The sequence below is a fragment of the Pseudomonas sp. SCA2728.1_7 genome (assembly GCF_018138145.1).
Lineage (GTDB): Bacteria > Pseudomonadota > Gammaproteobacteria > Pseudomonadales > Pseudomonadaceae > Aquipseudomonas > Aquipseudomonas koreensis_A.
In genome coordinates this window covers 1,083,978-1,314,663 of record NZ_CP073104.1, presented here as the reverse complement: position 1 = coordinate 1,314,663, position 230,686 = coordinate 1,083,978, and the positions used below count along the sequence as shown (strand labels likewise).

196 protein-coding genes, 2 pseudogenes and 3 riboswitches (2 of these 201 only partly in view) are annotated in these 230,686 nt (G+C 60.0%); of the genes and pseudogenes, 104 read left to right on the top strand and 94 right to left on the bottom strand.

The window, feature by feature from the left end; translation table 11 throughout:
- Together KBP52_RS05745 and KBP52_RS05740 are read right to left on the bottom strand one after the other, a co-directional pair.
- A protein-coding gene (locus KBP52_RS05745) for a cystathionine gamma-synthase (protein WP_137218167.1) crosses the window boundary here: on the bottom strand, positions 1 to 43 show its start. Its footprint begins 1,130 nt before the window's first position; only the first 43 of its 1,173 coding nucleotides appear in the window; its start codon is at positions 41 to 43; its stop codon lies beyond the left edge, outside the window.
- Entirely contained in the window at positions 40 to 1,416 is a 1,377-nt protein-coding gene (locus KBP52_RS05740) for a pyridoxal-phosphate dependent enzyme (RefSeq protein ID WP_077573278.1), read from the bottom strand. Before KBP52_RS05740 ends, KBP52_RS05745 begins: the two co-directional genes overlap by 4 nt.
- 423 nt (positions 1,417 to 1,839) lie before the next feature.
- Between KBP52_RS05740 and metE the strand changes: the two genes are divergently transcribed.
- Positions 1,840 to 4,128, top strand: coding sequence for a 5-methyltetrahydropteroyltriglutamate--homocysteine S-methyltransferase (gene metE, locus KBP52_RS05735; RefSeq protein ID WP_212622317.1), 2,289 nt, complete (start codon positions 1,840 to 1,842; stop codon positions 4,126 to 4,128).
- A gap of 214 nt (positions 4,129 to 4,342) precedes the next feature.
- Positions 4,343 to 4,849 (top strand): GNAT family N-acetyltransferase, encoded by a 507-nt coding sequence (locus KBP52_RS05730; RefSeq protein WP_212622316.1) that lies wholly within the window; start codon positions 4,343 to 4,345, stop codon positions 4,847 to 4,849.
- Here KBP52_RS05730 and KBP52_RS05725 read toward each other — a convergent pair.
- The 4 genes from KBP52_RS05725 to KBP52_RS05710 all read right to left on the bottom strand — a co-directional run bounded on the left by KBP52_RS05725 (position 4,833) and on the right by KBP52_RS05710 (position 8,936).
- The gene (locus tag KBP52_RS05725) at positions 4,833 to 5,597 is read right to left on the bottom strand and encodes an ABC transporter ATP-binding protein (protein ID WP_212622315.1); all 765 of its coding nucleotides are present in this window, start codon (positions 5,595 to 5,597) and stop codon (positions 4,833 to 4,835) included. The two genes, KBP52_RS05730 and KBP52_RS05725, sit on opposite strands and share 17 nt — an antisense overlap.
- Positions 5,594 to 6,598 carry an iron ABC transporter permease gene (locus KBP52_RS05720; RefSeq protein WP_177412547.1) on the bottom strand — a complete coding sequence of 335 codons (1,005 nt, stop codon included), beginning with the start codon at positions 6,596 to 6,598 and terminating at the stop codon, positions 5,594 to 5,596. The genes KBP52_RS05725 and KBP52_RS05720 overlap by 4 nt, the downstream gene beginning before the upstream one ends.
- A gap of 8 nt (positions 6,599 to 6,606) precedes the next feature.
- On the bottom strand, positions 6,607 to 7,620 hold the full coding sequence (locus tag KBP52_RS05715) for an ABC transporter substrate-binding protein (RefSeq protein WP_212622314.1): 1,014 nt from the start codon (positions 7,618 to 7,620) through the stop codon (positions 6,607 to 6,609).
- A gap of 143 nt (positions 7,621 to 7,763) precedes the next feature.
- Positions 7,764 to 7,958, bottom strand: a riboswitch (cobalamin riboswitch).
- A gap of 42 nt (positions 7,959 to 8,000) precedes the next feature.
- Positions 8,001 to 8,936, bottom strand: a complete 936-nt coding sequence (locus tag KBP52_RS05710) for a Ppx/GppA family phosphatase (protein WP_212622313.1) — start codon at positions 8,934 to 8,936, stop codon at positions 8,001 to 8,003.
- Between the two features lie 8 nt (positions 8,937 to 8,944).
- Here KBP52_RS05710 and KBP52_RS05705 point away from each other — a divergent pair, with 8 nt between their 5' ends.
- A complete protein-coding gene (locus KBP52_RS05705; RefSeq protein WP_212622312.1) occupies positions 8,945 to 9,223 on the top strand; it encodes a hypothetical protein in 279 nt (92 codons plus the stop codon).
- A 62-nt stretch (positions 9,224 to 9,285) separates the two neighbouring features.
- Here KBP52_RS05705 and phnX read toward each other — a convergent pair whose 3' ends face one another.
- The 7 genes from phnX to phnD form a co-directional block, all read right to left on the bottom strand.
- On the bottom strand, positions 9,286 to 10,113 hold the full coding sequence (phnX, locus tag KBP52_RS05700) for a phosphonoacetaldehyde hydrolase (protein WP_212622311.1): 828 nt from the start codon (positions 10,111 to 10,113) through the stop codon (positions 9,286 to 9,288).
- Positions 10,114 to 10,186: 73 nt separating this feature from the next.
- A complete protein-coding gene (locus KBP52_RS05695) occupies positions 10,187 to 11,056 on the bottom strand; it encodes a LysR substrate-binding domain-containing protein (protein WP_212622310.1) in 870 nt (289 codons plus the stop codon).
- 10 nt (positions 11,057 to 11,066) lie between these two features.
- Complete coding sequence (locus KBP52_RS05690; protein ID WP_212622309.1) at positions 11,067 to 12,362, bottom strand: MFS transporter; 1,296 nt, start codon at positions 12,360 to 12,362, stop codon at positions 11,067 to 11,069.
- Between the two features lie 129 nt (positions 12,363 to 12,491).
- Positions 12,492 to 13,583: an iron-containing alcohol dehydrogenase PsrA gene (psrA, locus tag KBP52_RS05685; RefSeq protein ID WP_212622308.1), complete on the bottom strand. Its 1,092-nt coding sequence runs from the start codon at positions 13,581 to 13,583 to the stop codon at positions 12,492 to 12,494.
- A 110-nt stretch (positions 13,584 to 13,693) separates the two neighbouring features.
- On the bottom strand, positions 13,694 to 14,512 hold the full coding sequence (phnE, locus tag KBP52_RS05680) for a phosphonate ABC transporter, permease protein PhnE (RefSeq protein ID WP_116256665.1): 819 nt from the start codon (positions 14,510 to 14,512) through the stop codon (positions 13,694 to 13,696).
- A 2-nt stretch (positions 14,513 to 14,514) separates the two neighbouring features.
- Positions 14,515 to 15,306: a phosphonate ABC transporter ATP-binding protein gene (phnC, locus tag KBP52_RS05675; RefSeq protein ID WP_212622307.1), complete on the bottom strand. Its 792-nt coding sequence runs from the start codon at positions 15,304 to 15,306 to the stop codon at positions 14,515 to 14,517.
- Positions 15,303 to 16,169: a phosphonate ABC transporter substrate-binding protein gene (gene phnD, locus KBP52_RS05670; RefSeq protein ID WP_116029119.1), complete on the bottom strand. Its 867-nt coding sequence runs from the start codon at positions 16,167 to 16,169 to the stop codon at positions 15,303 to 15,305. The genes phnC and phnD overlap by 4 nt, the downstream gene beginning before the upstream one ends.
- 109 nt (positions 16,170 to 16,278) lie before the next feature.
- On the opposite strand from phnD, the gene KBP52_RS05665 reads away from it, so the two are divergent.
- The 3 genes from KBP52_RS05665 (at position 16,279) to map (ending at position 18,216) form a co-directional block, all read left to right on the top strand.
- A complete protein-coding gene (locus KBP52_RS05665) occupies positions 16,279 to 17,136 on the top strand; it encodes a LysR substrate-binding domain-containing protein (protein WP_212622306.1) in 858 nt (285 codons plus the stop codon).
- Between the two features lie 64 nt (positions 17,137 to 17,200).
- Positions 17,201 to 17,428: a ParD-like family protein gene (locus tag KBP52_RS05660; RefSeq protein WP_007918027.1), complete on the top strand. Its 228-nt coding sequence runs from the start codon at positions 17,201 to 17,203 to the stop codon at positions 17,426 to 17,428.
- Positions 17,425 to 18,216 (top strand): type I methionyl aminopeptidase, encoded by a 792-nt coding sequence (map, locus tag KBP52_RS05655; RefSeq protein WP_077573263.1) that lies wholly within the window; start codon positions 17,425 to 17,427, stop codon positions 18,214 to 18,216. The genes KBP52_RS05660 and map overlap by 4 nt, the downstream gene beginning before the upstream one ends.
- A 446-nt stretch (positions 18,217 to 18,662) precedes the next feature.
- On the opposite strand, the gene KBP52_RS05650 is transcribed toward map, so the two are convergent.
- From KBP52_RS05650 to ribBA, 5 genes are all read right to left on the bottom strand, one after another.
- The gene (locus KBP52_RS05650; protein ID WP_134173701.1) at positions 18,663 to 19,817 is read right to left on the bottom strand and encodes an ABC transporter ATP-binding protein; all 1,155 of its coding nucleotides are present in this window, start codon (positions 19,815 to 19,817) and stop codon (positions 18,663 to 18,665) included.
- Between the two features lie 16 nt (positions 19,818 to 19,833).
- Positions 19,834 to 20,643 carry an ABC transporter permease gene (locus KBP52_RS05645; RefSeq protein WP_007918021.1) on the bottom strand — a complete coding sequence of 270 codons (810 nt, stop codon included), beginning with the start codon at positions 20,641 to 20,643 and terminating at the stop codon, positions 19,834 to 19,836.
- A gap of 6 nt (positions 20,644 to 20,649) precedes the next feature.
- Positions 20,650 to 21,597 carry an ABC transporter permease gene (locus KBP52_RS05640; RefSeq protein ID WP_161986573.1) on the bottom strand — a complete coding sequence of 316 codons (948 nt, stop codon included), beginning with the start codon at positions 21,595 to 21,597 and terminating at the stop codon, positions 20,650 to 20,652.
- Complete coding sequence (locus tag KBP52_RS05635; RefSeq protein WP_008088087.1) at positions 21,594 to 22,619, bottom strand: ABC transporter substrate-binding protein; 1,026 nt, start codon at positions 22,617 to 22,619, stop codon at positions 21,594 to 21,596. Before KBP52_RS05635 ends, KBP52_RS05640 begins: the two co-directional genes overlap by 4 nt.
- Before the next feature lie 417 nt (positions 22,620 to 23,036).
- Positions 23,037 to 24,146: a bifunctional 3,4-dihydroxy-2-butanone-4-phosphate synthase/GTP cyclohydrolase II gene (gene ribBA / locus KBP52_RS05630; RefSeq protein WP_212622305.1), complete on the bottom strand. Its 1,110-nt coding sequence runs from the start codon at positions 24,144 to 24,146 to the stop codon at positions 23,037 to 23,039.
- A gap of 68 nt (positions 24,147 to 24,214) precedes the next feature.
- Between ribBA and KBP52_RS05625 the strand changes: the two genes are divergently transcribed.
- Positions 24,215 to 24,511, top strand: a complete 297-nt coding sequence (locus KBP52_RS05625) for a DUF1330 domain-containing protein (protein WP_077573259.1) — start codon at positions 24,215 to 24,217, stop codon at positions 24,509 to 24,511.
- A gap of 125 nt (positions 24,512 to 24,636) precedes the next feature.
- Here the strand turns inward: KBP52_RS05625 and KBP52_RS05620 are convergent, their stop codons facing one another.
- From KBP52_RS05620 to KBP52_RS05590, 7 genes are all read right to left on the bottom strand, one after another.
- On the bottom strand, positions 24,637 to 25,200 hold the full coding sequence (locus KBP52_RS05620; RefSeq protein ID WP_212622304.1) for an NUDIX hydrolase: 564 nt from the start codon (positions 25,198 to 25,200) through the stop codon (positions 24,637 to 24,639).
- A gap of 1 nt (position 25,201) precedes the next feature.
- Positions 25,202 to 25,954, bottom strand: a complete 753-nt coding sequence (locus KBP52_RS05615) for a GntR family transcriptional regulator (RefSeq protein ID WP_077573257.1) — start codon at positions 25,952 to 25,954, stop codon at positions 25,202 to 25,204.
- A 42-nt stretch (positions 25,955 to 25,996) separates the two neighbouring features.
- Positions 25,997 to 26,401, bottom strand: coding sequence for a carboxymuconolactone decarboxylase family protein (locus KBP52_RS05610; protein ID WP_016984498.1), 405 nt, complete (start codon positions 26,399 to 26,401; stop codon positions 25,997 to 25,999).
- Between the two features lie 134 nt (positions 26,402 to 26,535).
- Positions 26,536 to 27,021 (bottom strand): flavin reductase family protein, encoded by a 486-nt coding sequence (locus tag KBP52_RS05605; protein ID WP_077573256.1) that lies wholly within the window; start codon positions 27,019 to 27,021, stop codon positions 26,536 to 26,538.
- 12 nt (positions 27,022 to 27,033) lie between these two features.
- Positions 27,034 to 28,515, bottom strand: coding sequence for an aldehyde dehydrogenase (locus KBP52_RS05600; protein ID WP_212622303.1), 1,482 nt, complete (start codon positions 28,513 to 28,515; stop codon positions 27,034 to 27,036).
- Positions 28,512 to 29,345: an alpha/beta fold hydrolase gene (locus KBP52_RS05595; protein ID WP_212622302.1), complete on the bottom strand. Its 834-nt coding sequence runs from the start codon at positions 29,343 to 29,345 to the stop codon at positions 28,512 to 28,514. The genes KBP52_RS05600 and KBP52_RS05595 overlap by 4 nt, the downstream gene beginning before the upstream one ends.
- Positions 29,346 to 29,376: 31 nt before the next feature.
- Positions 29,377 to 29,967 carry an amino acid synthesis family protein gene (locus KBP52_RS05590; RefSeq protein ID WP_007917992.1) on the bottom strand — a complete coding sequence of 197 codons (591 nt, stop codon included), beginning with the start codon at positions 29,965 to 29,967 and terminating at the stop codon, positions 29,377 to 29,379.
- A gap of 439 nt (positions 29,968 to 30,406) precedes the next feature.
- On the opposite strand from KBP52_RS05590, the gene KBP52_RS05585 reads away from it, so the two are divergent.
- The gene (locus KBP52_RS05585) at positions 30,407 to 31,450 is read left to right on the top strand and encodes a YCF48-related protein (protein WP_212622301.1); all 1,044 of its coding nucleotides are present in this window, start codon (positions 30,407 to 30,409) and stop codon (positions 31,448 to 31,450) included.
- On the top strand, positions 31,447 to 33,831 hold the full coding sequence (locus tag KBP52_RS05580; protein ID WP_150751944.1) for an RND family transporter: 2,385 nt from the start codon (positions 31,447 to 31,449) through the stop codon (positions 33,829 to 33,831). Before KBP52_RS05585 ends, KBP52_RS05580 begins: the two co-directional genes overlap by 4 nt.
- Positions 33,832 to 34,228: 397 nt before the next feature.
- Here KBP52_RS05580 and KBP52_RS05575 read toward each other — a convergent pair whose 3' ends face one another.
- Together KBP52_RS05575 and KBP52_RS05570 are read right to left on the bottom strand one after the other, a co-directional pair.
- Positions 34,229 to 34,948, bottom strand: a complete 720-nt coding sequence (locus KBP52_RS05575) for a FadR/GntR family transcriptional regulator (RefSeq protein ID WP_095122912.1) — start codon at positions 34,946 to 34,948, stop codon at positions 34,229 to 34,231.
- Positions 34,949 to 35,135: 187 nt separating this feature from the next.
- Positions 35,136 to 36,872: an IlvD/Edd family dehydratase gene (locus KBP52_RS05570; protein ID WP_077573250.1), complete on the bottom strand. Its 1,737-nt coding sequence runs from the start codon at positions 36,870 to 36,872 to the stop codon at positions 35,136 to 35,138.
- Between the two features lie 193 nt (positions 36,873 to 37,065).
- Here KBP52_RS05570 and KBP52_RS05565 point away from each other — a divergent pair, with 193 nt between their 5' ends.
- The 8 genes from KBP52_RS05565 (at position 37,066) to KBP52_RS05530 (ending at position 43,825) form a co-directional block, all read left to right on the top strand.
- The gene (locus tag KBP52_RS05565; RefSeq protein WP_077573249.1) at positions 37,066 to 38,388 is read left to right on the top strand and encodes an MFS transporter; all 1,323 of its coding nucleotides are present in this window, start codon (positions 37,066 to 37,068) and stop codon (positions 38,386 to 38,388) included.
- A 145-nt stretch (positions 38,389 to 38,533) separates the two neighbouring features.
- Positions 38,534 to 39,526 (top strand): AraD1 family protein, encoded by a 993-nt coding sequence (araD1, locus tag KBP52_RS05560; RefSeq protein ID WP_212622300.1) that lies wholly within the window; start codon positions 38,534 to 38,536, stop codon positions 39,524 to 39,526.
- Positions 39,527 to 39,535: 9 nt separating this feature from the next.
- Positions 39,536 to 41,116 carry an aldehyde dehydrogenase (NADP(+)) gene (locus KBP52_RS05555; protein WP_212622299.1) on the top strand — a complete coding sequence of 527 codons (1,581 nt, stop codon included), beginning with the start codon at positions 39,536 to 39,538 and terminating at the stop codon, positions 41,114 to 41,116.
- A 166-nt stretch (positions 41,117 to 41,282) separates the two neighbouring features.
- Complete coding sequence (locus KBP52_RS05550; protein ID WP_212622298.1) at positions 41,283 to 41,585, top strand: DUF5629 family protein; 303 nt, start codon at positions 41,283 to 41,285, stop codon at positions 41,583 to 41,585.
- The gene (locus tag KBP52_RS05545) at positions 41,582 to 42,757 is read left to right on the top strand and encodes a lactonase family protein (protein WP_077573245.1); all 1,176 of its coding nucleotides are present in this window, start codon (positions 41,582 to 41,584) and stop codon (positions 42,755 to 42,757) included. Before KBP52_RS05550 ends, KBP52_RS05545 begins: the two co-directional genes overlap by 4 nt.
- 156 nt (positions 42,758 to 42,913) lie before the next feature.
- Positions 42,914 to 43,093 (top strand): hypothetical protein, encoded by a 180-nt coding sequence (locus KBP52_RS05540; protein WP_007917967.1) that lies wholly within the window; start codon positions 42,914 to 42,916, stop codon positions 43,091 to 43,093.
- Between the two features lie 265 nt (positions 43,094 to 43,358).
- Complete coding sequence (locus tag KBP52_RS05535; protein WP_212622297.1) at positions 43,359 to 43,571, top strand: hypothetical protein; 213 nt, start codon at positions 43,359 to 43,361, stop codon at positions 43,569 to 43,571.
- Positions 43,568 to 43,825, top strand: coding sequence for a hypothetical protein (locus KBP52_RS05530; protein ID WP_123593797.1), 258 nt, complete (start codon positions 43,568 to 43,570; stop codon positions 43,823 to 43,825). Before KBP52_RS05535 ends, KBP52_RS05530 begins: the two co-directional genes overlap by 4 nt.
- 79 nt (positions 43,826 to 43,904) lie before the next feature.
- Here KBP52_RS05530 and KBP52_RS05525 read toward each other — a convergent pair whose 3' ends face one another.
- The 3 genes from KBP52_RS05525 to KBP52_RS05515 are packed head-to-tail and all read right to left on the bottom strand — an operon-like array spanning position 43,905 to position 49,368.
- A complete protein-coding gene (locus KBP52_RS05525) occupies positions 43,905 to 44,489 on the bottom strand; it encodes a glutathione S-transferase (RefSeq protein ID WP_212622296.1) in 585 nt (194 codons plus the stop codon).
- Positions 44,486 to 48,127 (bottom strand): AAA family ATPase, encoded by a 3,642-nt coding sequence (locus KBP52_RS05520; RefSeq protein ID WP_212622295.1) that lies wholly within the window; start codon positions 48,125 to 48,127, stop codon positions 44,486 to 44,488. The genes KBP52_RS05525 and KBP52_RS05520 overlap by 4 nt, the downstream gene beginning before the upstream one ends.
- A complete protein-coding gene (locus tag KBP52_RS05515) occupies positions 48,124 to 49,368 on the bottom strand; it encodes an exonuclease SbcCD subunit D C-terminal domain-containing protein (RefSeq protein WP_212622294.1) in 1,245 nt (414 codons plus the stop codon). Before KBP52_RS05515 ends, KBP52_RS05520 begins: the two co-directional genes overlap by 4 nt.
- A 212-nt stretch (positions 49,369 to 49,580) precedes the next feature.
- Between KBP52_RS05515 and KBP52_RS05510 the strand changes: the two genes are divergently transcribed.
- From KBP52_RS05510 to KBP52_RS05500, 3 genes are all read left to right on the top strand, one after another.
- Positions 49,581 to 50,072: a hypothetical protein gene (locus KBP52_RS05510; RefSeq protein ID WP_077573239.1), complete on the top strand. Its 492-nt coding sequence runs from the start codon at positions 49,581 to 49,583 to the stop codon at positions 50,070 to 50,072.
- Position 50,073: 1 nt separating this feature from the next.
- Positions 50,074 to 50,415 (top strand): hypothetical protein, encoded by a 342-nt coding sequence (locus tag KBP52_RS05505; RefSeq protein WP_116029099.1) that lies wholly within the window; start codon positions 50,074 to 50,076, stop codon positions 50,413 to 50,415.
- A gap of 73 nt (positions 50,416 to 50,488) precedes the next feature.
- A complete protein-coding gene (locus KBP52_RS05500; protein ID WP_077573237.1) occupies positions 50,489 to 50,791 on the top strand; it encodes a hypothetical protein in 303 nt (100 codons plus the stop codon).
- Positions 50,792 to 51,007: 216 nt separating this feature from the next.
- On the opposite strand, the gene KBP52_RS05495 is transcribed toward KBP52_RS05500, so the two are convergent.
- The 7 genes from KBP52_RS05495 to KBP52_RS05465 form a co-directional block, all read right to left on the bottom strand.
- Positions 51,008 to 52,645 (bottom strand): BatD family protein, encoded by a 1,638-nt coding sequence (locus KBP52_RS05495; RefSeq protein WP_212622293.1) that lies wholly within the window; start codon positions 52,643 to 52,645, stop codon positions 51,008 to 51,010.
- Positions 52,642 to 54,381: a tetratricopeptide repeat protein gene (locus KBP52_RS05490; protein ID WP_212622292.1), complete on the bottom strand. Its 1,740-nt coding sequence runs from the start codon at positions 54,379 to 54,381 to the stop codon at positions 52,642 to 52,644. The genes KBP52_RS05495 and KBP52_RS05490 overlap by 4 nt, the downstream gene beginning before the upstream one ends.
- Positions 54,378 to 55,457, bottom strand: coding sequence for a VWA domain-containing protein (locus KBP52_RS05485; RefSeq protein ID WP_007950106.1), 1,080 nt, complete (start codon positions 55,455 to 55,457; stop codon positions 54,378 to 54,380). The genes KBP52_RS05490 and KBP52_RS05485 overlap by 4 nt, the downstream gene beginning before the upstream one ends.
- Entirely contained in the window at positions 55,450 to 55,947 is a 498-nt protein-coding gene (locus KBP52_RS05480) for a DUF4381 domain-containing protein (protein ID WP_077573233.1), read from the bottom strand. Before KBP52_RS05480 ends, KBP52_RS05485 begins: the two co-directional genes overlap by 8 nt.
- Complete coding sequence (locus tag KBP52_RS05475) at positions 55,944 to 56,888, bottom strand: DUF58 domain-containing protein (protein ID WP_116029096.1); 945 nt, start codon at positions 56,886 to 56,888, stop codon at positions 55,944 to 55,946. The genes KBP52_RS05480 and KBP52_RS05475 overlap by 4 nt, the downstream gene beginning before the upstream one ends.
- Positions 56,889 to 56,893: 5 nt before the next feature.
- A complete protein-coding gene (locus tag KBP52_RS05470) occupies positions 56,894 to 57,853 on the bottom strand; it encodes a MoxR family ATPase (protein ID WP_007913915.1) in 960 nt (319 codons plus the stop codon).
- A 269-nt stretch (positions 57,854 to 58,122) separates the two neighbouring features.
- A complete protein-coding gene (locus tag KBP52_RS05465) occupies positions 58,123 to 58,476 on the bottom strand; it encodes a hypothetical protein (RefSeq protein WP_007913918.1) in 354 nt (117 codons plus the stop codon).
- 284 nt (positions 58,477 to 58,760) lie between these two features.
- Here KBP52_RS05465 and KBP52_RS05460 point away from each other — a divergent pair, with 284 nt between their 5' ends.
- Together KBP52_RS05460 and KBP52_RS05455 are read left to right on the top strand one after the other, a co-directional pair.
- Positions 58,761 to 60,155 (top strand): hypothetical protein, encoded by a 1,395-nt coding sequence (locus tag KBP52_RS05460; RefSeq protein WP_212622291.1) that lies wholly within the window; start codon positions 58,761 to 58,763, stop codon positions 60,153 to 60,155.
- 480 nt (positions 60,156 to 60,635) lie between these two features.
- Positions 60,636 to 65,531: an NAD-glutamate dehydrogenase gene (locus KBP52_RS05455; RefSeq protein ID WP_212622290.1), complete on the top strand. Its 4,896-nt coding sequence runs from the start codon at positions 60,636 to 60,638 to the stop codon at positions 65,529 to 65,531.
- A gap of 165 nt (positions 65,532 to 65,696) precedes the next feature.
- On the opposite strand, the gene KBP52_RS05450 is transcribed toward KBP52_RS05455, so the two are convergent.
- From KBP52_RS05450 to KBP52_RS05435, 4 genes are all read right to left on the bottom strand, one after another.
- Entirely contained in the window at positions 65,697 to 66,410 is a 714-nt protein-coding gene (locus tag KBP52_RS05450) for an ATPase (RefSeq protein ID WP_212622289.1), read from the bottom strand.
- 217 nt (positions 66,411 to 66,627) lie between these two features.
- Positions 66,628 to 67,032, bottom strand: a complete 405-nt coding sequence (locus KBP52_RS05445) for a cupin domain-containing protein (protein WP_077573228.1) — start codon at positions 67,030 to 67,032, stop codon at positions 66,628 to 66,630.
- Positions 67,033 to 67,268: 236 nt separating this feature from the next.
- Complete coding sequence (locus tag KBP52_RS05440) at positions 67,269 to 67,562, bottom strand: putative quinol monooxygenase (protein ID WP_212622288.1); 294 nt, start codon at positions 67,560 to 67,562, stop codon at positions 67,269 to 67,271.
- 123 nt (positions 67,563 to 67,685) lie between these two features.
- Entirely contained in the window at positions 67,686 to 69,119 is a 1,434-nt protein-coding gene (locus KBP52_RS05435; protein WP_212622287.1) for a PLP-dependent aminotransferase family protein, read from the bottom strand.
- Positions 69,120 to 69,428: 309 nt separating this feature from the next.
- Between KBP52_RS05435 and KBP52_RS05430 the strand changes: the two genes are divergently transcribed.
- Complete coding sequence (locus KBP52_RS05430; RefSeq protein ID WP_016984408.1) at positions 69,429 to 69,869, top strand: carboxymuconolactone decarboxylase family protein; 441 nt, start codon at positions 69,429 to 69,431, stop codon at positions 69,867 to 69,869.
- A 137-nt stretch (positions 69,870 to 70,006) separates the two neighbouring features.
- Here KBP52_RS05430 and KBP52_RS05425 read toward each other — a convergent pair whose 3' ends face one another.
- On the bottom strand, positions 70,007 to 70,321 hold the full coding sequence (locus KBP52_RS05425) for a hypothetical protein (protein WP_077573225.1): 315 nt from the start codon (positions 70,319 to 70,321) through the stop codon (positions 70,007 to 70,009).
- A 207-nt stretch (positions 70,322 to 70,528) separates the two neighbouring features.
- Here KBP52_RS05425 and KBP52_RS05420 point away from each other — a divergent pair, with 207 nt between their 5' ends.
- From KBP52_RS05420 to KBP52_RS05410, 3 genes are read left to right on the top strand one after another with little or no spacing between them, the layout of a single operon-like run.
- The gene (locus tag KBP52_RS05420; RefSeq protein ID WP_212623108.1) at positions 70,529 to 71,194 is read left to right on the top strand and encodes a secretin and TonB N-terminal domain-containing protein; all 666 of its coding nucleotides are present in this window, start codon (positions 70,529 to 70,531) and stop codon (positions 71,192 to 71,194) included.
- On the top strand, positions 71,191 to 71,742 hold the full coding sequence (locus KBP52_RS05415) for an RNA polymerase sigma factor (RefSeq protein WP_134173619.1): 552 nt from the start codon (positions 71,191 to 71,193) through the stop codon (positions 71,740 to 71,742). The genes KBP52_RS05420 and KBP52_RS05415 overlap by 4 nt, the downstream gene beginning before the upstream one ends.
- Before the next feature lie 31 nt (positions 71,743 to 71,773).
- Entirely contained in the window at positions 71,774 to 72,712 is a 939-nt protein-coding gene (locus KBP52_RS05410; RefSeq protein ID WP_212622286.1) for a DUF4880 domain-containing protein, read from the top strand.
- Between the two features lie 843 nt (positions 72,713 to 73,555).
- On the opposite strand, the gene KBP52_RS05405 is transcribed toward KBP52_RS05410, so the two are convergent.
- Both KBP52_RS05405 and gspH read right to left on the bottom strand, forming a co-directional pair.
- Entirely contained in the window at positions 73,556 to 74,164 is a 609-nt protein-coding gene (locus tag KBP52_RS05405) for a prepilin-type N-terminal cleavage/methylation domain-containing protein (protein ID WP_212622285.1), read from the bottom strand.
- Positions 74,161 to 74,607 carry a type II secretion system minor pseudopilin GspH gene (gene gspH / locus KBP52_RS05400; protein ID WP_008087980.1) on the bottom strand — a complete coding sequence of 149 codons (447 nt, stop codon included), beginning with the start codon at positions 74,605 to 74,607 and terminating at the stop codon, positions 74,161 to 74,163. Before gspH ends, KBP52_RS05405 begins: the two co-directional genes overlap by 4 nt.
- Positions 74,608 to 74,727: 120 nt before the next feature.
- On the opposite strand from gspH, the gene KBP52_RS05395 reads away from it, so the two are divergent.
- Positions 74,728 to 75,159 (top strand): type II secretion system protein N, encoded by a 432-nt coding sequence (locus tag KBP52_RS05395; protein WP_212622284.1) that lies wholly within the window; start codon positions 74,728 to 74,730, stop codon positions 75,157 to 75,159.
- Positions 75,160 to 75,363: 204 nt separating this feature from the next.
- Here the strand turns inward: KBP52_RS05395 and KBP52_RS05390 are convergent, their stop codons facing one another.
- Positions 75,364 to 75,642, bottom strand: coding sequence for a hypothetical protein (locus tag KBP52_RS05390; RefSeq protein WP_212622283.1), 279 nt, complete (start codon positions 75,640 to 75,642; stop codon positions 75,364 to 75,366).
- A 2-nt stretch (positions 75,643 to 75,644) separates the two neighbouring features.
- Between KBP52_RS05390 and KBP52_RS05385 the strand changes: the two genes are divergently transcribed.
- The 5 genes from KBP52_RS05385 (at position 75,645) to KBP52_RS05365 (ending at position 78,850) form a co-directional block, all read left to right on the top strand.
- The gene (locus KBP52_RS05385) at positions 75,645 to 76,262 is read left to right on the top strand and encodes a hypothetical protein (RefSeq protein ID WP_212623181.1); all 618 of its coding nucleotides are present in this window, start codon (positions 75,645 to 75,647) and stop codon (positions 76,260 to 76,262) included.
- A 10-nt stretch (positions 76,263 to 76,272) separates the two neighbouring features.
- Positions 76,273 to 76,773, top strand: a complete 501-nt coding sequence (locus KBP52_RS05380; RefSeq protein WP_249122262.1) for a PAAR domain-containing protein — start codon at positions 76,273 to 76,275, stop codon at positions 76,771 to 76,773.
- A gap of 28 nt (positions 76,774 to 76,801) precedes the next feature.
- Entirely contained in the window at positions 76,802 to 77,554 is a 753-nt protein-coding gene (locus KBP52_RS05375; protein WP_212622281.1) for a hypothetical protein, read from the top strand.
- Positions 77,555 to 77,977 carry a DUF4952 domain-containing protein gene (locus KBP52_RS05370; protein WP_160039611.1) on the top strand — a complete coding sequence of 141 codons (423 nt, stop codon included), beginning with the start codon at positions 77,555 to 77,557 and terminating at the stop codon, positions 77,975 to 77,977. It begins immediately after the preceding gene.
- 513 nt (positions 77,978 to 78,490) lie between these two features.
- A complete protein-coding gene (locus KBP52_RS05365; protein ID WP_212622280.1) occupies positions 78,491 to 78,850 on the top strand; it encodes a hypothetical protein in 360 nt (119 codons plus the stop codon).
- A 157-nt stretch (positions 78,851 to 79,007) separates the two neighbouring features.
- Here the strand turns inward: KBP52_RS05365 and KBP52_RS05360 are convergent, their stop codons facing one another.
- Together KBP52_RS05360 and KBP52_RS05355 are read right to left on the bottom strand one after the other, a co-directional pair.
- Complete coding sequence (locus KBP52_RS05360) at positions 79,008 to 79,397, bottom strand: hypothetical protein (RefSeq protein ID WP_212622279.1); 390 nt, start codon at positions 79,395 to 79,397, stop codon at positions 79,008 to 79,010.
- 130 nt (positions 79,398 to 79,527) lie between these two features.
- On the bottom strand, positions 79,528 to 79,869 hold the full coding sequence (locus tag KBP52_RS05355; protein ID WP_249122261.1) for a hypothetical protein: 342 nt from the start codon (positions 79,867 to 79,869) through the stop codon (positions 79,528 to 79,530).
- Between the two features lie 592 nt (positions 79,870 to 80,461).
- On the opposite strand from KBP52_RS05355, the gene KBP52_RS05350 reads away from it, so the two are divergent.
- On the top strand, positions 80,462 to 80,821 hold the full coding sequence (locus tag KBP52_RS05350) for a hypothetical protein (RefSeq protein ID WP_212622278.1): 360 nt from the start codon (positions 80,462 to 80,464) through the stop codon (positions 80,819 to 80,821).
- A 239-nt stretch (positions 80,822 to 81,060) separates the two neighbouring features.
- Entirely contained in the window at positions 81,061 to 81,564 is a 504-nt protein-coding gene (locus KBP52_RS05345) for a hypothetical protein (protein WP_212622277.1), read from the top strand.
- Between the two features lie 201 nt (positions 81,565 to 81,765).
- Here KBP52_RS05345 and KBP52_RS05340 read toward each other — a convergent pair whose 3' ends face one another.
- Positions 81,766 to 82,248 carry a GNAT family N-acetyltransferase gene (locus KBP52_RS05340; RefSeq protein WP_212622276.1) on the bottom strand — a complete coding sequence of 161 codons (483 nt, stop codon included), beginning with the start codon at positions 82,246 to 82,248 and terminating at the stop codon, positions 81,766 to 81,768.
- A gap of 540 nt (positions 82,249 to 82,788) precedes the next feature.
- Between KBP52_RS05340 and KBP52_RS05335 the strand changes: the two genes are divergently transcribed.
- Positions 82,789 to 83,148, top strand: coding sequence for a hypothetical protein (locus KBP52_RS05335; RefSeq protein ID WP_034155636.1), 360 nt, complete (start codon positions 82,789 to 82,791; stop codon positions 83,146 to 83,148).
- 175 nt (positions 83,149 to 83,323) lie between these two features.
- On the opposite strand, the gene KBP52_RS05330 is transcribed toward KBP52_RS05335, so the two are convergent.
- On the bottom strand, positions 83,324 to 84,265 hold the full coding sequence (locus tag KBP52_RS05330) for an aromatic alcohol reductase (RefSeq protein ID WP_212622275.1): 942 nt from the start codon (positions 84,263 to 84,265) through the stop codon (positions 83,324 to 83,326).
- 96 nt (positions 84,266 to 84,361) lie between these two features.
- Between KBP52_RS05330 and KBP52_RS05325 the strand changes: the two genes are divergently transcribed.
- On the top strand, positions 84,362 to 84,820 hold the full coding sequence (locus KBP52_RS05325; RefSeq protein ID WP_077573217.1) for a helix-turn-helix domain-containing protein: 459 nt from the start codon (positions 84,362 to 84,364) through the stop codon (positions 84,818 to 84,820).
- 111 nt (positions 84,821 to 84,931) lie between these two features.
- Here the strand turns inward: KBP52_RS05325 and KBP52_RS05320 are convergent, their stop codons facing one another.
- From KBP52_RS05320 to gspI, 3 genes are all read right to left on the bottom strand, one after another.
- The gene (locus KBP52_RS05320; RefSeq protein ID WP_212622274.1) at positions 84,932 to 85,501 is read right to left on the bottom strand and encodes a LemA family protein; all 570 of its coding nucleotides are present in this window, start codon (positions 85,499 to 85,501) and stop codon (positions 84,932 to 84,934) included.
- 3 nt (positions 85,502 to 85,504) lie between these two features.
- Positions 85,505 to 86,569 (bottom strand): hypothetical protein, encoded by a 1,065-nt coding sequence (locus KBP52_RS05315; protein WP_249122260.1) that lies wholly within the window; start codon positions 86,567 to 86,569, stop codon positions 85,505 to 85,507.
- A gap of 654 nt (positions 86,570 to 87,223) precedes the next feature.
- Positions 87,224 to 87,610 carry a type II secretion system minor pseudopilin GspI gene (gene gspI, locus KBP52_RS05310; protein ID WP_123593771.1) on the bottom strand — a complete coding sequence of 129 codons (387 nt, stop codon included), beginning with the start codon at positions 87,608 to 87,610 and terminating at the stop codon, positions 87,224 to 87,226.
- Positions 87,611 to 87,793: 183 nt separating this feature from the next.
- On the opposite strand from gspI, the gene gspG reads away from it, so the two are divergent.
- The 9 genes from gspG (at position 87,794) to KBP52_RS05265 (ending at position 110,452) form a co-directional block, all read left to right on the top strand.
- On the top strand, positions 87,794 to 88,216 hold the full coding sequence (gene gspG, locus KBP52_RS05305; RefSeq protein WP_185057849.1) for a type II secretion system major pseudopilin GspG: 423 nt from the start codon (positions 87,794 to 87,796) through the stop codon (positions 88,214 to 88,216).
- Positions 88,217 to 88,224: 8 nt separating this feature from the next.
- The gene (gene gspK, locus KBP52_RS05300) at positions 88,225 to 89,184 is read left to right on the top strand and encodes a type II secretion system minor pseudopilin GspK (RefSeq protein WP_212622273.1); all 960 of its coding nucleotides are present in this window, start codon (positions 88,225 to 88,227) and stop codon (positions 89,182 to 89,184) included.
- A complete protein-coding gene (gene gspL / locus KBP52_RS05295) occupies positions 89,181 to 90,359 on the top strand; it encodes a type II secretion system protein GspL (RefSeq protein WP_212622272.1) in 1,179 nt (392 codons plus the stop codon). Before gspK ends, gspL begins: the two co-directional genes overlap by 4 nt.
- On the top strand, positions 90,352 to 90,897 hold the full coding sequence (gspM, locus tag KBP52_RS05290; protein ID WP_212622271.1) for a type II secretion system protein GspM: 546 nt from the start codon (positions 90,352 to 90,354) through the stop codon (positions 90,895 to 90,897). The genes gspL and gspM overlap by 8 nt, the downstream gene beginning before the upstream one ends.
- A complete protein-coding gene (gene gspD, locus KBP52_RS05285; RefSeq protein ID WP_212622270.1) occupies positions 90,894 to 93,260 on the top strand; it encodes a type II secretion system secretin GspD in 2,367 nt (788 codons plus the stop codon). The genes gspM and gspD overlap by 4 nt, the downstream gene beginning before the upstream one ends.
- 151 nt (positions 93,261 to 93,411) lie before the next feature.
- Positions 93,412 to 94,818, top strand: a complete 1,407-nt coding sequence (gene gspE, locus KBP52_RS05280) for a type II secretion system ATPase GspE (RefSeq protein ID WP_212622269.1) — start codon at positions 93,412 to 93,414, stop codon at positions 94,816 to 94,818.
- Positions 94,818 to 96,029: a type II secretion system inner membrane protein GspF gene (gspF, locus tag KBP52_RS05275; protein WP_212622268.1), complete on the top strand. Its 1,212-nt coding sequence runs from the start codon at positions 94,818 to 94,820 to the stop codon at positions 96,027 to 96,029. The genes gspE and gspF overlap by 1 nt, the downstream gene beginning before the upstream one ends.
- Before the next feature lie 611 nt (positions 96,030 to 96,640).
- Positions 96,641 to 97,750 carry a substrate-binding domain-containing protein gene (locus KBP52_RS05270; protein ID WP_077573207.1) on the top strand — a complete coding sequence of 370 codons (1,110 nt, stop codon included), beginning with the start codon at positions 96,641 to 96,643 and terminating at the stop codon, positions 97,748 to 97,750.
- A gap of 189 nt (positions 97,751 to 97,939) precedes the next feature.
- Positions 97,940 to 110,452 (top strand): filamentous haemagglutinin family protein, encoded by a 12,513-nt coding sequence (locus tag KBP52_RS05265; protein ID WP_212622267.1) that lies wholly within the window; start codon positions 97,940 to 97,942, stop codon positions 110,450 to 110,452.
- A gap of 52 nt (positions 110,453 to 110,504) precedes the next feature.
- Here the strand turns inward: KBP52_RS05265 and KBP52_RS05260 are convergent, their stop codons facing one another.
- From KBP52_RS05260 to KBP52_RS05250, 3 genes are all read right to left on the bottom strand, one after another.
- Entirely contained in the window at positions 110,505 to 110,726 is a 222-nt protein-coding gene (locus KBP52_RS05260; protein WP_249122280.1) for a type II toxin-antitoxin system RelE/ParE family toxin, read from the bottom strand.
- A 46-nt stretch (positions 110,727 to 110,772) separates the two neighbouring features.
- Positions 110,773 to 110,967, bottom strand: coding sequence for a stability determinant (locus tag KBP52_RS05255; RefSeq protein WP_077573204.1), 195 nt, complete (start codon positions 110,965 to 110,967; stop codon positions 110,773 to 110,775).
- Between the two features lie 255 nt (positions 110,968 to 111,222).
- Positions 111,223 to 112,170 carry a transporter gene (locus KBP52_RS05250; RefSeq protein WP_212622266.1) on the bottom strand — a complete coding sequence of 316 codons (948 nt, stop codon included), beginning with the start codon at positions 112,168 to 112,170 and terminating at the stop codon, positions 111,223 to 111,225.
- A gap of 211 nt (positions 112,171 to 112,381) precedes the next feature.
- Here KBP52_RS05250 and KBP52_RS05245 point away from each other — a divergent pair, with 211 nt between their 5' ends.
- The 7 genes and pseudogenes from KBP52_RS05245 to KBP52_RS05215 all read left to right on the top strand — a co-directional run bounded on the left by KBP52_RS05245 (position 112,382) and on the right by KBP52_RS05215 (position 120,464).
- On the top strand, positions 112,382 to 113,479 hold the full coding sequence (locus tag KBP52_RS05245; protein ID WP_212622265.1) for an AraC family transcriptional regulator: 1,098 nt from the start codon (positions 112,382 to 112,384) through the stop codon (positions 113,477 to 113,479).
- A 518-nt stretch (positions 113,480 to 113,997) separates the two neighbouring features.
- Positions 113,998 to 114,885 carry a Dyp-type peroxidase gene (locus KBP52_RS05240; protein ID WP_212622264.1) on the top strand — a complete coding sequence of 296 codons (888 nt, stop codon included), beginning with the start codon at positions 113,998 to 114,000 and terminating at the stop codon, positions 114,883 to 114,885.
- A gap of 10 nt (positions 114,886 to 114,895) precedes the next feature.
- Positions 114,896 to 115,865: pseudogene (locus tag KBP52_RS05235) on the top strand (Gfo/Idh/MocA family oxidoreductase).
- A gap of 210 nt (positions 115,866 to 116,075) precedes the next feature.
- Complete coding sequence (locus KBP52_RS05230; RefSeq protein WP_134173557.1) at positions 116,076 to 116,828, top strand: GntR family transcriptional regulator; 753 nt, start codon at positions 116,076 to 116,078, stop codon at positions 116,826 to 116,828.
- The gene (locus tag KBP52_RS05225) at positions 116,825 to 118,555 is read left to right on the top strand and encodes a fumarate reductase/succinate dehydrogenase flavoprotein subunit (RefSeq protein WP_123595398.1); all 1,731 of its coding nucleotides are present in this window, start codon (positions 116,825 to 116,827) and stop codon (positions 118,553 to 118,555) included. The genes KBP52_RS05230 and KBP52_RS05225 overlap by 4 nt, the downstream gene beginning before the upstream one ends.
- Before the next feature lie 28 nt (positions 118,556 to 118,583).
- Positions 118,584 to 118,829: a ferredoxin family protein gene (locus KBP52_RS05220; RefSeq protein WP_003225615.1), complete on the top strand. Its 246-nt coding sequence runs from the start codon at positions 118,584 to 118,586 to the stop codon at positions 118,827 to 118,829.
- Positions 118,830 to 119,057: 228 nt separating this feature from the next.
- On the top strand, positions 119,058 to 120,464 hold the full coding sequence (locus KBP52_RS05215; RefSeq protein WP_212623105.1) for an ABC transporter substrate-binding protein: 1,407 nt from the start codon (positions 119,058 to 119,060) through the stop codon (positions 120,462 to 120,464).
- Between the two features lie 144 nt (positions 120,465 to 120,608).
- Here KBP52_RS05215 and KBP52_RS05210 read toward each other — a convergent pair whose 3' ends face one another.
- A complete protein-coding gene (locus tag KBP52_RS05210; protein ID WP_212622263.1) occupies positions 120,609 to 120,956 on the bottom strand; it encodes a hypothetical protein in 348 nt (115 codons plus the stop codon).
- On the opposite strand from KBP52_RS05210, the gene KBP52_RS05205 reads away from it, so the two are divergent.
- Genes KBP52_RS05205 through KBP52_RS05190 form a run of 4 tightly spaced genes read left to right on the top strand, consistent with a single transcriptional unit; the run spans position 120,955 to position 123,816 of the window.
- A complete protein-coding gene (locus KBP52_RS05205; RefSeq protein ID WP_137219539.1) occupies positions 120,955 to 121,734 on the top strand; it encodes an ABC transporter permease in 780 nt (259 codons plus the stop codon). The genes KBP52_RS05210 and KBP52_RS05205 overlap by 2 nt on opposite strands.
- Positions 121,734 to 122,582: an ABC transporter ATP-binding protein gene (locus KBP52_RS05200; protein ID WP_212622262.1), complete on the top strand. Its 849-nt coding sequence runs from the start codon at positions 121,734 to 121,736 to the stop codon at positions 122,580 to 122,582. The genes KBP52_RS05205 and KBP52_RS05200 overlap by 1 nt, the downstream gene beginning before the upstream one ends.
- Positions 122,579 to 123,541: a HEAT repeat domain-containing protein gene (locus tag KBP52_RS05195; RefSeq protein ID WP_212622261.1), complete on the top strand. Its 963-nt coding sequence runs from the start codon at positions 122,579 to 122,581 to the stop codon at positions 123,539 to 123,541. Before KBP52_RS05200 ends, KBP52_RS05195 begins: the two co-directional genes overlap by 4 nt.
- A complete protein-coding gene (locus KBP52_RS05190) occupies positions 123,538 to 123,816 on the top strand; it encodes a DUF971 domain-containing protein (RefSeq protein WP_212622260.1) in 279 nt (92 codons plus the stop codon). Before KBP52_RS05195 ends, KBP52_RS05190 begins: the two co-directional genes overlap by 4 nt.
- A 127-nt stretch (positions 123,817 to 123,943) precedes the next feature.
- Here the strand turns inward: KBP52_RS05190 and KBP52_RS05185 are convergent, their stop codons facing one another.
- From KBP52_RS05185 to KBP52_RS05175, 3 genes are all read right to left on the bottom strand, one after another.
- Complete coding sequence (locus KBP52_RS05185) at positions 123,944 to 125,602, bottom strand: phosphoethanolamine--lipid A transferase (RefSeq protein WP_212622259.1); 1,659 nt, start codon at positions 125,600 to 125,602, stop codon at positions 123,944 to 123,946.
- Positions 125,603 to 125,824: 222 nt separating this feature from the next.
- Positions 125,825 to 126,562 (bottom strand): TorF family putative porin, encoded by a 738-nt coding sequence (locus KBP52_RS05180; RefSeq protein WP_212622258.1) that lies wholly within the window; start codon positions 126,560 to 126,562, stop codon positions 125,825 to 125,827.
- Between the two features lie 152 nt (positions 126,563 to 126,714).
- The gene (locus KBP52_RS05175; protein ID WP_212622257.1) at positions 126,715 to 128,457 is read right to left on the bottom strand and encodes an amidohydrolase; all 1,743 of its coding nucleotides are present in this window, start codon (positions 128,455 to 128,457) and stop codon (positions 126,715 to 126,717) included.
- A 103-nt stretch (positions 128,458 to 128,560) separates the two neighbouring features.
- Here KBP52_RS05175 and KBP52_RS05170 point away from each other — a divergent pair, with 103 nt between their 5' ends.
- The 8 genes from KBP52_RS05170 (at position 128,561) to KBP52_RS05135 (ending at position 137,257) form a co-directional block, all read left to right on the top strand.
- The gene (locus tag KBP52_RS05170; RefSeq protein ID WP_212622256.1) at positions 128,561 to 129,478 is read left to right on the top strand and encodes a LysR family transcriptional regulator; all 918 of its coding nucleotides are present in this window, start codon (positions 128,561 to 128,563) and stop codon (positions 129,476 to 129,478) included.
- A gap of 38 nt (positions 129,479 to 129,516) precedes the next feature.
- Entirely contained in the window at positions 129,517 to 130,134 is a 618-nt protein-coding gene (gene lexA / locus KBP52_RS05165; protein ID WP_116029050.1) for a transcriptional repressor LexA, read from the top strand.
- Positions 130,134 to 130,751, top strand: coding sequence for a translesion DNA synthesis-associated protein ImuA (gene imuA / locus KBP52_RS05160; RefSeq protein WP_016986862.1), 618 nt, complete (start codon positions 130,134 to 130,136; stop codon positions 130,749 to 130,751). Before lexA ends, imuA begins: the two co-directional genes overlap by 1 nt.
- A 7-nt stretch (positions 130,752 to 130,758) precedes the next feature.
- Positions 130,759 to 132,174, top strand: a complete 1,416-nt coding sequence (locus KBP52_RS05155; RefSeq protein ID WP_212622255.1) for a DNA polymerase Y family protein — start codon at positions 130,759 to 130,761, stop codon at positions 132,172 to 132,174.
- Positions 132,150 to 135,248, top strand: a complete 3,099-nt coding sequence (locus KBP52_RS05150; RefSeq protein ID WP_212622254.1) for an error-prone DNA polymerase — start codon at positions 132,150 to 132,152, stop codon at positions 135,246 to 135,248. The genes KBP52_RS05155 and KBP52_RS05150 overlap by 25 nt, the downstream gene beginning before the upstream one ends.
- A 266-nt stretch (positions 135,249 to 135,514) precedes the next feature.
- The gene (locus KBP52_RS05145) at positions 135,515 to 136,201 is read left to right on the top strand and encodes a CsgG/HfaB family protein (protein WP_161986630.1); all 687 of its coding nucleotides are present in this window, start codon (positions 135,515 to 135,517) and stop codon (positions 136,199 to 136,201) included.
- A 28-nt stretch (positions 136,202 to 136,229) separates the two neighbouring features.
- Positions 136,230 to 136,601: a DUF4810 domain-containing protein gene (locus KBP52_RS05140; RefSeq protein WP_077573180.1), complete on the top strand. Its 372-nt coding sequence runs from the start codon at positions 136,230 to 136,232 to the stop codon at positions 136,599 to 136,601.
- Entirely contained in the window at positions 136,598 to 137,257 is a 660-nt protein-coding gene (locus KBP52_RS05135) for a DUF799 domain-containing protein (protein WP_123595425.1), read from the top strand. Before KBP52_RS05140 ends, KBP52_RS05135 begins: the two co-directional genes overlap by 4 nt.
- Before the next feature lie 137 nt (positions 137,258 to 137,394).
- Here KBP52_RS05135 and KBP52_RS05130 read toward each other — a convergent pair.
- A pseudogene (locus KBP52_RS05130) lies at positions 137,395 to 137,538 on the bottom strand (flavin reductase family protein); the annotation flags it as partial.
- 141 nt (positions 137,539 to 137,679) lie between these two features.
- On the opposite strand from KBP52_RS05130, the gene KBP52_RS05125 reads away from it, so the two are divergent.
- The 3 genes from KBP52_RS05125 (at position 137,680) to KBP52_RS05115 (ending at position 143,280) form a co-directional block, all read left to right on the top strand.
- Entirely contained in the window at positions 137,680 to 138,369 is a 690-nt protein-coding gene (locus tag KBP52_RS05125) for a GntR family transcriptional regulator (protein WP_212622253.1), read from the top strand.
- Between the two features lie 134 nt (positions 138,370 to 138,503).
- Positions 138,504 to 140,615, top strand: a complete 2,112-nt coding sequence (locus tag KBP52_RS05120) for a PAS domain-containing hybrid sensor histidine kinase/response regulator (RefSeq protein ID WP_212622252.1) — start codon at positions 138,504 to 138,506, stop codon at positions 140,613 to 140,615.
- A gap of 31 nt (positions 140,616 to 140,646) precedes the next feature.
- Positions 140,647 to 143,280 (top strand): excinuclease ABC subunit UvrA, encoded by a 2,634-nt coding sequence (locus tag KBP52_RS05115; RefSeq protein WP_212622251.1) that lies wholly within the window; start codon positions 140,647 to 140,649, stop codon positions 143,278 to 143,280.
- Between the two features lie 231 nt (positions 143,281 to 143,511).
- On the opposite strand, the gene KBP52_RS05110 is transcribed toward KBP52_RS05115, so the two are convergent.
- The 6 genes from KBP52_RS05110 to KBP52_RS05085 are packed head-to-tail and all read right to left on the bottom strand — an operon-like array spanning position 143,512 to position 148,937.
- Positions 143,512 to 145,455 (bottom strand): response regulator, encoded by a 1,944-nt coding sequence (locus KBP52_RS05110; RefSeq protein ID WP_212622250.1) that lies wholly within the window; start codon positions 145,453 to 145,455, stop codon positions 143,512 to 143,514.
- Positions 145,445 to 146,320: an ATP-binding protein gene (locus tag KBP52_RS05105; RefSeq protein WP_077573176.1), complete on the bottom strand. Its 876-nt coding sequence runs from the start codon at positions 146,318 to 146,320 to the stop codon at positions 145,445 to 145,447. Before KBP52_RS05105 ends, KBP52_RS05110 begins: the two co-directional genes overlap by 11 nt.
- Entirely contained in the window at positions 146,313 to 147,323 is a 1,011-nt protein-coding gene (locus KBP52_RS05100) for an ATP-binding protein (protein WP_212623104.1), read from the bottom strand. The genes KBP52_RS05105 and KBP52_RS05100 overlap by 8 nt, the downstream gene beginning before the upstream one ends.
- A complete protein-coding gene (locus KBP52_RS05095; RefSeq protein ID WP_008084828.1) occupies positions 147,320 to 147,724 on the bottom strand; it encodes an anti-sigma regulatory factor in 405 nt (134 codons plus the stop codon). The genes KBP52_RS05100 and KBP52_RS05095 overlap by 4 nt, the downstream gene beginning before the upstream one ends.
- Complete coding sequence (locus KBP52_RS05090) at positions 147,721 to 148,083, bottom strand: STAS domain-containing protein (RefSeq protein ID WP_007912539.1); 363 nt, start codon at positions 148,081 to 148,083, stop codon at positions 147,721 to 147,723. Before KBP52_RS05090 ends, KBP52_RS05095 begins: the two co-directional genes overlap by 4 nt.
- Positions 148,084 to 148,085: 2 nt before the next feature.
- Positions 148,086 to 148,937, bottom strand: a complete 852-nt coding sequence (locus KBP52_RS05085; protein ID WP_116029042.1) for an STAS domain-containing protein — start codon at positions 148,935 to 148,937, stop codon at positions 148,086 to 148,088.
- 249 nt (positions 148,938 to 149,186) lie between these two features.
- Between KBP52_RS05085 and KBP52_RS05080 the strand changes: the two genes are divergently transcribed.
- Positions 149,187 to 149,450, top strand: a complete 264-nt coding sequence (locus KBP52_RS05080; protein WP_212622249.1) for a hypothetical protein — start codon at positions 149,187 to 149,189, stop codon at positions 149,448 to 149,450.
- A 403-nt stretch (positions 149,451 to 149,853) separates the two neighbouring features.
- Here the strand turns inward: KBP52_RS05080 and KBP52_RS05075 are convergent, their stop codons facing one another.
- Positions 149,854 to 150,375 carry a DUF4142 domain-containing protein gene (locus tag KBP52_RS05075; protein WP_016983387.1) on the bottom strand — a complete coding sequence of 174 codons (522 nt, stop codon included), beginning with the start codon at positions 150,373 to 150,375 and terminating at the stop codon, positions 149,854 to 149,856.
- 205 nt (positions 150,376 to 150,580) lie between these two features.
- Between KBP52_RS05075 and KBP52_RS05070 the strand changes: the two genes are divergently transcribed.
- The gene (locus KBP52_RS05070; RefSeq protein WP_064387680.1) at positions 150,581 to 150,823 is read left to right on the top strand and encodes a DUF465 domain-containing protein; all 243 of its coding nucleotides are present in this window, start codon (positions 150,581 to 150,583) and stop codon (positions 150,821 to 150,823) included.
- Positions 150,824 to 150,919: 96 nt separating this feature from the next.
- On the top strand, positions 150,920 to 151,084 hold the full coding sequence (locus tag KBP52_RS05065) for a hypothetical protein (protein WP_176091738.1): 165 nt from the start codon (positions 150,920 to 150,922) through the stop codon (positions 151,082 to 151,084).
- Positions 151,085 to 151,218: 134 nt separating this feature from the next.
- On the opposite strand, the gene KBP52_RS05060 is transcribed toward KBP52_RS05065, so the two are convergent.
- The 4 genes from KBP52_RS05060 to KBP52_RS05045 form a co-directional block, all read right to left on the bottom strand.
- Positions 151,219 to 152,295: an SMP-30/gluconolactonase/LRE family protein gene (locus KBP52_RS05060; RefSeq protein ID WP_212622248.1), complete on the bottom strand. Its 1,077-nt coding sequence runs from the start codon at positions 152,293 to 152,295 to the stop codon at positions 151,219 to 151,221.
- Positions 152,292 to 153,437: an SRPBCC family protein gene (locus KBP52_RS05055; RefSeq protein WP_212622247.1), complete on the bottom strand. Its 1,146-nt coding sequence runs from the start codon at positions 153,435 to 153,437 to the stop codon at positions 152,292 to 152,294. The genes KBP52_RS05060 and KBP52_RS05055 overlap by 4 nt, the downstream gene beginning before the upstream one ends.
- A 110-nt stretch (positions 153,438 to 153,547) precedes the next feature.
- A complete protein-coding gene (locus KBP52_RS05050; RefSeq protein WP_077573167.1) occupies positions 153,548 to 154,411 on the bottom strand; it encodes a LysR family transcriptional regulator in 864 nt (287 codons plus the stop codon).
- An 893-nt stretch (positions 154,412 to 155,304) separates the two neighbouring features.
- Positions 155,305 to 157,023, bottom strand: coding sequence for a hydrogenase maturation protein (locus KBP52_RS05045; protein WP_212622246.1), 1,719 nt, complete (start codon positions 157,021 to 157,023; stop codon positions 155,305 to 155,307).
- A gap of 297 nt (positions 157,024 to 157,320) precedes the next feature.
- Here KBP52_RS05045 and KBP52_RS05040 point away from each other — a divergent pair, with 297 nt between their 5' ends.
- The 10 genes from KBP52_RS05040 (at position 157,321) to KBP52_RS04995 (ending at position 171,554) form a co-directional block, all read left to right on the top strand.
- Entirely contained in the window at positions 157,321 to 157,827 is a 507-nt protein-coding gene (locus KBP52_RS05040; protein ID WP_034152323.1) for a sigma-70 family RNA polymerase sigma factor, read from the top strand.
- Positions 157,824 to 158,771, top strand: a complete 948-nt coding sequence (locus tag KBP52_RS05035) for a FecR family protein (RefSeq protein WP_212622245.1) — start codon at positions 157,824 to 157,826, stop codon at positions 158,769 to 158,771. Before KBP52_RS05040 ends, KBP52_RS05035 begins: the two co-directional genes overlap by 4 nt.
- A gap of 91 nt (positions 158,772 to 158,862) precedes the next feature.
- Positions 158,863 to 161,772 carry a TonB-dependent receptor gene (locus KBP52_RS05030; protein WP_212622244.1) on the top strand — a complete coding sequence of 970 codons (2,910 nt, stop codon included), beginning with the start codon at positions 158,863 to 158,865 and terminating at the stop codon, positions 161,770 to 161,772.
- Positions 161,773 to 162,042: 270 nt separating this feature from the next.
- Positions 162,043 to 162,519, top strand: a complete 477-nt coding sequence (locus tag KBP52_RS05025; protein ID WP_185057892.1) for an antitoxin Xre/MbcA/ParS toxin-binding domain-containing protein — start codon at positions 162,043 to 162,045, stop codon at positions 162,517 to 162,519.
- Entirely contained in the window at positions 162,516 to 163,019 is a 504-nt protein-coding gene (locus KBP52_RS05020) for an RES family NAD+ phosphorylase (RefSeq protein WP_212622243.1), read from the top strand. Before KBP52_RS05025 ends, KBP52_RS05020 begins: the two co-directional genes overlap by 4 nt.
- A gap of 118 nt (positions 163,020 to 163,137) precedes the next feature.
- On the top strand, positions 163,138 to 165,792 hold the full coding sequence (locus KBP52_RS05015; protein WP_212622242.1) for a TonB-dependent receptor: 2,655 nt from the start codon (positions 163,138 to 163,140) through the stop codon (positions 165,790 to 165,792).
- Between the two features lie 226 nt (positions 165,793 to 166,018).
- Positions 166,019 to 167,860, top strand: coding sequence for an extracellular solute-binding protein (locus KBP52_RS05010; protein WP_212622241.1), 1,842 nt, complete (start codon positions 166,019 to 166,021; stop codon positions 167,858 to 167,860).
- Complete coding sequence (locus KBP52_RS05005; protein ID WP_150651230.1) at positions 167,847 to 168,911, top strand: microcin C ABC transporter permease YejB; 1,065 nt, start codon at positions 167,847 to 167,849, stop codon at positions 168,909 to 168,911. Before KBP52_RS05010 ends, KBP52_RS05005 begins: the two co-directional genes overlap by 14 nt.
- The gene (locus tag KBP52_RS05000; protein ID WP_212622240.1) at positions 168,911 to 169,933 is read left to right on the top strand and encodes an ABC transporter permease; all 1,023 of its coding nucleotides are present in this window, start codon (positions 168,911 to 168,913) and stop codon (positions 169,931 to 169,933) included. Before KBP52_RS05005 ends, KBP52_RS05000 begins: the two co-directional genes overlap by 1 nt.
- 1 nt (position 169,934) lies before the next feature.
- Positions 169,935 to 171,554: an ABC transporter ATP-binding protein gene (locus KBP52_RS04995; protein WP_212622239.1), complete on the top strand. Its 1,620-nt coding sequence runs from the start codon at positions 169,935 to 169,937 to the stop codon at positions 171,552 to 171,554.
- Between the two features lie 143 nt (positions 171,555 to 171,697).
- On the opposite strand, the gene KBP52_RS04990 is transcribed toward KBP52_RS04995, so the two are convergent.
- Positions 171,698 to 172,015 carry an SCP2 sterol-binding domain-containing protein gene (locus tag KBP52_RS04990; protein WP_007912567.1) on the bottom strand — a complete coding sequence of 106 codons (318 nt, stop codon included), beginning with the start codon at positions 172,013 to 172,015 and terminating at the stop codon, positions 171,698 to 171,700.
- Positions 172,016 to 172,078: 63 nt separating this feature from the next.
- On the bottom strand, positions 172,079 to 172,789 hold the full coding sequence (locus KBP52_RS04985) for a histidine phosphatase family protein (RefSeq protein WP_212622238.1): 711 nt from the start codon (positions 172,787 to 172,789) through the stop codon (positions 172,079 to 172,081).
- A gap of 204 nt (positions 172,790 to 172,993) precedes the next feature.
- Between KBP52_RS04985 and sohB the strand changes: the two genes are divergently transcribed.
- Positions 172,994 to 174,025 (top strand): protease SohB, encoded by a 1,032-nt coding sequence (gene sohB, locus KBP52_RS04980; protein WP_212622237.1) that lies wholly within the window; start codon positions 172,994 to 172,996, stop codon positions 174,023 to 174,025.
- Positions 174,026 to 174,093: 68 nt separating this feature from the next.
- Here sohB and KBP52_RS04975 read toward each other — a convergent pair whose 3' ends face one another.
- Both KBP52_RS04975 and KBP52_RS04970 read right to left on the bottom strand, forming a co-directional pair.
- Positions 174,094 to 174,588 (bottom strand): DUF934 domain-containing protein, encoded by a 495-nt coding sequence (locus tag KBP52_RS04975; protein ID WP_038368934.1) that lies wholly within the window; start codon positions 174,586 to 174,588, stop codon positions 174,094 to 174,096.
- Positions 174,572 to 176,230: a nitrite/sulfite reductase gene (locus KBP52_RS04970; protein ID WP_034152311.1), complete on the bottom strand. Its 1,659-nt coding sequence runs from the start codon at positions 176,228 to 176,230 to the stop codon at positions 174,572 to 174,574. Before KBP52_RS04970 ends, KBP52_RS04975 begins: the two co-directional genes overlap by 17 nt.
- A gap of 524 nt (positions 176,231 to 176,754) precedes the next feature.
- Here KBP52_RS04970 and KBP52_RS04965 point away from each other — a divergent pair.
- Entirely contained in the window at positions 176,755 to 177,828 is a 1,074-nt protein-coding gene (locus KBP52_RS04965; RefSeq protein WP_212622236.1) for an ABC transporter substrate-binding protein, read from the top strand.
- 4 nt (positions 177,829 to 177,832) lie between these two features.
- Here KBP52_RS04965 and KBP52_RS04960 read toward each other — a convergent pair whose 3' ends face one another.
- The gene (locus tag KBP52_RS04960) at positions 177,833 to 178,051 is read right to left on the bottom strand and encodes a DUF2970 domain-containing protein (protein WP_008080467.1); all 219 of its coding nucleotides are present in this window, start codon (positions 178,049 to 178,051) and stop codon (positions 177,833 to 177,835) included.
- Between the two features lie 179 nt (positions 178,052 to 178,230).
- Positions 178,231 to 181,941: a methionine synthase gene (gene metH / locus KBP52_RS04955; RefSeq protein WP_212622235.1), complete on the bottom strand. Its 3,711-nt coding sequence runs from the start codon at positions 181,939 to 181,941 to the stop codon at positions 178,231 to 178,233.
- Between the two features lie 153 nt (positions 181,942 to 182,094).
- Here metH and KBP52_RS04950 point away from each other — a divergent pair, with 153 nt between their 5' ends.
- The 3 genes from KBP52_RS04950 (at position 182,095) to nfuA (ending at position 186,250) form a co-directional block, all read left to right on the top strand.
- Positions 182,095 to 184,401: a fatty acid cis/trans isomerase gene (locus KBP52_RS04950; RefSeq protein ID WP_212622234.1), complete on the top strand. Its 2,307-nt coding sequence runs from the start codon at positions 182,095 to 182,097 to the stop codon at positions 184,399 to 184,401.
- 184 nt (positions 184,402 to 184,585) lie between these two features.
- Complete coding sequence (locus KBP52_RS04945; RefSeq protein ID WP_212622233.1) at positions 184,586 to 185,608, top strand: acyltransferase; 1,023 nt, start codon at positions 184,586 to 184,588, stop codon at positions 185,606 to 185,608.
- Between the two features lie 57 nt (positions 185,609 to 185,665).
- A complete protein-coding gene (gene nfuA, locus KBP52_RS04940; RefSeq protein WP_007912592.1) occupies positions 185,666 to 186,250 on the top strand; it encodes a Fe-S biogenesis protein NfuA in 585 nt (194 codons plus the stop codon).
- 159 nt (positions 186,251 to 186,409) lie between these two features.
- Here the strand turns inward: nfuA and cobM are convergent, their stop codons facing one another.
- The 5 genes from cobM to KBP52_RS04915 all read right to left on the bottom strand — a co-directional run bounded on the left by cobM (position 186,410) and on the right by KBP52_RS04915 (position 190,298).
- Positions 186,410 to 187,156, bottom strand: a complete 747-nt coding sequence (gene cobM, locus KBP52_RS04935) for a precorrin-4 C(11)-methyltransferase (RefSeq protein WP_212622232.1) — start codon at positions 187,154 to 187,156, stop codon at positions 186,410 to 186,412.
- 81 nt (positions 187,157 to 187,237) lie between these two features.
- Positions 187,238 to 187,651 (bottom strand): cobalamin biosynthesis protein, encoded by a 414-nt coding sequence (locus tag KBP52_RS04930; RefSeq protein WP_141129629.1) that lies wholly within the window; start codon positions 187,649 to 187,651, stop codon positions 187,238 to 187,240.
- The gene (locus KBP52_RS04925; RefSeq protein WP_212622231.1) at positions 187,648 to 188,346 is read right to left on the bottom strand and encodes a CbtA family protein; all 699 of its coding nucleotides are present in this window, start codon (positions 188,344 to 188,346) and stop codon (positions 187,648 to 187,650) included. The genes KBP52_RS04930 and KBP52_RS04925 overlap by 4 nt, the downstream gene beginning before the upstream one ends.
- An 11-nt stretch (positions 188,347 to 188,357) precedes the next feature.
- Positions 188,358 to 188,555: a CbtB domain-containing protein gene (locus KBP52_RS04920; protein ID WP_003225486.1), complete on the bottom strand. Its 198-nt coding sequence runs from the start codon at positions 188,553 to 188,555 to the stop codon at positions 188,358 to 188,360.
- 123 nt (positions 188,556 to 188,678) lie between these two features.
- Positions 188,679 to 188,901: riboswitch (cobalamin riboswitch) on the bottom strand.
- A 95-nt stretch (positions 188,902 to 188,996) separates the two neighbouring features.
- Positions 188,997 to 190,298: an IS4 family transposase gene (locus KBP52_RS04915; protein ID WP_077571455.1), complete on the bottom strand. Its 1,302-nt coding sequence runs from the start codon at positions 190,296 to 190,298 to the stop codon at positions 188,997 to 188,999.
- A gap of 1,250 nt (positions 190,299 to 191,548) precedes the next feature.
- Positions 191,549 to 191,760: riboswitch (cobalamin riboswitch) on the top strand.
- 98 nt (positions 191,761 to 191,858) lie between these two features.
- Between KBP52_RS04915 and cobW the strand changes: the two genes are divergently transcribed.
- The 8 genes from cobW (at position 191,859) to KBP52_RS04875 (ending at position 203,247) form a co-directional block, all read left to right on the top strand.
- The gene (cobW, locus tag KBP52_RS04910; RefSeq protein WP_249122259.1) at positions 191,859 to 192,932 is read left to right on the top strand and encodes a cobalamin biosynthesis protein CobW; all 1,074 of its coding nucleotides are present in this window, start codon (positions 191,859 to 191,861) and stop codon (positions 192,930 to 192,932) included.
- A 3-nt stretch (positions 192,933 to 192,935) separates the two neighbouring features.
- The gene (gene cobN, locus KBP52_RS04905; RefSeq protein ID WP_212622229.1) at positions 192,936 to 196,784 is read left to right on the top strand and encodes a cobaltochelatase subunit CobN; all 3,849 of its coding nucleotides are present in this window, start codon (positions 192,936 to 192,938) and stop codon (positions 196,782 to 196,784) included.
- Positions 196,785 to 197,007: 223 nt separating this feature from the next.
- On the top strand, positions 197,008 to 198,009 hold the full coding sequence (locus KBP52_RS04900) for an AAA family ATPase (RefSeq protein WP_212622228.1): 1,002 nt from the start codon (positions 197,008 to 197,010) through the stop codon (positions 198,007 to 198,009).
- A 2-nt stretch (positions 198,010 to 198,011) separates the two neighbouring features.
- A complete protein-coding gene (locus KBP52_RS04895) occupies positions 198,012 to 198,674 on the top strand; it encodes a VWA domain-containing protein (RefSeq protein ID WP_249122279.1) in 663 nt (220 codons plus the stop codon).
- Between the two features lie 175 nt (positions 198,675 to 198,849).
- Complete coding sequence (locus tag KBP52_RS04890) at positions 198,850 to 200,496, top strand: phospholipase D-like domain-containing protein (RefSeq protein WP_212622227.1); 1,647 nt, start codon at positions 198,850 to 198,852, stop codon at positions 200,494 to 200,496.
- A gap of 377 nt (positions 200,497 to 200,873) precedes the next feature.
- Positions 200,874 to 202,433 carry a TerC family protein gene (locus KBP52_RS04885; RefSeq protein ID WP_212622226.1) on the top strand — a complete coding sequence of 520 codons (1,560 nt, stop codon included), beginning with the start codon at positions 200,874 to 200,876 and terminating at the stop codon, positions 202,431 to 202,433.
- 294 nt (positions 202,434 to 202,727) lie between these two features.
- Positions 202,728 to 202,976 (top strand): type II toxin-antitoxin system Phd/YefM family antitoxin, encoded by a 249-nt coding sequence (locus KBP52_RS04880; RefSeq protein ID WP_038368375.1) that lies wholly within the window; start codon positions 202,728 to 202,730, stop codon positions 202,974 to 202,976.
- Positions 202,966 to 203,247: a type II toxin-antitoxin system RelE/ParE family toxin gene (locus tag KBP52_RS04875; protein ID WP_212622225.1), complete on the top strand. Its 282-nt coding sequence runs from the start codon at positions 202,966 to 202,968 to the stop codon at positions 203,245 to 203,247. The genes KBP52_RS04880 and KBP52_RS04875 overlap by 11 nt, the downstream gene beginning before the upstream one ends.
- 28 nt (positions 203,248 to 203,275) lie before the next feature.
- Here the strand turns inward: KBP52_RS04875 and KBP52_RS04870 are convergent, their stop codons facing one another.
- Together KBP52_RS04870 and KBP52_RS04865 are read right to left on the bottom strand one after the other, a co-directional pair.
- Entirely contained in the window at positions 203,276 to 203,707 is a 432-nt protein-coding gene (locus KBP52_RS04870; RefSeq protein ID WP_212622224.1) for a thioredoxin family protein, read from the bottom strand.
- Positions 203,708 to 203,790: 83 nt separating this feature from the next.
- Positions 203,791 to 204,192 (bottom strand): hypothetical protein, encoded by a 402-nt coding sequence (locus tag KBP52_RS04865; RefSeq protein ID WP_212622223.1) that lies wholly within the window; start codon positions 204,190 to 204,192, stop codon positions 203,791 to 203,793.
- Between the two features lie 394 nt (positions 204,193 to 204,586).
- Here KBP52_RS04865 and KBP52_RS04860 point away from each other — a divergent pair, with 394 nt between their 5' ends.
- From KBP52_RS04860 to KBP52_RS04825, 8 genes are all read left to right on the top strand, one after another.
- Entirely contained in the window at positions 204,587 to 205,435 is an 849-nt protein-coding gene (locus tag KBP52_RS04860) for a transporter substrate-binding domain-containing protein (protein ID WP_007912334.1), read from the top strand.
- 51 nt (positions 205,436 to 205,486) lie between these two features.
- Entirely contained in the window at positions 205,487 to 206,149 is a 663-nt protein-coding gene (locus KBP52_RS04855; protein WP_212622222.1) for an amino acid ABC transporter permease, read from the top strand.
- Positions 206,150 to 206,158: 9 nt separating this feature from the next.
- Positions 206,159 to 206,821: an amino acid ABC transporter permease gene (locus KBP52_RS04850; RefSeq protein ID WP_122590829.1), complete on the top strand. Its 663-nt coding sequence runs from the start codon at positions 206,159 to 206,161 to the stop codon at positions 206,819 to 206,821.
- Positions 206,818 to 207,609, top strand: a complete 792-nt coding sequence (locus tag KBP52_RS04845) for an amino acid ABC transporter ATP-binding protein (protein ID WP_212622221.1) — start codon at positions 206,818 to 206,820, stop codon at positions 207,607 to 207,609. Before KBP52_RS04850 ends, KBP52_RS04845 begins: the two co-directional genes overlap by 4 nt.
- A gap of 30 nt (positions 207,610 to 207,639) precedes the next feature.
- Positions 207,640 to 208,029 (top strand): RidA family protein, encoded by a 390-nt coding sequence (locus tag KBP52_RS04840; RefSeq protein ID WP_007912330.1) that lies wholly within the window; start codon positions 207,640 to 207,642, stop codon positions 208,027 to 208,029.
- A 378-nt stretch (positions 208,030 to 208,407) separates the two neighbouring features.
- Positions 208,408 to 209,172 carry an IclR family transcriptional regulator gene (locus KBP52_RS04835; RefSeq protein ID WP_016984339.1) on the top strand — a complete coding sequence of 255 codons (765 nt, stop codon included), beginning with the start codon at positions 208,408 to 208,410 and terminating at the stop codon, positions 209,170 to 209,172.
- A 42-nt stretch (positions 209,173 to 209,214) separates the two neighbouring features.
- On the top strand, positions 209,215 to 210,429 hold the full coding sequence (locus KBP52_RS04830) for an amino acid deaminase (protein ID WP_212622220.1): 1,215 nt from the start codon (positions 209,215 to 209,217) through the stop codon (positions 210,427 to 210,429).
- A 131-nt stretch (positions 210,430 to 210,560) separates the two neighbouring features.
- Positions 210,561 to 211,499 (top strand): sugar kinase, encoded by a 939-nt coding sequence (locus KBP52_RS04825; RefSeq protein WP_212622219.1) that lies wholly within the window; start codon positions 210,561 to 210,563, stop codon positions 211,497 to 211,499.
- A 108-nt stretch (positions 211,500 to 211,607) separates the two neighbouring features.
- Here the strand turns inward: KBP52_RS04825 and KBP52_RS04820 are convergent, their stop codons facing one another.
- Positions 211,608 to 211,883: a peptidylprolyl isomerase gene (locus tag KBP52_RS04820; protein ID WP_007912322.1), complete on the bottom strand. Its 276-nt coding sequence runs from the start codon at positions 211,881 to 211,883 to the stop codon at positions 211,608 to 211,610.
- Positions 211,884 to 211,934: 51 nt separating this feature from the next.
- Complete coding sequence (locus tag KBP52_RS04815) at positions 211,935 to 214,472, bottom strand: PAS domain S-box protein (RefSeq protein ID WP_212622218.1); 2,538 nt, start codon at positions 214,470 to 214,472, stop codon at positions 211,935 to 211,937.
- Between the two features lie 113 nt (positions 214,473 to 214,585).
- Here KBP52_RS04815 and KBP52_RS04810 point away from each other — a divergent pair, with 113 nt between their 5' ends.
- The 3 genes from KBP52_RS04810 (at position 214,586) to KBP52_RS30445 (ending at position 219,667) form a co-directional block, all read left to right on the top strand.
- On the top strand, positions 214,586 to 215,692 hold the full coding sequence (locus KBP52_RS04810; protein WP_212622217.1) for a PilT/PilU family type 4a pilus ATPase: 1,107 nt from the start codon (positions 214,586 to 214,588) through the stop codon (positions 215,690 to 215,692).
- 126 nt (positions 215,693 to 215,818) lie between these two features.
- Positions 215,819 to 217,534, top strand: coding sequence for a hypothetical protein (locus tag KBP52_RS30450; protein WP_249122258.1), 1,716 nt, complete (start codon positions 215,819 to 215,821; stop codon positions 217,532 to 217,534).
- A gap of 99 nt (positions 217,535 to 217,633) precedes the next feature.
- On the top strand, positions 217,634 to 219,667 hold the full coding sequence (locus tag KBP52_RS30445) for a hypothetical protein (RefSeq protein WP_249122257.1): 2,034 nt from the start codon (positions 217,634 to 217,636) through the stop codon (positions 219,665 to 219,667).
- A 23-nt stretch (positions 219,668 to 219,690) separates the two neighbouring features.
- Here KBP52_RS30445 and KBP52_RS04800 read toward each other — a convergent pair whose 3' ends face one another.
- From KBP52_RS04800 to KBP52_RS04765, 8 genes are all read right to left on the bottom strand, one after another.
- On the bottom strand, positions 219,691 to 221,646 hold the full coding sequence (locus tag KBP52_RS04800) for an acetoacetate--CoA ligase (RefSeq protein ID WP_212622216.1): 1,956 nt from the start codon (positions 221,644 to 221,646) through the stop codon (positions 219,691 to 219,693).
- Between the two features lie 158 nt (positions 221,647 to 221,804).
- The gene (gene hbdH, locus KBP52_RS04795) at positions 221,805 to 222,578 is read right to left on the bottom strand and encodes a 3-hydroxybutyrate dehydrogenase (RefSeq protein ID WP_123595517.1); all 774 of its coding nucleotides are present in this window, start codon (positions 222,576 to 222,578) and stop codon (positions 221,805 to 221,807) included.
- A gap of 7 nt (positions 222,579 to 222,585) precedes the next feature.
- Positions 222,586 to 223,977, bottom strand: a complete 1,392-nt coding sequence (locus KBP52_RS04790) for a GntP family permease (RefSeq protein WP_064390255.1) — start codon at positions 223,975 to 223,977, stop codon at positions 222,586 to 222,588.
- A gap of 307 nt (positions 223,978 to 224,284) precedes the next feature.
- On the bottom strand, positions 224,285 to 225,691 hold the full coding sequence (locus tag KBP52_RS04785; protein ID WP_212622215.1) for a sigma 54-interacting transcriptional regulator: 1,407 nt from the start codon (positions 225,689 to 225,691) through the stop codon (positions 224,285 to 224,287).
- Positions 225,692 to 225,858: 167 nt separating this feature from the next.
- A complete protein-coding gene (locus KBP52_RS04780) occupies positions 225,859 to 227,433 on the bottom strand; it encodes an ABC transporter ATP-binding protein (RefSeq protein WP_212622214.1) in 1,575 nt (524 codons plus the stop codon).
- A gap of 9 nt (positions 227,434 to 227,442) precedes the next feature.
- Positions 227,443 to 228,465 (bottom strand): ABC transporter permease, encoded by a 1,023-nt coding sequence (locus tag KBP52_RS04775; protein WP_212622213.1) that lies wholly within the window; start codon positions 228,463 to 228,465, stop codon positions 227,443 to 227,445.
- Positions 228,465 to 229,526, bottom strand: a complete 1,062-nt coding sequence (locus tag KBP52_RS04770; RefSeq protein ID WP_034154280.1) for a microcin C ABC transporter permease YejB — start codon at positions 229,524 to 229,526, stop codon at positions 228,465 to 228,467. Before KBP52_RS04770 ends, KBP52_RS04775 begins: the two co-directional genes overlap by 1 nt.
- Positions 229,526 to 230,686, bottom strand: partial view of an extracellular solute-binding protein gene (locus KBP52_RS04765; RefSeq protein ID WP_212622212.1) — the 3' portion only. The gene runs 708 nt beyond the window's last position; 1,161 of the gene's 1,869 nt are visible here — the last part of the coding sequence; its start codon lies beyond the right edge, outside the window — the gene reads right to left on this strand; the stop codon is at positions 229,526 to 229,528. The genes KBP52_RS04770 and KBP52_RS04765 overlap by 1 nt, the downstream gene beginning before the upstream one ends.

The window sequence follows — 230,686 nt, the reverse complement described above, 5'->3', positions numbered from 1 at the left end:
CCCGGGTCGCGAAGCCTTGGGATTTATCGTCGTGCTGACTCATGCGAGGGATCTCCGTAATTGGTTGAGCATGTCGGTGCGGGTGATCAGGCCATGGAAGCCCGATGCATCGGCGATGATGGCGACGAGGCCACGGCTGAGCACCGCTTCCAGCTCAGCAAGGCTGGCGCCGGGTGCAAGCGTTTGCAGCTTGTCGGTCATCACGCTGGACACCGATTGGCTGAAGCGCGCGGCGTCTTCGTGCACCGGCAGGAGGATGTCGGATTCGTCGATCACGCCGACCAGTTGCTTGCCTTCCACCAGCACCGGCAATTGCGAAACATCCGCAAGGCGCATGCGCTGGAACGCGGTCAGCAGGGTGTCGTCAGGGCCGACGCTGATCACGCGGCCGTCCTCGAAGCGCCGGGCGATCAGGTCGCGCAGGTCACCGTAACCCTTGCGCTGCAACAGGCCTTGATCGGTCATCCATTGGTCGTTGTAAACCTTCGACAAGTAGCGCGTGCCGGTGTCGCAAACGAAGCTGACCACGCGTTTCGGTTCGGTCTGTTCACGGCAATAGCGCAACGCGGCAGCGAGCAGGGTGCCGGTCGATGAGCCGCCGAGAATGCCTTCGGCCTTGAGCAACTGACGCGCGTGATCGAAGCTTTCTTCGTCACTGATCGAGTAGGCGTGGCGCACGCTGGAGAGGTCGGTAATCGATGGAATAAAGTCTTCACCAATGCCTTCCACCGCCCATGAACCGGGCGTCGGCATCGTGCCGTCACGGCTGTATTGCGCCATCACCGAACCGATCGGATCGGCGAGGACCATTTCCAGATCCGGTTGTACACGCTTGAAGAAGCGACTCAGGCCGGTCAGCGTACCGGCCGAACCGACACCGACGACGATGGCATCCAGATCATGTTCGGTCTGCGCCCAGATTTCCGGCGCGGTGCTGCATTCGTGGGCCAGTGGGTTGGCCGGGTTGTTGAACTGGTCGGCGAAAAATGCGCCGGGAATGTCTTTCGCCAAACGGGCGGCGACGTCCTGGTAATACTCGGGATGGCCCTTGCCGACGTCGGAGCGGGTGATGTGCACCTCGGCGCCCATGGCCTTCAAGTGCAGGACTTTCTCGGTGGACATTTTGTCCGGTACCACCAGCACCACGCGATAACCTTTGGCGCGGCCAACCAGTGCCAGGCCCAGGCCGGTGTTGCCGGCGGTGGCCTCAACGATGGTGCCACCGGGTTGCAGACGACCATCACGCTCGGCGGCGTCGATCATCGCCAGACCGATGCGGTCCTTGATCGAACCACCGGGGTTCTGCGATTCAAGTTTGAGAAACAGCGTGCAAGGCCCAGTGTCGAAGCGGGTGACTTGCACCAGTGGAGTATTGCCGATCAGCCCAAGTACGGCAGGGCGTGATTCCTTTGACATTTCTTCACCTCTTAGTGGTGTTGATCGCGTTCCAATCGCGGGGAAAAGACTCGCGTGCAACATAGGCTCAGACATCAGCTGTCGCAACCTTTAGTCGGTCGCAAATACAGCCATTTCGATCTAACGATAGATCGAAATCAAAGACCTGCCGGGGTGCTTTCGGGGGCGTTTATACGGAGGCGTCATCGAGTTTTCAAAGGGCGTCTTCATGGCGACGAACAGCTTGAATTACCAAGAAATTTACTGCCGCAAAAACCGCTCAGCTGTCGCCCGCGCTCTCAACTCTGCAATATCTTCAGGTGACAGGCTGCGATGATTCGATCATGAGGGAAACTCGTGTTGATCAAGATTAAATTGAGTTTGTCTCACTAGCGACCGATGCCGACAATGGCCGCCATCAACAGAACATTGGAGTTGTTTGTTATGGCACTGGCCCATTCCCTTGGATTTCCGCGCATCGGTCGCGACCGCGAACTGAAGAAAGCGCAAGAGGCGTTCTGGAAAGGAGAACTGAACGAGGCCGGCCTGCGTGATGTTGGCCGTGAGCTGCGCAAGGCCCACTGGGACCTGCAGAAAAACGCCGGCATCGAATTGCTCCCGGTCGGCGATTTCGCCTGGTATGACCAGGTGCTGACGCACTCGCTGATGTTCGGCGTTATCCCCGAGCGCTTCCGCCCGCATGACGGCAAAGCCAATCTGCAGACCCTGTTCGGCATGGCTCGTGGCGTCAGCGACAGTTGCTGCGGCGGTGCGCACGCCCAGGAAATGACCAAGTGGTTCGACACCAACTATCACTACCTGGTCCCTGAATTCAGTGCTGATCAGCAGTTCCAGTTGGGCTGGGATCAACTCTTCGAAGAAGTCGAAGAAGCCCGTGCGCTGGGCCACAACGTCAAACCGGTGATCATCGGTCCGCTGACGTATCTGTGGCTGGGCAAGGCCAAAGGTGCCGAATTCGACAAGCTGGAATTGCTTGATCGTTTGCTGCCGCTGTACGGGCAGATCTTCGCGCGTCTCGCCGCCCAAGGCGTCGAGTGGGTGCAGATCGACGAGCCGATTCTGGTGCTCGACCTGCCGCAGGAGTGGAAGAACGCTTTCGAGCGTGCCTACAACCAGATCCAGCGCGATCCGCTGAAAAAACTGCTCGCTACTTACTTTGGTGGTCTGGAAGAAAATCTTGGTCTGGCGGCGAACCTGCCGGTCGACGGTTTGCACATTGATCTGGTGCGCGCGCCGGAGCAGTACCCGACCATTCTTGATCGTCTGCCGGCCTATAAAGTGTTGTCCTTGGGCGTGGTCAATGGCCGTAACGTCTGGCGCTGCGATCTGGAAAATGCCTTGGCGACGTTGCAGCATGCCCATGAGCGTCTGGGTGATCGCTTGTGGGTGGCGCCGTCCTGTTCGCTGCTGCACAGCCCGGTGGATCTGGGTCGTGAAGACAAGCTCGATGCCGAGTTGAAAAGCTGGTTGGCCTTCGCTGTGCAAAAGTGCGAAGAAGTCGCGGTTCTGGCGCATGCCGTCAATGAGCCTGAGGCGCCGAAAGTGCTACGTGCATTGACTGAAAGTCGCTCGGTGCAGGCTGCACGTGCCGCTTCCCCGCGTATTCACAAACCGGCCGTTCAGGCCCGTGTCGCCGCGGTTACGGCCAAGGACAGCCAGCGTCAATCGCTGTTCGCCCAGCGTATTGCCAAGCAACGCGCCGGACTCGATCTGCCGTTGTTCCCGACCACGACGATCGGCTCGTTTCCGCAAACCGCGTCGATCCGTCTCGCTCGGCAGTCGTTCAAACAAGGCAAGTTGAGCGAAGCCGAATACACCGAGGCCATGCACAGCGAGATCCGCCACGCCGTGGAAATCCAGGAGCGTCTGGGCCTCGATGTGCTGGTGCACGGTGAAGCCGAGCGCAACGACATGGTCGAATATTTCGCCGAACAACTGGACGGCTATGTGTTCAGCCGTTTCGGCTGGGTACAAAGTTACGGTTCGCGTTGCGTGAAACCGGCAGTGATCTTCGGCGACCTCAGCCGCCCGAAAGCCATGACTGTCGAGTGGATCCGCTACGCCCAGGGCCTCACCGACAAGGTCATGAAAGGCATGCTGACCGGCCCGGTGACCATGCTGATGTGGTCGTTCCCCCGTGAGGACGTCAGCCGTGAAGTGCAGGCGCGGCAACTGGCGCTGGCGATTCGCGACGAAGTGGTGGATCTGGAAGCCGCCGGCATCAAGATCGTGCAGATCGACGAAGCGGCGTTCCGTGAAGGTCTGCCGTTGCGTCAGGCGCAGTGGCAGCATTATCTGGACTGGGCGACGGAAGTGTTCCGTCTGTGCGCCTCGGGCGTGCGCGACGAAACGCAGATCCACACGCACATGTGCTACAGCGAATTCAACGATGTGATCGAGTCGATTGCGGCGATGGATGCCGATGTGATCACCATCGAAACCTCGCGTTCGGACATGGAATTGCTGGATGCCTTCGAAGCCTTCGCTTACCCGAACGACATCGGCCCGGGCGTCTACGATATCCACTCGCCACGCATCCCGGATGCTTCGGAAATGGCTAATCTGCTGCGCAAGGCTGCCAAGCGGATTCCGGCAGAACGGCTGTGGGTCAACCCGGATTGCGGTTTGAAAACCCGTGGCTGGCCGGAGACGGAAGCGGCACTGGTGCACATGGTCACCGCCGCCCGCCAACTGCGCAAAGAGCTGGCCTGACACCTACAGCTGGAATACACACAATCCCCTGTAGGAGTGAGCCTGCTCGCGATGGCGTCGCATCAGTCACTAATGAGTTGACTGACACACCGCTATCGCGAGCAGGCTCACTCCTACAAGGGTTGTGTATGAAGTTCAGAGTCGGGGATTTCCTTGGCATCGCCGGGAGGCTGTTGCTACTGTAGTCAGCCGCAGTTCAGGTGTTTGCCGCTACATGAGTGATCAACCCGTTATCCAGACCGTGTCCGACGCCGACATTCCTGAAGTTCTGAATTTTGTCTTAAAGGCCCGCGCCGAGCTTTTCCCCAAGCTCAGCGCGACCGGCATGCCCGACGATCTGGCGCGTTTTGCCGAGGTTTATCTGCGTGGGGCAGGGCGCTTTCTGATTGCTCGCCATGAAGGACAAATCGTCGCGTCCATCGGCTATCTCCCTTACGATCGGCGCTTCCCGCACTTGCCCTATCCGGACCTTGAAGTAGTGGAAATCGTCCGTCTGTTTGTCCTGCCATCGCAGCGCCGCTCAGGGTTGGCCGCGGCGATATATCGATCACTCAAAGACTTGGCACTCGCCGACGGAGTCGAGGTGATCTACCTGCACACCCATCCGTTTCTGCCGGGGGCCATCGCGTTCTGGCAACGCCAAGGCTTCGACATTATCGATGTCGACGCTGACCCGGTCTGGCAGACCACTCACATGCACAACGTCATGAGTGGAATCTGAGAATCTGCGCCCCATCGAACGGGTCCGTCAGATAGTGCGCCCTGACCCCGAACGTCTCCTGTAAGCGCTGCGGTGTCAGCACCGCCAGCGGTTCGCCCAACGCCACCAGCCGCCCGCGCTCCAGCACCGCCAGACGATCGCATTTCAACGCCTGATTAAGATCATGCAGCGCAATCAACGTGGTCACCGGCAACGCCTGCACCACGTTGAGGATGGTCAGTTGATGCTGAATGTCGAGGTGGTTGGCCGGTTCGTCCAGCAACAGGATTTGCGGTCGCTGCGCCAGGGCCCGAGCAATGTGTACCCGTTGTCGCTCACCACCGGACAGGCTGCGCCACAGGCGTGTGCGCAGGTGCATCGCGTCAACGTCAGTCAACGCCTGCTCGACGATGGCGTCGTCCACCTGCGACCACGGCTGCAGCGCCGACAGCCAAGGCGTGCGCCCCAACGCCACCGCATCGAACACGCGAATGCCGTCGTCGGTGTCGGCCTGTTGTTCGACCACCGCCAGCTTTTGCGCAATGCTGCGCCGGGCCATTTTGCCCAGGCGCTGACCTTCGAGCAGGACCTCGCCAGCGCTCGGTTCACGTAGCCCGGCCAGCAACTTCAACAGGGTGGATTTTCCCGATCCATTCGGTCCGACGATGCCCAGCGTCTCGCCGCGCTGCACCTCAAGGCTGACACCATTGAGCAACTCGGCGCCGCGCACCTTGAAGGTCAACCCGGAGCAACTCAGAACACTGCTCATCGCGCCGATCTCCGACCCACCAGAATCAGGGCAAACACCGGTGCACCGACCAATGCTGTAATCACCCCGACGGGAATCACCTGGCCCTTGATCAAGGTGCGCGACAACACATCGGCAGCAATCAGAAACACCGCGCCGCCCAACGCACTGGCCGGCAGCAGGCGTGCATGACCGGTGCCGAGCAACAGCCGCGCGGCGTGGGGAATCACCAGCCCGACAAAACCGATCGAACCGACAATAGACACCATCACCGCCGTCACCAGCGCCGCGCAGCCAATCAATAGAATCTGCACACGTCGCACCGGAATACCGAGAGACGCCGCCGAGTCCGCACCAAAGGTGAACGCATCCAGCGCGCGCCGATGCCACAGACATACAACCAACCCCAACACGGCCACCGGCACCGCCAGCCACACCGACGGCCAACGCACACCACCCAGATTGCCCAGCAGCCAGAACATGATCCCGCGTGCCTGCTCGGAGCTGGCCGAGCGGGTGATCAAAAAAGCCGTCAGCGCATTGAACAGCTGCGAGCCGGCGATCCCGGCAAGAATGATTTGCCCGGTGCCGCTGGCCGAACCGCTGACCCGCGCCAGCAGAATCACCAGCACGAACGCCGTGACCGCGCCGGCGAAGGCACCGACTGACAGCGAGATCATCCCGGCGCCAACACCGAGCAGCGCCACCATCACCGCTCCGGTCGAGGCGCCGGCAGAAATCCCCAGCAGATACGGATCGGCCAACGGGTTGCGCAACAGCGACTGCAAAATCACCCCGCACGTCGCCAACCCGGCACCGCACGCCGCCGCGACCAGTGCGCGGGTCAGGCGGTAGTTCCAGACGATGCCTTCATCGATAGGGTCGAGCGCGTACCCGGCGGCCCACAATTTGTTCGCCAGCACTTGCATCACCACGCTCGGTTCAATCGAGGTCTCACCAATGGCCACGCCAGCAACCACTGCAATCAACAGCGTCGCCAGGGCCAGCAACGTACGGATCAGGCTGGCACTCATTGCGACAGGTCATAGCCGTTGATGGCCGTGGCCAGTTGCTCGATGCCGTCGAACATGCGCAGGCTCGCCTGCATGGCCATGGCGTCGAGAATGATGATGCGGTTGTGTTTCACCGCGTCCATGTTGCGCGTCACCGGGTCGCTGCGCAGAAAGGCGAGTTTCTTTTCATAGTCGTCAGCGGGGAAGCGGCGACGGTCCATGCGCGCGATGACGAGGAAGGTCGGATTGGCTTTGGCGATGGTTTCCCAGCCGACCGTTGGCCACTCTTCATCGGACTCCACCACGTTGCGCACGCCGAGGGTGTCGAGCATGAAATCGGGAATGCCTTTATGTCCGGCCACGAACGGCTCGATGTCCATTTCGGCGCTGGAAAACCAGACCAGCGCGCTGGCATCCTTCAGCCGTTTGCCCTGGGCGGTGGCAATCGATTTGGCGAGGCTGGCCTTGAGTTCGTCGTTGAGCTGCTGGCCACGCTCCTGCACATCGAAGATTTGCGCCAGTTGGCTCACGCTTTTGTAAATCGTCTCGATGCGAAACGGCGCCAGTCGCGTGCCGTCGGCGCCGACGAGGTTGTCCTTGGCTTCGCAATCGGAAGGCAGCAGGTAGGTCGGAATCTTCAGTTCATGAAACTGCTCGCGGGTGCCGACCGCGCCTTGCGGGCCGACCATCCATTCCAGCTCCACGGCGACCAGTTCCGGGCGCTTGCCGATCACCGATTCGAAACTCGGTTCGTTGTCAGCCAGACGCTCGATCTTGTCGTTCTGCGCCTTGTACTTGTCCAGCACGTTGTTGAACCACAGCGACGTGCCGACGACTTTGTCGCCCAGGCCCATGGCGTAGAGCATTTCCGTGCCGGCCTGGCCGATGGTCACGGTGCGCGTCGGGGCGTGCTGGAAGCTCAGGCTGCTGCCGCAGTTTTCGACGGTCAGTGGATAGACAGTCGAGGCCGCCTGCGCCATGGCGCCAAGGGTCAGGCCGGTGATGAGGGTGGCGATGCGGGGCAGCAGCATGGGGCAGTCTCCGAGGGAACCGTACGGGGAGCGGGAGAGTACGGTCTGGAAACACACCATCGAACGCGGTCAGGAAAACAGCGCAAGGCCGGGCAGCCAACGAAGACGCGCACGGCACGATGTCCTTCCCGGACACCCCGCCGGTTAGTAATCACTGTGCCGGCAGGTCTCCTGACTGATGCGTCATCGCCTGGCTCCGGCCTTCCCGGGATTCACCCAGTGGCAGTCGTGGAGCAGGCTCGGCACCTACAGTTGCGGGGGCAGTTCCGGTCAGTGCTGAGCAAGCACCTCGGATTCCCTGTTAGTCCCGTTCGGGAACCGACGGCGGCATGGTAGTCGATCGAGCCGCTGAAGGGGAGACGAATCTGTCGTGGTGAGGATTAGTGTTGGCTCATCAAACCGTGCAACACGCCCAGACGCAGGCCCGGTTCGGAGGGCAGCATTTGTGCAATGCCGAACACTTTGAATGCCGCCAGCATCAATACCAAACCGCCGGGCAGAATACTCTGGCGGTGTGGTTGCAGACCGGCCAGCTTGAGCTGTTGCACGTTGTTCACTTTCAGCAAAAGCAGCGACAGGCGCAGCAGCCCGCCATAGGTGATGCCGTCCTGACCGAAGTCGTTGAGGCGATTGGCCTTGAGCACTTTGGCGAGCATGCGCGCAGTGCCGGAAGAGCCGATGGTCTGCTGCCAGCCCTGAGCACGGTAGCGCCGGGCAACCTTTTCAAACTGCAGGATGGCGAAGCGTTCGGCCTCCTGTAGCGCGCCGGCAGACACGTCACCGCCACGAAAGAAGCGCGTGCTCAAGGTGCCACTGCCGATGGCGATGCTTTCGGTTAACAAGGGTTGTGAGCCCTGGCCGAGGATCAGCTCGGTGGAGCCGCCGCCGATGTCGACCACCAGACGCATGTCTGCGGCGCTCGGCAAGGCGTGGGTCACGCCGGCGTAGACCAGCCGCGCCTCTTCATGGCCGCAAATGACGTCGATGGGAAAGCCCAGATGCCGCTCGGCGCTGGCGAGAAACAGTTGCGCATTGTCAGCCTCGCGCACCGCGCTGGTTGCCACCGCACGAACCCGGCCGGCTTCGAAACCGCGCAGTTTCTTGCCGAACCGCGCCAATGCCTGCCAGCCGCGATCCAGTGCCAACGCATCCAGCGCGCCACCGTCAAAACCTTCAGCGAGGCGCACCGGCTCACGCAGGGTTTTCACTTCCTGAATCTGCAAGCCTTTGCGGCTGCGCACCGACTGGCCGATCATCAGGCGAAAGGCATTCGAACCCAGGTCGATGGCGGCAAACAGCGAGGCGTCGTCTTTCATGGGAATCCTTGCAGAGCGTCCGTCGCGAGGCTCAAGACGGTTTGCGAGGATTCTGCCGTAATCTTGATGACATCCTGATGACGGGGCAGGGGCGGTTCAATGAATTTGCGGCTGTCATGACACTGTCATTATCCGGCGTCTATGCTGAGGCCAATACATCGCGTGTTCTTAAAGTTTTTGCTGCCGGTTTTGGCAGCTTTTTTTTGCCCGCGATTTGGCAATGCCGCGAACTGATCGTTCCCACGCTCCGCGTGGTAATGCCTCTAGGGACGCTCCGCGTCCAGTGACGCGGAGCGTCACGGGCTGCATTCCCACGCAGAGCGTGGGAACGATCAGGGGTAGGGGCTACTCAGCAGGCTTGTGGGGTTTCGCCCCGGGCCAGACGCGCATTGATGTCTTCGATCACTTCAGGCAAATCGGCAATGGTGTCGATCAGATAATGCGGGCGCGAAGGCGCGAACATCTTGCCAATTCGCTCACGTTCCTCTGCCAGACGATCCGATGGCAGCGCTTTGAACTGCTCATAGGTCAGCCCCAACGCATTCCCCGAGCAGGTCAACGCCACCGTCCACATCCCCGCGCTACGCCCTTCAAGAATTCCGGGCCAGGTGTCATCGACCTTGACGCACGCCGCCACGTCACTGATGCCCAAGGCAATCACGTTGGCCAACGCCTGCGCCGGATAGGGCCGGCCATTCGGCACCTCATCGGTGGCGACGACATGGTCAGCGACGTAGCCATTTTCCCGCGCCAGTTCGACAACCTTGGCCATCACCACCGCTGGATAACCCGAGCACGAACCGATTTTCAACCCCTTGTCGCGCAACGCCGCAATCGCATCGAGCGCACCCGGGATCAACGCCGAATGCAGGGCGATTTTCTCGATCTGCAGCGGCATGAAACGTTCGTAGATCGCCGTTACATCGTCATCGCTCGGCACGCGGTCGAACGCCGCACGATAACGCTCGGCAATCTGCGGCAGGTTGCACAGCGTGCGAATGTGATCCCACTTGCCCATGCCCATCGGACCGCGCGCTTCTTCCAGCGACACCGCGACGCCAAACTCGGCAAAGGCCTCGACGAAAATCTGCGTCGGCGCAAACGAGCCGAAATCGACAACGGTGCCGGCCCAGTCAAGGATCGCGGCTTGCAGGTGAGTCGGTTGTTGGTACTGCATGGTCAATCTCCGTTTTCAGGTAAGCGTGGGCCGTCCCTCGGCAATGAGGTAGGCGGTCAAGGGTCAGTGCTGATCAGGTCAGCGGTGGGTTCGCATCAAACAGTTCGGCAATTACTGGCCGGTTCCTGCGGATGCCGAGGCAGCACAGGTGGTATTCGATAAAGAACGGGTGATCGACAAAGGTGATCGGCGTGGTGCCGGGTGTTTCGGCGTACTCGACGGCCGAGACAAAACCGATGCCGATGCCTTTGACGATCGCGTGGACGATGGCTTCGCGGCTGTTGAGTTGCATGACGCAATCGAGCTCGATATCGAGACGCTTGCAGCTTTCTTCCACCAGTTGCCGGGTGCGCGCGCTGGATTCGCGCATCACCCATTTTTCGCCGCTGATTTCACCGATGTGAACCTGCGCCTGGCGGGCCCAAGGATGGTCATCGCGGACCACGGCGATGATCGGATAACGGTGATACAGCCGCGTGTGGAAGCGCTCATCGAATTCCGACAAGGCCAGGATCGCCACATCGATATCGAAGTTGAACAACCGCGCCAGGGTGTCCTTTTCCGAGGAAAACGAAGTTTCCAGTTCGATATCCGGGTGGCGCTGCATCAGCTCATAGGTCAGGTTCATGGCAATCGGCGGTGACACCGCGCCGAGGCGCAACATGCCGGTCTTGCGCTGCTTGAAGCTCTGCAACAGTTGCACGGCTTCATCCTCCTGACCGAACAGGCCCTGAGTGATCGCATAGAGCTTGTGCCCGGCGGCGCTCATTTCGATGTAGCGGCCGCGCCGGTGGAACAGCTCCACCGAGAAGGTGTTTTCCAGCGCGTTGACCTGCTCGCTGACGGTCGGCTGGCCGACGCTGAGGTACTCCGCAGCGAGGGTAAAGCTGCCGGTTTTGGCCACCGCATGAAACGAACGCAACCACTTGTGATACTGGTACATGCAAGCCCCGTCAGCGTCGAATGAACAATGCCACTGCCGCACTGCACAGGCAGGCGCTGGTGACCACTATGAAGATCAGAGACGTATTTGCCGTGGTGTCAAGCAGACGCCCGATCAGTGGCTCGGCCAATCCGGCGAACAGGTACGAGGAAAAGTTCATGATCCCGGTCGCCGTACCGGCGCGTTTGGCCCCCACCAGATCCGGGCACAGCGCCCAGAAACTCGAGGCCGGGCCGTAGACGAAGAAGCCGCAAAGGAACAGGGCGATCAGGCCTATGACGCTGTGCGGCGGCAGGCTCCACATCCACAGGCTGGTGGCGGCGCCGAGGAACATATAGAGCATGATCGCCAGATACCGCTTGGAGCCGAACAGTTTGTCCGACACCCAGCCGTTGCTCAGTGCACCGACCGCCATGCCGACGGGGAGGGCGACAGTGATCCATTTCGGATCGATCATGCCGTCACCGCTTTTCCAGTCAGCGCCGAGAAAGTGCACCGGCACCCAGACGATCAAGCCGTAGCGTGCAGCGTTCTGAAAGCCCAGTGACAGCGCGGCGATCAGCAGGCGAGGGTTCTTCAACACGGCTTTGTAGCGTTGGGCCGAGGACTCGACTTCGCCCTGTGCGGCTTCCTGATGCTTGTCGTCAGCGTTGGCCACACCGGTATCGCCCACCGGCTCGAAGCCCAGATCCTGCGGGCGTTCGCGGGCAACCAGATAGAAAATGATCCCGCCGGCGAGCATCAGCAGCACCGGCAAACGGAAGATCCAGCGCCATTCCAGTTGCAGCACTTCGAGCACGACGATAGAGGTGACGTACGACAGAATCGACGCGCAACCGGCGGCGAAGGTGTAGAAGCCATAGACCTTGCCGCGTTCACCCGCCGCCCACCAATTGGCAATCAACCGACCGCCCGGCGCCCAGCCCAAGGCCTGAAAGTAGCCGTTGACGCCCCACGGCAGAATCAGGCTGGTGAAACCGCTGGCAAAACTGGTCACCCAGTTGGCACCGCAGGACAACACCGCACCCAGTGTCATGATCCGCCGACCACCGAATTTATCGGCGAGGTTGCCGTTGATGGCTTGGCCAATGGCGTAGGCCCAGAGCATCGCCGCAGAAGCCCAGCCGAGGGTTTCCTTGCTCAGGCCGAACTCGGCCTGAATCCCCGGGATGGCAAAACCGAAGGTCTGCCGCCCGGTGTAGAAAAACAGGTAACAGAACATCGCCGCCAGCAGCATGCGCCACTGGGCGACCCGGAACGAGGCAGAACGTACGGCGAGACCAGGCATGGTTTGGGCACGATTCATGATCTTTTCCTTATTGTTGTCGGTTCCCGTCGGTTGTCGTCGGCGGGTGCACTCTTTTTCGGTGCGGCAGGAAATCACCGCGGCTGTATGCCGCTGGCGGTGCTTGGGTTACTCGGGTGTTATCAGGCGTCAGGCGGCTTGCGAACCGATGAAGTTCTTGCCGCGCGCGCCCTGCATCGCGAGCTGGATGATGGCTTCGGCGTCCTTGGCCGAGACGCCGTAATCGGCAAACTCGGTCTTCACCCCGAGGCTGTGCAGGAACTCGCGCAGTTGCTGTTGGGCTTTGCCCAGGTCCGTGCCGAACACCCGTTGCAAGGTACGGTCGCGAGTGGCGTCATGACCCCAGGCCAAACCCAATACCAACGGCAAGGTGAAGGAGCAGGCGATGCCGTGGGGCAAGCCGTGACGCAAGGTCATCTCATAGGAGATCGAATGCGCCAGCGCGGTTTTGGTGTTGGAAAACGCTAGCCCGGCCTTGAGCGCAGCGAGTGCCATGCGGCTGCGCAAGTCGTGACTGGAGAGGTCTTTGTGCAGGCGCGGCAGGCATTCGAGAATGTCTTCAATCGCGGAAATCGCGAAGGTGTCGGATACCGGGTTGGCGTTGACATTCCAGATCGCTTCCAGCGCATGCGACAGCGCATCGAGACCGGTGGAAACGGTGACACTGGCCGGTACGGTGAGCATCAGTTGCGGGTCGATGATCGCCACGCGAGGCCAGGTGCAATCCAGATGCAGCGAATATTTTTTCTGGCTGGCGCTGTCCCAGATCGTCGCCCACGGCGTGACTTCGCTGCCGGTGCCGGCGGTGGTTGGCGCGGCGATCAGTTGTTTGCAACGGGCCGGGGTGAACGGTTTGCCGCTGGACAGCAGGCTCAGCAGTTCATCGAACCGGCCGGATTCGGTGCCGACGATCAACGCTTTGGCGGTGTCGATGGCGCTGCCGCCGCCCACGGCGAGGACCACGTCACAGTCGCCGGCGTGCTGCCAGAAGTGCTCGTACGTGCTGCGCAGATGGGCGACGTCGGGGTTGGGCTGGACGTCTTCGACAATGTAGATCAAACGCTCGCCGAGCAAGGCTTGCAGGCGATCGACCAGCCCCAGCCCACGCGCTTCGGGAAAGGTAACGAGGGCGACGCGCTGCTGCTCGGTGATGGCGGCAAGGTCTTGCAGGCTGCCCCAGCCGAAGCGGGTATCGACGGGGTTCTGAAAACGGGCAGTCATGGTGGATCCTTATTGTTGTTGTCGTGTGGCCACATACTCGATGGCGGCCGACAACGGTACAAATCGATAATTCGCAGGTTTGAATCGGTTCAGCCGATAGCAGCTTTACGCTAGTGCGCCGAACCGCTCTGGATCGCCGCGCGCAGGCGGCTGGAGATGGCGTCGGCGACAATCACCATGAAGGTGATGACGATGATGCAGGTCGCGGTTTCCTGGTATTTGAACAACTTCAGGCTGCTCACCAGTTCGAATCCCAGGCCGCCGGCGCCGACCATGCCAAGCACGGTGGCCGAGCGCAGGTTGACTTCGAAGCGGTACAGAATCACAGCGATCCATGCGGTGATGACCTGCGGCAGCACGCCAAACACGATCACTTGTAGCGGCCGCGCACCGGTCGCTTGTAGCGCTTCAATCGGGCCCTGGTCGATCTCTTCGATGCTCTCGGCGAAGAACTTGCCGAGCATGCCCAGGCCATGCAGCGCCAGCGCCAATACACCGGGGAACGGCCCGAGCCCGACCGCCGAGACAAAGATCAGCGCGAGGATCAGTTCGTTGATGCTGCGGGTGAAATTCAATGCCTGACGAGTGGCGTGAAACAGCCAGCGGTTGCGGCTCAGATTGCGTGCCGCGAGAAACGACAGCGGAATCGCCAACAACACGCCAAGCAAGGTGCCCCAAATGGCGATCTGCAAGGTTTCCACCGCTGGCGCGAGCAGACGCGGAAGAATGCTCAGATCCGGTGGGAAGGTGCGCGAAAGGAAATCACCGATCTGCGGCAATCCCGCTGCCAGTTCACCAAGGCTGAGCTGCGCACCTTGCGCGCTCCAGTTCAGCGTCCACAGCACAATCAGGACGACGGCGCCGGTGGTCAGCCAACTGCGCGGGCCACGCGGACGATCGCCGACCCACTGGTAGTTTTGCGATTGCATGTTCAGGCCCTCGAGGCAGCGCGGTAGGACAGGGTGGGCGTCGGGATGTCAGCGGAGAATTCTGTGGATTGCCCCGGGTAGATTCGCGCCAGATCGGCGTCGGTCATGCTCGACGCTTGGCCATCGAACACCAGGTTGCCGTGCGCGAGGCCAACCACGCGGTCGCCAAACTCGCGGGCGTATTCGACCTGATGCAAGTTGCACAGCACGGTGATGCCCAGCTCGCGGGTGGCATCGCGCAGATACTGCAACACCAGGCGCGCGGTCTTCGGGTCGAGGCTGGCGATCGGTTCATCGGCCAGAATTACCTGCGGTCGTTGTGCCAATGCGCGGGCGATGCCGACGCGCTGCTTCTGCCCGCCGGACAATGAGTCGGTGCGCTCGCCGGCCTTGTGCGCCAGCTCGACGCGCTCCAGGCATTGCATCGCCAGTGCCACATCGTCACGGCGGAACAGCTGCAGAATCGAGGCGAGGGTGCCGACGGAGCCGAGGCGACCGGTCAGTACATTCTTCAACACACTCAGGCGTGGGACGACGTTGTGGTGCTGAAAAATCATCGCGACTTCACGGCGCAGAACGCTGGTGTCAGGGCAGGTGAGGGCATCGATACCGGCGACATTCAGCGTGCCGCTGTCGGCCTGCGCCAAACGATTAATACAGCGCAGCAAGGTCGATTTGCCAGCGCCGGACTGACCGAGCACCACGACGAACTCGCCGGCCGCGACCTCCAGGTCGATGCCGCGCAACACCGGGTTGCTGCCGTAGTGTTTGGTCAGTTGGCGGATGCTGATCATTTCATGCTCCGCAAATCGAGATCGAGCACCTTGGCGGTGTCGCGCACCACGTCATACGACGCGTCGGTGGTGGGCTGGAAGCCATTGAGCACGCCCTGATCACCCCACGGCACATCCTTGATCGAGGCCAGCGCGTCGGCGACTTTCTTCTTCAGTTCCGGATCGAGCGCCTTGCGCCAGACCATTGGCGACTCGGGGATCGGCTTGGAACTCCAGACGATTTCGAAGTCATCCTGCTTCACCACACCTTTGGCCACGGCACTGGCGAAGATGCGGTCAGCCACGGCTGCCGCGTCGACTTTCTTGTTCTCGACTGCAAGGATGCTGGCGTCGTGGGAGCCCGAAAAGATCACTCGTTTGAACAATGTATCCGGCGCAAATCCTGCCTGCTCCAGCCCTGCTTTCGGGAACAGATGGCCGGACGCCGAACTCGGGTCAACGAACGCGAATGTATGACCCTTGAGGTCGGCCAGCGAGTGAATGCCGCTGTCCTTGCGCGCCAGAATCACGCTTTTGTAAGCGCTCTGGCCGGTCTTCTTGGTCACCGCCACCGAGAACGCCTCGACGTCGGCCACCGAGGTCGCCAGCACGTAAGAGAACGGCCCGAGGTAGGCGACGTCGAGCTTGCCCGAGCGCAGCGCTTCGATGATGCCGTTGTAATCGGTAGCCACGAACGGCACCACCGGCATGCCGATTTTGGCTTGCAGATCGTCGAGCACTTGTTTGCTCGATTCGATCATCGCTTGGGAGTCTTCCGAAGGGATCAGGCCAATGGTCAGTTTGTCCTTGGCCCAGACTTGGCTGGCGCCGAAGGCAAGTGCGGTGAAGCTGACGACACGCAGAAACTGTTTGATTGTTTTCATGGCATTCCACGGTGTGGTTGGGAGTTGCCACAGGCTAGGTCTGTCACGTGACAGTCATTCAATCAATTCAATATGCGAAACCGCAGCTAACTATTGATGGAGTCTATGGATGTCGAGCGCCAAACTTCGGGCCTTTCTCGCCGTTGCCCGTCACGGCAGTTTCAGTGCCGGGGCGCGGGCGTCAGGCTTGAGCCAGCCGACGCTGACCACGCAAGTGCAGGCTCTGGAACGTCAGCACAATGTTGAGCTGTTCCATCGGCGTGGGCGGCGCATCGAGTTGTCGGATGTGGGTCGGCAACTGCTGCCTATCGCTCAGCGCATCGCCCTGCTGGAACTGGAAGCGCATAACCTGATGCGTGATTCCGGGCGCCTCGACAGCGGCCAGCTCAAGGTCGGTGCGGTGGGGCCGTTTCATGTGATCGAAATGGTCGACAGCTACTTGCAACAACATCCGAATATCGATGTGTCGATTCGCGTCGGCAACTCGGCGCAAGTGCTGTCGGATCTGGAAAATTACGTCACCGACATCGCCGTGCTGGCCGGGCGTCAGGATGATCCGGCGTTGTGTTCGGTGCGTTATGCGCGGCACGCGATCATCTTGTTTGCGCACCATGAGCATCCGCTGGCCAATCGCGGCAGCGTGCGCTTGGAAGAGCTACAAGGGCAGCGGCTGTTGCAACGTGAGCCCGGTTCGACCACGCGGCTGGTGCTGGAACAGGCGCTGAATGCGGCGCAGGTCAAACCGCGTATCGCCATGGAAATCGGCAGTCGCGAGGCGTTGCGGGAAGCGGTGGTGCGTGGGCTGGGTTTGGGCGTGGTGTCGGAAGCGGAGTTCATTGCCGATCCAAAAATCCGCACGATCAGAATCGATGGCGAAGAACTCTTTACCGAGACTTATCTGTACTGCCTGGCCGAACGGCGTTCCAGTCGGCTTATCTCATCGTTTTTCGATGCGGCGCTAAGTTGATTTGCAATTTCGCTTAAGGCTTGGCTAATATACGATCCATATACACATCGTATCGGATTCATATATGGGCATCGTAAAGATTTCAGAGGACATGCACGAGAACCTGCGGATCTCCAGCAACGCCCTCAGCCGCTCGATCAACGCGCAGGCCGAGCACTGGATGCGCATCGGCATGCTCGCCGAACTGCACCCCAACCTCGACCACAGCGCCATTTGCCGCTTGCTGATCCGCGCCGAACAGAACGGCGGGCTGGATCTGCAACAACTGACTCAGGAAGCCGTCAGCGCATGAGAAACCAGATCAAGATCAACACCCCGGCCGACATCGCGCAATCTCGCGCTGCCGGCAAACTCGCCGCTGAAGTGCTGGCGATGCTAGTGCCACACGTCAAGGCCGGCGTTACCACTGATCAGCTCGATCAACTGTGCAACGACTACATCGTCAATGTGCAAAAAGCAGTGCCGGCCAACGTCGGTTATCACGGCTTTCCGAAAACCGTCTGCGCCTCGGTCAATGATGTGGTCTGTCACGGCATTCCGTCGGGCACGCCGTTGAAGGATGGCGACATCGTCAACCTCGACATCGCGGTGATCAAGGACGGTTGGTTCGGCGACACCAGCCGCATGTACGTGGTCGGTGAGGCGACGCCTGAAGCGCAGCATCTGATCAAGACCACCTATGACGCCATGTGCGCGGGGATTCGCGTGGTGAAACCGGGCGCGACGCTGGGCGACATCGGCCACGCGATCCAGACGTTGGCGGAGAAGGAAGGCTTCAGCGTCGTGCGCGAGTATTGCGGGCACGGGATCGGCAAGGTCTATCACGATGAGCCGCAGATTCTGCATTACGGCTTTCCCAATCAAGGCATGAAGCTCAAGGCCGGGATGATTTTTACCGTTGAACCGATGCTCAATGCCGGCAAGCGTCATGTGAAAAACATGCCGGATGGCTGGACCGTGCTGACCAAGGACGGCTCGTTGTCGGCGCAGTGGGAGCATATGGTTGCGGTGACGGAAACCGGATTTGAAATCCTCACCGCGTGGCCGGATGAGATAGAAGGCTACCGCGCCATCGTCTGATACCGCGTCGACTGTTTCCCTCACCCTAGCCCTCTCCCGGAGGGAGAGGGGACTGACCGAGGTGTTTGGACAAGTTACACCGACCTGAAAATGCAGCGTCGAACTCAGGTTTTGTACAACAGGGAGATCGCCTCCCTCACCCTAGCCCTCTCCCGGAGGGAGAGGGGACTGACCGGGTTGTTTGGACAAGTTACATCGACCTGAAAATGCAGCGTCGAACTCAGGTTTTGAACAACATGGAGATTGGCTCCCACCCAAGCCCTCCCGAAACGTCGGACCGCCCAGAGGGAGAGGGGACTGATTGAGGTGTTCTTTCGAGGTACGCCGACTTGGGATACCGAGTCGAACTCAAGTTTTGAACAACATGAAGATCGGCTCCCTTTCCCCCTCGCCCCCCTGGGGGAGAGGGCTGGGGTGAGGGGGTAAATCTCACAGGCAACACGATTTCAGTGGGAACCGGCAGCCTTGTTCAGGTCGCTTTCGGTCCATTCGGTGTAGACGCAGGCATCAGCGGTGGCCCAGCGCACTTGCACCGGGTCGCCAGCCTTCAGCGGCATGCCAGCAGCCGACAACGCTTTCACCGTCATCGAAGTCCCGCCCGAGGTGACCACGCTGCACGTCTGGCTCTCACCGAGAAACAGCACTTCCACAACCTTCGCTGAAACCTCATTCCAACCCGACGGCAACGGTTCGCTGATCGCCTGTGCCACGCTCAACGCAAGTGCCTTTTCCGGCCGCACCATCAGCAACACATCCTGATCGGTGTGCAAACCAGCGGTCAGGCGAATCGACAATGACTGACCTTCAAACGAAGCCGCCGCATTACCTTGCGCCTTGAGCTTGAGGAAATTCGAATTCCCCAGAAACGACGCGACAAACGCATTCGGCGGATTCTGATACAGGTCATAACCGCTGCCCAGACCGACAATCTTGCCGTGACTGAAAATCGCGATGCGTTGCGACAAACGCATGGCTTCTTCCTGGTCGTGGGTCACGTAAACGATGGTGATGCCCAGACGGCGATGCAGTTGGCGCAATTCATCCTGCAAGTCCTCACGCAGTTTTTTATCCAACGCCCCCAGCGGTTCATCCATCAGCAAAATGCGCGGCTCGTAAACCAGCGCCCGGGCAATGGCGACACGTTGTTGCTGACCACCCGATAGTTGCGAAGGGCGACGATGAGCGAACTGCTCAAGCTGAACCAGTTTCAACATCGCATCGACGCGCTTGTCACGTTCAGCCGCCGCCAGTTTGCGAATCGCCAAAGGAAACGCAATGTTGTCGCGCACCGACAGATGCGGGAACAACGAATAACGCTGGAACACCATGCCAATGTCACGCTTGTGCGGAGGCACATTCACTAGCGACTGACCATTGACGAGAATCTCGCCACTGCTCGGCGTTTCAAACCCGGCGAGCATCGACAGCGTGGTGCTTTTGCCTGAGCCGCTGGAGCCGAGGAAGGTGAGGAATTCACCGTCCTTGATGTCCAGCGAGATGTTGTCGACCGCAGCAAAATCACCGTAGTGCTTGTTCAGGTTGCGCAGGCTGACCAGGGGTTTGTCGTTCTGCTGGGAAGCGTCTTTGATCACGGCACTCATGTCGTACTCCTGGCGCTCAGGCGCTGATTTCGTTGCGCCGGCGCAGCGCGGCGGCGATGACCATGACCAAGACCGACAAGCCGATCAGCAGCGTCGAAGCGACGGCGATCACTGGCGTCAGGTCCTGGCGCAAGGTGGTCCACATTTTCACGGGAAGGGTTTGCAGGGTCGGGCTGGCCATCATCACGCTGAGCACCACTTCGTCCCACGAAACGAGGAAAGCGAAGAGGGCGCCGGCGACCATGCCCGGACGAATCGCCGGGAACGTCACTTTGAACACCGCTTGCAGGCGTGAAGCGCCGCAAATCACCGCGGCGTCTTCAATCGACTGATCGAACAGCTTCAGCGAGTTGATGATCGAGATGATGGTGAACGGCAGCGCGACGATCACATGGCTGACGACAAACGCGAACATCGTCCCGGTGTAACCGAGCTTGAGGAACAGCGCGTACACCGCCACGGCGATGATCACCAGCGGCACGATCATCGGCAGGGTGAACAGGCCGTAGAGCATTTCCCGGCCGGGAAAACGTCCGCGCACCAGCGCAAACGCAGTCGGCAAACCGAGGGCCACGGCGCAGATCGTCGTCAGTACTGCAACTTTGAGGCTGGCCGCAGCGGCGTTCATCCAGTCGGGGTTGGAGAAGAACTGGCCGTACCATTTCAGCGTCCAGCCCGGTGGTGGAAACACCAGCCACTGCGACGAACCGAATGACAGCAGCACGATAAACACGATCGGCAACAGCAGGAACAGACCGATCAGCCCGGTGGTTGCATACAAGCCGAAGCGCATGCGCCGGCTCATCGCATTGGGAGTCAGGAGCATGTCGGCTTACCTCGCGTTACTGGCGCCAACCGGGGATTCCGGCTGAAGCTTCAGGTAGAAGTAGAACAGCACCAAAGTGATCGCGATCAGCAACGCGGCGCCGGCACTGGCCAGGCCCCAGTTGAGGAACGATTGCACCTGCTGAATGATGAACTCCGGCAGCATCATGTTCTGCGCCCCGCCGAGCAGCGCCGGGGTCACGTAGTAACCGAGCGACATGACGAACACCATCAAGCCACCGGAGGCCAGACCCGGCCGGCACAGCGGCAGGAACACCCGGAAGAAGTTGGTCCACGGACTGGCGCCGCAAATCGAGCCGGCCTGCAGGATCATCGGGTCGATGGCCTGCATGGTCGCCTGCAACGGCAGGACGATGAACGGGATCATGATGTAGCTCATGCCGATCACCACGCCGGTGAGGTTGTGGACCATTTCCAGCGGCTGATCGATGATGCCCATCGCCATCAAGGCCTTGTTGATCACACCAGACGCTTGCAGCAACACCAGCCACGAATAGGTGCGGGCGAGCAGGCTGGTCCACATCGACAGCAGCACGATGTTGAGAATCCAGCGCCCCCAGCCGCGCGGCACCAAGGTGATCGCCCAAGCCAGCGGAAAGCCCAGCAGCAAGCTGAACAGCGTCACCAGCCCGGCCACCGAAAAGGTGTTGAGCAGGACGCGGGCATACGCCGAGTTGGCGAACAGTTGTTCATAGTTGCCAAGGCCTGGCGTTGGTTCAAGCACGCCGCGCAACAGCAGGCCAATCAACGGCGCGAGAAAGAACAGGCCGATGAACAGCAGCGCCGGTACGAGGTTGCCGGCGCCGCGCCAGCGTTGTTTGAGGGACGGGGCTTGCTGCATCGCAACCGCCTGTGTTCCGTGGGCCGAGCCGGAAGCGCTGGTCGCGCTCCCGGTGGCAGTGGAGGGACGGGACGCGGTGGCCGCCATTTTCATTTGACCAGCCATTCGTTCCACCGTGTCGCGATGGCCTGGCCGTTTTTGGCCCAGTACGCGAAATCAAGAGTGATCTGATCCTTAGCGTAGGCAGTCGGCAGGTTGGGGGCCAGCGTCGAATCCAGACGCTCCACACTGTCGAGGTTGACCGGGGCGTAGGCGGTCAGGTTGGAGAAGTCGGCCTGGCCCTTGGCGCTGCTGGCGCTGGCCAGAAACTTCATCGCCGCGTCCTTGTTTTTCGAGCCTTTTGGAATCACCAGAATGTCGGCCATGACCAGGTTCTGTTTCCAGCTCACGCCGACCGGTGCGCCGTCTTCTTGCAGGGCGTGAATACGACCGTTCCAGAACTGGCCCATGCTCGCTTCACCGGACGCCAGCAGTTGCTGCGACTGCGCGCCGCCGCCCCACCAGACGATGTCTTTCTTGATGGTGTCGAGTTTCTTGAAGGCGCGATCGAGATCCAGCGGGTAGAGCTTGTCGGCGGCTACGCCATCGGCCAGCAGCGCCAGTTCGAGCACGCCGGGGCTTGGCCATTTATACAGGGCGCGTTTGCCGGGGTAGGTTTTGGTGTCGAACAGGGCGCTCCAGTCCTGCGGCTTGTTGGCGCCGAGTTTGCCCTCGTTGTAGCCGAGGACGAAGGAGAAGAAGAACGAGCCGACGCCGTGATCGCTGACAAAACGCGGGTCGATCTTGTCGCGCTGGATGACTTTGAAATCGAGGGGTTCGAGCAGGCCTTCAGCGGCGGCGCGCAGAGCGAAATCGGCTTCGACATCGACCACGTCCCACTGCACGTTGCCGCTCTCGACCATGGCTTTGAGTTTGCCGTAGTCGGTCGGGCCATCCTGCACGACGGTGATGCCGCTGGCCTTGCTGAACGGATCGGCCCAGGCCTGTTTCTGCGCATCCTGGGTGCTTCCGCCCCAGCTGACGAAGTTCACGCTTTCGGCAGCCATTGCAGCCTGGCCGGTGACGCTGAGCAGTCCCGCAAAAAAGATCGCGGTTGCAGCTTTGTTCAACACCATGTTCACGCCCTCATTGTTGTGTTTTTGAGCGGGCTTGCGTTGTTGCCCGCCTATCGGGAGCAGTAGATGGACGTTCGTTGGAGTGTCCGGTCTATGGAATATCATATTATGGTATTCCAAACTTTGTGCAAGCACTTTGCCTTACCGGTTATCTGGCGGCTGGTGTTTTTTCACTTGAAAGATGTGTAGAGATTTTAGATCCAGCCCCTCACCCCAGCCCTCTCCCAAGGGGAGAGGGGGAAAGGGAGCAGATTTTCATGCTGTTCAAAACCGAGTCCGACCCGGTATTGGAAAGGGAGCCGATCTTTATGCTGTTCAAGGCCTGAGTTCGACTCGGTATTTCAGGTCGGCGTATAGCGACTAAACACCTCGGTCAGCTCCCTCTCCCTCCGGGAGAGGGCTGGGGTGAGGGCAGCTTTATTCAGTGAACGGAATACTCTCGACCACTTCGAGGTCATACCCGGTCAACCCGGCATATTTGAGCGGCGGGCCGAGATGGCGGAGTTTGCCAACCCCCAGATTCTGCAGAATCTGCGCCCCAGTCCCCACCTCGGAATAAATCCGCGATTGCGAACGACTGAACTGCCGCGGCGGCTGGGTCAGTTGCGGCACACGCTCCAGCAACGCCTGCGAAGACTCATGATTAGCCAACACCACAACAACCCCATGCCCCTCAGCCGCGACCCGTTGTAACGCCGCCCACAACGTCCAGTTGCTCGGCCCGCTGTATTCGGCACCGACCAGATCCCGCAGTGGATCGATCACATGCACACGCACCAGCGTCGGCTCTTCACGGCGCAACTCGCCCATGACCATCGCCATGTGCACGCCGCCCTCGATGCGATCCTCAAACGTGATCAAGCGGAAGGTGCCATGCACCGTCGGCAATTCACGTTCGCCAATCCGTTCGATGGTGTGCTCGGTGCTCAGGCGATAGTGAATCAGGTCGGCGATGGTGCCGATCTTGATCCCGTGCTTGCGCGCAAACACCTCCAGATCCGGGCGCCGGGCCATGGTGCCGTCGTCGTTCATCACCTCGACGATCACGGAGGCGGGGGTGAAACCGGCCAAACGCGCCAGATCGCAACCCGCTTCTGTGTGACCCGCGCGAGTCAGCACGCCACCTTCCTTGGCGCGCAGCGGGAAGATATGGCCCGGCTGCACCAGGTCTTCGGCACGCGCATTCGGCGCGACGGCGGCAGCAACGGTGCAGGCGCGATCAGCTGCGGAGATGCCGGTGGTCACGCCAACCGCCGCCTCAATCGACACGGTAAACGCGGTGCTGAACACGCTGCCATTGGCCGGTACCATTTGCTCCAGGCCTAAACGCTGGCAATGTTCGTCGGTCAGGGTCAGGCAGATCAGCCCGCGCGCTTCACGGGCCATGAAGCTGATCGCCTCCGGCGTGCAACGGTCGGCGGCCAGCAGCAGGTCGCCTTCGTTTTCGCGGTCTTCGTCATCGACCAGCAAAACCATTTTGCCGAGACGATAATCTTCGATGATTTCTTCGATGCTGTTGAAGGCCATGCTGGACTCTCAGGGTTCGTTGGAAATATATTGGTATACCATAATACAAAATCAACAAAGAGGTCACTATGAAGGCGTACTGGATTGCTCATGTGGATATAGCCGATGTCGATCACTACAGCCAATACACCCAGCGCGCGCCGGCAGCCTTCGCTGAGTTTGGCGCGAAGTTTCTGGCCAGAGGCGGGCGCAGCGAGGCGATGGAAGGGCGTGAGACGCCGCAGCGCAGCGTGGTGATCGAGTTTGAAAGCTACGAGAAAGCTGTGGCGTGCTACCACTCGGCGGCGTACCAGGAGGCGAAAAGTTACCGCGAGGAATGGGCGAGGGCGGAAATAATCATTGTCGAAGGCATCGCCCCTATCTAACGGACACCGCAGAACCCCTGTAGGAGTGAGCCTGCTCGCGATAGCGGTGTATCAGTCAACATCATCACCGACTGATACACCGCTATCGCGAGCAGGCTCACTCCTACAAAAAGCGGGTTGCGTGATCAGCGGATGAAGTGAATCTTGCCGCTGTCGTCATTGCCCATATAGATCCCATACACCCCAGCCTGACGCTCTTCGATATAGCGCTCGAGAATTTGCCGGATCGCCGGGTAATAGATCTGCTCCCACGGAATGTCTTCCGGCGCGAAGAATTTGTAATCCATAGTCTCGGGCCCGTACTGCCCGGTGATCTCCAGCGCTATCGCACGGAAGATGATGTACACCTCGCTGATCTTCGGCACGCTGAAAATCGAGTAAGGCGAGACGATTTCCGCACGTACGCCGCTTTCTTCCCAGACTTCACGGATGGCCGCTTGCTCGGTGGTTTCGCCGCTTTCCATGAAACCTGCGGGCAGCGTCCAGGTGCCCGGGCGCGGTGGGATCGCCCGTTGGCACAACAGGTATTTGCCGTCCTGCTCGATGATGCAGCCGGCGATGATCTTCGGATTGACGTAGTGGATGTAGCCGCAGCCACGGCACATCAGGCGCTCGTGCGTATCGCCCACCGGTATCTGCTGACCGAGGTCAGGGCCACCGCATTTCGGGCAATAGCTCGGGCTGAACATATCAGTGACCTATACGCGGTTCTTTCAGCGCGATCGGCAGGGTCATGGCCGGGGTTGCACCGGTCTCTTCCTGCTTGCGCTTGAGATAGTCGAGCGCTACCGCAGCGGCAGCGCGAACGTGATCAACACAGGCCTGGTGCGCCACCAGCGGATCACCGCTTTTGATCGCTTCGACCATTTTCTCCATTTCCTGGTTACTCGCACCGCGACGGTTTTCCTGCGACACCGAAGTCGCGCGCAGGTAGCTGATGCGCGCCTGCAACTGACGCAACTGAGTGGCCGCCACATGGTTACCCGAGCCTTCGAGCAGCACGTCGTAGAAGCCTTGCACCGAGTCGATCACCTGTTGCAGTTCGCCGTCCTTCAACGCCTTGCGGTTGTCGTCGAGGGCTTTTTCCAAGGCTTTGATGTCCTTGGCCTTGGCGCGCAGGGTGAACAGCTGAACGATCAGGCCTTCCAGTACGCAACGCAACTCATAGATATCGACGGCATCGGCGAGGGTGATGATCGCTACGCGCGGGCCTTTGGCATCGGCGAACTCGACCAGGCCTTCGGATTCCAGGTGACGCAAGGCCTCGCGCACGGAGGTGCGGCTGACGCCAAGGCGATCACACAGATCGCGCTCGACCAGACGATCGCCGGGCATGAGCTGGAAATTCATGATCGCGCTACGCAGTTTATCCAGCACGATTTCGCGCAGGGTAACGGGGTTGCGATTGACCTTGAAGCTGTCGTCGAGTGGCTGGCGTTTCATGGGGTCCGCTCTTTAAGTTGGCTGTCCATGCCAGACGGGCATCTAAACAGCCGAGGGGTTAACTGAGGCTTCGGCGTCGGCTTCGGCAAAGGCTTCACGGGCCAGCCGGAAACTGTCCACGGCTGCCGGAACGCCGCAATAAATGCCGACCTGAAGCAGAATTTCGCGTATTTGCTCACGACTCAGGCCGTTACGCAAGGCGCCACGCACATGCAGCTTGAGTTCGTGCGGACGGTTGAGCGCCGAGATCATCGCCAGGTTGATCATGCTGCGCTCCTTGAGCGACAAACCTTCGCGACCCCAGACATGGCCCCAGCAGTATTCGGTGACCATTTCCTGCAGCGGGCGGGTGAAGTCGTCGGCGTTGTCGATTGAACGCTGCACGTAGGCTTCGCCCAATACCTGAGTGCGGATTTTCAGGCCTTTTTCGTACTTTTCGTTACTCATCATTCCTCCAGTCACCACAGATCCCTTGTAGGAGTGAGCCTGCTCGCGATAGCGGTGGATCAGTCGACATCAATGTTGAATGTCAGTCCGCTATCGCGAGCAGGCTCACTCCTACAGGGATTTGTGTGAATCCGTCAGGCCAGGGTTGGCAGGGGGCCGAGCTTGCCTTTGTGGTAAATCATCGGCGTCACCGGTTGCTCGGGCAGGATCAGGTTCTTCACCGCGCCAACAATGATCGCGTGATCACCACCATCGTATTCCCGCCACAACTCGCACTCGATGATCGCGGTCGCCTTGGCCAGAATCGGATTACCGAGTTCGCTCAGGTGCCATTCGATGTCCTTGGCCTTGTCCTTGCCCTTTCCGGCAAATGCATAGGCCTCAGCCGTCTGGTCAGCCGACAGCAAATGGATCGCGAACTTCTTGCTGTCGCGCAACACCGGGTAGGTGTCGGAAGCATAGTTGGGGCAGAACAGCACCAGCGCCGGGTCAATCGACAGCGCACTGAAGGCGCTGGCGGTGATGCCGACGATCCCGCCTTCGGGGTCAACGGTGGTGACCACCGTGACGCCGGACGGGAACGAGCTCATGACGTCTTTGTAAATGCCGGGTTCGATCATTTCGCAGGACTCCTAACGCATCACAAACGGATCAGGCATTGGCGCCTGGGAAAGGTTGATCCACACCGTTTTCAGTTCGGTGTAGGCCAGCACCGAATCGATGCCGCTTTCGCGTCCATAGCCACTGTTCTTGAAGCCGCCGATCGGCGCCATCGCTGACACCGCGCGGTAAGTGTTGACCCAGATGATCCCCGAACGAACATCGCGAGCGAGGCGATGGGCACGGCCCAGATCGCGGGTCCAGATGCCGGCGGCGAGGCCAAACTGCGAGTCGTTGGCGATGGCCAGCGCTTCGGCCTCATCTTTGAAGCGGATCACCGACGCCACCGGGCCGAAGACTTCTTCCTGCATGATCTTCATCGAATTGCGGTCGCATTCGAACAACGTCGGCTCGTAGAACCAGCCTTCGCCGAGATCGGTTGGGCGCTTGCCGCCAGTGCGCAAGCGCGCGCCTTCAGCGATGGCATCAGCCACCAGGCCTTCGACCACCGCCAGTTGCTGTGCAGTGGCCATCGGGCCCATTTCGCTGTTGTCTTCCTGCGGGTTACCGATGCGGATGCGCTGGGCGCGTTCGACCAGTCGATTGACGAACTCGTCGTAGATTTCGTCCTGCACCAACAGCCGTGAACCCGACACGCAGCTTTGCCCGGACGCGGCATAGATCCCGGCAATCGCGCCGTTGATCGCGCTGTCCAGATCGGCGTCGGCGAAGATGATGTTCGGCGACTTGCCGCCCAGCTCCAGCGACAGCTTGGCGAAGTTCTCGGCGCTGCTGCGCACCACATGCCGTGCCGTGGCCGCGCCGCCAGTGAAGGCGATCTTACGGATCAGCGGATGGCGGGTGAGGGCGGCGCCAGTGCTTGGGCCGTAACCGGTGACGACGTTGACCACGCCCGGCGGAATCCCCGCTTCGAGGGCCAGACGCGCCAGTTCAAGAATGGTCGCCGAAGCGTGCTCGGACGGCTTGATCACAATCGTGTTGCCAGCGGCGAGGGCCGGGGCGAGTTTGATTGCGGTCAAGTACAGCGGGCTGTTCCACGGAATGATCGCCGCGACTACGCCCATGGCTTCGTGCACGGTGTAGGCGAACAGGTCGGGCTTGTCCAGCGGCAGCGTGCCGCCTTCGAGCTTGTCGGCAAGGCCGGCGGTGTAGTGGAAGAACTCCGGCAGATAGCTGACCTGGCCACGGGTTTCGCGGATCAGCTTGCCGTTGTCGCGGCTTTCCAGCTGCGCCAGTTGTTCCTTGTTTTCCGCGATCAAGTCACCGAGACGACGCAGCAATTTGCCGCGCGCGGTGGCAGTCAGACCACGCCATGCCGGGCTGTCGAATGCAGCCTGTGCCGATTGCACGGCGCGTTCGACGTCCGCTTCATCGGCGTCAGGCAGTTGCGCCCAGGCTTGTGCGGTGGCCGGGTTGAGGCTTTCGAAGGTCTTGCCGGAGAGGGCGTCGACCCATTCTCCGCCGATGCACATCTGGAAGCGTGCGAGTGTCATGCAACGATCCCCTTTATATGGTTTTGTCGGGAGTGTGCGAATTGGAGAAATTCCAGCAGCGTCTGATTGACCAGACGCGGCGACTCTACGGGCATCATATGCCGTTGCTCGGGTAGCACGGCAACCTTCGCACCGGGGATGCGTCGGGCCAGTTGCTCGGCCATTTCCGGGGTCGAACCCGGATCGAGTTCACCGGTGGCGATCAGCGTCGGCGCCTGAATGCTGCTCAGGTCGTCGGCGCGGTACATGTCTTGGGTGGCGAACAATTCATAAGTGGTCAGGTAACCCTGCGGATCATTATTGGCGAGGGTCTGGCGCAATGCGGCGATCTGCGCCGGATTGGCCGCCTGATACTCGCGGCTGAACCAGCGTGACAACGCGGCTTCAGCATTGGCGTCCGGGCCATGTTCCGCCGCTTGTGCGGTGCGCGCGATGACGCCGGCACGCTGTTCTTCGCTGCGATTGAACACACTGTTCAAGACCACCAGGCTTTGCAGGCGCTCCGGGTAATGCAGGGCAAAGGCCCGCGCGACCAGGCCGCCCATGGAGAAACCGATCACCGCTGCCTGCGGCAGATTGAGGTGGTCGAGCAACTCCAGCAGCTGATCGGCGTAACCGAGCAGGGCGGTGCCGCTGGCCGGTCGCGGGCTGGCGCCATGACCGAGCATGTCGTAGGCGATCACCCGGTATTGGCTGGACAGACCGACGATCTGGCCGCCCCACATTTCTTTGTTCAGGCCCACGCCGTGGATCAAAACCACGGGCTGGCCTTGGCCGGTCGCCAGGTAACTGGTGCCAGCCGGGGTGAGTTCAGCGGTGAGCCGAATCATGGAGCGCTCCTGCAGTGCCTTTTTATTGTGATTACTGGGCTTTTTCGGCGGCCAGTTCTTCCAAATCGATGTAGCGGTTGCCGATGCGCGGATGCAGGCGACCACCGTCGGCGCAACCCAGCACGACAACGATTTCGTCGGCACGCGGCGCGTCTTCGATCTGCATTTCCAGAGTGATGTAGTGCGAACGCTGACCTTCGTCGTCCTTGTGCATCATCGGGATCTGAATCGAAGTGCCCGGGCCGCCGCGCTTGTTGGTGAAGCTCAGGTAGCTCTTGGCGTTGACGGCTTCGCGGTAGTGGTTGCCGAAGCGCAGGGTGTGGATCACGGCGGAGGCGTGTTCGATCTCGCCATCGGCACCGACCACAGCGGCTTTGCCGTAGGCCTCGATCTTCTCGGCACCGCCGATGATGCCGACCAGACGCTCGACCATCAGTGCACCGAGGTCGGAGCAGTTGGCGCGGATCTGCGGCTTGAGGTCTTCGACGAAACCGTTGCCCACCCAAGGGTTTTTCATCACCACGGCGAGGCCGACCATGGTCACCGGCTTGTCAGTGGCTTTGCCGCCTTCGATGAAGGTTTCTTCGACATAGCTGACGATCTTGCGAATTTCGAAACTCATGAGCTGCTCCGTTGAGGGATTGAGAGTGTCTGTGCGTCTGATGGTATACCATAATACCGATCGTGCAAGTCCCCTCGGTAACTTTTGCCGTATCACCCCGGCGAATGGTCATGTATTCAAATCCCAAAGCCCCCACCAACCTCCTGTAGGAGTGAGCCTGCTCGCGATAGCGGTGTGTCAGTCAATGAATTCTTACCTGATACACCGCTATCGCGAGCAGGCTCACTCCTACAGGGGGAATCCGTCGGCAATGTGGTTAACAAAAGATAACGTGGCGCCGATTGTCAGACGTTTCGAAAGCCCGATAGGATGAGCCAGCTTCCGAAGTGGCTCTGGATTGCGGGTTTCAGGACTATGCTCCTGAGCAGCCATCAGCGGAGCACACTTGCGGCGCCCTTGAAGGCCAGATGGCCTAACAATAATAAATAGGGGAAGGTCTATGAGTCGTTGCCGCCCGCCGGCGTTACGCAACACCGCGTTGCTGGCCACAGCACTCTCTCTGCTGGGCTTTGCCACGTTATCGGCTCCGGTGATAGCCGCCGAGGCGCCAGCCGACGTGGTCTACGCCACCGCATCCGCCAAAGCCACGAAAAGCCTGATACTTGATGTCGTCCACGCTGGCACGCGTCTGGTCGCGGTCGGGGATCGCGGGCACATTCTCTATTCCGATGACCAGGGCAAAACCTGGACCCAGGCCAAGGTGCCGACCCGGCAACTGCTGACGGCGGTGTACTTTGTCGACGACAAGCACGGCTGGGCGGTCGGCCACGACGCGCAAATCCTCGCCAGCGCAGACGGCGGTCTGACCTGGAGCAAACAATTCGAAGACCTCAAACGTGAATCGCCGCTGCTCGATGTCTGGTTCAAGGACGTCAACAGCGGCCTCGCCGTGGGCGCGTACGGCGCGCTGCTGGAAACCACCGACGGCGGTAAAAACTGGGAAGACGTCAGCGACCGCCTCGACAACGAAGACCAGTTCCACCTCAACGCCATCGCGGCGGTGAAGGACGCCGGGCTGTTTATCGTCGGCGAGTCGGGCAGCATGTTCCGCTCCGCCGATGACGGCCAGACCTGGGAAAAACTCGAAGGCCCGTACGAAGGCTCGCTGTTCGGCGTGATCGGCACGGCACAACCGCAAACCCTGCTGGCTTACGGCTTGCGCGGCAATCTTTATCGCTCCACTGATTTCGGCAGCAACTGGGAACAGGTCGAGCTGAAAGCCGCGCGCGGGGCGCTGGAGTTCGGCCTGTCTGGCGCAACCTTGCTGCCGGACGGCTCAATCGTGATCGTTGGGAACGGCGGTTCGGTGATCAGCAGCAGCGACAACGGCGAGACCTTCAGCGTGTTCAACCGTCCGGACCGCATCTCGCTGTCATCGGTCACCGCTGCCGGCGACGGCAACCTGATTCTGAGCGGGCAGGGTGGTCTTCACACCACACAGCCGAACGGTGCCGAGATCAATAATAAGAAGGCGGGGCTATGACTTCCTTGATCACTCCTCAGCAGGACAAGGCGACGTTTCTTGAACGCCTGATTTTCAACAACCGCCCGGCAGTGATCCTGATCTGTCTGGTGGTGAGCATTTTCCTGTTCTGGCAGGCCACGCTGATCCGGCCTTCCACCAGTTTCGAAAAAATGATCCCGCTCCAGCATCCGTTCATCGAGAAGATGATGGAGCACCGCAACGATCTGGCGAACCTGGGCAACACCGTGCGTATTTCGGTGGAAGCCAAGGACGGCGACATCTTCTCCAAGGAGTACATGGAGACCCTGCGCCAGATCAACGACGAGGTGTTCTACATCTCCGGGGTCGATCGTTCCGGCCTGAAGTCGCTGTGGAGTCCGAGCGTGCGCTGGACCGAAGTGACCGAAGAGGGTTTTGCCGGCGGTGAAGTGATCCCGCAAAGCTACAACGGCTCGCAGGACAGCCTCGATCTGCTGCGTAACAACGTGCTCAAGTCCGGTCAGGTCGGGCGGCTGGTGGCCAACGACTTCAAGTCGAGCATCGTCGACATCCCGCTGCTGGAGTCCTACCCGGACCCGGAAGACCAGGGCAAGTTGCTCGCGCTGGACTATCGCAAGTTCTCCCATGAACTCGAAGACAAGATCCGCAACAAGTTCGAAGCACAGAACCCCAACGTCAAGATCCACATCGTCGGTTTCGCCAAAAAGGTCGGCGATTTGATCGACGGTCTGGTGATGGTCGTGCTGTTCTTCGGCATCGCTTTCGTCATCACCCTGATCCTGCTGCTGTGGTTCACCAACTGCGTACGCAGCACGATTGCGGTGTTGAGTACGACGCTGGTGGCGGTGGTCTGGCAGCTCGGCTTGATGCACTTCTTCGGTTTCGGGCTTGATCCGTATTCGATGCTGGTGCCGTTTCTGATTTTCGCCATTGGCATTTCCCACGGCGTGCAGAAGATCAACGGTATCGCCCTGCAATCCAGCGAGGCCGACAACGCATTGACCGCTGCGCGGCGCACCTTCCGACAACTGTTCCTGCCGGGGATGATCGCGATTCTCGCGGATGCAGTGGGTTTCATCACCCTGCTGATCATCGACATCGGCGTGATCCGTGAACTGGCCATCGGCGCGTCGATAGGCGTGGCGGTGATCGTGTTCACCAACCTGATCCTATTGCCGGTGGCGATTTCCTATGTCGGCATCAGCAAACGGGCGATTGCCCGGAGCAAGAAAGACGCGAACCGCGAGCATCCGTTCTGGCGCCTGCTGTCGAACTTCGCCAACCCGAAAGTCGCACGCATATCGGTGCTGCTGGCGCTGATCGCCTTCGGTGGCGGCCTTTGGTACAGCCAGAACCTGAAAATCGGCGACCTCGACCAGGGCGCACCGGAACTGCGTCCGGATTCGCGCTACAACAAGGACAACAACTTCATCATCAACAACTACTCGACCAGTTCCGATGTGCTGGTGGTGATGGTCAAGACCAAGTCGGAAGGCTGCTCACGCTACGAAGCCATGGCGCCGATCGACGAACTGATGTGGAAGATGCAGAACACCGAGGGCGTGCAGTCGGCGATCTCACTGGTGACCGTGTCCAAGCAGATGATCAAGGGCATGAACGAGGGCAACCTGAAATGGGAAACCCTGTCGCGCAACCCGGACGTGCTGAACAACTCGATTGCCCGCGCCGACGGTCTATACAACAACAGTTGCTCGCTGGCGCCGGTGCTGGTGTTCCTCAACGATCACAAGGCCGAAACCCTCGATCGGGCGGTGCATGCGGTGCAGGAGTTCGCCAAGGACAATAACAAGGACGGTCTGGAGTTCATCCTCGCCGCTGGTAACGCCGGGATCGAAGCGGCCACCAACGAAGTCATCAAACAGGCCGAGCTGACCATCCTGATTCTGGTGTACATCTGCGTGGCAGTGATGTGCATGATCACCTTCCGTTCGTGGGCGGCGACCTTGTGCATCGTCCTGCCGCTGGTGCTGACCTCGGTACTCGGCAACGCGCTGATGGCGTTCATGGGCATCGGCGTGAAGGTTGCGACCTTGCCGGTGGTGGCGCTGGGTGTGGGGATTGGTGTCGACTACGGCATCTACATCTACAGCCGACTGGAAAGTTTCCTGCGTGCTGGGCTGCCGTTGCAGGAAGCTTATTACCAGACGCTGAAATCTACCGGTAAGGCCGTGTTGTTCACTGGTCTGTGCCTGGCGATTGGTGTATGCACGTGGATCTTCTCGGCGATCAAGTTCCAGGCTGACATGGGCCTGATGCTGACCTTCATGCTGCTGTGGAACATGTTCGGTGCACTGTGGCTGCTGCCGGCACTGGCGAAGTTCCTGATCAAGCCGGAGAAACTCGCGGGGCAGAAGGGCAATTCGCTGTTTGCCCATTGATCTGAAGGGCTGAAACGACGAAGCCGCAACCTTAGGGTTGCGGCTTTTTTTGTGGCTCAAGATCAGATCAAGAGCCCCTCACCCTAGCCCTCTCCCGGAGGGAGAGGGGACTGACCGAGGTGTGCGGCTTGATTCATCGACCTGAGATACCGAGTCGATTATGGATTCACAGCAGATCGTTCGACTTGAGATACCGAGTCGATTGTGGATTCACTACAAATCTTTCGATCGAGATAACAAGTTGATTATGGATTCACAGCAATTCGTTCGACGTGAGTTGCCAGTCGATTGTGGATTCACTACAAATCGTTCAAGTCGGCGTAGTTGTTAAATATCCCCCGGTCGGTCCCCTCTACCTCTGGGAGAGGGCTAGGGTGAGGGCAGGCGATCTCAAGCCCTATGACAATTCAGTACCCAGCACAACACTCAAAGCACTACGCGCATCATCCAGCTGCACCAACGTCGCATGCCGAGCCCCCAAGGCATCACGATTCTCGATCGCCGTCAAAATCGCCTTATGCCGCGGCAACGCCAGCTCATGCAAATTCGGCCGCTGATTCGAATGCTTCAACGCCTCGGCAATCGCCACCGACAACATGTTGCACAGGTTCGCCAGCAAATCATTGTGCGTCGCATCGGCAATCCGGCTATGGAAGTCCAGATCCGGCTGCAACAACGCTTCCGGCGTCGGCGCTGCTTCCATGCGCTGGTACGCCTCACCAATCGCCGCAATATCAGCCTCGGTCGCATGTTGAGCGGCGAGGGCAGCGGCGGCCGGTTCGATAATGCTGCGCACACTGGTCAGCACATTGAAAAACTCATTCTGCGGACTGCTTTGCATCAGCCAGTGCAGCACGTCCGGGTCGAGCATGTGCCATTCGCGGCGGGCCTTGACCACCGTGCCGACGCGTGGCTTCGAATACACCAACCCCTTGGCGACCAACACCCGCGTCGCTTCACGCAACACCGGCCGGCTGACCGCGTACTCCTCGCAGAGCAAGGCTTCGGCGGGCAGTTTGTCGTCGGGCTTGAAGCGTCCGGAGACGATCTGCATGCCCAGTTCCTGGACGATGCGCGAGTGCATGCTTTTGCGGTCGGAGGGTTTGCGGTAATCCATGGGGAGCGGCGCGATCCTGAGCGATGGAGATGCCGCGCATCATAGCAGGCACCAGACAATCTTGAGGGAGTACACAAAGCCAAATGTAGGAGTGAGCCTGCTCGCGATAGCGGTGTGCCAGATGAACAATTGCTAACTGACACACCGCTATCGCGAGCAGGCTCACTCCTACAGGGGGGCGGTAGGGTTAGTGAGAGTGGCGCGGCACTTCAGCCCCTCGGCAACCAACCAGGAAGTCAAAGTCACAGCCCTGATCCGCCTGCAGCACATGGTCGATGTACAGCTGACGATATCCGCCCACCAATAACTGCTGCGGCGGCTGCAGATCCGCCATCCGCGCCGCCAGTTCGGCGTCCGAAATATCCAGGTGCAAACGCCCGGTGGCGCAATCCAGCTCGATCCAGTCACCTTCCTTCACCGTCGCCAAAGGCCCGCCGGCCGCCGCTTCCGGCGCTACGTGCAAAACCACCGTGCCATAAGCGGTGCCGCTCATCCGCGCATCAGAAATGCGCACCATGTCCGTCACACCCTGCGCCAACAGCTTGGCCGGCAAACCCATGTTGCCGACTTCGGCCATGCCCGGGTAACCCTTCGGCCCGCAGTTCTTCATCACCAGAATCGAATCTTTATCGACATCCAGCTCCGGATCGTTGATCCGCGCCTTGTACATGTCGAAGTTCTCGAACACCACCGCACGGCCGCGATGCTGCATCAGTTCCGGCGTCGCAGCGGATGGCTTGAGCACAGCGCCGAGCGGCGCCAGATTGCCTCGCAACACACAAATGCCGCCGTCGGCGCGAATCGGATTGTCGAGGGTGCGGATCACTTCGTCTTCGCCATAGATCGGCGCGTCCTTGGTGTTCTCGCCGATGGACTTGCCGTTGACGGTCAACGCATTCGGGTTGGGAATCAGATTGGCCTCACCGAGACGACGCAACACCGCCGGCAAACCACCGGCGTAATAGAACTCTTCCATCAGGAAACGCCCCGACGGTTGCAGGTCAACGATGGTCGGCATGCCGCGACCAATGCGCGTCCAGTCGTCCAGATCCAGTTCGACACCGATGCGCCCGGCAATGGCCTTCAAGTGAATCACCGCGTTGGTCGAACCACCGATAGCAGCGTTCACGCGGATAGCGTTTTCGAAGGCTTCCTTGGTCAGAATCTTCGACAGTTTCAGATCTTCGCGAACCATCTCCACCGCCCGCATGCCGGACATGTGCGCCAACACATAACGTCGCGCATCCACCGCCGGAATCGCCGCGTTGTGCGGCAGCGAAGTGCCGAGTGCTTCAGCCATGCAGGCCATGGTCGACGCGGTGCCCATGGTGTTGCAGGTACCCGCCGAACGCGACATGCCGCCCTCGGCTGCGAGGAAGTCATCGATGGTAATAGTGCCAGCCTTGACCTGCTCGCTGAGCTGCCAGACCACGGTGCCGGAGCCGATGTCCTTGCCCTTGTGCTTGCCGTTCAACATCGGCCCGCCGGTGACAACAATCGCCGGCACGTCGCAACTGGCCGCGCCCATCAGCAGCGCCGGGGTGGTTTTGTCGCAGCCGGTCAGCAGCACCACGCCGTCGATCGGGTTGCCGCGAATCGCTTCCTCAACGTCCATGCTCGCCAGGTTGCGGGTGAGCATGGCGGTCGGGCGCAGGTTCGATTCGCCGTTGGAGAACACCGGGAATTCTACTGGAAAGCCACCGGCCTCGATCACCCCGCGTTTGACGTGCTCCGCGATCTGGCGGAAGTGCGCGTTGCACGGGGTCAGTTCCGACCAGGTATTGCAGATGCCGATGATCGGCTTGCCATGGAACTGGTGGTCGGCGATGCCCTGATTCTTCATCCAGCTGCGGTACATGAAGCCGTTCTTGTCGGCCGTGCCAAACCATTGGGCGGAGCGCAGGGTGGGTTTCTTATCAGACATGATCGATTCTCTTATTGTATGACTATAGTGTTCCAGCTACGGCTTAATCTAAGCGCAAAATCCTAGGTTTGGAAGTGTTGTTGGTGAATTAGTATTACTATATAGTCGTTTTCGACGGAGGGATGGCCCTGACGGTTTTCCGTGAGAGGCGTCCCCCGAGGTTCTATAAAAACAACAATCGGAGACCGATCTCATGAGCCAGGAACTGCGGCTGATACGGCGCATTACGCTGAAACTGATTCCCTTCCTGATCCTGCTGTACCTGATCGCCTATGTGGATCGCTCCGCCGTCGGCTTCGCCAAGCTGCACATGGGCGCCGACATCGGCATCGGCGATGCGGCTTACGGCCTCGGCGCCGGGCTGTTCTTCATTGGTTACTTCCTCCTCGAAATTCCCAGCAACCTGATGCTCGAACGCTTCGGTGCGCGGCGCTGGTTTGCGCGAATCATGATTACCTGGGGCGCGATCACCATCGGCATGGCGTTCGTCCAGGGCCCGCACAGTTTCTACGTGATGCGCTTTCTGCTCGGCGCGGCCGAGGCGGGGTTCTTTCCCGGCGTTCTCTACTACATCACCCAATGGTTCCCGGTGCGCCATCGCGGCAAGATCCTCGGGTTGTTCATTCTTTCCCAGCCGATCGCGATGATGATCACCGGCCCCGTGTCCGGCGGTTTGCTCGGCATGGACGGCGTCCTTGGCCTGCACGGCTGGCAGTGGCTGTTCATCGTCATCGGCACCCCGGCGATCCTGCTGACCTGGCCGGTGCTGCGCTGGTTGCCGGACGGCCCGCAGCAAGTGAAATGGATGGATCAGGCAGAGAAAGACTGGCTGACCGGCGAGTTGAAAAAGGATCTGCAGGAGTACGGCCAGACCCGTCACGGCAACCCGCTGCATGCGCTGAAAGACAAACGCGTGTTGCTGCTGGCGCTGTTCTATCTGCCGGTGACGTTGAGCATTTACGGCCTCGGTCTATGGTTACCGACGCTGATCAAACAGTTTGGCGGCAGTGATTTGGTCACCGGTTTCGTGTCGTCGGTGCCGTACATCTTCGGGATCATCGGCCTGCTGATCATCCCGCGCAGTTCCGACCGGTTGAATGATCGTTACGGGCATCTGGCTGTTCTGTATGTGCTGGGCGCGATTGGCCTGTTCCTGAGCGCATGGCTGTCGTTGCCGGTGGCACAACTGGCGGCGCTGTGTCTGGTGGCGTTTGCGCTGTTTTCCTGCACGGCGGTGTTCTGGACGTTGCCGGGACGGTTCTTTGCTGGCGCAAGTGCGGCGGCGGGGATTGCCTTGATCAATTCGGTGGGGAATCTGGGCGGGTACATCGGGCCGTTTGTGATTGGGGCGTTGAAGGAGTACACCGGGAATCTTGCGTCCGGCCTGTATTTCCTGTCGGGCGTGATGGTGTTCGGTTTGATCCTGACCGGCGTTGTCTACCGCGTGCTGGAACGTAAACACGTCCTGCCGGTTGACCAATTTGCCGCCAGCGCCCGTGGCGCTACCCGCACCTGACAGACCCACACCGGTCCCCTGTAGGAGTGAGCCTGCTCGCGATAGCGGTCTATCAGTTGACAACTTTTTGGCTGACACACCGCTATCGCGAGCAGGCTCACTCCTACAAGGATCTGCGGTGTTTCGAATAACACAGGAGAAAATCATGCATCTGGTTCAATTCGAATTAAGCAACGGCGAGCGCCGCGTCGGCGTGGTCGACAACGGTCTGGTGCGCGAGGTGCAAGACGCGCGCAGCGTGCGCGATCTGGCCCTGGCCGCCATCGAGGCCGGCCACTCCCTTGAGCAGCAAGTGCAAAACCTCGGCCTCGGCATCAGCCACGACTACGCCGAACTGCTTGCGCAACTGCGCATCCTGCCGCCACTCGACCATCCGGACCCGGCCCACATGCTGGTCAGCGGTACCGGTCTGACTCACCTGGGCAGCGCCTCGGCGCGGGACAAAATGCACCAGCAGGCTGGCGACGAAGCGGCGATGACCGACACCATGCGCATTTTCAAATGGGGCGTGGAGGGCGGCAAACCGGCGGCGGGGCAGGCCGGTGTGCAACCGGAATGGTTCTACAAGGGCGACGGCAGCATCGTCGTGCGTCCGGGCCAACCTTTCCCGGTGCCACCGTTTGCCGAAGATGCCGGCGAAGAACCGGAGATGGCCGGCCTCTACGTGATCGGCCACGACGGCAAGCCTTATCGCCTCGGGTTCGCGGTGGGCAACGAGTTCTCCGACCACGTCATGGAGCGCAAGAATTACCTGTACCTCGCGCATTCGAAATTGCGCAGCTGCAGCTATGGTCCGGAACTTCGTACCGGTGAACTGCCTCAACACCTTGCCGGCACCAGTCGAATTCTGCGTGACGGCGAAGTGCTCTGGCAGAACGAGTTTCTCAGCGGTGAGGCGAACATGTGCCACAGCCTCGCCAACCTCGAATACCACCACTTCAAATACCGTCAGTTCTTGCGTCCGGGCGACGTGCACATTCACTTCTTCGGCACCGCGACCCTGTCGTTCGCCGATGGCATTCGCACGCAACCGGGCGACCTGTTCGAAATCAGCCAGGCCGAATTCGGCGCACCGCTGGTCAACGGCATCGTGCCGATCGCGGCCGCTTTTGAGCCGGACAGCATCGGCACCCTTTAAGGAGATCCCATGACTCAGATTCTCGGTCACAACTACATTGGCGGTCAGCGCAGCGCTGCCGGCGACGTCAAACTGCAATCGGTCGACGCCACGACGGGCGAACAATTGCCGCACGATTTCATTCAGGCCACGGTTGAAGAGGTCGACGCCGCCGCTAAAGCCGCCGCTGCCGCGTACCCGGCGTACCGCAGCCTCAGCGCCGAACGCCGCGCGCAGTTTCTCGATGCGATCGCCGATGAGCTGGATGCCCTTGGTGATGACTTTGTCGCCGTGGTCTGCCGTGAAACGGCGTTGCCGGCCGGACGCATTCAAGGCGAGCGCGGACGCACCAGCGGGCAGATGCGCCTGTTCGCCAAGGTGCTGCGACGTGGTGATTTCTACGGTGCGCGGATTGATCTGCCGCTGCCGGATCGTCAACCGCTGCCGCGTCCGGATCTGCGTCAGTACCGCATCGGCCTCGGCCCTGTCGCGGTGTTCGGCGCAAGCAACTTTCCACTGGCATTTTCCACCGCTGGCGGCGACACCGCATCTGCGCTGGCTGCCGGTTGCCCGGTGGTGTTCAAGGCCCACAGCGGCCACATGGCCACGGCGGAACGGGTCGCCGATGCGTTGATTCGCGCCGCCGAAAAAACCGCCATGCCCGCTGGTGTGTTCAACATGATCTACGGCGGTGGCGTCGGCGAATGGCTGGTCAAGCATCCGGCGATCCAGGCAGTGGGTTTCACCGGTTCGCTCAAGGGCGGACGTGCACTGTGCGACATGGCCGCGGCACGCCCGCAACCGATCCCGGTGTTCGCCGAGATGTCGAGCATCAACCCGGTGATCGTCCTGCCTCAGGCCCTGGCCGAGCGTTCGGAAACGGTTGCCCGCGACCTGACTGCTTCGGTGGTGCAGGGCTGCGGTCAGTTCTGTACCAATCCGGGCCTGGTCATCGGCATCCGCTCGCCAGAGTTCAGCGCGTTCGTGCAGCAGGTTGCGGGTTTGATCGGCGATCAACCGGCGCAAACCATGCTCAACGCCGGCACCCTCGGCAGCTACGGCAAAGGTTTGCAGAAGCTGTTGGCACATCCAGGCATCGAGCATTTGGCTGGCAATTCGCAGCAGGGTAATCAGGCGCAGCCGCAGTTGTTCAAGGCCGATGCGAGTCTGCTGATCGATGGCGATGAAGTGCTGCAGGAAGAAGTGTTCGGCCCGACCACGGTGATCGTTGAAGTGGCGGACAAGGCGCAACTCAGCGCTGCGCTGTATGGCCTGCACGGGCAACTGACCGCGACGATCATTGGCGAGCAGGCGGACTTCGAACGTTTCCCTGAGCTGACGCCGTTGTTGGAGCAGAAAGTCGGGCGGATCTTGCTCAACGGTTATCCGACCGGTGTCGAGGTGTGCGATTCGATGGTGCACGGCGGGCCATACCCGGCGACGTCGGATGCTCGTGGCACTTCGGTAGGCACGCTGGCCATCGACCGTTTCCTGCGCCCGGTGTGCTTCCAGAATTACCCGGACAGCTTGCTGCCGGAACCGCTGAAAAACGCCAACCCGCTGCGCATCCAGCGCCTCGTCGACGGCAAGCCCTCGCGCGACGCCCTCTGACATCACACCAATCCCGTGTAGGAGTGAGCCTGCTCGCGATAGCGGTTTCACATTCAACATATCTGTTGGATGACACAACGCGATCGCGAGCAGGCTCACTCCTACAAGGGCCGCGTACGACAATGAGCTATCATTGGCCCTTTCCCCCCTAGAAAGACTGTTTGCCATGACTGCCCAAACCCTTCTCGACCTCCTCGAACAATCCGATATGGTCGAAATCGACGGCTTGCACGCCTTTGAATTTTTCCTCGATGAAGACGACAACCTGCACATCGAATGCATCGACGGCCGAACGGTCAAGTATTGGGAATTCACCCCGGCTCAGGTTGCCGCTGCAACCTTCGACGACTCTTTGCAGAGCTGGTTGATCGTCGGCTATTTCAATGAGACCAAAGCGATCGGCGAACACCGCTTGGTTTGTCATGGCGACGTAGTCAGCAGCAGCGATGACGAGGATGACAATCAATGAAAATGCGTAAATTGTGGCCGCTGCTGATGGCCGGCAGCGTCGGTGCCATGGGGCTTTCCAGCGCATCCGCCGAGAGCTTCCAGCTACTGGTCGGTTCCTACACCGCCAACACCAGCCAGGGTCTCTATCGAATGAACTTCGACAGTGCCACCGGCCAGATCGCTGCCAAACCGCTACAGGTGGTCAAGAGCGAAAACCCGTCATGGCTGACGCTGTCCAAAGACCAGCGTCGGCTGTTCGTGGTCAATGAAAACGGCCCGGGCCAGAAAGACCCGGTCGGCCGTGTCAGCAGCTACTCGATCGATCCGAAAACCCACGCGCTGACCCTGATCAATCAAGTGCAGAGCCTGGGCAACGAGCCGACCCATTCAAGCCTCAGCGCTGACGCCAGCCATCTGTTCGTCAGCAACTATTCGGTGATGGAAGATCCGGGGGGAACTCTGGCGGTATTGCCGGTCGGTGCCGATGGCAAGCTCAAACCCGTCGTGCAGATGAGCGCGCACCCGGCGAGCCGGATCAATCCTGAGCGCCAGGCCTCCAACCACGTGCACTCGACGGTTTCTTCGCCTGACGGCCGCTACGTGTTCTCCAATGATCTGGGCGCGGACAAGGTCTTCGTCTACCTGTTCGATCCAAAGGCCAACCCGGACTTGCCGCTGACGCCGGCGATGACCGCCGCAGTGCCCTTGCCGGCCGGCAGCGGCCCGCGTCATCTGCTGTTCAGCGCTGACGGCAAACACGCCTGGCTGACCATGGAAATGAGCGCGCAGGTCGCGGTGTTCGACTACCACGACGGCGTGCTGACCCAGACGCAACTGGTCGATCTGGCCGCTGGTCAGCCAACGTCGGATAAGGCCGGTGCGGCGCTGCATGCCTCGGCCGATGGCAAGTTCCTCTACGTCAGCAACCGTGGTACCGCCAATCAGTTGGTGGTGTTTGCAATTGATCCGGCTACCGGTCAGCTCAAAGAGTTGCAAAAGCGTTCGGTGGACGGCGATCACCCGCGCGAGTTCAGCCTCGACCCGAGTGGCAAATTCCTGCTGATCGCCAACCAGAAGAGCAACGAAATTGTCGTCGTCGAGCGCGATGGCAAGACCGGTCTGCTCGGCAAAACCGTGCAGAAACTGCCGATGGACGCGCCGAGCGACCTCAAGTTTCTAGTGCGACAATAAGCCACAGGCCCCGGTTTACGGGGCCTGTCTCTTTGTATTAATCGCGCTGATATCCGGTAATGCTACAAAGCATTTCAAGCGATCAACCCTCGAGCGTTAAGTTTGCTTCACAGCCCAACCGGGCAAGCAAGCCAACCGAACACGAGGGTTACCGCCATGAACTTCAATCTCTTCTCCGTTATCGCCGCTTCCGCCATCTCCGCCACCGTTGTGCTGCCAGCCAGTGCCAACGTTGAAATCAACAGCAAAAAATCCCACACCCAGAGCTATACCCAGAAATACCTGCAACAGAGCGCCAACTTCTACGCCGCCCTGGATCACAAAGCCCAACACTGAAGTGCCCATTGCGCACAACTCCCTGTAGGAGCTGCCGAAGGCTGCGATCTTTTGATCTTGTTTTTTAAAAGCAAAATCAAAAGATCGCAGCCTTCGGCGGCTCCTACCCGTGTGTTTTTCGCAGCACGATAGGTTTCTTAAAACACGCAAATAGACTGGCTAAATAATCAACGAAGCTGATGTTTACTATGGAAAACCCTGAGTGGTTACCACGGCTTTTTTGATCGATTCTGTGGGCATCGAAACATGCCCACGGGAGAACACCATGGCCAGCGCAATCCTTCATTCAGCCAAACGCGGCGCCTACCTGGCCATCGGTCTGTACCTGGCCGTGGTGTTGTTCGTCAGCATCGCTTCGCAGATGGAACACAGCTTCGACGCACCGATTCAAGTCGACCACCCCGGCATCCAGTTCGAAGTCCGCTCGCAAAGCGTGATGGTCGACCGGGCCGAACTCGCGGGAGTCGGCGGCGCATGAAAGGCTACAGACTTTGGGTGGTCGCCGGTTTGGCGTTTTTCACCAACGGCGCTTCATTATTGGGTATCGGCCAAGGCTCGGTGGGGGCACTTGCACGGGCCATAGAGGCCAATCACAGCATTGCGCACAACATCGAACGGGCGAATACGCTGGGGTTGATGGCCGGCAATCCACCGGTCAAAGTCTCGGCGGATTTTCTCGGGCCGTTCGAAGTCGATTGCATGGCACTCGGCATGTGCCAAGCGCTGGCTTGACCCTGTAGGAGTTGCCGAAGGCTGCGATCTTTTAAAGGCAAGATCAAAAGATCGCAGCCTTCGGCAGCTCCTACATGAGTTACTTCTTCATGATCGAGGTGAACAGGTCGGATTCGAGGAAACGCTGTAACCAGGCCTGTAAACGAACATAAGGCGTCTGCGCAAACCACTCACGATCAACATGGGCAAACTGCCGCACGAACGGCAGCAGGGCGATATCTGCCAGGCTGGGATGATCGGTCAGCAAATAATCGCGATCGGTCAGCAACTCATCCAGCCTCTGCAAGAACAACGCCCCCTCAGCCCGATAAACTTCCATCGGCTGCTCCGGGTAGCGCTCGGCGTATTTATAGCGATTCAAGTGCACCTTGAACCCCTGATCATTCGCCTCGATCAATTCAGCAATCCGCGCATCATCCTCAAACAGCCAGCTATCCGGATCATGCTGCGCCAACGCCCAGCGCATGATCTCCAGACTCTCATCAATCACCCGCCCACCGGCATCCAGCACCGGCACCGTGCCCTTGGGCGAGATCGCCAGCATCTCTGCCGGTTTCGCCTTGAGGCTGACCTCAACGATGTCCACCGGTACACCCGAATAACGCAATGCCATCCGCGCCCGCATCGCGTAAGGGCAGCGGCGGAAGGAATACAGCGTGTTCATTTCACCTCCAGCGTGCTCAAACCATTGCCTTGGCGCTGCACCTGAATCTGCACCGGAATCCGTTCGTGCATTTCCTGCACATGGGAAATCACCGCGACCTTGCGGCCCTGCGCCTGCAAACCATCGAGCGCATCCATGGCCAGTTGCAGCGATTCCGGATCGAGGCTGCCGAAACCTTCATCGATAAACAGCGATTCGATTTTCAGCGTGCTCGAGGCCATCGATGCCAAGCCCAAGGCCAACGCCAGCGACACCAGAAAGGTTTCGCCGCCAGACAACGAATGCACCGAGCGCAGTTCGTCACCCATTTCGGTGTCCATTACCAGCAGGCCAAGCATGCTGCCGCCGCGCTTGAGGCGATAGCGTTTGACCAGTTGGCGCAGTTGCACGTTGGCGTGATGCACCAGCAAATCGAGGTTGTAGGCCTGGGCGATCTTGCGGAAGGTGTCGCCGGTGGCCGAGCCGATCAAGGCACTCAGGCGCGCCCAGCGTTGATACTCGGCGTAGGCCGAGGCGATCTGCTGCGCCAGCGCCTGATTGGCGTTCTGTCGGCGCTGATCTTCGGCCTGTTCGGCACGCAATTCGGCGCACTGCTGTTCGCTGACGATGAACTGGTTTTGCACATCTGTGAGGGCGCTGGCCAGTTGTTCGGCATCCAGATTGCCGTTGTGCTGCGCCTGATGATCAATCAGACGCTGGTCACGTTCCTGCAACAACACCTTGGCCTGTTCGATGGCTTTTTCGTTGTGCTGCAAGCGCTGACGCAGCTCGGCGACTTGCCCGTCATCGACTCGCAACAGATCTTCGAGGCCACCGTCATCCAGTTCAGGATGGCGGGCGCGCCAGTCGGCAATCTTGCCGGCCAGATCCTGGTCTTCGCTTTGCAGCGCTTGCAAACGTTCCTGCTGCGCCTTGAGTTCGGCGGCAATCTGCACGAGTTGCGTGCGCACGCTTTGCAGTTCCTGCGCGGTGCCGGTTTCGGCATTGCGCGCCTGCTCAACCGCTTGCTCGAGTTGCTGCTGCCAGTGCTCCGCGCTGCTGTGCTCGCCAAGCAACTGTGCGAGTTTTTGCTGGCAGGCTTGCTGTTGCTCGGTCAGCGCAGTGAATTGCTGTTCGGCGCTGAGCAACTGCTGTGCGCGGGTCTGCTGGCGATCCTGCTCTTTCTCCAGCGTTTGTTGCCGCTGTTGCTGCTCGGCCTGTTCTTCCTTCTGCTGATCGACTTGCGCCAGGCGCTCGGCGATCTGCCGGTCGAGCTGCATGAAGGTTGCCGCTGGTTCCTGGCGCAGGGCTTCGAGGGTGTCGGCCGGCAGCAGATTGCCGAACGCCGTCAGTTCTTCGTCGAGACGCTGACGGTCGCTGCTCAGCTCGCGCTGCTGATTGCTCAGGTGCTGCGCCGCTTGCTGGTGCGCGGTTTCCGCCTGACGCAATTGCTGGGTCAGACGCGCGGCATCCTGTTGCAGGGTGAGCAGGGCGCTTTGGCGTTGCTCGTCCTGAGTAATGCTCTGGTTCAGTTGTTCGTTTTGCCGGGCGAGCCAGGCATCGCGCTTGTCGGCGTCCTGATTGAACAACTGCGCGGACAGCGGATGCGCATCGAGGCTAGGCGCCAACGCTTGCTGCTGGGTTGCCAGTTGTTCTTGCTGTTGCAGCAGTTCTTTCTGTTGCGCAATCACGCCACCGACTTCGGCGCGCAGTTCGATGAGTTTTTCCTTGAGCTGATCGACCACCTGCTGGGCGTTGGCCTGCTCGCTTTCATCGTGGCGACCAAGGCTTTGCAGCAACGCTTCGGGTTGATGATACGGATGCTCATTGCTGCCGCAGACCGGGCATGGCTGATCGTCCTGCAACTGCGCGCGCAACTCTTCGACGCTGGCACTGCGCGCCAGCCGCTGACGTTCAAGCAGCTCGCGGGTGACGTTGAGGGTTTGCTCGGCGACGGTCAATTCGGCCTTGGTTTTTACCCCTTCCTGAGTCAACCGCTCGCGTTCCTGCTGGGCGCTGAGTTGGCGCTGTTGCAACTCGGCGCTGCGCTTGTCCAGATCCTGTTGCGTGGCCCACAGGCGCGACAGGTCTTCGAAGGCGCGCAGTTGTTTGCGGTTGTCCTGCAGCAGCGTGCCGAGGATGCCGATCTGCTCGGCGACCGCATCAGGTTCGGCGCCGGCCTCCTTGAATAGCACTTCCAGTTGCTGCTTTTGCGTGGTCAGCTCTGCGGCGCTGCGCGTGGCGTTTTCTTCGAGGCTCGCCAGTTCCGCCTGACCCTTGTTCAGGCGATTGCCGATCAACATCAACTGTTGCAGGCGATCGCGGTAGGCATTCCACGCATCACTCAGCGGTGCCAGATGGGTACTTTGCTCCAGCTCAGCGGCGATGCGTTGCAGGCGTTCGGCGACTTGGGTCTGTTTATCCAGCAAGGCTTGAATGGCATTCTGGCCCTCGGTGCAAGCCTGCTGCGCATTGAGCCTGGCTTCGGTACTTTGCGCGACATCCTTGGCCAGACGGGCGAGGGTGCTTTGCTCTTCGAAGGCCTGACGCAATAACGGCGCGTTTTCACTTTGCCGTTGTTGCGCTTCGCTCAGAGCGACTTTCGCTGCTTCGAGATTCTGCTCCAGTTGCGTCTGACGCTCAGTCAGTTCGGCATGTTGCCGGGTGTGCGCGGCAATTTGCGCGGCCAGTGGCGTCAGCAAGGCATCGAGTTCGCTTTTGCGCGCGAACTGATGCCGCTGCGGGCCGAGCTGCTCCAGTCGCGTCAGTTTCACCCGCTCGCCGGCCAGACTTTCCGAATGCTGTTGCGCGCTGTGCAGTTGCTCGGCGGCCGCTTGCTGCGCGTCCTGCAACACACGCAAATCCTTGAGCCAGCCGTGCTGTTGCTCAAGCTGTTTGAGCTGCGCCTGCTGCAACTTCATTTGCTGTTGCGCAGCATTGAAGCGCTCGTCCAGCTCGGCCCGGGCTTCAGGTGCCAACGGGGTGACGCCGGTGGCCTGATCCTGCAACAGCTTGTGCGCTTCGCGGGCCTCTTTGGTCTTGTCGAAGGCGCGGCGGCCGAGGCGGGTGTACAGCGCGGTGTCGGTGAGCTTTTCCAGCAGCTCGCTGCGGTCGTTGTCGTCAGCCTTGAGGAACGCGCTGAACTCGCTCTGTGCCAACAGCACGGCGCGAGTGAACTGTTCGAAGTTCAGGCCGAGCGCAGCTTCCAGTTGAGTTTTGTATTCGCCTTTCTGGCTGGCGAGCAGTTGATCCTGATCGATGTCGCGCAGGCTCTGACGACTCGCCTGCAACTTGCCGCCGGCCTTCTCGCGGGCGCGGTTGGCTTCCCAGCGCGCCCGATAACGACGGCCATCGACACCGACGAAATCCACTTCCGCATAGCCTTCGCCGGTGCCACGACGCAGCAAGGTGCGCGGGTCGCCAGTGGCGATTTCTCCGTCGGCATCCGGGACTTTCGCGTCGCGGCCGGTGTTGTTCAGACGCGGCACCGCGCCGAACAGCGCCAGGCACAGCGCGTCGAGCAGGGTGCTTTTACCGGCACCGGTCGGGCCGGTGATCGCGAACAGGCCAGCGCTGGCCAGCGGTTCAGCGGTGAAATCGATTTCGAACGGGCCGGCCAGCGAGGCAAGGTTTTTCAAGCGAATGGCGAGAATCTTCATGGCTGCTCGCCCTCCAGTTGCACGTCTTGCAGCAATTCGGCGAAGTCCTTCAGCGTCTGCTCGTCGACCTCGCTGCCATAGTTGTCGAGCCAGGCGCGGCTGAACAATTCCTGCGGAGTGAGTTGGTCGAGTTCGATCAGCGCGCTGCCGTCCTCCGATCCGTCAGCGCCACGGTTGCCGGCGTATTCAGCGGCGATACGCACCAGGCGCACAGCTTTGCCTTGCAGAGCGCTTTCGACTTGATGGCGCAGATCCGGCTGCGGTTCGTCGAGGGTTACGCGCACTTCCAGCCACGGTTGCCGCTGGGTTTCCGCGAGCAGGTCGATGTTCGGCAGATCGGCCAGTTGCAGCAGGATCTCGGCCAGCGGTGCCGGGCCGATGCGTTGCAGGTTGACCGAGCGCGGGATCAGTTTCGGCTCAACGCTGACCAGGGTTTCACCGTCGAGGGTGACGTCGAGAATCTGGTGCTGATAACCGATTTCCGAGAACGACAACGGGATCGGCGAGCCGCTGTAGCGAATGCGTTCTTCACCGTTGACCTTCTGCGGCTTGTGCAAATGGCCGAGGGCGACGTAACTGATGCTCGGCCCGAACAGACTGGCGGGCAGGGCTTCGGCGTTGCCGATGATCAGGCTGCGCTCGGAATCCTCTGAAACCGAGCCGCCAGCCATGTGCGCGTGGCTGATGGCGATCAATGCCTGACCGGGCTTGCGCTTGGCATTGGCCGCTTCGATCAGCCATTCATGCACCTGACCGATGCCACGCAAATAGTTGTCGCCCAGATGCGCGCCGGTGACTTCCGCCGGACGCAGAAACGGCAGCGCCAGGCACCACGCGGCGACTTCGCCGGTTTTATCCGGCAAAGGCAGCAGCAGGCGTTCGGCATCCAGTTGTCCGTCATCCAGCCACAACACCCGGCCCAGCGCATGGGTGCGCAAACGGCGCATCAGCGGCGCGGGCAGTTCGATCCGCGAGCCGGAATCGTGGTTGCCGGCAATCATCACGATAGTCAGCAACGGCTGCTGCTCGTGGGCGCTGACGATGAAATCGTAAAGGCGTTCCTGGGCTTTGACCGGCGGATTGACCGTGTCAAAGATGTCCCCGGCGATCAACAGCACATCCGGGTGCGCCAGTTGCAGTTGGCGCAGCAGCCATTCGAGGAAGCACGCATGCTCGAAATCGCGCTCCTGGCCGTGCAGGTTTTGCCCAAGGTGCCAGTCGGAGGTGTGGAACAGACGCAAGGTGGACTCCGCAACAATTAAAGAGGTGATGGCCGCAGGTGAAATGATGGCGGCGAAAGAGGGGAGAGTTTACAGATTATTGCGGTGGTGGGGCTTGTCCGGACGGGACGTAACCGGGCATTTCGACGAATCCCTTCGTTGACGCCCAAACAGCAGCTATCTAGTATCTGGCCATCATATTGATATCGCCTCGGCTGCATGGAGCAAACGCAGTGCAACTGATCAACGCTATACCCCCTGTCATCGACACTGAACAATATGACGCCTGGAAGAAACAGTGGGCGAGTCAGGAAGGCCTGGATATCCATTCTTACATCAATGATCAATGCCACCCGGAACAGATGCTGTTGTTCTCGACGTTGTTCTTCCCGACGTTCGTCGTGTCTCAAGGGGGCGTTTTTCTAGAGCGAAATTTTTCAGTAGAAACGTTCGCGCGCTGCTTGAGCCTGGCCTCTCACGACATGGCAGAGGCTGAGCGGCTGTTGAATTATGTGAAGCTCTATGATGTTTTTGGTCAATACGGAGATGGCGTATCACATAGCATATTTCTGCAGTTGTGCGAGGTCATCGGGTTTGCCTGGCGCATGGTGCTGAAGGAAAAATTCCCGGACAAGTTATTCAGTGTCGAGGTGTCGAACTCCGATGAGAATTACGGCCCGGTGGTTACGTTTTATCAGGTGAAGTGCGAAAAAAGAGAACGTTGAGATGAACGATTTCGAGTCGGTGAAAAACCTGATCATCCAATTGGTGAAAGAAAAGACGGGTAGCTTTGATGGCAATAGTTTGGAGGCCGATTACAAGCTGGACTGGGAGGCTGAGCTTTCTGAAAGGATGGGAAACGCTTTCTATAATATGTCCAGAGCGGCATCCGCCAAGGACAATGCAGACGATGTCATGTTGAAAGTTGCGCTGATGAATTCACGTGTGGACTTCATGGATCTGGCTAATTTTTTTCGCGATATTTATGACGATCTCGATGCGTTGGTAAAAAAACCTTTTTGGCCGGAAATCCCCAAAGGTTTTGATTACGAAAAAGTCTCGGATTAAGAGGCCGCTGGCTGGATCTCGGGCGGGGTAAATCCCTCCCCGTTTTACACCATCAAATTCCGGAGGTTATTTAGTGATCACTGAAGATATAAAAATTTTCGAAGAGATTTTCCAATTGGTCGAAGCAGGCATCGTCCATGGCTATGACGCGTTCCGATACGGTGTTGAGCTGGGTGAGGGCTATATAGAAACGGAATTAGCCGTCGAGAAAGACGGAATTGAGGACTGGAACGCGGAAACCGATATAAACGGGGCGATAATTCTTCGTCTGGTCGATCAATTGCAGGCAAACGCAGTCAAACGCGGTGAACCCTGGAAGGCGTTTGTTCTCTCTTATCGCGAAGGCGAACAAGTGAAAACGAAATTCAAGTATTGATCGGGGACGCCGCATTTCCGCGTTCCGGGTAACGAACGGGTGGCTCTGGCCACCTGTCGTTTGTCTGAGCGGCGCAGCAAGACAGGCCCAGAGTGATGCCTGTCTATCCAGCCCGAGGGGGGGAGTTTCTTCCTACCCTTCGGCAGGCGAACGTCAAGCTCGTTACAAGCCCTTCCTGCCAATACATCCCTCAGTGTTCGTTGAGGGATCGTGCGTTCACTTCGGATAAAGCGGCGGCAACCCACTATCACCCACCGGATCCTGTACCCGTTCCGCCGCTGGAATCGTGCGGATCGCCCGCCACAGATCCTCACCCTGCCAATGCTGCCCCGTCTCGCTGTACAGCGCACCATTCAACCCATCCAGCGCATCCGACAACGGCACAAACCGCGCCGCCATATCCGCCAATGTCTCAGGTTGCTGCCGCGCCCACGCATCCAGCGCCTGCCGCGTCGCCTGCGGATCATTCGCCTGGCTCGCACGCTTGATGTCATCCATCAACGTGCGTGGGCTCGGGCCAGTTTGGGCGGCGCGGTGCACTGCCGGTTGCCAGCGTGCGCGCCACCACAGGCCGAAGCCGAGCAGGGTGGTGCAGGCGAGGATCAGGGTGCTGAGTTTCCACCACCACAACACATCGTTATCGACGGCGCTCACCTGCAGAGTGCCGGCCGGGGTGTCGACTTGCAGGCTCGGGTTGTTGGCCACTTGCAGGGTGCGCGCGGGCAGGCTGCTGTGTTCCAGATGGTCTTCGAAGGTGTTCCACCAAACCACGTCCACCGTCGACAATTCGATGGCGCCGCTACGGCTTGGCACCAGCGCTTCGCGTTCTTCACGGCTGCCGACAATGCCGCGGTCGGTGCTCTGGTTGCTCAGCACTGGTTGATCGGGGTAGCGGCGCAGGCCGTTGACGTCGGTGGCGGGCAGCGCCGGCAGTTGCGAGGCAGCCAGACCTTCGACTTTCAACGTCAGGCTGCGGGTCAGGGAATCGCCAACCTGAGTGTGTTCCGGTTCCGGGTTCCAGCTTTCGCTGAGGCTCAGGCTGCGCGCGGGTAGCCATGGCGCGTCGACCGGATAGGTCAGTGGCTTGGGTTTGACGGTCAGGGGGATTTCGGCGGAACTGACGCGCATCAGTTTGCCCGGTTTCGGCCCCTGTGCATTTGCGTCCTGAGATGGCTGCGTGTCGACCAGTGTGGCGCTGAAGGTCTGCGGCGCAATGGTCAGCAAACCGCTGTGTTGCGGGTAGATCGCATAGCGCATTTCGATCACGCCATGGCGCACACCGTTGAGGTCTTTTTCGTAGGTGCGCGTGTCGCCGAGTTGCTCGATGCGTGCATCGACGATTTGCAGCGGCGTCAGGCTGCTGTCGTCGTACAGCGACACCGAATGGTAGATGCGCAAAGTCAGGATCGCCTGCGCCTGCACATAGACGCTGGACTGATCGAGGCTGGCTTCGATGAACACCGGATCAAGGCTGTTCTTGTTCTCGCGGGTGTCGCTTTCGACCACTTGCACGGTGATCGGCTGGCTCTGCGCATCGCCCAGTTGCAGCGGCGGAATCACCACGCTGCCGTTCTCTTTCGGCAGCAGGGTGATGATCCAGCGCGTGGTCGCGCGGTTGTCACCGTTGAGGGTATTGAGCTGGTTGACCTGGCGCGTGCCGCGCACTTCGAACAACGCTTCCAGCGCGGTCAGATCGGGTTTGCCAAACTGGGTGACGTCGCTGGTTTCGAGGGTGAGCTCGACCGTCTCGCCGGAGTTCAGGCGACTGCGATCCACACTGGCCGTCAGCTCGGCCGCCTGGGCGGTGGCCGTGCAGAGCAGCAGGGGCAGCAAGAGAGCGGTGAAGCGGGTCATTGAGTGTTTTCCTGATCCTGATGTTGTTGCTGTTCGTACCAGAATTTGCGTCGCAGCAGTTCGCCCGGATCATCCGGGATCTTGCCCAGCCATTGTTCCAGTGCCTGACGCTGCTCGCCTTGGAGGTTGTCTTCACTCGGGCGCTGCGTCGGCACGGTGTCCGTTTGTTCTTCCTCGGCGCTGCCCGGCACTTCGTTGGGGCCTGGCTGCGGCGGTGTAGTCGGTGGCGGTTCGCTGGCCGATTCGCTCGGTTGCGCTTCGCTCTGGGTTTCACTTTTTACCGCCGGCGGCGGCGTGGTCGCGGGCGCTGGTTCGTCGCCCGGCAGACTTTGCTGTCCGCTGGGCTGGGTGTCCGGCTCGGCGGGCGGCGGTGTGTTTTTCTGCTTGAGCAGGTTTTCTACCAGGGCCTTGTTGGTCTGCGCCGGACGCAAATCCGGCTGCAGTTCCAGGGCCTGTTCATAGGCGTCGATTGCCGCTTCCAGCTCACCGCTTTTCGCCAAAGCGTTGCCACGATTGTAGTGGGCGCGGGCATCGCTGCCTTCGGCGAAACGCTGAGCGGCGCCACTGTAGTCGCCGGCCTCGTACAACGCCACCCCTTGCCATTGGTGATCGTCAAAATGCTGCGCGGCTTCGGCCGGGCGCTTCTGTTTGAGCAAATGCAGGCCCTGTTGATCGGGGCGCAGCCACAAATCCTCAAAGTCAAAAGCGTAGCTCGGCTGTGGCAAGCAAAACAGCAACGGCAGGCAGAACAACCAGCCGCGCCGCCCGGCGCACGCCGCGAGCAGCAACAGCGGCAACAGCAGCCAGTAACCTTGATCGGCCCAGGTATCGAGGCGCACGGTCTGGCCATCGTCGCGCAGACTGCGCGGGCCGTTGAGCAGACCGAGCGCGCCAAGATCCGCTTCGTCGAGGCGAGCAGGGTGGTATTCGCCACCGACGCTGTTGAGGAACGCGCTCAGGCCCGGACTGTCGAGTTGCGGCACGCGAATTGCGCCTTGCTCGTCCTTGAGGAAACTGCCGTCCTCCTGAGCAATCGGCGCACCTTCGGCGGTGCCGACGCCGAGCATCAACAATTGTGCCGACTCACCGTTGAGGGCACGACGAATGCCTTGGCGTTCTTCTTCATCGAGCGATGAGCCGATCAGCAGAATCCGACCTTGGCCGAGCGCACCCTGTTTCAGCAGGGCCAGCGCTTTACTCACGGCCAGGTCGGCACGATGGCCGCTTTCCGGCATCAGCGACGGTTTGAGCGCGTCGAGCAAATTGCGACTGGTCGCGAGGTCATCCGACAGCGGCACCAGCGTGTGCGCGCTACCGGCGTAGACGACGATCGCAGTCTGCGCATCGCTGCGTGCCTGCAACAGGTCGAACAGCTTGCGCCGCGCCTGTTCCAGTCGTGTCGGCGGCGAGTCGGTGGCGAGCATTTCCGGGGTCAGCTCCAGTACCACCACCAACGGGTCGGCGGGTTTCTGGCTGGTCTGTTCAACGCGCTCCCAGCTCGGCCCGAGCAGCGCCAGAACCGTCAGCAGCCATGCCACGCCGAGGGCAATCCACGGCAGTTTGCTGTCGCGACCATTGCCGCCACTGAGCAGGGTGGCATGAAACGCCGGCGGCAAAATCATTTGCCAGCGCCCGGCGCGTTTCTGCCGGTGCCAGAGTTGCCAGATCAGCCAGCCCAGCAGCGGTAGCAACAGCAACCACCACGGACGGAACCAGTGCGGCCAGAGCGCGATCATCGGCGCCTCCGCAGACGCAGGCGCTTGAGGCGTTCGCGCCAGTCAGGCAGCGGACTTTGCAGATACAGCTCCTTGGTGAACAGGCGTTGCAACGGGTTGTCCGGCCACAATTCACGGGCGACCAGCAATAGGCTCAACCACAACGCCAGCGCCAGAGGCCAGTGATACAAGGCTTGCGCCGGGCGCGCCTGGGTCGGTTGCTGGGTCACCGGTTCGAGTTGGTCGAGGGTGTCTTTGATCGCTTGCAGCTCTTTGCCGTCGTGGGCACGGAAATACTGGCCACCGGTGACTTCGGCGATGGCTTTGAGCGCAGGTTCGTCGAGGTCCAGGCTCGGATTGACGCCGAGCAGGCCGGTGGAACCGCTGTCCTCAGGATTGGCGCCGATGCCGATCGGGTAGATCTTCACGCCTTCGCTGGCGGCCAGTTTTGCCGCCGTCAGCGGATCGATTTCGCCGCCGTTGTTGGCGCCGTCAGTCACCAGAATCAGCACGCGGCTTTGCGCCGGGCGCATGCGCAGGCGTTTCAGCGCCAGACCGATGGCGTCGCCGATCGCAGTGTTCTTGCCGGCAATGCCGATGCGCGCTTCGTCGAGCCAGACGCGCACGGTGTGGCGATCAAACGTCAGCGGCGCTTGCAGATAAGCCTGACTGCCAAACAGGATCAAGCCGACACGGTCGCCATCGCGGCTTTCGAGGAAATCTCCGAGCAGATGCTGCACCAGCGTCAGGCGACTGACTTCTTCGTCCTGCCACTGCATGTCGGGGAAATCCATCGAGCCGGACACATCCACCGCCACCAATAGGTCTCGCCCACTGGCAGCGATCGGCAGTGGTTCGCCGAGCCATTGCGGACGGGCGGCGGCGGTCAGCAGCAACAGCCACAGCAGCATGAACGGCGCCTGTTGACGCCACGCGGGCAGGTTGGCGCGAGCGCGACGGCGGGCGAGGCCTTCCAGATCGGCGAGGAAGCTGACTTTCAGGGCTGGCTCGCCGCTGTCGGCCACCGGCAAGACCAGACGCATCAGCCACGGCAGCGGCACCAGCACGAAGATCCACGGCCAGGCGAACTCAAACATGTTTGCGAATCCACGTGTCGACGGCTTGGGTCAGGCCGGCGATGGCTTTGTCGTCGAGTTTGCATTCTGGTTTGTACGCGCCTTCGACCAGCACCATCCAGCGCGTCAGGCCCGCCGCCGGGCAACGATTATCGAGAAAGGCCAGCCATTTACGCCCGTTGAGGGTGTGGCTCTGGCTGTAGGGATAGTGGTTGCGGCACAGGCGTTTGAGCAGGCCGTTGAGTTGCTGCAGCCAGGCACCGGCCGGGGCGCCGTCGTAGGGTTTGGGCATTTGCGCGAGTTCAGCGAGGGCGGCGATGCGCACCGGGTCGAGTGGCTGTTCGGCACGCACGATCGGACGTTTCTTGATGGGAATGAAGCGGCGCAGCTTCCACGCGGCAAAACCGAGCAGCGGCAATAACAACAGCAGCAACCACCAGCCCGGTGCCGGCGGCCAGAAGGCGATCGGTGGCGGTGAGATCAGTGGTTGCAGTTGTTCGAGGCCGTTCATCGACCTTTCCCCGGACGCTGCGGATTGAGGAATTCGCGCATCTGCTCGACCATTTCACTCTGCGTGCTCAGCGGCATCAGCAAAACTCGCAGCTTTTGCGCGAGCAATTCCCAGCGCGCGATGCGTGCTTCGGCCTGGGCGCGATAGGTCTGGCGCAGATCGAAGTTCAGCGTGTCGAGTTCGAGTTGCGCGCCGCGTTCGGCGAATCTGAGCAGGCCGGCAGCGGGCAGGGCGTGATCCAGCGGATCGGAAATCGGCAACATCAACAGGTCGCAATGACGCGATAAAAGGCTGAGCTGTTGTTCGGCGCTGTCGGACAGTGCACGTTCGTCGCAGATCACGATGGCCAGACTGCCGGGGCGCAACACTTCGCGGGCGCGGCGCAGGGCCACGCCAAAGGCATCGCGATCCGGTTCACGCTCGCTGTGCAGCGATTGATTGACCTTGACCAGACGGTTGAGCAATTGCAGCAGGCTCTGTTTGCTACGCCGCGGTTTGATTTCATAGTGCTCATTGTCGCCAAACACCAGCCCGCCAACCCGGTCGTTATGGCCGAGCGCGGCCCAACCGATCAACGCCGCGACTTGCGCCGCGAGCACCGATTTGAACATCAGCCCGGAGCCGAAAAACAGCCGCGTGCTTTGCTCGACCATTATGAAAATCGGCCGTTCGCGCTCTTCATGGAACAGCTTGGTGTGCGGCTCTTGGGTGCGTGCGGTCACGCGCCAGTCGATGGTGCGCACGTCGTCGCCGGCCTGATAGACCCGCACCTGATCGAAGTCGACGCCGCGACCACGGAATTTCGAATGGTGCAGGCCGATCAGCGGGCTGCGCTGACTCGGCGTGGAAAACAGCTGCACTTCGCGCACGCGGTGACGCATCTCGATCAGCTCGGCGAGGCTGACGCGGATACCCGGTTCGGACGGCAGGGGGGCGTTCATGGGGGTCAAGCGACGGCTACGACGTCGAGAATCCGCTGTACCACCCGATCCTGATCGATGCCGGCGGCTTCGGCTTCAAACGACAGAATGATGCGGTGACGCAACACATCGAACAGCACCGCCTGAATGTCTTCCGGGCTGACGAAGTCACGACCGGCCAGCCAGGCGTGGGCGCGGGCACAGCGGTCGAGGGCGATGGAACCGCGAGGGCTGGCGCCGTAGGCGATCCACTCGGCCATTTCCGGGTCGAACTTGGCCGGGTTGCGCGTGGCCATGACCAGTTGCACCAGGTATTCCTCCACAGCGTCGGCCATGTACAGGCCGAGGATTTCCTTGCGCGCGGCGAAGATCGCCTGTTGGCTGACGCGGCGCTCGGGCTTGGTTTCACCGTTCAACGCTTCGCCACGAGCCTGCTGCAAGATACGGCGTTCGACGGCGGCGTCCGGGAAACCGATTTTCACGTGCATCAGGAAACGGTCGAGCTGGGCTTCCGGCAGCGGATAGGTGCCTTCCTGCTCGATCGGGTTTTGCGTGGCCATTACCAGAAACAGCGGCGACAGCTCATACGTGCTGCGACCGACACTGACCTGACGCTCGGCCATGGCTTCGAGCAGCGCCGATTGCACCTTGGCCGGGGCACGGTTGATTTCGTCCGCCAGCACCAGGTTGTGGAAGATCGGCCCCTGCTGGAACACGAAACTGCCGGTTTCCGGACGATAGATCTCGGTGCCGGTGATGTCGGCCGGCAACAGGTCAGGGGTGAACTGGATGCGATGGAACTGGGCTTCGATGCCCTCGGCGAGTTCTTTGATCGCTTTGGTCTTGGCCAGACCCGGCGCGCCCTCGACCAGCATGTGGCCGTCGGCGAGCAGGGCGATGAGCAAACGCTCGATAAGTTTTTCCTGGCCGAGAATCTGCGTTGAAAGAAAGGTTCGCAGCGCCAGCAGCGCTTCACGATGTTCCATCGGTGACTGTTCCTGGAAAGGGGTGGCCACAGGCGTTCGGATAACGCCGGGGCTGGGGGCGTTACTTTAATCCATCGCGGGGGGTGGCGACTAACGGCATTTTGCGCAAAGTGCGGGAAATGACTGGGGGATTTGTTGAATTTTTGTAGCAGGGGAGTGATTGGTTGCCTGTGCCGGCCCTATCGCGAGCAGGCTCACTCCTACAATGGATCGTCGTACACGGACCTGTAGGAGTGAGCCTGCTCGCGATGGGGCCAGTTCGAGCGCAATCAAACTTCGTTAATGAAGGTACCCGTCCCATCAAGGATGTTCGTCAAGGTCTCAACAACCTCATCCAGATCAACCATATCCGGGTTAAAGCTGATCTCCAGCACATCATCCCCATTCAGCGCATCGGCATCCGCCGCCGCAATCTCGATCTTCAGCAGCGTCGAGGTCAAAGTCACTTTCACGCCGTCGAGCGTCGAAGGCTCGCCATCCAGCGTGATCTCCAGCTCGTCCTCGTCCGGGTAGCGGCTCATCAGGAACATGTCGCCCTTGTCGCTGTGGCAGCAGAGCATGGCCATGTTGTCTTCTTCGTCATCGCACGGGTTGACGATGAGTAGGGCGGTGGTCATTTGCATGGGGAGTTCCTGGTTGGGCGGGCGCGTCTGACGGTGCGCAAAAAAGCCGATTTTGCCAGCCTGAGGAAAATTCTGCTGAACATCGTTGCGCCGGGGCGTGCTCTTAAGGATGTTTCGTCTAAGCGGGTACGAAATATCCGACGGCCTCGTAGGGTTTTTGAAAAGCCGATAGATGGCGTGAGTTAGAGGTGTTTTCGCTTGTTTTGAAGGCTTTTTACCGTCAGATTTTGCTGCTCGAGCGCAAGGGAGTGCGATGGACGACATGAAAAAAAGGATCTCTTTTGATGAAGCAGTATTTCGAATGGGCGCAAGAAATCCGGCATCTGTCCGAGGAACAGGTTGAAGCGCTTTACCAGCGCTATCTCAACGGCGAGAAAACCGCAGACTTGATCGCCGAATACAAGCTCGCGGACACGGTACGCAGTGTGCTGAAAGTACTGCCGCCGATTGTCAGCGCCGACCTGAGATGCCCGTATTGCGATTTGCCGATGTGGATGCGCCGGCCCGCCCGGGGGGCGCCGGTTTCCCTGCGCAGCGCTTACAAATGTGTGAATTGCGAGCATCAATACTTCACCGCCGGTTTTGGCTCGCGACGCAACGTGTGTGGTTGTGATGCCTGTGTCCGACTGCGCAAACAGCAAATCGCCGATCAGGCCGAACGTGACCGCAGTGATTTAGCCATGCGTTACGGCACACCACGCCCACCGGTGCCCTTTACCAGTCTTGGATTCCAGCAAAAACTTGCTCTGCTGGCATTACTGGATGACGGCGGCCAAGGCGCAGGCGAACGCATTGCCGCGCTTGATGCTGAACTCAGAGGAGAAAAGCTCACGTCCACTGACACTTTCAGTGAAGAGCTGGTGAAAGGCCTGCACGAGGCGGGCGCCTTGCAGGTCGATACGGCATCGGACATTCGAGCGTTCAATCGGGCCGACGATTTCAGCATCAGCACTTATTCGACCATTTACTGGCGAGCCAACGTCGCGCTGGACGAAGGCGTGCGCTGCACGCGCGATACGCTCTATCTGGCGCTGTACGAAGAGTTGTCCGGGCCTGTGCTGCCAGGGTGGAAGCGTGAGTTGTACGCATTGATCTTCAGGCTCGCGCGGGAGGAGTCGATTCAATACGTTCACCTGTTGGCCAATCAGGTCGGTATGGCGTTCACCGCCGAAGCCCGCGCCGACTCGGTGATCGGCACTTTGCTGCAGAATTTCTCGGTCAGCCAGATCTACTACTTCGCCAGAGTGGCGGTGAAAAGTGCCGCGCACTTCTATGCTACCGGCAACTCCAAGGGCCGCACCCACGCCTCCAACACGATTCCGCGCAACATGCAGAGCACTGCGCAACTCGCCTTGGCGGAGAACTGGCGCAAGGACAGCTACCGCGATTCGCGCGTGCCGCAGCCGGCCATGACCCGCCTGCTTTACGACGTCGTGCTCAAGGACAGTGGTGGCGGCTTTTCCAAGTCGCCGGGGCTGTTCTGGCGAGACGAGTTTGTGCCTCGGTTTCTCACGGGCTCGCCGATCGCCGCGCCGCAATTCGACCATCCGCAGCTGTTCTGCCGCGAGTGCGACTCCAGCAACATCGACGCCAGCATGGATAAATTGACTCTGCAGATGCAGTGCTACGACTGCGCCACCGTGAGCAAATTTCGCGCTTACGAAGAGTTGCCCGACTGATCCGCGTCAACCGCTGGCGCTGAACCCGATGCCACGCTCAAGGTCGATAGAACGGCCTTGGGCGTTTTCGTTTCTGGATATGTAGAGGAAAAAGGTCTGCATCTGGCACGAATGTCCCGTAAATACGGGCATGCAACCCGGCGTTTTGCGCCACGACTGCTAGTGTTTACCGTTGCCAAAGCCCTTGTTTACGTGCCAATGACCGAATATGTCGCAGCACCGCAAGCAGACACATTGTCGCACCCTTTAAGCTGCGCAACGGATGAGCACCCGTAAAGGCATTGTCGGCACCGCTGGCAGTCGCTTTTGCAGATGCTCATTCAATGGAAGGTGAATGTGACCTGAGTGTCCCGTCCAGCTTCACCCACCTGTCCCCCTGTTTCCTCTGCCCGAGAATCAGGAACAGGGCGACACAAGCCCCGAAAGGGGTGTTGCACGCGACGCTTTCCATCAATAACAAGCTTAAGCGGAGTACCACAGATGGCGTTCTTCACCGCAGCCAGCAAAGCCGACTTCCAGCACCAACTGCAAGCGGCACTGGCGCAGCACATCAGTGAACAGGCACTGCCACAAGTGGCGCTGTTCGCTGAACAATTCTTCGGCATCATTTCTCTGGACGAGCTGACTCAACGTCGCCTCTCCGACCTCGCTGGCTGTACTCTTTCCGCGTGGCGCCTGCTTGAGCGCTTCGATCACGCGCAACCGCAAGTGCGCGTCTACAACCCCGATTACGAGCGTCATGGCTGGCAGTCGACCCACACCGCGGTCGAAGTCCTGCACCACGACCTGCCATTTCTGGTCGACTCGGTTCGTACCGAACTGAACCGTCGCGGCTACAGCATCCACACCCTGCAAACCACCGTGCTCAGCGTGCGTCGTGGCAGCAAGGGCGAGTTGCTGGAAATCCTGCCGAAAGGCACCCAGGGCGACGACATTCTGCAAGAGTCGTTGATGTACCTGGAAATCGACCGCTGCGCCAACGCGGCCGAACTGAATGTGCTGAGCAAAGAGCTGGAACAGGTTCTCGGTGAAGTCCGCGTCGCGGTCGCCGATTTCGAGCCGATGAAAGCCAAGGTGCAGGAAATCCTCACCAAACTCGACAACAGCGCGTTTGCCGTTGATGCCGACGAAAAGAACGAAATCAAAAGCTTCCTGGAATGGCTGGTGGGCAACCACTTCACCTTCCTCGGCTACGAAGAATTCGTGGTCACCGATCAGGCCGATGGCGGCCATATCGAGTACGACCAGAACTCCTTCCTCGGCCTGACCAAACTGCTGCGCACCGGCCTGACCTACGAAGACCTGCGCATCGAAGACTACGCCGTTGCTTACCTGCGCGAACCGACCCTGCTGTCGTTCGCCAAGGCTGCGCATCCAAGCCGCGTGCACCGTCCGGCGTATCCGGATTACGTGTCGATCCGTGAAATCGACGCCGACGGCAAAGTCATCAAGGAACACCGCTTCATGGGCCTGTACACCTCCTCGGTGTATGGCGAGAGCGTGCGGGTCATCCCGTTCATCCGCCGCAAGGTCGAAGAAATCGAAACGCGCTCCGGCTTCCAGTCCAAGGCTCACCTGGGCAAGGAACTGGCGCAGGTGCTCGAAGTACTGCCGCGTGATGATCTGTTCCAGACCCCGGTCGACGAACTGTTCACCACGGTGATGTCGATCGTGCAGATCCAGGAACGCAACAAGATCCGCGTGTTCCTGCGCAAAGACCCGTACGGTCGTTTCTGCTACTGCCTGGCCTACGTGCCGCGCGACATCTATTCCACCGAAGTCCGCCAGAAGATCCAGCAAGTGTTGATGGAGCGCCTCAAGGCTTCCGATTGCGAATTCTGGACGTTCTTCTCTGAGTCGGTGCTGGCCCGCGTGCAGTTGATCCTGCGTGTCGACCCGAAAAACCGTCTCGACATCGACCCGGTGCTGCTGGAAAAAGAAGTGGTTCAGGCCTGCCGCAGCTGGCAGGACGACTACGCCGCACTGACCGTCGAAAGCTTCGGCGAAGCCCACGGCACCAACGTGCTGGCCGACTTCCCGAAAGGCTTCCCGGCCGGCTACCGCGAGCGTTTCGCAGCGCATTCGGCCGTAGTCGACATGCAGCACCTGCTGAGCCTCAACGAAAAAAATCCGTTGGTGATGAGCTTCTATCAGCCGCTCGGTCAGGTCTCCGGCCAGCGCGAGCTGCATTGCAAGCTGTACCACGCCGACACGCCGCTGGCGCTGTCCGACGTCTTGCCGATTCTGGAAAACCTCGGCCTGCGCGTGCTGGGTGAATTCCCGTACCGTCTGCGTCACACCAATGGCCGCGAGTTCTGGATTCACGATTTCGCGTTCACTGCCGCTGAAGGCCTCGACCTCGACATCCAGCAACTCAACGACACCCTGCAGGACGCCTTCGTCCACATCGTTCGCGGCGACGCCGAAAACGATGCGTTCAACCGTCTGGTACTGACCGCCGGTCTGCCGTGGCGCGACGTTGCGCTGCTGCGTGCTTACGCGCGTTACCTGAAGCAGATTCGTCTGGGCTTCGACCTGGGTTACATCGCCAGCACCCTGAACAACCACACCGACATCGCTCGCGAGCTGACCCGGTTGTTCAAGACCCGCTTCTATCTGGCGCGCAAACTCAGCGACGACGATCTGGAAGACAAGCAACTGCGTCTGGAACAAGCGATTCTGACCGCACTGGACGACGTTCAGGTGCTCAACGAAGACCGCATCCTGCGTCGTTACCTCGACCTGATCAAAGCCACCCTGCGGACCAACTTCTATCAGACTGACGCCAACGGCCAGAACAAGTCGTACTTCAGCTTCAAGTTCAACCCGCACGCGATCCCTGAACTGCCGAAGCCAGTGCCGAAGTTCGAAATCTTCGTCTACTCGCCACGCGTTGAAGGCGTGCACCTGCGCTTCGGTAACGTCGCTCGTGGTGGTCTGCGCTGGTCCGACCGTGAAGAAGACTTCCGTACCGAAGTCCTCGGCTTGGTTAAAGCTCAACAAGTGAAGAACTCGGTCATCGTGCCAGTGGGTGCGAAGGGCGGCTTCCTGCCGCGTCGTCTGCCACTGGGCGGCAGCCGTGACGAGATCGCGGCCGAGGGCATCGCCTGCTACCGCATCTTCATTTCCGGTCTGTTGGACATCACCGACAACCTGAAAGACGGCGCGCTGGTACCGCCATTGAACGTGGTTCGCCACGACGATGACGACCCGTACCTGGTAGTAGCAGCGGACAAGGGCACTGCGACCTTCTCCGACATCGCCAACGGCATCGCCATCGACTACGGCTTCTGGCTGGGTGACGCGTTTGCGTCCGGTGGTTCGGCCGGTTACGACCACAAGAAAATGGGCATCACCGCCAAAGGCGCGTGGGTTGGCGTACAACGTCACTTCCGCGAGCGCGGCATCAATGTTCAGGAAGACAGCATCACTGTTGTCGGCGTCGGCGACATGGCCGGTGACGTGTTCGGTAACGGCCTGTTGATGTCCGACAAGCTGCAACTGGTCGCGGCCTTCAACCACCTGCACATCTTCATCGACCCGAACCCGAACCCGGCGACCAGCTTCGTCGAGCGTCAGCGCATGTTCGACCTGCCGCGTTCGGCCTGGACCGACTACGACACCAGTATCATGTCCGAAGGTGGCGGTATCTTCTCGCGCAGCGCGAAGAGCATCGCGATCTCCCCGCAGATGCAGGAACGCTTCGACATCAAGGCTGACAAACTGACCCCGACCGAACTGCTGAACGCCTTGCTCAAAGCACCGGTGGATCTGCTGTGGAACGGCGGCATCGGTACTTACGTCAAGGCCAGCACTGAAAGCCACGCCGATGTCGGCGACAAGGCCAACGATGCACTGCGCGTCAACGGCAACGAGCTGCGCTGCAAAGTCGTGGGCGAGGGCGGTAACCTCGGCATGACCCAACTGGGTCGTGTGGAATTCGGTCTGAATGGCGGCGGTTCCAACACCGACTTCATCGACAACGCCGGTGGCGTGGACTGCTCCGACCACGAAGTAAACATCAAGATCCTGCTGAACGAAGTGGTTCAGGCCGGTGACATGACCGACAAGCAACGCAACCAGTTGCTGGCGAGCATGACCGACGAAGTCGGCAATCTGGTGCTGGGCAACAACTACAAGCAGACTCAGGCCCTGTCCCTGGCAGCGCGTCGTGCTTATGCGCGCATCGCTGAGTACAAGCGTCTGATGGGTGATCTGGAAGGCCGTGGCAAGCTGGACCGTGCCATCGAGTTCCTGCCGACTGAAGAACAGATCAACGAGCGTATTGCTGAAGGCCACGGTTTGACCCGTCCTGAGCTGTCGGTACTGATCTCCTACAGCAAAATCGACCTCAAAGAGCAGCTGTTGGGCTCCTTGGTGCCGGACGACGATTACCTGACCCGCGACATGGAAACGGCGTTCCCGCCGACCCTGGTCAGCAAGTTCTCCGAAGCCATGCGTCGTCACCGTCTGAAGCGCGAGATCGTCAGCACCCAGATCGCCAACGATCTGGTCAACCACATGGGCATCACCTTCGTTCAACGACTCAAAGAGTCGACCGGCATGAGCCCGGCGAACGTCGCTGGCGCTTATGTGATTGTGCGCGACATCTTCCACCTCCCGCACTGGTTCCGTCAGATCGAAGCGCTGGACTACCAGGTCAGCGCTGACGTGCAGCTGGAGCTGATGGACGAACTGATGCGTTTGGGTCGCCGTGCCACGCGCTGGTTCCTGCGTGCCCGTCGCAACGAGCAAAACGCTGCCCGTGACGTCGCGCATTTCGGTCCGCACCTGAAAGAGCTGGGCCTGAAACTCGACGAACTGCTGAGCGGCGAAATCCGTGAAAACTGGCAGGCGCGTTATCAGGCGTACGTCGAAGCCGGTGTACCGGAATTGCTGGCGCGTATGGTTGCGGGCACCTCGCACCTGTACACGCTGCTGCCGATCATCGAAGCGTCCGACGTGACTGGCCAAAACCCTGCCGAAGTAGCCAAGGCTTACTTCGCCGTGGGCAGTGCGCTGGACATCACCTGGTACCTGCAACAGATCAGCGCGCTGCCGGTTGAAAACAACTGGCAGGCCCTGGCCCGTGAAGCGTTCCGTGACGATGTCGACTGGCAGCAACGTGCGATCACCATCTCCGTCCTGCAACAGGGCGACGGCACGCTGGACGTGGAAGCACGTCTGGCGCTGTGGATGGAACAGCACGAAAGCATGATCTCGCGCTGGCGCGCCATGCTGGTGGAAATCCGTGCTGCGAGCGGCACGGACTACGCCATGTATGCCGTGGCCAACCGTGAGCTGCTGGATCTGGCGTTGAGCGGGCAAGCGGTAGTGCCTGCTGTTGCTGCGAATGCCGAGCTTGAACTGGCGTAAGTAGTGGTGGAATGAGAAAGCCCCGGTGTCGTGAGATGCCGGGGCTTTTTTATGTCTGAGGTTTTTTTGGTGCCTGATGCGGCGCCATCGCGAGCAGGCTCACTCCTACAAGGGGTACGCATTCCAACTGTAGGAGTGAGCCTGCTCGCGATGGCGCCCTTTATATCAATACAACTTCTGACCTTGTTTGCTATCCAGCATCGACACTTTGTCCGCCGGTCTGGCCACTAAATTGTTGAGCGACTGGTCAAACTTCTGCAGCGCCCTAACTTGCACATCCTGCTGCTGGTTAATATCCGCCACAATCTCTTCCGAACCCTTGAAGTCCGCCCACACCGGTGTCAGTTCTCTCGCCTCTGAACCTTTCGCCGTACCGATATAGTTCAACTGCGCATCATAAAAGTCGGCACTGACGTCCGCTTTGATGTCGGAACTACGCGAAGTGATCAACTGACTGTGGGTATCGACAATCGCCACCACATCAGGCCTGGCCGCACGCAGGCTTTGCATGTCCGGATACACCGTCACTGAATCGAACTGACGTTGCAGCGAGGCGTTAACCCATTCCACCGCCATGTCCGGTTTCGAGCTGGCGACGTAGGCGTCATGGATCGGCTGTACCAGCAGGCTCTGGCCGAAACCGGTGCCGGCGTTGGCTTGATAGTCGCGCAGGTATTCGCGGTTGGTCTGGGTGCTTGGGCTGTAGATCACACCGAGCGACACGCCGGGACCGCTTTTTACCTGGGTGATGCTGCTGCGGCCGGTGGGATGGGGGAGCAGGGTGTCCAGTGAGGAAACGGCTTGGGGCGCGGTGGGTACCGAACAGGCTGACAGAGCTAAAACCGATATCGCCAGTACACTGGTGAACGCAAGTTTCATGGTGTTTCTCCCGTGAAACAACATCAGTCGGAAAGTTTGAAATGCCGTCGGCGACGACAGTTAATTCAGACTAAACCCGCCAAGCTGACAATTTGCTGTAATAAAAGCTGAGCAATAGTCTGATTCGCTTTAACCCTTAATCACTAATTGCCCCGGGAAATAAAAAGGCGCCAATTGTCGATTTGCGCCCGTTTATTTATGGCTGGTTAAATAGCCATCAGTTTTTCAACGGGATCAACACTTGTTCATCCGGGGCCAGCACCATGAACACCAGCAACTTCGCAGGTTTGCTTTGGCTGGCATTTTTCGACACCAGATGCTCGGAGCCGGCTGGTTCGTACCAGAACTGGCCCTTCTTGTAGGTAATCGGTTGTTCACCTTTGACCTGGGAAATCACTTCGCCTTCGAGCACATAGGCCATCGCGGTGCCGTCGTGTTTATGGGCGATGGAGGACTGGCCGGGTTTGTAGTCGACTTCGATCATCATGGCTTTTTTGCCGGGGGCGTTTTTCAGCATCTGGTCTTGCAGGACGGTGACTTTTTCCGAGGGATCGTGGGCGAAGGCGGCCGAGGTGCAAAGGCTCAAGGCTAGGGCGGCGGCGAAGAAGGGCAGGGTTTTCATGGCGGGTTACCTGTGATGATTGGGGGTGCAATCACAGTAGTCCGCAGGGGTAAGCATTCAAACGGCCAATATTCGGGAAGATTGGGTGACCAATTGGCGGTGTTTCAGAAAGGTTGTCGGTGCGGCTGAATACGCCTTCGCGAGCAGGCTCGCTCCCACAGGTTCTGCGGTTGCTCACCTATTTTGTGAACAACAAATAACCCTGTGGGAGCGAGCTTGCTCGCGAAGGGGCCAGATCAGACGATAGGGAAACTATTGAAATCAACGCTATTGGCCAACCGACTATCGATCAGGTCAATAAACCCCTGCGCTTCGGGCCGGTTGAAATGCGCCTGCATCGCCGCTTCCGACTGCCAGCGGGCACTGACCGTCCAGCGGTGGCTGTTCTCGGGGCAGCGGTCGACCAGGTAGGAATCGCAGCCCGGCGTTTCGCGCAGGGTTTCGACGATCTTCTGCAGTTGCCTGCCCAGTTCATCCGAGCGGCCGGCCGCAGCCTGCACCTCGACCGTATTGATCACTTCGTTGGACATTGCTCACACTCCTGAATCAGGCCGGACGAATCCTGCTCATTGAGGGATAACGCCTGTGCAGGATAGGCCTGCACCCCCGGAACACCAATAACCAATCGGCGGTTAAATCTTCAGGCCAATCGCTCAGGCGACCTGCTGGAGGATGTCGCGCAGGCGATCCAGCGCAATGTCGATGTCGAGGGTTTCGATGGCGCCGAAGCCGAAGTACAGGCCGTTTTTCGTGGGCTGTTGATGATAGAAACCATTGATCGAGTACAGCCCGACTTCGACTTTTTTTGCCAGTTCGATCACCAGCGGCAAGTCGATCGGCACCTTGCAGAACACCGCCATATGAAACCCGGCACTGGCCGGCACAGCCTCAAGCCATGGCGACAAATCATCCGCCATGCGCGCCAGAATCCGCTCGCGGCGTTGGGCGTAGATCGCATGACATCGGCGGATATGTTTGAGCAGGCAACCCTCGGCGATGAACTTGGCCAACGCCCATTGCGGCAGGGTCGAAGCGTGCAGATCGGTCAGTTGCTTGGCGCGGATCACCGCTTCGAGAATGGCCGGCGGCAGAATTGCATAACCCAGACGCAGCTCCGGCAGCAGGGTTTTCGAGAACGTCCCGACGTAGGCGACGATGCCGCGCTGGTCGAGGTTGTACAGCGAATCGGTCGGCCGACCTTCGTAGCGAAACTCACTGTCATAGTCGTCCTCGATGATGATCGCGCCCAGTTCATGAGCGCGGGCCAGTAGGGCTTCGCGGCGCGCCTGACTCATCGGCATGCCCAGCGGGAACTGGTGCGAAGGCGTGACATAGATGAGGCGCGTCCCATCGGGAATGTGCTCAACCTGAATGCCCTCGGCATCCACCGGAATCCCGACCACCTCGGCCCCATGGGTGCCGAACAGCAGACGCGCCGGCGGATAACCGGGATCTTCCATCGCCACCAGACTGCCCGGGCGGATCAGCACGCGGGCGATCAGGTCCAGCGCCTGTTGCGCGCCGTTGCATACGACGATGTCTTCGTCCTGACAATTCACCCCACGGGAAAACGCGATGTGCCGGGCAATCGCATTGCGCAGCGCCGGCAGGCCTTCGGCGACACTGTAGAAACCCTTGGACTGGCTCATCTGGCGCATCGCATGGGCGACGCAGCGGCGCCAGTCATCCTGCGGAAACTGGCCCTTGCTGGTGGCGCCACCGATAAAGTCATAACGCAGCGAGCCTTCCAGCGTCGGGTGGCGCAGAAACACCGGCAGATTGCGCCAGCTCTCGATCACTTCGGCACTGGCCAGTTCGCTGTGGCTTTGCTTGCGCTGGATCTGCGCCGGACGCGCGTTGACGTAGGTGCCTTTGCCGATCACTCCGGTGAGGAAGTTTTCGTAGGTCAGCTGCGCGTAGGTGTCGGAAATGGTCTTGCGCGAGATGCCCAGTTGCTCGGCGAGCAGGCGGCTGGGTGGCAGTTGCGTGCCGGCGGCCAGGCGCCCGGATTCAATGGCGCCGCGCAGTTGCTGATACAACTGACCGGCAAGATCCTTGCGGCCGTTGATCACGACGTGAAGTTCCATACCGACGAGGCTCCCAGGGCTATTTGCGTGCCCGCCAGATTACCGCTGAAGCGTGATCCACAATAGTTGCCTACCCGAAAAACCCGAAATTGGCCCCAATCCCCTGTAGGAGTGAGCCTGCTCGCGAATGCGGTGTGTCATTCAAAAATTGGCTGACTGACCTGACGCCTTCGCGAGCAGGCTCGCTCCCACAGGGGATCTGCGCAGGGCAGGAGGCAGTGGTGTAGCGATTTTCCGTGCAATTGGGGCTGTAATGCGCCGCTGTCGGCGTTTACGGTGAAGTCATTATTCCGTCCACCGAGAACCGCTATGTCCCCGCGCCTGGATTACTACAACGCTTCGCCCAAGGCGATGAAAGCGATGATTGCCATGGAGGCGCTGACCGCCAACCTCAGCATCGAACAGCCGCTGCTGCAATTGATCCGGATCCGCGCCTCGCAGCTCAATGGCTGCGCGTTCTGCACCGACATGCATTCGGTCGATGCGCGGAGGGCGGGGGAGAGTGATCGGCGCTTGTATGCGATCGCGGTGTGGCGTGACAGCAACTTCTTCAACCCGCGTGAGCGTGCGGCGCTGGCTTGGGCCGAGGCGGTGACACTGTTAGCTGACAGCCGCGTGCCCGATGAGGTTTATCAGCAGGCCCGCGAGCAATTCAGCGAAGGCGAACTGGTCGATCTGACCATGGCCGTGACCACCATCAACAGTTGGAATCGCCTCGCAGTAAGCTTCCGCCAAACCCCAAGCGATTGAGCCCCCGATGATCGTTGATCGTTCCCACGCTCCGCGTGGGAATGCAGCCCGGGACGCTCCGCGTCCCCTCCAGAGCCGAACGCAGAGCGTCCGTTGAGGCATTCCCACGCGGAGCGTGGGAACGATCAAGATCAAAATCATTGCGGTGGGCGTTGTGGTTTCACCGAGGTGCCAAAGGTATTGCCCATCCGCGTGCTGGTCGCCGCCGGTGTCGCGAGGCCGACCTGATTCGGCGGCCGCTTATTCACCGGCACATTCAGCGCCTCCTGATTCTTCTCCGCCGCCGCAGCACCTTCCGGGTTGTTACCCATCTGCTGGCTCAAACAGTCGTAATTCGGCGCCTTGTAACCGCCGACCGTCACCTCGACACAGCCCAACGGTTCCTCGGCATAAGCGCTCGACAGCGCCATCAACAACAGCCCGCCAAGGCTCAATCGCCACAGTGTGTTCATGCTCGCCTCCTGGCCGGCCCGACGGGGCCGCGCTTTGGCTTGAGTCTAGTGCAAGCCGTGCGCAATTCCCGTGATGGTTTTTTTGCACCGCCCGTCACACCAGATTCATAAACAGCCCTCAGGATGACGATTTCCAAGGATTCGTCAGCCGTGCAGCGAGGCAATTCCACGGACGGTTTTCAGCGTTCAACGAGGCTTGTGCGCCGGATGTGTCTGGGGTGGCTGCTTGGCTGTGCGGCGGGCCACGCCATGGCCGACGCGGTGCCGGCGGACTTGCGCATGACGCTGCACATTCCGGCACAGGATCTGGCGCACGCGCTGGATCAGTACAGCCACGCCACTGGCGTTGCGGTGCTGGTCGACAGTCAGTTGAGTCGCGGCCGACGTTCGCTCGCGGTGGACGGCGAATACACCGCCGCCGATGCCCTGCGTCGATTGCTCGGCGGCAGCGGTTTGATGGCGCGGTATGCCCGCGACGATGCGTTTACCTTGCAAGTGGCGCAGGTCGAACACGTACCGGCGCCGCCACAAAAACAGACGCCGGAAAGCGTCGCGGTCAACCGCAGTTACGCCACGGCGGTGCAGGCGGCGATCGAACGCAACCTGTGCCGCTCGCCGCTGACGCGGCCGGGCAGTTATCGCGCGGTGTTGCAGGTCTGGGTTGGCCGCGACGGCTTGGTGCAGCACAACCGGTTGGTCACTTCGACCGGAGATGTACGGCGCGACAACGCGCTGGTGGAAAGCTTTCGCAATCTCAAGATCGACCGGCCGACGCCCAGCGCCTTGCGTCAGCCGGTCACGTTGCTGTTGTTACCGGAGTCGTCAGGGAAACGCATGGAATGCACCAAATGGGAAGGAGTTTCCGGGGGATGAAAGACACCGGACAAGGTTCGATGGTCCAACTGTTCCTGACGTCCTACGAGGACTTTCGGGTGCGCCTGCGCCGGCGTCTCGGTTCGGAAGATCTGGCCAACGATGTGCTGCACGAAACCTACCTGCGGGTCGACCGCATGGAGACGCCGCCGAACGTCCTGCGGCCGAATGCCTACCTCTATCGCATGGCCCTGAACATCGCCGCCGACCGCCGTCAGGCCGATGCGCGCCTGCTCACCGGCGAGGAAGTCGAGGAGCTGCTGCAAATCGGCGACGAAGCCCTCGATCCCGCGCGAGTAGTGGGCGGGCAAAAGGAAATCCAGACACTGCTCAGTGCGTTGTACGAGCTGCCCGCACGGCGCCGGAAGATCTTCATCGCGGCGCGTCTGGAGGAGGCGCCGCACCTGGAAATCTCGCAGCGTTTCGGCATTTCCACGCGCATGGTCGAGAAGGAAATCAAAGCTGCGTTGGGCTTTTGTGCCGCGAAACTGGAAAGAAAAGTGTTTCAGCGGTTCGGTCGCGGGGCCGGAAAACCGTCTTCTGAATAGTGCCCGATCAATTCGTTGAGAATCTGCGCGTTTGAACATCTTTCGACTGACACCTGCCGAGCCATCGGCGGCCGATATTCTGCACAGCGAAGCCCGCGACTGGCTGGTCCTGCTGACCTCCGGCCGCGCCACCGTGGCCGACGCCCGCGCCCTGCGCGAATGGTGCGCGCAGAGTGCCGAACATGCCCGCGCGTTCGAAGATGCCAAGCGGTTGTGGCAACAACTGCAACCGGCCATGGAGCAAATGCAGGCGCCGCGTGGGTTTGGCCGTCGTGCCTTTCTCGGTGGGGCGATTGCTGCGTCGGCGGCGTTTTTGCTGGTGCGCGGGACGATTCCTGGTGGTTTTGAAGGGCTGGGTGCTGACTACATAACTGAGGTTGGCCAGCAGCGCCGATTTGAACCGGCGCAGGGTGTGAGCCTGGAGCTGAATACTCAGACGCGGATTAATCAGCGTGCAGTGTCTGAGGGTGTGCAGGGGTTTGAGCTGGTCAGTGGCGAAGTCGAAGTGCAGACCGCGCGGTTGCCGTTGGCGATGCAGGCTGGAGGAGGGTGGTTGCGCGCCAGTCAGGGGCGTTTCAACCTGCGTAATACCGATCAACAAGTCTGTGTGACTTGTCTCGATGGTGCGGTTGAAGTGGATGTTGAAGGTCGCAGCGTGCGCCTCGAACCGGGCCAGCAAGTCACCTACGACGCACGGCAAGTCGGCAGCGTACAAAGCGTCGACACAGCCGCCGTGATGAACTGGCGCCAACAAGTGCTGGTGTTCAACGGCGCAACCCTCAGCCAGATGATCGACGAGATCAACCGGTATCGGCCGGGGATGTTGTTGCTGCTTAATCGTGAGCTTGGGCAGCGGCGGGTGCAGGCGCGCTTTAGCCTTGATCAACTTGCTGGCGTTGCATTGCTGATTCGCGATGCTTATGGCGTCAAATGCACCGAGCTGCCTGGTGGTGTCGTTGTTTTGAGCTAGTGGGTTTTATTGGGTACATATCCGTTGCTGCGGTAACGGCGGCTTAGGGTTCCGCCCTTACGGCGGGTCACTTTTGACAAACGCCTCAAAAGTAACCAAAAACGCTTGCTCCTACGTCCGGCCCGCTCGCTGGGGCTCGGGGTTCCTTCGCTCCGGGATCCATCCGGGCGCATCGCCTACGGTTTGCTTCGCTGCACCTCCTCTCGATGCATTTGGCTGCGCCAAACGGTCGCTGCGCTCCCACCCCCGGATGAATCCCTCCACTCAGCCTTCCGACGTCGCCCGTGGATCAAGATCAAAAGCTGCAGCCGAGCTAACGCTCATCCTGTTGAGTGGGGCGGCTTTGCCGCTTGGGTTGTACGCAGATTAAAAACTGTGGGAGCGAGCCTGCTCGCGAAGACGGCCTCACATCCAACCAATCCCCAACTGACCTCACCCAATCCCACTGTAGGAGTGAGCCTGCTCGCGATGACGGCCTCACAGCCAACCAACCCCCAACTGACTACCCCCCAATCCAATTGTAGGAGTGAGCCTGCTCGCGATGACGACCTCACAGCCAACCAACCTCAAACTGACTACCCCCAATCCAATTGTGGGAGCGAGCTTGCTCGCGATGACGGCCCAACAGCCAACCACCCCCCAACTGACTACCCCCAATCCAATTGTAGGAGTGAGCCTGCTCGCGATGACGACCTCACAGCCAACCAACCTCCAACTGACTACCCCCAATCCAATTGTGGGAGCGAGCCTGCTCGCGAAAGCGATCCATCAGTAACAACCATGTTGACTGACCCACCACGCCCGCGAGCAATCCCCTCCCACATTTGATTCCTGGCCGGCGATCTACTGCAACGGCCCAATCACCTGCCGATACTTCTCCACCCCCTGCGCCGTCCCCCGACTCAAGCGAATCTCCAACCCCAACGGATCCTCCCGCCGATTCCCACTCAACTGCCGCCACCCCTTATCCACCTCCCAAACCCGCACCTGCACATCACTGACATCACTCAAAACAGCAACCCCATTCCCAGGCGCCGGCAACGGATACCGACTCCGCGCCTCAGCCACCGCCCGATACAACGTGTCGCCCTTGACCCACCACCGCACCCGCTGCAAAGCCCCCGGCTGATCCGCCGCCGTGCGAATAATGTCCAGACGAAAACCCTTACTGTCGCTACTGCGCACAGTCAGAGCCGGCGGGGCGCTCGGCGGCTCATCATCCACGCCAACCTTCTTCGGCTCGGTCAACTCAATCCCCGCCCGCATATCCACATCCCGCTGCAACTGATTCAGCGCCCGCAACAAACCGTCACTCTGCTCACTGCTGGCCTGCAAATGACTGTCCGCCCGCGTCACACTGTCCAGCCCCCGCCAGGCAATCAAACTCACCACCGCCATCAGCAAAATCGCGACCATCACCTCAATCAACGTAAACCCTTGCTGGCGCTTCATTGCAGGCTGATCCTTCCACTGCCATCACGCAGCACACTCAAGCGATTCAAGCCATCCGACAACGTCAATTGCAGCGGCGGATTGATCCACTCAGCGTTCAGCACAACCCTCTGTTTCGGCTCCACCCGCACCTCCATCTTCGGACTCTGCCAGGCACGCGGCCGCAACTGCGGATCCTGCGCGAAATGATCAAACCCCTTGCCACTGTCACTGCGCCGACTAAACCGAAACCCCTTGGCATCACTCACCCACACAATCGGCCGGCCATCGGCGCGCGCCTCAGCCTGCGCCACCTGAAGCAACTGCGCCACCCGCTCGGCATCCTTGCGCAGCAACTGCAAAGGATCGGGCTTGATACTCAAGCTGATCGCCGCACTGGCGATGCCAATGATCACCAGCACCACCATCAACTCGATCAGCGTAAAACCCTGTTGCCTGTTCATCGCGCGCGCGCTCCTTTGCGTCCTGCGCCATCGTGCACGGCCAACATGTAAGGCGTGTGAAATAAAACGGAGAGAATTGCCGCGTAGGCTGACAGCAGGGATAAAAAGGAGATTCAACCCATGACCTTCACCGCACGCGTTTCCCCACCCCAAATGGCCCAGGCCCTCGCGCTGCTCGCCGCGCTGGTCGGCGTGGCGACATGGTCGTCGCTGCTACTGACCTCCGCCGAATCACACACCCCGGCAGCCGCCCCGCAGTTGCTGGCGGCGCGCAGTGATAGCCCGGCATTGCAGTGGTTTTCCAATCAAACGGCGCCGATGGACATCAAGGTGAGCGGGGTGATGGCGGGGAGTCGGGGGGCGGTGGCGATACTGAGTTTGAACGATGGGCCGCCGAGGAGTTTTTTGCAGGGGGAGAAGGTGGGGCCTGGGGTGAGGTTGGTGGCGGTGGAGGGGGATGGGGTGGTGATTGAGCAGGGTGGGGAGAGGGTGCGGTTGGGGGTTGAGAGGTTGGTGGAGGGGGTGGTGTTGCCGAGGTTGGTGAGGCCGTGATTTGCGGGGTTGAAGGCACCTATTTGTTGTCTCAGCTGTGGTGGTGCGGTCTGGATTGCCGGGAGTGTGCTTGGTTGCCTTTGGCTAGAGGATGTCTGTCGTGAATGCCCTCTTTCGGCCGAGGGTGAAGGTATAAACCTGTAGTGTAAGCAGGAAGTGCCGCACCCCAAGAAGTACACGCACTTCGGCGGAAGCTGCCTTTCACTACAGGTAGCTCTTGTCCGATATCTGCAGAAAATCAGAATGCCGCAGGAGCATCGTTGGAAACGGAATGTCAGTAGACTTACCATCGACAAACTTATCCTTATCTGACAATCTGAATAAAATATGTAGCAGCAAGATTTCATCGACGTCTGGGGCGCGGGGGCGCGTGGCTAAGACCCCCAGACGTATTGGCAGCATTTTTATATTGATCTCAATAGACTGAGTCAATTCGCCGTTTTGCCTTTCATCTTGAGGCACTTGGATGTTATTCAGGAGCATGGATGCAGTCCTCTACGTTCAAATCTTCAATCCGCCTTTATGGCTTGACCAGACGAAATACACATGGTCAGTACCATGACGTGAGCTGTACAACTACCACCACCGGTGTCTCTGTAGTTCGGGTATTTGTCTCGCGACTTGACGCAGAGATCGCGGCGCAAAACTCCGATCTCGAAGCACATCCTCTCTCCGATTTTTTCTATCCTGGCCTTCTGGCTGAACAGCAAGGCGGGTTGAACCTTCATATCTGCTTGGGTTTTGCCGCCAACAATGGTCACCTCTCGATTCAAAACAAACAACTCGTTCCCATGGGATGGTTTACCTACATCGATGTGCGCAGTTGGAGCGATGAGCATTATGTGCATTGGGGCGATGAGCTTCCCGGTTTACTGGGCAGAACTTATAGCCTCTTGAAACTCGCCGACTACAACACGTTCCTCAACAGCCTGGATGGCGCCCCCACAAAAGAAATGCATTGGCACGCGAGTGAAGCCATACGCGTGATGCCAACCAATGACGTCGAAACAAGCAGTTGGGATCAAATTTCACTATTCGATCCAGACGATTGCCGGTGGTGCTTTGGAAGCACGGCCAGCTCTTATCAAACCCACCTCAATTAAGGAGGTTCATATGAGTGGTAAACCTGCAGCCCGTGTTACTGACGCTACAGATTGCCCGATGCCGGGTCATGGCACGAACCCTATAACCAGCGGCTCTCCAGACGTTTTTTTTGACGGCTTGAGCGCAGCCAGGCAAACGGACACAACAGCCTGTGGAAGCCAGATTTCGGACAACGTCATTACCAGCGTGCTGATCAATGGCAAGCCGGCGGTCGTTACTGGAAGTTTAGGGAGCCATGGGAACGTAGTCGTGGGTGGATCTGGCACCATCATCATTGGTAACACCGGAGGCGGAGCGTCCTTTACTCCGATTATTCCGATATCGTTCGGCTTCGATGAGCAATTCACCCTGCTCGATACGGAAGGTGAGCCCGTAGCAGATTTTGCCTACAAGGTGACCACCGCATCTGGAAAGATTTTCAGAGGCGTAACGAACGAATTGGGGAAAACCCAGCGGATACCGACCTCGGTTGTTGAAGATTTGCATCTGGAACCTGACGACATCGCTTAACGCTTAGCTTCTAAATGGACACTGAAGAATGCCAGTACTTACGAACAATCGAACAAGCTCAAATAATCAGCCAAACAGCAGCCATGCAGTTACTGTTGCTACCAAATACTCGAGACGCCCTAATGACAGCGGCTGGTTAAAAATACGTCAGGAGCCGAGCGGCAAAGATGCTTTTCTTTGTGAATACACAAAAGTCACTATGCTGAAAGAAAAAAATGGCCGCACCTATTTCAAAGTTGCTGACGGCAATAGCTCATGGGTGGGAATAGAGGCCAGCATGGCCACTGAAAATGCGGAAAAATATCTTTCGGATGTTGCTCCAAAAGCGCCCGCCACGATGAATGTCAAATACCACGGCAATCCAGTGTCTACCCGCTCCGAAATCCGAGGCGATACGAACAAACAACAATGGGCAATCGCGAGCTTCGATGGCAAAACCGCCAAAGTGACCTTAAACAGTGTTTGGGGTGGTGAATATACACCGCTTCCGCCGGGTACCCATCGGATTATGGCTCCAGATCAGTCTCATGCCAATATTTCTACAGCCGGTTACAAGGCCGCACACCCAGGAAGAGTACGCTGCAATGACGTCTGGTTCCCGATTGAGGTTGAAGGCACAACAGGGAATAGCAGTCGGTATATTCACATCGGTCATTTGTCAGAAGGCTGCGTGACCTTTTACGAATTACTGAAGTGGAATGATATTTACGACTACTTAATTGATAAGCGCATGAAAGAAGGTAAAGGGAAATACATTGGCAAACTTATCGTGGAGAAATAAATGAACAGACTAATCTCCTTACTTTTTTTGATAAGTTTATCAATGCTTGCCAGCTGCGCGATGGCTAAGCCTCGATGCGATGACTTTCTAGCAAAACTAAGCGACAAGCCTGATTTTGTAGAGTACGTGGAATGCACTCAAAACAATGATGAACAGGGAAAGCCTCTCATTGCTCGGTACCGCGTAAAAGGCTCAGACGCCCTTGAGGCGGAAAAATACATGAACCAGACTTTCAACCTTCCGATGCTCCGGTTTATCTGCTGCGGCTGGGACTCAACATTTTATTCTTATCGCGATAAAAAAACACAGCGATGGTATCTGCTCGGCATGGGCTCCGAGGAGACGCCGGTGAACAAACGTAATTCGTGGTCAGAAATAAAATTCTTCAACATCACTGTATCAATCAATACCGAAGAGATCTGAGCACACTTAGTAAACGGACAGCACCGATGCTCACCTCAGGTAATGTGTCGGTGGGTACATGTTGACGGTTCCTTATGTCTGAACACTCGGGAGATCTGAGGCTGCGAAAGCAAGTTCGGCCGATCGGCTGTACCCCAGTCAGCAATTGGCATTCGATAAACACCAACGTTTAAAAAGACATCTCCAGACACTCTCTCAGGCTACATATCCTTGCGCCTTTGCCTACAGCTACGCCAGAATCCGCCGGCTTGTGGGCTTTATACCTGGTCTATATCGTCTATGGGTCGCTGGCAACCCAGCGACCGGGTTTAGCGACCCGACCAGGTATAAGTACAACGACGCTCCAGTTTGTCGCAGACGTTTGCGACGACGCTATGGTGGCTGTGCGTGGGAGACCTTCGGGTCTGCCGGGTCTTATACCTCTCGGTTCGCTAACCCGCGTACAGCTGCCACCCTTACTTGTTTAGCGACAGGTGTTGGTGGTTCCACCAGGTATAAATATGGAGCTTCACCATGATCAAACCAACACCCAACCCGCCCGAAACCGCCTCGGTTTCCCCCTACGAATCCATCGATTCTAAAAAACTCCACGAAGCCGCCGACCGCGCGCTCAACCATTACCTCTGTCCACCCGGTTCCACGCCGCCTCCACGTAAAAACCGTGGGATGTACGCCGTGACGGCGGACAACAAAACCGAAGAACTGCTGGTCGATGCCAGTGCAACACTCGCTTCGGCCAAAACCATCGCCCAGAACGTCTCCAGCCTGTTGCCGGCATCGCAGCGCCAGGCGCTGGCGGGGATTGCGCAGTTGATCATGCTCGGGGAGTTGGCGGTGAATCGGGCGTTGGATAATTTGCAATTGCCGGAGTGATGCGGGTGTCGGGATCACCTGGTGATTGATCGGGTGTTCATTCTGGCGCTTTCGCGAGCAGGCTCGCTCCCACAGGGTTTTATGCTGATTGCAGATGTTGTGTACAACGCTGAAACCTGTGGGAGCAGTTGATTATTACCGTGCCGTTTTCGTGTGGTTATTGAGGCGCTTCAGGACATTCGCGGGTCCATCGCGTTACCGTCATGTCATTGAATTGCTCTCCGATGGTATCGACGCGTAGGCAGGTTCCTTTCTTCGCGTAGTACAAGATGCAGCGCGAGCTATCAAAAGAGCAGCTATCCAGTTCGAAGAACTTGTGTGCAGCCAACTCCTTCTCCACGCCACTGTATTCATAGCCGTCGTTGGTATGCATCTGCGTCGGCTTCCAGCCTTGTTTGACTAGCTTGGCCCTGGCCGCCACTAAACGCTCACCGACGACGATGCCTGCTGGCCCGTGCTTTTCGCGTGACGCCTGTGAGCCACCGGCAAACGCTGCGCTGATACCCATGCAATAAACTGCGACAAGTACGAGGGTTGAGGCCTTCATTGGACAGTTCCTCCGCAGATTTGTAGGTCGATAAAAAGTCCGGATACTCGGCGTAAGGTTGCGGAGGATAGCGATTCTTCTTGCCTGGACCTTCGGGAAGCGCCGCCCACTTTGTTGTCGATTTCTGGTTTCAATCCTTTTCAGGGCATTTGAAGTTCCAGGAATAAACTTTCATGTCTTTGACTTCTTCGCCGACAGTTCCTACACCTAAACAATCTCCGTTCTTGATGTAGTTGAAGCTGCAGTAACGGGCGCCCTCCGTGCACGACTCGATTTCATTGAAGCCTTTTCTTTGGATGACGTTTTCAACCCCGAACTCACCTGAGTAGGACGGATTCGGCTTCCAGCCATTTTTGATCAAAGCTTTTCGGGCTTTCGAAAATGGCATTCCCTCTTTGATAGGAACGTCTGCTGCGCTAGAAAATAAACTGACGCAACATAAAAGGCTGATGGCTAATATTTTTAGTTTCATTTAACAGTACCGCCAAAAATCTACCGTCCATGTACATTTGCGTCGCACAGAATGCCTGAGGCAAAAGTTGCGCTCAACATTTCCTACAGTCCTTTGATTGACTGATGGTGAGGGGCTTCTGTCGAGTCGCTCGCAATGCCTTTACGTCCCGACTGGGTTTACGCTTTATGCGCGGGAAAAATTGCCGGTAATGGGGCAGATTTGTTTAAGTGGGGAGGTGCCGCAGTAAGGTCTCGATAAACGCCAACGTTTAAAAAGACATCTCCAAACACTCTCCCGGGCTACACATCCTTGCGCCTTTGCCTACAGCTACGCCAGAATCCGCCGGCTTGTGCGCTTTTGGGTCGGATTCTATTGTGGTTCGGTCGCTGACGAATCAGCGATCGGGTTTGGTAGCCCGGCTTAGACTTGGCGCATAGCGTCACCCGATACAGGCCTTTTTGGGGCTGTGTATTTATGGTGGCCATGCGCAGGGCGTCTTCGGGCGCGCCGGTTCTCCAAGTCACCGGTCTACCAACCTTCGTATGGCCACCACCCCTTCGTTTGGTAGCGAAAGATGATGGCTCCTTTTCTATGATTTGGAGATTCACTCATGATCAAACCAACACCCAACCCACCTGAAACCGCCTCGGTTTCTCCCTACGAATCCATCGATTCCAAAAAACTCCACGAAGCCGCCGACCGCGCTCTCGACCATTACCTCTGTCCACCCGGTTTCACGCCGCCCCCACGTAAAAACCGTGGGATGTACGCCGTGACGGCGGACAACAAAACCGAAGAACTGCTGGTCGATGCCAGTGCAACACTCGCTTCGGCCAAAACCATCGCTCAGAACGTCTCCAGCCTGTTGCCGGCATCGCAGCGCCAGGCGCTGGCGGGGATTGCGCAGTTGATCATGCTCGGGGAGTTGGCGGTGAATCGGGCGTTGGATAATTTGCAGTTGCCGGAGTGATGCGGGTGTCGGGCACATCTGGTGATTGATTGGGTGTCCGTTCTGGTGCCTTCGCGAGCGGGCTCACTCCTACGGGGTTTTGGGTTGGTCACGGATAGTGTGTCCGGGCACTGAAATCTGTGGGAGTTGGCTTGACCGCGATGGCGGCCCGACAGCCTAGATTTTGCCTGTAAGCGCAGGGACGCTTGCCCATGCTAAATTTCGTGAAATCAAATAGTTGAAAGTAGAGTTCGAACGCTATGTTGACCCTTCTCAAAGGAGAGAATCAGGGCCTGAAGGTCAAGCCTCGCTGGCCATCCTCTGAAGTACACATTGAAAAAAATGTCTTCCTTAAATTGATTGAAGCCCAGTCGAAGCTTCCCTCGTCAGTTGAACTACTGCTCGTTCGCGGATATGAAAATCAAAGCAGTCAGCTGGGGTTATTCAGGTTCCTGTCGAGGTGGCTGGGCATCCGGTTGTTTTGCGCTTGCTACCCAGGCCGAAAAGATGAAGTGAACGATATATTCGGCTCCAATGGGCATGACGTGGATGGCTCTCATGTGGATGTTTCCATCATTCTGAATGGCAGGAGACTGCGATTTTTGCCGTTGGGCGTATTTACATCGCCGAGCCTTCAACACACCAAGGCAGTTGAACATCTCAGCGTTCTCAAAGTGGTCAAGGCTGCTCTGATGCAGTGCGGCTTCAAGATTCACCGGAACCCGACAGAGAGCATGCAGATACATTGCGACTTTGAAGGGTAGTTGGCTGGTGCTGCTGATGATCTTTTCCGGGAACAGGTAGCGCTTCTACGACCTTTGTAGTCGTTCAATAATTTGAACGACAAGGGGAAAAGGGACTGGGAAGGGGGACGGATTTATTTTTGAAAAATGGATCCGTCCTTTTGAATGCAGATGCCCATCTAACGGTGCAACCTTTGACGGGGGCACTGTATCAAGATCTGTCTAGTCGCCCAAATTAAGGGCATTACCGCTAGCCCGGACATAATAATTATCGAATTCACCGCTTTCGACGAACACGAAGCCATGGCGAGTGTAAAAGCGATTTGAAGCGCTTTCCTTGAGAGCACCCACCTTGATGGGACGCCCGATCTCATCAGCCTCTCTGAAAATCCGAGTAAGCACTTCAGAGCCGATTCCTGCTCCTTGAGCACTGGGTACCAAGTACAAGTGGTCAAGCAGCAGCTCGTTCTGCTGGTCTTTGATTACGACAAAACCGACCAGACCACCTGATACTTCTATGCGGCGTGTGCTGTTAGCGTCGAACCCAGCAAGAAATCGTTCGCGCGCACGATCTGGGTCAAATCTTCCAAGCCGTTCGAGGCTCTCGCGCATGGCCTCAATCCTGATGGCTGCCAGATCTTCCAGGTCGTTATTGGAAGCTGCGCATAAAACGACAGCGGAGTTTTGATCTGCGGAGGCTGGCATGACAAGCACCCTAAACATGGCCGGTCAGTGATTATAGAGAACAGAATCCGCATAACCACTGCGGCCTCGGTTCAATGGAGGCGATGGCTCCCTATCAGTTTCAGGGGGATGTATTCGCCGGACGGTTACATCTGTCGGGGCAAGGAGAGGGATCTGCGGTGGGATCCGAGACGCAATGAGGATTTCGATAAACACCAACGTTTAAAAACATCTCCAGACACTCTCGCAGGCTACACATCCTTGCGCCTTTGCCTACAGCTACGCCAGAATCCGCCGGCTTGTGCGCCTTGGGGGCGGGTTCTATTGTGGTCCGGTCGCTGACGAATCAGCGATCGGATTTGACCGTCCGCCCAACATCAAGGCGCGCCAGCGTTCTGCACGTGTTCAGGCATTGTCTGAAATCATATCGCGGTGGCTGTGCGTGGGACACCTTCGGGTGTGCCGGATTCCTTGATGTCCGGTCGGTCAACCCGCGTACAGCTGCCACCCTGTTTGTTTGACCGCGAACGGTGGCGGCTCCAGTCATCAAGGAGCTTCACCATGATCAAACCAACACCCAACCCGCCCGAAACCGCCTCGGTTTCCCCCTACGAATCCATCGATTCCAGAAAACTCCACGAAGCCGCCGACCGTGCGCTCGACCATTACCTCTGTCCGCCCGGTTCCACGCCACCGCCACGTAAAAATCGTGGGATGTATGCCGTCACCGCCGACAACAAAACCGAAGAACTGCTGGTCGATGCCAGTGCAACACTCGCTTCGGCCAAAACCATCGCCCAGAACGTCTCCAGCCTGTTGCCGGCATCGCAGCGCCATGCGCTGGCGGGGATTGCGCAGTTGATCATGCTCGGGGAGTTGGCGGTGAATCGGGCGTTGGATAATTTGCAATTGCCGGAGTGATGCGGGTGTCGGGGCACTTGGTGATTGATCAGGTGTGAACTCTGGCGCTTTCGCGAGCAGGCTCGCTCCCACTTTTGAGTGTGTTCCAAGGTGGGAACGGGCTGGCTCTTCAGCCGCGATAAATGTCGAGAGACCTACGCGTATCTGTACCTGCGAGTGGGTTGCTTTCTTTGCGTCAATCGACTGCCAGGTTATCCCGAGCCCACTGTTCAGCCGTAGTGACCTGAATCGACTTCTGTTCGTTGAACGTCCCCGCTTTCGGCCACGACACGCCTCTGCCTTGGGCAAATACGGCGCGGTATTTTTTGATGTGGTGAGTGGGGTCTTTTTCCAGTTCCTGCATCAGGTACGGAACCGTCCAGACGTTACGCTTGAACGGCCGCCCCAGCACGCGTTCAAGCAGGCTCGCCACCTGCCCATACGTCACCGTGTCGCCAGACAGGTAGACGATCTCATTGCGAAAGCGCGGTTCGAAGAAAACGATGTCCGCTGTCAGCTTGCCGATGTCCTCCGGTGTCGTGAGCGTCACGCTGGTTTCCAGGCTGCCCAAGGCGTTGACGGTGTGGTTCTCAAAGTCGACGACTTCAAATACTGGCTCGAACAGGAAGCTGGTGAACATGCCGGTCGAGATGATCACCCATTCGGTTTTATCCTGGGCGCGGAGCAACTCGCGCACGTCGAGTTGCGCATCGAACAAATCCTGTGGGCTGCCCCGACCAATCACTTCGAAATCGACGCCGAACTGCCAGGGGAAGTAGCGCTTCACGCCGGACTTTAGCGCTGCTGTGGCCAGTTTCATCGGCGTTTCACGGCCCGCGACCATGCCGGCGCAGCCTATGACGGTGTCGAATGCTGCGAACACTTCGGCCAGTTGATCGATGGAATCTTTAACCAAGTCTGCAGCGACCATCTGGATACCCAGACTGCGCAGTTCATCGACTTCCCGCTTTTTCTCAGGGACTTGCGTGTTGATGGTCGAATCCCTGAGCAGGACGCTGATGGTGCTGCCGGTCGAGCGCTCGGCTACCCGCGCAAGATTGCGCAGCACCGGCAGGCCGAGTTCGCCGGCGCCGAGTACGAGAATGGATTGTGGGGAAGGGTGGGTCGCTTCGGTCATGATGTTTCCTGAGATTCGTCGTCTGTATGATCTGCCGATGCTGGCACGATTGCGCAGCGCTCAGAAGAAGGCACACGCGTGATACCAGGGGGACACATGACCGATGAGGAAACCCTTAGCCAGGCAGAAGCGATCTGCCAGACGCTAAGACGAGACGATGATGGCGTGCGGCGCGAAGTCCTGGCTCACGCCGGTAGCCGCTGGTCACTGGGCATCCTGCATGCCCTGGGTGTGTACGGCACGATGCGTCATGCCGAGATCAAACGGCAAATGACGGGCGTGACTCAGCGCATGTTGACCAAGACTCTGCGTGCACTGGAACGCGATGGTCTGCTGATACGGCGGGAGTTGGATCAAGTGCCGCCCCATGTTGAGTACGAGCTGACGGCGTTGGGGATGGAGTTGTTGGTTCGTATGTCGCCGATTTGGACGTGGGTTGTGGAGCACGTCGATGATTTTCGCGAGGCGCGTCGGGTGTTTGATGGTCAGAGTGGGAAAAAGCCTTCGTGGCAGGTTCCGGTCGTGGGGCTGGTTGATTCAGAAGGGGCTGATTGAACGCTCGTGTCATTGAATGGTTCGCGCCCCAGAAATCAGCGGCGAATCTATTCAAGAAGGCAGGTGATCGACCACCACCCTCACGGGTGATGGTTGATTGCTTAACGCAGGTTAGATATTCGGGGTGTAAGAGAAACTCTGCGAAGCTTCGGTATCGGTGAATGGCGTAACGCGAGTTTTCTTGTTGAACAGGCCATTGACGACCGAGCCGGGGAACATTTCGACGGTGTTGTTGAACAGTTCGACGTTGCGGTTGTAGATGGTGATGGCCGCGCCGACGTTCTCTTGTTGTTCGGCAATTTCACGCATCATGTTGTTTGCCGCTTCTGATGCTTTCAGGTCAGGGTAGGCCTCGAAAGCGATGCGCAAGCCACCCATCAGCTCTCTAGAGGCGGTTTCAACTTTCGTGAGGGCATGGCCGTCCGCTCCAGCAGGCAGGGCGTGGACTGCGCTGCGCAGGCCGGTGATTTTTTCGAGGAGGCTGGCCTCAAAGACCATGAAGTCGGCGAGCACCTTTTGAAGCTGATCGAGCACCTTGGTCTTCTGGCGTTCGTAAACGAGGACGTCCGACCAGGCACGTTGTACTGCGTTGTGTCCCCCGATGATGTCGTTGTAGATGCCCAAGCCCACTAAGATGATGATGACGGCGATCACAGCGGAGAGGATGAGTGCAATGTCCATGGCTTACTTCTCTTTGCGTTTTTTTGGGGGAGTGGCGGTCAAGGCAAAGTTGTCATCGTGCAGTTCACTGAGTGCATGGCTCCATTGGAGCGCAGACATCAGGCGCGGCAGTGCGACACCCGCAGAAATTTCTGCGTAAAACTCGTTGGGTGAAGCCAGCGTATGCTCAGTGCCGAACGCGAGCAGGTCGCTGCTCGCGAAGCTGAGGCACAGCTTGCCATTGTCGGAGAACTCCAGGTTCGGACGATGGAGGATGTCGAATAGCTTCAACAAGTGCAGCACTGTCGAAGGTTTGATGAATTTCGCGCAGAGTATCTCGCTCTGCCCAGTCAAACAGAACGCTTTATTAAAGTCCGGAGATGCCGTGTCCATCGGCCATGAGTAGTCGTTCTCTGATTGGTCATCAGATCTGACCGATATCCCGGTGACCCAGGGAAAGTCGATGACCAAACTGTACCGGTCGTAGTGGTCATACACCACTCGTGTCTCCGTTTTGGTTTTGCCTTCTTTGTCGGTCACCGTGACTTGCACCGTTCGTTTGTTGACGTAGTGCAGTTGGCGGTAATTGTAAGGAAGCTCACGCAGTGTGCCGGTAAATACTCCCTCTATCGATTCGACAAACTCTCGGCTGTAGTTGCCTCGAGTGTAGTCACCAAATTGCGCATCCAGTTCGTCGAGGGTCCAGTCCGAGTCTTCTTCCAGGAACATCAACTCGTTGTGGAAGTAGGAGGACAGTTCAGCAATTCTTCGGCTGAGCGATGGCAAGCGATCAGCTTTGGATGTCATCCATTTCATGCTCCCAACGGCGAACCCGATGCCTAGCACACCAGTGACTGCGCCGACCAAGCCAGGCTCAATGTGCAGACGTTGAAAGAAAGAAACGACGGAATAGGTATTCATATACCCAAAAAGGACTACAGCGCCCGCAATCAATAGCAGGCCAGTACCGAAAAAACACCATGCGCGTGTGCAATTGAATTTGAGCGGGCCATCGTAGGAGGCGAACTCGTGGATCACCTTCAATAGGTCGGCTGTGGATTCGGCACTGTCAATATTGGCTTCGCTCACAGTCAGCAACTCATTCAGTCGCGCGTTCTGCGATGTGTTGGGCCTGTAGACATCCATCAACGAGAGCACGGGAGAATACTCATGACAGCATAGGGCGGCTCGAAGCAAGCGGGTCGAAGGTTTGCAGACTCAATTGGAAGAGCGGGTGATTCAGGGATGCTTGGTGCGGGAGCAATGGCCCAGATTGTGGATTTGGTTCTATTCATAATCTGTCAGAAATTTGGAAAAGGAGGGGACGATACCATTGTCATGGCAATGATGGCTTCTGGCCGGTCTCAGTTTCTGTAGATGATTCTTCCGGGATGGGGGGCAAAAGCTACCCTCACCCCAGCCCTCTCCCGGGGGGAGAGGGGGCCGACCGAGGTGTCTTGCGGGGTACGTCGACCTGAAAGATCGTGGGGATTATGGCTTTGGTGATTCTGGGGGTTGCGAGTAGAAGCGGCCCTCACCCCAGCCCTCTCCCGGAGGGAGAGGAGGCCTACCGAGGTGTCCTGCGGGGTACGTCGACCTGAAAGATTTTGGCGATTATGGCTTGGTTGAAGGGCCTTCGATTTGGCTTTGTGAGCTTGGCCATTTTGGATTCAATGAAAGACGTTCAAGTCGGTGTAGCTCTCGAATATCCCCCAATCAGTCCCCTCTACCTCTGGGAGAGGGCTAGGGTGAGGGGCTTTCCGTTCGTGACAACAAGGTCTCAAGCCTGGCCAACGGCGGCGCATCCTGGTTGCGGTCGAAAACCTGGATGCCAATTTTGAGCAACCGTCCATTTTCGGCTGCGCTGATCACCTGTTCACAGCGCAACAATAACCGCCCCTGATCACATTCCTGCGCTTTCATACCCATCGGCAACTTCCCTTCCAAGCGCAACTCCGCCATCCGACTCTGCGCCGCAATCAGCGCCACCGACCGATCCCGTAAAACCCCGCTGCTCTGCGTCATCAACCCCGCCACCCGCACAGCCGCCGACATCGCCACGGCAATAATCGCCAGCGCCACCAGCACTTCAATCAATGTGAAACCTTCTTCCCGCGAACGCGCACGCATACATGGCCCAAAGCCAAAACCCAGCCCTCGACGCTAACCCGCGTGCTTGACGGCTTGACGACGAAAACACCCGAGGATTTTCAACATCACTGACATATCTTCTTGCAACACTGCGCGTCGAATCGAATCAAGCCAGGGTATGTCGAGATGGATATCGCACCTTTCAAATCGCGTCAGCAACCGATGCGCGCGCCGCGTGGGCAGCAGGGTTTTACCCTGATCGAGATCATGGTGGTCGTGGTGATTCTGGGGATTTTGGCGGCGATGGTGGTGCCCAAGGTGCTCGACCGGCCGGATCAGGCGCGGGCGACGGCGGCGAAGCAGGATATTGGTGGGTTGATGCAGGCGTTGAAGTTGTATCGCCTCGATCACGGCACTTACCCGAGCATGAACCAAGGCCTGAAGGTGTTGGTGGAGCGGCCGGCGGATGCGAAGAGCAGCAATTGGCGCTCGTACCTGGAGCGCTTGCCGAACGATCCGTGGGGTCGTCCTTATCAGTACCTCAACCCTGGCGCCAATGGCGAGATCGACATCTTTTCCCTCGGTGCCGACGGTCAGCCGGATGGCGACGGCGTGAATGCCGATATCGGTTCCTGGCAGTTGTAAGGCCGGCCATGAACAGCCGCTCGCCTGAGGGGGCGAAGCAACAGGGCATGGCGATTATCAGCGCGTTGTTGATTGCGGCCGTGGTGGCGGTGATTGCGGCGGGCATGTTGACGCGCCAGAGCGTGTCGACCCGTGCGCTGGAGGCGGATCAGCAGCGCGTGCAGGGGCGTTGGCTGGTGCTGGGCGGGTTGGAGATCAGCCGTCAATTGCTGTGGGATGCACGTCAGCGCGATCCGTTGACCCGGCTCGATCAGCCGTGGGCGCAGCGTCTCTCGGCGCAAGGTTTTGAAGGGCGGCTGGAGGATGAGCAGGGCAAGTTCAACCTGCGCAATCTGGTCGCCAACGAGCGTGTCGATGAGGCGCAGGTCGCGGCGTTTCAGCGCTTGTGCGAGTTGATCGGAGTCAGCGCCGGGTTGAGTCAGCGCATCAGTCAGCGGGTGATCGCTTCGTACCCGCGACTGCTGAATGCGCAGATTGCCGAGGCGCCGAAAAGTGGTTTCGACAGTGGCCGCGCGACGTCGCCAAATACTTCACACAAACCGCAGAAGCCGACGTTGCCGATGCTGCGCAGCATCGATGATTTGCGCAGTGTCGACGGCGTGAATGAGGCGCTGATCGGCAAACTGGCACCGTACCTGACGGTGATCCCCGCGACGACCTGGCTCAACGGCAACACCGCCACCGCGCCGGTCTTGGCTGCGTATGTGCCGGGGCTGTCGCTGGAGCGCGCGAATGCGTTGATCGCCGAGCGCGATGCCGGGCGCTGGTTTATCAACCGTGGCGATTTCGTCAACCGCTTGCGCATGCCGCAATTGGAGCTGACCAGCGTCAAGGTCGGCATCACCAGTGACTGGTTTCGCCTGCGCGGCGAGGCGCGGCGGGATCAGCGGCGGGTCAGTCTTGAGGCGTTGTTGCATCGCAGCCAGGACCGCTTGCCGCAAGTGATCTGGTCGCGGGTGGGCGTATGAGCCAGTTCAAGATTGCGTTGCCGCCCTTGGCGGAGCTGGATCTGCACAGTCAATTGCATTGCGCCTGGCTGGATCGTCAGGGCCAGGTCACGCGGGAGGAACGCCACAGTCTGAGCCAGTTGAGTCAGCAGTCGAAACTGCCGCCGCTGGTGTGTTTTCTGCACCCGGCTGACAGCCTGTTGGCGAGTCTCGATTTGCCGCCGCTGCCGGCCAACAAGATTGTCGCGGCGGTGCAATGTGCGGCGCAGGCGTTGATGCTGGGCGACAGCAGTGAGATGCACATTGCGCACAGTTCGCGGGACGAGGCCGGGCAGGTGCAGATCGCCTGGGCGCCTCGGCGGCAGTTGTTGGGTTTTGGTCAGTTGCTTAAAAGTGCTGGGCTGAACCTGCGCGGTCTTTATCCTGCGCCGTACAGTTTGCCGGTGCTGCCCGGCAGCGTCGCTTGCATGCAGGACGGGCATTTGTTGTTGCGCGACAGTGTGCAGGCGGCGCGGGTGCAGCCGTTGTTCGATGACGGTTTCGACGGTGTCGTGTGGGAACCGGGCATCACTTTGCATTGGATCGGTGAGCAACCGCCGCCGGGTGCTGAACTGCCGATGGCGGATGTGCAGCGCTGGACCGGGCCGTTACCCGGTTGGGGATTGCATGGCGCAGTCCAGCAACAAAAAACCGAGCATCGCGGCTGGGGCAGGGCGATCGCTCTGTCCGCGTTGGCCGTGGCTGTTTGGGTCGTTGGTTTGAATCTGTATGCCGCTCGCGAAGCCGGGCAGGGCCAGCAACTGAAAGCCCAAATGAACCTGCGGGTAAAGCAGGCCTTCCCTGAGTTGCCGGTGATCCTCAATCCGTTGCAACAGGCCCGTCAGCAATTGGCGGCGCGGCAGAAGGGCGCGGCGGATGATCCGGCGCAGACTTTCAATCGTCTGGTGTTGCAGGCCGGCAGCGGCATGCCGTCGATGGCTGGCAGTGTCGAGCGGTTGGCGTTTGTCGATGGCACCTTGCAGATGAGTCTGCTGAGTGAAGCCCGTCGCGGCGGCAATGATCAGGAGTGGCAAAGCACCTTGGCCCAGGCCGGCATCAGTGTCACCGCCGACGACGAAGGCTGGACCTTGCGTCTGGCCACTGAAGCCACCCCAAGCGACAGCGATGACAGCGGCGGAGCAGAAGAAGATGAATAAGGCCTCGCTCGCGGTTTACCGCGCCAAGTGGCAACGCTTTAACGCCAAGTTGCAGGCGCGTTTGCAGCCGTTGGCGTTGCGCGAAAAACGCATGGTCGGCGGCATGGCCCTAGCGCTGATCGGCCTGCTGCTGTGGGTCGCGCTGATCCAGCCGCCGCTGAAGAAAATCACCTATTGGCAAACCGAGACGCCAAAGCTGCGCGCCCAGACCGAAGCGCTGGAAGTGCTGCTGCGCGAAGTCCGCGTGCGCCCGGACGGGCAAAGCGTGGCGCAGTCGCTGGAGCAAACCCTTCAGGCCAGTGGCTTGGCGGGGCATTACCAATTACAGGAGGCACAGGGCGCCTGGCAGTTGACCTTCGACGCGGCGCCGGCCGACGCCGTGCTCGACTGGCTGTTGAGCAACCCGGCACAACTTTCTCTGCAAGTGGTCGAGGCCCGTTTGCAACGCGCGGACAACCCCTCGACCGAAGTCACTGCCGGCACTTTGTCAGGCACCGTTCGCATGGATCAGGCGCTGGGCGCTAAGGAAGCTTCATGAAGGGGTCAGGATCCAAACCGGCACGTCTGGCGTTGCCGATGCTGCTGATGGCGTTGAGCGCGTGCAGCAACACCACCACGCCGCAGAATCAGCCGCCATTGCTGGTCGACAGTGAACTCGGGCGGCCGCTGGCCAACACCCAGCGTAGCGGCGATGCGGTGCTCGATCGCGAACGTGCGCAGGCTCAGGCGCGACCTGTGCCGAAGCCATTGCACAACATCACCAAGAGTGCGCGCAGCGGTTCGGGGGCTTCGGGCATTGCCTTGCCGAGCAACCCTTTGGGCGATCAACCGGTGACGCTGAATTTTGTCGACGCGGATATTCAAGCGGTGGTGCGCGCGTTGTCGCGTTCCACCGGGCAGCAGTTTTTGGTCGATCCTCGGGTGAAGGGCACGTTGACGCTGGTCTCGGAGGGTCAGGTGCCGGCGCGGCAGGCGTACGACATGCTGCTGGCGGCGTTGCGCATGCAGGGTTTCAGCGTGGTTGATGTCGGCGGTGTGGCGCAGGTGGTACCGGAGGCTGATGCGAAGTTGCTCGGCGGGCCGATTTACAGTGCTGATAAACCGGCGGGCAACGGAATGCTGACGCGCACGTTTCGCCTGCAATACGAGAACGCGGTGAACCTGATTCCGGTGCTGCGGCCGATCGTTTCGCCGAACAATCCGATCAATGCTTATCCCGGCAACAACACCATCGTCATCACCGATTACGCCGAGAACCTGACCCGCGTTGCGCAGTTGATTGCGAGCATTGATTCGCCGAGCGCGATTGACACGGATGTGGTGCAAATTCAGAACGGCATCGCTGCTGACATTGCGCCGATGGTGGCTGATCTGCTGGATGCGCCGGGCAATGATCCGACGCAGAAAATTGCGGTGATCGGTGATCCGCGCTCCAACACCATCATCATTCGCGCGGGTAGTCCGGAGCGTACGGAACTGGCGCGTAATCTGATCTATAAACTGGATAACGCGCAGAGCAATCCGAGCAATCTGCATGTGGTTTATCTGCGTAACGCGCAAGCGGCGAAACTGGCGCAGGCGTTGCGTGGTTTGCTCACGGGCGAGAGCGACAGCGGCACCAGTGACAGTGCGCGGTCGGTGCTCAGTGCCATGGGCGCAAGTACCGGCGGCAGCGCTGGGCAGAATGGCCAGAGCGGTACGCAAACCAGCGGTACAACATCGACCAGCGATAGCAGCGGCAGTACCGGTGGCAGTTACGCACAAGGCAGTGGCGGCACCAGTAGCAGCGGTAATCAGGCGAGCGAGCAGAACGTCGCCTTCAGTGCCGGCGGTGTGACCATTCAGGCCGACGCGACTACCAACACCTTGCTGATTTCTGCGCCGGAGCCGTTGTACCGCAACTTGCGCGAGGTGATCGATCTGCTCGACCAGCGTCGTGCGCAAGTGGTGATCGAAAGCCTGATCGTCGAAGTCGGCGAGGACGATGCCAGCGAGTTCGGCGTGCAGTGGCAGACCGGCAATCTCGGTGGCAATGGCGTGATCGGTGGCGCGAATCTGGGCGGTTCGGGGATCAACACCAACGGCAAGACCAGCATCGACGTGCTGCCGCAGGGTTTGAACCTGGGCTACGTCAACGGCACCGTCGACATCCCCGGTATCGGCAAGATTCTTGATCTGAAAGTGCTGGCCCGGGCGTTGAAAAGCAAGGGCGGCACCAACGTGTTGTCGACGCCGAATCTGCTGACTCTCGACAACGAGGCTGCGAGTATTTTTGTCGGCCAGACCATTCCGTTTGTCAGCGGCAGTTACGTTACCGGCGGCGGGGGCACCAGCAATAACCCGTTCCAGACCGTGACCCGGGAAGAGGTCGGTCTGAAGCTCAATGTGCGCCCGCAGATTTCCGAGGGCGGTACGGTCAAGCTCGATATCTATCAGGAAGTCAGCAGCATTGATGAGCGTGCTTCGGCCAGCGCCAATTCGGCGGGGATTGTCACCAACAAACGCGCGATCGATACCAGTATTCTGCTCGACGACGGCCAGATCATGGTCCTTGGCGGGTTGCTGCAGGACGGCTACAGCCAGAGCAATGACGCGGTGCCGTGGCTGGGCAGCTTGCCGGGCATTGGCGCGTTGTTTCGCAACGAGCGTCGAGCGATCACCAAGACCAACCTGATGGTGTTCCTGCGCCCTTACATCATCCGCGACAGCGAAGCGGGGCGCAGCATTACTCTTAATCGCTACGACTTCATGCGTCGCGCCCAGGGTGGTTTGCAACCGGAACGCAGCTGGGCGATGCCGGACATGCAGGCGCCGCAGTTGCCGACGGCGGCGCAGGGTGTGCCGGCGGTTTTACCTGGGTCGGGTCCGCGCGCAACCATCAAAGCGGTGCCCATCCAATGACGCCGACATCGCCTCTTGATCTGGAAAACGGACCTGTAGGAGCTGCCGAAGGCTGCGATCTTTTGATCTTGCTCTTCGACGGCCCCAAACGGCCAAAGATCAAAAGATCGCAGCCTTCGGCAGCTCCTACAGGAATTGGGGAGGGCTTGAGATGAGTTCGCTGCCTTACGCCTGGGCCAAGGCGCAGCGGATTTTGTTGTGCGATGGCGTGTTGACGGTGTGCCCGTCGACGCCAGGCTGGTCGATCAGTGAAGCGCGACGGCAGTTCGGCGCGACCACTATTCAGCGGGTGCGCGATGACGAGCTCGATGGCTTGCTCGCCAGTGCTTACGCCGACACCGGTAGTGCGGCGGCAGTGGTCGGCGCTGCAGAAAACGAAGTCGACCTCGACCGACTGATGCAGGACATGCCGGAAATCACTGACCTGCTCGACACCCAGGACGGTGCGCCGGTGATTCGCATGATCAACGCGCTGCTGACCCAAGCGGCGCGCGACGAGGCCAGTGACATTCACATCGAGCCGTTCGAAACCCATTCGGTGGTGCGCTATCGGGTCGACGGAACCCTGCGCGATGTGGTCTCGCCGCGCAAGGCGTTACACGGTGCGTTGGTGTCGCGGATCAAGATCATGGCGCAACTCGATATCGCCGAAAAACGCCTGCCGCAGGACGGTCGCATCGCCCTGCGCGTGGCGGGACGACCGATCGATATTCGTGTTTCAACGGTGCCGACCGGGCATGGCGAAAGGGTAGTGATGCGTCTGCTCGACAAACAGGCCGGACGTCTGCATCTGGAAACCCTCGGCATGGACGTGCAGGTGTTGGCCAAACTTGATCATTTGATCCGCCAGCCCCACGGCATTGTGCTGGTCACCGGGCCCACGGGCAGCGGCAAAACCACCAGCCTGTACGCTGCACTGGCGCGGCTCGATGCGAGTACCAGCAACATTCTCACTGTTGAAGACCCGGTGGAATACGACCTGCCGGGCATCAGCCAGATTCAGGTCAACGCCAAAATCGATATGACCTTCGCCCTGGCGCTGCGGGCGATCCTGCGCCAAGACCCGGACATCATCATGATCGGCGAAATCCGCGATCTCGAAACCGCACAAATCGCCGTGCAAGCGTCGCTGACCGGGCATTTGGTGTTGGCAACCTTGCACACCAACGACGCGGTGTCGGCGGTCAACCGCTTGATCGACATGGGCGTCGAACCGTTTTTGCTGGCCTCGTCGATGCTCGGAGTTTTGGCGCAGCGACTGGTGCGTCGCCTCTGTAATCAATGCAAACAGGAAGACCCAACGGCACCGGGCACTTGGCGCCCGGTCGGCTGCCCAGCGTGCAATCAAACCGGCTACAGCGGCCGTACCGGCATTCACGAGTTGTTCTGCATCGACGACGACATCCGCACACTGATTCACCAAGGGGCAGGGGAGCAGGCCTTGCGCGCATCAGCCGCGAAAGCCGGGATGTTCAGCCTGCGTGAGGACGGTGAACGCTGGATCCGCAGCGGCGCCACCGCCCCTGAAGAAATCCTCCGTGTGACACGGGACGCCTGATGAATCGCTATCGTTTTGAAGCCGCCGACGCGACCGGCAAGATTGAATCCGGGCACCTTGAGGCGGACAGCCAGGCTGCCGCGTTCACAACATTACGCGGGCGCGGTTTGACCGCATTGTCAGTGCACAAGGAAAGCAACGTTGCCCAACACGGTGGCGGTGGGTTGTTCAGCGCCAAGCTCTCGGACAACGATCTGGCCTGGGCCACGCGGCAACTGGCGAGCCTGCTCGGCGCCAGTCTACCGTTGGAAGCAGCGCTGAGTGCCACGGTCGAGCAGGCCGAGAAAAAGCACATCGCCCATACGCTCAGTGCTGTTCGTGCGGATGTGCGCAGCGGTATGCGTCTGGCCGAATCTCTGGCCGCGCGGCCACGGGACTTTCCCGAGATTTACCGCGCTTTGATTGCGGCCGGGGAGGAGTCTGGTGATCTGGCTCAGGTCATGGAGCGGCTGGCGGATTACATCGAGGAGCGCAACAACCTGCGCGGCAAGATTCTCACCGCGTTTATCTATCCGGGTGTGGTCGGTCTGGTGTCGATCGGCATCGTGATTTTCCTGCTCAGTTACGTGGTGCCGCAGGTGGTGAGTGCGTTTTCTCAGGCGCGGCAGGACTTGCCGGGGCTGACCTTGGCAATGCTCAACGCCAGTGATTTCATAAGGGCGTGGGGCTGGTTGTGTGCGGCGATTATCGCAGGGGCGTTCTGGAGCTGGCGCCTGTACCTGCGCAATCCGGCGGCACGTTTGAGTTGGCATCATCGGGTGCTGAAGTTGCCGCTTTTCGGTCGTTTCATCTTGGGGCTGAACACCGCGCGTTTTGCCTCGACGCTGGCGATTCTCGGCGGCGCCGGGGTGCCGTTGCTGCGTGCGCTGGAAGCGGCGCGACAGACGCTGTCCAATGACCGCTTGAGCCTGAGCGTCACTGAGGCGACGGCCAAGGTGCGTGAGGGCGTCAACCTGGCGGCAGCGTTGCGGGTGGAGAATGTTTTCCCACCGGTGCTGATTCATCTGATCGCCAGTGGCGAAAAAACCGGTTCGCTGCCACCGATGCTCGAGCGTGCGGCGCAAACCCTGTCGCGTGATATCGAACGCCGGGCAATGGGCATGACCGCGTTGCTGGAGCCGTTGATGATTGTGGTGATGGGCGGGGTGGTGCTGGTGATTGTGATGGCGGTGTTGTTGCCGATCATTGAGATCAACCAACTGGTCCAGTAGCCGGTTTTGATGGTGTCTGATCGGGCCCCTTCGCGAGCAGGCTCGCTCCCACAGGGTTCTGTGTTGTGAGGTAAATGGCATTCGATCATTGCGAGCACTGAGTTGATCCAGTAGTGGTGTGTCAGATGTTTTTAGGGTGTCTGACCTGGCCCCTTCGCTGGCAAGCCAGCTCCCACAGGTTCTTGTGTTGTGTCGCAGATCGCATTGACAACTTGGCTCCTTGTGGGAGCTGGCTTGCCAGCGATGGGGCCAGTCAGGGCAACAAATAATCCAATCTTTTTTCCAGGACTTCAGCATCACCCGACCCTCAAAAGAACCATCCTCGGGTTCTCCTTTCTGTCATCTGCAACCACCCGCCACTGCCTCCAGCCCGATTCCGCCAAACCGCTGATCCAGACCCTGCGCTGCACCCGGCAAACACCCGAGAAAATCCCTTCAGAAACAGCTCGCACCTCCCGAGGTTTTTTCCTTTATCTGTCACCGGAAACTGCGAATTTCTCAGTGCGACTTAACCAAGGCCAACGCTAGCGAGGGCCCCGGTGAGTCCTCCCAGTGTCATGCAAGTCACCCGAAAACCTGTGTTCACAACCTAGTTGAAAAGGAGATTCTTCATGTTCAAGCGCACTCTGATCGCAGCCTCACTGACTGTCGCCGCTCTGGCTTCCGCCCAGGCCATGGCCGCCAACGTTACCGGTGGTGGCGCGACTCTGCCTGCCGCTCTGTACAAAGGTTCTGCCAACAGCATCCTGCCAGCCAACTTCAGCTACCTGGGCACCGGTAGCGGTACTGGCAAAACGGCTTTCCTGACCAACAACTCCGCACTGTTCAGCACCACCGGTTCGGTGCACTTCGCCGGTAGCGACTCGATCCTCAGCGCTACGGAAATCAGCACCTACAACAGCACCTACGGCGCTTCGTACGGCCCGCTGATCCAACTGCCTTCGGTGGCCACTTCGGTTGCCATTCCTTACAAAAAGTCTGGCCAGACCGCGCTGAACCTGACCAGCACTCAGCTGTGTGATGCCTTCTCGGGCGCCAAAACCACTTGGGGTGCACTGTTGGGTACTGCCGACACCACGCCGATTCGCGTTGTTTATCGCAACGTTTCCAGCGGTACTTCGGAAATCCTCACTCGCCACCTGAACTCGATCTGCCCGACCAAGTTCGCCACCAACTCCACCTTCACCAACGCTCGCCTGCCAGCCGGCTCCGCATTGCCAGCGAACTGGGTGGGTGTTGCCGGTACGTCTGACGTCGCCACCCAGGTCAACGCCGTTGACGGTTCGATCGGTTATGTCGGTCCGGACGGTGTGAACGCCGCGAGCAACGCTGTTGTTGCCCGCGTCAACGGCGTGCAGCCAACCACTGCCAACGTTTCCCTGGCATTGGGTTCGGCCGCTCTGCCAGCCGCGCCTGCCAACCCGGCGCAGTGGGTACCGGTTGTGCCTAACCCGGCGAGCGGCTACCCGATCGTCGCTTACACCAACTTCATCTTCGGCCAGTGCTACAAGGATGCAACCGTGGCCAACGATGTCCGTAGCTTCCTGACCACTCACTACAGCAACCCGGGCAACAACGCTGCCACCATCGCGCACAGCTTCACTCCGGTTCCAACCAACTGGAAAGCCGCTGTGACCGCCAACTTCGTCACCAACACTTCGGGCAACAACCTGGACATCAACAACGCCAGCGTCTGCAACGCTATCGGTCGTCCTTTGTAAGCCTCGCTTCAACCGCAATGCAATCGCAGCAGCCTTCGGGCTGCTGCTTTTTTTTGGCCGATCTACTCCTCAATCATGAAGTTTGTGTGACATCCGTTCGGTCGCGGCCTTCGCCAACCGCCTATGTCATAACAGCAGGGTCCACCCGACCTGCGGCCTCGTGTGGCAACCCAAAAGGATCTCGTAGTGATGCTCGCTCGCCCATCCCGTCGCAGTACCCGTGTCCAGCCTCAACAGCGTCTTGTCGTCGATCCGGCGCTGTGGATGCTCAAGCCGTTGGCGCAGGCGATTGCCTTGTGTCTGGTGGCGGGCAGCGCCGAGGCGGCCACTGCTTTCAGTTCGGGATGGTTTGCCGCCAAGGGCGCGGCGCAGCAGGCGAGCGCTGCACGGCCCAGCACCGGCGGTTTGCCGGGGATGACGCCGCCGCTGGCGCAACAGCAGAAGGCCAACCAACAGCTGCAGCGTTCGATTCAGACCTTGAACAACACCGTCGCCGCGATTGCTGCACAGCAAGCGGCGCAAGCGGCCGGACGCGCGACGGCATTGGGCTCGGTGCAGTTTGTTCCGGACGGTTTGGCCGAGGGGGGGCTGAAGGTCGACAACAGCCTCACCCAGGGCTGGCAGAACGCGAAAGGCCCGCAACAGACTCAGGCCGACGGCAAGACCACGGTGAAGATCGAGCAAACCGCCGACAAAGCCATTCTCAACTGGGAAACCTTCAACGTCGGGCGTAACACCAGCGTTGAATTTGCCCAGCAAGCGAATTGGGCGGTGCTCAACCGGGTCAACGATCCGAGTGCACGCGCCAGTCAGATTCAGGGGCAGATCAAGGGCGACGGCACGGTGATGCTGATCAACCGCAACGGCATCGTTTTCAGCGGCACCAGTCAGGTCAACGTGCGCAACCTGGTGGCGGCCGCCGCCAACATCACCGATATCCAGTTCCGTGATCGCGGCCTGTATTTCGACAGCAGCGCCAGCCAGCCGACGTTCACCGACGCGGTGGGCAAAGTGCTGGTGGAGCGCGGGGCGTCCATTGAAACCGCGCGACCGGCGAAGTCCACCGACGCCGGCGGTTATGCCTTGCTGTTGGGCAGCGAAGTGCAGAACGACGGCAGCATCAACACCGCCAAGGGCCAGACCGTGCTGGGGGCGGGGGATCGCTTTTATATTCGCAAGGGTTCGGGCACCGAAGGCAACGGCTTCTCCACGACGTTCGGCAACGAAGTCACGCCGGGCTTCAAAGCCGCCAGCGTTGCCGGCAAGGTCAGCAACAACGGACTGATTCAGGCCGCGACCGGCGACATCACCCTGACCGGCCATGAGGTCGTGCAAAACGGCGTATTGCTCGCCAGCACATCGGTCGCCACGCGCGGCACGATTCATCTGCTCAACCCGGCGACGGACACCCAAGGCAGCGTGACGCTGGGGCAGGGCAGTGCCACGGCGATCATGCTCGACAGCAGTGACCTCACGGCCCTCGACAGCCAGCATCAGTCCGCACTGACCGCCGTTACCCCGACCAATTCGATTCGCAGTGACCAATCGCGCATCGACATCCAGAGTGGTGGCAGCGTCGAGTTCCAGAACGGTTCGATTACCCTGGCCACGGGCGGACAAATCGCCGTGGCCGCGCAGCGTCGCAGCCTGGTGCGCGACGGTGCGCTGATCGACGTTTCCGGCGCCATCGGCGTGAAAGTCGCGATGGAATCCAACAGCATCAAGATCAATGTGCAGGGCAACGAACAGCGCGACGCTTCGGGCAACCGCGACAAAGCTGCGCTGAACAGCAACGACGTCTGGGTTGATGTGCGTGAACTGGTCTACGTGCCCGCCGGCACCAACGGTTACGCCACGGATCGCTGGTACACGGCAGGGGGGTTGCTCGAAGTCGGTGGTTACCTTGGCACCCAGGGCCACAGCATCGGTGAATGGATGGCCCAGGGCGGGACGGTAAATTTCGCCGGCAATGACGTGGTGACCGAGAAGGGGTCGTTGATCAACCTGTCTGGCGGCACGCTCGATGTGCAAAGTGGCGAGATTCGCCAGAGTTGGTTGCGCGGTGCTGACGGGCATCTCTACGAATTGTCCAAGGCGCCAGGCGATCTGCTCTACAGCGGTCTGTACAACGGTTATGAAGACAGCAGCGAACGCTGGGGTCAGACGAGCTATTACTACAATCCGCTGATCGCACCGACCAAGCGCCTGGAGGCGGGCTACACCGTGGGTCGCGATGCCGGGCAATTGGTGATCGGCACCCGTAACGCGGTGCTCGACGGGCAACTGCTGGGGCAGGTTTATCAGGGCGAGCGCCAGACTCAGGCGCCGCGTGCCGTGCTCGATGGCTACGCGCAGCGTCAGACCGCACTCGCGCGGCGCGGGCAGTTGATTGTCGGTGGTTACGATGCCGCCTACGTCGCGGCGGCGGGTGGCGTGCTCTATGGCCTCAGTCCGTTGCTCGATCAGGTGCAGATCGGCATTGAGCGTCCGCTCGGCGATAACGACGCGGGCCTGACCGGCGTGGTGTCCGAGGCGCGCAATGGCAAGCTGTTTCTCGATGCCGCACAACTGAGTGACTGGCAACTGGGCGCACTGAAGGTCGCCGCCAAAGAGCACATCGGCGTGGACGGCGCCGTGACGGTCGGCAACGGTGGCGATATCACCCTCTACGCGCCGCAGGTGCAGGTCAACGCCGACCTGATTGCGCGGGGCGGCAGCCTGCATGTGGGCAACGTGCTCAACCAGCTCAATACCGACCGTGTCACCGATACCCGCATCGTTGCGCCTGCGGGCACGACCACAGGTGTTCGCGTGGCGGAAAAAGTGCAACTGGACACCCGGGGGCTGTGGAGCAATTTGCGCACTGACCCGGATGACGCGAGCAGTCTTGCGTATCTGGACGGTGGCGTCATTTCGATCCGCAGCAGCGGCGACATCGAAATCGGCACCGGCAGCCTGCTCGACGTGTCCTCCGGCGGCGCGATCCTGGCCAACGGCAAGACTCGGGGGGGCAAGGGCGGTGACATGACGCTGGAGTCCAGTGCGTTGTCAGCGCCGGGTGACAGTCATCTGCGCCTCGCTGGCCAGTTGCGTGGCTACGGTGTGACGGGCGGTGGCAGCCTGTTGATTCAGGCCGGCAATGTGCTGATCGGCCAGACCGACAAAGATCTCGCCGACAATACCTTGCAGCTGCAAGCAGATCTGTTCGACAAGGGCTTTTCGGCCTACAACCTGATCGGGCTCAACCGCCTGGACGTTGCGGACAACACGCTGATTGACGTGCTGATGCCGGTTTACCGGTTTGCTGACGCGGCAGCCAGTCAGGCCAGCGGTGTCGCCCCGCAACAGGCGTTGGAACTGTGGACGCCGACGCTCTATCAGGACAATCCGGGCAAGGCGCAACTGACGCAACGCGCGGGTGCCAGCCTGAGCTTGCAGGCCGGTTCCAGCGAGGTGGCGTTGAGCGATCCTGCGCGTAATGCGTTAACCCTTGGCCAGGGCTCGCGCATCAGTGTCGACCCGGGGCAAAGCATCAACGTGCGCGGCGCCGGACAGATTACTGTCGACGGTGAGTTGAATGCCTGGGGCGGCATCATCGACATTCGCCAGCAGCAGTTCGGCTCGATGAATGTCGCCGAGGCCTCGCAAGTCGCTGACAAAGATGCCCACAACCGCACGATCTGGATCGGCGACCACGCCGTGCTCGATGTCGCCGGGCGCGCTGCCACGGGCGTGGATGCGCTGGGCCGGGTGTATGGGTTGGTGGGCAAGGGCGGCAGCATCATCATTGGCGGTGAAACCGATGCGAGGAAGGCCACCGCCACGGCGGCCGATGCCTATGTCGTCGTGCGCAATGGCGCGCGGCTTGACGCATCCGGTGCGCAGGCGCTGCTGGATATCGCCGGGCAGGGGCCGACGGCGGTCGCTACGGACGGCGGGCGAATTTCCTTGAGTTCCTATAACGGCCTGTTCATCGACGGCGACCTGCGCGCGGCAGCCGGTGGCGTCGGTGCGGCGGGTGGGCGCCTGGAGATCGCCCTGGAGACGCCGAGTTATCTGCGCAGTGACGCCAGCAATGAGGTGCGCGTGCCGCGCGAAATCATCATCAGCCAGCAAACCGCTGATGCCCTGTTGCCGGCCGATGTGCAACCGGGAGAAGCGGCGCCCGCGTTGCAATACGGGCGTGCCCGCCTGAGTGCCGACCGGTTGATGGCTGGCGGGTTCGATAATCTGAGTGTGCTGAGCAACGGCCTGCTGTCGTTCGACGGGGACGTCAATCTGCACATGCAGCAAAGTCTGAGTTTGTATGCCGGCGCGATTTCGCTGGCCGAAGGCGCGCAAGACAATGCGCGTATCGACCTGTCTGCGCCCTACCTGCGCCTGTCGGGTACGGGCAAGTATTTCGAGGCGCCGGGCAACCTTCGGCCACGGGTGATGAACACGCCGACTACGCGTGTATCGATGGGGCAATTCAATGCCAGTGCGGATCAACTGGACCTGAGCAACAGCCTGTCGTTCGGTACCGCGGGCAATATTGTCCAGCTCACGGGTGCGGACTTGCAGGTGACGCGTCGTGGCTTTGATCAGGTCTCCCTGCAAAGCCGTGGTGACCTGCGCTTTCTGGCGCCGACCGGTTATGTCGAGAAAACCGAACTGTGGACACCGGGCGACCTCAACCTGCGTGCCGCGCAGATCTATCCTGCCAGCGATGTCACCGCCGAGGTGCGGGTGGGCTACCAAAGCGTGATCCCCGGTGCCGATCCGGCTCGCACCTTGCGCATCAGCAGCAGCGGGGCCGCACCGGCCGCGTTGCCGTATTCGGTGTTTGGCAACCTGACACTGGCGGCCGGGCGCATTGAACAAGGCGGGGTAATCCGCGCACCGATGGGCATGATCAGCCTTGGCGGTGAGACGGTGGTCAATACCCGCGAGCTGCACCTGCTGCCGGGTAGCGTGACTTCGGTCAGCGCCGCCGGGTTGGTCATGCCGTATGGCGGAACCACCGACGGCATCGACTATCGCTACGCTGGCAAATCCGTTCAGCTCAAGGGCATCAGTGCGGACACGGCCGGGGTGACGCTGACCTCGCGCTATGTCGATGTACAGAGCGGCGCGCTGATTGATTTGTCCGGTGGCGGTGATCTGCGCGGCGCCGGGTTTGTCTCCGGGCGCGGCGGTTCTACCGATGCCCGCTACAACCCGCTGGTGCGCAACGCCAATGACGGCACCTTCAGCCTGCCGGGCCTTGCCAGCAATCCGGTGTACGCCATCGTGCCGGGCAATCAGAGTGACTACGCGCCGATGCTCGCCGAGGCTGGGGCGGTCGACCCGCGCATCGGCCAGCAGATTACCCTCGGTGCCGGCGTGCCGGGTCTGGCGGCGGGCACCTACACATTGCTGCCCTCGACCTTTGCCTTGCTGCCCGGGGCGTTCCGGGTCGAAGTCAATGGTCAGGCCACAGCAGGCGTCAGCAACGACGCGTTGCAGATGCGCAATGGTTCGTGGACCCGTTCGGGGCAGATGTCGATTGCCAACACCGGGCTGCGTAACAGCCTGCCCAGCCAGGTCATTCTGACGTCTGCGGATGTCCTGCGCCGTTATTCGCAGTACAACGAGACCGGTTTCAGCCAATTCATCCAGAGTGACGCGACACGGCGTGGCGTGCCCCGGGCCTTGGCCCCTATGGATGGCAAATCGCTGAATCTGTATTTGATGCCAGGTGCCGAGCAGGACGTTGCCCTGGATTTCAACGGCCGCGCGTTATTCGCCCCGGCCGCCGGCGGGGTGGTCGGAACGGCCACGGTACGCGGGGCAATGGACTTTGAAATTCTCGGCGCCGGGCATTCGCGCACCGACGGTTTCACTGGCGTGTCGCTGTATGCCGACAGCCTCAACGGTCTGAATGCCGGGCGCCTGACCCTCGGCGCGCAACCGCTGATCGATTACAGCGGCGCGGGCAATATCATCTCGTTCACTGGCTACACGACGTCGATCACCCTGCGCGAAGGGGCGATGTTGTCGGCGCCCGAGGTGCTGTTGCGCACCGCCCGCAGCGATGGTGGCATTACCCTCGAAGCCGGCTCGGGGATCAACACCCTGGGCCGTGGCAACGCGCCGTACGACTCCAGCAGTGGTTTCATCTACCAGCCGGGGGCGGCCGCGCTGCTGATGGTGTCGAACGGTTGGACCAACGTCCTGGCGCCTGCGGTAGCGGAAGGTACTTCCGGTGCGGGCGACATTCGTATTGGCAAGTGCCCGACGACCGTCTGTAACAACCCGACGCTGCTCTATTCCAACGGCAGCATTACCGCCGCCACCGACAAGCAGTTTGAACTCGATGAGTCGGTACGCTTCGGCACCCGCCATCTGGCCCTGGCTGTCGGCGCCGTCAACGCTGGCAGCGCCGAAGCCTTGAGCGCTGCCGGCAACCGCGTGCCGACCGGTCTGACCCTGAACCAGAACGTGCTCGATCGCCTGTTGCGCGGTGATACGCAGTTTGCTGCACCCGCGCTGGAAACCTTGAGCCTGACCAGCCGCGATGCGTTCAACTTTTACGGCAACGTCAGCCTCGATACGCTGGACGCGCAAACGGGCGTGAGTAAATTGCAGAACCTGATATTCACCACGCCAGCCATTTACGGCTTGGGTGAAAGCGCTGACGTGGCGTCCATTCGCACCGCCAATCTGATCTGGAACGGCGCCAGCCAGCATCCCGGCGCCGTCATCACTGGCGGCGCCGGCACGGGCCGCGGCACTCTCGATATTCAGGCGCAGCGCATCGAATTCGGTTACGGCCCCAATCCGCAGGCCAGCGGTCTGGAGCAGAACAATCGGCTGGCGCTGGGTTTTGCCAACGTCAACCTCAGCGCCAGTGAGCGCATCACCGCCAATCACAAGGGCAGCCTAGCGGTGTACCAGGAACAGGGCGCTTACGATCCAGTCAAGGGCTATGTCTACAGCGGCGGCAATCTCAACCTGAGCACACCCTTGCTGACCGGGGAGGCCGCTTCGGTCAACCTGCTCAAGGCCGGCAACAACCTGACGCTCACCGGCGCCGGCACGCCAGCGGCCGCCAATGCCTTGGGCGCGGAACTGACGCTCGATGCCCGCAGCGTCGTTCTGGACAGCCGCATCACCCTGGCCAGCGGCAAACTGCTGGTGAAATCCGAGGGCGATCTGACCCTCGCCGATGGCGCGTCTGTGGACATGGCCGGACGCACCTTGCCGTTCAATGATGTCAGCAAGTACAGCTGGGGCGGCGATGTGGCGCTGTACAGCAGCCACGGCAATATCCGCCAGGCCGCCGGTTCGCGCATCGACCTCTCGGCGCAGAACAATCAGGCCGGCACCCTCAGTGCCGTCGCGCTGGCCAGCGATGCGGGCATGGTTGATCTGCAAGGCCAGATCCTCGGAACCAGCAGCGGCCATTACGATGCCGGCGGCACGTGGGTACCGTACAAATCCGCCGGCGTGGACATCCGCGCCCAGCACCTGAACGGTGATGCCAGTCAGCAGTTTGCCGCCCTCAACCAGCGCTTGAATGCCGGTCAGGTCTTCGGCAGTCGCAGTTTGCAACTCAAGCAGGGGGATCTGCTGATTGGCGACGGACTCAAGGCTGGCGAAGTGAACGTCTCGGTGGACAACGGCAGCCTGACCGTCGCGGGTTTGATCGATGCCAGCGGCGAGCGGGTCGGCAACATTCGCCTGTCGGCGAAAAACGGCCTGACCCTGGCCGGCAACGCCGTGCTCGACGCCCATGGTCGTGTGCTGCGGGTCGACAGCTACGGCAAGATCATCGACGCGCCGAACCGGGCGACGGTTGAGCTCAATTCCGCTGCGGGTCTGTTGACCCTTGGCGCCGGTGCGCGGATCGATCTGCGTCATGGCACCGATGCCGTGCGGGGCACATTGCCCGGGCAGTCCGACGGGCTGTTGCGCGGCACGCTGGAGTTGAACGCGCCGCGCCTCGGTGCCGATGACATCGCCATTGATGCCAGCGGTGCGCTGAGCATTCAGGGCGCACGGTCGATTGGCCTTAACGCCACGCGGCGTTATACCGATGCCACCGACGGCGTCGACCCGGCGGCCAGCGGACGGCCGTATCAGGTGATCGATCAGGCCTACTTCGACCGCATCCATGCTGACAGCAGTGCGTTCATCGACGCCGCGCTGGCCAACCGCAACCTGCTGCAGAACAAGCTGGCGGGGCTGAACAATGCCACCTACGCCGATGCGTTCCATTTACGGCCGGGCGTGGAAATCGCCAGCAAAACCGCCGACGGCGATCTGGTGGTGCAGGGCGATGTGGACTTGTCCGGCTACCGCTATGCCAGCCTCAATCCGCATACGCAGAAAACCGCTGTGTACGGTTCGGGCGAGGCGGGCAGTCTGGTGATGCGTGCCGGCGGCAACCTCGATATTCATGGCAGCCTCAACGACGGCTTCGCGCCGCCGCCGGAAACCGTCGACGATGCCGGCTGGAAACTCTTGCCGGGCATCCAGCCGTTTGGTGGCGACCTGATCGTGCCGACGGCGGGCGTGACCCTGGCCGAAGGCACGCTGTTCCCGGCCGGTGTCACGTTGAACTACGACGTGCCGCTGCAAGCGGCGACGCTGCCCACCGGGACCCTGTTGCCCACCGAGGCGACCCTGGCCGGACCGTATACCTTGAGCGCAGGCACAGTGCTGGCCGCTGCGGTACACGATGCGACGGGCCAGTTGCTGTACGCCGCCGGTACGTTACTTGCCGACAGCGTGACCTTGCCGGCGGGCAGTCGCCTTGGCGCGGGCATCCGCTTGAACAACGTAACGGCGATCGGCGCCGTGCGCTGGCCCAAAGGCGTGCCGTTGCCAGGCAACGTCGAGGCCGGCACCAACGCGATCAAGGGCGTGCGCCTGAGCGGTTCGCTTGCTCTGTTGCGTGGCTCGCTGATCCCGTCGATGACGGATGTCGTGTTGGCCGACGGCACCGCGTTCATTGAGTTGCGACCGTTGAGCGGCACGCAACAGGGGCGCAACTGGGCAGTCGCAAGCATGTTGCCGGCCGGCAGTGCGTCGTGGTCGATGCGCGTGGTGGCGGGCGCGGATCTGAGTGCGGCGGACAGCCGCGCGATCAAGCCGCTTTCCAGCGATGGGCACTTGCGTCTGGCCGACACCCACTACGGCTTGAAGGTGACGGAAAAACCGCCGACGCTGGTCTGGGGCGACGGCAATCTGGGTGGTTTTACTCCCGGTGAGCCAGTGCCTGACGATCTGAAAGACTGGTGTGACTGGGCGCCGAACTCTTGCGTGCCGGCGCCGCGTTGGGCGTGGGCGCCGGACAACTGGCTGGGCATGCCTGCCGGCTCCCCGATGAGCGACGATGACGTGGCGTCCTGGTGCGGTGCGTTCCCGGAACTGTGCGTCGAAAACAAACCGGGCATCACCGTCAAAACCCGCACGCAAATGTTCAGCGTGTTGCGCACCGGCACCGGCGATCTGGACGTGCTCGCCGCGGGCGATCTGAGCATGGACTCACCGTTCGGCGTCTACACCGCCGGCACACAGTCGCAGGATGTCGATCCGCTGTACAACCAGCCGCGCGGACGCCTGTCGGACAACGGCTCGGTGCTGGGCAGTGGCGGCAGCGATTACGAAAAATGGGTCAGTGGCAACGACAGCCTGTATCAGGCCTGGTACCCGCAAATGGGTGGCAACCTGACAATCAATGCCGGCGGTTCGATTTCCGGCGATGTGCTGGGTCGTCGCGGGTACTCGCAAAACATGGATACCCCGGAACAGGTGCCGAGTGTGGCCGTGGGCAATTGGCTCTGGCGTCAGGGCACCGGCAGCAGCGATGTGCCGACGGCGTGGTGGATCAACTTCGGCAGCTACGCGACTCAGCCGTTGCCGGATCAAAGCGTCGACACTGGCCCCTTCCTGGTGGGGTTCACCGGTTTCGGGACGTTGGGTGGCGGCAACATCAACCTGCGCGCCGGTGCTGACGCCGGCATGCTCAAGGCCATGGGCGGCAGCGGCAACAGCAACCTTTATCCTCGTGGGCAGGGCTTGATCGTGGCAGTCGGCAGCACCGGACGTGTGGGCAGCGACGGTACTCTGCAATTGACCGGCGGCGGCGACATGGACATCCGCGTGGGTGGCTCGGTCAACCCGTCGTTGCAGGCCCGGGCGGGACAAAATGGCATCGGTATTGCGCAACATGATCTGCAAGGTGCGTTGATCAACCTGCGCGGTGCCGCACAACTGACCGGTGGTGCGCTGGGTGGTATCAATCTTCAGTATGGCGCTGCCGCCCCTGTTCAGGACGTTCGTGAAGTCCGCCCGTACGATCCGTTTACGGCCACGCTGGGCAGCGCTTCCGGCGGCCTGGTGTTGATCCCGGGCGATTCGGCCATGAGCCTGAACACCCGTGGCGATCTGGTGCTGGGTGGGGCCGCGGATCCGGGCCGGGTGCGCTTGCAGAACTCGACGTCGTTCACCACCGAGGACGGTGTCGCACACGACGGCGGCGGCTTGAGCGGTTTCTCGTTGTGGACCGATCACACGGCAATCAACCTGTTTTCAGCGGGCGGCAATCTGACGCCGAGCACCCAACTGGGCGAAACCACCGGGCAAGGTCCCGTTACTGCGCGTAATACCTCGCCGACCGACGGGCGCTTTGTCTATCCGTCGATCTTGCGCGCAGTGGCTGCGCAAGGCTCGATCTATGCCGGGCCGTCAGCGGTGTACAGCCAAGGCAGCGGCGTAGTGCCGGCAACGAGTTATTCATTGCTGCTGGCGCCGTCGGATGCAGGGCAACTGGAGTTGCTGGCGCAGGATTCGATTTATGCCGGCGGCTATGCGATCAACCAGTCGGGCGCCAGTCCACTGGCCATCGCCACGCCGTTCGCTCCGGCATTCAATGGCTACGGCAGCAGTACGTCGGCGACGCCAATCATGACCAATCTGAACAGTGACGGTGTTTCAGCGGACAAGAATGTGCGCTATCCGCTGTTTGCCTTTGGGCCCAACAGTTACTCGGGGTTGAGTGATGTGCAGGCACCGGCACGTTTCTATGCCCTGACCGGGGATCTGGTGGGCGTGCGCAGCGGTGAAACGCTGACGTTCAATCTTTCCAGACGCACCTGGTACGAAGCGGCCGGGCCGGTCTGGATGCTTGCCGGGCGCGACATTGTGGCGTCCGGCACTTTCCTCGGCCAGCCTGCTACCGCACCCAACGCGGAAATGGGCACGCCTCGTACCGAAGGCATTGCGTCGACAGGCAACCTGTTCGTGCATAACGATGCGCGGGATATCTCGCGGGTATCGGCAGGCCGCGACATTCTCTACAGCAGCTTCGACATCGCAGGGCCGGGTGTTCTGGACATCAACGCCGGGCGCAACATCCTCATGGAAGACCGCGCCAGTATTACTAGCATCGGGCCTGTGGTAGCGGGTGATAACCGCCCCGGCGCGAGTATCGTGATGCAGGCCGGTGTGGGCGCGCAGGGGCCCGGTTATGCCGCCTTCATCGCGCGTTATCTGAACCGCCAGAACGTCGCCAGGCCTGACCAGTCCCTGAGCGCGCAGCCGGGTAAAGTAGTCAAGACCTACCTCGATGAACTGCAGAGCTGGCTGACCCTCGGTTACGGCTTCAAAGGCAGTGATGAGCAGGCGCAAGCGTACTACGCCGCACTGCCGAGTACCGAACAGGCGATCTTCGCGCGGCAGGTCTACTTCGCCGAACTGCGCGCCGGTGGCCTGGAGTACAACGATGTCGATGGCCCGCGCAAAGGCAGTTACCTGCGCGGTCGCAACGCCATTGCAGCGCTGTTCCCGACCACCGATGTGGCGGGCAATCCGATCCGCTACGACGGCGACATCACAATGTACGGCGGGGCAGGGGTCAAGACGCTGTTTGGCGGCGACATCCAGATGCTCACCCCGGGCGGCGGTCAGGTGTTCGGCATCGAAGGCGCGGCGCCACCGTCCACCGCGGGGATCATCACTCAGGGCTCGGGCAACATTCAGCTCTATTCGCAGGGCAGTATCTTGCTCGGCCAGAGCCGGATCATGACCACCTTCGGCGGCTCGATTCTCGGCTGGTCGGCCGAGGGCGACATCAACGCCGGTCGAGGTTCGAAAACCACCGTGGTCTACACCCCGCCGAAACGGGTTTACGACACTTGGGGCAACGTCACCCTGTCGCCATCGGTGCCGAGCACCGGCGCCGGTATCGCCACGCTCAACCCGATCGCCGAAGTGGCACCGGGCGACATCGACCTGATCGCGCCGCTGGGCACCATCGATGCGGGCGAGGCGGGGATTCGCGTGTCGGGCAACGTCAACATCGCCGCGCTGACGGTGGTCAACGCCGCGAACATTTCGGTGCAGGGCAAGGCGACGGGTGTGCCGGTGGTGTCGGCGGTGAACACCGGGGCGATCACCTCGGCCAGTTCGGCGGCATCGTCGGCCACCCAAGCGGCGGAAGATGTCGCGCGTCAGCAGCAGGCGGCTTCGCGACAGAATCAGGCGTCGGTGTTCACCGTGCAGGTGTTGAGCTTCGGCAACGAACAGCTGGCGCCGTCTCGTGATGGTGCCAGCCGCGTGCCAGCACCGGGTTACAACCCGAACAGCCCGGTGCAGGTGTTGGGTGCCGGGGCGCTGGATGAACAGGCGAAGCAACAGTTGACCGAGGAGGAGCGCGGGCAACTGACGTTGTAAAAGACTCTCGTGTAGTACGTTTGGGCGACCTGTTGGTCGCCCTTTTTTATATTTATGAGGTTCGTGGGTATTGTTGTCTGGTGTGGACTAACGTCAGTATTTTGATGCGCCCGTTCACTCGATAGACCAGCAGATAGTTTGGATTGACCACCATTTCCCGGGTGCCTGGCACTCGACCGGATCTGTAACCATAAGGGATTGATGAAAGCCTTTGCGTTGCTGCACCCACCTTGTGGTTCAGAGCCGCTGAAGCGTTGGAATTGTATTGTTCAATGTAATCGATAATGTCAGCCAGATCGTCCAGAGCCTGATCGCTCCATTCAAGCGGCAGCGCGTCGATTCTTGCGTTTCTCTTCTAATAATTGGTCGAGCCGCACCATGGCTTCCTCATGGGGAATGCCCGGGCGAGGATCATCCAGTACAGCCTGCACCTTGGCACGAAACCAGCGATCGTAGCTCTCGGCCTCTTCTTCGGATTCGAAGTCAGAGTAAAACGGGGAAAGTAATATGCTCATAGTGATCTCCGTGATCAATCTCGGCAGTTTAAGGGGGGACATGGCCCGTTGTCGTCACTGGCAGACGATGCACCCCATGAGCCCTTGAGCAACCATGGGATAACGGAGCCCAGTATCTGCAAGCGCACCCTTTAAATCTGCCAGACGTTTCCCCCTGTTGGCCGGTAATCTCGACCGCCGCTGTAGGCGTATTCCACCCATGCGTTTTTCAGGTTTTCAGGCTACAAATCCAGGTGCGCTTTCCTACAAATGCACTCAGAACGCATAGGGAATACTCACCTTCGCCCACAACATTTCTCCCTCCGGCCGGTTCTCCACATCAAATTCCTTGGCCCAGCGAATCTCCGCACTGGCGTACTTGAGAAAGGTGAAGTGCAGCGCCGGGCCAATCGCGAACACCTTGCCGCGCACGCCGTCATCGACGTCCTGCCCGGCGAACTGCACGGTGTGGCCGAACTGTTTGTCGTCGGTGGTTTGCTTGAGGTAGTAGCCGTTGACGCCGAGCATCAGGTCGTCGGTGATCTTGTAGCTGGCCGAATAATCGAAGTGGAAGATTTGCCCCGACTTGTAGTCGGTGTCCTTGTTTTTCTCGTTGAAGCTGTAGGTGGTCTTCATCGAGACTTCGGTGCGTTCAGTCGGCAGCCAGGTGAACGAGAACAGCGGTTTGTAGGTGTAGAAATTGTTGCTGGTATTGGCCAGCCGATCGACGCTGTATTCGCCGGTGGGCACAGTGACCTCTACGGCGGCGCCAAGGGTCAGGTTTTTGCCCATGTCCCACAGAATGATCGGTGCGAAGGTGGTATCGCCCATGCCTTCGCGGGTGTCGCTCAAGCCGAACACCGAGACTTCCTGCTTCAACCACGGCTGGGCGATGTAACCGGCCAGGCGTCCGCCGAACACACGCACGGGGCTTAAATAATCGAGGCGTGGAATCACGGCAGTGGATTCGATTTCGACATTCGGCACTTTGCCGCCGAACGAGCTGATGTTGAGCTTTCGCGCCTTGTAGTGGTTGTAGTAGAGGTTGAACGCGACCATGTTCTCCGGAAGGCTGTCGACTTCCAGCGGCAGCATGAAAAAGCCGTCGGTGCCGGTGCCGATGTTGTCGACGCCGGCTTCGGTGGCCAGGGCGGGCAACGTCAGAGGGCAACCCGCGATGAAAAGGGCGAGCGGCAAGAAGGATGCTGCACGGTTCTGGCTCATGACTGTCCTCATTATTATTGTGATTGGGACCTGGTACCGGTCGCTCGGAGCGCCGGTACGCTAGAAATAAGCGTTTGGCGTACGTTGCGGCAGGGTATTGGCGGACACCGAGGGGGGCATCTGCGGACAGTTCGCGCACCCTGTGCTAACTTCCTTAGACATAACCGGTTACAAAAATAACAATCAAGCGTGATCCGGAATGTCAGCCCCCATGAACGTAAAAGTCCAAGACCCGACCTTCGAACTGGCGCTGGTCTCGCCATTTCTTTTGCAAACCCTCGCTGAAGTCGCGCAGAACAAGGGCATCGATCCCCAGAGCCTGTGCCGTGGGCTGGGTTTCACCCTTGAGGATCTACAGGATCCGGCGCAGCGGATTTCCTATCGTCAGGCGGTGGCGATGATTCAGCGCGCGCTCAAAGTGCTGCCCAACCAAGGCCTGGGGCTGTGGGTTGGTGCGCAGAACGTGCTTGGGACGTTGGGGCTGCTCGGGCATGTGTTGTCGCTGTGCAAGACCTTGCGCGATGCCTTTGCGTTGGGCATTCGGCATCAGCACACCTCGGGCGGGATCGTGGTGTCCAGCGTCGATGTGGTTGGCGGGCAGGTGCATCTCGATGCCGAATGCCGCTTGCCATTCACTGATGTGCAGGTGTTTGCGGTCGAGGAGTTCTTCGCCAGTTTGCTGGTGTATGGCCGCGCGCTGGTCGGGCCTGAGTTCAAGGCGATTGCCGTGGAATTCGTGCATGCCGCGCCGGATTACCTCAGCGAATACCAGCGCCTGCTCGGGCCGGAGGTGCGCTTCGGCTGCCTGCACAATCGCATGCTGATCGATGCGCAGTGGCTGGATGTGAACCTGCCCAATCATCATTCGCTGGCGTTGCGTCAGGCCGTTGCATTGCTGGAGCTGGAAGCGGCGCAGGTGCATCAGAAACTTGATTTGATTCAGGCTGTGGAGCGGGCGATTGCCCGGGATCTGAGCAGCGGCAGTCACATTGAAAAGATTGCCGGTGATTTGAATATGAGCAGTCGTACGTTGCGGCGGCGGTTGACTGAGCATGCGTTGACGTTTGAGGCTTTGCTGGAGCAGGTGCGGCAGGCGCGGACGATGAGTCTGCTGGCCAATCCGGATATGCCGATCGAGCGGATTACCGAGGAAGTCGGCTACAGCGATGTGCGCAGTTTTCGCCGGGCGTTCAAGCGCTGGACGGGGCTGAGTCCGAGTGCCTGGCGTAATGACGCCAACCCTCACCCCAGCCCTCTCCCGGAGGGAGAGGGGGCCGACCGCGGTGTCCTGCGAGTTACATCGACCTGAAAGATTGCGTCGATTATGGATTCAGCGCTGCACGTTCAGGTCGGTGTTTTACCTCTATTATCCCCTCACCCCAGCCCTCTCCCGGAGGGAGAGGGGGCCGACCGCGGTGTCTTGCGAGTTACATCGACCTGAAAGATTGCGTCGATTATGGATTCAGCGCTGCACGTTCAGGTCGGTGTTTTACCTCTATTATCCCCTCACCCCAGCCCTCTCCCAGAGGGAGAGGGGGCCGACCGAGGTGTCCTGCGAGTTACATCGACCTGAAAGATTGCGTCGATTATGGACTTGAGAGAATGAAGGCTAACCGGGGTTTCTTGAGTCATACATCGACCTGAAAGACTTTTGTCGATTATGGATTCGGTACAGCACTTTCAAGTCGGCGTATCTCCACAGCATCCCCCAATCAGTTCCCTCTCCCTCCGGGAGAGGGCTAGGGTGAGGGGCTTTTGACTTCCATCCAAACCCCCACAAATCCTCCGGCCACAGGTAAACTCCCGCGCACTTTCCAAGGAGTTCACATGAGTTACTACCAGCCGGGCATTCTCGCCACCCCAGTTCCTGCGCAAGCACGTCACCTGTTTTTCGCCATTGAGTCGGTGGAAGCGCTGCCGCAGGCGATCGACAATCTGCTGAATCAGGTGGACGGCAAGTCGGCGGTGGTCGGTTTCGGCGAATCCCTGGCCAAGGCCCTCAACGTGCAGATCGACGGCCTGCGCAGTTTCCCGGCGTTGACCGGCGTTGGCGTCGAGAACCCGTCGACCCAACACGCGCTGTGGGTCTGGCTGCACGGCGTCGACCGTGGTGAACTGCTCAACCGTTGCAACGCCCTCGAAGCCGCACTGGCCCCGGCCCTGCGTCTGGTCGAGATGCAGGAAGCCTTCCGCCACAAGGATGGCCACGACCTGACCGGTTACGAAGATGGCACCGAAAACCCCCACGACGAAGCCGCCATCGCTGCCGCCCTGCAAAGTGCCGGCACTGACGGCATGGTCGGTGGCAGCTTCGCCGCGATCCAGCAGTGGCAGCACGACCTCAAGGGTTTCCACAAGCTCTCGGCCGACGACAAAGACAACATCATGGGCCGTCGCCTCAGCGACAATGAAGAGATCGACGACGCGCCAGTCTCCGCCCACGTCAAACGCACCGCGCAGGAAAGCTTCGCCCCTGAGGCGTTCGTCGTACGCCGCTCGATGCCGTGGATCGAAGGGGATCGCGCCGGTCTGATGTTCCTCGCCTTCGGCCTCTCGCTGGATGCCTTCGAAGCGCAACTGCGCCGTATGAGCGGCCTGGAAGACGGCATCACCGATGGTCTCTATCGCATCAGCCGCCCAATCACTGGCGGCTACTACTGGTGCCCGCCGCTGAAGGACGGTCACCTCGATCTGCGCGCGTTACGCATCGGCTGAAGGAATCGATATGGACGTGGTGCGTTGGGGCATGATCGGTTGTGGCAGCGTCGCTGAGCGCAAGAGCGGCCCGGCTTTCTACAAAGCACCCGGTTCAGCGCTGGTGGCGGTGATGGGCCGACGCCTGGAAGCCGTGACCGACTACGCCGCGCGCCACTGCATCGAGCGGGTCTACACCGACGTCGACGCGCTGATCAACGATCCCGAGGTGGACGCGGTATACATCGCCACGCCACCCGACAGCCACCATGCATACAGCCTGAAAGTCGCCGCTGCCGGCAAGCATTGCTGCGTGGAAAAGCCGATGGCGTTGCATGCCGGGCAGAGCCGGGAAATGCAGCAGGCGTTTGCCGAGGCGGGTTTGCACCTGTTCGTTTCTTACTATCGCCGTTCGTTGCCACGCTTTGCGCAAGTGCGGCAATGGCTGGAGGAGGGGCGCATCGGTGAGGTTCGGCATCTGAGCTGGACGCTGACCAAAGCGCCGTCGCCGGCAGATTCTGGACGGTCGCGACAACTGGCGCACCGATCCTGCGGTGGCCGGTGGCGGTTACTTCGCTGATCTGGCCAGTCATGGTTTTGATCTGTTCCAGTACCTGCTCGGCGACATTGTCGAGGTCGCCGGTTTCACTGCGCGTCAGGCCGGGTTGTACGCGGCAGAGGACGCCGTCAGCGCCAGTTGGCGGTTCGCTTCAGGCGCGCTGGGCATGGGTTGCTGGAGCTTTGTTGCGGATCGGCGTGAGGATCGGGTCGAGATCATCGGCAGCCTTGGGCGGATCAGTTTTTCGGTGTTTGATGAGCATCCCGTGCAATTGCATGCGGAGGAAATCATCAGCCTGGACATCCCTCATCACGAACACATTCAGTGGCATCACGTGCTGGGCATGAACGCTCACATTCGTGGTGATTCCAAACATCCCGCCGTCGCCGAACAAGCGCTCAAGACCGATTGGGTCATGGATCAAATCCTCAAACGCCAGTAGCACACAATTTCCCTGTAGGAGTGAGCCTGCTCGCGATAGCAGTGTGTCAGGCACCGGATTCGTATCTGATACACCGCTATCGCGAGCAGGCTCACTCCTACAAAAAGCGATCGTGTGAAGCATCTAAGGTTATGCCCAAACAATATTTCTCAACCTCGTCATAACAACTCTAAGATCACGTCATAACTCGTTATAACAAGTGATCCCGTGATGACCGATAACGTTCTTTCCCTTAGCAGCGTTCCTCTGCACACCCAGCTGCGCGACGTCCTGCGTGCGCGGATTCTCGACGGCGAATACCCGCAAGACAGCCAGATGCCCTCCGAAAGCGAACTCGGTGCGCTGTTCAAAGTCAGCCGCATCACCGTGCGCCAGGCGCTCGGCGATCTGCAAAAGGAAGGGCTGATCTTCAAGATCCACGGCAAAGGCACCTTCGTCGCCAAGCCGAAAACCTTTCAAAACGTCAGCAGCCTGCAAGGCCTCGCCGAGTCGATGACCGGTCGCGGCTACGAGGTGATCAACCGCCTGCGCAGCTTCAAATTCATCCCCGCCGACAAGCGCGTCGCCGAGCGTTTGCAAGTCGCCGAAGGCGAGATCGTCACGCAGATCAAACGCGTACGGCTGATCAACCGTGAGCCGATTTCGCTGGAAATCACCTACCTGCCCAAAGCCGTCGGCGAGCGGCTGGAGAAGGCCGATCTGGTCACTCGCGACATCTTCCTGATCCTCGAAAACGACTGCGGCATTGCCCTCGGCCACGCTGATCTGGCTATCGACGCGGTGCTCGCCGACAGCGACCTGACCCAGGCGCTGAACGTCGAAGCTGGCTCGCCGATCATGCGCATCGAGCGTCTGACCCACGACGCGCAAGGCCAGCCGCTGGACTTCGAACACCTTTACTACCGTGGCGATGCGTTCCAGTACCGCCTGCGGATTGACCGGCAAAAAGGGGAGCAGGCATGACCCGCAACGTTCTCGAACAGGAATACGACATCGTCGTCATCGGCGGCGGCACCGCAGGCCCGATGGCCGCGATCAAGGCCAAGGAAAAGAACCGCGACTTGCGCGTGTTGCTGGTCGACAAGGCCAACGTCAAACGCAGCGGCGCGATCAGCATGGGCATGGACGGCCTGAACAACGCGATCATTCCCGGCCACTCGACGCCTGAGCAGTACACCAAGGAAATCACCATCGCCAACGACGGCATCGTCAATCAGGCCGCCGTTTACGCCTACGCCACCCACAGCTTCGAAACCATCGAACAGCTCGACCGTTGGGGCGTGAAGTTCGAGAAGGACGAAACCGGCGATTACGCGGTGAAAAAAGTCCACCACATGGGCGCCTATGTGCTGCCGATGCCGGAAGGGCACGACATCAAAAAGGTCCTTTATCGCCAGTTGAAACGTGCCCGGGTGAGCATCACCAATCGCCTGGTCTGCACGCGGTTGCTGACTGACGAGGAGGGCACCGTCAACGGTGTGATGGGCTTCGATTGCCGCAGCGCCGACTTCCATGTGATCAAAGCCAAAGCGGTGATCCTCGCCTGTGGCGCTGCCGGGCGACTCGGTCTGCCGTCGTCGGGCTATCTGATGGGCACCTACGAAAACCCGACCAACGCTGGCGACGGTTACGCGATGGCCTATCACGCCGGCGCCGAACTGGCCAACCTCGAGTGCTTCCAGATCAACCCGCTGATCAAGGATTACAACGGCCCGGCCTGCGCCTACGTCACCGGCCCGCTGGGTGGCTACACCGCCAACAACAAGGGCGAACGCTTCATCGAGTGCGACTACTGGAGCGGGCAGATGATGTGGGAGTTCCACCAGGAACTGGAGAGCGGCAACGGCCCGGTATTCCTCAAACTCGATCACCTGGCGGAAGAAACCATCCAGAACATCGAGGAAATCCTGCACAGCAACGAGCGCCCGAGTCGCGGCCAATTCCACGCCAATCGCGGCACCGATTACCGCACGCAAATGGTCGAAATGCACATTTCCGAAATCGGCTTTTGCAGCGGTCATTCGGCGTCTGGTGTGTGGGTCAACGAGCGTGCCGAGACGTCGGTGAAAGGCTTGTATTCGGCGGGTGACATGGCCGCTGTGCCGCACAATTACATGCTCGGCGCGTTCACCTATGGCTGGTTCGCCGGACATAACGCCGCCGACTTCGTCGCCGGCCGCGAATTTTCTGCGCTGGATGCCGAGCAGATCGAAAAGGAAAAAGCCCGCGTCTACGCACCGCTGGATCGCGAGCACGGTCTGCCGCCGGCCCAGGTCGAATACAAGCTGCGGCGCTTCGTCAACGATTACCTGCAACCGCCGAAAGTCACCAAGAAGATGCAGATCGGCCTGCAACGCTTCAGCGACATCGAACGCGATCTCGAGCAGATGAAGGCCAACAACGCCCACGAACTGATGCGCGCGATGGAAACCAGCGTGATCCGCGACTGTGCCGAAATGGCCGCTCGCGCCTCGTTGTTCCGCGCCGAAAGCCGCTGGGGCCTGTACCACTATCGCGTCGATCATCCGCAGCGCAACGACAGCGAATGGTTTTGCCATTGCCACCTGAAGAAGGGTGATGACGGCCAGATGACCAGTTTCAAGAAAGCCGTCGAGCCTTACATCATCCCGCTCGATGCTGAAGAAATGCAGGCTTACGACCGTTTGCGGGTCGGTGCATTCGCCGCTTGATACATCAATAAATCAAAGAGTCCGAACCATGGCCTATCAAGCTCAGGAAATCTTCTTCCGCTCCAACGCCCCCGTCACCGTGGACGAGGACAAATGCATCGCCGAAAAGGGCTGCACCGTGTGTGTCGACGTTTGCCCGATGGATTTGCTGGCGATCAACCCGGCGACGCAGAAGGCCTACATGGCGTTCGATGAATGCTGGTACTGCATGCCGTGCGAAAAGGATTGCCCGACCGGTGCCGTCAAGGTCGACATCCCCTATCTCCTGCGTTGAAACCCGATCCCCTGTAGGAGTGAGCCTGCTCGCGATAGCGGTGTGTCAGTCAGCACATCAACATCTGGAAAACCGCTATCGCGAGCAGGCTCACTCCTACATTTGAACTGTGACAACCCAAAGCCATCCGGTGAACCCCGGACGCTGGAATAACCAAAAACCCCTCGTTTCCCACCGCGCCCTGATCGCGGCGGAGACGAACTCAAATAAATGATTCGAGGGGAAACAATCATGTTGCGTGCAGCAATCGCCGGTCTGGTACTGGCTTCGTTCACCGTGTCGGCCTCGGCCGAAACCATCCGCATTGCCATCGGCACCCAGGACACCACCATCAACTGCGCCGCCGGCGGCTTGTTGATTCGTGAACTCGGTCTGCTCGACAAATACCTGCCCCACGACGGCGCTTACAAAGACGCCAAGTACGACGTGCAGTGGAAGAACTTCACCAGCGGCGCACCGCTGACCAACGAGATGGTCGCCGGCAAACTCGACTTCGGCGCCATGGCCGATTTCCCCGGTGCGTTCAACGGTGTCGCGTTCGAAACCGCCGGCAAGCACAGCCTGTTTATCAGCGTGCTGTCGGGCAGCATCAAGGGCAGCGGCAACGGCATCGTCGTGCCCAGCGCGTCGGGCGTGCAGGCGCTGAGCGAGCTCAAGGGCAAGACCATTTCCGTGCCGTTCGCTTCGACCGCCCACGGCATGTTGCTGCGTGCGGTGGCGGAGCAGGGCTGGGATCCGCTCAAGGATGTCAACATCATCGCCCAGCCGCCGGAAGTCGCCGGCTCGGCGTTGCAGGCCGGCAAGATCGACGCCCACGCCGATTTCGTGCCGTTCGCCGAGCTGTTCCCGAGCCGGGGTTTCGCCCGCAAGATCTACGACGGCGCCCAGGCCAATGCGCCGACATTCCACGGTGCGCTGGTGGATCAGACTTATGCGAAGAAGTATCCGGAGATCGTCGTCGCGTACCTGCGCGCGAGCATCGAGGCCAATCGACTGCTCGCCGCCGAGCCTGAAAAGTACAGCGAGCTGATCGCCAAAGTCACCGGTGTCGATGCCGAGGTGAATTACCTGTTCCACGGCCCGCTCGGCGTGCAGACCCGCGACCTGAGCTGGAAGCCGGAATATCGCCAGGCGGTCGGCACGGCTATCGATACGTTGAAGCTGTTGAAGAAGGCTGATCGCGGGCTCGATCTGAATACGTTTATTGACGATCAGTACATCCGTGCGGCGTTCAAGGCGTCGGGTCTGGATTACACGGCCCAGTTGGCCAACTACGCGCAGACGCCGTTGAAGGCCACGGATGCGGCGACCGGTAAAGCGATCAGTGACTTCAGCCATGTCGCGGAAATCTGGGTGCGCGGTGAGAGCAAGGTGCGGCAGTACGCGTCTGCGGAAGAGGCGTTTACCGCGTTGGCCGCGTTGAAGCAGGAAGGCAAAAACGTCCGTGCGGTGTATGCGCAGGCCAGTGACAGCGGGATCAAGTTGCTCGCGGAGCAGGCGTGGTTTGCCAGTGATGCGAAGGGGCGTCTGAGTGCGTTTCTGCTCAAGGGGCAGGCTCAGCAATATGCTTCAGCGCAGGGTGGCAAGGTTTTCGACTTCACCGACGCCACTGCCCAGGCGGTTGCTGCGCGTTGATGAAGATCAAAAGCCCCTCACCCTAGCCCTCTCCCGGAGGGAGAGGGGACTGACCGCGGTGTTTTGGCAAGGTACGCCGACCTGAAATACCGAGTCGAACTCAGGTTCTGAAAAGCACGAATATCGCTCCTTCTTGAACCGAACTCAGGTTTGAAAAGCATGAAGATCGGCTCCTTCTTGAGCCGAACTCAGGTTTTGAAAAGCACGAATATCGGCTCCTTCTTGAGTCGAACTCAGGTTCTGAAAAGCATGAAGATCGGCTCCTTCTTGAGCCGATCTCAGGTTTTGAAAAGCACGAATATCGGCTCCTTCTTGAGCCGAACTCAGGTTTTGAAAAGCATGAAGATCGGCTCCTTCTTGAGCCGAATTCAGGTTTTGAAAAGCATGAAGATCGGCTCCCTTTCCCCCTCGCCCCCCTTGGGGGGAGAGGGCTGGGGTGAGGGGGGTAAATCTCAGCCACAACACAGCTCCACAACTGGAAACCCGCTCCATGAAAACACCCATCCGCTGGACATCAAGAGCCACATCCTTGCTGCTCTGCCTGCTGTTCTGGCAACTCGCTGCCAGCCACCACTGGAACCTCGGCCTCGTCACCTTCGCCAACGTGCCAACACCTATCGCGGTGATCGAAGCAGCGCTGGGCCTCGGCGACTCCGGCAAGCTCCTGCAACACCTCACCGCCAGCCTCAGCCGCGTCTTCGCCGGCTATCTCGCGGCGCTAATCATCGGCATCGCCCTCGGTCTAGCCATCGGCCGCTCGAAATGGGCCGAAGACCTGCTGCTGCCCCCACTGGAAGTCCTGCGCCCAATCCCTGCCGTCGCATGGATTCCACTGGCCATCCTGATGTTCCCGTCCTCGGAACTGTCGATGGTCTTCATCACCTTCACCGGCGCGCTGTTCCCGATCATGCTCAACACCGTGCACGGTGTCGAAGGTGTCGATCCACGGCTGATCGCCTCAGCGAAAAGCCTCGGTGCAGGGCGCCGCGCGATCCTGCTGGAAGTGATCCTCCCGGGCGCAGCGCCAAGCATCATCACGGGTCTGGCGATCGGCATGGGCACGTCTTGGTTCTGCCTGGTCACGGCGGAAATGATCTCCGGCCAGTTCGGCATCGGTTACTACACCTGGGAGTCCTACACGATCCAGAACTACGCCGACATCGTCGTTGGCATGCTCTTGATCGGCGTATTGGGCATGGGCAGCAGTCTGCTGATCAAACGTCTGGGCGGGTTGTTCACGCCCTGGCATCGACCGCGAGGAAAAGCCTGATGAGCGTGATGCAAACCCCGGAAGGGCGGATCGATATTCGCCAACTGTCCATCGTTCTCGGCGCAGGACGGGAAGCGTTCGAAGCCGTGCGCGAACTCGATTGCCAGATCGAGCCCGGCCAGTTCGTCTGCATTCTTGGCCCGTCCGGTTGCGGTAAATCGACCTTGCTCGGTGCCTTGGCCGGGCATCTGAACGCGCATGCCGGCAGCCTGAAAGTCGATGGCGCGGCGGTGTCCGGCCCGTCACCGCAGCGCGGCATGGTGTTTCAGCACCACACGCTGTTTCCGTGGCGTACGGTGCGTGACAACGTCGCCTTCGGTCTGAAAATGCGTGGCATCGGCAAGGCCGAACGTCATCGCGCCGCCGATGACATTCTCAAACTGGTCGGTCTCGAAGGTTTCGCCGAACGCTGGCCCGATCAACTTTCCGGCGGTATGCAGCAACGGGTGGAAATCGCCCGAGTGTTGGTCAACCGTCCGCGCCTGCTGCTGATGGACGAGCCATTCGGCGCGCTGGATGCGCTCACCCGTTTGAACATGCAAGAGCTGCTGCTGGACATCTGGACGCGCATCCGCACCACCGTGGTCTTCGTTACCCATGACATCGACGAGGCGTTGTTCCTCGCCGACCGCCTGCTGGTGATGAGCGCACGACCGGGGCGAATCATCGAAGACTTGCGCCTGGATTTCGCCCGGCCACGCACCAGCGAACTGGTCACCAGTCCCGAGTTCTCCCGACTCAAACGCCACTGCCTCGACCTGCTGCGCCACGACGATGAACGACCGCTGCCGCGCCTCAATCCGCTCGGCCTGCCTCCTGAAAACCCTTTGCCGCGATTTGCCCTATGACCTCTATTTTTGCTGTGACCGATAACCAAGACATTCTCGATCTGCAACCGCGCCTGACTGCCGAAGACGCCGGCGTGCGACGCATTGCACTGATTGATCTGGCCGATCTCGAAGAGCCCGATGGCTTGCTTTGGCTGGTCGACCGCCTCAGCCAGGATCCTGCTGAAGACGTCCGCGCTGAAGCCGCGCGTTTGCTGGAGGCCTGGGAAGATGAGGACGTCGTCCAAGCCTTGTGTGAAGCCTTGACCGACTCGTCGCCCGCCGTGCAATCCGCTGCTGCGCAGAGCCTGAGTCTGCTCAAGACTGAAGCGGCGGGGCGGGTGATTCTGCCGTGGACCGATCACGCTGACGTCAGCGTGCGCATCGCGGCGTTTCGTGCCTTGCGTGAACTGCGTTTCGCTGACGCCGCTCCTTCAGCCGTCGCGGCATTGAATGATGCCGACGCCAATGTCCGTCGCGAAGCCGTCGGCGTGCTCGGCTGGCTCAAGCAACTCGACGCACTGCCAGCCCTGGCGCGATTGGCCAGCGATGACCCGGACACCGAAGTACGCCGCGCCGCCACCGGCGCTTTGGGCCTGGCCTCCAGCGCCGACGTCCTCCCGGCCCTGCGCCAGGCCTTGCAGGACAACGCCTGGCAAGTGCGCGAAGAAGCCGCGACAACCCTGGGCAAAGTCGGCCACCGCGACGCCGGCCCGGCCTTGGTCGAAGCGCTGAGCGATGACTATTGGCAAGTGCGCCTGCGCGCCACCCGCAGCCTCGGTCGTTTGCAATTTGCCCCGGCACTGGACGCGCTGATTGAAACCCTCGGTCATCGCATCAGCAACCTGCGCAAGGAAGCCGCGCTGGCCTTGGGTGAACTGAGTGATCGTGGTGCCGTGGCGGCGCTGCAGGCCGCGCAGGACGACGGCGACCCGGAAGTGCGCAAAGCCGTGCGCATCGCGTTGAGTCAGTTGCAATGAATCCGCTATCGGTGGGGAATTCGCAAAGCGAAGGCACCTTGCGCCTGAGCTGGCCGGACGGCCGCGAACAACAACTCAACCACGCCGAATTGCGCCGCCATTGCCCGTGCTCGCAATGCCGCGCGTTTCGCCTGAAAGGTCTGACGCCGCTGGTGGATGATCGCGTACGGCTGATCGAACTCAACCCCCAGGGCTACGGCGTGCAACTGGTGTTCAGCGACGGCCACCAGCGCGGCATTTACCCGTGGGCCTACCTGGCAAATCTCAATCCTTGATACACCACAGCCCCCTGTAGGAGTGAGCCTGCTCGCGATAGCGGTGGATCAGCCAACATCGTTGTTGAATGACACACCGCTATCGCGAGCAGGCTCACTCCTACAAGGGATCTACGCAATATCCGGGTTATTGGGCGGCAGTCATCGAAGGCCGGCAACCATGAAAAATATCCAGCCCCGGCTGATACAGCGAAGTCTTCACCTCAAACAACCCCAGCACCGAATGAAACAGGTTGTCGTGGCTCAGATCCGTCTGCCCGGTCTTGCCTTGCAGGCAGCCGCGATCAATCCCCTCACTGGCGAGCGTGCCGTCGCCGAACCACATCACCATCGGCACATGGGTCTGTGCTTCCGGCGCCAGCGCATACGGCGCCGCATGCAGGTACAGGCCATTCTCGCCCAGCGATTCACCGTGGTCGGAGACGTACACCATCGAGGTGTCCAGCGAGTCCTGATTGCGCTTGAGCAGTTCGATGACCTTGGCGAGGAAATGGTCGGTGTACAGAATCGTGTTGTCGTACACGTTCACCAGTTCATCACGGCTGCAACTGCCCAACTGGTTGGTGTGGCAGATCGGTTTGAAGCGCTCCATGGCTTTCGGATAGCGCTCGTAGTATTCCGGTCCGTGGCTGCCGTCGGCGTGCAGGACGATGATCGCGTGGCCCTTGAGGCTGTCGATGTAGCTTTGCAGATCTTGCAACAGCGCCTCGTCGAGGCAGTTGTTGCCATCGCAGAACGGCCCCGGTTGATTCTTCGAAATGTCGCGATGCGGCACCCGCAGGCAGGTGCCTTTGCAGTCGCTGTTGTTGTCCAGCCACAGCACTTGCACGCCGGCACGCTGGAGGATGTCGAGCAGGCCCTCGTAGGTTTTGCCTTTCTTGTCGCTGTAATCCTCACGCGGGAACATCGAGAACATGCACGGCACCGAGACCGCCGTCGACGTGCCGCAGGAATGCACCTGGGTGAAATTGAGGATGTCCAGTTTGCTCAGTTCCGGATTGGTCTCGCGTTCATAACCGTTCAGCGAAAAATGATCGGCGCGCGCGGTTTCACCGACCACAAACACCATCAGCGATTTCTTCTCGCGGCTGGCGGCCTTGGCGCTCATCACCGCGTCTTCACCAATGGCCTGCACCACAAAGTGCTTTTTGATGCCCAGGCGTTGCTTGGTGTACTTGCTGATCGCGTAGATGTAGTTGGTCGGGTTGATGAAGTGGGTGAGTTTGTCTTCTTCGCGAAAGATCGGCGCGTAGGTCGAATAGAACGTGCCCACCGAAGCCGCGATCACCACTACACAGGCGATGATCACCAGAATCTTGTTGAGCAAGCCGCGAAAGAACGGCCGATAACTCACCGGCCAACGCCAGATCAACGCCGCCGGCAACACACCGAGCAACAGCAGGTAAGCCAGCAGTTTGCCGTTGAACAGCGCAGTGGCTTCGGCGGGGTTGGTTTCGAAGACGTTCTGGATCATCACCGTGTCGATGGTGATGCCGTATTCGTTCATGAAATACGCGGCGCAGGCCGAGAGCAGGGCGATCACGGTGAGCGTTGGTTTCAGTGTCCAGCGGAACGACACCAGGGTCAGCAGCAGGGTGATCGCGGCCCACAAAAACAGCCCGAACGAAGCAAAGAACGCCACTTTGTGCGCGCCTTGCAGGGTGATCAGTGTGCCCAGCGCCCTCCAGGTCGCCAGGTTGTACAACGCCACCAGCGCCAGGGAAAACAGCAGCACCAGCCGGGTAGGAGTGATGGACGGTAAACGCAGTCCGTTGCCCAAAGCCATGTCAAACATTCCTCTACATGAATGAAAACCACGCGGTTGCGCGTGTAACTGTAGAAGAACATTAGTAAAAAATTCGTAAACATCCTGTAACAACTACCGAACGCACAGCAAAACCCTGTAGGAGTGAGCCTGCTCGCGATAGCGGTGTGTCAGACAACATATCGACACCAGACACACCGCTATCGCGAGCAGGCTCACTCCTACAGGGGGATTTTCAGGGGGTCAGAAAGATTTGCTGACGCTGGCGACGACGGTGGCGGTGCAGACGTCTTTGAAACCCCAATTGCTCAGGCATTGGGTTTGTGAGAGATCAGTGTCGATGTAGCTCAGGCCCAACACCACCCCGGCCAGGTTATGGGTGAGTTTGACTTCCCATTCCCGATAACTGTCCTCAGCCTGCCCGGACGCCGAGTACAAATGCGGGTCCTTGAAATCCATATTGCCGTAGCGCAGCTTCAACCCCGAGTCGTAAGGCAACTCGGTTTCATAGCCGATGTAGCTGTACAGCGAACTCTGCTTGCTATCGATCCCCGGCGCATCACTGGAGTAATACGCCGCCAGCTTCACCCCATAAACCCCGAGAATCCCGTAGACCTCGCTCTGATTGAACTGGCTTTCCCTGGGGTAGGCGTACTTGATGTAGCCCAGATCGAGGCTGACCTCCTCGGTTGCCTGCCACAGCCAACCGCCGTAGTAATCGACTTCCTGACGGGTTTTCAGGCCACCGCCGAAATCGACGTTGGAACTCCAGGCGCCGAGGTACAGACCGCTGCTGTGCGCGAGGGTCAGGCCGGCCTGTACGGCGGGGTCATTCTGGGTTTGCGAGATGCCCCGGGTGCGGTAGTCGCTGGCGAGGGTCAGGTCTACCTCCAGCGCAAAGTCATCGTTCAAGGGGATTGCAAAACTGCTCAACGGCAGCACGCTCAAGAAACTCAGGGCGAACAGAGGCAAGGCTTTCATGTGAAGTCCCGATGTTGTGATTATTTTTGGGCAGTACGAAAACCTTGTAGGAGTGAGCCTGCTCGCGATAGCGGTATTGCATTCAACATTGTTGTTGGCTGACACACCGCTATCGCGAGCAGGCTCACTCCTACAAAGGAAAGATTGTGTTGTTATTGGGTGGCGGTGTAGACCTGACGGCCGCCGAACCAGGTTTGCAGGACCTGGGTGTCATGCAGGGCCTTGTTGTCGACGCTGAACACGTCGCGATCGAGCACGATAAAGTCCGCCTGCTTGCCCGGCGTCAGCGAACCGATCTGCTTCTCCAGGCCAATCGTCCGTGCGGCGTTAACGGTGTAGGCATAGAACATCGTGTCGCGGTCCAGACGCTCCTCGGCATTGAGTACGCCCAATGGGCCGACACGAGTAATCGCCTGGGCCATGGCATTGAACGGGTTCGGCGTCGATACCGGCCAGTCACTGGCGCCGGCAATCGTCGCGCCCTGTTTCAACAGCGAATGCGCCGGGTACTGATAGCGAAAGGCGAGGGCGCTGACGTAGGGCTTGATCATGTCGGTGGTGTAGTCGTCGGCGCTGGCCCACAGCAGTTGCATCGAGGCGATGACGTTGAGCGGTTTGAAACGGGCGAACTCTTTCGGGTTGACCATTTGCAGGTGAGTGATCGAGTGGGTCACGCCGCTCTGCCGATCCTTGCGTGCCTGAGCGATGCCGTTCAGCGACTCACGCACGGCGCGGTCGCCGATCGCGTGGATATGCACCAGCCAGCCGCGCTGGTCGATGGCGCTGACCAGTTCGCCGAAATGCTGCGGATCGATCAGCAGTTCGCCCTGTTTGTGCGAGTTGCTGTACGGATCGATCATCGCCGCGCTCTGTGCCGGGAATTCGATCACGCCGTCGGCGAAGATCTTGATCCCGGGCAGGGTCAGGTTGGGAATGCCCTGAAATTGCTGGCGCACCTTGTCCAGCGTATCGAGGTCGGCGGGCACGCTTTTCGGGTTGGCCACCAGCAGCGCCGCGACGTGCACGCTCATGTCGCCGCTTTCCGACAGCGCTTTGTAGGCCGGCAGCACGCCGACGGTTTTCTCGGTGGGTTTGAGCGCGAACACCGCTTCACCCGGTGCGGCGTTGGCGGCCGGATCCATCCACGCGGTGATGCCGAGGCTGTTGTTGTAGCGCACCGCTGATTTCGCGGCGTTCAACATGTCGGCAGGGCTCGGCACCGGCATTTTCGAGGCGACCCGATCCCAACCGGCGTCGACGACAAAGCCGTTCGGCTCGCCGTTGGCCAGCTTGCCGATGGTGTCTTTTTCCGCATCGGGCAGGGTTTTCAGCAGGGCCGCGTCAATGCCGGCGCGCTTGAGCATCACATTGTTGGCCCACGCCGTGTGGTGGTCGCTGCCGATAAACACCACTGGCACATCGGCCCATTCGCCGCTGTTGAAGGTGGTGCCCAAGGCTTCGGCCTGCGCCCAATAAACCGAACTCATGCCGGCAATGCTCAGCACATCGCCGTGTCTGGCCTTGCCATCTGCACGCCAGTCGCGCAGGCGTTTTTGCAGTTCGTCGAGGCCGACGACTTCGTCTTCCATGTTCGCCGAAACCATTTCCAGTCCACCGAAAATCGCGTGGGAATGGCTGTCGATCAGGCCGGGCATCAGCGCTTTGCCCTTGAGGTCGATGACTTGGGTGCCGGGTTCGATCAAGGCTTTGATCTGCGCGTCGGTGCCGACTTTCAGCACTTTGCCGTTTTCTACGGCGAGGGCTTGCACCTTGGGTTGCGCACGGTCGGCGGTGAAAATCTTGCCGTTGAGCAGGATCAGATCAGGTGCGGCCATGGCTTCCATCGAGGCAAAACTTACAGCGGCTGCCAACAGACTCGGGATGAATCTTTTCATTGAAGATTTCCTTGTTATTGCGTCTGATGGCGAGATTAGTGGCTGGTAGCGCCTGACAGAACGCCTCCCTCACGAAAAACGTTTTTGCCTGAATGGAAAAAGCATGGACAAGTTGGGTGCATTGAAAATGTTCGTGGTCACCGCGCAGCTCGGCAGTTTCAGCCGCGCCGCCGAGCAGTTGGGCAAGACCCCGTCGGCGCTGACCAAAGCGGTCAATCACCTGGAGTCGGAGCTGGGTGCACGGCTGTTCGAGCGCAGCACGCGGCGGATTTTGCTCACCGAAATCGGCCGTGTGTACCTGGAAACCGCGCGGCTGGTGTTGCAACGGTTGGATGAGGCCAGCGAGGAAATCGAGCAGTTGCAGCACGGCTTGCGCGGCAGCCTGAAAATCACCGCACCGCTGGCGTATGGCCGGGCGTTTCTCGATCAGGTGTGTGACGGCTTTTTGCAGCAATACCCGCAGATCAGCCTGCAAGTGGACCTGTGCGATGCCTTCGTCAATTTGCTGGAAAGTGGCTACGACCTGGCGTTGCGCGAGGGCCACGATGACTTGCCGGGGCTAATTGCGCGGGTGGTTGGCAGCAATCGTCTGGCCTTGTGCGGCAGCCCGGAGTACCTCGCTCGCAAGGGCTTGCCGGTGAATCCGCAGACGCTTGAGCAGCACGAATGGTTGCTTTATCAGCACCCGTTGCTCAGCCGCGAGTTCTGGTGGGCCGAGCGTGACGGGCAGCGTTTGAGCCTGGCGCAACCCGCAGCGCCGTTGTTGCGCAGTGACAATTACGATTTGTTGCTGGCGAGTGCTTTGGCCGGGCGTGGTTTGCTGCACACGCCGCTGTGGAGCGCTGCGCCGTACATTGCCGACGGGCGATTGGTGCGGGTCATGGCCGATTATGAGATCGACCCGGATACCTTTGGCCCGCACATTCTCGCGGTGTACCCGAGTCATCGGCGGGCCACGGCCAAGGTCGTCGCGTTCATCGATTACATCGCAGCATTTCTGGCCGAACGTGGCTTGAGCTGACTGGCGGCGCTTGTCAGGAAAATCCTACAGGAGTACAAATGTGCTCCATGACCAATCTGACTCCCCGCCGTACCGCCATTCTGACCTTTATCCGCGATCGAATCGCCGAACACGGTCAGCCCCCAAGCCTCGCTGAAATCAGCGAGGCTTTTGGTTTTGCCTCGCGCAGCGTGGCGCGCAAGCACGTGCTCGCGCTGACCGAAGCCGGTTTTATCGAGGTCAATCCGCATCAGGCCCGCGGCATTCGCTTGCTCGGGCAACCGCCGCGCCCGGAATTGCTCGACATTCCGGTGCTCGGCCGCGTCGCTGCCGGTGCACCGATTGGCGCCGACGCCGACATCCATAGCCGCTTGCTGCTCGACCCGGCGCTGTTCTCGCGCACACCCGATTACATGCTGCGGGTGCAGGGCGATTCGATGATCGAGGACGGCATCCTCGATGGCGATCTGGTCGGCGTGAAGCGCAATCCCGAAGCACTCAACGGCCAGATCGTCGTGGCGCGGCTCGACGGTGAAGTCACCATCAAACGCTTCGAACGGCTCGGCGCAGAAGTGCGGCTGTTGCCGCGCAACCCAGCGTATCAGCCGATTGTCGTGCGCGACGATCAGGATCTGGCCATCGAAGGGGTGTTCTGCGGTCTGGTGAGGCAAGGCTGATGGGCGCCGTCGTTGCGTTGGACACGCTGTTCAATGGCGGCCAGGTCTGGAAGGGCCGACCTGCGCCCCCCGCTGCCAGCCCGCAACCGACCGGGCACGCCGCGCTGGACGCGGCCCTGCCCAGTGGTGGCTGGCCGGAAGCGGCGCTGAGCGAAATCCTCTTGGCCGGCCCCGGGGTCGGCGAACTGCAACTGGTCTGGCCGACGCTGGCGCGGTTGGCGGCGGCGGGCGAGCGCATTGTGCTGGTGGCGCCGCCATTCGTGCCGTACCCGCAGGCGTGGGAGAACGCCGGGGTCGATCTGCGCCAGTTGTCGGTGATTCAGGCCAGTGAACGCGATGCCTTGTGGGCGGCGGAACAGTGCCTGCGTTCGGGCAGTTGCGGCGCCGTACTGTGCTGGCCGCACAAGGCCGATGACCGTGCGTTGCGGCGTTTGCAGGTGGCGGCAGAAACCGGCCAGACCCTGGCATTTGCCTGGCGTCCGTTGAGCGAAGCGGTCAACCCGTCACCGGCGGCGTTGCGCATCGCCATCGACGCCAAACCTGCGCAGTTGCGCGTGCTCAAGTGCCGTGGCGGTTTGGCGCGTGCGGCGCCGATTGCCTTTGCCGTGGGTCATTGAGGTCGTCATGCGCTGGGTGTGTATTCTGTTTCCGCAATTGGCCCTCGACGCCGTGCTGCGTCAGCGTCCCGATCCTGATGAGCCATTGGTGCTGCTCAACGGCCCGGCCCAGCGCCGGGTGTTGCAAGCGGTCAACCCGGCGGCGCGCAAACTCGGTTTGCGTGCCGGCCAGTCGATGACTGCCGCCCAGGCCATGAGCAAGGGGTTTGTCACTGCCGATTACGAGGCGGCCGAGGTCGAACACTGGCAGCAGTTTCTCGCTGCGTGGGCCTACCGTTTCAGTTCGCAGGTCAGCGTGCATTACCCACGCACCGTGGTATTCGAGATCGAATCGAGCCTGGGTCTGTTCGGTTCGTGGGCGCAGTTCGAAGCACGACTGCGCCAGGAACTGACCGAACTGGGCTTTCGTCATCGCATCGTCGCTGCACCGAATCCGGTGGCGGCGCGGGTGCTGGCCAATGCTTATGACGGCTTGGTGGTGCCGGACGGCGAGGCCTTGCAGCATCACCTCGGCCTGTTGCCGGTCGACCGCGTCGGCCTGGAGCCAAGCGTGGCCACGGCGTTGTCGCGCATGGGCCTGCGCAATCTTACTCAGGTGCAGAGCCTGCCGCGTCAGGCACTGGCGCGGCGCTTTGAAGCGCAGATGCTCAAGCACCTCGACACTCTGTTCGGTGCGCGGCCATTGGCGCTGGCGTTTTATCTGCCGCCGGATCGCTTCGATGTGCGCATCGAACTGAATTTCGACGTGCAATCCCATCAGGCGCTGCTGTTCCCGTTACGCCGTTTGACCGGCGATCTGTCGGCGTTCCTCTGCGGGCGCGACAGCGGCGTGCAGCGTTTCGACCTGCATCTGGAACACGCCGGGTTGCCGGACAGCGTGATCAAGGTCGGCCTGCTCAGCGCCGAACGTGATCCGGCGATGCTCTTCGAACTGGCCCGTGGTCGGCTGGAACAAGTACAGGTCGAGGCACCGGTGCGTGGCTTTCGCCTGCGCGCCGAGGACCTGCCGAGCTTCGTGCCGCAGTTTCAGGAACTGTTCGACGATCGTCCGCAACAGACCTTGCCGTGGGAGCAATTGCGCGAACGCCTGCGTGCACGCTTGGGCGATGACGCCGTGCAGGGGCTGCGCTTTCAGGCGGATCATCGTCCGGAGTGCGCGTGGCAGCACGGCGTCGACAAACAACGCTGCGCAGGCTTGCCGAGCGTGCACCGTCCGGGCTGGTTGCTCGGCGAGCCGCAAAGTGTGGCAGAAGGTTCGGCGCGGATTCTCATGGGTCCGGAGCGTATCGAATCCGGCTGGTGGGACGGTGACGATGTGCGCCGCGATTATTACCTGATCCAGAACCGCGCCGGCCAACAGGGTTGGGCTTATCGCGCGGTGGGTGAGGGCGGTCCGTTGTGGCTGCAGGGCTGGTTTGCATGAACGACGGTTATGCCGAACTGCACTGCCTGTCGAACTTCAGTTTTCAGCGCGGTGCCTCCAGTGCGCTGGAACTGTTTCAGCGCGCAAAAAAGCACGGCTATCAGGCGCTGGCGATCACCGATGAGTGCACGCTGGCCGGGATCGTTCGGGCCTGGCAAGCGGCGAAATCGGTTGAGCTGCCGCTGATCATTGGCAGTGAAATTCGCATCGAAAATGGTCCGAAACTGGTGCTGTTGGTGGAGAACCTGGCGGGTTATCAGGCCTTGTGTGGTTTGATCACCCGCGCCCGACGGCGCACGCAGAAGGGCCAGTATCAGGTGCTGCGCGAGGACTTCGCCGAGCCGTTGCCGGGGTTGCTGGTGTTGTGGGTGCCGGATTCACTCGATGACGTGGAAGAGGGCCGTTGGCTGCAGCAGACCTTCGCCGAACGCCTGTGGCTGGCGGTGCAATTGCATCGTGGCCAGGACGATCAGCAACGGCTGGCGAGCTTGTTGAGTCTGGCCGCCGAGTTGCAGATTCCGCCGGTAGCCAGCGGCGATGTGCACATGCATGCCCGTGGCCGGCGTGCCTTGCAGGACACCATGACGGCGATCCGTCATCACGTGCCGGTGGCTGAGGCGGGGTTGCGTTTGCATCCCAATGGCGAGCGGCATTTGCGCAGTGTCGAGGTCGTGCGCGAGTTGTATCCGCAGGCCTTGCTGGATGAGTCGGTGAAGCTGGCCCGACGCTGCACCTTTGATCTGGGCGAGTTGCGTTATCAATACCCGAAAGAGTTGGTGCCCGAGGGGCACAGCGCCAGTTCCTGGCTACGGCAACTGACCAAGGAAGGCATCGCCTGGCGCTGGAAGAAAAGTGCGTCCTTCAAGGTGCTGAGGCAGATCAACAAGGAGCTGAAGCTGATCGCCGAACTCGGCTATGAAAGCTACTTCCTCACCGTACATGACGTGGTGCGCTTTGCCCGCGAGCAGAGCATTCTCTGTCAGGGCCGTGGCTCCGCGGCCAACTCGGCGGTGTGTTTTGCCTTGGGCATCACCGAGATCGACCCGGATCGCACCACGCTGCTGTTCGAGCGTTTCATGTCCAAGGAGCGCAATGAACCGCCGGACATTGATGTCGACTTCGAGCACGAACGCCGCGAAGAAGTCCTGCAATACGTGTTTCGCCGTTATGGCCGTGGTCGTGCGGCGCTGACGGCGGTGGTCAGCACCTACCACGCTGCCGGCGCGGTGCGCGACGTGGCCAAGGCCCTGGGCCTGCCGCCCGATCAGATCAACGCACTGGCCGATTGCTGCGGCCACTGGAGCGATGAAACCCCGCCGCTCGCGCGTTTGCTCGAAGGTGGCTTCGACCCCGACAGCCCGGTGTTGCGCCGGGTGTTGAGCCTGACCGGGCAACTGATCGGTTTTCCCCGGCACCTGTCGCAGCATCCCGGCGGCTTCGTGATTTCCGAGCAGCCGCTGGACACGCTGGTGCCGGTGGAGAACGCGGCGATGGCCGAGCGCACGATCATCCAGTGGGACAAGGACGACCTCGACGCGGTCGGCCTGCTCAAGGTGGATATCCTCGCCCTCGGCATGCTCAGCGCAATCCGCCGTTGCTTCGATTTGCTGCGCCGTCACCGCAATCTGGATCTGAGCCTGGCGACCATCCCGGCTGAAGACAAACCGACCTACGAGATGATCAGCCGCGCCGACACCATTGGCGTGTTCCAGATCGAGTCACGGGCGCAAATGTCGATGCTGCCGCGCCTGAAACCGGCGAAGTTCTATGACTTGGTGATTGAAGTGGCCATCGTCCGCCCGGGGCCGATTCAGGGCGGGATGGTTCATCCGTATCTGCGCCGCCGGAACAAGGAAGAGGAGGAAACCTACCCGTCGCCAGAACTCAAGGTCGTTCTGGAAAGAACCCTCGGCGTGCCGCTGTTTCAGGAGCAGGTCATGCAGATCGCCATCGTCGCCGCCGACTACAGCCCCGGCGAGGCCGATCAATTACGTCGCTCGATGGCCGCGTGGAAACGCCACGGTGGCTTGGAGCCGCACAAGGAACGCCTCGCCGCCGGCATGAAGAAGAATGGCTACACGCCAGAGTTCGCCGCGCAGATTTTCGAGCAGATCAAAGGCTTCGGCAGCTACGGTTTTCCCGAATCCCACGCCGCCAGTTTTGCTTTGCTGACCTACGCCAGTTGCTGGCTCAAGTGCCACGAACCGGCGGCGTTCGCCTGTGCGTTGATCAACAGTTGGCCCATGGGTTTCTACAGCCCGGACCAGATTCTGCAGGACGCGCGCCGGCATCATTTGCAGATTCGCCCGGTCGACGTGCGTGCCAGTGACTGGGATTGCAGCCTGGAAACCACCACGGCGGCGCAACCGGCGATTCGCATGGGCCTGCGCATGATCAAGGGCTTTCGCGAAGACGATGCCCGGCGCATCGAGGCGGCGCGGGCGCGCGGGGCGTTTGCCGATGTCGCCGATCTGGGCGAACGGGCCGCACTCGACAGTCGGGCGCAGGCGTTGCTCGCCGATTCCGGGGCGTTGCGCGGTTTGGCCGGGCATCGGCATCGGGCGCGCTGGGAAGTCGCCGGGGTGCAGAAACAGCTGGGCCTGTTTGCCGGGTTGCCGAGTCAGGAGGAGGCCGAGGTGATGCTGCCCAAACCCAGCGTTGGCGAGGATCTGCATGCCGATTACAGCACCGTCGGCACCACGTTGGGGCCGCATCCGTTGGCGCTGTTGCGCGGTGAACTCAAAGCCCGGCGTTGTCGTAGTTCGCAGGAATTGCTCGACGTCGAACACGGTCGGCCGGTGAGCGTCGCCGGGCTGGTGACGGGGCGCCAACGACCGGGCACCGCCAGCGGTGTGACGTTTGTGACCCTGGAAGACGAATTCGGCAACGTCAACGTGGTGGTCTGGCGCGATCTGGCCGAGCGTCAGCGGCAAGTGCTGGTGGGTTCGCAATTGCTCAAGGTCGATGGCCGCTGGGAGCGCGAAGGCGAAGTGCGCCATCTGATTGCCGGGCGCCTGAGCGATCTCAGCCCGCTGCTCAACGGCATCCGCGTGCAGAGCCGCGATTTCCACTGATCCCAGGCCAAACACAAAACCCCTGTAGGAGTGAGCCTGCTCGCGATAGCGGTGTGTCATTCACGGTGATGTTGTCTGACACACCGCTATCGCGAGCAGGCTCACTCCTACAGGGTTTTGTGTGTACTCAAGACAGCCAATTCATTGGCGTCAAAAAAGCCTGTCGCGAATGATGGCACTTTGTCATAATGCCGCCCCTTTTCAGCTCCCGCCGCGCATTGCCGCGCCGGGACATCCCCGTTTTTCAAAAGGAATACTCAGTGAGAATGATCTCCCGGATGCTGGTTTCAGGCGTTGCGATTGCTGTGCTCGGCACGATTGCCGGCACACTCGCCGGTTGCGCCACCGAAAGCTCCCGTGCATTGCCGGTGGCCAAGGTTGAAAGCGCCACACAAGTCTGGACCGGCGTTCGCGTGCCAATGGCCGTGGGCAAGTTCGACAACCGCTCCAGCTACATGCGCGGGATCTTCTCCGACGGCGTCGACCGTCTCGGCGGTCAGGCCAAGACCATTCTCATCACTCACTTGCAGCAGACCAACCGCTTCAGCGTGCTGGACCGCGACAACATGGGTGAAATCCAGCAGGAAGCCGCGATCAAGGGCCAGGCCCAACGCTTGAAAGGCGCTGATTACGTGGTCACCGGTGACGTCACCGAGTTCGGCCGCAAAGAGACCGGCGATCACCAGTTGTTCGGCATTCTCGGCCGTGGCAAGACTCAAGTGGCTTACGCCAAGGTCAACCTGAACATCGTCAACATCAGCACTTCCGAAGTGGTGTATTCGACCCAGGGCGCCGGCGAATACGCCTTGTCCAATCGCGAAATCATCGGCTTCGGCGGCACCGCTGCCTACGACTCGACCCTCAACGGCAAAGTACTGGATCTGGCCATGCGCGAGGCGATCAATCGTCTGGTCGATGGCATGAACGCCGGTGCCTGGAAACCGGGCAACTGATCGACGCCCATTGCAAGGAGCAACACCCATGACTCTGACTTTGTCGCGCTCGCTGATGGCGCTGACGCTGGCCGCCAGCGCCTTGCTGACCGGTTGTGCCCCCGGCCCGCAAACCCTGTACCAATGGGAAGGCTACGAACCCCAGGTCTACGAATACTTCAAAGGCGAAGAGCCGAAAGAAGCCCAGGCCGAAGCGCTGGAACGTGACCTGCAGAAAATCCGCTCCACCGGCAAAGCCGTACCGCCGGGCTACCATGCGCACCTTGGCCTGCTCTATCTGAGCATGGGCAAGGACGATCAGATGGTGCAGCAGTTCAACACCGAGAAAACCCTGTTCCCCGAGTCCGGCACGTACATGGACTTTCTGCTCAAGAACGCCAAGAGCGGAGACGCGAAATGATTGCGCGTACCTTGAAACTGCTGGCCGCCGGTCTGGCCCTGACTGTGCTGGGTGGCTGCGTCGCGCCCAAGACCGTGGATTACGCGGCCTACAAACAGGCGCGGCCGAAGACCATTCTGGTGCTGCCACCGCTGAACACTTCGCCGGACGTGAAGGCGTCGTACAGCCTGTTGTCGCAGGTGACGTTTCCGTTGGCGGAAGCCGGTTATTACGTGCTGCCGATTACGCTGGTTGACGAGACGTTCCGCCAGAATGGCCTGACCACCCCGGACGATATCCACCAGGCACCGGCAAACAAACTGAGGGACATCTTCGGTGCGGACGCGGCGCTGTACATCACCGTGACCGAATACGGTACGCGTTACATGGTGATCAGCAGCGAAACTGCGGTCACTGCGACGGCAAAACTGGTTGACCTGAAAAGCGGCACGACGCTGTGGACCGGTTCGGCGCGGGCGTCGAGCGAAGAGGGCGGCAACAACGGCGGTGGCGGTCTGATCGGCATGCTGATCACGGCGGCTGTGAAGCAGGTCATCAACAGCGCCACCGATGCCGGCTACCCGATCGCCGGCGTGGCGAGCAATCGTCTGCTCTCGGCCGGACACCGGGCAGGCCTGCTGTACGGCCCACGCTCGCCGAAGTACGGCACGGACTGAATTGTCAGCTGCGGCAGAAACCCCCTGTAGGAGTGAGCCTGCTCGCGATAGCGGTGTGTCAGACAACACATCGACACCTGACACACCGCTATCGCGAGCAGGCTCACTCCTACAGGGGAATGCGTTTCTCTTCTGGGTTATTTCGCGGCCGGCCAAAACCGCTCGCCACCGCCCGGTGCTTCCGTCCACGCTTGCAACGAGCGGGTCGGCAGATCGGAGTAATCGCGGGTTCGCGCATAGCCATGGCCACCCATGCGCCCGATCGCATCCAGGCCCAATTGACCGATGTTCAGCGCCATCCTCCGTCGGTATGCAATATATGAATGCAATTTGCCAAGGCCCGGATTAACCTGCGTCTGCCGCCCTTTTCCATGGCCAGGCATCGCCAGGGGCTGGTTGCCTGACGCTAAAGGAGTGTTCGAATGACCGAGAAGAAACCGGAAACCACGGTCGACCGCGTCTACCAAGGGGTTTACGAGGCGATCAGCAAGCGCTCGTTGCGCCCGGGGATGAAACTGGGCGAGGCCTCGTTGGCCGAGTTATTCAATGTCAGCCGCACGTCGGTGCGCGCGGCATTGAAGCAATTGGAGGCCGATGGGCTGGTCACCACCGAGCCCAATAAAGGTGCATCGGTGTCGCTGCCGAGCAATGAAGAGCTCCGCTCGCTGTTTGAAACCCGCCGGCTGATCGAGATCGGCATCGTCACCGAACTGTGCCGGCGCAAGGACGGCGCGGCGATGCACGACCTGCGCGAACACCTGCTGCTGGAAGATGAAGCCCACGCGGCGGGCGATCATGAACGCTTGATTCATCTGCTCGGCGAGTTCCATATCAAACTGGCGCGCAGCCTCAATAACCCGGTGCTGCTCGACTGGTTCCAGAAGCTGATCTCCCGCGCCTCGCTATACGCCGCCGCGCTGGATGACGACAGCCATGAAGTCTGCCGCGACAACGAACACCTGCGCCTGATCGAGTACATCGAAGCCGGCAATCAGAGCGCCGCCATCGAGCTGACCTGCACCCATCTCAACGGCATCGAGAAGGCCATTCTCGACGTCGCCGCGAAGATGAAAACTGGCTACCATCCGCTCAAGCACCTGATCGGGGTCTAGTCTCCGCGCGGGAATGAAATCGGCTATACCTCATATGAAACCAATACGACTGCAGACGCTCGAAACAGACGGGCGTCGCGTCGTTATGGCGTCGCGATTTATCGGGCAACCACCTAAGGACACTGAGTCAGTCGATGCAGTTTTTATCCGATAGCCATGGTTGTGAGGGCTGGAAAGGCGAAATGGCCGGGCGCATCAGTGCGTTCGACTGGAGCCACACCGAACTTGGCCCGCTGAACAGCTGGCCGGCCAGCCTGTGCAGCGCGGTGCAACTGATGCTGGCGTCGCCGCTGCCGATGGTCATGCTCTGGGGCCGCGCCGGCTACATGATCTACAACGATGCCTATTCGATATTCGCCGGTGGTCGCCATCCGTACCTGCTCGGCTCGCCGGTTGAACTGGGTTGGCCAGAGGTCGCCGAGTTCAATCGACATGTGGTTGACACTTGCCTGGCGGGTGGCACCTTGTCCTTTCGCAATAAAGAGCTGGTGCTGTTGCGCGACGGCGTCCCCGAAGACGTCTGGATGGATTTGTATTACAGCCCCGTCGCCAACGATGACGGCGTGCCGGCCGGGGTGATGGCGATGGTGGTGGAAACCACCGAATTCATGCACTCCGAGCGCCGCCGTCAGGCCGCTGAAAAGGCCTATCGCGCCGACAACGAGCGGGTTCGTCTGGCGCTGAATGCCGGCGCTTTGCTTGGCTCGTTTGTCTGGGACGTGAAAAACAACACGTTGTCGGCAGACGAACGGTTCGCCCGCACGTTTTCTTATCCGCCGGATCATGACCTGAGCAATCTGGCCCAGGACATTGCCGAATCGCGTATCCATCCCGATGACCACGCCTGGGTCCAAGAGCGCGTCGCCCACTCCGTGCAGACCGGTGAGCCGTATAACGCCGAATATCGCGTCCGGCGCAGTGACGGCAGTTATCTGTGGGTGTTGGCCAGTGGCGGTTGCGAGTTTGACGAACACGGCAAACCGTTGCGCTTTCCCGGCGTACTGATCGACATTCATGAACGCAAGATTGCCGAAGAATCCCTGCTCAAATTTACCCGCAACCTCGAACAGCGCGTCGGCGAAGAAGTCGAGGCGCGGCTGGCGGCTGAAGAGCAGTTGCGCCAATCACAGAAGCTCGAAGCGATTGGCGGGCTGACCGGCGGCGTCGCTCACGACTTCAATAATCTGCTGCAAGTGATCGCCGGCAATCTGCATCTGCTTGCACGTCACGAGCCGAACAACGCCAATGTGCAGCGCCGGGTCAGTGCCTCGCTGGCGGCGGTCGAACGCGGTGCCAAGCTGTCCTCGCAATTGCTCGCGTTTGCCCGGCGCCAGCCGTTGTCGCCGGCAGTGTGTAACCCGCGACAGATTTTCGAAGGTGTCGGCGAATTACTGCAGCGAGCGCTGGGTGAAACCATTCAGATCGACGTGCAGTTGCCGCAGCAGCCGTGGCATATCAACGTCGACCGCAACCAGTTGGAAAACGCCATTCTCAATCTGGCGATCAACGCCCGTGATGCGATGAGGGGTGAGGGCACCATTGCGCTCAGCGCTGCCAATGTGCGGCTCGATCGCGAGTTCTGTGCCGGTAAAGGCATCATCCCCGGCGAGTTTGTCCGAGTCGCCGTCAGTGACAGCGGCGCCGGCATTGAGCCAGAAATTCTCGAGCAGGTATTCGAACCTTTCTTCACCACCAAGGCCGATGGCCAGGGTACTGGCCTGGGCCTGAGCATGGTGTTCGGTTTCGTCAAACAGAGCGGCGGCCACGTCGAGATCGCCAGTACCCTCGGCGAGGGCACGCGGGTGCAGCTGTATTTTCCGCGCAGCCTGCGGCCGATCCTTGATGAGGCGCCCAATCTGCAAAGGCAGCAGAGCGGCGGCCACGAGACGATTCTGGTGGTCGAGGACAACGACGCCGTGCGGACTTCGGCGGTGGAATTGTTGCGCGAGGAGGGCTATCGCGTGTTGACCGCCGGCCACGGCGATGCGGCCATGCAAATGCTCCTCGAAGGTGTCGAGGTCGACCTGATCTTCACCGACGTGGTCATGCCGGGGCTGATCAAAAGCTCCGATCTGTTCGCCTGGGCCAAGGTGCAGACGCCGCCGGTGGCGGTGCTGTTCACCTCCGGGCACACCCGCGACATCATTTCGCGCAATCACCAGTTAAGCCCTGACACGCACTTGCTTGGCAAACCGTACAGCCCGGAAGCCATGTTGCAGATGATTCGGGTGGTGCTCGGTAGCTGAACGTAGAACATTCCTTCACCAAGGCAGGTCGATGACTTCCAAACGCACCTCCAAAGCGCCCACCGGCATGGTTCGGGTACGCGGCGCCCGTGAACATAACCTGAAAAACGTCGATGTCGACATTCCTCGCGATGCGCTGGTGGTGTTCACCGGCGTGTCCGGTTCGGGCAAATCCTCGTTGGCCTTCTCGACCTTGTATGCCGAAGCCCAGCGCCGTTACTTTGAGTCGGTGGCGCCGTACGCGCGACGGCTGATCGATCAGGTCGGCGTGCCGGATGTCGACTCCATCGAAGGCCTGCCGCCGGCCGTGGCCCTGCAACAGCAACGCGGCACGCCGAGTACGCGCTCGTCAGTGGGCAGCGTGACCACGCTGTCGAGCTTGATCCGTATGCTCTATTCGCGCGCCGGCAGTTATCCGTCGGGGCAACCGATGTTGTATGCCGAGGACTTCTCGCCGAACACCCCGCAAGGCGCGTGCCCGGAGTGCCATGGTTTGGGGCGGGTGTATGAAGTCACCGAGGCGCTGATGGTGCCGGACCCGAACCTGACCATCCGCCAGCGCGCGGTGGCGTCCTGGCCGCTGGCGTGGCAGGGGCAGAACCTGCGCGACATCCTCGTGACCATGGGCATCGACGTCGACATCCCGTGGAAAAAGCTGCCGAAAAAGCAACGCGAGTGGATTCTCTTCACCGAAGAAACCCCGACCGTGCCGGTGTACGCCGGGCTGACCCCGGAAGAAACCCGCGTCGCCCTCAAACGCAAGATGGAGCCGAGTTATCAGGGCACCTTCACCGGTGCGCGACGCTACATCCTGCACACGTTCACCCATTCGCAAAGTGCGCTGATGAAGAAGCGCGTTTCACAGTTCATGCTCGGCAGCCCTTGCCCGTTATGCGACGGCAAACGCCTCAAGCGTGAAGCGTTGTCGGTGACGTTTGCCGGGTATGACATCGGTGAGCTGTCGCAGATGCCTTTACTGCAAGTGGCCGAAGTATTACGGCCGGTGGCGGCGGCCAGTTACCTCGAACACGCAGAAGAAACCGGCGAGACCTTGAGCCACGCGCAAACCCGCGAGGCCCGTCAACAACGCGTGGCCCATGGTGCCAGCGGCCACGGCAGCGCGCCGGATGTGCGCCACACGCCAAATCTGTCGCTGGAAAAACGCCTGGCGGCGCAGCGTATTGCCGAGGATCTGCTGGAGCGGGTCAGCACCCTGACCGATCTGGGCCTCGGTTATCTGGCGCTGGAGCGCAGCACGCCGACGCTGTCGTCGGGCGAATTGCAGCGCTTGCGCCTGGCGACGCAACTGGGCTCGCAATTGTTCGGGGTGATCTACGTGCTCGACGAACCTTCCGCCGGTTTGCACCCGGCCGACGGCGAGGCGTTGTTCGAGGCCTTGCAACGCTTGAAGGCTGACGGCAACACGCTGTTCGTGGTCGAGCATGACCTGGAAACCATGCGCCGCGCTGACTGGCTGATCGACGTGGGTCCGGCGGCGGGCGAGCAGGGTGGTCAGGTGCTGTACAGCGGCCCGCCGGCAGGTCTGGTCGAGATCGAAGCGTCGCAGACGCGGGCTTATCTGTTTGCCGAGTCGCAACGCCAGACAAGAACGGCACGTAAACCGACGGCGTGGCTGAAACTCGAGGGCATCACCCGCAACAACCTGAATAACCTCAGCGCCGAATTTCCACTGGGTTGCTTCACCTCGGTGACTGGCGTGTCCGGCTCGGGCAAATCGAGTCTGGTCAGTCAGGCCTTGCTGGAACTGGTCGGCGCGCAGTTGGGGCGGCCGACGGTGGAGAGCGAGCCGGAAGAACTCAGCCTCGAAGACGACGCACCGCAGGTCAGCAGCGGCCAGGTTACGTCCGGGCTGGAGTCGATCAAGCGACTGGTGCAGGTCGACCAGAAGCCCATCGGCCGCACGCCACGCTCGAATCTGGCGACCTACACCGGGTTGTTCGACAACGTCCGTAAGCTCTACGCCGCGACCGATGCAGCTCGGGCCGCAGGTTATGACGCCGGACAGTTTTCCTTCAACGTCGCCAAGGGCCGTTGTGCTACCTGCGAAGGTGAGGGCTTTGTCAGTGTTGAATTGTTGTTCATGCCAAGTGTTTATGCGCCGTGCCCGACCTGCCATGGCGCACGCTACAACCCGCAAACGCTGGCGATTCTCTGGGAGGGTTTGAGCATCGCCCAAGTGCTGCAATTGACCGTCGATGAAGCGGTGACGGTGTTTGCCGGGCAACCGGGGATTCGTCGGTCACTGGAGGTGTTGCGCGATATTGGCCTGGGTTATCTGCGCCTGGGCCAGCCGGCCACGGAGCTGTCCGGCGGTGAAGCGCAGCGGATCAAACTGGCCACCGAGTTGCAGCGCAACCAGCGCAGCGCGACGTTGTACGTGCTGGACGAACCGACCACCGGGTTGCATCCGCGTGATGTCGATCGGTTGCTGGAGCATTTGGATACGCTGGTCACGGCGGGGCACACGGTGATTGTGGTCGAACACGAAATGCGCGTGGTGGCGCAGAGTGACTGGGTGATCGACATCGGGCCGGGGGCAGGGGATCAGGGCGGCCGAATCGTGGTCGCGGGTACACCGCAGAAGGTTGCGGCGAGCAAGAAGAGCAAGACTGCGCCGTTTCTGGCTCGGGCTTTGAGCCGCTAGTTGGGTTGGTTGGGCTGACGTCTTCGTCGGAACGCCGCCCGGAGCAAGCTCGCTCCCACAGGTTTTTGTGGTGTGAACACGTTATCTGTCCACACAGAGCCCCTGTAGGAGTGAGCCTGCTCGCGATGGCGCCAGGTCAGTCAATTCATCTGTGGCTGACACTCCGCTATCGCGAGCAGGCTCACTCCTACATTGGATCTGTGTTCGACATTAATCCCTGTGAAGCTGTGGTCAGGCACCATCAAGGGTGCGGCGGACCTTATCCAATAATTCACTGATCTGAAACGGTTTGACCAGCATGTCCATGCCACTGCCGAGAAACACCTGGCGATTGATCGCCGTTTCCGCATACCCGGTCATAAACAGAATCGGCAGCCCCTCACGCCAACCCCGCGCCACATCCGCCAACTCCCGACCGCTCATGCGCGGCAGGCCAACGTCGGTCAGCAGCAGGTTGATCGACGGATCATTCTGCAGACGCTCCAGCGCCGTTTCGATATCCGCCGCCTGGGTGCAGCGATAACCGGCGTCCTCCAGCACTTCCGTGACAAACATGCGCACCGACGGCATGTCCTCGACTATCAGCACATGCTCGCCAGTGCCTTGCGGATCGACCACTGGCGCAGGGATGTCGGCGCCTGTCGGGTCGGTGGTGGCCGGCAACATGATCGTCACTTCGGTGCCGCGCCGGGCGACACTGCGGATGTGCGCGTCGCCACCCGATTGACGGGCAAAACCATAGATGGTCGACAACCCCAGCCCGGTGCCCTGGCCCAATGGTTTGGTGGTGAAAAACGGATCGAAGACCTTGTCTATGACGTTGTGCTCGATGCCTGTACCGTCGTCACGCACTGACAGCGCCACGTAAGCGCCATCGGCCAGATTCGGGTCGCCGTGGGAGTATGCGGCGTAGGTGTTGACCCAGATATTGCCACCCGCCGGCAGCGCATCGCGGGCGTTGATCACCAGATTCAATACCGCGCTTTCCAGTTGCACCGGGTCGACCAAGGCGATCGCCGGTTTGCTGGTCAGCTCTAGCTTGAGGGTGATCCGCTCACCGATGGTGCGCATCAGCAATTCTTCCAGCGAGCGGACTTGGTCGTTGATGTCCACCGGCCGTGTATCGAGCGGCTGCTGCCGGGCGAAGGCGAGCAAGCGATGGGTCAGGGACGCGGCACTCATCGCCGAATTCAGCGCCGCTTCGCTGTAGAACTGCACCTTGTCCAGGCGCTCGTCGGCGACACGCTTCTGAATCAACTCCAGGCTGGTGATGATGCCGGTCAGCAGGTTGTTGAAGTCATGGGCGATGCCGCCGGTGAGCTTGCCCAGCGCATCCATTTTCTGCACTTGCAGCAACTGCGCCTCGGCGCGCACGCGTTCGGCGGTTTCCTTGGCCAGTTGCGTGGTGGTGTCGTCGAGGCGCGCCAGATGCGAGCGTTCGCGGTGGCGGTGCTCGGTGACGTCTTCGACGAACACCAGGCTCAGTTCGGGCGTGCGGTACGGGGAAATCTGCCACTCGGTCTCGCGAATCTCGCCCTGCACGCGCATGTTCAGCGTGCCTTTCCAGCGCTCGCCATCGACCAGACGCAGGCGCAGCTCATTGAGGATGGCGCTCTGATCCTCGGCGAAGCATTCACGCAGGGCTAGTGGGTCTTGATTGTCGAGAATCAGTTGCGCGAAGGCATGGTTGCATTCGTGCACCTTGAGGCTGGCATCGAGCACCGCGATCGGCGCCGACACATTGGCGAAAATCTCGCGAAACCGCGCTTCACTTTCGCGCAGAGCGTTTTCCGTATCGCGCACCCGTAGCAACGTGCGCAGGGTCGCCAGCAGTACGTCGGGGTCGACCGGGTGAATCAGATAGGCGTCGGCCCCGGCGTCGAGGCCGGTGATGATGTCACCGGTCTGGATCGATGCTGCGGAGACGTGGATCACTGGCAGCAATGCTGTGCGAGTGTCCGCACGCAGAATTCGCACGATGTCGAAACCGCTCATGTCCGGCAGATTGACGTCGAGGATCAACGCATCGAGCGCTTCACTGTCGATCAGCGCCAGCCCCTCGCCACCCGTGCCGGCCTCCAGCACCTCATAGCCGTGACGCTCCAGCCGTCGGCGCAAGGCGTAGCGGGTGGCGACGTTGTCATCGACGATCAACAGGCGGATGTCACGTTTCATCGACGTTCTCCAGAGCGATCGCCAACGGAATGATCACGAAGAAGGTCGAGCCGACCCCCGGGGCACTGTCCATCCCGACTTCACCGCCGAGCAGGGCCGCGAAGCGTTTGCACAGTGACAGGCCCAGCCCGGTGCCGCGCAGACGTTTCTGCAGTGGCGAGTCGACCTGGGAAAAGTCCTCGAACAATGCGCCATGCAGCTCGGCAGCGATACCTATTCCGGTGTCGCTGACGGCAAAGCGCACCTTGTCCGCACCTTCGAGCCGCGCGGAAACCCGCACTTCGCCACGGGTGGTGAACTTCAGTGAGTTGGAAATGAAGTTGCGCAGGATCTGCGCGAGTTTCTTGTCATCGGTGTACAGACGCGGCAAGCCGACCGGTTCTTCGAAGATCAGATCGACGGCGGAGGCATCGACAATCGGCCGGAACATCCCGCGCAGGGCCGAGAACAGATCGAACATGTCGAACCATGCCGGAGAAATGCTGATGCGTCCGGCCTCGATCTTTGCCAGATCGAGCAGGTCATCGACCATGTCGCTCAACTCGCGGGCAGCGGTGCTGACGAACGCTACCTGCTTGTGTTGTTCAGGGCTGAGCGGGCCGTCGAGCTCGTCGGCGAGCAGGCTGTTGATGCTCAGGATCGAACCCAGCGGCGTGCGGAACTCATGGCTCATGTACGACAGGAAACGGCTTTTCAAGTCCGAGGCCTGGCGCAATTCCTCAGCCTGTATGTCGAGTTCGGCGTACAGGGCCAGCACGCCCTGATTGGTTTCATCGAGTTCTTCGCGCAGCGCCGCGGTTTCGCTCTGCAACTGTGCGATCAGCGCGGCCTGTTCCGCGCTGCTCAGAATCGGCGACTCAGCCATGGGCGGCCTCCAGGGCAACGACCAGCACCGTTACATCGTCGCGCCCGCGACAGAAGTCGCGGTGCAGGACGCTGGCTATCACGGCGGGATGGCGGTGCACCAGACCGGGGTAGTCTTGAAGATTCCAACGGGACTGCAAGCCGTCGCTGTACATGATCAATAGATGTCCGTTCACGTGAGCATAGTCAAAGGGTCTGGCTTTCCGATACTGCACACCGACAATGCCCGGGTGCGAGGCCAGTCCGCGGGACTTGTCGGCGTTGATCAGGCTGGCGCCGATGTTGCCGACGCCGGCAAAGGTCAGGCTGTCGCGCCGCGCATCGAACCGGGCAAACGCGACAGCGCCGCCGCGAGTACCGATCATGTCGCGGTGCATGTCTTCCATCAGCATGACCGGTTCGGCAAACGGCGTCAGGGCGAAGGTTTCAGCGCCAGCGCGGCCGGCGCGTTCGGCTTCTTCTCCATGACCGAGGCCGTCGATGATCAGCGCGCTGACGCTGCCGTTGTCATACGCCAGGTGCCAGACATCGCCGCAGGCCGGATCGTTGTGCAGCGAGTGCTGGCTGACTCCAAAATGCATGTCCGGTTCGCGATCCGAGCGTGTATAAAACCGGGCCAGTAACACCGCGCCACGGGCATCCGCGTACACATCAAACACTTCTGCCTGGCGTGATATCGAGCCGAGACCAATGCCTTGGGTGCCTCCGGTGGAGAACCCATCGGGCAGACAGGCCTCCAGATCAAACCCCTGCGCACGGTCGATGGCGAGCAGTTCAATGCCAAAACCATTGGCGCGCGGCAACACCCGCAGATGCATTTCACCGTGGCTGGCGTGCTTGAGCACGTTACTCGCCAGCTCCGTGGCGACCAGTGCCACACGACCGGCATCACGCTCGTCGAAGCCATGCTGTTCGGCCAGTTGCTGCGCGGTGCGCCGTGCGTGGCCGATCTGACTGCTGTCTTCGATCAGCAAAACCTGGGTCATCGACCCGCTGATATTCATGTCCATCGGGTAATCGTTATGCGCGTGCCTTTGCCGGGCTCGGTGTCCAGTTCGAACTCTTCGACCAAGCGTTTAGCGCCGGTGAGCCCCAGGCCCATGCCGCTGCCGGAGGTCCAGCCGTCGGTCATCGCCAGTTTCAGGTCGGGAATGCCCGGGCCTTCGTCGCGGAAGGTCAAGCGCAGACCGACCTTGTGATCTTCATCGAGAATCTGCCAGTCCATGTCGCCGCCGCCACCGTAAACCATGGTGTTGCGGGCCAGCTCGCTGACCGCCGTGACCATTTTCGTCAGGTCGATCAGGCGCATTCCGCATTCGGTGGCCAGTTTGCGTGCGGTCTGGCGCGCGAGCACGACATCCTGCTCGATGTGGATGGGTTGAGTACCGCTGCTGCGTACGGTCATTGCCGGTCTACTCGTTCCTGCAGCAGCTTCATCCCGCGCTCGACGTTCAATGCCGTGCTGACACCGGGCAGGGTCAGGCCGAGTTCGACCAGGGTGATCGCCACGGCCGGCTGCATGCCGACCAGCATGGTTTCGGCATCCATGATTTTCGACAGACCGGAGATCGTACTGATCATCCGGCCAATGAACGAGTCGACCATGTCCAGCGCCGAGATATCGATCAACACGCCCCGCGCCGAGGTCTTGCTGATGCGCTCGGACAAGTCGTCCTGCAAGGTGAGGGCGAGTTGGTCATGCATGTCGACCTGAATCGTCACCAGCAGGAACTTGCCCATCTGGAGAATCGGAATACGTTCCATGCTTATACCGTCTTGACGAGGCTGACACCCAGACGGGTCAGGGCCAGTTTCAATGCATCGGCCAGATTGGCTTTGGTCACCACGCCTTGCAGGTCGAGGCCGAGGTGGACGATGGTCTGGGCAATTTGCGGACGCACGCCGCTGATGATGCAGTCGGCGCCCATCAGGCGGATCGCGGTCACGGTTTTCAGCAGGTGTTGGGCGACCAGGGTATCGACGGTCGGCACGCCGGTGATGTCGATGATGGCGATTTCCGAACCGGTGTCGACGATGCGTTGCAGCAGCGATTCCATCACCACTTGCGTGCGTTGCGAGTCGAGGGTGCCGATCATTGGCAGCGCCAGCACGCCGTCCCACAACTTGACCACCGGGGTCGACAGTTCCAGCAGTTCTTCCTGCTGACGCTTGATCACCGCTTCGCGGGATTTTTGAAAGGTGCGGATGGTGTGCATGCCGAAGGCGTCGAGCAGCTCGGAGACTTCCCAGAGTTGTTCGGCGAGCAGCGCCGGTTGGTCTTTGTAATGGCTCTGCAGCAGGTTAAACAGCGGGCCTTTGAGGGCGAAGATGAAACTCGCGGTCTGCTGCGAATCCTGGCCGAGCAGGGCGCGGCTGTGGGACAGTTTTTCCAGGAACTGACGCGTCGATTCCCAACCAGGTGCATTGATGTTGGTGCCGTTGTCGCTTTCCAGGCCGTTGACCACCAGTTGCAGGAATTCCGTGGTTTGTTGCTGCAGATCGTGGTCTTTCAGATTACGCGTGGCGCCGCTGGCTTGCAGGCCGTTGATCCATTCGCCCAGCAGTTGTGCTTGCTTGTTTTTCATCGCATCGAGTGTGCTGTTCTGCAGTGCTGCCATGTGCCTGTTGCTCCGTCGCGAATTGGGGGGCGATCGTGAAAATGATCGCCGCGAAATGATCGACATTTGCCGTTCGAAATAGTTGTTCGTTCATGCACGTATATTTTTGATCTGGCGCAAGGAACGTCCCGGTAACTCTAGTCGGCGTCGCCGGGCGCGGCGAAGTTTTGAACGTTGGCGTGGGGCAGGCTTCGAATCTTCAAGGCCCGGCGGGTTTACGCCGGGCTGGTTTTGACAAACGAGGTGGTCATGAACGAGCAAACGAAGCAGAGTCAATCTGGCGAACCGATTAACCGCAACGATCCAGCGATCGACCCGCAGGTGCCGGGGCAGCCGGCGCCCGCGCAGCAGCAGGGCGATGATGGGCAGGCGCAGAGTGGTGATCCGGCGGTGGATCAGAAGAACAAGCACACGGACAACGACAATGAGTTCAGTCCGGGCTTCGAACCGCAGCCGGATCGGGCGAGACCGGGGGAGGAGACGGATGCGGATATTGATACGGATGGGGGTTGATGTTCGGTGAAGAGGACAAGGCCGCATCTATCTATTGGATGCGGCCTTTTTTTCGCTGGAGTCTGGTGGTGTGGCTGAGATCGATCCCCCTCACCCCAGCCCTCTCCCCCAGGGGGGAGAGGGGGAAGGGAGCCGATCTCGGTGCTTTTAAAAAATCAGGTTCAACTCGAGATTTCAAGTCGGTGTAACTTGAACATCCAACCCGCCCGAATCCCTCTCCTCAGAGGGGGAAAGGGAGCTGATCTCGGTGCCTTTCAAAAGCTCAGTTCAACTTGAGATTTCATATGGGCGGCTGTTCAGAGCCTGAGTTCGACTCAAGACTTTCAGGTCGGCGTAACTCGAACCTCCACCTCGGTCGGCTCCCTCTCCCTCCGGGAGAGGGCTGGGGTGAGGGTAAGGCTTTTTACTTGCTCGGATGTTTGGCCTGCAGTTCTTTAGCGGCGGCGAGGTGTTTTTCCAGCCCCGGCAGCATTTTCTGCGCAAACGCTTTCAGTTCAGTCGCGCCTTTGACCTTGTCATCGGTCACGGTATTGGCTTGCTTCTTGAACAGCTCAATAGTCTCTTCGTGCGCCTTCACCTGATTATTGGCGTAAGCGGCATCAAAGGACTCATCACGCACTTCAAGGATTTTTTCCTTGGCCTGCTTGACCAATGTCGTGGTGTCCGGGACTTCGATATCGTTGGCCTTGGCAATAGTCGCCAACTCATCGTTAGCCTTGCCATGATCGGTGATCATCATATTGGCAAACGCCTTGATATCAGCCGATTGGCTTTTTTCCAGGGCCAGACGACTGGTTTCGATTTCGGCAATGCCACCGGCCGCAGCGTTATCGACAAAGTCATTGTCAGTCGCAGCAAACGCGCTGCCCATGCCGCTGCTCAAAGCGACAGCCAAAACCAGATGACGCAGGTTGAATCCGTCCATTGGTGTATCTCCACGCAAGTTTTGTTGGTGTTAAGCAATGGAGGCAATGCGGGGAACAAAGGTTTGATCGCATTTGCGACAGGGCGACGAACGGGCACCGCTGGTCTGACAGGTGGTCGACAGAAGCGTGCAACCGAGGCCATTCTGATAACTGGCCAGCGCAATCGGTCGCGCTGGTCAGCCGATCAACTGACGGAGGTGTTCCATGCCGGTTCCCCATGACCTGTTTCAGGACTTGAGTTGCACGAAGGAAGAGATCCAGCAAAAACGCACCCAGGATCCACGATTGGATTCACTGATCAACAAGTATTCCCAAGCCGACGCCGATGTGGTCAAAGCCGAAACGGCCACTTCAGATGCCCCCACCGATGACGCATTGAAAAAGCTCAAAGAGAAACGCCTGAAGGTCAAAGACGAAATCGTCAGCCATTTGCAGGCTCCGTCCTGATCCGCCGACCTGCGGTTGCGGATTGACGGGAACGACAGCCACGAGCGGCACCTCGAATGTACAGAGTCTTCCATCCGACTCATTGCGAGGTGCCTTATGAACGATCCCAAATTCCCCAGTGAAGAGCAGGGCGCATTCGACCCGGTTCCCACGCATCCCGAACCCAACAGCCCGGCGCATACCACGGCCAATCCCGAAGAGCCGGAAGAGGATCTGCCTGAAGACGAAGATCCGGACAAGTTCGATAAATCCAGTAACTGACAGACCGCTTTCGCGAGCAGGCTCGCTCCCACAGTAGATATCTGTTGGCCACAAATGCTGTGACCAGCAAATAACCCTGTGGGAGCGAGCCTGCTCGCGAAGACGTCAGCCCATTCACCACAAAACTGCCAGATTCACTTCAGGGCCGCATCCAACGGCATCCGCGCCATATGTGTGGCCTTCAACGAGCCAAAATACAACCACGGCCCATACTCACGCACCGTGGTAATCGGCGAATAATTGCCACTGCTCGCATCCTGCAGATTGGCAATCACCTTGCCGTCCAGGTCCAGCCCCAGCACAAACCCGCGCTTTTCCACCGGTTTCGGTAAAACCTTCAGCGCCCGCACAATCATCTTGCGCACGAACGGATGCCCGGCGGTGCCATCAAGCAGAGCATTGCGTGGCGCATACAACGCCACCCAGAACCGATTGCTGCCATTGAACGCGAGGTTGTCCGGCAGCCCCGGCAGGTTGTCGATAAACACATCGTGAGTACCGGCTTTCGGCCCGGTCAGCCAGTAACGGCTGATGCGATAAGCGCCGGTTTCGTTGACCAGCACATAGGCATCGTCCGGGCCGAGGGTCACGCCGTTAGCGAACTCAAGCTTATCGAGCAGGACACTGGTTTTACCGCTCTGAAAGTCGTAGCGCAGCAGACGTCCGTCGCCGCCGTGCTCGATGATTGCCTCGCCGTCATGGCCATAGCCCCAACGGCTGGAAGCATCGCTGAAATAGGCGTAATGCCCGGACTTGTCGATGGCCACGTCATCGGTGAAACCGAACGCCAGACCATTGGCCTCCGTGGTCAAAGGGATCAACTGACCTTGCGCATCAAGGGACAGCAAACCCTTCACCCCGTCGGCAATCACCAGCAAGCCGTTCGGGTGCCGGGCCAGGCCCAGCGGACGGCCACCGGTGTCGGCGAGTACTTTGCGTTGCTGGCCGTCGAGGCTGGTACGGATCAGTCGGCCGTCGTGCAGCCCGGTGATCAAGAAATCACTCTCCAGCAGCAACGCTTCCGGCCCTTCGATGTCGCTCGGCCCGACCTGCGCTGCGGCTTTGAGTTTCTGGTTCTCGGCGTAAATGCCTTCTGTCAGCGAAGGTGCTGGAGGCGGCGTCCAGGCCACGGGTTCGACTTTGGTCGGCATCAACAATAAGAACGCGATGACGATGAGGATCAGCAGCAACAACAGATGCCGTAGCTTCACGCGCTGGCCCTCGCCGAGGCCAGGTACTGGGCGGCCATGTCGCGCAGCGCCAGCATCGATGCAGCGGATTCGCGCTCGATGCGGCGTTTCAGCAGCAGGTGATTGGCGATGCGCATGCCCAGACCGCCGAAGCGATAATCCAGCGTGCGGACAAATCGTGTACCGCTGTCGTCGGCGCTGCATTCATAGGTCAGCAGCAGCGATAAGCCATGATCGCCCTGCGCCCGCGCGCACCAGCGTCGGCCGGGCAAATACTCGGTGACTTCCCAGCTCAAATGGCCTTCGCGGCCGCCGGCATGAATGTCCTCTTCAAAGCGCGCGCCGGCATGCAGCGGGCCGTGTGGGCCGTCGATTTTCAGCGACGAGGGGTGCCACTCCGGCCAGCGCCCGACACTGGCGGCGTAGGCAAGTACGGCAATCGGGTCGCCAGCGATATCGATGGTGTGCTGCATGCGGGTCATGGCTTGTCTCGAATAGTTCAACGGGGCGGTTTCCGGCTCCCAGTAAAGAGTGCCGAACAGGTAGTCCATCAGCGGCAGGACGATGTTGAAATTGCGCTCCTGCATGCGTTCGCGGCGGTGATGCAGCTCGTGCAAGCGGCGCATCTGGCGGATCCATGGCAGGCGTGCCAAAGGGTTGTCCGCCGGCAAATGCTCGCAGGCGTGGAACACCTCGTAAGTCAGATAACCCAGCACCATGCAGCCACCGAACAACCCGGCAACGTTGGTGTTTACCTGTGCCAACAGCCACCACAGCGGCAGGGTGATCACCAGCGTATGCAGCACAATCAGCCAGGCGGGGAACAGAATCACCCGCCAGTCACGCGCACTGTCGTAGGTCATATGGCCGGGGGTGAAGAAACTGTGATGATCGCCGGCATGCCGGGCGTAGAACATTTTCGCGAAGGTTTTTTTGTGGTGGCCGAGATGGCGATGGACCATGTACACGCCGAAATTGAACAGCAGCAGGGTCAACGGCACCGTCAGCCATTCCAGCAGACTGACCTGCCGTACGCTGCTCCAGAACGCAGCGATGGCCAGCACGCCGAACAGCAGCACGAAGGCACCGTGCAGCCATGGGTTGTACAGCGGATGAATGGCCGCGCGGTAGCGGCTGCGAAATGCCTCGGCGGTCTGCCTCACTGCATCACCTGCGGGATTGTTGTTATACCCGGCAGATTAGCCGATCCGGCCGTTTGTGCAGGCCGGACCTCGGTGTCACATGCGCCATGCTCCGGTACGAAGCCGCCGCTTCAGCTCAACGGGTTCCAGCGTTGCGACCAGTCATCATCGGTGCGGATCACTTCGCGCAGCAGATGGAAGGCTTGTTGCAGCGTTGCCGAATCGCGGTCGCGTGAGTAGACCAGGTAAGTCGGGTAGCCGAATTCAGGGGCTTTGGTCACTGCTTCCAAGGCGCCGCTCTCCAGATACGTGCGGACCACGCGGGTGCGGAAGTAGCCGCTGCCGCCGTGTTCGAGGATGTATTGCAGGGCCAGCGGGCCGAGGTTGAAACTCAGCGCCGCTTTGGCTTTTTCCGGCAGGGCGGCGTCATGCTGGCGGCGGAAGTCCGGGCCCCAGTCGATGTAGACGTAGGGATCGGGGCGCTCGGGCGCGCGCACCAGAATCAGTTTTTCTTCCAGCACCTGCTCGACCTGCAATCCGGGCCAGTATTCCGGCTGATAGACCAGTGCGGCGTCGAGCACACCGAGTTCGAGCTGGCGCAGCAGGTTTTCGCCGTCGCGGATTTCCATGCGCAGGGCATGCCCGGGAATCTTTTCGCGCAACTCCGCCGCCCAACTGAGCATCAACGGGTTGCACAGGCTGACTTCGCCACCGATGTGCAGCACGTTGTGATAACCCTCGGGCAGCGGCAGATCGCGGCGCGCGGCTTCCCAGGTCTGCACCAGTTGATTGGCGTAGATGACAAAGGCCTCACCGTTGGGCGTCAGCTTCGCCCCGGCGCGGTTGCGCACGAACAGTGTGCTGCCCAGCTGACTTTCGAGTTTCTGCACCCGGGCGGTGATCGCCGTTTGCGTGACGAACAGCTTCTGCGCGGCCGCGGCGAGGCTGCCGTGGCGGACGATTTCCAGGAAGGTGCGAGCGAGATCGATGTCCATGGGCGGGCCGGTGTTTGAGGTGTCGGGCATTGTAAAGGCAAAAGCCCCTCACCCTAACCCTCTCCCGGAGGGAGAGGGGACTGACCGAGGTGTCTTGCGTCATGCATCGACCTGAAAGACCGAGGCGATTATGGATTCAGAGCAAGACTCTCAGGTCGGTGTAAATCTTCAATATCCCCGGCTCGGTTCCCTCTCCTTTGGGAGAGAGGACTGACCGAGGTGTTTTGCGTCATGCATCGACCTGAAAGACCGAGTCGATTATGGATTCAGTAGTGATCGTTCATGTCGGCGAACCTCTACAGCATCCCCCAATCAGTTCCCTCTCCCTTGGGAGAGGGCTAGGGTGAGGGGAAAGCAGTCACCGCCAAAATCAACTGGCCAACTCGGTCAAACGCACCCGCGCCCACTCTTCGATCAACCGCGCCGGCGTGCCACACACCTTGCGCTTGTATAGAAGTTGTGGGAGAGGGGACTGACCGAGGTGTCTTGCGCCATACATCGACCTGAAAGATCGAGTCGATTATGGATTCAGAGCAAGACCCTCAGGTCGGTGTAAATCCCCAATATCCCCGGCTCGGTTCCCTCTCCCTCGGGAGAGGGCTAGGGTGAGGGGAAAGCAGTCACCGCCAAAATCAACTGGCCACCTCGGTCAACCGCACCCGCGCCCACTCCTCGATCAATCGCGTCGGCGTGCCACACACCATGCGCTTGTATAGAAGTTGTGGGCGAGGGGACTGACCTCGGTGTCTTGCGCCATACATCGACCTGAAAGATCGAAGCGATTATGGATTCAGAGCAAGACTCTCAGGTCGGTGTAGATCGCCAATATCCCCGGCTCGGTTCCCTCTCCTTGGGGAGAGGGCTAGGGTGAGGGGAAAGCAGTCACCGCAAAATCAACTGGCCAACTCGGTCAAACGCACCCGCGCCCACTCCTCGATCAACCGCGCCGGCGTGCCACACACCTTGCGCTTGTAGACAAAATTTCGGCACTTCTCGGCAAACTGATTGCGGTTGTAGAGCATGTCTTCCTGCATCTCCTGCAACTCGGTTTCGCGGCACTGCTGGATCAACACCTGATCAACCCGCGCCTTGCGCTCGCGCACCGCAGCATAGGTCGGATCGCTCACTACTCCGTTGGCCCGCTGCAGCAACCACAGGGAGAACTCGTCCGGGCAGCGCGGGCCGATTTCCTGAACCATGCCCAGTTGCCACGCCTGCACCGCGCTCACCGGCAGACAGGCCTGGGTCAATTGCTCGGCCATGGCCGGGCCGACGGCGCGGGGCAGGCTGTAAGTCCAGTATTCGGAGCCATACAAACCCATGCTCTTGTAATGCGGATTGAGTACGACATCGGCGCGGGCAAAGACAATGTCGGCCGCGAGTGCGAGCATTACGCCACCGGCGCCGGCGTTGCCGGTAACGCCGCTGACCACCAGTTGCCGGGCCGTCAGCAGTTCTGCGCAGACATCATCAATCGCCTGAATATTGGCCCAGGCTTCGGCGCCCGGATCCTGCGCAGCTTGAATCACGTTCAAATGCACGCCGTTGGAAAAGCTGCCGCGCCCGCCCTTGATCAGCAACACCTGGGTATCACGGGACTTGGCCCAGCGCAGCGCGGAGACCATGCGCTGGCATTGCTCGGTGCTCATGGCGCCGTTGTAAAACTCGAAGGTCAGCTCGCCGACGATGCCGGATTCGCGATACCGCAGCGGTTGATACGCTTCGTCACTGAACGGCTGTGTAGCGATCGACCAGTCGAGCACCGGCACATCGGCCAGTTGCCCGGCCAACAGGTGCCGCGCCGGTTGCTTGAAGGTTTCCTCGCCGGGTTGCGGTTTGCGTCGTAGTGCGCCGATCCACAGGCTTTGATCGCCGGCCGCGACGAGTACGGCATCGTCATGCACTGCGAGAATTTCGCCGGGCACGCCGCTGCGCGAATCGAGGTGTGCGTCGTAAACGTAATATTGACCGCCGGCCAGGCTCGCCAGCACACCGGGCTGGCCGTCGGCGGCATCGATGCAGCGTTTGATGAAGCGCGCGCAGTCGTGCCAGCTGAAACTGCGGTCGACCTGTTTCATGTTCGGCTGCAAACGCCCACGCACTTTCGCATTGGCATAGTCGAGGGCAATCGGTTCAAAGCCTTCGATGAACTTCTCCACCACTTCGCGTATGCAACGAATCGCCGCGTCACTGACCCGGCCGTTGTACAGCTCGGATTTGCGCAGGCCCGCCGGCAAGTTGAATTCGCAGGTGGCCCACACCGGGCCGGCGTCCATTTCCTCGACGGCTTGCAAGGCAGTGACGCCCCAGCTCGGCAGCTCGTTGGTAATCGCCCAGTCGAGGGCACTGGCGCCGCGATCGCCGACGATGCCGGGATGGATGATCACCACCGGCCGTTCGGTATTGCTCCACAGCGCCTGCGGTACGCGGTCTTTGAGGAACGGGCAGATCACCAGATCCGCGCGGCTGTGTTCGATCTGCTCGCACACCGCTTGTTCATCGGTAAACAGCACAACGCTGGATGAGTGCCCGGCCTCACGCAGTTCCAGCCAGGCGCGTTGGGTCAGGCCGTTGAAGGCCGATGACAGCAGAATGATGTTGAGTGGTCGCATGCTTGCTCTTCCTTGAGTGAGTTCAGCCTCGGGCTCTCGGTGAGCCGTCCTTGGCTTTCGATGGAGCCGCGAGATTAATCAGTGACCGGCCACGCGCCAGTGACCGAGGTCAACGTTCTGTCAGCCAATGTTTCTACGGCGACCAAGCGCCTTATGCTCAATGGTTTGCTTGTGCTGATTTTTTATTACTTCAAATGTCTTCGAGGCTATTGCACAGTCGCGCCTGATCAGAGCCGGACGATCCCGGCAGAACGATGGTTTTTCGCAGCGGGTGGGACCCGTTTCAGGGAGCAAGGCATGGGTGGGTACAACCCGCATTACCAGATCATCGGGCAGATGTTCCAAAAGGACTATCGCTGGCTGTGTGCTGCCGTTGGCCGCACGCTGGGTTGCCCGCACAGTGCGCAGGACATCGCTTCGGAAACCTTTCTGCGGGTGCTGGCACTGCCTGACCCCACGGCCATTCGCGAGCCACGCGCGCTGCTCACCACCATCGCCCGGCGGCTGGTGTACGAAGGCTGGCGCCGTCAGGACCTTGAGCGCGCCTATCTGGAAAGTCTGGCGCTGGCGCCCGAACCGGTGCATCCGTCTCCGGAAGAGCGGGCGCTGGTGATCGAAGCGTTGCTGGCAGTTGATCGCTTGCTCAACGGGCTGTCGGCCAAGGCCAAAGCGGCGTTTCTCTACCACCAGCTCGACGGTTTGACCTACAGCGAGATCGGCGAGCGCCTCGGCGTGTCCACCAGTCGCGTGCAGCAATACATGGTCGAAGCGTTCAAGCGCTGCTATCAGGCGATGCAGGCATGAGGCCGGACGAGGCGGTGATCGACGAGGCGGCGCAATGGCTGGCGTTGCTGCAGTCGGGCGAGGCGGGCATGGCTGAGCGGGCCGCATTCGAGGCGTGGCGCGTTGCCGATCCTCGGCATCAGCAGGTCATCGAACAAATGGGCGGCGGCCTGAATTTGCTGCGCAGCCCGAGCTTGCGCAACGTGCCGCGCAACAGCCTGCTGCATAGTCTCAATGCGCCGTCGAGTCGCCGACGATTCATCAGCGGCAGTTTGAGTGTGCTCGGCATTGCGCTGTTGGCCGGGTTGCTCGGACGGCGCTACGGCTGGCTGCCGGAGGCGGGGGAGTTGTCGACCGGCACCGGTGAGCGACGCAACTTCACCCTGGCTGATGGCAGTGCGCTGACCCTGAATGCGCGCAGTCGTGTGGTGCCGTTGTTCGATGGCCAGCAACGCTTGCTCGCGTTGCGCAGTGGCGAGTTGCTGGTCGACGTGGCAAAAGAGCCGGCGCGGCCCTTCGTGGTCGAGACCGAACATGGGCGCATGCGGGCGCTGGGGACGAAGTTTCTCGTGCAGTACAGCGAAGATACGACGCGATTGGTGCTGCTCCATTCGCAGGTCGAAGTGGTTACGGCGGGTGGCGAGCGGCAAGTGGTGCAGGCCGGAGAAAGTCTGTTATTCAACGGCGCTGGAGTGCTGTCGCTGGAACGCAGCACCGGTCAGGAAAGTGCCTGGGTGCAAGGTCGCCTGGAAGTGCGTGACCGGCCTTTGTACGAAGTCATCGACAGCTTGCGTCGCTACCGTCGCGGCATCTTGCATCTGAGTCCGGAAGTCGCCGACCTGCGCCTCAGCGGCCTCTATCCGCTCGACGACAGCGATCGTACGTTGCAACTGCTGGAACGCTCGCTGCCGATCCGCGTGACCTGGCACAACCCGTACTGGGTCAGCATCGACGCGCGGTTATAAACCCATAACTTCTTGGCCTAATCGCCGCCCTATAAAAAGCGCTGGCCCGCTGCTCATTCCCTGCAGATGCCTTCAACAGGGAAACCCTTCGATGTTCTCAATCAAACAACAATTACCTCGATTGACCCTCGCCGCTGCGTTGGCGATGGGCATCAGTCCATGGGCGGCGGTTGCCCAGGAACCTGCTGCAGCGGTGTTTACCTTCGACATCGCCAGCGGACCGCTCGACGAAGTGCTGCTGGACATCTCGCGGCAGAGCGGCGTGCCGATTTCCTTTAGTCAGGAATTGGTGCAAGGCAAACGCAGCGCAGCGGTGCGCGGTGCGTTGGGCGGTCGTCAGGCAGTAGAAAAAGCCTTGCTCGGCAGCGACCTGCAAGTCGAGCAAAGCACTCAGGGCCTGACCGTTCGCGCAGCCGATGCGCCGGCGAAAGTCACGACCGTGGCACCGGTCACCAGCGCCGATTACCGCATGGAAAAAGTCACCGTCACTGGCTCACGCATCGCCCGCGCGCAGAGCGATGGCGCCACGCCGGTCAACGTCATCACCCACGAGGAAATGGAGGCGCGCGGCTACAAAAACGTCTACGACGCCCTCGCGACGCAGACGCAAAACACCGGCATGACCCAAGGCGAAGATTACGGCAACACCTGGCAACCGGCGGCCAGCGCGCTCAACCTGCGCGGCCTCGGCCCGAACCATACGCTGGTGCTGATCAATGGCCGTCGCGTCGCCGACTACCCGACGCCGTACGACGGCAAGGTCAACTTCACCAACCTGGCGAACATTCCGTCGGCGGTTATCGAACGCATCGAAATCCTCAGCAGCGGCGCCTCGGCGATTTACGGCTCGGACGCGATCGCCGGGGTGGTCAACATCATCCTCAAGGACAAGATCAACGGCGTCGACGTCAACCTCAAGGGCGGCACCAGTGAGCGCGGCGGCGGTGACAACCAGCGTTTGCAAATCAGCGGCGGTGGCAGTTGGGGGGATTTTGACGGTTTGTTCGGTCTGGAGCTGACCAACCGCGATCCGATCTGGGCCGATGACCGTGGCTTTATGCAAAACGGCCCGCTGGCGGACGTCGGTTACCGCCGCGACCTGAGCAACAGTCGTTATCTGGGACCGGGTTGCGGTGCTTATCAGGGCACCTTCGACAACAAACTGGTCAACAGCGGCGGGCGCTGCCGCACCGATCAGATGTACAACGATTACTGGACCGTGCAGACCCAGAAGGAAAACTACGACGGCTACACCCGTGGCACCTGGCATTTCAGCGACAGCGGTCAGGTCTTCGCCGATTTGATGTACGGCCTCGACCATATCCAGAACAACACGCGCGGGCCGACCTTCACCTCGCCGGATTTCATCAATCAGAACAGCGGCAATCTGGAGCGCTGGTATCGACGCTTCGGTGAAGAGGAAATCGGTGGTCGCACCAGCAACAACAGCAAGTGGCGCGACACCTCGTGGACCGGCACCCTGGGGCTCTCGGACAAGATCGCCGACACCGGCTGGAGTTACGATCTGGCAGCCAATCGCTCGGAATATCGCAGCGTCAGGACCACGCGCTACACGCCACTGTCATCGATTCAGGATTTCTACCTCGGCCCGCAACTCGGTGTCAGCGGCGGGTATCCAGTGTTCGCCCCGGATGCTTCACGGCTCGACCGGCCGCTGACGCCGCAGGAGTGGCAGCAGTTTCGCGGCAATCTGACCCAGAGCAGCAAGTCGGTGTCGACCAGTTACAACGCTTCGGTCAATGGTGATCTGTTCGACTTGCCGGCCGGCCCGGTGGGTTTCGCCGGGGTGCTGGAAGCGGGCAAGCAGGAGTATCGCGTTGACCCGGACGATGGCCTCAACGACGGCACGTTTTACGGCGTAAGCCCACAACAAAGTTCCGGGGGCTCGCGCAAGCGCTATGCGGCGGGTGGCGAGTTCAGCATTCCGGTCACCGACACGCTGTTGGCGACTGCCGCCGGGCGCTGGGACCAATACAAATTCAGCGGCCGCACCGAGCAGCAGAAAACCTACAACCTCGGGCTTGAGTGGCGCCCGGTCACCAGCCTGTTGCTGCGCGGCAGTTACGGCACCAGTTTCCGTGCGCCGGACCTGAATTACATCTACCAGTCCGACAGCAACGGCTACTACCCGGCGCAGATCGATTACTACGGTTGCAGCCAGGGCGTGGAGGGCGCGTGTGATCGTGGGCGGGTCGATTACACCCAGAGCGGCACCGCGAATCTGGAGTCTGAACGCGGCAAATCGTGGACCTACGGGTTTGTCTGGTCGCCGTCGCGCAACTTCGATTTCTCCACCGATTTCTGGCGCGTCGAGATCGATGATCTGCTGACCACCGTCGATGAAAACCGGCTGCTGCAACAGGAAAACGAATGCCGCAATGGCACTCAGGACATCAATTCGGCCAATTGCCAGTCGACCCTGGCGCGCATCGATCGCAACGCCGGCAATGCCGCAGTCGATCCCAACCAGCTGAATCGCGTGCGGGTCAACGCGATCAACGCCGCCAGCGAGCGGGTCAGTGGTCTGGACTTCAAGAGCAATATCCGCTGGGGTGCCGGGCAGTACGGCGCGTTCAGTTCGGCGCTGGGCTACACCTTGGTGCTTTCGCATTACTACAAGGAATCGGAAGAAGCACCGACGCAAGACTGGCGCACTTCACGCACCAATTACGACTGGCGCAGCAAGGTCAACGCCAGCCTGACCTGGGATTACCAGAAGGCCACGGCGACGCTGATGGGCATTCGTTACGGTTCGGTCACCAACGGTGCAGGAGACGGGCGCCTGTCGCCGTGGACGGTGTTCAACGCCAGTGCGCGTTACAAACTCAATGATCGGGCAAGTGTCGGGCTGACCGTGAACAACGTGCTCAATCAGGTCAAACACGATGATTCGGCGGGATGGCCGTATTACCCGACCGGCAACTATGACCCGTATGGACGGCAATGGTGGCTCGATGTGAGTTATCACTTCGGCGGCTGAGGGCAGGCATCTCGCGTTTACGTCCTACGGAAAATGGCAGGTTTTGCGATAAGCAGGGGATATTTCCGACGACCTTTTCAGGTTGGTCGTCGGAAGCGCGATCTATAGCATTGGATCTGACATTGAAGTCGCTGAGCAGCTTGAGCGCTCAGGCTCCCGGATAAAGGATCAATTATGCGTACCCCACTCATTGAGCATGAAACCTCTGTTTATTCCCTGCGCAACTTCTGGATCGACGATCGCGCCAGATGCCCCATGGAGGATGTCGCGATGCCCCAAGCAAAAGTGCCCCGGCTGACGGGGCTGAAGAAGGTCGCGGGCAAGCCTGTCGATCTGCTCGTGAACGGCCAGGACCTCGGTGACGACGCCATGCTGATTGTCCGCCTTACCGAGGAGGGCTTTGAGCTGAGCGACGTCGTCAACATGCTTTCGACTTCCGAAATGTACCTGCGCGAAGACATGGTCAAACGCATCACCGGCAGGTCTGTCAGAACCGTGCAGCGGCTGCTGAAGGAAGGCAAATCGATACGGCTTGACTCGCAGCAGAGTGTTGTCGCCTACCAATATGCGCTGGTGCTGGAGATGGCCACTCGTGCATTCGGGGGGCTGTCACAGGCGGAAATATGGATGCAGAAGTCCACCCCTTACCTTAATGGCTACGTGCCGTTGGAGTTGACCCACCATCCGCTCGGTTTCCAGATGGTCGAGCAATACTTGTGTCGGGTTCTGTACGGGGGTTACCCATGAATCCCTTGCCCTGGGAAGGGCACTGGTATGGCTGGCGCCTGGATCAGGAGGCCTACGGAGAGACATGGGACAGCGGGATGGGTTCACAACTGAAGGGCGGTCGATGGAATGCGCCTGGCCGGCGAGTCGTCTATGCATCTGTCGACCCGTCCTCGGCCATTCTGGAGGTGGCGGCCAATAATAGTTTTGATGCACTGGACAGAGAGCCATATGTGCTGACGTGCTTTGAAGTCATCCGCGATGCACGGGTCAAAGTCGTTCAGCCTGAAGAGGTACCGAATCCTTACTGGTTGAGTCCCGCGTGGCCGTCGCCCAATCAACAGCGGTTTGCCGACGCTTTACTGGATGAGCATCCGTTTGTCCTGATTCCCTCGGCGGCAACCCGCCACTCGTGGAATCTGCTGGTGAGCTGCGACCTCGCAGCGGGGCAGTTCAAAATGGTCTCTCAAGAACGTTTTGGCCTGGATACACGGTTGCTGAGGGAGATGGCATCGGCTTGATACGGAGGCATGGCATTCTTTGCATAACCTCAGCACCCAACAGTCTAAGTCGCCCTCTATAAATCCTTATTCGTCATTGCACATCCCTGCATAAACCAAAACGCAGGGATGGCTGTTCATGACTCAGTTTTCACCCGTCAAATCACCTTTGAGCCTGGCCTTGCTGCTGGCAATCAACACGCTGCCGGCCATTGCCGCTGACAGCACGGCAACCGAACCGACCACTCAACTGCAGCGTGTCGAAGTCACGGGGACGGCAATCCGCCGGGTCGATGCAGAAACGGCGGTGCCGGTGACCATCCTGCGCGTCGAAGAGCTGCGCGAGCAGGGCGTCACCACCACCGAAGAGCTGGTCAGTCGCATTTCTGCCAACCAGTCTTCGGTCGGCTCCGGGCGTTCGGTGGGGTCAAGCAGTGGCGGGGCGTCTTATGCGGATCTGCGCGGCATCGGCGCCAACAAAACCTTGGTGCTGCTCAACGGTCGGCGCCTGAGCAACAACGCGACCAATGCGATCAACGGCTCCGGTGTTGACCTCAACACCATTCCGTTCGCCGCCATTGACCGTGTGGAAGTGCTGCGCGATGGCGCCTCGGCGCTGTATGGCACCGATGCGATTGGCGGGGTGATCAACTTCATCACCAAGACCAGCCTCACCGAAGGGCAGATCAGCACCAACTACGACACGCCAACCCATTCGGGGGGCGGTGAAAGCCGCAACTTCAGCGGCAGTTGGGGCTTCGGTGACTTGCAGGAGGATCGCTTCAACGTGTTTGGTGTGGTCAGTTACGACAAGCAGCAACGCCTGGCCGCTGAGGATCGCGGCTACACCTACAACTATCAGCCCAACCGCGGACTTGATTACACCTCCGGCACCGCCTCGCCGGCCAACTGGAGTCAGGGCAGTAACGCCACCAACCCTTTGGCCGGTTCTGGCTGCAACGCACCGGGTTTGCTGGCGCGCAACGGCATCTGCCGGCAGAGCCTGTGGAACTACCTCGATCTGGTGCCGGAAACGGAGAAGACTTCGGCTTTCGCCAAAGCCACCGGCAAGCTGTCGGACGATCACAACGTCAGCCTCGAATACTTCTGGGCGCAAAACGAAAACCGCACGCAAATCGGCCCCGGTACGTTGATGGGTAATCAGGTCAACCCCGGCACGGCGTTCTATCCGGGCAACGGCATCACCCCCGGGCCGAACGGTTTTGCCCTCGACCCGACGCAACCGGTCGACGTGAACTGGCGCGAAACCGCCGTTGGCGCGCGTCAGCACGAAGACGACAACACCAGTCAGCGCTTGCTGCTGAGTTTCGACGGCACGCTGGTCGGCTGGGATTACAACCTCGGTGCCTCGTACAACCAGAACAAAGTGGTCAACAGCATTCAGGACGGTTACGTCAACGACCGCGCCGTCAGTGCCGGTATTGCCAATGGCGTGATCAACCCGTTCGGTCCGCAGACGGCTGCCGGTTCCGCGCTGTTGGCGGCCAACGCGGTGGACGGTGATTACGCCACGGCGGTAGGGCGGGTGAAGGCCATCGACGGGCGCGTCAGTCGTGAAATCGGCGACTGGTTCGGCGCCGGTCCTTCGGCATTGGCACTGGGCGGCGAGTATCGCAAGGAGGACTTCCATCAGGATTTCGCCCAATTTGCCGGCGACGTGCAAAGCCTTGGTGTCGATCCGAACGGCAGCGTTGCCGGAGATCGCAGCGTTTCCGCCGAGTACGCCGAGGTCAACGTGCCGGTGCTCGACAGCCTCGAACTGTCCGCCGCCGTACGCCACGACAAGTACAGTGACTTCGGCAGCACCACCAATCCGAAATACTCGTTCCGCTTCCAGCCGTTCAAGGAGTTGGTGGTACGTGGTGCCTACAGCGAAGGGTTCCGTGCGCCGTCGTTGTATGAGCTGTACAACCCGACTTTCACCAGTTTCACCAACGCCAACTACAACGATCCACGCTTGTGCGCTGGCGGCAATCCGAGCAATGGCGGCATCGCCAACCGCGACTGCGCGCAGCAGTTCAATCGCACCAGCGGTGGCAATACCGATCTGAGCCCGGAAACCGCACGCAACGTCACCCTCGGCTTTGTCTACCAGCCGTTCGAACGCCTGACGGCCGGGCTGGATTTCTGGTGGATCGACATCGCCAACCAGATTGCCGAATTCCCCGAGTCGGCGGTGTTCGAGAATCCTGAGCTGTATCCGGATCGCCTGGTGCGCAAGCCGGATGGCTCCATCGATCACATCGTCACCGGCCTGGCCAACCTCGGCAAGATCAAGACCAATGGCGTCGACGTCAGCTTCGATTACCGCTTGCCGAGCACGCCGTACGGCAATTTCGGCATCGGCCTGCAAGGCACTTACGTCACCCGTTATGACTACCAGCAACAGCTCAAGGGCGACTACATCGACAAGCTCGGCGATTTCCGTGGCGGTGACTTTGCCTCGGCGGGTGCCGTGGCGCGCTGGCGCCACAGCCTGACCGGCAGCTGGAATTACGGCCCGTTCGGCGCCGCGCTGACCAACCGCTACACCAGCGGTTACCACGACTCCGATCGCGACACCCACGATTACGTCGGCTCGTACAACGTCTGGGATCTGGCCGGCACCTACACCTGGCGCAAGACCCTGAGCGTGACCCTCGGCGCGAAAAACCTGTTCGACCGCGAACCACCGTTCAGCAACCAGACTTACACGTTCCAGAGCGGCTACGACCCGAAATATGGCGACCCATTTGGCCGAACGCTGTACACGCGGGTCAGTTACAAGTTCTGAAAATGCTCAGAGATGGCGGGTTTTAGTCACCTATTGATCTAAAGCCTGCCCTATAAAAATCGCCGGCCTGTTGCACATCACAGGTAGGCAGGAAGAGTGGTGACTGTTCTGGCCTTATCGCGAGCAGGCTCACTCCTACAGTGGATTTGTGTTCACCGCAGACCCTTGTAGGAGTGAGCCTGCTCGCGATGAAGCCAGTAGCAGCACCGAGTAAAAGGATCTGCCCATGTTCTCCAGGCTCATTTTGTTCAGCGCTTTCGCGCTTTTAACGCCGTTCAGTTGGGCCGCCCCGCAACCGGCGTTAACGGTCTACGGCGAACCCGCCAAATACGCCCCCGACTTCCAGCACCTGGCCTACGCCAACCCCGACGCGCCGAAGGGCGGCAGCCTGCGCCGATCTTCCCTAGAAAGCGGCCCGTTCGACCACCTGATTCCTTACACCGACAAAGGCACCGGCGTGGCCGACATCGATGGCTGGCTCTACGCGCCACTGGCCTATCGCAGCAAGGACGAACCCTACAGCGTCTACGGTCTGGTGGCGCAGCAGATGGAGCTGGATCCGGATCGCCGCTGGATACGCTTCTACCTGAACCCGAAGGCGCGTTTCGACGACGGCACGCCGATCACCGCCGAAGACGTGCGCTACACCTTCGAGCTGTTCACCACTCAGGGCAGCCTCAAATACCGCCAGCAGTTTCGCGATGTCGCTGAAGTCGTTGTGGAGTCGCCGACGCAAGTGCGCTTCCTCTTCAAGAACAACGACAGCCGCACCTTGCCGCTGGATCTGGCGACACTGCCGGTGCTGCCCGAGCATTGGTGGCGCACCCGCGATTTCGCCGAGGGCGGCGGTTTCGAAATTCCGCCGGGCAGTGGCCCGTATCGCATCAGCGCGGTGGATGCCGGGCGCAGCGTGAAATTCCAGCGGGTGCGGGACTGGTGGGCCAAGGATCTGCCGATCACTCGCGGCCTCTACAACTTCGATCAACTGAGCGTGGAGTTCTTCGCCGACACCGACGTGTCGCGGCAGGTGCTCAAGGCCGGCGGCTTCGATTACAACCGCGAATTCTCTGCCACCAGTTACACCATCGGCTACGCGGGCGCTGCACTCGAGCAAGGCAAATTGCTTCGTGAACATCTCGCACCGGGTGCCGCGCAAGGCGCGCAGGGCTTTGTGTTCAACCTGCAGAAACCGCCGTTTCAGGATCGTCGCGTGCGTCAGGCGATCGCCATGCTCTGGGATTTCGAATGGAGCAACCGGCAAATGATGCGCAGCATGTACCTGCGTCAGCGTAGCTTCTTCTCCCACAGCGCACTGGCGGCTACTGCATTGCCGGATGCCGAAGAGCTGAAGATTCTTGAGCCGTTGCGCGGGCAGATTCCCGATGAAGTGTTCACCACGGTGTTTGAAGCACCGAAAACCGACGGCAGTGGCAACATCCGCGCGGAACAATTGCAGGCGCTGAAACTGCTGGAGGCCGCTGGCTGGAAACCTCAGGGCGATCAGTTGGTGAACGCCAATGGCGAGCCGCTGCACTTCACGTTTCTCAATGGCCAGAAAGGTTTCGAACGGCTGTTGTTACCGTTCAAACGCAACCTGGCGCAGATCGGCATCGGCTTCGATATCCGCCAGGTCGACACCGCGCAATACACCAACCGCGTGCGCAATCGCGACTACGACATGATCGTCGCCGGTTACCCGGTGAGTCAGGCACCGGGGCGCGAGATGTTCAATTACTTCGGCTCCGACGGTGCCGCTGATCCCGGCTCGAACAATTACATGGTGCTGCGCGATCCGGCCGTCGATGCACTGCTCGAAGGGCTGGTGCAGGCCGACAATCGCGAGAGTCTGCTGCGCCATGCTCATGCGCTGGATCGGGTGTTGCAGTGGGGCTATTACTGGGTGCCCAACTATTACCCGCCAGGGATTTCCACGGTGTGGTGGAACCGCTTCGGCCGACCGGCGATTGCCCCGCTGTATGACGCCGGCCTCGACACCTGGTGGGAAATCAGCCCGACCGCACTGACCACAACGCAGATGCACAAGGAGTACGCCCATGTGGGGTTATAGCCTGCGGCGTCTGCTGCTGATCGTGCCGACCTTGCTGGCGATCCTGCTGGTCAATTTCGTTATCGTGCAAGCCGCGCCCGGTGGCCCGGTCGAGCAGGCCATTGCGCGCTTGCAGGGGATTGGCGTGGGCGCGGCGGTCGGTTCCAGCCATGTCGAAACCGTCGGGGGCGAGTCTCGCGCCACCCGGGGGCTGGACCCGAAACTGGTGGCTGATATCGAGCGTCAGTACGGCTTCGACAAGCCCGCCAGCGAGCGCTTGTGGCTGATGCTCAAAAGCTATGCGCAACTGGACTTCGGCCAGAGTTTCTTTCGCGGTGCCAGCGTCACCGAATTGATCTGGCAGAAACTGCCGGTGACCTTGTCGCTGGGCCTTTGGGCGACGCTGATCACCTATCTGGTGTCGATTCCGCTGGGCATTCGCAAAGCCGTGCACAACGGCTCGGCGTTCGATGTCTGGAGCAGCGTGGCGATCATCATCGGTTATGCGCTGCCGGGATTTCTCTTCGCACTGCTGCTGATCGTGGTGTTTGCCGGTGGCACGGCGCTGGACTGGTTTCCGGTGCGCGGGCTGGTCTCGGACAACTTCGCCGAACTGTCGCCGTGGGCCAAGGTGGCCGACTATTTCTGGCACTTGGTGCTGCCGGTGACTGCCTTGGTCATCGGTGGTTTCGCCACGTTGACGATCCTCACCAAGAACAGTTTTCTCAACGAGATCTCGCGACTGTACGTGGTGACCGCGCGCGCCAAGGGACTGAGTCAACGGCAGGTGTTGTACGGCCATGTGTTTCGCAATGCGATGCTGCTGGTCGTCGCCGGTTTGCCGCAAGCGTTGGTGACGGTGTTCTTCGGCGGCTCGTTGCTGATCGAAGTGATCTTTTCCCTCGATGGTCTCGGCCGTCTCAGTTACGAAGCAGCGGTCGCGCGCGACTATCCGGTGGTGTTCGGTTCGCTGTTCATCTTCACCTTGTTCGGCCTGCTGATAAAACTGCTCGGCGACCTTTGTTACACGCTGGTTGACCCGCGTATCGACTTCACCGCGAGGGCTGCCTGATGCTGACGTTATCTCCAATTAGCCAGCGTCGCTGGGCGCGGTTCAAGGCACATCGGCGCGGCTGGTGGTCGTTGTGGCTGTTTCTCGCGCTGTTCGGCCTGAGCCTCGGCGGTGAGTTGGTGGCCAATGACAAACCGCTGCTGGTGACGTATCAGGGCGACTGGTATTTCCCGGCGTTCAAGCGCTACACCGAGCAGGACTTTGGCGGTGAACTGCCGTTTCAACCGGACTATCGCAGCGCGCAGGTGCGGCAATTGATCGAGGGGCAGGGCGGGCGGTTGTGGTTTGCGCCGATCCCGTTCGCGTTCGACACGGTCAATTACGACCTCACGGAGCCGGCACCGAGCCCGCCCAGTGGCGACAACTGGCTGGGCACTGATGATCAGGCGCGCGACGTGCTGGCACGGGTGATATTCGGCACGCGCATATCGCTGTTGTTTGCCTTGGCGCTGACCGCGGCGAGTGCAGTGATTGGCATCGCCGCCGGGGCATTGCAGGGTTATTACGGCGGTTGGGTCGACCTGATCGGTCAACGTTTGCTGGAGGTCTGGTCGGGGCTGCCGGTGTTGTACCTGCTGATCATTCTGTCCGGGTTTGTCGAGCCCAACTTCTGGTGGTTGCTGGGGATCATGGCGCTGTTTTCCTGGTTGAGCCTGGTCGATGTGGTGCGCGCCGAGTTCCTGCGCAGTCGCGGTCTGGAATACGTGAAAGCCGCGCGTGCACTGGGTGTCGGCGATGCGCAGGTGATCGTTCGGCACATCCTGCCCAATGCCATGAGCGCGACGCTGACTTATCTGCCGTTCATTCTCACCGGGGCGATTGCAACCTTGTCGGCGCTGGATTTTCTCGGTTTCGGCATGCCGGCCGGCAGTGCTTCGCTGGGTGAGTTGATTGGCCAGGGCAAGAGCAATCTGCAAGCGCCGTGGCTTGGCCTCACCGCGTTCTTTGCCTTGGCGCTGATCCTTTCACTGCTGGTATTCATCGGCGAAGCCTGCCGCGATGCGTTTGATCCGAGGATTTGAGATGCCTGAACATTTGATCGAAATACGTGACCTGCGTGTCGCGTTCAATGGCCAGCCCGTGGTGCATGGCATCGACCTCGATATCCGCCCCGGCGAGTGCGTGGCGCTGGTTGGGGAATCCGGCTCCGGTAAATCGGTGACGGCGCACAGCATTCTGCAATTGCTTGACCCTGCCATCACGCGAATTGACGGCAGCATTCGTTATGCCGGCGAAGAACTGCTCGGCGTGCATGAACGCTACTTGCGGCAATTGCGTGGCAACCGCATCGCGATGATTTTTCAGGAGCCGATGAGTTCACTGAACCCTTTGCACACGATTGAGCGGCAGTTGGGCGAAAGCCTGGCGCTGCACAAGGGGCTGGCTGGGGCGGCGGCGCGCCAACGGATTTTGCAGTTGCTGGAGCTGGTGGGCATTCAACGCCCGCGCGAACGGCTCAAGGCCTATCCACATCAACTGTCGGGCGGACAACGGCAACGGGTGATGATCGCCATGGCGCTGGCCTGCGAGCCGCAGTTACTGATCGCCGACGAACCGACTACAGCACTGGACGTAACCGTGCAACGCAAGATTCTGCTGTTGCTCAAGGAGCTGCAAGAACGGCTGGGCATGGCCCTGTTGATCATCAGTCATGATCTGAATCTGGTGCGCAACATCGCTCAGCGGGTGGCGGTCATGCGTGGCGGGGTGATTGTCGAACAGGCGTCGTGTGAACAGTTGTTCAGTGCGCCGCAACATCCTTACAGCATTGAGTTGCTCAACGCCGAACCGGGTGGCGAGGCGTTGTGTCGGGAACCCGCTGAGGATTTGCTGGAGGTGCGCGATCTCAATGTACGCTTCCGTTTGGGCGGCGGATGGCTGCGCGCGAAGTCGTACTTGCACGCGGTCAATGGCATTGATTTGAATCTTCAGCGCGGCAAGACCTTGGGTATCGTTGGCGAGTCCGGTTCCGGCAAGTCGACGTTGGGTCAGGCGATTCTGCGTTTGCTCGATGCCCAAGGCAGTATTCGCTTTCAAGGCGAGGCGCTGGAGCAGTTGAGCGGCAAGCAACTCCGGCCGCTGCGCAAACGCCTGCAAGTGGTGTTTCAGGATCCGTTCGGCAGCCTCAGCCCACGCCTGTGCGTGGAGCAGATCATCGCTGAAGGTTTACAGGTGCACAGCGATCTGACCGCCGCTGAGCGCGAACGGGCGGTGATCGATGTGTTGCGTGAAGTCGGTCTCGACCCTGTCACACGGCATCGCTATCCCCATGAGTTTTCCGGTGGTCAGCGGCAACGCATCGCGATTGCCCGGGCGCTGGTGCTCAAGCCCGACTTGATCCTGCTGGATGAACCGACGTCGGCACTGGATCGCACGGTGCAGAAGCAGATTGTCGCGCTGTTGCGGCGTTTGCAGGCGGAACACGGCTTGACCTATCTGTTCATCAGTCACGATCTGGCGGTGGTGCGCGCGTTGGCGCATGACTTGATTGTGATGAAGGACGGTGAAGTGGTGGAGCGTGGTGAGACGAATGCGCTGTTTCATGCAGCGCAGCATCCGTATACCCGAGAGTTACTGGCCGCTTCGTTTACTGACGACCCCGTATCAAATGTGGGAGCGAGCCTGCTCGCGAATGCGATGTGACAGGCAACGGTGATGTCGACTGAGTTGACGCCTTCGCGAGCAAGCTCGCTCCCACAGGTCTTGAGTGCGAGCAGTAATTCTCAGCGCTCAAATGTAAAAATCCCGCCATGAAGGCGGGATCTTTGTGTCACTGAACGTCGCTATTACGACGGGAACAGCTCGGACAGTTTCATCGACAGCATCATGTCGCCTTCAACGCGCAGCTTGCCGCCCATGAAAGCCTGCATGCCGTCGGTTTCACCGCTGACGATACCTTTCAGGGTTTCGCTGTCCAGCACCAGCGTGCAGTTGGCGTCCGGGTTTTCGCCTTCCTGGATGTCGCAAGTGCCGTCTTTTACGATCAGCGAGTACTGCTTGTCTTCGTCGGTGATGTTGAAACCGAAGACCAGATCCAGACCGGCAGCAGCGGCTGGATTGAACTTGGCTTGCATTGCTTTTACGGCATCAGCTACGGAGGTCATGGTTCGATCCTTTCTTGGTAATAAGAGCTGGTTGATTACAGCAAGGTTCACAGCTAACCGGACTCAGCGAAAAGTGATGAGTTCCGGAGCCTTCAGCAGTTGCAGATGTGCATGACTGTTGAAGGAGGCCAAAGCCACCTCGCGACCGCGGAACTTCAGCTGGTTGAGCGAGGTGTTGACGATTTGCCAGTTCAATTCAAAGGCCTGTTTCGCAGGCATTTGCGTAATGAGGTGGAGCAGGGCGGTGATGGTGCCGCCGGAGGTGAACACGGCGATTTTCTGGTTTTTATCGGCCAGATCGAGAATCCGCTGCAGCCCGGCCTGAACCCGTTCGACGAAACCCAGCCAGCTTTCCAGCCCCGGTGTGTCATAAGTGCCGGCCAGCCAGCGCTCGATGATCAGGGCGAAAATGCGTTGGAATTCACCACGGTTCTGCGCGGCGTTGCGCAGGATGTCGAGAGCTTCCGGCTCGTCTGCCAGCATGTCCGGGAGCAGGGCGCGGATCACCGCGTCGGCATCGAACTCGTTGAAGGCGGAATCGGTTTCCAGCGTCGGTATTGGCAGCCCTTTGGCGGTGAATTGCGCCAGCGCGCTGGTGGCCGTGTGCTGCTGGCGACGCAGGTCACCGGCGAGGCAGCGATCGAAGCTGATACCCAGTTCAGCGAGGTGCTGACCGAGGATTTCTGCCTGGCGCACACCGGTCGGCGACAGGACGTCATAGTCGTCTGCACCAAAGGAGGCCTGGCCATGTCGAATCAAGTAGATGCTGCCCACGTCCGCGTCATCCCGGTACGTTGAAGGTTGTGGCGAGGTTATGAGGATGACGGGTAGCTGTCAATGAAAAAACATACGCTTGTTTGAAATGCCCGTTACAGGGGTGTTGCCAGAGGTTTCACGGCTGGCCGACAAGCTGGCGCATGGGTATGCTGGAGCCATCCCGCGTGTGCCTCACATCCGCGCATCGTTTAAGGAGTCTCTGTGGAGTTTTTCACCGAATACGCCAGCTTCCTGGCCAAGACCGTTACCCTGGTGATCGCCATTCTGGTGGTGCTGGCCAGTTTTGCTGCATTGCGCAGCAAGGGCCGGCGCAAATCGGCCGGTCAGTTGCAGGTCAGCAAACTCAATGATTTCTACAAAGGCCTGCGTGAGCGGCTGGAGCAGACCTTGCTCGACAAGGATCAGTTAAAGGCCTTGCGTAAAGGCGAAGCCAAGTCCGAGAAAAGCGAGAAGAAACGCAAGAGCAAACCCGAGACCAAATCCCGCGTATTCGTCCTCGATTTCGACGGTGACATCAAAGCCTCGGCCACTGAAAGCCTGCGCCATGAAATCACCGCGCTGCTGACCTTGGCCACGCCAAAAGACGAAGTGGTCCTGAGGCTGGAAAGCGGTGGCGGCATGGTTCACAGCTACGGCCTGGCGTCGTCGCAACTGGCGCGTATTCGCGAGGCCGGCGTGCCATTGACCGTGTGCATCGACAAGGTTGCGGCCAGTGGCGGCTACATGATGGCGTGCATCGGCGAGAAGATCATCAGTGCGCCGTTCGCGATTCTCGGTTCGATCGGCGTGGTGGCGCAGTTGCCCAACGTCAACCGCTTGCTCAAAAAGCACGACATCGACTTTGAAGTCCTCACCGCCGGCGAGTACAAACGCACCCTGACCGTGTTTGGCGAAAACACCGAGAAGGGCCGCGAGAAGTTTCAGGAAGACCTGGACATCACTCATCAGCTGTTCAAGAACTTCGTCGCCCGCTATCGCCCGCAACTGGCGATAGACGACGTGGCGACCGGTGAAGTCTGGCTCGGCGTCGCGGCGCTGGATAAGCAACTGGTCGATGAGCTCAAGACCAGTGATGAATATTTGGCCGACCGGGCGAAAAAGGCTGAGGTCTATCACCTGCACTACGCCGAGCGCAAAAGCTTGCAGGAGCGTATCGGCATGGCCGCCAGCGGCTCGGTCGACCGCGTACTGCTGAGCTGGTGGAGTCGCCTGACCCAGCAGCGCTTCTGGTAACTCGAACAGGCATAAAAAAACGCCGGTCATATGACCGGCGTTTTTTTGTCCGCGCTAAACCTGAAGACTTAGCGGCGACGGAACAGCGGCAGCGGTTCGTCGGTGGCGGCCTGATAGGTCACCGAGAAGTCCTTGAGGCCTTCCAGCGCTTCGTACGGGTCTTTGTCCGCACGGATGGCAAAGGCATCGAAACCGCAGCGATGCATATAGAACAGCTGATCGCGCAGCACATCACCAATCGCCCGCAGTTCACCTTTGAAACCGTAACGGTCACGCAGCAGACGGGCGTTGGAGTAGTTGCGGCCGTCGGTGAACGCCGGGAAATTCAGCGCGATCACCTGAAACTCGGCGACGTCTTCACCGATTTCTTCGGCTTCTTCGTCAGCGTCCAGCCACACACCCAGGCCACCGTCGCGGGCCTTGAGCATGCGGCTGTGTTCGCGCCACAGTTGCAGCGGCACGATCAAGTCGTCGCAGTTGCTGATCTCGTCGATGTTGAAATCCTTGGGCAGCAAGTGCCAGGTTTCGTCGACGACCTCGTTGTTCTTAATGATTCGCTGCATAGACGCGTTCCTTGAAGAGGTCGATGCCAATACGCTGGTAAGTGTCGATGAAGCGCTCGTCTTCGGTACGTTGTTCAACGTACACGTCGATCAGCTTCGAGATCACGTCAGGCATGGCTTCCTGAGCGAAGGACGGGCCGAGGATCTTGCCCAGGCTCGCATCACGGCTGGCGCTGCCGCCGAGAGAGACCTGATAGAACTCTTCGCCTTTCTTGTCCACCCCGAGGATGCCGATGTGGCCGACGTGGTGGTGACCACAGGCGTTCATGCAACCGGAGATGTTCAGGTCCAGCTCGCCGATGTCGAACAGGTAGTCGAGGTCGTCGAAGCGGCGCTGGATCGACTCGGCAATCGGGATCGACTTGGCGTTGGCCAGCGAGCAGAAATCACCGCCAGGGCAGCAGATGATGTCGGTCAGCAGGCCGATGTTCGGCGTGGCGAAACCGCCTTCACGCAGTTCGCCCCACAGGGTGAACAGCTGGCTTTGTTCGACGTCGGCGAGAATGATGTTCTGTTCGTGCGAGGTGCGCAGCTGACCGAAGCTGTAGCGGTCGGCCAGATCGGCGACGGCGTCGAGCTGCTTGTCGGTGATGTCGCCCGGGGCAACGCCGGTCGGCTTCAGCGACAGGGTCACGGCGACATAGCCCGGCTTCTTGTGCGCCAGGGTGTTGCGGGTACGCCAGCGGGCGAAACCCGGATGCTCCTTGTCGAGATCGGCCAGTTGCGCGGTCTGGTTGTCCAGCGCCTTGTAGTCCGGATCGACGAAGTGCTTGGCGACACGCTGCAGTTCGGCGTCGGTCAATGTGGTCTGGCCACCGCGCAGGTGCTCCATTTCCGCATCGACTTTCTGCGCGAACACTTCCGGCGTGAGCGCTTTGACGAGGATCTTGATCCGCGCCTTGTATTTGTTGTCGCGACGGCCGTAGCGGTTGTACACGCGCAGGATGGCGTCGAGGTAGCTCAACAAGTCCTGCCACGGCAGGAATTCGTTGATGAACGCGCCAACCACTGGCGTACGGCCGAGGCCGCCACCCACCAACACACGGAAACCCAGTTCGCCAGCGGCGTTGTGCACCGGCTCAAGGCCGATGTCATGGACTTCAATGGCGGCGCGGTCAGCAGTCGAACCGTTGACGGCGATCTTGAATTTGCGCGGCAGGTAGGCGAATTCCGGGTGGAATGTAGTCCACTGACGAACGATTTCGCACCATGGGCGCGGGTCGATCACTTCGTCGGCAGCGACGCCGGCGAACTGGTCGGTAGTGACGTTGCGCAGGCAGTTGCCGCTGGTCTGGATCGCGTGCATCTGCACGGTCGCCAGTTCAGCCAGAATGTCCGGGATGTCTTCCACCGCCGGCCAGTTGAACTGCACGTTCTGCCGCGTACTGATGTGGGCGTAGCCCTTGTCGTAGTCGCGGGCAATCTTGGCCATCATGCGCGTCTGACGCGAAGTCAGTTGGCCGTAAGGCACCGCCACCCGCAACATCGGCGCGAAGCGCTGGATGTACAGGCCATTTTGCAGGCGCAGGGGGCGGAATTCTTCTTCGCTCAGCTCACCTGCCAGATAGCGTCGGGTCTGATCACGGAACTGCTTGACGCGGTCCTCGATGATCCGCTGATCGTACTCGTCGTATACGTACATATAAGTCCTGTTCTCAGGCTTGGGCTACTCGGAAAACGCTGCGTTTTCGCGTGCTGGAGTCCGATTTTGCCTCTGCAATTCTGCGCGCACGGCCGCGCACTCCCTAGAGGAGCCGGGGCAATATACCCGTTTGCAGTTATGCGCAAAAGTGATGTTTGAGTATATGTAAAGAACCAAATCGCCTAACGAGAATGGCTGTCAACTAACCCACATTTGTCGTGCGGACAATCATCGTCTTAACTGTGGTCGAGTCTTTCTGCAATCACCGATAAAACCGACAAGAGGCGATGCAATGAGCAACCCGACCAAGGCAAGAAAAAGCGACAGCAGTGTCGATGCGTGGGCCATTTTGTTCCTGATCATTCTCGTAGTAGGGACAGCGGTATTCTGGGTCAGCCATCAGTAAACGACCCATCCGGGCCCGTGCCCGACGAATTGTCGGACAAAAAGCGGGATCAGGCATCAATAGCCGGTAGATCGAGGGCTATAATGCGCGGCCATTTTTCCTTGGGCCCGGATGCTTCATGTTCAAGTTTTTCCACTTCAGTCTTCTGCTGTTCAGCGCACTGTTCCAGAGCGGCGCGCGGGCGGAGTCCGTGCTGTTTTTGAACCCGGGTTCGACGCAGGAAGCCTTTTGGGTCAGCTATTCGCAATTCATGCAGGCGGCCGCCCATGATCTGGGTATCGACTTGCAGATCCTCTATTCCCAACGCCAGCCCGAACTGACCCTGGCGCAGGCGCGCTTGGCGTTGCAGGGGCCGAATCGTCCCGAGTACCTGATTTTCGTCAACGAACAATACGTCGCGCCGCAGATCCTGCGTCTGGCCGAGAACAGTGGCGTAAAACTGTTTATGGTCAACGCCGCGCTGACCCCGGACCAGCAGGCGTTGGTCGGTGAGCGTGCCGACCGCATCGGCAGCCTGGTGCCGAACGACGAGGAGGGCGGTTACTTGATGATGAAGGAGCTGATCCGCCTGCATCCGTCGTCGGCAAACGCTGAGCCGATTGAAGTGTTGGCGTTCTCCGGCCTGAAGGTCACCCCCTCGGCGCAGCTGCGTGAGCGCGGCATGCAGCGGGCGTTGGCCGAACATCCGCAGACCCGCTTGCGCCAGCTGGTTTACAGCGGCTGGACCCAGGAACGCGCCTATGAACAGGCCAAACAGTTGTTTGCGCGTTATCCGAAAGTGTCGCTGGTGTGGTCGGCCAATGATGAAATGGCCTTCGGCGCGATGCGTGCGTATGCCGAGACGGGCAAGGTCCCCGGCAAAGATGCCTTGTTCAGCGCGGTCAATACGTCGCCGGCGGCTTTGCAGGCACTGGTCGACGGGCGCCTGAGCGCGTTGGTCGGCGGGCATTTCACCTTGGGTGGCTGGGCGTTGGTTGAGTTGCATGACGTCGAGCAAGGCGTCGAACTGAATCACTACGGCGGCCGCGACCGGCAGATTCCGTTGCTGCAACTGATCGACAAACCGCACGCTCGACAAATGCTGGCCATGGGCAAGTCGCCGCACTACGGCGTGAATTTCCGCAAGCTCTCAGCCAAGGGGCAGTCGGATTCCTACCGCTATCCGTTCACCCTGCAAACCCTGATGCGCTGATTCGTCAAACCCCGGCGAAATGCAGCACCAGTTTGACGATGGCAAACAGCGTCAGTGCAAACACTGCGGTGAACAGAATGCCCAGCACCACGAAATGGCTGGGCTTGCCATGGGTGAAGTCCCTTGCCCGGTTCTTGCCGCTCTGCACCCCGAACGCCGCCGCCATCACGCTGTGCAGCATCTGCCAGAAGGTCGGCGGTTTGTTGTCGACTGGATCGTCCATAAATCCCTCGTCTGCCGTGTGTGTCAGACAAGCATAGCCAACCCTCTCAAGAACACTGCAAAACGAACTGTGGGAGCGAGCCTGCTCGCGAATGCGTCGTGTCAGTCAACATCACTGTTGATTGATCGACCGCTTTCGCGAGCAGGCTCGCTCCCACAGGGTGATGCGTTGAAGCTGGATTAGTTGTCGTAACCCAGGTTCGGCGCCAGCCAGCGCTCGGTCACGCTCAACTCCTGGCCTTTGCGCGAGGTGTAGCTGGCGACCTGATCCTTGTCGATCTTGCCCACGGCAAAGTACTGCGCCTGCGGATGGGCGAAGTACCAGCCGCTGACCGCTGCCGCCGGGAACATCGCGTAGTGCTCGGTGAGGAACACGCCGCTGCGACCGGCGCGCATCTCTTCAGCTTCCGGATCGAGCAGGGCAAACAACGCTGCCTTCTCGGTGTGATCCGGGCAGGCCGGGTAACCCGGAGCAGGGCGGATGCCGCTGTATTGCTCTTTGATCAGCGCGTCATTGTCGAGCACTTCGTCCTTGGCATAACCCCAGTGTTCTTTACGCACTTGCTGGTGCAGCCATTCGGCGCAGGCTTCGGCCAAACGGTCGGCGAGGGCTTTGACCATGATCGAGTTGTAATCGTCGCCAGCGTCCTGATAAGCCTTCGCCACTTCTTCGGCGCCGATACCGGCGGTGGTGATGAAACCACCGACGTAGTCAGTCACTTCGCTGTCTTTCGGCGCAACGAAGTCGGCCAGCGAGAAGTTTGGTTTGCCATCGGTCTTGATAATCTGCTGACGCAGGTGATGCAGTTTGGCCAATGTCTGACCGTCATCGCCGTACAACTCGATGTCGTCGTCATGCACCTGATTGGCCGGCCAGAAGCCGAACACCGCGCGGGCGCTGATCAGCTTCTCGTCGATCAGCTTGGCGAGCATTTCCTGCGCGTCCTTGTACAGCGCGGTGGCGGCTTCACCGACCACTTCGTCTTCAAGGATGCGCGGGAACTTGCCGGCCAAGTCCCACGAAATGAAGAACGGCGTCCAGTCGATGTATTCGGCCAAGACCTTGAGGTCGATGTTGTCCAGCACCTTGCTGCCGGTGAACGTCGGTTTGACGGGCTGGTAATTCGCCCAGTCGAACTGCGGCTTCTTGGCGATGGCGGCGGCGTAGCTCAGGCGCTCGGTGCGGGCACTGCGGTTGGCGGTGCGTTCGCGTACATCGACGTATTCCAGGCGCGTCTTCTCGACGAAACCGGCCTTCAATTCTTTCGACAGCAACTGTGTGGCAACGCCCACCGCGCGGGAGGCGTCGGTCACGTAAACCACCGCATCGTTGCTGTACTTCGGCTCGATCTTCACCGCGGTGTGCGCTTTGGAGGTGGTCGCGCCACCGATCATCAGCGGCAGGTGGAAATCCTGACGCTGCATCTCGCGAGCAACGTGAACCATTTCATCCAGCGACGGCGTGATCAGGCCGGACAGGCCGATGATGTCGCACTTCTGCTCTTTGGCCACCTGCAGAATCTTCTCTGCCGGGACCATCACGCCGAGGTCGACGATGTCATAGCCGTTGCAACCGAGCACCACGCCAACAATGTTCTTGCCGATGTCGTGGACGTCGCCTTTCACCGTGGCCATGAGGATCTTGCCCTTGGCTTCTGGCTTGTCGCCCTTTTCCAGTTCGATGAACGGGATCAAGTGCGCCACGGCCTGCTTCATCACGCGGGCGGATTTCACCACTTGCGGGAGGAACATTTTGCCGGCACCGAACAGGTCACCGACGATGTTCATGCCGGACATCAGCGGGCCTTCGATCACTTCGATCGGGCGGGCGAACGACTGACGGGATTCTTCGGTGTCTTCAACGATGTGCGTGGTGATGCCTTTGACCAGCGCATGTTCCAGACGCTTGTTGACCTCCCAGCTGCGCCACTCTTCGGTCTCGGCTTCCTTGACGCTGCCATCGCCCTTGTACTTGTCGGCGATGGCGAGGAGGGCGTCGGTGCCTTCCGGGGTGCGATTGAGGATCACGTCTTCAACGGCGTCGCGCAGTTCTTGCGGGATCTGGTCGTAGATCTCCAACTGACCGGCGTTGACGATGCCCATGGTCAGGCCCGCGCGGATCGCGTACAGCAAGAACACCGAGTGGATCGCCTCGCGCACCGGGTTGTTGCCACGGAACGAGAACGACACATTGGACACGCCGCCCGAGGTCAGCGCATACGGCAGTTCGTCGCGGATGTAGGCGCAGGCATTGATGAAGTCCACAGCGTAGTTGTTGTGTTCTTCGATACCGGTGGCGACGGCGAAGATGTTCGGGTCGAAGATGATGTCTTCCGGCGGGAAGCCGACTTCGTTGACCAGAATGTCGTAGGAGCGTTTGCAGATCTCTTTCTTGCGCGCTTCGGTGTCGGCCTGGCCAGCTTCGTCGAACGCCATCACCACCACCGCCGCGCCGTAGCGCTTGCACAGTTTGGCGTGGTGGATGAACTGCTCGACGCCTTCTTTCATGCTGATCGAGTTGACGATGCCCTTGCCCTGAATGCACTTGAGGCCGGCTTCGATCACTTCCCATTTAGAGGAGTCGATCATGATCGGTACGCGCGAGATGTCCGGCTCACCGGCGATCAGATTGAGGAAGGTCACCATGGCCTTCTTCGAATCGAGCATGCCTTCGTCCATGTTGATGTCGATCACCTGCGCGCCGGCTTCGACCTGCTGCAGGGCGACTTCCAGCGCTTCGGTGTAGTTGTCTTCACGGATCAGACGGGCGAACTTGGCGGAACCGGTGATGTTGGTACGTTCGCCGACGTTGACGAACAACGAACTGCGATCGATGGTGAACGGTTCCAGACCCGAGAGGCGGCACGCCTTGGGGATGTCCGGAATCTGACGCGGCGCATAACCGGCGACGGCTTTGGCGATGGCTTCGATGTGCCCCGGCGTGGTGCCGCAGCAGCCGCCGACGATGTTGAGGAAGCCGCTCTGGGCGAATTCTTCGATGACCTTGGCGGTTTCCGACGGCAGTTCGTCGTACTCGCCGAATTCGTTCGGCAGGCCGGCGTTCGGGTGCGCGGAAACGTGGGTGCTGGCCTTGTTCGACAGCTCTTCCAGATATGGACGCAGCTCACTGGCGCCGAGCGCACAGTTGAGGCCGACGGAAATCGGCTTGGCGTGCGCCACCGAGTTCCAGAACGCTTCGGTGGTCTGGCCCGACAGGGTGCGGCCGGAGGCATCGGTGATGGTCCCGGAAATCATGATCGGCAGTTCGAGGTGCAGCTCTTCGAACACGCCTTGTACAGCGAAGATCGCCGCTTTGGCGTTGAGGGTGTCGAAAATGGTTTCGATCAGGATCAGGTCGGCGCCGCCCTCGATCAGGCCTTTGGTGGCTTCGGTGTAGTTTTCCACCAATTCATCAAAGGTGACGTTGCGGTAGCCCGGGTTGTTGACGTCCGGCGACAGCGAGCAGGTGCGACTCGTAGGACCGAGCACGCCGGCGACAAAACGTGGCTTGGCCGGGTTCTCGGCGGTCTTGGCGTCGGCGACCTTGCGCGCCAGACGTGCGCCTTCTACGTTTAGTTCGTAGGCCAGTTCTTCCATGCCGTAGTCGGCCATGGAAATGCGCGTGGCGTTGAAGGTGTTGGTTTCGAGGATGTCGGCGCCGGCATCCAGATAGGCCTTCTCGATGCCGCCGATCACGTCCGGACGGGTGATCACCAGCAGGTCGTTGTTGCCCTTGACGTCACTCGGCCAGTCCGCGAAGCGTTTGCCGCGATAATCCTGTTCTTCGAGCTTGTAGCTCTGGATCATCGTGCCCATGCCGCCGTCGAGTATCAGGATGCGCTCTTTGAGGGCTTGCTTGAGAGCTTGAAGGCGGACGCTGCGATCGGACATTTGGACTACTCGGAAAGACCATTACGAAGGAGCGGGATCATAGCAAACCTGTGCGCTTTTGGAGCATGCGGGGCTTTTGCATGAATATCGCTCATGTTGGTACGAGCGTCATACTGTAGAATCGCGGCGTTTTTTTAAATCGGGATCAGCAGCATGTCTTACCGCGTCATTGGTTTTGTGTTGCTGTTTCTCAGCTGGGGCGCCGTGGCGCAAGAGCCAGCGACTGTGCCGGCGATTTCTCAGTCGATTTCGTACGTCCGCGACATCCAGCCAATCTTCACCGAGAAGTGCGTGGCCTGCCATGCGTGCTACGACTCGGCCTGTCAGCTCAACCTGGGCAGCGGCGAGGGCGCGGCCCGTGGCGCCAGCAAGATGCCGGTTTACGATGGCGAGCGCACACAAGCGGCACCGACCACCCGGCTGTTTTACGACGCCTTCGGTAAACGTGCCTGGCAGCAGAAAGACTTCTATTCGGTGCTCGATGCGCAGGGCAGTCAGGCGGCGCTGATGGCGCGCATGCTCGAACTCGGGCACAAGACGCCGCTGACGCCAAACGCCAAACTCCCGGAAGAGATTGTGCTGGGCCTGAACCGCGAGAACATGTGCTCGCTGCCCGCCGAGTTTGAGGGCTACGCCGGTGCCCATCCGAAAGAAGGCATGCCGCTGGCGGTGACCGGGCTGACCGATCAGCAATATCAGACGCTGCAGCGCTGGCTGGCCTCGGGTGCGCCGATTGACGAGCAAGGCCTGGCGCCGAGCGCGAAAGAGGCGCTGCAAATCGTCCAGTGGGAAAACCTGCTCAATACCCCCAGCGCCCGGCAGAGTCTGGTCGGACGCTGGCTTTACGAGCACTTGTACCTCGCGCACATCTATTTCAAGGATGGCGAGCCGGGGCATTACTTCCAGTGGGTGCGTTCGCGCACACCGAGCGGGCAGCCGATCGACCTTATCGCCACTCGCCGCCCCAACGACGATCCGGGCACTCAGGTGTATTACCGTTTGTGGCCGGTGCAGGGTGTGATCGTGCATAAAACCCACATCACCTATCCGCTGAGCGCGGCGAAGATGGCGCGGGTGAAAAGCCTGTTTTACAGCGGCAACTGGCAGGTCAATGCGTTGCCCGGTTACGGCCCGCAGAGCCGTGCCAATCCCTTCGCGACGTTCGAAGCGATTCCGGCGCAGGCGCGTTACCAGTTCATGCTCGACAACGCCGAATACTTCGTCCGCACGTTTATTCGCGGCCCGGTGTGCCGTGGACAGATTGCGACCGACGTGATCCGCGACAACTTCTGGGCACTGTTCCAGGCACCGGAACACGACCTCTATATCACCGACCCGAACTATCGCGGCCAGGCCACGCCGCTGTTGGCCATGCCGGGGCAGAACGACGATGTCGGCAGCGTGTTGAGCCTGTGGCGCAACTACCGCGACAAGCGCAATGAATATGAGGCTCTGCGCCGCGACAGCTACGCCGATCTCCCCGCGCCGAGCTGGTCGACCCTGTGGGCCGGCAACGACAACGCCTTGCTGAGCATTTTTCGCCACTTCGACAGCGCTTCGGTGACCAAAGGCCTGATTGGCGAGGTGCCGCAGACGATGTGGCTGTTTGACTATCCGCTGCTGGAACGCACCTATTACCAGTTGGCGGTCAACTTCGATGTGTTCGGCAACGTCTCCCATCAGGCGCAAACCCGTCTGTATTTCGACCTGATACGCAACGGCGCCGAGCAGAACTTCCTGCGCCTGATGCCCGCTGATTCGCGCGAAGACTATCTCGACGATTGGTACCAGAACGGTGGCCAGTTCAAGATGTGGCTCGATTACGAGGCGATTGACGACGATAAGCCGACCGCGTTGAAGCTCGATGAGAAAGACCCGAAATACGACTTCGCCATGCAATTGCTGGCGCGTTACGGCGATCTCAATGCGCGGCCCGATCCGATCAACCGTTGCGACGGCGCTTATTGCTCGCGGCCGAATATCGACCCGGCGCTGCAAAATGCCGAACAGGCGTTGAGCCGACTGACTTCGCGCCCGGCCGCCGGTTTGAAGGTGATTGATCAGCTCCCGGAAGCGACGATGCTGCGCATTGAAACCGCCAGCGGCAAACGCGAGGTCTACAGCCTGTTGCGCAACCGCGCGCACAGTAACGTGGCGTTCCTGCTCGGCGAGTCACGGCGTTATCAGCCCGGGCTGGATACGCTGACCATTTACCCGGGCGTGCTCAGCAGCTATCCGAACTTCATCTTTAATGTCCCGGCCGATCAGGTGCCGGCGTTTGTCGATGCAATGGAAAACGCCAAGGATGCCAACCGCTTCGAGAAAATCGTCGAACGCTGGGGGATCCGCCGCAGTCATCCGCAATTCTGGTTCTATTTCCACGATTTGAGTCAGTACATCCACGAAACCGATCCGGTGGAAGAGGGCGTGCTGGACATGAACCGCTACGAGAATCTTTGATCGTTTGAGGCGAGGATGCTGTCCCAACTTCAAGCGACACCGCAAAACCCCTGTAGGAGTGAGCCTGCTCGCGATAGCGGAGAATCAGGCACTGGAGATGTTGAATGTGCCGCCGCCATCGCGAGCAGGCTCACTCCTACAAGGGGTCTGCGGTGGTTTCAGGAATTATGATCGGGAGCGGCCGATGTTGATTTCAGTGCAAGCCCTGCGTGCGCTTGCCGCGTGGACGGTGGTCTGCCACCACTTCATGCAGATTTTCTTTGACTTCAAAGCACGCGGGCCAATCGGGCAGCTGTTCATCGACAAGGGCGCGGTAGGCGTCGATATCTTCTTCGTCATCAGCGGTCTGGTGATTTTCCTCTCGACCGAAAACAAACCGCTGCCACCCGCGCGTTTTCTGTTGTATCGGCTGTTTCGCATTGTCCCGGCGTATTGGCTGTACACGCTGTTGATGGCGCTGCTGGTGGTGTTCGCCCAGCCGTTGCTGCCGGATCAGTCTGTGGACTGGAGCCATTTGCTGCTGTCGTTGCTGTTCATTCCGACTGAGAACCCCGGCGGCTACGGCCTCTATCCGACGCTGAATGTCGGCTGGACGCTGAATTACGAAATCCTGTTTTACGTGTTGTTTGCCTGGGCGTTGCTGTTCCGTCTGCAGGTGCGCCTGCTGGTGGTCGCGGCGCTGCTGTTTGCCGTGTGTCAGGCGTGGACCGGGTTTGGCTGGATCAGCGAGTTTTACCGTTCGGACATCGTCTATGAGTTTCTGCTGGGGATCGGCATCGGCATGCTCTATCGCCGGGGCTGGATCGGCGCGGGACTGTGGCTGCCACTGGCAGCCATCATCGCGGCGTTGCTGGCGATTTATCATTTGGCACCGGCGCCGAGGCTGCTCAACTGGGGCGTGCCGAGTGCGCTGCTGGTGATGGCGTGTATTTCCCTTGAGCGTTATGTCGAGCGCAGTCGTGTCCTCAAACTGCTCGGCGATTGCTCGTATTCGGTGTATCTGATGCACGTTCTGGTGTTGTCGGCAGGCGGATATCTGGCCCGGCGCTACGGTATCAATCCGTATTTGATGTTTGTCGTGTGCGCGCTGGCCATCGGCGTCGGTTCCTGGCTGAGCTACGAATGGGTGGAAAAACGCAGCTATCGCTGGCTCAAGGCGCGGATCGACGACGGGGCGGACGAGAATCTTTCCCGACAAAAATACTAGGACTTTGTCCGGCGCAACGATTGGCGTAAACTGCGCCCAAGCCTGCGAGGAGTTTCCATGACCGCTATTACCATTACCGACGCCGCCCACGATTACCTGGCCGATCTGCTCTCCAAGCAGAACACCCCAGGCATCGGCATCCGCGTCTTCATCACCCAGCCTGGCACCCAGTACGCCGAAACCTGCATTGCCTACTGCAAGCCGGGCGAAGAAAAACCTGAAGACACCGCGCTGGGGCTGAAAAGCTTCACCGCGTATATCGATCACTTCAGCGAAGCGTTTCTCGATGACGCCGTCGTCGACTACGCCACCGACCGCATGGGCGGCCAACTGACCATCAAGGCGCCAAACGCCAAAGTACCGATGGTCAACGCCGACAGCCCGGTCAACGAGCGCATCAACTATTACCTGCAAACCGAAATCAACCCGGGGCTGGCCAGCCACGGCGGTCAGGTCAGCCTGATCGATGTGGTTGAAGACGGCATCGCCGTGCTGCAGTTCGGTGGTGGTTGCCAGGGCTGCGGCCAAGCGGACGTAACCTTGAAGGAAGGCATCGAGCGTACCTTGCTCGAGCGCATCCCGGAGCTGAAGGGCGTTCGCGACGTGACCGACCACACGCAGAAAGAAAACGCCTACTACTAAGGTGTTCGCTGCGGACATGAAAAACGGCGCCCCGTGAGCGCCGTTTTTTTATGGGTGAGTTTTTTATGGATGAAATGTACCGACGCCTTCGCGAGCAGGCTCGCTCCCACCTTTGGAATGCGATCAAATGTGGGAGCGAGCCTGCTCGCGAAGGGGCCTTTATGGGCGATAGAGATGAGCATGCCCGGCGCGATACAGCGATGACTCGCTAAACACCTCACTGCCCAAAACGCGCCCAACCAGAATCAACGCCGTACGCCGAAACCCTTTGGCCTCGACCTTCCCAGCGATATTCGCCAGCGTCCCCACCACCCAATCCTGATCCGGCCACGTCGCCCGGTGAATCACCGCAATCGGGCAGTCCGCGCCGTAATGCGGCAGCAGTTCCGCCAGAATCTTCTGCAGATGGTTGACGCCCAGATGAATCGCCATGGTCGCGCCATGCTGCGCCAGACTGCCGAGTTCTTCGCCTGCCGGCATGGCGGTCTTGTCGGCGTAACGGGTCAGAATCACGCTTTGCGAGACGTCCGGCAGGGTCAGTTCCGCACCTAGCAACGCCGCACAGGCTGCCGTCGCCGTCACCCCGGGAATGATCTCGAACGGAATATTCAGCTCACGCAGGTAACGAATCTGCTCACCAATCGCACCGTACAGACTCGGGTCGCCGGAGTGCACCCGCGCCACATCCTGGCCCTTGGCATGCGCGGTCTTGATCAGGTCGATGATCTGCTCCAGATGCAGTTCAGCGCTGTTGACCACCGTCTCGGCTTGATGGCCGTCGAGCACCGCCGCCGGCACCAGCGAGCCTGCATAGATAATCACCGGGCAACTGCGGATCAGCCGCTGGCCTTTGACGGTGATCAGTTCCGGGTCGCCGGGGCCGGCGCCGATGAAGTAGACGGTCATCGTAGAATCCTGTGAAAAAGAGGCGCAGCAATGGCTTCAGATGAAGATTGCTCATGATCGATGGCAGGGATTATCGGGATTTTACGCTGCGCCGGCCAATGCCAACGTGGCCTGAGCGTATTTTTGCCGGGAAATCAGCAGTTTTGCCGGTGCCTGGATCAACTGTTCGGCGAGTGCTAACGCTGCACTTTCCGCCACGCCGTAGCAACCGGTGCGTTCGTAGGCGATCTGCGAATGGTGGCTGAGTCGTTGCTGATAACTGGCCAATTCCTCGCTGCTGAAGTACAGCAAGGGCAGGGCCAGTTGTGCAGCAAGTTCTTGCAGACCCGGTTCATCGCGCTTCAAGTCGATGCTGGCCAAGGCCTTGACCGCTTCAAGGTCGATGCGATGTGCCTGCAACGCCTGATCGAGTAGTGCGCGCAGCGTGCTGGCCGGGCAGCCGCGCTGGCAGCCCAGGCCGACTACAAAGGTCGGCGCTGTGCTGTCATCGGTCATGCGTGGTATTGACCATCGCTTTTGCGGCGGAACAACCAGGCGCTGATCAGGCCCAGGGCCAGCCAGAACGCCACGTTGGTCAACTGCGAAGCGATTTTGAACTGGGCTTCCAATGCCTCCGGCGCGAGCATCGAATGCACTTCCGGCTGCGGTGCGCCGATCACGTGCGGCACGGCGAGGATGGCCACGCCGAGGATTTTCATCAGCCAGTGGCGGCTGAATGCAATCAGCGACAGGCCGACAGCGGTCGAAGCGGCGGTGCCGATCCACCACATCTGGCGTGAAGCCAGATCAGCAGCGGCAGTGCCCGGCAATTCGGGTGGCAGGCCCATCGTCGGTGCCAGTACGAATGTCGCGTAACCAGCCAGGCCCCAGAGCAAGCCTTGCGAGGTTTTGGTCGGTGCGCGCAGGGTGTAGAGGCCCGCGAGCATCAGGGCGAAACCCACCGCAACCACCAGATTGCCGCCTGTGGTCGAGACCACGCGCTGCCAGCCGTCTTCCGGCTCCCAGGCTTCGGCGTCGTGGGTGTGCGCAGCCACGCCAGCGGCGTGTTCGTGAACCGCCACCGGCTCGGACTTCTCGAAGGTTTCCGCCTGCAGAATCAGCGGCGAGACCCAAAAGCTTTGCAGCAGGGTGAGGAGCAGGGCGGCCAGCAGACCGGTGAAACCTGCGGTTTGCGCAATACGCTTGATCATGTCGACAGGTCTCAGTGGCACGGGAACGCGGCGCTGTGGCGGGTATCGTGGGCGGCGTTGTGCACCGCTTCGATGTGCGAGAAACCGGCGAAGTAGACCAGGCTGGCACCAAGGATCGACGCGAAGATCGCGGCGGTCAGGCGTTGGCTCAGGGTGGCGGTGCTGGAAATTTTGTCCGTGTTGCTGCCGGTGCTGCTGATGATCGACATGGCGCTTCCCTCTGGAATGTCAGTGGGTGAATCGAGCGCATGAAAACCCCTGCGGGTCGGGCTCGCAGAGGTTCGAACAGCGCCCGCCCACCGCGGGTTTGTTATGTTCAGCGACGCACGAGGTGCGGGCTGTGTGTTGCGGGCCGGTCTCCGGGCTCACGAGGGGTTGGCGTCAGGCCGACCTGCAAGCGTCACCTTCCCATGTCTTGCTGACACAGTGGTTTTGACGCTTCGCTCGCTTACCGTTGCGGGGGCAGCACCGGACTGACATGGGCTTGAGTAAAGCACATGATTCACCGGTTTCCCGTTTCACCCTGTGAAGGGCACCCGTAACAAGTTGTGTAGGAGAGCATGGGTTGGGGATTTTAGTCAATTTTGTGGGGGGCTTATCCGTTGCTGCGGGTGTTGCTGATTACGGTTCCGCCCTTACGGCCATCCCTTTCAAGGTCTTTTCGTTTTGGCAGCCTTGATAACTCTGTCCGTTGAGACATGAGCATGGACCGCTGTACCTTGAACCCATGTCTTGGGTTTAGGCACCTTGGGGCCGCGGGGGCTTTTCGCAACTTGTTTGGGCTGGATGTTTCTGGCCAGCTCCAACAAGCGTTGGGCCAGTTGCTCCAGAGGGACAACGGGAAGATATTCCGAGGGCAGCGCAATCTGCATTCCCTCATAACCACTCCTGACCTGAACCGCCAAGTGATAGATGGAGGCTTCCCATCCTTCAGGCTGAGTCTCCCGGTGAGCTTGCTCGACACTTCGTTTGAGGACGGCCAGGACGTTGTAGGCCAATACCGCAGTGGCGAACCCGAGCAAGGCAGCCTTTGGGCTGCCAAGGGTTTCGATTTCACTTTCCAGAATCGCTTCCAGTCGCTGGAACATACCTTCAATGCTCCAGCGGCGGCGATAGAGCTCTGCGATCTGCTGTGCACTGACGCTTTGGGGTAGGTTGCTCCAGAACATCAAGCTGCTGTCTCCCGAGTCCGTTGGCGAATGAAGCGTCAGTTCGACACGCCGACATTGGTAACCGCCTCTGACCTGGATGATCTGCTCACGCACAGTGCCTGTTTCCACAGGCACCGGCTCTTGCCACTCACCTTCTTGAATCAAGCGTGGATGCTTGGCTTGCTGGCGAATGACAAAGGAGGTCTGGGCCTGCTCACAAGCTTCCATGACCGGGAGCGTGCAATAGAGTCGATCAGCCAACCACACTTGGCCCGGCTCGGCATCAGCCAACAGCGGCAGCACGCAAACACGCTCGCTTGCGTAGGCATCCTCACACGCCTGAAGGTCGATGACCTGATCGAGGTCGGGGTCGTAGGCCACCACCGAAAAACCGGGACGAGCGGCGCCGCGCTCGTGACGTAAAGCTCCCAGACGTTTCTCAGTGGATGCCAAGTGATTACCGTCCACTACCCGAACCTGCCAACCCGGCAGCATCGTCGTGCAACCCAGCTCTTTTATGGTTGGAGTCAGGCGTTGAGCGCAGCCCGTAACCAGGGCGCGCAACAGCGCCGGCTCGGTACGACTGATCTTGTCGTAGAGAGCCGCCAAACTGACAGGAAGATCTTCCAGTTGCCGCGCGGCGGCGTGCAGGGATGGCTTCAGGCCCAATGAAACAAGGGACATCAGCTTGATGATGGTCGAGAACAGCAGCTCACGAGAATACTGCCGTTGCCGATGCTCTTCGAAAACCTGATCGACCCACTCAGGGGCAATAGCCTGCTCCAGAGCCAATTTAGCCATGACACTGGCAGGTGCTTTTTTCTCGAAACGCGCTAGAACATCGGCCCACATCGTTTGGGGATCCCTGAATGAAATTTCAGGGGATTTTACCGAAGACCTTGAAAGGGATGGCCCTTACGGCGGGTCACTTTTTCCAGACGCCGAAAAAGTAACCAAAAAGGCTTGCTCCTACGTGCGGCCTGCTCGCTGGGGCTCGGGGTTCCTTCGCTGCGGGATCGATCCGGGCGCAGCGCCTACGGTTTGCTTCGCTGCACCTCCTCTCGATGCATTTGGCTGCGCCAAACGGTCGCTGCGCTCCCACGCCCGGATCAATCCCTCCACTCAGCCTTCCGACGTCGCCTGTGGATCAAGATCAAGAGCAGGCGAGCTGACACTCGGCCTATTGAGTGGTGAAGAGCGGGGCGTGGTCGGCTTTGTGTTTGTGGTGGATTCGCCCCTCACCCCAGCCCTCTCCCGAGGGAGAGGGAGCCGATTTTTGGGCTTTTCAGAATCTGAGTTCAACGCGATATCGCACGTCGGCGTACCTCTACGAAACACCTCGATCAGTCTCCTTTTCCTCATGGTGAGGGGGCCGATTTTTTTGCTTTTTTGAGCCTGAGTTCAACGCGGTATCGCACGTCGGCATAGCTCCCCCAAACACCTCGGCCAGTCCCCTGTCCCTCCGGGAGTGGAGGGAGAGCGGCTGATTTGTGTGCTTTTCAAAGCCTGAGTTCAACGCGGTATCGCAGGTCGGCGTACTTCTTCCAAACACCCCGGTCAGTCCCCTGTCCCTCCGGGAGTGGAGGGAGAGCGGCTGATTTGTGTGCTTTTCAAAGCCTGAGTTCAACGCGGTATCGCAGGTCGGCGTACCTCTTCCAAACGCCCCGGTCAGTCCCCTCTCCCTCTGGGAGAGGGCTAGGGTGAGGGGCTCTTGATCTGGCTTTTGATCTGGCTTTTTTGCCCCTTCGGCAGGCCGAGCGAAGGTGTTCATCCGGGGGTAGGCGCACAGCGCCGTGCGGCGCAGCCGCATTCATCGAGAGTAGGTGCAGCGAAGCAAACCGTAGGCGATGCCCCCGGATGGACACCGTAGCGAGGGAACACTGAGCCTCAGCGAAGTGCCGTACGCCGGGGCAAAGCCTTTTGGGTTACCTTTTCGGCGTTTGGAAAAGGTGACTCGCTGTAAGAGCGAAACCGCCAGAAGCAGCATCCGCAGCAACGGATATGCCCCCAATCCAAAACCCCCAAAGCATTGACCCAAAACCACACCATGCGTAGCCTTGCGCTTTCGAGGTTCTTCGGCCGTTGCCGAAGCTAAGAAGGGAACGCGGTCAATGCCGCGGCTGCCCCCGCAACTGTGAACGGTGAAGTTCGCTGCCACGCCACTGCCAGCTCAACCCATGAGCCCGCGGGAAGGCGCAGCCAACGCCAGGCTCATACCTGAACACCGTCAGCCAGGAGACCTGCCTCGTCACAGATTCTCACTACAACCGGGCGGGGTGATCCGGTGGCGAATGCTTCCGGCGCGCACGCGCGTTGCTGGTTCTCGTCCCGTATGCCCGCCGCTTGCCAAAGGGCATACCGATGAAAACACTGGCCAAACTCCCCGTCACCATCGTCACCGGCTTCCTCGGCTCGGGCAAGACCACACTGCTGCGGCACATGCTCGACAACGCGCAGGGCCGTCGCATCGCGGTGATCGTCAACGAGTTCGGCGAGTTGGGCATCGACGGTGAAATCCTCAAACAATGCACCATCGGTTGCACCGAAGAAGAAGCCACTGGCCGCGTTTACGAACTGGCCAACGGCTGCCTGTGCTGCACCGTTCAGGAAGAATTCTTCCCGGTGATGCGCGAACTGGTCGCGCGTCGCGGCGATCTCGACCACATCCTTATCGAAACCTCGGGCCTGGCCCTGCCGAAACCGCTGGTGCAAGCCTTTCAGTGGCCGGAGATCCGCAGTGCCTGCACCGTTGACGCGGTAATTACTGTGGTCGACAGCCCGGCCGTGGCCGCTGGCACCTTTGCCGCGTTCCCGGATCAGGTCGACGCCCAGCGTAAACTCGACCCGAACCTCGATCACGAATCGCCGCTGCACGAACTGTTCGCCGACCAACTGGCCAGCGCCGACCTCGTCATCCTCAACAAGGCCGACCAGACCAGCCCGGAAGATCTCGCTCGCGTCCGCGCTGAAGTCGCCGAAGAGTTGCCGCCAGCGGTGAAAATCATCGAAGCCAGTAACGGTCGCCTGCCGCTGGACGTGTTGATCGGCCTCGGCGCCGGTTCCGAAGAACACATCGACAGCCGCCACAGCCACCATGATCATCACCACGGTGAAGGCGATGACGACCACGATGGCCACGATCACGACGCCTTCGATTCGATCTCCATCGAACTGCCGCAATCCGACGAAAGCCTGCTGCTCGACGCCCTGACGCAACTGGTGGTCAAGCACGGCATCCTCCGTGTCAAAGGTTTTGCCGCCATTCCAAACAAGCCAATGCGCCTGCTGATCCAAGGCGTGGGTACGCGTTTCGACAAGCATTTCGACCGTCAGTGGGGCGCCGACGAAGCGCGCGTCACGCGTCTGGTGTTGATCGGACAGAAACTCGACGCCGCCCAACTCGAAGCGCAACTGCGCGCTGCGCTCAGCGTTTAAGCCATGCACCTGCTCAGGACCCAGCCCGGCGGTTTCGTCTCGGATGACAACATTGCCGACCTTGGACAGACCCCCGCCGAGCTGGTGATCCTGTGCAGCGGCGACTCCAGTCTGGCGCTACTCGCCGAAGCTGCGCAGCAGTTGCCCGAGGATTATCCGAGCCTGCGTCTGGCCAATCCGATGCAGGTGCAGAATCACGCTTCGGTCGATCTGTACGTCGATGAAGTGCTGCGCCACGCCAAGGTGATCCTGATTTCGCTGCACGGCGGCATCGCCTATTGGCGTTACGGTGTCGAGCGTCTGATCGAGTTGTCCGAGCGTGGTGTGCAGGTGATTCTGGTACCGGGCGATGACCGTCCCGATCCGGAGCTCAGCGACTTGAGCACCGTCAACGCCAAGGATCGCGACCGGCTCTGGCAGTTCTTGCGTCAGGGCGGCCTGGGCAATGCGCTGGATTTCTTCCGCTGCCTGGCCAACCGTTGGCTCGCCCGTGATTACGTTTGGGAAGAGCCGCAAACCCTGCCGCGCACGGCGATTTACCATCCACAAAAAAACACCGCCGCACTGAGTGACTGGCAAGCCGAATGGCTGCCTGAGCAACCGGTCGCGGCGGTGCTGTTTTACCGCTCGCATTTGCAAGCGGCGAACACCGCGTTTATCGATGTGTTCTGCCAGCGCTTGCAGGCGGCGGGGCTTAACCCGTTGCCGATCGCCGTGGCCAGTCTGAAAGAACCCGGCTGCCTGGCGGTGGTCGAGGATTGGCTGGACGAAGTCGAGGCGGGGGTGATTCTCAACACCACCGGTTTCGCCCAATCCAGCCCTGAAGCGCCGCACTTGCGGCCGTTTCGCCGCAATATTCCGGTGATCCAGGCGATCTGCGCACAGGACAACGAGCCTGGCTGGCGCGACAGCGAGCAAGGTCTCGGCCCCCGCGATCTGGCGATGCACATTGCCTTGCCGGAACTCGACGGGCGCATCATCAGCCGGCCGATCAGCTTCAAGGATCTGGCCTGGCGCAGTGAGCGCAGTCAGTCCGATGTGGTCTGCTATCGCGCGCAGCCTGAGCGCATGGATTTTGTCGCCGAACTGGCGCGGCGCTGGATTGATCTGGCGCGGGTGCCAAATGGCGAAAAACGCATCGCGCTGATTCTCGCCAACTACCCGACCCGCGATGGCCGCATTGGTAATGGCGTCGGTCTCGACACGCCGGCGGCGGCGCTGAATATCCTTCGCGCGTTGCAGGCTGAGGGTTATCCCATTGCGGCCGAACTGCCGAATAGCGGCACCGAGTTGATCCAGCAATTGCTCGGTGGCGTCAGCAACGATCTCGACACGATTGACCTGCGTCCGTGCCAACAAAGCCTGGCGATGGACGATTATTCAGCGATGTTCAATGCGCTGCCCGAAGCCAATCGCGTCGCCGTGATTGAGCGCTGGGGAGCGCCGCAAAACGATCCGATGTGTCGCGACGGGCGCATGATGATTGCCGGTCTGCGTTTCGGCCTGACCTTCGTCGGCATCCAGCCGGCGCGCGGCTATCAGGTTGATCCAAGCGCGGTCTATCACGATCCGGATCTGGTTCCGCCGCACGCTTATCTGGCGTTCTATTTCTGGTTGCGCAACACCTACGGCGCCCACGGCGTGATCCACGTCGGCAAACACGGCAACCTTGAATGGCTGCCGGGCAAAGGCGTTGGCCTTTCGGAAAACTGCTGGCCGGATGCACTGCTCGGGCCGCTGCCGAACATCTATCCGTTTATCGTCAATGACCCGGGCGAGGGCGCGCAGGCCAAGCGGCGCACACAAGCGGTGATCATCGACCACCTGATGCCGCCGCTGACCCGCGCCGAAACCTACGGCCCGCTGCGCAATCTGGAACTGTTGGCCGACGAGTATTACGAAGCGCAACTGCTGGATCCGCGCCGCGCCCGCGAGTTGCAGCGCGACATTCTGCAACTGGTGCACGAGACGCAGATCGACCGCGAACTGCAACTCGATGCCGGGCTGGACAGCGACGCTGATGCGGCGATCTGGCTGCCGCGCCTCGATACGTATTTGTGTGATTTGAAGGAATCGCAGATTCGCGATGGCTTGCACATTTTTGGCGAGTCACCGAGCGGGCGATTGCGCATTGATACGTTGCTGGCGTTGCTGCGCATTCCACGCGGAGACGGGAAGGGCGCGCAGTCGAGTCTGCTGCGCGCACTGGCCAAAGCATTCGAACTCGGTTTCGATCCGCTCGACTGCGCGTTGGCCGACCCATGGACAGGCCCACGCCCGACAGAGCTGCAAGCGCAAAGCGACGAAGTCTGGCGCACTGCCGGCGACACCCGCGAACGCCTGGAACTGTTTGCTTCGAACCTAATCTCCCAAACACTACAAATCCCCTGTAGGAGTGAGCCTGCTCGCGATAGCGGAGTGTCATTCGATACAGATTTGCCTGACACACCGCCATCGCGAGCAGGCTCACTCCTACAAGGACCGCGTTGGGCCGAGGTCAGTGCAATCATCGACCATCTGCGCGAAGTCGTCGCCCCACGCCTGGACGCTTGCGGCCCCGCCGAAATGCGCGGCCTGCTCGACGCCCTCAGCGGCCGTTTCGTCCCCGCCGGCCCGAGTGGCGCGCCCAGCCGTGGTCGCCTCGACGTGTTACCGACCGGCCGTAATTTCTACTCGGTCGACGTGCGCAACCTGCCGACCACCACCGCATGGCGCATCGGTTTCCAGTCAGCGACGTTGATTCTTGAACGACACCTGCAAGACCACGGCGATCACCTGCGCCAACTCGGCCTCTCCGTGTGGGGCACCGCGACCATGCGCACCGGCGGCGACGATATCGCTCAGGCGATGGCGTTGATGGGCGTCCGTCCGGTATGGGCCACCGGCAGTCAGCGCGTCGATGATTTCGAGATCCTGCCGCTGAGCCTGCTCGACCGCCCACGTGTTGATGTCACGTTGCGCGTTTCCGGATTTTTCCGTGATGCCTTCGCCAATCTGATTCGCCTGTTCGATGCGGCGGTGCAGGCAGTAGCGGCACTGGATGAACCGGACGACCTCAACCCATTGGCGGCCAAAGTACGAGCCGAGCGCGGGGCACTGCTGCAGTCGGGCGTCGATGAAGACACCGCACGGCGTCAGGCCGGTTGGCGCATTTTCGGTGCCAAACCCGGTGCCTATGGCGCAGGCGTGCAGGGCGCTATCGATGGGCGTTTGTGGCAGAGCCGCGAAGACCTTGCCGAGGTCTATCTGAACTGGGGCGCCTACGCCTATGGCGGCTCCGATGAGGGCACTTCCGCGCGCGAACAGTTCGTCCAACGCCTGAGCCAGGTGCAAGCGGTGCTGCAGAATCAGGACAATCGCGAGCACGACCTGCTCGATTCCAACGATTACTACCAGTTCCAGGGCGGCATGCTCGCCGCCGTGGAAACCCTGCGCGGTGAAGCGGCGGCGAGTTATCACGGCGATCACAGCCAACCGGATCTGCCGAAGATTCGCACTTTGAAAGAAGAACTGAACCGGGTGATTCGCTCGCGCGCGGCCAATCCGAAATGGATCGACGGGGTCAAGCGCCACGGCTATAAAGGCGCGTTCGAAATGGCGGCGACGGTTGATAACCTGTTTGCGTTCGATGCCACCACGCAGTTGATCGATGACCACCAGTACGCTTTGCTGGCCGATGCTTATCTGCTGGATCCGGCGACTCGGGAGTTTGTTCGTGAGCATAATCCGCACGCGCTGCGGGATATGACCGAGCGGATGCTGGAAGCGCAGCAGCGGGGGATGTGGCAGGAGCCGGGGGCTTATAAAGAGGCGCTGGAGAATCTGCTGCTGGATATTGAGGAAGATATGTAGCCGCTCAAAAGCTACCCTCACCCCAGCCCTCTCCCGGAGGGAGAGGGGGCCGATCTATGGGGCGTTCAAAACTTAAGTTCAACTCGATATGCCAAGTCGGCGTAACTCGCCAGAACACCTCGGTCAGTTCCCTCTCCCTCCGGGAGAGGGCTAGGGTGAGGGCTACCCCGACTGACACACCACCACACCAAGTACACCCACGACCACGACAGAGAAAACCCAAATGACCGACACCCCGCATTTCCCGCTCTCCGCCGTGGTCGGTGCCGATGACCTGAAACTCGCCCTGTGCCTCACCGCCATCGACCCGAAAATCGGCGGCGTGCTGATCGAAGGGCCGCGTGGCATGGCCAAATCGACTCTGGCCCGTGGCCTGGCCGATCTGCTCGCCAGTGGCCAGTTCGTCACCTTGCCGCTGGGCGCCACCGAAGAACGTCTGGTCGGCACCCTCGACCTCGACGCCGCGCTCAGCGAGGGCCGCGCGCAATTCTCACCGGGCGTGCTGGCCAAGGCTGACGGCGGTGTGCTCTACGTCGATGAAGTCAATCTGCTGCCTGATCACCTGGTGGATCTGCTGCTCGACGTTGCCGCCAGCGGTACCAACCTGATCGAGCGTGACGGTATCTCCCATCGGCATTCGGCGAAGTTCGTGCTGATCGGCACCATGAACCCGGAAGAGGGCGAATTACGCCCGCAACTGCTCGACCGCTTCGGCTTGAATGTCGCCCTCAGTGGCCACACCGCACCGACCGAACGCGGTCAGATCATCCGTAGACGTCTGGATTTCGACAGCGATCCGCAAGCGTTCTGCGCACAGTGGGAAACACAGCAACAAGCGTTGCGCGAACGTTGCGAAAACGCCCGCGAAGCCTTGGCCAATATTGCGCTGGACGACGCCGCACTGGCGCAGATCACCGAACGTTGTTTCGCCGCCGGGGTCGATGGTCTGCGTGCCGACCTGGTCTGGTTGCGCGCCGCTCGGGCCCACGCGGCATGGCGCGGAGCTGAGGAGATTAGCGAAGAAGACATCGACGCCGTGGCCGAGTTTGCCCTGCGCCATCGTCGCTGTGAGCATCCACCATCGAGTCCGCAACAACCGGCGCAGTCGCCGGCCGAAACTCAAGCCTCGCCGAGTGAAGGGCAGGGCCAGTGGGGCGACCTGCCGGCGCCCGGGCTTGCCACAGGCGCCCGTCGTGAAGTGCCGAGCTGGCCAAAAAAGCCTTAGGCATTCGCCCCCGATCCGAAGCGGGGGCGAATGCCAGACCCCGCGCTGGACGGCTGGACAGTGGACGCCAAGGCAAGCGTCATGCCGCTCGTGGCGGTACAGTGAACTGGCCGGGCACGCTGCTCAACGGACGTCCTCGAGTACGTGAAGATCTGCTGTTCCAACTGCGCACACGCTCGCCGCATGAACTGTGGCTGGTCATCGTCGATGCCTCAGGCTCGACGCGGCGTCATCACGCCTTGAGCGATGCCAAAGGCCTGCTCGCGCAACTGTTCGATGATGCCTATCGCCAGCGTGCGCGGCTGGCATTGCTGACCGCCAGTGGTTCGGCGCCGCGATGGCAGGTGCAAGGGTTGAAGGCGTCGAGCGGCTTGCGCGTCTGGCTGGAAGCCTTGGGAGCTGGCGGCGGCACGCCGTTAATGGCGGCACTGATGCAGGCGGAGCAATGGCTGGCAGTGCGGCGCAAGCGCTTTCCCGCTGAACAGCAACGTTTGCTGGTGGTGACCGATGGGCGTTTGAAACAGTGGTCAGGATTGCCGGCGCTGGAATGCCCGGGCTTGTTGATCGATATCGAGCGAGGACCGATCCGGTTGGGGCGGGCGCGGGATCTGGCTTCAGCGTTGAGTGCAGAGTATCGACATATCGATGAGCTGAATTCTCTCTGATACCTTCTGTGTCTGGTCGGGCCTCATCGCGAGCAGGCTCACTCCTACATTTGGAATGCGTTCCCCTGTAGGAGTGAGCCTGCTCGCGATTGCATCGACCCGGTCTTGAGCCGAACAACCAAAACCCGCATCCCTGCTCTATGCTGCCCCCCAGCCCAATCACAAGGAGTGAGCGATGCGCGTACTGGTCAAAAATCCCGCGGACGATTTCCGCGTCAAAGCCTACGCCGGCACCAACGGCGTGCTGCTGGCCATGGATCTGGCCGAACCACGGCGCCAGGGCCTGCTGGGTTTCGCCATCGAAAAGCAGCAGGGCGCCAAACCCTGGTTGTTCCTGTTCAACAGCCTGACATTCCCTGGCAAGGCGCACACCTTTCCCCAGTTCCACGCCACACCGAGCTATATCGCGCCGCTGCAGAAATTTCGCTGGGCCGATTACGCGGTCAATCCGGGCATGACCCTTCACTATCGCGTGCACCTGGCCTACGGCACTGCCGATGCCGTGCAGTTGGGCGAATCGCTGGAGCTGACGATCACTTCCGATGACGGTCACCCGAGCAACCAGAGCGTGATATTCAATCGCGCCGTTGCCGCCAGTCAGGCATTCCAGCGCAGGTTTCCCGATCTCGACGCACAGATCAGCGCCAACAAAAACATGCCCATCGAAGCCTGGCCCGATGCGGCCCGCCAGTGGCTGGAAAACGGCTTGCTCGGGCGCTTGCTGGGTTTTATCGAGCGCGCCGTCGATGGCCAATGGGCGCTGGACATTGCCATCTACGAATACCAGTTACAGGCGATCATCGATGCGGTGAACGCGGCGTTCGTGCGGGGTGTGCAGGTGCGGGTGCTGTATCACGCCCGGCCGGATGACGAAGACACTACGATCAACGAAGCAAGCCTGGCGGCGCTGCCTCCTGCGAGCAAACGCGGGCGAATGACCCACAACATCTTTCACAACAAATTCATCGTTCTCAGCCGCGCCGACGCCAGTGGGGAGCAGCAGCCTGAAGCGGTTCTGTGTGGCAGCACCAATTTCACCGCCAACGGAGTTTATCGGCAGGCCAACGTGGTGCATGTGCTGGACGACGAATCGGTTGCTGCCAGTTATCTGCAAACGTTCGAGCAGATCTGGGTACAGCCGGATGATGTCGGTGTCACCCGCGACTGGATCACCGAACACAACCCGATGAACCCGCAGCAGCCGCTGTTTGTCGGGTTTTCACCGCGTACTGGCGGGGCTGACCTGCAGGCGTTCGAGAGCATCATCAGCGCGGCAAAGAAGGACGTGCTGTTCGTCACGGCGTTTTCGCTGCCGGATGCGATTCTCAACGCGCTACTCGGCCAGCCCCACGACGACATTTTGCGTTATGGCCTGCAAAACACTGCCAGCCGCATCACCGGTTTCCATGCCGACCGCAGCGCCGAATTCGCCGCCACCGCGTTGCTCAACACTGGGCTGGAAGGCTGGTTGCGCGAGAACATGAAAGGTCAGAAAGGCAATCTGCTGGTGCACACCAAAGCGGTGGTTACCGACTTCACCACGGACACGCCGACGATCATCAGCGGCAGCCACAACCTCAGCGCTTCGGCCAGTAACGGCAATGATGAAAACTACCTGATCATTCGCGGCGATACCGATCTGGCCGACCGCTATGGTCTGGAATTGCTGCGGTTCTACGAGCATTACCGCTTCCGTTATTTCGCGAAGAAACTGGCGTTGAAACAGGTGAGTCCATTGGCGGCAGGCGACAGTTGGACCAACGATTACTACATCGAAGGGGATTTGCGCCAGCTGTCGCGTTTGCGTTTTGCCGGACGTTGACACCGTACTGTAGGAGCTGCCGCAGGCTGCGATCTTTTGATTTTAATTGTAAAAAACAAGATCAAAAGATCGCAGCCTGCGGCAGCTCCTACAGAGGTATTCGGTGCTGATTACAGATTTTGAAATGATTTGCCGCTGTAGGAAATGTTCCCAAAGCCTGTACGCTCCAAGGCCATTTTTCATTCAGGATCTACATGAACACCCTCTCGGAGCCTCCCAGTCGCACCTTCCCCTCGCGCCATGGCGCGGTCTTGACGCACTCGCAGCATCCAGTTTTCCGACATCCGACTATCGTTGTTAACGCGGCTCCAGAGCCTTCGCGTTGCGCTTTGCCGTGTCCGGCAGCCTGAATTAACCGAGAGAGATAGAGACGTTTTATGGAATGGTTAGCGGATCCCACGGCCTGGTTAGGCTTGTTGACTTTGATCGTGCTGGAACTGGTGCTGGGTATCGACAACCTGGTGTTCATCGCAATTCTGGCGGATAAACTGCCACCGCATCAGCGTGACCGCGCGCGGATCATTGGCCTGTCGCTGGCGCTGATCATGCGCCTTGGCCTGTTGGCGAGTATTTCCTGGCTGGTGACCCTTACGCAGCCGTTGTTCGAGGTGTTCGACAAGAGCTTCTCCGGCCGTGACCTGATCATGCTGTTCGGTGGTGTGTTCCTGTTGTTCAAAGCCACCATGGAATTGCACGAGCGCCTGGAAGGCCACGTCGGCGAACGCACGACCAACGCCGCTTATGCCATGTTCTGGCCGATCGTTGCGCAGATCGTGGTACTCGACGCGGTGTTCTCGCTGGATGCGGTGATTACCGCCGTGGGCATGGTCGATGAACTGGCGGTGATGATGATCGCGGTGATCATCTCGATTGGCTTGATGATCGTTGCCAGCAAGCCGCTGACGCGCTTCGTCAACGCGCACCCGACGGTAATCATGCTGTGTCTGGGCTTCCTGATGATGATCGGTTTTGCCCTGACCGCCGAAGGTCTGGGCTTCCATATTCCGAAAGGCTATCTGTACGCCGCCATTGGTTTCTCGATCCTGATCGAGGTGTTCAACCAGATCGCCCGGGCCCGCCGCAAGCGCTCGATGCAAGGCCTGCGACCGATGCGCGAGCGCACGGCTCATGCGGTCCTGCGCTTGCTGGGCGGGCGCAAGCTGGCGGTGGAAGAGGTTGGCGAGGAGATTTCCGATCTGCTCGACGACGGTGACGCGCCAAGTGCCGAACTATTCGACCGTCGCGAACGGGTGATGATCAGCGGCGTGCTGCAACTGGCCGAGCGCCCGATCCGCGGGCTGATGACCGTGCGCGCCGATGTCGACACAATTGATCTGGCCGATGATCGCGAGGCGATTCGTACCCGCTTGATGCACTCGTCCTATTCGCGTCTGCCGTTGATTCGCAACGGTGCGGTGGATGAGCCTTTGGGCTTCGTGCACAAGAAGGAACTGCTCAAGGAATACCTGGCCGGCACCGAGCCGAATCTGGAGCACCTGGCGCGCAAGACCATCAACCTGCTCGACAGTTATTCGATCCTCAACGCGCTGGAGCAGATGCGCGCAGCCTCGACTCACATTGCTTTTGTGGTCAACGAATTCGGTGACTTCGTCGGCGTGTTGACCATGACCGACATCCTCGAATCGATTGCCGGTGAGTTGCCCGATGCCAGCGAAATCGAAGGCCCGGACGTGGTTGAGGAGCAGGGCGGGTTTATCGTCAGCGGCGCGTTGAACCTGGCGCGTGTGCGCCAACGCACCGGGTTTGGTGCGCAGCCGACCGAGGATTATCAGACCATGGCCGGGTTGGTGATGAGCCTGCTGGATCGATTGCCGGTGATCGGTGACCGTCTGGAGCTTGAAGGCTGGCAGATGACGGTCAAAGCGGTGGAAGAGCGGCGGGTGACGCGGGTGTTGCTGGTGCGCGCTGCCGCGTAATACTTGAGTTCTCTACTAACTGGGCCGGCCTCTTCGCGAGCAAGCTCGCTCCCACATTGGAACGCGTTTCAAATGCGGGAGATAGCTGCTCGTGAATGCTTGGGTTCAGGCACCGCACTATTCACTGATGAAAAGTGTAGCGATCCTTCCTGTTCCCACCCAAGTGCGAGAAACGTCTGACGGACAACGCAGAAACGTCGCTGGAAATCACGTGGTATCGTCAAATGGATCGAAGTTAAGAACTTCAGGGGTGCTATTTTAGGTGCTACTAAAAGTACTTCAGGAAGCACCTTAATGGCACACATCGTTCTTTCCCACGTAGTAGCGAGTATTTCCGAATTGAAAAAAAATCCGATGGGCACCGTGGCTGCTGGAGGTGGACGCTCTGTAGCGATTCTCAACCGAAATGAACCAGCGTTTTATTGCGTACCTGCCAAAGAGTACGAGGCAATGATGACGCGTCTTGATGATCTGGAGTTGATCGCGCTTTGCAAGGAGCGAGAAAACGACCCCACCATCAAGGTCTCGATAGATGACCTATGAGCTTGAGTTTTCTGAAAAGGCCTGGAAAGAATGGGAGAAGCTGGGCGCAGGTCTACGAGATCAGTTCAAGAAAAAACTAGCGGAGCGGCTGCTTAATCCACATGTACCGGGGGATCGACTCAAAGGCCTTGGTAATGCATACAAAATTAAGCTGCGAAGCGCCGGGTATCGCATGGTGTATCGCGTCAAGGATGAAGTATTGGTTGTCACGGTGATAGCCGTTGGCAAGCGAGCGCGAGGCCAAATATATACAGAGGCTGCCAAGCGCTGAAATACGTGCTTCGGAACCTTCAACACATTCAGCACTGACTCCGCAGGCGCGCACGTGCAACGGTGCGCAAAGTGCGAAGCGTATGACGCAGCCAAGGCAGATCATGCGTTTGTTTGCGGACGGCAACGGGCGCTTTGGTCTTGCCTATATGCTCGGCGAAATCTCGTGCGAGGGTTTCTTCGGTGCCGATGCCTTTGAGTTTTTTCACCAGTTTGCCGTTCTGGAAGAACAGCACGGTGGGCGTCCCGGAGACCTGCGGATGGCGCGGGCATTCTCTGGTATTGAGCATGTAGATATTGGCGCGATGCCGGTACGGCTCAGCAGTCTGGCGAAAAATCGGCCCGGCCCATTCGCAGGCGGGGCAGTGTTCGTTGGCGAAATACAGGATTACCGGGCGCCAGGTTTTCAGCGCTTTGCGGTAAGTGGAGGGTAACTTGGAGCAGTCGGCCATCGCGTCCATGGAAAACCTTCTCGTGTTCATATATGGAAATGGAAGCGGATCACTAATGGATAGCAATCCGCTTTCAGGTATCAAGTCTTCACTCAGGATTCGCGCGATAGCTCCAGGTCGTCGAAGTAACAACCTTTCCCGCCGCTCAGCCCATCGGCCGCCTGCAACGTGACGATAAGTTTGAGAGTGCTTGCTTGTACCGTGAAGTTTTTCTCATCCTGGAACCAATCTTGCCCACCGCTGGCGTGAAGAAGATCAAACTTCTCCCCACTGGGAACCGTCTCCACCGAAACTTTACTACCGAAACCACCCTCGGTTTTCAACTTCGCGCTCAGCTTGAACGTCCCGCCATTACCGATGATGACGTCCTGACTGATGGAGTCCCACGAACCGATCAGGCAGTAGCCCTCCTCATAAACCACATTGTCGGGATTGGACGCTGTCCATTCATTGCCTTCTTGGGAAAAGTCGCCGTTCTTGATCAAGTTATCCATTTCAAAGTTCCTTTCTGATAGCAGAGTGAGTTGGCGCTGCGCCAAATGGGCGCACTGAGCGATTAGGCGACTTGCATCCCGAGTCGGCAACTGTCAGATCTGACAGGTGGAGCGCTAAATCCGATGAACGGTAGCTGTGATGCCGGAGGGCAAACATCAAGCGGCGCACTCCGATGTGGCATTCCTTCCCAGAAAGGTAGCGTTCCGTAGCGCAGCCGAAAAAGCCGAGCGCGGAAGGAGGCTGCGTTCATCTCTCTTAACTCAATGAATTCAATGAATTTTCAAAACTCACACGATTTACAACGATTCCTGTGGCACACTTTCTGCTGTCTATTCCGTAGTAACAAACCGTGTTCCGGTATAGCGGAATAAACACCATCCTGGAGTGCTTGCCATGCATCGCCGTCCTTCGTTGTTCAAAGCGTGTGTTTTTGTTCTTGCGGCTTCGTCCGCTGTCATGGGTATGGCCCAGGCAGCCGACAGCAAGCTCGACAGTGTTCTGGCCCGTGGCAAGTTGATCGTGGGTACCGGCAGCACCAATGCGCCGTGGCACTTTCAGGGCGCGGACGGCAAGTTGCAGGGTTTTGATATCGACATCGCCAGAATCGTCGCCAAGGGTCTGTTCAACGACCCGAGCAAAGTCGAGTTCGTGGTGCAGTCGTCCGATGCGCGGATTCCCAATCTGCTCACCGACAAAGTCGACATGAGCTGCCAGTTCATCACCGTTACCGCCAGCCGCGCGCAGCAAGTGGCGTTCACGCTGCCGTACTACCGCGAAGGCGTTGGCCTGCTGTTGCCGAACAACAGCAAGTACAAGGAAATCGAAGACCTGCAAGCCGCCGGCGACAGCGTTACCGTGGCCGTGCTGCAAAACGTCTACGCCGAAGAACTGGTGCATCAGGCCTTGCCGAAGGCCAAGGTCGATCAGTACGACAGCGTCGATCTGATGTATCAGGCCGTTAACTCCGGTCGCGCCGACGCCGCCGCCACCGACCAGTCTTCGGTCAAATACCTGATGGTGCAGAACCCTGGCCGCTACCGTAGCCCAAGCTATGCGTGGAGCCCGCAAACCTACGCGTGTGCGGTGAAACGCGGCGATCAGGACTGGCTGAACTTCGTCAACACCGCATTGCATGAAGCGATGACCGGCGTTGAATTCCCGACCTACGCCGCCTCGTTCAAACAATGGTTCGGTGTAGATCTGCCGTCGCCAGCGATCGGTTTCCCAGTCGAATTCAAATGATCCCGTGAGAGTGGGGCGATTCCCGTCGCCCCGCTCAAGGTACTGCTGACCATGAACTATCAGTTGAACTTTGCCGCCGTGTGGCGCGATTTCGACACCTTGCTGGCGGGGCTCGGTCTGGGTCTTGAGCTGGCGCTGGTGTCGATCGCCATCGGCTGCGTGATCGGCCTGCTGATGGCGTTTGCCTTGCTTTCCAGGCATCGCGCCTTGCGGGGGCTGGCTTCGGTGTACGTCACAGTGGTGCGTAACACGCCGATTCTGGTGTTGATTCTGTTGATCTACTTTGCCTTGCCGAGCCTCGGCATTCGGATGGACAAGATTCCATCGTTCATCATCACCCTGTCGTTGTATGCCGGGGCGTACCTGACCGAAGTGTTCCGTGGCGGTTTGCTGAGCATTCCCAAGGGCCAGCGCGAAGCGGGACTGGCCATCGGCCTCGGCGAGTGGCAGGTCAAAGCTTATGTCACCGTTCCGGTGATGCTGCGCAATGTGTTGCCGGCGCTGTCGAACAACTTCATATCGCTGTTCAAGGACACCTCGCTGGCGGCCGCGATTGCGGTGCCGGAGCTGACCTATTACGCGCGCAAGATCAACGTCGAAAGCTACCGGGTGATCGAAACCTGGCTGGTGACCACGGCGTTGTATGTCGCGGCCTGTTACCTCATTGCCATGCTGCTGCGCTATCTCGAGCAGCGTCTGGCGATCCGCCGATAGGAGGCTGCGATGTACGAATCTCCGAGTTGGTTACATGAATTGTGGGTCGCGCGTGAGCCGTTGTGGCAGGGCTTTCTGACCAGCGTGCAAGTGTCGGCACTGGCGATTCTGCTCGGCACGATGCTCGGCGTGGTCACCGGTCTGGTGCTGACCTACGGCAAATTCTGGATGCGCGCGCCGTTTCGTTTCTACGTCGACCTGATTCGCGGCACACCGGTATTTGTGCTGGTACTGGCCTGCTTCTATATGGCACCGGCGCTGGGCTGGCAGATCAGCGCGTTCCAGGCCGGCGCCTTGGGTCTGACCTTGTTTTGCGGTTCTCATGTGGCTGAGATTGTCCGTGGTGCGCTGCAAGCCTTGCCGCGCGGGCAGATGGAAGCGAGCCAGGCCATCGGCCTGACGTTCTATCAATCCCTTGGCTACGTATTGTTGCCTCAGGCGCTGCGGCAGATCCTGCCGACCTGGGTCAACTCGTCCACCGAAATCGTCAAGGCTTCGACCTTGCTGTCGGTGATCGGCGTCGCCGAATTGTTGCTCAGCACCCAACAGATCATCGCCCGGAACTTCATGACCCTGGAGTTCTACCTGTTCGCCGGTTTTCTGTTCTTCGTCATCAACTACGGCATCGAGTTACTCGGCCGGCACATTGAAAAACGGGTGGCCCTGCCATGACTCAAGCTCAAGTTTCCCCAGAGAATCAGGCGTTGCTGGACATCCGTGGCCTGCACAAACAGTACGGCGCAGTCGAAGTGCTCAAGGGTGTCGACCTGAGCATGCAGCGCGGCAACGTGGTGACGCTGATCGGCTCCAGCGGTTCGGGCAAGACCACGCTGCTGCGTTGCGTGAACATGCTCGAAGAATTCCAGGGCGGGCAGATCCTGCTCGACGGCGAATCCATCGGCTATGACGAGGTCAACGGCAAGCATGTGCGGCATGCAGAAAAAGTCATCGCCCGCCATCGCGCGATGACCGGCATGGCGTTCCAGCAATTCAACCTGTTCCCGCATCTGACCGCGTTGCAGAACGTCACCCTGGGCCTGCTCAAGGTGAAGAAAATGCACAAGGACGAAGCCGTGGTCCTCGCCGAGAAATGGCTCGAGCGTGTGGGCCTGCTGGAGCGGCGCAATCACTTTCCCGGTCAGTTGTCCGGCGGCCAGCAACAGCGCGTGGCGATCGCCCGGGCGATTGCGATGAACCCGAGTTTGATGCTGTTCGACGAAGTCACCTCGGCGCTCGATCCGGAACTGGTTGGCGAAGTGCTCAACGTGATCAAGGGCCTGGCCGAGGACGGCATGACCATGTTGCTGGTGACCCACGAAATGCGTTTTGCCTTCGAGGTCTCGGACAAGATCGTTTTCATGAATCAGGGGCGGATCGAAGAGCAGGGGCCTCCCAAGGAGCTGTTCGAACGCCCGCAATCGCCGCGTCTGGCTGAGTTTCTGAAAAGCACGCGGTTTTAATTTTTCGGTTTGTAATCAGGAGAAACACCCATGAGCATTACTCGATATGGCACCGGCAGCACCGCCGCTGGCGGCCAGCCACGTCCCTTCGCTCGCGCTGTTGAAGCGGATGGCTGGCTGCACGTATCCGGCCAGGTGCCGGCGGTGGATGGCGAGATTATCGTTGGCGGTATCGTCGAGCAGACCCATCAGACCATGAAGAACCTGATCGCGATTCTCGAAGAGGCCGGTTATGGCCTGGAAGATGTCGTGCGTGCTGGCGTGTGGCTGGACGATCCACGGGATTTCAGCAGTTTCAACAAGGTTTTCGGCGAGTACTTCAAGCCTGAACACGCACCGGCGCGGGCCTGTGTGCAGGCGAGCATGATGGTCGATTGCAAGGTCGAGATCGACTGCATCGCGTACAAGAAAAAGGCCTGAGTGACGGCTTTCCCTCACCCTAACCCTCTCCCGGAGGGAGAGGGGACCGATCTCTATCGATGCAGCTTTTGGCGGCTGATCACAACATGTGCATCGATACAGTCAGGCTCTATCTGTCTGGGAGAGGGGACCGATCTCTATCGATGCAGCTTTTGGCGGCTGATCACAACATGTGCATCGATACAGTCAGGGTCTATCTCTCTGGGAGAGGGGACTGATCTGTATCGATGCGGATTTTGCGTATGACGCATACATTTACATCGATACGGTCAGGCTCCCTCTCCCTCTGGGAGAGGGCGGGGGGTGAGGGCAGCAATCCGACTGACACAACACCAAGGGCCAGTTACCATCCGGCGACTTTGAATGGGAACCACTGAAATGACCGAAGACACCATCAAACGCCGGGCACGCGGTCTGGACCGGGCGTTCGATATCCTCGATTTCCTCAAGGAGATCGGCCAGCCGCTGCGCCCCAACGACATCGCCAACGGCATCGGCAGCCCGAAATCCACGGTCTACGAACTGGTCGCTTCGCTGCTCGAACGACGGATTCTGGAGCCGGTGGGCAAGGACGGTCATGTCTATCTGGGCCGGCAGTTGTACTTTCTCGGTCAGGCGCATTTGCGTCACTTCGATCTCAGCCGCGAGGCCGATCACGCCTTGCAGGAGATCGTCAGCCAGACCCATGAAACCGCGCAGATGTGCCTGCTCAACGGGCGCAAATACACGGTGGCGCTAATGAAGGAGGGTGAACGGCATTTCCGTATTTCCTCCGACATCGGCGAAAACGCGCCGATCCCGTGGACGGCTTCCGGACGCCTGTTGCTCGCACACCTGAGCGATCAACAGATCATCGACCTGATCGACGAAGATGATTACATCCTGCCCGACGGCGAGCGTTTGCCACTGGAGCGTTTTCTCGCGGAAATCCGTCAGGCCGGCATCGATGGATTTTTCTCCTTCGACAGCGTCGCCGACACCTTTACCCATTGCTTCGCCGCGCCGGTCAAAGACCGCAATGGCATCGCGATTTGCACCTTGTGCATCGTCGCCCCGCGGGCCGATGCGAAGAACAATTACAACGACTATCGCCGGGTGCTGATCGAGAGCGCCAACAGCCTCGCCCGGCGCATCAACGAATAACTGCGGCTGCCTGCGGCCGTGGACCAAGTGAGGAGTTCGACCATGACGACTGCCATCAATACTGCTGGAGAAAAGGGCGACGCGGCCATTGGCGCGCACCTGACGCGTGACGTCAGCCTGCCGGCGCTGGTGCTGCACCGCGAAGCGCTGGAGCACAACATCCGCTGGATGCAGAAGTTTGTCAGCGACAGCGGCGCGGAACTCGCGCCCCACGGCAAAACCAGCATGACCCCGGCACTGTTCAAGCGTCAGCTCGACGCCGGCGCGTGGGGCATCACCCTCGCCAGCGCGACCCAGACCCAGGCTGCTTACGCCCATGGCGTGCGCCGTGTGCTGATGGCCAACCAATTGGTCGGCACGCCAAACATGGCATTGATCGCCGATCTGCTCGCCGATCCGTCGTTCGATTTCTATTGCATGGTCGATCACCCGGACAACGTCGCCGATCTCGGTGCGTACTTCGCCTCGCGTGGAGTGAAGCTCAACGTAATGATCGAATACGGCGTGGTCGGCGGGCGTTGCGGTTGCCGCGGCGAGCAGGAAGTCATCGAACTGGCCAAGGCGATCAACGCGCAACCGGCGCTGGCCCTGACTGGCATCGAAGGTTACGAAGGGGTGATTCACGGCGATCACGCGGTCAGCGGGATTCGTGAGTTTGCTGCATCCCTGGTGCGTCTGGCGGTGCAGTTGCAGAACAGCGGCGCGTTCGCGATCGCCAAGCCGATCATCACCGCCTCGGGTTCGGCGTGGTACGACCTGATCGCCGAATCGTTCGAAGCGCAGAACGCCGCCGGGCGTTTCCTCAGCGTGTTGCGTCCGGGCAGTTACGTCGCGCATGACCACGGTATCTACAAAGAGGCGCAGTGCTGCGTGCTCGACCGCCGCAGCGATTTGCACGAAGGACTGCGCCCGGCGCTGGAAGTCTGGGCGCACGTGCAGTCGCTGCCGGAGCCGGGTTTTGCGGTGATCGCCTTGGGCAAGCGCGACGTGGCGTACGATGCCGGGTTGCCGGTGCCGTTGCTGCGCTACAAGGCAGGTGTGGTGCCGGCGCTGGGCGATGACGTCGGTGCCTGCAAAGTTACAGCGGTGATGGATCAGCACGCGTTCATGACGGTGGCGCCGGGCGTTGAATTGCGCGTAGGTGACATCATTTCCTTTGGTACTTCGCACCCGTGCCTGACGTTCGACAAGTGGCGTGTGGGGTTGTTGGTGGATGAGCAGTTGTCGGTGATCGAGCGCATGGAAACCTGTTTCTAAGACTTGAAACCGAGTCGCGGCCTTCGCGAGCAGGCTCGCTCCCACAGGGGAACGCATTCCAAATTGTGGGAGCGAGCCTGCTCGCGAAGGCGCCAGTCCAGACACCATCGATCAACCAGAGACAGCACAAGATGAACACCCTCAGCCCCCTGGGCCCGAACACCCCGCGTATCGCCCTGATCGGCGAATGCATGATCGAACTTCAGCAGCGCGCCGACGGCAGCCTGCAGCAAAGCTTCGGCGGCGACACCCTGAACACCGCGGTGTATCTGTCCCGCGCCATGGGCGACAAGGCGCAGGTCGATTACGTCACCGCATTGGGCGATGACAGCTTCAGCGACGCCATGTGCCAGATCTGGTCCGATGAAGGCATTGGCCTCGAGCTGGTGCAACGTCTACCGGGTCGCCTGCCGGGACTGTATTGCATCCAGACCGATGCCAGCGGCGAGCGGCGTTTTCTCTATTGGCGCAACGAAGCGGCGGTTCGCGACTGCTTCACCACGCCCGCCGCCGAGCCGATTCTGGCGGCATTGCCAGACTACGATGTGCTGTATTTCAGCGGCATTACCCTCGCTGTACTCGGTGCGCTGGGCCGGGAAAAACTGATCCAGACGCTGATCGAAGCGCGCCAGCGTGATGCGCGCATCGTCTTCGATAACAACTACCGGCCACGCTTGTGGGCCTCTGTCGAAGATGCGCGGGCGGCCTATCGAAGTGTGTTGCCCTACGTTGATCTGGCGTTGTTGACGGTGGATGACGAACAGGCGCTGTTCGGTTTCGCCGATTGCGAAGCGGTGTTTGCGGCGTATGCGCAGTTCGGCACGCCGGAAGTGGTGCTCAAGCGTGGCGCCGAGGCGTGTCTGATTCGTTGTGATGGCGAGACATTTGAAGTGCCGGCGCAGAAGGTCGAGAAAGTGGTGGACACCACGGCGGCGGGGGATTCGTTCAGTGCGGCGTATCTGGCCAGTCGCTTGCTGGGGGGCAGTCCGGAGGAGGCCGCCGAGGCCGGGCACTTGCTGGCCAGCCGAGTGATTCAGGTGCCGGGGGCATTGATTCCGAAACAGGCTTGAATGGCCGCTTGCTGCGCAATCGGTTCGCGAGCAGGCTCGCTCCCACAGGAGAATGCATTCCAAATGTGGGAGCGAGCCTGCTCGCGAAAGGGCCCTGAAGCCAACCACTCAATCGCGGTAAAACACCTGCACCAGGTGATACCCGAACTTGCTCTTGATCGGCCCATGCACGGTGCGCAACGGCTTTTTGAAAATCACCGCATCAATCGCCCCGACCATCTGCCCCGGCCGCACTTCACCCAGATCGCCGCCGCGTTTGCCGGACGGGCAGGTCGAAAATTTCTTCGCCAGCACATCGAACGCTTCGCCCTTGGCGATGCGTTGTTTGAGTTGTTCGGCCTCTTCGGCGGTTTTCACCAGAATGTGGCGGGCTTGGGCTTTCATCGTGCGGTACCTGATAACGGGGTGACGGCGGGGCGCGGATTATGCCTCAAGTCACGGGGTTTGGCTGATCATGGTGCGGATCTTGCTGGCCAGCAGCTCAATGGCAAATGGTTTGGCGACCATGTCCATGCCGTCCTCGAGAAAACCCTGACGCTCGGCGGCTTTCTGCGCATAACCGGTCATGAACAACACCTTGAGACCCGGCCGATGCTGACGGGCGATTTCCGCCAGTTGCCGGCCATTCATGCCGGGCAGACCGACGTCGGTGACCAGCAGATCCACGCGCAGATCGGATTCCAGCAGGGGCAGAGCGGCCTTGGCATCTTCGGCTTCGTAGGCTTGGTAACCCAACTCCCGGAGCAGATCGAGCACCAGCATGCGCACCGCCGGGTCATCTTCGACGACCATCACGGTTTCGCCAGTCGCCGTCGCCGGCGCTTGTTCAATGGGCGCGATTGCCGGCCGTTCCGGCTCGATGCCGTACAAGCGCGGCAAGTACAAGCGCACACACGTGCCCTGGCCCGGCAGGCTGTCGAGGCTGACGTGGCCACCCGATTGCTGTGCAAAACCATAAATCATCGACAGCCCCAACCCGGTGCCCTGGCCAATAGGCTTGGTGGTGAAGAACGGATCGAAGGCCTTGGACCGCACCGAGGGCGTCATGCCGGTGCCGTTGTCGCTGACCGCCAGCATCAGGTAATCGCCGGCCTTGACCGGTTCGAGCGTGGTGATATCGCTGCCGTCGAGATAGACGTTAGCGGTCTCGATCAACAACTCGCCGCCATCAGGCATCGCGTCGCGGGCATTGATGACCAGATTGAGCAGGGCGTTTTCCAGTTGGCTGACGTCGGTGCTGACCGGCCACACATGCTCAGCCAGACGCAGAGTGAGTTCGATCGGATCGCCCTTGGTTCGCCGGATCAGATCTTCCAGCGAATGCACCAGCTCATTGACATTGAGGGTCTTGCGATCCAGCGATTGGCGCCGCGAAAACGCCAACAGACGATGTGTCAACGCTGCCGCACGGTTGGCCGATGACACGGCAGCTTCGGTAAAACGACCAATTTCGTCGGCCCGGCCATTGGCAATGTAGCGCTGCATCAAATCGAGACTGCCGATGATCCCGGTGAGCATGTTGTTGAAGTCGTGGGCGATACCGCCGGTGAGCTGACCGACAGCCTCCATCTTCTGCGCATGGCGCAAGGCATCTTCGGCACGCTCGCGTTCGAACATCTCGTTCTGCAAACGCTGGTTGGCCTGGGCCAATTGCTCGGTGCGGGCGCTGACCCGCTCTTCGAGAGTTTCGTTGAGATTGCGCAAGGCTTCTTCGGTTTTCTTGCGCTCGGTCTCGTCGATCACAAAGATATAGAAGCCGTTGACGGCGCCGTCCGCCCCGTAACGTGGCAGGTAATTCATCAGTGCGTGACGACTGCTGCCATCGCGATGCGGGGTGTACAGGCTGAACGAACACGGCCTGCCGGCCAGCGCCTCGGCAATGTAAGGCAGGCGCAGGAAATACGCCTCTTCACCGATGACTTCGCGAATCGTGCGTCCGTAGAGCTCCTGCGGTGTTAGCCCGTACCAGTCCAGATAGGCCGCGTTGTTCAGGCGGAAGCGTTCTTCACGGTCGACATAACTGATCAGGATCGGCATGGCGTTGATGATCAACTGCAGTTCGGTCTGACTCTGGCGTAGCGCCTGTTCGGTGTGTTTGCGCTCGGTCAGATCCAGCGCCGCCCCGAGGAAACGCGTGGGCCGGCCATGATGATCCTTGTAGCAGCGTCCGCGAGCGAATACCCAGCGCACCTCGCCATCGGCTTGCAGCAAGCGATATTCCTCAGCGTATTCGGTGCCGTAGGTGATGCAGTGTTTGATGCTGCGCGCGACCATTGCGCGGTCTTCAGGGTGCACGCCTTGCAGGTAATCGCTGATCGGCAATCGACCGGACAGGCCGGGATCAACGCCGTGCAGTTGTGCGAAATGCGCATCAGCGATAAAGCGATCTTCGCCGATGTCCCAATCCCAGGTGCCGACGGCATCGGTCGCGGCCAAGGCCAGTTGCAGACGCTCCTCGGTTTCGCGTTGCGCCTTGAGGCTTTCTTCGGAGCGTCGTTGCAGTTCCAGCGCGATGCGCCGGCGTTCGTTGGTTTCGATGGCGGTGACCAGAATTCCGGCGACTTGCGCGGTTTCATCACGGATCGGGCTGTAGGTCAGATCCAGCCAGAAGTCGGATTCTTTGCCGTCCCGTTGCAGGGTGAAACGTCTTTCGCTGTAGGTGCGTACCTGGCCTTGTAGGACGGCGCTGTAAATCGGGTCGGTAAAGTCGCGAAGTTCCGGCCAGATCTGGTGCGCAGGCTGTCCGAAAGCGTGCGGATGCTTGTGGCCGGCGAGCAGAGCGAAGCCGTTGTTGTAGATCTGCGTGAGTTGCGGCCCCCACAACAGCAGCATCGGCATGGGCGAGTGAATCACGATGTCCACCGCGGTACGCAAGCTCTGCGGCCAGTTGCCGGCAGCACCCAGCGGGCCACGGCTCCAGTCGGTGCGGGCGATCAGTGCCTGAGCGTCGTCGGTGTTCGGTACAGCATTCATTACATCAGTCCTGAGCGTGGTTCGGTGAGGCGACGTCTATCATTGTTGCAGTTGATCTGCGCCAGGTGCAGGCCATTTTCTGTTCATTGAATGCTTCGCGGGTGCTTTTTGCCATGGAAATCGATGCACTGTTGTCAGTTTTGTCCAATAAAAACGGTTCGGATCTGTTCCTGTCTACAGGAGCACCGCCCAGTGCGCGTATCGATGGCGTGCTCACGGCGTTGAGCGAACAGCCTTTCAAGAACGGTGAGACCGCTGCCATCGCCGCCTCACTGATGGACGTCGAGCAACGACGGGAGTTCGACCGGGATCTGGAAATGAATCTGGCGATTTCGCGAGCGGGCATTGGTCGCTTTCGCGTGAACATCTTCAAGCAGCGCAACGATGTGTCGATCGTGATTCGTAACGTCAAACTCGACATACCGCGTTTCGCCGATCTGAAACTGCCGGCGGTACTGCTCGACACCGTCATGCTCAAGCAAGGGTTGATCCTGTTCGTCGGTGCCACCGATTCCGGGAAATCGACTTCGCTGGCTGCGCTGATCGATCATCGCAACCGGCACAGCAGCGGGCACATCATCACTATTGAGGACCCGATCGAGTACATCCATCGGCATCAGCGTTCGATCATTAACCAACGTGAAGTCGGAGTCGATACACGCAGCTTTCACGCCGCGTTGAAAAACACCCTGCGCCAAGCCCCGGACGTGGTGCTGATCGGCGAAATCCGTGACCGCGAAACCATGGAACATGCGTTGGCATTTGCCGATACCGGGCATCTGGTGTTGTCGACGTTGCATGCCACCAACGCCAATCAGGCGCTGGACCGGATCATCAATATGTTCCCGGAAGAGCGTCGGCCGCAGTTGTTGCAGACGCTGGGCAATAACCTGAAAGCATTTATCTCGCAGCGGTTGGTGCGCACTGTCGACGGGCAACGCAGGGCTGCTGTGGAAGTAATGCTGGGAACACCGACCATCAGCGATCTGATACGCCGTAATGAATTGGGTGAACTTAAAACGATCATGGAGAAGTCCGATGAGGGCATGCAAACGTTTGATCAATCACTGTTCAAATTGTTTGAGGCGCATGTCGTGAGCGAGGAGGAAATGTTAAAGCATGCTGATTCTGCAACTAATCTGAAGTTGCGGGTAAAGTTGCGGGTTGAAAGTGGAAGTGGTGTAGGAGGAGAAAGTGGTGGCTGGGGGTTGCTGGAGTAGTTCTGGCTTGGTGTTTTGCGAGTGTTTAAATATTAACTTATAAATATGTGATGGCTTCTCTCGTGGTCGGCGGGTTTAACTTTGCCTGCTCAACTTGAGCGCTTGAATATTTATAAGGAAACCGTCATGTCGTCTGAAGCTACAGGGAAGTTGTTCAAATCTTACAGTCTTGCCCATCAGGAGCAACAACGCCGCGAAGCGTTTGATGCTGAGGAAAGAGCTGCTGTACTTGCTCAGTTGCGGGATGGAGTCAAAGAGCAAGGGGTAGATCCCGTTTATAGCTGGCAGGGTTATACCGTTGACGTGCAGGAGGGCTCGTCTTTTCATGAGGTTTTTAATCCCGGACGTGTGTTCTGGGGCAAATTGACCAACAATAGTCGAATCATGAGTGAGCTTCGCCGCCATCGCGCGTTGAGTAATGAATTGGTCAGGGTCAATGAGCGCGGAAGGGTCGAAGTCTTTCGCAAGGACACTGAGAAGTGGCATGAAGTGGACCTCGATAATATCCCGGATCGCACTCAAACTTATCAGAATGTTCTGCGCGTTGGTGATATTGCCAAACAGGCTTGTGGCTATATCTATGACGCCGATTATGTCGATATTGACCAATGGCTGAAGTTTCATGGTTTGCCCGTTCCGCAAACCTTGACGCAAACAAAAAATCTGATCGGGTACTTTGAATTTAATCCGCAAGTGGATTCGCTCGGCAATTTCTGGGGGCAGCTGGATGCGGAAGATCATTCGCTGATTGTGCTGTCTGCGGAACAATGTCGTGCCATACGTTCGGTTACAACCCAACAAGTGGGTGCTGGCCAGAAGCTATTGGACGTCCTGCACCGCAATACCGGACAGGTAAACGTCACCGACGAAAACGCTGCTGAGTGGATTGTCCGTGTACTCCGCCATACCTATGCACGTGATATGGCGATGGCTTATCTGAAAGCACTCCAGTGGTTTGGTTCTCAACCGGGAGAGACACCATCAAATCGTGGTCTCGCCCAGTTATTGGTGACTGCACTGCTGCTGGATATCGACCCATCGATTGGCAGCCCAGCTGTTCGCAAGTCCATCGCCCGCCTGGAGCTTTATGCGCCGAGCAATGTCGGGCGCGAGTCAGCTGTTATTTGCCAGGAGTTGCAGGCTTTTCTGGTCACCAAACAAATGACTACTGCCGGTTTGGCGCCAGTGGCCGCGCACTTGTTGCTAGCAGGCATTGCTCCGGAGTTCACGGTCAAGGGCGTTCCGTCCTCGTTACTGATGGGCTCTGTGGAGTGGATGAGTTTTTGCCGAGCCGTGGTCCTGGCCGAGTCGGTACGAAAGGGCGCTTCTCGTGTGATGAATTATGCGCAAATCGTCGCTTACGCAGAACTGGAACCCTTGAGCGAAGCGCAGGTGCATCTGCGTGACATGGCCATGATCGGCCCGATGGTCGATTGGGCATTGATCAATGGTGTGGTGACTTCAGCTGAACTGGCGAGCAAGGAAAAGGAAACCACAGAACGTGCCCTGTCAGCATTTCAGGAGTATGCCGATAACTTTGTACCGCGCTTCGGCAGGCTGCCCGACAGGCGCATGATCGCCAAAGAGGCGTTGGAAGATGCCGCGCCGCTGTGTGACTTTCTGGAAGATAAAGTGCTTTACCAGCATCCGGGACTGGGGGCGTCTCCGACGGCAGCCTGCATGATCGATTTGCATATGTCCGGCGATCTGTCGGGCGGGGTGTGGGATCGGCCGGAAATATTCCCGGATAATGTCTATTCCAATATTCCTTCCTTGCATGGTGGTGTGACCAATTACCAGAGGCCAAAACGACATGACCCTGCGGTTGCGAGTATCCACTAAGAGTTTCCCCGACTGCGTCGCCTGCGCCCGAACGACGAGGAATTTCATCGCCAGCTACGGCTCTACCTGACCAACCTCAATCGCTCGTTGACTGCCACGGTGAAACTCGCGCTTTCCAACATGGCTCATGCAGATCTGCAGGCTTTTCTGACAGGCGCAGTGACTTTCTTTACCTTCCGCGACCATGCGATTGAAACGTCTTCATTTCGCATTGCCGGACCTTTCACTTATGAAGTCGATTATGAAACGCGGCAAGGCAAGGATGCCGCTACTGGACGCTTCGGCCTGTTGATGTGCGTGTCAAATGGCGCCGAGCTTACAGCCTATGAGCTGTTTACGTTGCGGGGTGAGCTGATCAAAAACAATCAGCTCGGTAATGAGCTGGTCAAGAGAGGCTTGTTTCAGAAACCCGCCAGACTGGATTTTGATGGCGATCTTAAAAAACACGATGAGCCCATCGCTAAAACCTCATTCAATATTGATTTCTCCAAGTACATGCATGGCGAATCTCCGGAATATTTTGCAGGATCCGATCGGGCAATCGCGGAGAAGCTGGGCGTGCTAAGCGCCGCTGCCAACCCGATCAAGCTGGAAAGGAGTGTTTACAAGAACTTCAGTAATCCACAGCTTGTGCGCCTCGCCGAGTTCATCATCAATCATCATCCTGTGATCAGGTTTGACGAACTGGTAGCGGCTGCTACAGAGCCAACCGAACTGGAAAATGAGCGGACAAAAGGCGAAAAAATCGCCACTTATTTTGTTGATCTGGCCGTGCCCTTCAAAAAATGTATCGAGGACATCTCGAGTGGTGAGCACAATCGAGTCGTAGACGGGATCTACGGTTGCCTCATGGATGCCATTGCTCTGGGAGGCGCATTCTATGGCGCCGGCGTCAAAGCCTTGAGCATTTCTGCCAAGACAATCTCTGCGGCGAGCAAAGCTGCGCGTGTCACCAAACTTGTCGTGGCGAGCTCCGTGTCTGCTTTCAATCCGGTGGATGGGGTGCCCACGGCGGTGTACGGCGTCGGTAAACTCGTTCACAAGGGATTTCTGCGATTCAGCAAACCAACGCTGGAACTGCTGGGGCTGGCCAAATCTCAATTGACCACGTTGCACGGCAGCAATAAAGGCAAGAACCTGATCCGCTCAGCGGATAATGCTTCAGCAGCGCATGGTACATGGCGGCCGAATGCTTCAGCTTCCGACACGCTTACGGTGCTGGCTGCGCGCAATAACTTCAAGTGGTACGCACTGGATCGTTTGGGCAAGCCTTGGGGGCCGGCATTGGGACACTTCAACTTTACGGCCTCACTTCGCTTGCCGCGGGCCAATCGCACGTTGCCCGTCAGTTACACGCGACTGTTCATTGAGCAAAGCCTGCCGCGCGCGCGGGCAAAAATAGAAAGTGCTATCAGTGTGTTGACGAACCATGACTATCGGGTGGAGCGCGATGCCCTGATTAAAATATTGATGGGCCAGACGTCCAGCGATGCGGCGCATCGAGTCTTGGATTATCTGCGGCTGGTCAGGGCGGATTTCGCCGGCGTTTCCATGAGCAACTTCTTTCTCGATCCGCTCAAGGAGACGAACAGCATCGCTGAGTTTGATGTGGAGGCCTACACGCAATGGAAGCGCGCCGGTGGGCAGAGCCCGATTCCGTTCATCCAGATCAATACTCCCAATATCAATCGCCAGTTCATCGACAAGGGCATGAACCATGACGTGGTGGCGGATGACGTGATCCACGAGTTATTTCACGGGGTCGTACAGCACAGCGATGTCGCCTATGCCCTGGATGTCGATGGTGTTGCCAAGGGTGGTCAACAGCTGGACGTGACCGCACTGCTTAATCTGGCCTTGGGCCGACTGGCAGTTGCTGACTCCAGCGACGTCTTCCACTCGAGCACCAAAGCCTTTGAGAACGCTGATTCTTTGGCAGTGCTCACATCGCTCCTCAGCCAGATGAACACCGATACAGTGACGTTCGAAAGCAATCTGAGTGTACTTCGCGCAGCCATTGACAAAAAAGTCAGTGGCACGGTTATCGGCCCCGTCGTGATCAAGCTGAACGCCGCAGCAACACACGACTTGACTGATCCGCCCCTGGAAGAAGGCTGGACCAGAGCGGTGTAGTTATCGGGCTCAAACCTCTTGTACTAAATATCCAGCTCCGGCCGATCCCGAAACTGCTCCAGCGCTTCGGGATTGGCCAGCGCATCGGTGTTTTTCACCGGCCTTCCATGCACCACCTCACGCACGGCCAGTTCCACAACCTTGCCGCTGATGGTGCGTGGAATGTCCGTCACCGCCACGATCTTCGCCGGTACATGCCTTGGGGTGGTATTGGCGCGGATCACCTGGCGGATTCGTTGTTCCAGCGCCTCGTCCAGTGTCAGCCCTTCACGCAACCTGACAAACAGCACAACCCGCACGTCATCCTGCCACTGCTGACCGATGGCGACGCTGTCCAGCACGTCGGCGACCTTTTCGACCTGACGATAAATCTCCGCCGTGCCGATGCGCACGCCGCCCGGATTGAGCACGGCATCCGAGCGCCCATGGATCAGCATTCCGCCATGCGGCCGTTGTTCGGCGTAATCGCCCTGTGCCCAGACCCCGGGAAACAGGCTGAAATACGACTGGCGCAATCTTGTTCCGTCCGGGTCATTCCACAGGCCGATCGGCATGGCCGGAAAATGCCGGGTGCAGACCAGTTCGCCTTTTTCGCCAATCACCGGTTGCCCGTCATCGTTCCAGACTTCAACCGCCATGCCCAGGCTCTTGCCCATGTTCTCGCCGCGTCGCACGGGTGACAGCGGGTTGCCATTGACGAAGCACGAAACAATGTCAGTGCCGCCAGACATCGACGCCAGGCACACATCAGGCTTGAAGTCGCGATAGACGAAGTCATAGCTTTGCGGCGATAACGCCGAACCGGTGCACAGCAGCGTCTTCAGGCTGCGCAGATCATGACTCTCGCGGGGTTTGGCACCGCTGCTTTCCAGGGTCGCGAGGAACTTGGGGCTGGTGCCGAACACGCTGATACGTTCATCGTCGATCAAGTCGAGCAAGCGCTGATTGTCCGGGTGAAACGGTGAGCCGTCGTACAGCACCACGGCACTGCCGACCGCGAGCGCCGAAACCAGCCAGTTCCACATCATCCAGCCGCAGGTCGTGTAGTAAAACAGCCGGTCTCCGGGGCCGAGATCACAGTGCAGGCCGTGTTCCTTGACGTGCTGCAGCAGTACACCGCCGGTGCTATGGATGATGCATTTCGGCACACCGGTGGTGCCGCTGGAATACAGCACGTACAGGGGATGGTTGAAGGGCACCGCGACAAAGTCCGGTTCGCCGCCCGACTCATAAAACTCGTCCCACAAGGTCACGTCGGCGCCAGTGCGGTAAGTCTCGACCTGGGCCTGAGGCTGGGCGTAAGGCACGATGATCAACTGCCGTAACGTTGGCAGCTGTTCGAGTATTCCGTTGATCTTGTCGGTCTGGTCGATGGTCTTGCCGGCATAGCGATAAGCGGCGCAGGTGATCAACACCTTCGGCTCGATCTGACCGAAGCGGTCGATTACGCCGTGGGTGCCGAAGTCCGGTGAGGAGCACGACCAGATCGCGCCGAGGCTGGTGGTGGCCAACATCGCCACCAGTGTCTGCCAGGTATTCGGCATACACGCCGCGACGCGATCGCCGAGGCCAACGCCGGCGGCTTGCAGGCTTGCTTGAAACCCAGCGACATGCTCGGCGAGTTCGGCCCAGGTCAATTGCTCACGCTGGCCATTCTCCGCCACGCTTATCACCGCCACAGCATCGTCGCGACGACGCAGCAGGTGTTCGGCGAAGTTCAGCGTGGCGCCGGGAAACCACTCGGCGTCGGGCATTTGTGCGCCTTCGCGCAGCACGGCATCGGGCTGGGTGTGAAAGCGGATATCGAAGGTATCGACGATCGCCTGCCAGAACTCCGCGCGCTGCTCGATGCTCCATTGGTGCAGGGCAGGGTAGTCGTCGAGTTTCAGATGATGACGTTGATTGACCGCGCGGCGGAAGGTGTCCATGCGCGATTGGGCGATACGGTTGGCGTCGGGTTGCCAGAGGATGTCGGACATTGGTTGCCTCTTGTTTTATTCATGCACAAGGTCGAGCGCACACATGACACCTGTGGGAGCGAGCCTGCTCGCGAAGACGTCCGTGCACCCAACGACTTCATTGGCTGACCCACCGCTTTCGCGAGCAGGCTCGCTCCCACAGAAGGGGGATGGCTGTGCTATTGGGCGAGCCAGCCACCATCAATATTCCACGCCGCCCCGCGTACCTGGCTGCCAGCCTCGCTGCACAAAAACAACACCAGTTCGCCCAGATGCTGCGGCGTGACGAATTCCAGCGATGGCTGTTTCTCGGCGAGCAGATCATGTTGCGCCTGCTGCGGATCGACACCCTTGGCCGCTCGATCATCGATCTGCTTCTGCACCAGCGGCGTCAGCACCCAACCCGGGCAGATCGCATTGCAAGTGACGTTGCTGGTGGCGGTTTCCAGGCCAACCACTTTGGTCAAACCGATCACGCCGTGCTTGGCGGCCACATAAGCCGCTTTGCCGGTCGAGCCGACCTGGCCATGCACCGAGGCGATATTGATGATTCGCCCCCAACCTTTGGCGCGCATCCCCGGCAGACTCAAACGTGTGCTGTGAAACACCGAAGACAGGTTGATGGCGATGATCGAATCCCAGCGTTCGACGGGAAAATCTTCCACCGCCGCCACATGCTGGATGCCGGCGTTGTTGACGAGAATGTCGACGCCGCCGAACTCGCGCTCGGCGTAATTGATCATGTCGGCAATCTGCGCCGGGTCACTGACATCGGCCGGATGATGGCCGACTTTGCCGCCGAATTGCCCGACCTCGGCGATGACTTTGGACGCATCACCAAAGCCGTTGAGAATCAGATTCGCCCCAGCCTTGGCCAGGCTCAGTGCGATGCCCAGGCCGATGCCGCTGGTGGAACCGGTTACCAGTGCAGTCTTGCCGGAAAGAGTGGTCATGAATACCTCACACAATGCCAGTGGCGTAGAAAGTGCCGATCACTACGAAAACCGCCAGGGTCTTGATCAGCGTAATACAGAAAATGTCTTTATAGGCTTCACGGTGGGTCAGACCGGTGACCGCCAACAGGGTGATGACTGCGCCGTTGTGCGGCAGGGTGTCCATGCCGCCACTGGCCATCGCGGCCACGCGGTGCAGCACCTCCAGCGGGATGTTCGCCGCGTGGGCTGCGCTGATGAACTGCTCGGACATCGCCGCCAGCGCAATGCTCATGCCACCCGATGCGGAACCGGTGATACCGGCCAGCAGCGTAACGGTGATGGCTTCGTTGACCAGTGGATTGGGGATTTGCTTGAGCCAGTCCGCCAGCACCAGAAAGCCCGGCAGCGACGCGATCACCGCGCCGAACCCGTACTCGGAAGCAGTGTTCATCGCAGCCAGCAACGCACCGCTGACCGCGCTTTTGCTGCCTTCGGCGAGCTTGCTGCGAATCGCCTGAAAGCCGAACGCGAGCACCATCAGAATGCCGACCAGCAACGCCGCCTGCACCGCCCAGATCGCCGTCAGTTTGGCGATCTCGGTGGTGACCGGCGTGGCCATGCCCGGCAGTGCGAGGCTGTGGGTCTTGCCGTACCACTGTGGAATCCATTGGGTGAACAGCAGGTTCATGATGCCCACTGCCAGCAACGGCGAAAGCGCAATCCATGGGTTTGGCAATTTCAGGTCTTCAGCGGTTTCCGGCTCGTTGCGCAGTTCGGTGCCGTAGCCTTCGCCGGCGCGTTGCGCCTTGTTGCGTTGCCGCTGCAGAAACAGCATGCCGGTGCAGAACACGAAAATCGTGCCGATCACGCCCAGCCACGGCGCCGCCCACGCGGTGGTATTGAAGAACGTGCTGGGGATGATGTTCTGGATCTGCGGCGTGCCGGGCAGGGCGTCCATGGTGAACGAGAACGCGCCGAGGGCGATGGTGGCCGGGATCAACCGTTTGGGGATATTGCTCTGGCGAAACATCTCGGCGGCAAACGGATACACCGCAAAGACCACCACGAACAGCGACACGCCACCGTAAGTGAGCAGGGCGCAGACCAGCACGATCACCAGCATCGCTTGTTTGGTGCCGAGCAAGCGAATGGCCGCGGCAACGATCGAGCGGGAGAACCCCGACAGTTCGATCAACTTGCCGAACACGGCACCGAGCAGGAAAACCGGGAAATACAGTTTGATGAAGCCGACCATTTTCTCCATGAACACCCCGGTGAACGCAGGGGCAACGGCAGAAGGGTCGGTGAGCAGGACCGCACCGAGGGCGGCAATCGGCGCGAAGAGGATAACGCTGTAGCCACGGTAGGCAGCCAGCATCAGCAGCGCCAGGGCTGCCAAGGCAATGATCACACTCATGGTGTGTCTCTCCAGAATTGTTATTTTTGTGGGTGGAACGGGTGTGGGAGAGACGTTAGCGAGAACTGTGCCAGATATGTAAGTTGCTGAAATATATGAAGTTAATCTGAATGATTGAATCGCAAATGAGTTGTTTGTCTCTGTTTTGAGATGGTGTTGATCGATTTGGCGTCATAGCGAGCAGGCTCACTCCTACAGGGGGGATGTGCACACCTGTAAAAATGTAGGAGTGAGCCTGCTCGCGATGAGTGCGAAGCACTCCTGTGTGTCTGTCTCTATGTGGAGATCTATATCTCTGTATGGAGACTCAAGCGATTCCCAACGCCACCATCTTCTTGTACAGCGTCGACCGCCCCAGCCCCAGTCGAGCCGCTGCCTCCGGTACGTTCCCCGCACATTGCGCTAGGGCTGCCTGAATCAACTGCCGATCAAACCGCTCCCGCGCCTGAGCAAAAGTCTCGTCAGCCAGCGTCTCCATCGTCGGCACCGAGGCACGCTCAACCGGCGTCAACGTACCAATCGCCGCACGAATATCCTGCTCGCTCAGCATCAAGTCATCACTGAGCAACGCTGCCCGCTCCAGTACATTGCGCAGCTCGCGAATATTCCCAGGCCAGGCGTGCTGACCAAGCAACGCCAGCGCATCACCGTGCAACTCGTGCTGACTGCGCAGCTCTTCCAGAATCGCTTCGCTAAGCGCCGGCAGATCATCGAGACGTTCACGCAATGGTGGCACCTGAATCGGCAATACGTTGAGGCGATAGTACAAATCGGCGCGGAATTCACCGCGTTTGATCGCCGCTTGCAGATCGGTCGAAGTGGCGGCAATCACTCGCACGTCGCTCTGAATCACCTCGTTGGAACCGACCGGCTCGAATTCCTTTTCCTGCAACACACGCAGCAGTTTGCTTTGCAGGGGCAGCGGCATGTCGCCAATCTCGTCGAGAAACAATGTGCCGCCCTGGGCGATCTGCAACTTGCCGGTGCGGCCCTTGCGGTCGGCGCCGGTGAACGCGCCGGGTGCGGTGCCGAAAAACTCCGCTTCCAGCAACGCCTCGGGAATCGCCGCGCTGTTGATGCTGACGAAGGCCTTGTGTGCTCGTGGCGAGGCGCCATGAATGGCCTGGGCCAGCAACTCTTTGCCGGTGCCGGTCTCGCCGAGCAGCAACACCGGCGACTCGGCGCTGGCACTGCGTCGGGCACGGCGTTTGACTTCGAGGCTGGCGGCGCTGGTGCCGATAAAGTGGGCGAAGTTGTATTTGGTCTGCCGGGCGCGCAGCAGGGAGCGGGTCGAAGCCAGTTCTTCCTGCATGCTCAAATACCGTTTGAGCATTGGCGACAGGGTGCGCAGCTCGTCGAACAGGGCAAAGCCGATCGCGCCGATCACCGTGCCGGCGTCGTCATGGATCGGCAGGCGCATCACCACCAACGGCTCTTTCGGGGTGTCCTGCATATCCAGCAGGATAGGGCGCCCGGTGCGCACGACTTCGCGCAACAGACTGCCTGGGATCACGCTTTCACAGGGTTTGCCGATGGCGCCTTCAGCCGATTCGAGACCGAAACGCCGGGCGTAACGCTCGTTCATCCAGACGATGTTGGCATCGCGATCGACGATCACCGTGCCTTCGCTGGATTGCTCGATGATCTCGAACAGCGAACGGATCGCCAGGGTGCGGACCCGTTGGTAGTCCTTGAGGCTTTCGGTGGTGTTCATGGAGGCTGATCCTGATTGTTTGTTGCCTGCGCCGGCCCTTTCGCGAGCAGGCTCGCTCCCACAGCGGGCCGGGGTGTTCACAAATTTTGTAAACGACCGTGAATCTTGTGGGAGCGAGCCTGCTCGCGAAAGCCGCGACCCGGTTTCAAGCCGAACGCATATGATGCCTACTGCGGATGCGCCGCCGCCAACAGCTCTTTGGTATACGGATGCTGCGGCGCATCAAACACCTCATGACTGGCGCCACGCTCGACCACTTTGCCGTCCTTGATCACGATCATGTCGTGGGCCAGGGCGCGCACAACCGCCAGATCGTGGCTGATGAACAGATAGGTCAGACCGTGTTTTTCCTGAAGCTGGCGGAGCAGGGCGACCACTTGTTTCTGCACCGTGCGATCGAGTGCCGAGGTCGGCTCGTCGAGCAGGATCAGCGCCGGTTTCAGCACCAGTGCCCGCGCAATAGCGATGCGTTGGCGCTGGCCACCGGAGAACTCGTGGGGATAGCGATGGCGACTCTCGGGGTCGAGGCCGACTTCTTTAAGCACACGGATGACTTGCTCGTCGCATTCATCAGCCGTCGACTCGCAATGCACTTCCAGGCCTTCGCTGATGATCTGCGCCACTGACATGCGCGGGCTGAGGCTGCCGAACGGATCCTGAAACACCACCTGCATCTGTCGACGCCATGGGCGCATCTGTTTCTGATTGAGACCGTCGAGCGCCTGACCCTGAAAGCGGATACCGCCCTCGGAGTCGAGCAAACGCAGGATCGCCTGGCCCAATGTCGACTTGCCGGAACCGGATTCGCCGACGATACCCAACGTCTTGCCACGCTGGATGCTCAGACTGATGCCGTCCACCGCCCGCAGGAGTTGCTTGCGCTGGAACAGACCGCCGCCGACGACGAACTCAACCTTCAGGTCGTCGACTTCCAGTACGTTCTCGCGCTCATCGCGGGGCAGGGCTTCGCCGTCGGGTTCGGCGTTGAGCAGCACGCAGCTGTAAGGATGCTTCGGCTCGGTAAACAGGGTTTCGCAGGGCGCCTGTTCGACGATTTCCCCGGCCTTCATCACGCACACGCGCTGGGCAATACTGCGCACCAGATTGAGGTCGTGGCTGATCAGCAGCAGCGACATGCCCAAGCGTTGTTGCAGGGATTTGAGCAGCAGCAGGATCTTGCGCTGTACCGTCACGTCGAGCGCCGTGGTCGGTTCGTCGGCGATCAACAGCTCCGGTTCGCAGGCCAGGGCCATGGCGATCATCACCCGTTGCCGTTGTCCGCCAGAGAGTTGATGCGGGTAAGCCTTGAGGCGTTCCTTGGGTTTCTGGATGCCCACCAGACCGAGCAGTTCGAGGATCCGTGCCTGTGCTGCTTTGCCACCGAGGCCACGGTGCAACAGCAGCGTTTCGCCAATCTGTTTTTCGATGGTGTGCAGCGGATTCAGCGAGGTCATCGGCTCCTGGAAGATCATCGCGATGCGGTTGCCGCGCAACTCGCGCAAAACCTTGGGATCTGCGCCGATCAGTTCCTGTCCGCGATAGCGAATGCTGCCAGTGGTTTGCGCTTCGCTTTCGGGCAGCAACTGCAGAATCGAATGGGCGGTCACCGATTTGCCCGAGCCCGATTCGCCCACCAACGCCAGGCACTCACCAGGACGAATGTCCAGACACAGGTCGCGCACCACGCTCTGGCTATGGAAGGCGACGTTGAGGTTACGGATTTCAATCAGGTTGTCAGTCATGGCCACGCTTCAGGATCGAGGGTCGAACGCGTCACGCAACGCTTCGCCGATGAACACCAATAAAGAAAGGATCAGCGCCAGGGTGAAAAACGCCGTCAACCCGAGCCACGGAGCTTGCAGGTTCTGTTTGCCCTGACCGATCAACTCACCCAGCGAGGCACTGCCGGCGGGCATGCCGAAGCCGAGAAAATCCAACGCAGTAAGGGTGGAAATCGCCCCGGTCAGAATGAACGGCAGGTAACTCAGTGTCGCGTTCATCGCATTGGGCAGAATGTGCCGGAAGATCACCTTGCGATCACTCAGGCCCAGCGCGCGGGCGGCTTTGACGTACTCCAGATTGCGTCCGCGCAGGAACTCGGCGCGCACCACATCCACCAGTGCCAGCCATGAAAACAGCGCCATGATCCCCAGCAGCCACCAGAAGTTCGGTTCGACAAAACCGGAGAGAATGATCAACAGGTACAGCACTGGCAGCCCCGACCAGACTTCCAGCACGCGTTGCCCGAGCAAATCGACCCAGCCTCCGTAGTAGCCCTGCAATGCACCGGCGGCGATGCCGATCAGGGCACTGACAAAGGTCAGCATCAGGGCAAACAGAATCGATACCCGTGCGCCGAAAATCACCCGCGCCAACACATCGCGCGATTGATCGTCCGTGCCCAGCCAGTTGACCGACGTCGGCGGACTCGGCGCCGGTTTGTTGAGGTCGTAATTCGGTGTGTCGTCACTGAACGGAATCGGTGGGAACAGCAGCCAGCCACCGTCCTTGCGAATCAGGTGCTGCACATAGTCGCTGCGATAATCCGCCTGGAACGGCAGTTGCCCGCCGAACTCCTGCTCGGTGTGGCGCTTGAAGACCGGGAAGTACCATTGGTCCTGATAGCTGACGACCAATGGCTTGTCATTGGCGATCAACTCGCCACCCAGTGTCAGCACAAACAGGCCGATAAACAGCCATAACGACCACCAGCCACGGCGGTTTTTCTTGAAGCGCTCGAAGCGCCGACGGCCCATAGGCGAGAGCTTGAACATCAGGCGTTCCTCGCGGCGAAGTCGATACGCGGATCGACCAGCGTGTAACACAGGTCGCCGACCAGTTTTATCAGCAGGCCGAAGAGGGTGAAGATGAACAGTGAGCCGAACACCACCGGGTAGTCCCGCGAAACCGCAGCTTCGTAGCTCATGCGCCCGAGACCGTCGAGGGAGAAGATCACTTCAATCAGCAAGGAACCGGCGAAGAACACGCTGATGAATGCCTGCGGGATGCCGGACACCACCAGCAGCATCGCGTTGCGGAACACATGCCCGTAGAGCACGCGGCGCTCGCTCAGGCCTTTGGCCCGCGCGGTCACCACGTACTGGCGCGTGATTTCATTGAGAAACGAGTTTTTCGTCAGGATGGTCAGTGTGGCGAAACCACCGATCACCAGCGCCGTGACCGGCAGCACCAGGTGCCAGAAATAATCAGCGATTTTACCGAGGGTCGACAGCGATTCGAAGTTGTCCGACACCAGACCGCGCACCGGAAACCAGTTCAGCGACGTGCCGCCGGCAAACACCACGATCAGGAACATCGCAAACAGAAACGCTGGCATCGCGTAACCGATGATGATCGCCGTGCTGCTCCAGATATCGAAATGACTGCCATGGTGCACAGCCTTGCGGATCCCCAGCGGGATCGACACCAGATAAGTGATCAGCGTCGCCCACAGCCCGAGGGAAATGGTCACCGGCATTTTTTCCAGGATCAGGTCGGTGACTGTCGCGCCACGGAAGAAGCTCTTGCCGAAATCCAGTTGCGCGTAGTTCTTCAACATCAGCCACAAGCGTTCGTGAGCCGGTTTGTCGAAGCCGTACTGTTTTTCGATGTCCTTGATCAGTTGCGGATCGAGGCCGCGACTGGCACGGGAGGTGCCGCTCATGGTTTCGCTGGCGCCGCCACCGACACTGGCGCCGCCGATACCTTGCAGGTGGGCGATGGCCTGTTCTACCGGACCGCCGGGTGCGGCCTGAATGATCACGAAATTGACCAGCAGGATGATCACCAGCGTCGGGATGATCAGCAGCAGGCGCCGCAGTATGTAACCCCACATCAGTGCGGTCCTCCGGGTCTGCCACGGGCGATTTTCTCGGCGGTCATCTGCTGATTGGTCAGCGGCGTGCTGCTGATTTCCCACCAGCTCTCGATGGCTTCGTCATTGCTGGCTTGCACTGAGGGTATGCCGAAGCGGTTCCACCACACCGTCGACGTGCCCGGCGGATAGTAGTTGGGAATCCAGTAGTAATTCCATTGCAGCACCCGGTCCAGGGCATGGGCGTAATGCAGCATGTCGGACTGCGTGGATGCGCGAATCAGACCGTTGATCAACGTATCCACCGCCGGGTTTTTCAACACCATGTAGTTGTTCGCGCCCGGGTCGTTGGCCGACGCGGAAGCAAAGTAATTGAGCAGCTCGCCTCCCGGCGAAGTGCTGACCGGGTAGCCGGTGACGATCATGTCGTAGTCACGGCTCATCAGCCGGTTGACGTATTGCGAGGAGTCGATACGGCGGATGTTCAGGTCGATACCGATCTGTTTCAGCGTGCGTTTGTACGGCAGCAGCAAGCGATCCATACCGTTCTGGCTGACCAGGAAGGTGAAGCTCAGCGGCTCGCCTTGCGCATTCACCAGTTGATCGCCATCCGGTTTCCAGCCGGCCTGTTCGAGCAGTTCGAGGGCTTGCAACTGTTTATCGCGGATCAGGCCGCTGCCGTCGGTTTTCGGCGCCTCGAAGACTTTGCTAAAGACTTCGTCGGGAACCTGGTCGCGCAGCGGTTCGAGGATTTTCAGTTCCTGCGCATCGGGCAGTTCGCTTGCCGCCAGTGGCGTGTTGGAAAAGTAGCTCTGCTGGCGGATATACATACCGCGCATCATCTGCCGGTTGCTCCACTCGAAGTCCCAGAGCATGGCCAGTGCCTGGCGCACGCGGCGATCGGCGAACATGGGTTTTTGCAGATTGAACACAAAGCCTTGGGCCGACTGGGGCGCCTCGGTGGCCAGATGCGCCTTTTGCAGGCGTCCGTCGCTCAGCGCCGGGCTGTCGTAGCCGATTGAATAGCCGGTGGCCGAGAACTCGCGGTTGTAGTCGTAGGCGCCACCGCGCAGCACTTGCCGGGCGACATCGGTATCGCCGAAGTACTCGATGCTGAAATGATCGAAGTTGTAGAGACCGCGACTGACCGGCAAATCCTTGCCCCACCAGTCAGCGTTGCG

What these genes read in the sequence shown, in the direction of transcription:
- KBP52_RS05635 (WP_008088087.1), bottom strand. Translation starts at nt 22,619, where the DNA reads ATGGTGTTGAACAAAGCTGCAACCGCGATCTTTTTTGCGGGACTGCTC.
- gspM (WP_212622271.1), top strand. Translation starts at nt 90,352, where the DNA reads ATGAATAAGGCCTCGCTCGCGGTTTACCGCGCCAAGTGGCAACGCTTT.
- KBP52_RS04990 (WP_007912567.1), bottom strand. Translation starts at nt 172,015, where the DNA reads ATGACCTCCGTAGCTGATGCCGTAAAAGCAATGCAAGCCAAGTTCAAT.
- KBP52_RS05340 (WP_212622276.1), bottom strand. Translation starts at nt 82,248, where the DNA reads ATGCCAGCCTCCGCAGATCAAAACTCCGCTGTCGTTTTATGCGCAGCT.
- KBP52_RS05180 (WP_212622258.1), bottom strand. Translation starts at nt 126,562, where the DNA reads ATGAAAGCCTTGCCTCTGTTCGCCCTGAGTTTCTTGAGCGTGCTGCCG.
- KBP52_RS05385 (WP_212623181.1), top strand. Translation starts at nt 75,645, where the DNA reads ATGCAGTCCTCTACGTTCAAATCTTCAATCCGCCTTTATGGCTTGACC.
- KBP52_RS04820 (WP_007912322.1), bottom strand. Translation starts at nt 211,883, where the DNA reads ATGAAAGCCCAAGCCCGCCACATTCTGGTGAAAACCGCCGAAGAGGCC.
- KBP52_RS04835 (WP_016984339.1), top strand. Translation starts at nt 208,408, where the DNA reads ATGACCGAAGACACCATCAAACGCCGGGCACGCGGTCTGGACCGGGCG.
- KBP52_RS04785 (WP_212622215.1), bottom strand. Translation starts at nt 225,691, where the DNA reads ATGAACACCACCGAAAGCCTCAAGGACTACCAACGGGTCCGCACCCTG.
- KBP52_RS05555 (WP_212622299.1), top strand. Translation starts at nt 39,536, where the DNA reads ATGACTCAGATTCTCGGTCACAACTACATTGGCGGTCAGCGCAGCGCT.
- KBP52_RS05600 (WP_212622303.1), bottom strand. Translation starts at nt 28,515, where the DNA reads ATGACACTCGCACGCTTCCAGATGTGCATCGGCGGAGAATGGGTCGAC.
- KBP52_RS05715 (WP_212622314.1), bottom strand. Translation starts at nt 7,620, where the DNA reads ATGCTGCTGCCCCGCATCGCCACCCTCATCACCGGCCTGACCCTTGGC.
- KBP52_RS05240 (WP_212622264.1), top strand. Translation starts at nt 113,998, where the DNA reads ATGAGTTACTACCAGCCGGGCATTCTCGCCACCCCAGTTCCTGCGCAA.
- KBP52_RS05205 (WP_137219539.1), top strand. Translation starts at nt 120,955, where the DNA reads ATGAAAACACCCATCCGCTGGACATCAAGAGCCACATCCTTGCTGCTC.
- KBP52_RS05595 (WP_212622302.1), bottom strand. Translation starts at nt 29,345, where the DNA reads ATGATTCGGCTCACCGCTGAACTCACCCCGGCTGGCACCAGTTACCTG.
- KBP52_RS04850 (WP_122590829.1), top strand. Translation starts at nt 206,159, where the DNA reads ATGTACGAATCTCCGAGTTGGTTACATGAATTGTGGGTCGCGCGTGAG.
- phnE (WP_116256665.1), bottom strand. Translation starts at nt 14,512, where the DNA reads ATGCAATCGCAAAACTACCAGTGGGTCGGCGATCGTCCGCGTGGCCCG.
- lexA (WP_116029050.1), top strand. Translation starts at nt 129,517, where the DNA reads ATGTGCTCCATGACCAATCTGACTCCCCGCCGTACCGCCATTCTGACC.
- KBP52_RS05030 (WP_212622244.1), top strand. Translation starts at nt 158,863, where the DNA reads ATGTTCTCAATCAAACAACAATTACCTCGATTGACCCTCGCCGCTGCG.
- KBP52_RS05025 (WP_185057892.1), top strand. Translation starts at nt 162,043, where the DNA reads ATGCCCCAAGCAAAAGTGCCCCGGCTGACGGGGCTGAAGAAGGTCGCG.
- KBP52_RS05455 (WP_212622290.1), top strand. Translation starts at nt 60,636, where the DNA reads ATGGCGTTCTTCACCGCAGCCAGCAAAGCCGACTTCCAGCACCAACTG.
- KBP52_RS05065 (WP_176091738.1), top strand. Translation starts at nt 150,920, where the DNA reads ATGAACGATCCCAAATTCCCCAGTGAAGAGCAGGGCGCATTCGACCCG.
- hbdH (WP_123595517.1), bottom strand. Translation starts at nt 222,578, where the DNA reads ATGACCACTCTTTCCGGCAAGACTGCACTGGTAACCGGTTCCACCAGC.
- KBP52_RS04890 (WP_212622227.1), top strand. Translation starts at nt 198,850, where the DNA reads ATGCGCGTACTGGTCAAAAATCCCGCGGACGATTTCCGCGTCAAAGCC.
- KBP52_RS05265 (WP_212622267.1), top strand. Translation starts at nt 97,940, where the DNA reads ATGCTCGCTCGCCCATCCCGTCGCAGTACCCGTGTCCAGCCTCAACAG.
- KBP52_RS04875 (WP_212622225.1), top strand. Translation starts at nt 202,966, where the DNA reads ATGACCTATGAGCTTGAGTTTTCTGAAAAGGCCTGGAAAGAATGGGAG.
- KBP52_RS04770 (WP_034154280.1), bottom strand. Translation starts at nt 229,526, where the DNA reads ATGTGGGGTTACATACTGCGGCGCCTGCTGCTGATCATCCCGACGCTG.
- imuA (WP_016986862.1), top strand. Translation starts at nt 130,134, where the DNA reads ATGGGCGCCGTCGTTGCGTTGGACACGCTGTTCAATGGCGGCCAGGTC.
- KBP52_RS05090 (WP_007912539.1), bottom strand. Translation starts at nt 148,083, where the DNA reads ATGGAACGTATTCCGATTCTCCAGATGGGCAAGTTCCTGCTGGTGACG.
- KBP52_RS05005 (WP_150651230.1), top strand. Translation starts at nt 167,847, where the DNA reads ATGTGGGGTTATAGCCTGCGGCGTCTGCTGCTGATCGTGCCGACCTTG.
- KBP52_RS05120 (WP_212622252.1), top strand. Translation starts at nt 138,504, where the DNA reads ATGCAGTTTTTATCCGATAGCCATGGTTGTGAGGGCTGGAAAGGCGAA.
- KBP52_RS05525 (WP_212622296.1), bottom strand. Translation starts at nt 44,489, where the DNA reads ATGAACACGCTGTATTCCTTCCGCCGCTGCCCTTACGCGATGCGGGCG.
- KBP52_RS05710 (WP_212622313.1), bottom strand. Translation starts at nt 8,936, where the DNA reads ATGAAAGACGACGCCTCGCTGTTTGCCGCCATCGACCTGGGTTCGAAT.
- KBP52_RS04995 (WP_212622239.1), top strand. Translation starts at nt 169,935, where the DNA reads ATGCCTGAACATTTGATCGAAATACGTGACCTGCGTGTCGCGTTCAAT.
- cobN (WP_212622229.1), top strand. Translation starts at nt 192,936, where the DNA reads ATGCACCTGCTCAGGACCCAGCCCGGCGGTTTCGTCTCGGATGACAAC.
- KBP52_RS04945 (WP_212622233.1), top strand. Translation starts at nt 184,586, where the DNA reads ATGTTGATTTCAGTGCAAGCCCTGCGTGCGCTTGCCGCGTGGACGGTG.
- KBP52_RS05450 (WP_212622289.1), bottom strand. Translation starts at nt 66,410, where the DNA reads ATGAAACTTGCGTTCACCAGTGTACTGGCGATATCGGTTTTAGCTCTG.
- metH (WP_212622235.1), bottom strand. Translation starts at nt 181,941, where the DNA reads ATGTCCGATCGCAGCGTCCGCCTTCAAGCTCTCAAGCAAGCCCTCAAA.
- KBP52_RS04970 (WP_034152311.1), bottom strand. Translation starts at nt 176,230, where the DNA reads ATGTACGTATACGACGAGTACGATCAGCGGATCATCGAGGACCGCGTC.
- KBP52_RS05570 (WP_077573250.1), bottom strand. Translation starts at nt 36,872, where the DNA reads ATGTCTGATAAGAAACCCACCCTGCGCTCCGCCCAATGGTTTGGCACG.
- KBP52_RS05530 (WP_123593797.1), top strand. Translation starts at nt 43,568, where the DNA reads ATGAAAGGCTACAGACTTTGGGTGGTCGCCGGTTTGGCGTTTTTCACC.
- KBP52_RS05330 (WP_212622275.1), bottom strand. Translation starts at nt 84,265, where the DNA reads ATGACCGAAGCGACCCACCCTTCCCCACAATCCATTCTCGTACTCGGC.
- KBP52_RS05020 (WP_212622243.1), top strand. Translation starts at nt 162,516, where the DNA reads ATGAATCCCTTGCCCTGGGAAGGGCACTGGTATGGCTGGCGCCTGGAT.
- KBP52_RS05520 (WP_212622295.1), bottom strand. Translation starts at nt 48,127, where the DNA reads ATGAAGATTCTCGCCATTCGCTTGAAAAACCTTGCCTCGCTGGCCGGC.
- KBP52_RS05190 (WP_212622260.1), top strand. Translation starts at nt 123,538, where the DNA reads ATGAATCCGCTATCGGTGGGGAATTCGCAAAGCGAAGGCACCTTGCGC.
- KBP52_RS05155 (WP_212622255.1), top strand. Translation starts at nt 130,759, where the DNA reads ATGCGCTGGGTGTGTATTCTGTTTCCGCAATTGGCCCTCGACGCCGTG.
- KBP52_RS05255 (WP_077573204.1), bottom strand. Translation starts at nt 110,967, where the DNA reads ATGAGCATATTACTTTCCCCGTTTTACTCTGACTTCGAATCCGAAGAA.
- KBP52_RS05035 (WP_212622245.1), top strand. Translation starts at nt 157,824, where the DNA reads ATGAGGCCGGACGAGGCGGTGATCGACGAGGCGGCGCAATGGCTGGCG.
- KBP52_RS04915 (WP_077571455.1), bottom strand. Translation starts at nt 190,298, where the DNA reads ATGGCTAAATTGGCTCTGGAGCAGGCTATTGCCCCTGAGTGGGTCGAT.
- gspF (WP_212622268.1), top strand. Translation starts at nt 94,818, where the DNA reads ATGAATCGCTATCGTTTTGAAGCCGCCGACGCGACCGGCAAGATTGAA.
- KBP52_RS05220 (WP_003225615.1), top strand. Translation starts at nt 118,584, where the DNA reads ATGGCCTATCAAGCTCAGGAAATCTTCTTCCGCTCCAACGCCCCCGTC.
- KBP52_RS05095 (WP_008084828.1), bottom strand. Translation starts at nt 147,724, where the DNA reads ATGACCGTACGCAGCAGCGGTACTCAACCCATCCACATCGAGCAGGAT.
- gspG (WP_185057849.1), top strand. Translation starts at nt 87,794, where the DNA reads ATGCGCGCGCCGCGTGGGCAGCAGGGTTTTACCCTGATCGAGATCATG.
- KBP52_RS05360 (WP_212622279.1), bottom strand. Translation starts at nt 79,397, where the DNA reads ATGAAGGCCTCAACCCTCGTACTTGTCGCAGTTTATTGCATGGGTATC.
- KBP52_RS05045 (WP_212622246.1), bottom strand. Translation starts at nt 157,023, where the DNA reads ATGCGACCACTCAACATCATTCTGCTGTCATCGGCCTTCAACGGCCTG.
- KBP52_RS05355 (WP_249122261.1), bottom strand. Translation starts at nt 79,869, where the DNA reads ATGAAACTAAAAATATTAGCCATCAGCCTTTTATGTTGCGTCAGTTTA.
- phnC (WP_212622307.1), bottom strand. Translation starts at nt 15,306, where the DNA reads ATGATCAGCATCCGCCAACTGACCAAACACTACGGCAGCAACCCGGTG.
- KBP52_RS05110 (WP_212622250.1), bottom strand. Translation starts at nt 145,455, where the DNA reads ATGAAACGTGACATCCGCCTGTTGATCGTCGATGACAACGTCGCCACC.
- KBP52_RS05075 (WP_016983387.1), bottom strand. Translation starts at nt 150,375, where the DNA reads ATGGACGGATTCAACCTGCGTCATCTGGTTTTGGCTGTCGCTTTGAGC.
- KBP52_RS05125 (WP_212622253.1), top strand. Translation starts at nt 137,680, where the DNA reads ATGACCGAGAAGAAACCGGAAACCACGGTCGACCGCGTCTACCAAGGG.
- KBP52_RS05185 (WP_212622259.1), bottom strand. Translation starts at nt 125,602, where the DNA reads ATGGCTTTGGGCAACGGACTGCGTTTACCGTCCATCACTCCTACCCGG.
- KBP52_RS05660 (WP_007918027.1), top strand. Translation starts at nt 17,201, where the DNA reads ATGGGCATCGTAAAGATTTCAGAGGACATGCACGAGAACCTGCGGATC.
- KBP52_RS05000 (WP_212622240.1), top strand. Translation starts at nt 168,911, where the DNA reads ATGCTGACGTTATCTCCAATTAGCCAGCGTCGCTGGGCGCGGTTCAAG.
- KBP52_RS05475 (WP_116029096.1), bottom strand. Translation starts at nt 56,888, where the DNA reads ATGAACGCCCCCCTGCCGTCCGAACCGGGTATCCGCGTCAGCCTCGCC.
- KBP52_RS05140 (WP_077573180.1), top strand. Translation starts at nt 136,230, where the DNA reads ATGACTCTGACTTTGTCGCGCTCGCTGATGGCGCTGACGCTGGCCGCC.
- map (WP_077573263.1), top strand. Translation starts at nt 17,425, where the DNA reads ATGAGAAACCAGATCAAGATCAACACCCCGGCCGACATCGCGCAATCT.
- KBP52_RS05650 (WP_134173701.1), bottom strand. Translation starts at nt 19,817, where the DNA reads ATGAGTGCCGTGATCAAAGACGCTTCCCAGCAGAACGACAAACCCCTG.
- KBP52_RS05725 (WP_212622315.1), bottom strand. Translation starts at nt 5,597, where the DNA reads ATGAGCAGTGTTCTGAGTTGCTCCGGGTTGACCTTCAAGGTGCGCGGC.
- KBP52_RS04780 (WP_212622214.1), bottom strand. Translation starts at nt 227,433, where the DNA reads ATGACTGACAACCTGATTGAAATCCGTAACCTCAACGTCGCCTTCCAT.
- KBP52_RS05270 (WP_077573207.1), top strand. Translation starts at nt 96,641, where the DNA reads ATGTTCAAGCGCACTCTGATCGCAGCCTCACTGACTGTCGCCGCTCTG.
- KBP52_RS05390 (WP_212622283.1), bottom strand. Translation starts at nt 75,642, where the DNA reads ATGCTCCTGAATAACATCCAAGTGCCTCAAGATGAAAGGCAAAACGGC.
- KBP52_RS04775 (WP_212622213.1), bottom strand. Translation starts at nt 228,465, where the DNA reads ATGTTCAAGCTCTCGCCTATGGGCCGTCGGCGCTTCGAGCGCTTCAAG.
- gspD (WP_212622270.1), top strand. Translation starts at nt 90,894, where the DNA reads ATGAAGGGGTCAGGATCCAAACCGGCACGTCTGGCGTTGCCGATGCTG.
- KBP52_RS05175 (WP_212622257.1), bottom strand. Translation starts at nt 128,457, where the DNA reads ATGAAAAGATTCATCCCGAGTCTGTTGGCAGCCGCTGTAAGTTTTGCC.
- KBP52_RS05420 (WP_212623108.1), top strand. Translation starts at nt 70,529, where the DNA reads ATGTGTCTGGGGTGGCTGCTTGGCTGTGCGGCGGGCCACGCCATGGCC.
- KBP52_RS05230 (WP_134173557.1), top strand. Translation starts at nt 116,076, where the DNA reads ATGACCGATAACGTTCTTTCCCTTAGCAGCGTTCCTCTGCACACCCAG.
- KBP52_RS05145 (WP_161986630.1), top strand. Translation starts at nt 135,515, where the DNA reads ATGATCTCCCGGATGCTGGTTTCAGGCGTTGCGATTGCTGTGCTCGGC.
- ribBA (WP_212622305.1), bottom strand. Translation starts at nt 24,146, where the DNA reads ATGGCCTTCAACAGCATCGAAGAAATCATCGAAGATTATCGTCTCGGC.
- araD1 (WP_212622300.1), top strand. Translation starts at nt 38,534, where the DNA reads ATGCATCTGGTTCAATTCGAATTAAGCAACGGCGAGCGCCGCGTCGGC.
- KBP52_RS05050 (WP_077573167.1), bottom strand. Translation starts at nt 154,411, where the DNA reads ATGGACATCGATCTCGCTCGCACCTTCCTGGAAATCGTCCGCCACGGC.
- KBP52_RS04975 (WP_038368934.1), bottom strand. Translation starts at nt 174,588, where the DNA reads ATGCAGCGAATCATTAAGAACAACGAGGTCGTCGACGAAACCTGGCAC.
- KBP52_RS05665 (WP_212622306.1), top strand. Translation starts at nt 16,279, where the DNA reads ATGTCGAGCGCCAAACTTCGGGCCTTTCTCGCCGTTGCCCGTCACGGC.
- KBP52_RS05625 (WP_077573259.1), top strand. Translation starts at nt 24,215, where the DNA reads ATGAAGGCGTACTGGATTGCTCATGTGGATATAGCCGATGTCGATCAC.
- KBP52_RS04900 (WP_212622228.1), top strand. Translation starts at nt 197,008, where the DNA reads ATGACCGACACCCCGCATTTCCCGCTCTCCGCCGTGGTCGGTGCCGAT.
- KBP52_RS05565 (WP_077573249.1), top strand. Translation starts at nt 37,066, where the DNA reads ATGAGCCAGGAACTGCGGCTGATACGGCGCATTACGCTGAAACTGATT.
- KBP52_RS05225 (WP_123595398.1), top strand. Translation starts at nt 116,825, where the DNA reads ATGACCCGCAACGTTCTCGAACAGGAATACGACATCGTCGTCATCGGC.
- KBP52_RS05085 (WP_116029042.1), bottom strand. Translation starts at nt 148,937, where the DNA reads ATGGCAGCACTGCAGAACAGCACACTCGATGCGATGAAAAACAAGCAA.
- KBP52_RS05575 (WP_095122912.1), bottom strand. Translation starts at nt 34,948, where the DNA reads ATGGATTACCGCAAACCCTCCGACCGCAAAAGCATGCACTCGCGCATC.
- KBP52_RS05445 (WP_077573228.1), bottom strand. Translation starts at nt 67,032, where the DNA reads ATGAAAACCCTGCCCTTCTTCGCCGCCGCCCTAGCCTTGAGCCTTTGC.
- KBP52_RS30450 (WP_249122258.1), top strand. Translation starts at nt 215,819, where the DNA reads ATGTCGTCTGAAGCTACAGGGAAGTTGTTCAAATCTTACAGTCTTGCC.
- KBP52_RS05690 (WP_212622309.1), bottom strand. Translation starts at nt 12,362, where the DNA reads ATGAATCGTGCCCAAACCATGCCTGGTCTCGCCGTACGTTCTGCCTCG.
- KBP52_RS05605 (WP_077573256.1), bottom strand. Translation starts at nt 27,021, where the DNA reads ATGATCGAACCCGGCATTTACAAAGACGTCATGAGCTCGTTCCCGTCC.
- KBP52_RS05620 (WP_212622304.1), bottom strand. Translation starts at nt 25,200, where the DNA reads ATGTTCAGCCCGAGCTATTGCCCGAAATGCGGTGGCCCTGACCTCGGT.
- KBP52_RS04800 (WP_212622216.1), bottom strand. Translation starts at nt 221,646, where the DNA reads ATGTCCGACATCCTCTGGCAACCCGACGCCAACCGTATCGCCCAATCG.
- KBP52_RS05010 (WP_212622241.1), top strand. Translation starts at nt 166,019, where the DNA reads ATGTTCTCCAGGCTCATTTTGTTCAGCGCTTTCGCGCTTTTAACGCCG.
- KBP52_RS05350 (WP_212622278.1), top strand. Translation starts at nt 80,462, where the DNA reads ATGATCAAACCAACACCCAACCCACCTGAAACCGCCTCGGTTTCTCCC.
- KBP52_RS05495 (WP_212622293.1), bottom strand. Translation starts at nt 52,645, where the DNA reads ATGACCCGCTTCACCGCTCTCTTGCTGCCCCTGCTGCTCTGCACGGCC.
- KBP52_RS05015 (WP_212622242.1), top strand. Translation starts at nt 163,138, where the DNA reads ATGACTCAGTTTTCACCCGTCAAATCACCTTTGAGCCTGGCCTTGCTG.
- KBP52_RS05540 (WP_007917967.1), top strand. Translation starts at nt 42,914, where the DNA reads ATGAACTTCAATCTCTTCTCCGTTATCGCCGCTTCCGCCATCTCCGCC.
- KBP52_RS05395 (WP_212622284.1), top strand. Translation starts at nt 74,728, where the DNA reads ATGACCTTCACCGCACGCGTTTCCCCACCCCAAATGGCCCAGGCCCTC.
- KBP52_RS05610 (WP_016984498.1), bottom strand. Translation starts at nt 26,401, where the DNA reads ATGAGTAACGAAAAGTACGAAAAAGGCCTGAAAATCCGCACTCAGGTA.
- phnD (WP_116029119.1), bottom strand. Translation starts at nt 16,169, where the DNA reads ATGAAAACAATCAAACAGTTTCTGCGTGTCGTCAGCTTCACCGCACTT.
- KBP52_RS05380 (WP_249122262.1), top strand. Translation starts at nt 76,273, where the DNA reads ATGAGTGGTAAACCTGCAGCCCGTGTTACTGACGCTACAGATTGCCCG.
- KBP52_RS05080 (WP_212622249.1), top strand. Translation starts at nt 149,187, where the DNA reads ATGAACGAGCAAACGAAGCAGAGTCAATCTGGCGAACCGATTAACCGC.
- KBP52_RS05640 (WP_161986573.1), bottom strand. Translation starts at nt 21,597, where the DNA reads ATGAAAATGGCGGCCACCGCGTCCCGTCCCTCCACTGCCACCGGGAGC.
- KBP52_RS05425 (WP_077573225.1), bottom strand. Translation starts at nt 70,321, where the DNA reads ATGAACACACTGTGGCGATTGAGCCTTGGCGGGCTGTTGTTGATGGCG.
- KBP52_RS04925 (WP_212622231.1), bottom strand. Translation starts at nt 188,346, where the DNA reads ATGATCAAGCGTATTGCGCAAACCGCAGGTTTCACCGGTCTGCTGGCC.
- KBP52_RS05365 (WP_212622280.1), top strand. Translation starts at nt 78,491, where the DNA reads ATGATCAAACCAACACCCAACCCGCCCGAAACCGCCTCGGTTTCCCCC.
- KBP52_RS05535 (WP_212622297.1), top strand. Translation starts at nt 43,359, where the DNA reads ATGGCCAGCGCAATCCTTCATTCAGCCAAACGCGGCGCCTACCTGGCC.
- KBP52_RS04865 (WP_212622223.1), bottom strand. Translation starts at nt 204,192, where the DNA reads ATGGATAACTTGATCAAGAACGGCGACTTTTCCCAAGAAGGCAATGAA.
- gspL (WP_212622272.1), top strand. Translation starts at nt 89,181, where the DNA reads ATGAGCCAGTTCAAGATTGCGTTGCCGCCCTTGGCGGAGCTGGATCTG.
- KBP52_RS05490 (WP_212622292.1), bottom strand. Translation starts at nt 54,381, where the DNA reads ATGATCGCGCTCTGGCCGCACTGGTTCCGTCCGTGGTGGTTGCTGTTG.
- KBP52_RS05470 (WP_007913915.1), bottom strand. Translation starts at nt 57,853, where the DNA reads ATGGAACATCGTGAAGCGCTGCTGGCGCTGCGAACCTTTCTTTCAACG.
- KBP52_RS04880 (WP_038368375.1), top strand. Translation starts at nt 202,728, where the DNA reads ATGGCACACATCGTTCTTTCCCACGTAGTAGCGAGTATTTCCGAATTG.
- KBP52_RS05465 (WP_007913918.1), bottom strand. Translation starts at nt 58,476, where the DNA reads ATGCAAATGACCACCGCCCTACTCATCGTCAACCCGTGCGATGACGAA.
- gspE (WP_212622269.1), top strand. Translation starts at nt 93,412, where the DNA reads ATGAGTTCGCTGCCTTACGCCTGGGCCAAGGCGCAGCGGATTTTGTTG.
- KBP52_RS05135 (WP_123595425.1), top strand. Translation starts at nt 136,598, where the DNA reads ATGATTGCGCGTACCTTGAAACTGCTGGCCGCCGGTCTGGCCCTGACT.
- KBP52_RS05430 (WP_016984408.1), top strand. Translation starts at nt 69,429, where the DNA reads ATGTCCCCGCGCCTGGATTACTACAACGCTTCGCCCAAGGCGATGAAA.
- KBP52_RS04855 (WP_212622222.1), top strand. Translation starts at nt 205,487, where the DNA reads ATGAACTATCAGTTGAACTTTGCCGCCGTGTGGCGCGATTTCGACACC.
- KBP52_RS05485 (WP_007950106.1), bottom strand. Translation starts at nt 55,457, where the DNA reads ATGTTTGAGTTCGCCTGGCCGTGGATCTTCGTGCTGGTGCCGCTGCCG.
- gspH (WP_008087980.1), bottom strand. Translation starts at nt 74,607, where the DNA reads ATGAACAGGCAACAGGGTTTTACGCTGATCGAGTTGATGGTGGTGCTG.
- KBP52_RS04830 (WP_212622220.1), top strand. Translation starts at nt 209,215, where the DNA reads ATGACGACTGCCATCAATACTGCTGGAGAAAAGGGCGACGCGGCCATT.
- cobM (WP_212622232.1), bottom strand. Translation starts at nt 187,156, where the DNA reads ATGACCGTCTACTTCATCGGCGCCGGCCCCGGCGACCCGGAACTGATC.
- KBP52_RS04815 (WP_212622218.1), bottom strand. Translation starts at nt 214,472, where the DNA reads ATGAATGCTGTACCGAACACCGACGACGCTCAGGCACTGATCGCCCGC.
- KBP52_RS05250 (WP_212622266.1), bottom strand. Translation starts at nt 112,170, where the DNA reads ATGAGCCAGAACCGTGCAGCATCCTTCTTGCCGCTCGCCCTTTTCATC.
- KBP52_RS04790 (WP_064390255.1), bottom strand. Translation starts at nt 223,977, where the DNA reads ATGAGTGTGATCATTGCCTTGGCAGCCCTGGCGCTGCTGATGCTGGCT.
- KBP52_RS05585 (WP_212622301.1), top strand. Translation starts at nt 30,407, where the DNA reads ATGAGTCGTTGCCGCCCGCCGGCGTTACGCAACACCGCGTTGCTGGCC.
- KBP52_RS04810 (WP_212622217.1), top strand. Translation starts at nt 214,586, where the DNA reads ATGGAAATCGATGCACTGTTGTCAGTTTTGTCCAATAAAAACGGTTCG.
- KBP52_RS04920 (WP_003225486.1), bottom strand. Translation starts at nt 188,555, where the DNA reads ATGTCGATCATCAGCAGCACCGGCAGCAACACGGACAAAATTTCCAGC.
- KBP52_RS05440 (WP_212622288.1), bottom strand. Translation starts at nt 67,562, where the DNA reads ATGTCCAACGAAGTGATCAATACGGTCGAGGTGCAGGCTGCGGCCGGC.
- KBP52_RS05245 (WP_212622265.1), top strand. Translation starts at nt 112,382, where the DNA reads ATGAACGTAAAAGTCCAAGACCCGACCTTCGAACTGGCGCTGGTCTCG.
- KBP52_RS04930 (WP_141129629.1), bottom strand. Translation starts at nt 187,651, where the DNA reads ATGACCGATGACAGCACAGCGCCGACCTTTGTAGTCGGCCTGGGCTGC.
- cobW (WP_249122259.1), top strand. Translation starts at nt 191,859, where the DNA reads ATGAAAACACTGGCCAAACTCCCCGTCACCATCGTCACCGGCTTCCTC.
- KBP52_RS05740 (WP_077573278.1), bottom strand. Translation starts at nt 1,416, where the DNA reads ATGTCAAAGGAATCACGCCCTGCCGTACTTGGGCTGATCGGCAATACT.
- KBP52_RS04860 (WP_007912334.1), top strand. Translation starts at nt 204,587, where the DNA reads ATGCATCGCCGTCCTTCGTTGTTCAAAGCGTGTGTTTTTGTTCTTGCG.
- KBP52_RS05545 (WP_077573245.1), top strand. Translation starts at nt 41,582, where the DNA reads ATGAAAATGCGTAAATTGTGGCCGCTGCTGATGGCCGGCAGCGTCGGT.
- KBP52_RS05505 (WP_116029099.1), top strand. Translation starts at nt 50,074, where the DNA reads ATGAACGATTTCGAGTCGGTGAAAAACCTGATCATCCAATTGGTGAAA.
- KBP52_RS05345 (WP_212622277.1), top strand. Translation starts at nt 81,061, where the DNA reads ATGTTGACCCTTCTCAAAGGAGAGAATCAGGGCCTGAAGGTCAAGCCT.
- KBP52_RS05320 (WP_212622274.1), bottom strand. Translation starts at nt 85,501, where the DNA reads ATGGACATTGCACTCATCCTCTCCGCTGTGATCGCCGTCATCATCATC.
- KBP52_RS05200 (WP_212622262.1), top strand. Translation starts at nt 121,734, where the DNA reads ATGAGCGTGATGCAAACCCCGGAAGGGCGGATCGATATTCGCCAACTG.
- KBP52_RS05590 (WP_007917992.1), bottom strand. Translation starts at nt 29,967, where the DNA reads ATGAGTTTCGAAATTCGCAAGATCGTCAGCTATGTCGAAGAAACCTTC.
- KBP52_RS05325 (WP_077573217.1), top strand. Translation starts at nt 84,362, where the DNA reads ATGACCGATGAGGAAACCCTTAGCCAGGCAGAAGCGATCTGCCAGACG.
- KBP52_RS05100 (WP_212623104.1), bottom strand. Translation starts at nt 147,323, where the DNA reads ATGAATATCAGCGGGTCGATGACCCAGGTTTTGCTGATCGAAGACAGC.
- KBP52_RS05435 (WP_212622287.1), bottom strand. Translation starts at nt 69,119, where the DNA reads ATGGAACTTCACGTCGTGATCAACGGCCGCAAGGATCTTGCCGGTCAG.
- KBP52_RS05480 (WP_077573233.1), bottom strand. Translation starts at nt 55,947, where the DNA reads ATGAACGGCCTCGAACAACTGCAACCACTGATCTCACCGCCACCGATC.
- KBP52_RS05170 (WP_212622256.1), top strand. Translation starts at nt 128,561, where the DNA reads ATGGACAAGTTGGGTGCATTGAAAATGTTCGTGGTCACCGCGCAGCTC.
- KBP52_RS05615 (WP_077573257.1), bottom strand. Translation starts at nt 25,954, where the DNA reads ATGAAACGCCAGCCACTCGACGACAGCTTCAAGGTCAATCGCAACCCC.
- psrA (WP_212622308.1), bottom strand. Translation starts at nt 13,583, where the DNA reads ATGACTGCCCGTTTTCAGAACCCCGTCGATACCCGCTTCGGCTGGGGC.
- KBP52_RS05580 (WP_150751944.1), top strand. Translation starts at nt 31,447, where the DNA reads ATGACTTCCTTGATCACTCCTCAGCAGGACAAGGCGACGTTTCTTGAA.
- KBP52_RS04845 (WP_212622221.1), top strand. Translation starts at nt 206,818, where the DNA reads ATGACTCAAGCTCAAGTTTCCCCAGAGAATCAGGCGTTGCTGGACATC.
- gspI (WP_123593771.1), bottom strand. Translation starts at nt 87,610, where the DNA reads ATGCGTGCGCGTTCGCGGGAAGAAGGTTTCACATTGATTGAAGTGCTG.
- KBP52_RS05550 (WP_212622298.1), top strand. Translation starts at nt 41,283, where the DNA reads ATGACTGCCCAAACCCTTCTCGACCTCCTCGAACAATCCGATATGGTC.
- KBP52_RS05460 (WP_212622291.1), top strand. Translation starts at nt 58,761, where the DNA reads ATGAAGCAGTATTTCGAATGGGCGCAAGAAATCCGGCATCTGTCCGAG.
- KBP52_RS05645 (WP_007918021.1), bottom strand. Translation starts at nt 20,643, where the DNA reads ATGCTCCTGACTCCCAATGCGATGAGCCGGCGCATGCGCTTCGGCTTG.
- KBP52_RS05040 (WP_034152323.1), top strand. Translation starts at nt 157,321, where the DNA reads ATGGGTGGGTACAACCCGCATTACCAGATCATCGGGCAGATGTTCCAA.
- KBP52_RS04960 (WP_008080467.1), bottom strand. Translation starts at nt 178,051, where the DNA reads ATGGACGATCCAGTCGACAACAAACCGCCGACCTTCTGGCAGATGCTG.
- phnX (WP_212622311.1), bottom strand. Translation starts at nt 10,113, where the DNA reads ATGCAGTACCAACAACCGACTCACCTGCAAGCCGCGATCCTTGACTGG.
- KBP52_RS04840 (WP_007912330.1), top strand. Translation starts at nt 207,640, where the DNA reads ATGAGCATTACTCGATATGGCACCGGCAGCACCGCCGCTGGCGGCCAG.
- KBP52_RS05335 (WP_034155636.1), top strand. Translation starts at nt 82,789, where the DNA reads ATGATCAAACCAACACCCAACCCGCCCGAAACCGCCTCGGTTTCCCCC.
- gspK (WP_212622273.1), top strand. Translation starts at nt 88,225, where the DNA reads ATGAACAGCCGCTCGCCTGAGGGGGCGAAGCAACAGGGCATGGCGATT.
- KBP52_RS04950 (WP_212622234.1), top strand. Translation starts at nt 182,095, where the DNA reads ATGTCTTACCGCGTCATTGGTTTTGTGTTGCTGTTTCTCAGCTGGGGC.
- nfuA (WP_007912592.1), top strand. Translation starts at nt 185,666, where the DNA reads ATGACCGCTATTACCATTACCGACGCCGCCCACGATTACCTGGCCGAT.
- KBP52_RS04885 (WP_212622226.1), top strand. Translation starts at nt 200,874, where the DNA reads ATGGAATGGTTAGCGGATCCCACGGCCTGGTTAGGCTTGTTGACTTTG.
- KBP52_RS05730 (WP_212622316.1), top strand. Translation starts at nt 4,343, where the DNA reads ATGAGTGATCAACCCGTTATCCAGACCGTGTCCGACGCCGACATTCCT.
- KBP52_RS04965 (WP_212622236.1), top strand. Translation starts at nt 176,755, where the DNA reads ATGTTCAAGTTTTTCCACTTCAGTCTTCTGCTGTTCAGCGCACTGTTC.
- KBP52_RS05105 (WP_077573176.1), bottom strand. Translation starts at nt 146,320, where the DNA reads ATGGCTGAGTCGCCGATTCTGAGCAGCGCGGAACAGGCCGCGCTGATC.
- KBP52_RS05195 (WP_212622261.1), top strand. Translation starts at nt 122,579, where the DNA reads ATGACCTCTATTTTTGCTGTGACCGATAACCAAGACATTCTCGATCTG.
- KBP52_RS05115 (WP_212622251.1), top strand. Translation starts at nt 140,647, where the DNA reads ATGACTTCCAAACGCACCTCCAAAGCGCCCACCGGCATGGTTCGGGTA.
- KBP52_RS05405 (WP_212622285.1), bottom strand. Translation starts at nt 74,164, where the DNA reads ATGAAGCGCCAGCAAGGGTTTACGTTGATTGAGGTGATGGTCGCGATT.
- KBP52_RS05210 (WP_212622263.1), bottom strand. Translation starts at nt 120,956, where the DNA reads ATGGAGCGGGTTTCCAGTTGTGGAGCTGTGTTGTGGCTGAGATTTACC.
- KBP52_RS04870 (WP_212622224.1), bottom strand. Translation starts at nt 203,707, where the DNA reads ATGGACGCGATGGCCGACTGCTCCAAGTTACCCTCCACTTACCGCAAA.
- KBP52_RS05070 (WP_064387680.1), top strand. Translation starts at nt 150,581, where the DNA reads ATGCCGGTTCCCCATGACCTGTTTCAGGACTTGAGTTGCACGAAGGAA.
- KBP52_RS05415 (WP_134173619.1), top strand. Translation starts at nt 71,191, where the DNA reads ATGAAAGACACCGGACAAGGTTCGATGGTCCAACTGTTCCTGACGTCC.
- KBP52_RS05370 (WP_160039611.1), top strand. Translation starts at nt 77,555, where the DNA reads ATGAACAGACTAATCTCCTTACTTTTTTTGATAAGTTTATCAATGCTT.
- KBP52_RS05695 (WP_212622310.1), bottom strand. Translation starts at nt 11,056, where the DNA reads ATGTACCAGTATCACAAGTGGTTGCGTTCGTTTCATGCGGTGGCCAAA.
- metE (WP_212622317.1), top strand. Translation starts at nt 1,840, where the DNA reads ATGGCACTGGCCCATTCCCTTGGATTTCCGCGCATCGGTCGCGACCGC.
- KBP52_RS04825 (WP_212622219.1), top strand. Translation starts at nt 210,561, where the DNA reads ATGAACACCCTCAGCCCCCTGGGCCCGAACACCCCGCGTATCGCCCTG.
- KBP52_RS05375 (WP_212622281.1), top strand. Translation starts at nt 76,802, where the DNA reads ATGCCAGTACTTACGAACAATCGAACAAGCTCAAATAATCAGCCAAAC.